This is a genomic window from Chloracidobacterium sp. (assembly GCA_016716305.1).
Classification (GTDB): domain Bacteria; phylum Acidobacteriota; class Blastocatellia; order Pyrinomonadales; family Pyrinomonadaceae; genus OLB17.
In genome coordinates, this window is the sequence record JADJWP010000002.1 from 742,501 (window position 1) to 973,186 (window position 230,686).

Sequence of the window (230,686 nt, forward strand, 5' to 3'; positions counted from 1 at the left end):
TCAGCCATCCTTTAACAAAGGTCATGGTCGCCTACCTCGGCTCTGTATGGTCACAGGCCGTCGGATTCAAAGATCTTGTGATGATCGCGGGAAGTGCGTTGGGCGAATCAGAAGTTGCCGACGCTGATAGGAAGCAGGCGGCCACATTCCTTCTGCAGATGCTCTTTGCTGGATTTATAGAAATTCATCTATTCCGGCCAAACCTCACTAGCGAAGTCTCAGACATGCCGGCAGCAAGCGTTTTTGCCCGTTGGCAGGCCAAGAAAGGCTGCGGCAGCGTAACGACTTTATGGGGTTTGAACGTTGATACCAGCGATGTATTCATGACCGTATTACTGGAGCTTCTCGACGGCACTCGAAATCATGCGATGCTAGTGGATGCGGTCAAGTCCAGCATCGAAGTTCCCGAAGAGCAAAGAGAGGGCTTCTACCGACAATTGCCAACAATGGTCATCGCCAAAGTCGAGGAATTAGCCAGATTCGGATTTTTAGTTTCGTAGGTACTTACTCGAGAGAAATGGAGCGGGCGACGAGGCTCGAACTCGCAACTTTCAGCTTGGGAAGCTGACACTCTACCATTGAGTTACGCCCGCTGACGACCAGGATTATTGCACACTGTCTTCGATCAGGCAATATGGATCGACTTCGCTGATTTCGCCGCAAGCAACAGTTCGCAAAGCTCTCGCACAGCTCCGTTGCCACCGTCAGCCGACGTAACGTATCTTGCCTCGGCCTTTACGGACGGTAATGCATCTCCGACCGCGACCGGCAGCCCGACTATTGACATTAGCCCGAGATCGCCGACATCATCACCGATGTAAGCCACTTGCGAGGGCTCGAGCCCGGCATCGGAGATTATCATCTCAAAATCGAGCACTTTGTCGCGTGAACCTGCATGCAGGTAGCGTATCCCGAGCTCTTCGGCTCGAGCTCGAATAATGCCACCCGAGTCTCGTCCCGAAATGATCCCGGAACTGAATCCAGCCGCGTGCCACAACTGAATGCCCTGTCCGTCTCGAACGTGGAACGCTTTCATCAACTCGCCCTTATCAGTGAAAAACAATCGGCCGTCGGTAAGAACGCCGTCGCAGTCCATCAAAAGCAGTGCAACGCCTCTAGCGATCTCGAAAACATCATTGGGGATATTCATAGCAACATTTCGGCCTATCTGACTTCAAAGATCTCTACGCCGCTGAGCCTCCAATTTCCGCCAATTCGAGTGAGGCGATAAACCGCCGTACCCGATTCCGGTTCGCGGGTTAGAAGTCGGGCCGAGATATTCGCTTCGACCAAAACCGAATTAGCGTCGAGAATATCGACCTGCAACGGCTGGGTTTTCCATTCTGTTGCTTGTCCTGAGATACCGCTGATAAATCGATTGATGTCTCCCGGAACGATCAGCTGATCGAAGTCGGCCTTTCGGTTCGAGATCGCTGCCCTATCGAATTGCATAAAATACGCCTTGATCGCTTCGTCAACGGCGGCTGAGGCTGAGGTCTTGTTTCTGATCGCTCGTGCGGCAAGACTTGCACCGTATTCTGCATCGGCCCGGACGGCAGCTTCGGCAAATCTTATCGAATCCGCGCTACGTCCTGTTCTCGATGCGATATCAGCAAGCCCGACGTTTGCCCATGCGATGTTTCTTGAGGTGGGAAGCTTTTCGTCCAAAACGGCCTTGAACTGAGCCTCTGCTTCAGTGATCTTATTCTGAGCAAGTAATGAACGCGCGAGCAGTAACCGGACGTCGTCAAAACGCGGAAAGTCTCGAAGGACATTCACAGCCGTCTTTTCGGCCGAGGGAAATGCCTGTCGATCGAAATCTCTTTTGACTGCAAGCAGAAGGTCGCTGTCAGTCGTTTCGCGAGGAGCAACGTCGTCAGAGTAATCGACCTGTGGATATAGCTTTTCAGGGTCGATCTCGACTCGCGTTATTTTGCTGCTCGTCCGAAAGACGATCTCGCCGAAACTCCTCGCCTTGATCGAAGCAGGCGCAGACATTTTTTCACCGTTTGCCATGGTCGCAACGACATTTACAGTTACGTCGAACGCGCCCGTATTCCGAAGCGCGACCTTAGCCTCACCACCCACCATCAGTGGCAAGCCTGCCTGCAGGTTTGTTTCAGTGATCTGGTCGAGCATTCCATCGACAAATTCCTTCTGTGATAGAAACGCGGTCCGAATATCCGCAAGCGTCATTCGCCCACCGTTCATTTTCGATCTGATCGATGTGTAAAATTCGGTTCGACCCGTTCGGCGTTCGAGAAGACGCCAAAACATGGCACCTTTATTTGCGACTGCCGCAAAATAGTAATCGTCCAGCGGAGCAACAGTGTTCAGCGGAGCGTCGCGCCGCGAGACCGCGGCATAGGCGTTTCGTTGCCGCATACGCTCGATGTCCGCAATATCCCGGCCATACTTGCTTTCAATGAACTGTGTTGCCAGATATCTTGAAAGCCCTTCTCGAAGAACGCCGCTGCCGTCATCCGAAATCGCGACCGAATCGCCGATCCACGTCTTGACGACCGATTCAGCGATCGTCATAGCGGTCAAAGAGTCGACCTTACCTCGGCGAAACACACCTTCGTCGACCGATATCGTTCCACCGCCTGCGTAACCCGCACCCCGGCGTACCCCGATGATCCGAATTGGAGCAGACGGCGGCGAACCAAGTAGTTCGGCTGTGAACGACCTTGCTTCAACCGCGATCGATGCCAAATCGGCTGCCCGGCTTTGAGCTTCGGCACCAGGTCCTTTTGGAACGAAAACGGTTACACCCGAGCTCTCGATACGATCCCATTGTCCTGCAAAGAAAAACGGCTGTCCGTTCAATTTATTATCGAAGGAGCCGGCTGTTTCGGTTCCGGCGGCGACTATCGTTAGTCCGACCGGTGCTGCAACCTGCACCCGCGTCGGAGCATGATCTGCTCCGCGAGCAAAGTACCAGCTGTTCGGTGTCGGGTACCAAAACGACAGTGGAAGAAACTGTGATGAGATGGGGGTCAATGAACTAAATCCGGTGTTGTCAGGAACGCTCAACTTGTATTCGACGACTGCGGTGATCGTAGCACCGGCGGCGACCGATGGAAGTCGGGTCGCGACGCGCTGCAGACTTGCTGTTCCGATCTTCTCTTCGCTTTTCGCAAACTCGGTGACGGCGTCGTTGATGCGTATCGTGCTGACGGAGGCGTTCGGACTTATCCGAAGAGTCAAGCTCGAAGCTGGACGCGATGTCACATTTCGCAACTGAAGTGTCGCTCTGACCGAAAGATTTCGATCGATCTCTGCGGTCGGCAGTGTCGCATTGATATCATATTTTTCCACATACCACGTCGCGGATATGCGATTGTCGGACTGAGCCGGGACGAGGATCGGACAGCATATGAGCAACAATACAATGTTTAGAAATTTCATTCGATTTAGATCCCAATTTCAAGGGTCGCCCTGATCGTCCGTTTAGGCAAACCATTCGCGATACGAACCTTGATCCAAGTACAATTCCAACCACCATCATCGGTTCCGAACCTGACCACGTAATATCCCTCAGGCAGGCCGGGATGGCAAAAGCTCCCGCTCGGATCGGTTTCGAAGACATGTGTCGGGACGCGGCTTTTGGTCAGATCGTATGACGATAGTTTTCTTTCGGACCTATCTATTCGGTAAACCTCAACGATCAGAGGTACATCGCCCGGCCAATCGACCTTTCCCGTTAATCTGCTTGTCGAGACACGTGGATACTCAACCAGGAGGTTCGCACACCGTACCGATCTATCTGCCGATTCAGCCCGACACTTTTTTGACTGGGACGGAACCGATAGGGTCAGGAACAATGTGACGATTGCAGCGAAAACAAGTGAATTAAGATTTCCCGACGATCTCATTGATTTCAACCAACTTCGAAAGCAGTGCCTCCAATCGCCCTAACGGCAATTGATTCGGGCCGTCGCTCGGTGCTTTTGACGGATCGTTGTGAACCTCCATAAAGACCGCGTCGATCCCACATGCAACCCCCGCACGTGCAAAGTCTTCGATGTATTCGGCTTGCCCGCCAGTTGCTTTGCCAAGGCCGCCCGGCAATTGCAGTGAGTGAGTCACGTCGAACACAACAGGAACGCCGAATGAACGCATGATCGGAAACGAACGGAGATCGACCACCAGATTGTTATAGCCAAAGCTCGCTCCGCGTTCCGTCAAAAGGATCTTGTCGCAGCCCGCAGCCCGGAGTTTGTCAACAATATTCTTTGCGTCCCATGGAGCAAGGAACTGCCCTTTCTTCACGTTAACTGCACGTCCGGACCTGGCAGCTTCGACCAAAAGATCTGTTTGACGACAAAGAAACGCTGGTATCTGAAGGATGTCAGCGACATCGGCCGCCTTTTCGACCTGCCAGTTCTCGTGAACATCTGTTATCACAGGAATGCCGAGTTCCTCTTTGATCTGCTTCAGTATCCCCAGGCCGAATTCCATTCCTTCCCCGCGAAAGCTGTCTATCGAGCTTCGGTTTGCCTTGTCGAACGACGACTTGTAAACGAACCCGACGCCGACACGTTCACAGATCTCTTTGATCGAACGGGCCATCATCGATGCGTGCTCATACGACTCGATAACGCACGGCCCCAGAATGAAGGACAGGGCACCTGAGCCGAAAGAGACTTTCCCGATATCGAATTTGGCTACATCACTCATTGATACAAACACTTAACATCACAGGTTCAGGTTGAGAAACAAGAATATCATCAATGAACGGTCAACGGACATTTCTCGCTTTGATATGCCTGCCGATCCATCACCGCGATCCGAAACTAAAAGCGCTCCAGAAGCTCTCCCAATCGGCACCTTCACAGTATTTTTCGCATCGCTGCATAAATACGAGCCGAACTAACCAAACGCCTTTCTTGTCCAACTTTATATCTATCCGCCCGTTTTCGTCAGACGAAAGGCTCTGAGACATATGTTGAACACCGTCGCGGTTGTCGACAAATACCGTTCGACCAGCTAGTGGCCTGCCATTGAAAAGAATCACCAAAGGCAATGTGTCGCCTATCCGTTTGGAGTACGGGTTTTCGACCGGCACTATCTCGAGTTTATGTCCTACCTTTCGCGCGTACGTGCGGTCACGTCTGTCGCCGACTTGAATAAGCGACTTAATGTATCGTGTGTAACGCTCCTTGCCGGGTTTACCCGTCTCGCCGAGGCGCTCACGTTCCGCGATGACGTATTCCATCCCGTCCTCTCGAAGATATTCTTCAAACTTCTCGGCCGAGAGCGTGATATAGGTGAGATTTCGTTCCATCGAAAGCAGGTAATTACCCTGCCTGTCAGCCGAAAATGAAAAAAGAGGCGCGTCGCCCTCCTTGACCGAACCCGAAAGATCAAAGTTACCGGACGCCGAAAGCAGCTGGAACGACGTCGTTTTGGCTGGCTGGAACGGCCGCGATTCTTCGACCCTTAGCCCTTGACCAAGAAAAAGGCTGACCGGTGAATTCTCGTTTACCCGCAGAAAGAATCGATCGGGCTCGAGCCAATATTCGTGTGCCCTCGCCGACGAAGGTATTATGACGGTGAACGCCATCAATAATGCGGCGGCATACCTATTCTTCACTCGCAACCTCTGCGCGTTCCGGTATCTCAACCTGTTTTTCACTCGTTACATCATGCTCGAGATTTTCGCTCCTAAGGCGATTTTCCCACGCCGCTTTAACGAAAGACGTGAACAGCGGATGTGCGTCCAGAGGTTTCGATCGATACTCCGGGTGAAACTGACAGGCAATAAAATACGGATGGATTTCGCGCGGCAATTCGATCATTTCAACAAACTTGCCATCGGGCGAAATGCCGCTTATCACCAGCCCTTCACGTTCGAGAACTTCCCGGTATTCCGGATTGAACTCGTAACGGTGTCGATGGCGCTCGCTGATGCGTTCGGCACCGTGATAGACCTCGCGGGCAAGCGAATCCAGTTTCAGATCACATTCCCATGCCCCGAGCCGCATCGTACCGCCTAGTTCGTCTACCCCGACGAGGTCTCGAAGTTTGAAAATGATCGGGAATGGTGTTTCTTCGTTGAATTCTGTTGAATCAGCATCCCTAAGCCCACACACATCACGCGCGAACTCGATGCATGCCGTCTGCATTCCAAGGCAAATACCGAAATACGGTGTCCCGGACCTTCGAGCATATTTGATCGCACGCAGCATACCCGAGATGCCGCGTTTACCAAACCCGCCCGGCACAAGGATCGCATCATAGTCCTGAAGGTCACTTTCGTAGTTGTCCTTCATCAGGTTCTCTGATTCGATCCAGGTTACGTTTACGCGCAGGTCATTCGCAACGCCCGCATGCGTCAGCGCCTCGCGAAGCGATTTGTACGAGTCCTCGAGTTCAACGTATTTGCCTACGATCGCGATCTTGACCGAACCGCCCGACGGGTCTTTGATCGTCGATACGAGGTCTCGCCAGCTCTTGAGATCTGCGGACGGAAATCGTTCGGTCAATTGGAGGTCCTTTACTATGAGTTCGTCCAAACCCTGTTCGTGAAATGCGAGCGGAACTTCATAAATGGTCGGAACGTCGAGGGCAGAGATCACGGCGTTCTCCTGCACGTTACAGAAGAGTGCGATCTTTCGGCGCATATCTACCGAGATCGGTCGATCCGAACGGCACAACAGTATATCCGGAGCGATACCGATCTCACGAAGTTCTCGAACGCTGTGCTGAGTAGGCTTGGTCTTTAATTCTCCGGCAGCCGCAATATAAGGCACAAGCGTGACGTGGACGAAGATCGCATTGCCGCGGCCCTCTTCGTTGCCCATTTGACGGATCGCCTCGAGAAACGGCAGCGATTCGATATCGCCGACCGTTCCGCCGATCTCGACGATCAACACATCCGGCTCATGGATCTCAGCGACCGTTCTTACTGCCGCTTTTATTTCATCGGTTATATGCGGTATGACCTGGATCGTCTTTCCGAGATAATCGCCCCGACGCTCTTTTTCAATGACCGAAAGATAGATGCGTCCGCTCGTCCAGTTATTCGCCTGCGAGAGTTTCGCGTGCGTAAATCGTTCATAATGACCGAGGTCGAGGTCAGTCTCAGCGCCGTCGTCAGTCACATAAACCTCTCCGTGCTGAAACGGTGACATCGTGCCCGGATCGACATTGATGTATGGATCGAGCTTCATCATCTGAACGCTCATGCCGCGAGCCTCAAGCAGACATCCAAGCGAACTAGCCGCCAGCCCTTTGCCCAGACTCGAAACCACACCGCCCGTCACGAATATGTACTTTGTCATTAATTACTCCTTAGATCCGGCAACTTGATCATTATTGATTCCAACAACACTCCGTCACGCCTCACCTTCAGATTTCCCGTCCCCTTTCTTCTTTCGGTAGCGGCCGTCCTTCATCTGCATTTCCACTTCTTTTGCCTTTGCTGCTTCGGGATTGAGCAGTTCCTGCAGTGCGTTCATACTGGCCCCGAGCATCGAGGCACTCTCGGCCGCGTTTCGCTCAAATTCCTCGTTCGTTCGTGTCACGGGAATGGAGATGACCCTGAGCCCAATGATGGCCCCTGCGACGACCAGTAAAATCACTGCCAATCCGATCCAGTCATTCATATTGCTAATGCGGATCGCAAGTATTGAGCTTCCGCGTTCGCTCAATTACAGGTGACCACGGGCTTCGGATGCCCGGAGATCGATCAACGATCGCACAAGTTCAAGGTCCTCTGCTGTGTCAACGCCGACCGAGGTACCGACCGCATCAACCACCCGAATCCTCGCACCATTTTCCAAAGCCCGCAATTGTTCGAGCATCTCGAACCGTTCGAGCCCGGTCGGGCGCATTTTTGCGAACTTTAACAAAAACTCCCGCCGATACACGTAAAGTCCGGTGTGTTTTCGAAAATTTGAAAGCAGTTCAGGATCTGCCTCGATCGCCTTGTTCAAATCACCGCCATACCTCAACGTGGCCTCGCGAGGCCACGGTATCGGGGAACGAGAAAAATATACGGCGTAGCCATTGTCGCCCACCGCTACTTTCACGTTGTTTCCGTTCAACAGTTCGGTAACGCTCGAGATCGGTTCGCATGTAGTCGACAGATCCGCCGAATCGTCCGCGAGCAGACCATTGACAGCAGCATCGATCGTTTCCGGTGGTATCACAGGTTCGTCGCCCTGAACGTTCACGACGATGGCACGTTCAGGCAAATTTTCTGCAACCTCAGCTATCCGGTCGCTGCCAGAACTATGCGATCCTGCAGTCATTACTGCTTCGGTACCCGATGCCGTTACGACTTCGAATATCCGTTCGTCGTCGGTAGCAACGATCACACGGCCCACGGTCCCGGCCGACCGTGCCCGCTCTATCGTATGTAAGATCAAGGGTTTACCAGCGATCGGCAAAAGCATCTTTCCGGGCAGGCGCAAAGATGCAAACCTTGCGGGAATGATCGCTATTACATTTTGTTTGGGGTTATCCCCGTGATGCTCCACGGGCTTTTAGACTATATCCAAATCGTCCGAAATTCAAGACTCGAACGCGGAAACTTGGAAGTTGGCGTTTCATTCAGTAAACTTCGACAGTGGAATTGCCCTCTAATGAACCAATGGTCGCCGAAGTTTTCGAATCGTCCTCGGAACCTATTGAACGCATTGACCCTAACGACCCATCATGGAGCGTATGGATCGCCTTCGGGGTTTGGGCCGCCAGCGTTGCGGCGATCATCTTCGTTCCCGGCTTGTTTTTGCTTTCGTACTTAGCGTCTGTCGGCGTGAGCCTCTCCGATAGCGAGCAACTGGCGAAATTTTCGGTTACAGATCCTATGGCGATCATAGTTCAGATCGCCGCCGTAATTCCGGCACACCTTTTCACGCTTGCACTCGTATGGGTAGTTGTGACCGGTTTTAACCGAAAGCCATTTTTCGAATCATTGGGTTGGGATTCCGCCGGACTTAAATGGTGGCATTACCTCGCAATGATGGGAGCATTCGTTGCAATTTCACTCGCGGTCGTTAACGTGGTACCCGTGAAGCCGGACGATATGGAGCGAATAATAAGAAGTTCGCGAACTGCTCTTTACCTTGTAGTTGTGATGGCGGTCGTCACGGCTCCGTTGGTCGAGGAAGTTGTTTACCGCGGGGTGCTTTATTCGGCATTTCAGAAGCGGATCGGCGTTACGGCTGCCGTCGCGCTTGTCACATTTTTATTTACAATAGTGCATGTCCCGCAGTATGCCGAAAATCCTGCAAAGATCGCATTGCTTGCGATGTTGAGCCTTGCCTTGACCTGGCTGCGTGCGTTTACCGGAAGTCTCTTGCCCAGCGTTGTTCTTCATACATTGATCAACGCATCACAATCCGCTCTTTTGTTGGTCGAACCCTATTTGGCCGAGCGTTCGACTATTGAAACGATTTCTTTCTATTACCGTTGAAACTAGAGAAGGCCTCTTCCGAAGAGGCCCTCTGAAAAAATCGCCTTAGGACTGGTCATGGCTTCTGTCCAGTGCTGCGCTGCACAGGCGCACTGACGATCACCGGCGGCGGCTCGAACGTACGGGACGACTCTTTGCCTGCCCCCGTATCGACCGGGTTATCGAAAACACGGCGTCCGCGCGACTCACCCTCCATTTTCATGAACGGCGGAGCTTCTGATGCCATCGACCGCGGAACTCTGCTGCTGACCTTGTTCGGCGTTGATGGCGGCTGCGTCGGCGGCAAATAGATCACCGGCGGGAGATTGTAATGCCAGATGTCCCAGCCGTACCAATATCCATATGGCGATCCCCATCCGCGTCCAAACGGAAGGAAGCAGTGATAGCGCCGAAACGGATCGTAAACCCATAACCCGAAAGAATCGAACATATTCCATCGGTTACCGAGGAAAGATCGCATCAAGGTTGGTCTCAAAATACGCGGGTCGAGCGAAGAGCTGATCTTCGCCATTTCTTTCGCACGCGACTTGCTCCATGCTTCAAGTCCGTCGTCTCCGGAGCTCTTGAACTTCGCGATCGACGCCTGGCCATTAACCAATACGCCTTGACGCCCCTTCTTGATCTCAGCGTCGGCTGAACCATCGACGAGAGCCTTCCCCTTCAGAACCGACAATCTTCCGTTTTTGCCGGCAACGTCAACCCGATAAATTCCCGATTGAACTATTACGAATATGCTATCAGGTGTCTGGACCCTGACGGTGAAATCGTTACTCGCGTGAACTTCAAGCATCGCGGAACCGCTTTCTACGAGCAGTTGAAGATCGTCAAGCGAGGTCGTTTTGAACTCGAAAGCTGATGATCCGCCAAGACGGATGTAAGATCCAGGATTCAGGAGAATTTCGGCCTTCCCGTCGTTTCCAGTCGAAACACGGTCGCCGATCTCGAGTGAGTCGCCTTTTATGAGGCGACCGCTTTGACCCGACTTCCGTACGACACCGACGGCCCCCTCGACGTAATTGACCCCACCGGCTTTGGCCGAAATGACGTATTTGTCGCCTAGAGCCGCCGAGATCGTTTCACTTTGTGCAAATGAGCAAACAGCCATCGATATCAATGCTGCAAACAATGCAAAACTACGTGACACGGTCGACTTCATAATATTTTCTCCTTTGGGAAGAGTCTCAACAATCGTAGGCTTTCTACGCAAAATACGCAACTTTTTGTTGTCAATACGATGTGAAGCGCGGTGAAAAAGTTTGCAGAATATTTTTTTTCCGAACAACCAAACGTACCGTGTCGTAATCATACAGGCGTCCGGAAACTTGATCCGGAGCACATTTGGAATTGATATGGCAACCTTTAGGGATCCGGCACAATGTTTCGCACCGCTCGAAGTTATCGAGAGGCTGCTTGAGATAAGGGCCGACCTGGGTTTCCCCGAAACTCTCTATCTCGTTCGTTCGGAAGAGCTTACTGATTTTCTTGACGCCTACGGGTTCGATATTTACGCGTTTTCTATTCAGAATGAAAAGATCAAATATGGCGATTATCGGACCCCTGTGGTCCCTGGCGGAGACAATCATCACCTTTCGTTAAAGGCACACTAGTCGAGATCGCAGATACCAAGTATCAACTGAAAGAGCCCGGAAGATGCTTCAAACACTTGAACCCTTCCGGGTTCTTTTTTTTTGATCAAAGAGCCTTTACGATAAAAAGCGTCCCGTCATCGTCGAGAAATTTTCGCTCGGTGAAGTCGGCCACACCCTTTCTTATATAATCGATCATCCGTTTTGCAGGCATTTCGATACATTCGAGCACGCTCTTCGCAAAGCGCTCGGTCCCGTATTCCTCGCCATCTTCATTAGCCGCCTCGGTGATACCGTCAGTATAGATGACCATTACCTGGCCTTGTTCGAAACGAATGAAATGCTGATGATATTGAGCGTCGCTGAACATCCCCAGCGGTGTATCGCCGTATTCGACGTACCTGAATTCACCATTCGGCTTTATCAGCATTGGCGGATTATGACCGGCATTCGAGAATACGAACGTCCTGTTTGTGCCGTCGAGGATACCGTAAATCGCGGTGATGAACTGATGGTCTTCTGTAGAGTCCCATAACAAGTTGTTCACCTTCGATAATGCGATGTGCGGTGCGTACCCGATCTGAACTCCGGCCCTAAGCGACGCACGAAGAAACGACATCAAAAGCGCCGCAGGGATCCCTTTCCCAACTGCATCTGCAACAATTATCCCGATCTGATCGTCAAAGATCCTGACCCAATCATAATAATCTCCGGAAACCTCTTCGGTCGGAAAGATATATGCGCTGATATCGAAATTCGAGAATTCAGGGTCCGCATCAGGCAGAAGTTCAAGTTGGACCTGACGCGCGATCTCGAGCTGTGCCTCGATACGCTTCTTTTCGATCGCCTGTTCCTGCAATTTGCTCTTTTCAATGATGATCGCGACCTGCGATGCCAGAAGCTGCAGGATCGAAAGATCGTCTTCGTTGTAGGCATTCAGTCGGTCACTTTCTAGATCGAACGCACCAATTACCTTATCGTTCGAAATTATCGGTGCCACCATTTCCGATCTGGTCTGCACACGAGCCTTAAAATATCGCTTGTCCTCACTAACGTCGGGCGAAATTATAGGGCTCCCTGTTTGCGAGACGTGTCCGATGAACCCCTCACCAAGGCGCAGCCGCGGCTCGATCAGTGCGAATGGGATATCGTAACCTCGTATGACCTTCGACTTGAGAACATAATGGCTCGGATCTTCAACTGATTGCTCTATCAAATAGATTCCCGCCGCGTCATAGGGCAGAAGCGAATCGAGTGTTTCCATCACGAGGTTCAGAACCTCGTCAAGGTCGAGCGATCTGCTGATCTTCTTCGTGATATCGAGCAGCATCCTCAGCTTATCGACCACGGTCAAGCTTGTGTCGTGAGACGCCGTAGGTTTTGTTGGGTTTGGCTGATCCATCGCCTAAATCGAGCGGAAAACGTGTTCTTTGTAACTCTCCCAAAGCCGCGAGACCTTCATCCGATATTCGACCAACGCGCGGCTCACGCGGTAATGGCTGGCTATCTCGGCCGAGGTCAACCCGCGCTCGATCAACTCTTTGAGCCCAAGAAACGGAACCAACGCCGCGGCCCCTGTCGCGTAAGCTTCCTCTTCGATCTCGGCATTGTAATCGCGGGCGATCGAATTACCCTGTGCATCACGATTTTCGACCGCCAGCCGGCTCGGCTTATGACCAAGAAAGACATGGCTGATCTCTTCCATAAGTGTAGCATTATGCCGATTCTTACCATGTGTCGGATTGAGAATGATCAGCCTGCTGCCGTCAGGCAGTTTATGTGACGCGGCACCGCCGGACCATTTATCGCGGGCCTCACCCAATAGGTGTTTTCGGGCTTCTTCGCTTAGTTCGGCGACTTGATCAAAAGTTACGACAAGGAGTTTGGCGTATCTCGCAAGCGAAAACGGATCAAGTGGCTGAGTATCGTCGCGCAAGCCGGCGAACTGTCGGAGTCCCTGTGCCCGAAGCTCATGATGACGGCCTTTTTGGGTTGGAGGAAGCTGATCGGTATCCACGACGGATGGTACTGAGAGCCCGCATTTTCCGCGAAGAATCATCGGAGGTTCGGCGCCGGTGCACCCCCAGCTCGCAGAACGCAGGTTCTTACACTCAGATGACCTTGAATTCAGAATCGACGTCTTCGTCAGAAAGCGCGACGCGATAGTTTTTGGACTGTTTCTGTTTCGTGATAAGCAGGTCGTCTTTCGTCTTCAGCAGGTCGGCACGGTTATATACCGAGATCTCGAAATTATAGCCATGCGTAATGGCATCTTTCGGGCACGCCTCGACACAAAACCCGCAAAAGATGCAACGGCCATAATCGATATTGTAGACTTTGGCATATCGTTCATCTCGACCAATACGTTCGGCATACGGCCTCGGGTCGTCAGCCGCTTCGATATAAATACAATCCGAGGGACATGCGGCAGCACATAAATAACACGCGACACATTTTTCTTTCCCCGCCTCATCGACATGAAGAAGGTGCTGACCTCGGTAACGTGGCTGAACCGTCACCGGCTCGTCCGGGTAATGGACGGTCCACTTCTGCCTAGGGATCTCTGAAAGTGTCCGCCGCATGCCTTTGAGGACTGCAGTGGTTGATTGGATTACATCTGAAATGATCGACATCGTTTCCCCAAATACCAATTGATCACGTTACATTCCCTGCGCCTGCATTATCAACTGAAGGCCGCCAAAAAAGAACAAGAAAATGAAATACGCAACACTGATCAAAAATCCTAATATTCCAGTAATTATTCCGCCCAGTGCAAGACCGGCTCCGCCATAATTTTGCGGATCTTTCGCGGCTTTTCCCCGGGCCATAAATCCAAGAACAATTGCGACAAGGCTTGGCAAAATAGTTCCGCAGCAGAGCGTAAGCCCCAAAATTCCCAAAACGAGAGCAACGACCGCAAGGGTCTTGCTTGGTGCTTCGGCACCCGCAGGAGGCGGTTGAAATGGAGTATTGGGCCCTATTTCCTGTTCCTGCCAGTTTGACTGCGGGGCAGCGGGCGGCGTCCAATCGGCCTGTGCCATAGCCTGAGGTTGTGCGGCAGAGTTTTCGAACGGGTTGTAAGCCTGCTGTGGTGAAGGAGGCTCGGCAAACGGTGGCGGCTCAGCTGCCTTCGGGGTCAACACTTCGTCCGGATCCATCGATCCTGGCTTCATTCCGCCGAATGGAGACGGGATCGGAGGCGTCGTGTGAGCGAACGGGTCGCCGGTAAGATCAGATGCGAACGGAGAGGCAGGAACCTCGGGTTCGGCAGCTCTTGGCGGCTCGGCATCGAAAGGCGAGCGCGGCGGCGGAGCTTCGCCGAATGAAGGCGGTGCCGGCGACGGAGCATTGAATACCGGAGGCTCAGGCGCCACCGGAACCTGGGGCGGCATTTCGATGACCGGCGCATCGACGGCGGCCATTTCGGCCCTGAGTTCCGCTTCCGAAACGAACTGTGTCTTATTCGGATCCGATTCGGCCTGAGATGGTAATTCCAAGACCGGTTCTTCGCCTTGGGTTGGCGGCGGCGAGGCAACAGGCGGGATCGCCGCAGCGAAATCTCCGGGCCTCGCAACCATTGTTTTATACGGATCGACTTCTTCCTCGACCGAGACCAACGGCGTACCGTCGGCCTGGCAGAACCGCATATTATCGTCAAAAGTCTTTTCGCAGGTCGGGCATTTCTTCATAGATGTATGTTCAACTGCGCTTACCTAAGCAAGCCGCTGCCGCCGGAACTCCTGATTGATATGAAAAGGAACAGACACTTGACTCGGGGCCACGAATAACTGCGATCACGTTGATACCGATGATCAGCTTTCAATTACGGTCTGCCGTGTGTCTGTCCCTTTATACAGCTAGCGTTAGACTAATTCAAGTTTACTGAAGAAATAAGCGATCTCGATCGTCGCATTCTCATCCGAATCAGAGCCATGAACGGCATTCTCACCGATCGACGAGGCAAAGTCCCTACGAATTGTCCCCTCGGCCGCATCAGCCGGATTGGTCGCACCCATCAGTTCGCGCCATGCGGGGACGGCATTCTCCTTCTCAAGCGTCAACACAATGCACGGCCCGCTCGACATAAATTCGCAAAGCTCGTCAAAAAACCCCTTGCCTGCGTGCACAGCATAGAAGCCCTCAGCCTGCGTTCGCGTTTGATGGATAAGCTTCATCCCGCGGATCTTGAATCCCGCGCCCAAAATACGCGAAATGATCTGTCCCTGTTTCCCTGCCCGAACGGCGTCAGGCTTTATTATTCCGAATGTTAAATTACTCATATTAATTGTTCACCGAGAGTCGGTTTATACGATTCCTACGATCATGTGTCGGATATCGCTTTGTTAACGCTGACACGAAAAACCCAAATGCGAAAAATACTGAAATAGCGCCGTCGTCAACACAGCCAACTTTCTTTCCTTCGTAGGATATAACCACAGCCTGCGGCTCGCAACTCAGCAACGCTTCTCATGGGTTGTCGGAACCAGAATCGCTCGTGAAACGGCTAGACATCTCTATCCTCAGATTGCGAATTCGAGCGGCTTGTCTTTGGGCTCGATCAGTGATCTGATTTCAATATCAGGTTCTGGTCTTGTGTTGCCGAGATATCGAGTTCCATGAGTTTTCGAGTCACCAAGCGGCGATCGTGTGTCGTCGCCGATCTTTGACATCCCGCAGCCTCGTGCCCTGGATCAGCGTACTTCGAGGGTGAGAATGGCGAAGAACAAAAGAATGTTCGCAGCTCCGGCGGCAATGGATACGAGCCATATCCACGTGCCGGAATTGCGATGCCACCATTTATTGGCAATGAGGCGATATGCGGCGAATGCCGTCAGAAATCCGATCACGAAAACGCCGATCGAGGCATACAACCAAACGTCGGTATCAGATTCCGCAAGAAAATCGACGGCCTTGTCCTTTGACACAATGAACATCGCAAACAAGCCTATTTCTGCGGTAACGGTGATGGCGAGGACTTTTACTGCGGAATGAGTGTCGATTATCGAGTCGGTAATGTTCGAAAAAGCAGATGTGGCTACGGTAGCCGCAACATCCTCTTGAGTGTTACCGCGATCGCTCTTCCAAAAAGACATATTTCGACAAGAACATGGCCGTATACTTCGATCATTGCATCGACGCAAATACTCAAATGACCGGCCTTCGTCAGGCGGCCGCTTTCGAGCCCAAAACGTCCGCGATCGCCTGGCCGATGTCCGCAGGCGACTGAACCACACGAAGTCCCGCATCGGTCAACGCCTTCATTTTTTCGGCGGCGGTGCCCTTGCCGCCGGAGATGATTGCTCCGGCGTGGCCCATGCGGCGTCCTGGAGGTGCGGTCTGTCCTGCGATGAACGCGACGATCGGTTTCGTTACGTTATCTTTCGCGTAAGCGGCGGCTTCTTCTTCGGCGGTTCCGCCGATCTCGCCGATCATCACTATAGCGTCGGTCTCATCGTCATCTTGAAACAATCTCAGTGCATCAGTATGCGTTGTGCCGATGATGGGGTCCCCGCCGATACCGATCGCGGTCGATTGGCCTAGTCCCAGAGCCGTCAATTGTCCTACAGCCTCATACGTCAGTGTACCCGAACGCGAGACAACGCCGATGCGGCCTTCCTTGTGAATATGGCCGGGCATGATGCCGATCTTGCACTTGCCTGGTGAAATGATGCCTGGGCAATTCGGGCCGATCATACGTGTTGACCGTGTCGACAGATACTCGTTTGCCTTGACCATGTCTGCGACCGGGATGCCCTCGGTGATGCAGACGACGAGCGGCAGGCCCGAGTCGGCAGCCTCCATGATGGCGTCGGCGGCGAATGCAGGTGGCACGTAAATGACCGATGCGTTCGCCCCGGTTTCTCTTACGGCATCAGCAACCGTATTGAAAACCGGCACGCCCTCGTGTGCGGTACCGCCTTTACCGGGCGTCACACCTCCGACCACGTTTGTCCCATATTCACGCATTTGCAACATATGGAACGTGCCTTCCTTTCCTGTGATCCCCTGGACGATCAGACGTGTGCTCTTATCGACTAAAACTGCCAATTTGCGATTCTCCTATCCGGCTATCATGAGTAAAAACGAAAATAGAGTATAGCACGAGCGGTGTTTTGCTGAGCAAACCAAGACTCGAAACCGAGCGAGCAGGAAAATGAAAAAGGGCATCATCGAATTTAATCGACGATGCCCATTAGTGTTGTTCACTATCTCCGAAGGATCAATTCCTGACCGGATTCTCCATGTAATAGGTTGCCTTCGGCTTGCCGTTCTCACGTTTGTAAATCGAAACTGACATAACGTTTTCCGGCAGCTTGTCGGTTCCGCACGCTCCTTTTTGCGAAGCCCGATAGATTATCATGGTCAGATCTTTCGAGATCTCCATCGCCTTCATTGGACCGACGGTGAATGATTCGACCTTACACGTCGGATCGAACGACGATTTGATATACGCTTCTGCTCCGGCGACCCGTCCGCTTCTTCCGTTGCCGACTATATTATCGGTGACCATCTCTCTGAACGCCTTTTCGTCGCGGTTTTTCCAAGTTTCCCAAAGCTTTTTCTCGGTGGCCGCGATATCCTCGGGTGCCGCCGTCAGACTTGCAAGCTCTGCGGCTTTGTCGACGGGTGTCGTCGCCGGACCGTAATCACCCTTTGAATCGGCTGCGGGAGTTTCCTGATAGTACATCGCCTTCCAGGTGTCGCCTTCTTTGGCATACAGTACCGAAACATTTAGCGGACTGTGGCCGACCACTTTGTCGCAAGTGATCATACCGGTCGCCTTAAAGGTCAGCATGGCAATGCCATCCGCGAGTTCCGTCACTGCCTCTTCGCTGAAAACCATATCCTTCATCTCGCATTTATGGCTCGTCCAACTCTTCATCGCCGCCGCACGGTCAGAAGCACCGTTGTAACCTACGTTAATGAATTTCGATCCCATGTAGCCCTCGAGACCCTTCTCATTTCTTTCGGCCCAATCTTTCCAGGCTTTATTTTCGATCGCGATCAGCGCTTCTTTCGTAGGTGCTGACATTTTGGCAGCGGTACTCGCATTTCCCGTATTCGCATTGGCCGCGTTCGACGGTGCCATGTTGTTGTTAGCAGGAGTTCCTCCGCAACCGGTTAAGCTTGCCAACGCAAAAGCCGTGACGAATAGACAAAGTCTTCCATTCATAATTTTTTCTCCTTGGTCAGATTCTGACCAAATAACGGCGAACAGGCACTTCCGTGACCGGTTCGGCTCGTGGGACGATAAGCATTCAGAATGGTCGAACTATCACACGTTCTCTTGTTTAACGCAAACGACCCAATACAAATTCCCACTTTAGGTTTCGGCGCGAAATTATAATTGTTTAACGTAGACAAACGTCGTTGATTCTGCTAGTCTTACCTGTAGGGAGTCCAGTCACTCCACAGGTTAACATCCCCATAAGGCCACCCAATTGCAGTTCAGACCCTTTGGAATCGAGGAATAGAAAAATGAACATATCGATACCCGGCTTGCGCACAACGCGCCTGCTTCGTTTTATTGTGCTGTCCTTTACCCTCTCCGTTGCGATGATATCGAACGCCAACGGTCAAACGACGACATTTGCTCAGTTTTTCGAGCAACTCGGCGGACAGGACTTCGTGTTCACCAACAATGTCACAAGCGCTGATTTTAATACCATCAGCGGAGGATCGCGGATCTTCTTTCTATACCAAAATATTGCCGGACTCGACCCATCGCTTCAAGGCATTCAGTCAGCTCGCGTGTACGTATCGACGACCACGACCCAGCCTGCGACACTTAACGCGGGCAACGTCGATCAACCTTTGGATCAGATAATGACGATCCAGATCATTCGCGATACGCCTGCACCGGTTGGGGCGAATTCGCGGACAAATCTGTTGACCGCGGTCATTGCCCCTTCCGGTCAAACGCCCGGGATCGTCGGCACGAGCGGCGGCAACGCAGCTACCTTGTCTGCGACAACGCCCGACCATGTCGTGACGTTTTCCTCGGACTTCCTTCTTTTCGGCCTGACCACTCAAAGGAATCTCGCATTCAGCTTCTCTTCAGTTTCGCCGTCGATCCTGATCGGGGCCGGAAGTTTCCTTCAGAGCTTCTCGGCTGCCGCCAGTGGAACGTTTGCTTCGAGTCCAGCACCGACGCCCTTCATAACGAGTTCTGCGAATGTATCTGTTGGCGGACGGATCGTCAGCGATAACGGAATGGGACTTCGGAACGCCGCTGTTACTTTGGTCGAAGAGGACGGCACCGAACATACGATCTATACCGGAAATCTAGGCTACTTCAGCTTCGACGGGCTTGAGTCCGGACAAACGGTGGTCGTTTCGGTACGGTCAAAGCGTTTTGTTTTCTCGCCGCGGACGATTACCGTCAATGACAACATCAGCGACCTCGAGATCCATCCGGACCTTTAGGTCGAAATCTACTTTCCCAAGGGTCGAAAGGCTGCCTAAAGGGCGGCCTTTTTTTTGTGAACATTCTGATCGGAAAAACCGTTTTATGTTTGTCTTTCGAAATTGCTCTCAATTGGAAGTCAACTTCGTTCGCATTAAGACCAGGCAGGAGATCATATGCGGCAGCTGTACTCATTTTATTATGACGCTTTCGGGATTGCCCTCAAGTCGATCCTCGAGCACAAACTAAGGGCGCTCTTGACGCTTTTAGGGATAATCATTGGTGTTGCCGCTGTTGTTGTCGTCGGCGCATCGATAAGCGGCTTGAAGACCTACGTCGTCGATCAGGTCTCTAAGGTGCTCGGATCGAACCATTTCATGATCACGCGAATGGCGTCGACCGGACATATGTCCGATGAAGAGTACGAGCGCCGCAACCGACGAAACAAGGATGTCACCTGGGAAGAATACGAATATATCCGTGACAATTGCAGGCTTTGTTCGTACGTCGGCGCACAAATGAATGCGGGCGCCGACCTGAAGGAAGGCACTGCTGAGATGCCGTCGACCCGGATAATCGGTTCGACGGATACGATGTATGAGATCGAGGATAAGACACTCGTCGCCGGCAGATTCTTTTCGAATGAAGAGGTTCAACGATCTGCTAAAGTTGCGGTCATTGGACATGACGTTGTCGAGAAGTTCTTTGAGTTCACTTCGCCAGTCGGAAAGACGATAAAGATCCGTGGCGTGACGTTGCAGATCATAGGCGTTGAACAAAAGCGCGGATCGTTCTTCGGCCAATCACAGGACCGACATATATATATCCCGATCACCCTTCACAATCAGATCTTCAATCGCACGGGCGGAATTCAAGTGCACGGCAAAACGATAGAAAAGGAACCTTTTAAGCCCGCGATCGAGGAAGCCGAGTTGCTCTTGCGAAACAAGCGTCAGCTCGTTGGAAGCGAAGAATCCACATTTTCAGTTGTGAACGTTGACGAGTTCAATTCCACGATGGATCAGGTCACCGGCGCAATCGCAGCCGTCGTTATCCCGATAACGCTGATAATACTTGTCGTTGGAGGCATAGTCGTCATGAACATTATGCTCGTATCGGTGACTGAACGGACATTCGAGGTCGGTCTCCGTAAGGCGATCGGTGCTACGCGTCAGCAGATAATGCTTCAGTTTCTGATCGAATCGGCACTGTTGTGCGTCGTTGGCGGTATTTTGGGGCTTGTCCTTGCTATCGGTGCGACACAGCTTGTCGGCTATTTGCTGGCAATGACGATGACGATAACTTTCGGTTACGTCATTCTTGCCGTTGGCGTTTCGAGCATCATTGGTGTGGTTGCGGGGATATACCCGGCGTGGAAAGCCTCAAGGCTGGACCCGATCGTAGCGTTGACACAAAACTGAGAGTGAAACGAGACCGGACCGCGAAAGCGAGGTCAGATGCTCGTGATCAATACTTAAATCCATGAGAGTTTCAGCATCATTACCGATCGAAGTTCTGAAAATGGCGTACGACAGCGTCATCTCGCATAAGTTCCGTTCGTTTTTGACCATACTCGGTATCGTCGTCGGCATTCTGACGGCAGTCGTGGTCGCGTCGATACTGACCGGAATGCGCCAAAGCATCGTCGCGATGTTCGAAGAATATGGTACGAACAATGTCTATTTGTTCCATCTGTCGACCGGATTCGGCCCGAGCAATCGCGACGAAAGGAACCGAAAACCCCTGACAATGGACGACGCAAATGCCATTCTCGCGCAGTCGTCGGCGATCGAAGATATCTCGACCGTTGCAGTCAATATCGGCTCGTGGGGAACCGGTTTCGACGATAATATGATCTATAAGGACAAGAATTATCGGTGGGCACTGACCGATGGCGTGACGCCGAATTATGCTTCGGTCACGAATATGACGATTCGCGAAGGGCGGTGGCTAACCGACATGGACAATTACGAGCGGCGTAATGTTCTTGTCATAGGCGTCAGCGCAGTAGAGGCCCTGTTTGACGGTAAGTCTGACGAGGCGATCGGAAAGGTCATTCGTATGAACGGTTCGACATGGGAGATCGTCGGTGTGATCGAGAAACGTAAATCGGGCTTTTTTGGCGAGAACGAAGAGGATCGCAAGATCTTTATGCCGTTCCGTACGGCTCGCAAGGTTGCGCCGACGCGCGACGCAGTTCTGCATATTGCACAGGCAAAAAATGGACAGCTGAATGACGCAGTTCTTGAGATCGAGGGAATCTTGAGGCAACGGCGCGAGGTGAAATATGGCGATCCGAATAATTTCGATATCAAGACCGCCGATGATTTCATGAAACAGTTTGACGGCATGATAGCCGGCATCGGGATAGCTGCGATCGCGATTTCGAGCCTTGGACTCTTGGTAGGCGGGATCGGCGTAATGAACATCATGTTGGTTTCTGTCACCGAGAGAACCAAGGAGATCGGTATACGCAAAGCTATCGGAGCCACAAGGTCGGCGATCGTCCTGCAGTTTCTGGCAGAAGCGATGGCCCTTACATTTCTTGGAGGCGTGATAGGGGTCGCGCTTTCGCTGGCGATCAGCAATCTGATATTGCTGCTGCTGCCTTCTATTCCGGCACAAGTCGAATGGTGGATGATAATCGCGTCGCTTACTGTTTCGGTGCTGATCGGCTTGGGGTTTGGAGTCCTCCCCGCCCGAAAAGCGGCGAAACTAGATCCGATAGAGTGTCTGCGTTACGAATAGGCGGGTTTTGCGATCGGAATATCAAAATGAAACTCGATCTTAGCTTTGTACTCCTGTTGATCGTCGTCTCGATCGCACATGGTCAAAATGGCCCCGCCATCAAACTTGAACCTTGCGAGGTCCCAGGAACCTCACCGAATGTGAAGGAAAAAGCAAAATGCGGTTCACTTGAGGTCTTTGAAGACCGTGCGAAGAGGTCGGGCCGAAAAATAAAACTGAAGATCGTTGTATTCCCAGCGACGAGCAAAAACAAGGAACCGGATCCGTTATTTTACATTCCTGGCGGCCCTGGTTCTTCCGCGACTGAGGATGCACCGTTCGTGGCACAGGATTTTGCACGCGTACGCGAACGTCGCGACCTCGTTTTTGTCGATCAACGCGGAACCGGCGGATCGAATCCGCTTAACTGTACATTTTACGATCCGGACGATGCACAGAGTTTTCTTGGTCATTGGAACCCGCCTGAGCAGGTACGGGAGTGCCTTCGGCAGCTGCAACCTAAAGCCGATCTTCGTCTGTATGTTACATCGATAGCAATGGACGACCTCGACGACGTACGAGCGGCCCTTGGTTACAAGAAAATAAACATCTCGGGCGGCTCGTATGGAACCCGGGCGACACTGAATTACGTAAAACGACACGGAAAGAACGTCCGGAGTATCATCCTGCAAGGGGTCGCGCCATCGAACCAATTTATGCCACGCGATTTTCCGGAGCACACCCAGCGGGCACTTGAGGGCGTGATCGCCGAGTGTCTTGCGGAAACTGATTGTAGAGCGGTGTTTCCCAACGCCAGATCCGATGCGCAAACGGTGCTCGACAGATTGAAAAAAGGCCCGATCGAGGTTGAGGTCAAGTACAACGAACGGCTGGCCAGGGTACGACTTTCGCGCGACCTGGCGGGAGAAGCAGTTCGCTACATGCTTTATCAGGGTGGATCGGCCAGTCGTGTGCCTCTGGTCCTGAATCTCGCTGCAAACGGCAATTTCGTTCCGCTCGCGGAAGCGGCATTGCTTTACCGACGTGCAATTGTCTCATCCGGATCGAACGGACTGTACCTTTCAGTTACTTGCGCCGAGGATCTGCCTTGGGCAGACAATGTCACCAGGGTGCAAGCTGACGACGCAACGTTTTTGGGCGATTATCGCCTTCGGCAGCAAAAAGAGGCATGTTCGTTTTGGCCGCGAGGTGAGCTTACCGCCGATTACGCAGAACCGACACGCTCAAACGTGCCAGCGCTGATATTCACCGGGCAGTGGGATCCGGTCACGCCTCCGGTCTACGGTGAAACTGCGGCAAAATACCTGCCCAACGGACTCCACATAACTGTACCAAGTGCCGGTCACGGATTTGGCGGGCTTGACGGAATCGGATGCCTTTCAGATCTCTCAACAAGCTTTATCGAAGCCGGCTCGGTCAAGAACCTGGACACGACGTGTGTTTCGTCCATCAAGCGTAAGGGCTTCGTCCTTTCGCTGCCGAAACCGGCCAAATAGATTTCAAGCTGAGCTTACTCGATCAAACGTTGGTGTCGAAACCGGAAAGACCGGTTACCCGCAGGCCGCTCGCTTCATCGGGATGTCCATTCCGCTTACTTTGCCATTACGATTTCCCTCGATCCTGGCAAATAGTTCTTCCGACGAACCCTTCCGATAAATGATGCGTTGTGGAAAGTCATGTTCCGGATTCTCGAAAATCGCTTCTGTTGCGGACCATTTCACCAAACGGAACGCCGTCTCTTCCTTGCTCGACGATGGTTTTGCGATGTAATCGATGCCGGCATCACCTGCGACAACACGCAAGGCCTCCCAAGAGACGGTTTTGCCGCCGACAACGGTGCGGCCCATGCCGATCAAGGTACCTCCGGCGGGTTTCATCCAATGTTCGGCTATCGTCATATTTCGTTGAGGGACACTCAGTTCCCAACAGCCGGCCATCCATTGCAGGTCATCGATCTTCGGTTTGGCGTCTTGTGAAAGCGCAGTCGCCGTAAGCAAAGCCGTGATCACTACCGTCAAAAAGCCTTTCAAAGGCAGATCGATCTTCATTTTCCGAGTCTCCAGTTCGTTGCAGATTTCAATAAGTATCGAATCTAGTCTAATCCGGAATCCTTGCTCGGTATTGTAAAAATCCGACAAGCTCATTCTCCTACAACAAAAAGCTCCGAGATACGGTGAGATGCATCAAGAAATGCCTTTGGGCTGGTGTGTGCAAACGACGCAAAATCGCGGTTCATATGCGGCTGATCGTAGTATCCGCAATCGATCGCTGCAGCCGCCAGGTCGACCGAGGTATCCGATTCCAGCAGTCTGAGCAATCGCTGAAATCTATTGATGCGGCTGAACGTCTTTGGCGACAACCCGACGCGCTCCTTGAACGTCCGTTCGAGCCGACGCTCACTCCAGCCAAGTCGATTGGCAACTTGGGCGATTGGCGGGTCATCCTCGCTGATCACATCGAGAGCATACCCCAACTCCGGACTACGACTAAAGACCCGATCGCCATAACAGTCAAGCAGGTCTTCGAACGCATTAATTTTGACTTGAAAAGACGTTGCCTCCGCCAATCGATCCAGCATTGAATCGATACTGCGGCCAAAGATGTTAATAGCGTTCTCGATGCGATCCGTGAGTTCGCTCATGGGTGAGCCGAGAAATCCGAACGCACCGGCCGGGAGAAACCGGACACCGAATAGATGAACCTTTCCAGTCGGTTGGATACTTATGCCTTTTCGCATCTGGCCTGCAACTAGGACGCGCGGTTGGATCTCGACACCGCCGTCAAAATGTAGGCGTTCGAATCGGTCGGCCAGGTTGAATACGATCTCAGTACATCCGTCCGGTAGAACGGGCTGCGGTACGTGCGCGATATCATCTGATTCGATCGACCAATAGCACTTGACGACAGCAGCGAACCGGGGGGACGGCAATGATTCAGAATACTTCATCGTTCACAATTCGATCGATTGGCCATATTCCGGCACAACGACGCTCCAGCCAAATCGATCGCGAATGTGTCCGGCCATCGCTTCGGCCGCATCCGGCTCGCCATGGGTAGTAAAGACCATTCTCGGCGAGCCGGGCATACCTTCAAGCCATCTGATGACCGCCTTCCAATCGGCATGGGCGGAAAATCCCTCGACCTTCTCAATACGGCACCGCACCGGCACCCAATTCTTCATTATCTTTACCTCTCGTTCGCCATCCAGTATTCGGCGCCCGGTCGTACCCGCGGCCTGATACCCGACGAAGATCACGGTCGCATTCTCATCCGGGAGCATCCGCATCGCGTGATGCAATACTCGCCCGCCCGTCATCATACCCGACGCAGAAACAATGATCCTGCTTCCTTTCAATGTGTTCAAGCGCTTGGATTCATCTCGCGTCGATGTAGTTTGCATCGATGCCGTTCTTAACGGGTGACGCTTCTGCATCAATATCGAAGCGTATTCCTCGTCATGCTCTTCGGTCCACCGGTTATAAACTTGCGTGGCTTGCGCGGCCATCGGTGAATCAACGATCACCGGCAGCACGGGAATTCGTCCGGCATCCTCGAGTTCGCGAATCAGGTACAAGACCTCCTGAGTACGGCCGACGGCAAACGCTGGTATCAATATCGGGCCGTCTCGATCGGCAGCCTCGTTTATGATCCGTGCCATCTGAACATCGGACGAAACATCACCGTGCAGTCGGTTGCCGTAGGTCGATTCGACCATAAGGTAATCGCATTCCGGCGGATGTGCAGGATCTTTCACTATCGGCTGATCATAATGCCCGAGATCGCCTGAAAATAAAAAGCGGATCGGCCCTTCCGTCGATGCCATTTCGATCAATACAAGGCTCGCACCAATTATGTGGCCTGCAACGAGGAAGCTCGCGGTAATGCCTTCGCAGACCTCAACCGGCCGCCCATCATTCGGTACAGCCTTGATGAGCTTGATCGCAGACTTCGCATCGTTCTCGTCGTAGAGCGGCAATGCAGGCGAATGCGAAGTTAGAGCGTGCCGGTTTCGATAATCCGCTTCTTCTTCCTGAAGACGTCCCGAATCGGGAAGTAGTATCTTCAGCAGATCGGAACTGCCGTTCGACGTGAAGACCGGCCCCTCATAGCCGAGCTTCACAACTCGGGGTAAATAGCCGGTGTGGTCGATGTGTGCATGTGTGATGATGATCGCGTCGATTCCCCTTGGGTCGAACGGTGGATCTTGCCAGTTGCGTTCGCGCAGTTCCTTGAGTCCCTGAAACAGACCGCAATCAACAAGCACGCGTCTGCCATTATGCTCGAGGAGGTATTTCGATCCAGTAACCGTTCCGACACCGCCATAGAAACTGATCTTCGTCATATCGTTCGAATTTACCACAAAAGCAAAAAAGTCAGGCTTTGCCTGACCTCGGTAAAATTAACTACCTGTTGAACTTTCCATCAATTCACATACTCTTTCTTGAACCAAAGTACATTGTTCGGATCTTCGGATTTCGATTGTTGCTTTCGTAAACGAGCACTCTGTAATAGCTGCTCAGCCGATTCACCGTCTTTCCAGAATGTCGCCCAACCGAAATTGAGCCAGAGTTTGACCTCTTCGTGATCAGAAAGCTGAAATGAGGTGTCTGCAAATTCAGCTTTGATCCGTTCGATCACTTCTGCAGCTGTTTTTTCGGTAGCGGTGGGAAGCACCACCGCGAACTCATCATTCACCGACCGCGCAAGAAAATCCATCTTTCGCAAGCTGGATCGAATGGTAGCCCCTGCGAATCGTAGCAACCGATCTCCGGTCGAATGTCCGTATTGTTGGTTGGTCTCGTCGAAGCCTTTGATATCAACCGACAACACCGAAAGCGGCCGTTCGTCCCGAAATCGCTGCGATTCCGCCAGTTGATTTTCCAGCACCATATACAGCGCCCGCTCATTCGGCAATTCGGTCAAGGGGTCGGTGAGCGCATTTGAGACGGTGCGTTCGAAGGCGCGCGAGCTCAGGAATAGCGGAGAAATTCGGTCGCCTATCGTTTCGAGCAGCGCCCGTTCTTCGTCATTATTACTTGGCTGATCCGCAAGGTACATCTGAAAAACACCAAACACTGATCCTTCGTGGGTCAGCGGGATCGCGACTGCCGAACGAAAACCGACAAGGTCGGCTGTATCACGAAGCGCGGTTTCGATCTCCAGTTGCGGATCTATCTCGACCTCCCCGGAAAGAAACGCCATTCCGGCGAGACCGGCGTTCTTTTCGCCGGTAAACTTCTCGATAGTCTCGGGACTTTGTCCATAGGCATGCGAGACATGCAAAACGAGTGATTCGGTGTCGGGAACAAACAACGCGGACGCAGCAAACGGATAGATGTCGTTCACGCGGCTGGAAACCAGCCTGAACATATCTGCCGGCCGTAGAGATGATCCGAAAAACTGGCTTGCATCTTCTAAAGCCAGCATCGGGTCGTCACCCTCTTTCGCCTTCGGTACATCAGCAAAATCGTGGTCGTCCGTGGTTTGTAGGCGATCGTTTCCGCGGGCGCGTTGAAATAAGTATGCGCAGATCATCAGGTAGCTCACGATCATCGCGATCAACCCAACGGTTTTTTGGTAGACCGTCAGCCCTGAAACGGCCACGACAAAAGTGATCATTGGAGCGATCAGCCCAAACACGAAAAGGACCTTGTGGACCGGGTCAGGTTGACGGTTTTGTCCGCGGCTTGGGCTGCGACCTTCTTCGAAGTGCATATGCGGCTTTGTGCAGATTGGCCAGAAAGCGGTGAGGAACGGGCAAAAAGATGCCCAAACTGAAGATAACTTTTTGAGCTGTTGTAAGTCAATAATTTTAATTATTCCTCAGTGTTTACGGTAGTTCTGTGGCATTCTCCGATCTCGGGCGAAAACCATCGAAAAAAAACTTTCAAAATCGTTGATTTTTCTGAATTTTTGGGTTGACTAACCAAGTTTGGCTATCTATATTGACGTTTGCTCCAATGTTCACAAGGACGGAGCAAAACTGCCAAGGCAGTTCAATATTTAGTTAGATACAGATCTATTCTTTGAAGAAGACAGGAGTTACTTTAAGTTATGAAAAAAGTTATAGCACTTTCATCCGTTCTCGCATTAGGTGCATTGGGAATGGCTTGCGGTGAAACGCCGACGGCGAACAACACCGCAGCAAACAAAACAAACGCAGCAAACACGGCTGCCAATGCTGCTAACACAGCAGCTAATGCTGCTAACACCGCGGCAAACACGATGCAGACCGCGGCTAACACTGTTGCGAACGCTGCGAACACTGCTGCAAATGCAGCTAACACCGCAGCGAACGCTGCTAAGACCGCAGCAAATACCGCCGCTAACACGGCAGCAAAAGCTGTGAATGCTCCGGCAAACAAATAATCGGTCTCGCACTGATTTCAAAGCACCGCCTATTTGCGGTGCTTTTTTTTTTCGTTTGATTATCGGGTTAGTTGTCGCCTGGCAACTTTCCCAATTTCGGAAACTCCAACACGCCTTTACACCATTGTCGGAGATACGGTTTGACGCGATCGACAATCAGGCATTAAAACTCGTTTTTGTCATTCCAAAGGTCGGAACTTCGCTGGTGCATTTGCCAAGATTTTTGGTGTTTTGGGGTTGACTAAAGCGATTTTGCTTACTATATTGTGCAATGTTCCAAAATTAGTTTGGTTGGGACACGGGCTAAGAAAGATGAGCCCGCGGTAAAAATAGGTTAAATTTAATCTTTGAAGAAGACAGGAGAATCATTTAAATGAAAAAAGTTATCGCACTTTCGTCACTTTTGGCTTTGGGTGCACTTGGTATGGCCTGCGGAGACGCAGGTACGGCAAACAACACAGCAGCAAATGCTAACAAGGCAGCTGCGAACGCAATGAACGCAGCCGCTAACGCAATGAATGCTGCTTCGAATGCGGTCCAAATGGCTGCAAACACCGCGGCTAATGCAGCAAACACGGCTGCTAACGCTGCCAACACTGCGGCAAACACCGCTGCTAACGCAGCTAACAAGGCTGCGAACACTGCTGCCAACACCGCTGCGAACAAGTAAGTTCGTTGCTGTTGAAACAGTCCGAAAGGGAGGCATCCGCTGATGCCTCCCTTTTTTGCATTGCGCTCTTAGATCATTTTAGCCAATTCCTCTGGTCGATTGACCGGACGCTGGCATACAAACCCTTCGCAGACATATGCCGTGGCCTTACCATCGATCAGAGTCCGGTCTTTCAGAAGCGGCACATTTGAGCCGGTGCCGTCCCCGATGGCAACGATCTTGAATGGACGATATTCCGACCATAGTTCGCGTTGAAGATCGTTGTCCGCATCGCCGACGATCGCGACCTCCTTAACTTCTCCGAAATAGAATTCGGCCGTCGCCAGTAATCGTCCGAAGCCTTGTGGGTGTTGCTTTGCCTGAACCGAAGCGAGCCGCAAGACCGTCAACGCGAAACGTACGTACCGCTCGTCGCCCAGGAGCTTGGCAAGTTTGAGCAAAACGTCCGCCGCAACCGAATTTCCAGACGGCGTGGCGTTGTCGTAAAAGTCCTTATTGCGGACGATCAGTTCCTCGTGGTCGTTCGACGTAAAAAAGAACCCGCCGCCGTCTTCGTCCCAAAATTCCGTGATCATCGCATCTGCCAACCGGATCGCTTCATTCAAGTATCGTTCGTCACCCGAAACTTGAAAGAGCTCGATCAATCCGTCAGCCAGATTCGCGTGATCTTCGATGTATCCGTTAAGCTTGGCCCGACCGTCTTTCCAGGTTCTAAGTAGTCTGCCGTCGTCCTTTAGGTTTTCGATCAGAAAGTCGGCATTCCGTTTCGCGATGGTCAGGTATTCATCACTGCCTAAGACCGCCGATGCCTCGGCAAAAGCCGCTAGCATCAAGCCATTCCAGGATGTCAGCACTTTTTCGTCGCGATTCGGTTTAATGCGTTTTTCACGTTCGTTGAAGAGCAACTCTCTACTCGCCGATAGCTCCACAACAGTCGCTTCGTCGTGGTCGCGTACGTTGAGAATATTGCGGCCTTCAAAGTTACCTTCCGATGTCGCGTTATAAAATTCGCAAAACACCTTTGAGGAATCATCACCGAGTACTGCCTGAATCTCTTCCGGCGTCCAAACAAAGAACTTCCCTTCTTCGCCCTCACTGTCGGCGTCTTGCGTCGAATAGAATCCAGCCTCGGGGCCGATCATTTCACGTCGTATGTATTCGAGCGTTTCGACCGCGATCCGCTTAAAGAGATCCTCTTTGGTGATCTGATAAAGATGCAAATAGATCCTGACGAGCTGAGCGTTGTCGTAAAGCATCTTTTCAAAATGGGGAACGAGCCAAACGGCATCAACTGAGTATCGGTGGAACCCGCCGCCAAGCTGATCATAAATCCCGCCACAGGCGATCTTTTCGGCCGTGTGTTTCACCATAGTCAGCGCATTTTCGTTGCCGGTTCTTTCCCAGTAACGAAGCAGGAACTCCATCGACATTGACGCCGGAAATTTCGGTGCGCCTCCCCATCCGCCATCCCTCGGGTCGTAGGTTCTGACAAATCGGCTGAATGCTGTATCTGACAAGCTTGTGTCTATACCGCCGGCGGGCATTTCGGTGACGGTCATTTGCCGCAGCGAACCAAGTATCTCGTAAGCCGATCCCATGAGCTCGTCGCGTCGCTCGCGCCAGGCCTCCGCAATGCTCAACAAGATCTGCCGCCAGCTCACCATTCCATATCGGGGTGATGGCGGAAAATATGTACCTCCGAAGAACGGCAGCTTTTCCGGCGTTATGAATACGTTCATCGGCCATCCGCCACGGCCGGTCGTTATCTGAACGAAATTCATGTATATCTGATCGACGTCGGGACGCTCTTCCATATCGACCTTAATGTTGACGAAATGTTCATTCATTATCGCCGCAACACCTTCGTCTTCGAACGACTCGTGCTCCATGACATGACACCAGTGGCAAGCCGAATAACCGATGCTGACCAAGACAGGCTTGTCTTCGGCCCTGGCTCGTTCGAACGCCTCGTCGCCCCACGGATACCAGTCGACCGGATTGTGCGCGTGCTGGAGGAGATACGGAGATGTTTCGTTGATCAACTTATTCGTGAACTTATCAGATGAACGCATTATCTGATTGTTTCATTTTAGTCCTCGGCCCGCAAAAGCCCGGCCCGCTCTTTCTTGCCGACGAAGGGACAAGAACTCCAGCGTTGTTTAATCGTCATTCACATCCGACCGTCTCGACCCCGAAAGGCGTTGTATTGGCATTTACATCCGCAGCGGCGGGGCCGAGCGACGAAACGTTGGAAACGATCATCGGGGGCTGGCAGCCGCATTTCTTCATCTGGATAAGGCGGACAATGCTCTCGAATGATGAGATAGGCTTTGTGAAATGGCTGACGAGGCGTTGTTTCAGCTAATGGTCGATCCGCGTTTCTCGCCGCTGAGAAATAGAAAAAGGGTCCAGGAGATCTGTAGAAAAGCACATCTCCCATCGTGGGTTTTTGCGCTGATCGCAAGGGTTTTTACGGTCGCCATTTGCTTTTCCTTTTTGTCATACTTGTATATACTTGTTTGACAATGACACCGCGTTGCATTGCAAAACTCCGTCCAGCCTGGCAGCGTGCCGAACTCTTTGGCGGCGACTAATTTCTCCATTTCTCTTGTTATTTATCGGACCGAAGTCCGGTATCACTCGCGGCATATCCCCGCGTTCAAACAGAATCAAGGAGAAGACAATGTTCCCGACAACCGAATTACAGAAACCCGTTATAAAGACCGCGCTTCCGGGCCCAAAGGCTCAGGAGATAATTGATGCCGACTCCCAGTTCGTTACACCAAGCTATCCGCGTCCTGATTACAAACTAGTCGCGGAAAGAGGCTACGGCGTTTGGATCGAGGATCCGGACGGCAACGTGTTTCTCGATTGCAATGCCGGCGTCGCCGTCTGCTCGACAGGCCATTGCCATCCAGAAATCGTCAAGGCGATCAGCAATCAGGCAGCTGAGCTGATCCACCTGTGCGGCACCGATTTTTATTACCGGCACATGCCTGCTTTGGGAAAAAAGCTGGATGAGATCGTCCCGATCGATGGGCCGACCAAATCGCATTTCGCCAACAGCGGCGCCGAAGCCATCGAGACCGCTTTGAAGCTCGCGATGTACCACACCAAGCGGCAAAAGTTCATTTCGTTCTACGGTTCGTTCCATGGCCGCACGCTCGGGGCGCTCTCGCTTACGTCGTCGAAGAAGGCTCAAAGGTTGGGCTTCGCGCGTCAGGCTCTCGACGTTGTACACGTTCCCTACCCGAATTGCTATCAGTGTCCGTTCAATCTTGGTAAATGTAATGACGGAAGCTGTTGCATGGGAACGGTCAGCTGGATCGAGGATCGGCTTTTCAATACGACCACCCCGCCCGAAGAAGTAGCAGGCATCGTACTTGAGGTCGTCCAGGGTGAAGGCGGCTATGTGCCCGCCCCGACCGAGGTGGTCAAAGCCATCCGTCAGATCTGCGACAAACACGGCATCATGCTGATCGTTGACGAGGTCCAATCCGGAATGGGCCGCACCGGAAAGATGTTTGCGCTCGATCATCACGAAGGCGTTAAGGCCGACATCGTCTGCATGGCAAAGGGCATCGGCTCCGGAATGCCGATCGGCGTTTGTACTGCACGCGCCGACGTCATGACCTGGCACAAAGGTGCACACGCTTCGACATTCGGCGGTAACCCGGTCGCGATCGCTTCTGCGTTGAAAACGATCGAACTTCTCGAAGGTGGATTGATCGAGAATTCGGCTGAGGTCGGCAGCTATTTGAAGGCTGGCCTCGAGAAATTAAAAGGGAAATACGATTGCATCGGCGACGTACGCGGAATGGGAATGATGCTCGGCGTTGAGTTTGTTGCGGACAGGATATCGCGAAAACCTGCACCCGAACTTCGTGACCGTATCGAGATGGCCTGCTTCAACAATGGCCTTATAATCCTTGGCTGCGGCACAAGCACGATCAGATGGTCTCCGCCACTTATTTTGACTAAAGAGAACGTTGATGTTGCACTCGGGATCTTTGACAGTGCGATCGAAATGTCTATCGCTTAGTCATCAATCAGAGACGGGGATAGTCCATCAACGACCCATGAATCTTTGACCTAAAGGCAACGGATCGGGTTCAAAATAAATGTCGCGGGCGTGAAAAAAAACCTTGACTTGGTAATCTATTAGATGTATCATTTTTTCAACGTAACGCGTTATGTAGTATGTGAAGCTAGTGTTAGGCTTCGAGCTCGTCAAACGCCTTAAACGAAATCCGGCTCGGAAAGTAGTTTCGGGAACAACGTGGGGCGGGGACACCTTTGAAGGTCATGTCGGCGCAAAGCTCTTGACATAGGACAAGGTACGAAAAAGATAAAAAAGGGCTTCTGTTGTAATGACAGTAGCCCTTTTTTCTTTGGTTCCCGGTACCGGCCACCCCATCAGCGATTTCGATCAACCGGAGAGCTCTCAAAAAAAACCGGGCCGCGAATGACCCGGGGCTTAAGGACGATCAGTTCGATCAGATCAGCTTTTCGCCTTTTTGATCTCGTCGACCAAAACCGGAACGGCTTCGAACAGGTCGCCGACAATGCCGTAATCGGCGATGTCAAAGATCGGTGCTTCCGAGTCTTTGTTGATCGCTACGATCGTCCCGGAGTTTTTCATCCCAACGATATGCTGGATCGCACCGGAAATGCCGAGCGCAATGTAAAGTTTCGGGGCAACGGTCTGCCCAGATGAACCGATCTGGCGGTCGATCGGCAGCCATTCGCTGTCGCAGATCGGACGCGAGGCCGCTAGATCGGCACCCAACGCGTCTGCGAGCTGTTGAGCGATGGCTAGATTCTCCTGCGATTTGATTCCCCGGCCGACCGCAACGATGATCTCACTCTTGGTCAGATCGACCGAAGCTTTCGCTTCCTGAAAGGGCTCTTCGGCGGTCATTCTTACATCGCCGATGTTCACATCGATCGTCTCGACCGATGCACTTCCCTTCGCCGCCGAATCGCCACGGAATGCGCCTGATTGAAAGGTAACAAAATACGGGGATTCGCCTCCGACCGTCAGATCTGCATCAAGCTTTCCAAGAAAGATGCGCCGCGTTAAAACGAGCTTCCCGTTTTCGGCCCTATAGCGGATAACATCACCGACGACCTCGCTCCCAAAACGCGTTGCGACCTTTGGGGCGAAATCGCGCACCTGATAAGTGTGCGACATCACAATATACAGCGGGTTGGTCGCCCTGATCACCTGCTCCCAAGCGTCGGCATAGGCATCCGGCGTATATGTACCGAGTCGGTCGTTCTTTGCGACGATCACCTTTTCGAGATCGTAACCTGCGATCTCTTGCACCAACGGACATTCACCTGTGCACGGAATGACCGCAGATGCCTTCATCCCAAGGTCGTTCCCGATGGCCTGCGCCGCAGCTATCGCTTCAAGTGAGGTCTTGTTCAATATGCAATTCTTATGTTCGATGAAAACGAGTATCATATCGCCCGCACCTCCGATCTGAGCTTTTCGACCAATTCGACCGCTCCTGCCTTCGCGTCTCCGTTACCAAGAATCTGGGTATGCTTGGTCTTCAATGGCATGTAAACCCTCTGTATCGCCTGTCCGCCGGCAAACGTCTCGATCGACGGTGTAACATCCCTGATCTCTTTTTTCTTCGCCGCCATTATCCCCTTGAGCGAAGCGTATCGGATCTGCGATATCCCTGACTGGATGGTGAACAATGCTGGAAGTCTGTAGCTGAACCATTGATACCAACCGCTTTCGAGCTCGCGTTTTATCCGAAGACTCTCGCCAAGGCTGGCGCGGTCGATCTCGATCACGATCGTGCCGTGAGGAATGCCGAGCATTTCGGCAAGGACCACACCGGTCTGGCCGAAGCTTGCATCGTCGGACTGCAGTCCCGCAAATACCAGGTCGGGATTCTCGTCGCCGATCGCTCCGGCTATCGCACCGGCGATCTGGTAGGGCGAAAGTTTATTGGCTTGGTCGACAACGACATGTATCGCGCGATCTGCCCCTCGGGCGAGTGCGTCCTTGATCACGGCTTTCGCCGACTGCGGACCAAGCGTACAGACGATCACCTCGCCATCGCCCTTAGCCTCTTTCAGCCGAAGAGCTTCCTCGAGCGCGTAACCGTCAGACTCGTTCGTCTGTGTTGCCACATCGGTCTCATTGATCCATTTCTCATCAGGCCCGATCCTCAAGACAGCGTCCTTGTTGGCGACCTGTTTCATCAAGACTATGATCTTCATATAACCTCTCGACTGAATGAGCGTTCATTCAGATTCTAGTAGAAAAGCGTTCCGACCTCAAACTGGACGAAACGCTTGAAATTATTCCTCGTATTTCTTAAAGATCAGGCATGCATTAGTTCCGCCGAATCCAAAGCTGTTGGACAATGCAAAGTCAATCTCGGCTTTTCTTGCGACATTTGGAACATAGTCGAGGTCGCATTCCGGATCCGGCGTTTCGTAGTTGATCGTCGGCGGCAGCATCCCTTCTTTTATCGCAAGGACCGAGAATACCGCCTCGATGCCACCAGCTGCTCCGAGCGCATGCCCGGTCATAGATTTTGTCGAGCTTACGGCGAGGCCATTGGTCGCGTGACCTCCAAACACGTTCTTGATCGCAAGCGATTCGAACTTGTCGTTATACGGGGTCGACGTGCCGTGAGCGTTGACGTAGCCGATCTGGTCGGGTGAAATTCCGGCATCTTTGATAGCACGCTGCATCACTCGGATCGCCCCGGAACCAGTTTCATCCGGCATCGTCACGTGAAATGCGTCGCCGCTCATGCCGTAGCCCACTATTTCAGCAATGATCTTCGCACCGCGAGCCTTGGCAAATTCGAGTTCCTCGAGGATCATGATGCCCGATCCTTCGCCGATCACGAAGCCGTCGCGCTCAAGATCGAACGGCCGAGAGGCGCGTTTCGGATCGTCGTTTCGCGTCGAGAGAGCACGCATCGAGGCAAATCCCGCAACTGACATCGGCGTGATCGCGCTTTCGGCTCCGCCGCAGATCATCGCATCCGCATCGCCTCTCTCGATCAGTCGAAAGCTGTCGCCGATCGCATGAGCTCCAGCAGAGCATGCAGTCGCGGTTGCCGAGTTTGGGCCCTTGGCACCATGGCGGATCGAAACGTTTCCGGCTGCGAGATTGACTATCGCTGAGACTATGAAGAAAGGTGAGACTCGGTCAGGGCCCGAGTTGAGAAGCTTCTCGTGTTCGCGCTCGATAGCCCAAAAATCGCCGATACCCGAACTTATGTAGGTACCGACCATTTCGGCGTTCGATTCGTCTATCACGAGCCCGCTATGCTTCATCGCTTCATCCGAAGCGGCAAGAGCGAAATGAGTAAACGCTCCCATTCGCCTTGCTTCCTTCTTATCAAGAAAGCTCAACGGATCGAAGTCCTTTACCTCGCAGGCAAATTTGACTGAAAACTTCTCAGGATCGAACTTTTTGATGTAGTCCGCACCATTTGCGCCGCTCATCAGCGCTTCCCACGTTGTCGGGACGTCGTTGCCGATCGGCGTGATCAACCCGAGTCCTGTAACTACTACGCGACGTTTCATAAGAATGCATTACGAAAAATGGAAAATGGACAATCCGGAGACTTAGGTCTCCCATGTCCATCGTCCTGTATCCGTTGGATTACCCTTTGTGCTGTTCGACGTAAGCGTAAGCGTCCCGAACGCTCTGGATCTTTTCTGCGTCCTCATCCGGGATCTCGATGTCAAACTCTTCTTCAAAACGCATGACGAGTTCGACCAGGTCGAGTGAGTCGGCACCAAGGTCCTCGATGAACCGGGCGTTTTCGGTGACTTCCGCTTCATCAACACCCAATTCGTCAACAATGATCTGTTTGATCTTATCCTGAACTTCTGACATATGTTCTCCTTTTATAGCGTTTCTCTAGTATTTCTTAAACTCTCTGCGTTATCAACATTCAAACAGCGAACGTCCCGGTCGATCTGACGAACTAGGCCCGAAAGGACCTTGCCCGGACCAATCTCCACAAACGTTTCCACGCCCAGGGACCGCAACTTCCGAACCGATTGTAACCATTTCACTGGCGACCAGACCTGTCTCCAGAGATCGTTGTTTACTCCGCCCGGATCTTCATTTAACTCTGCATTGAGGTTCGTTACAATTGGAAATCGAAACTCCCGGTATTCCAAGTTATCAAGATCGACCCCCAACTTCTCTGCCGCAGGCTCCATAAGCGTACAATGGAACGGAGCTGAAACATTGAGTTTAATGGCCCTCTTAGCTCCGCGTTCCTTTAGCAACTCACAAGCTCTGTCAACCGCGTCCGCATCGCCCGCGATAACGATCTGCGAGGGCGAATTGATGTTCGCCGGGCTGCAGACCTGACCGTCTGCCGCCTCGGCACAGGCCGTTTCGACAGTGTCGACATCAGCTCCGAGTATTGCTGCCATCGCCCCGACCCCGACCGGAACTGCCTCTTGCATGTAGGTACCGCGTTTCCTGACCGTCCGAACCGCATCCGCGAAATCTAGGACGCCCGCGGCAACAAGCGCCGAATATTCGCCAAGACTGTGGCCTGCCGCAAAATCAGGATCGTCAAATCCTTCGCCTTTCATCGCACGAAAGGCCGCGACCGAAGTCGTGAGTATTGCCGGCTGCGTGTTTGCCGTCATTGCAAGGTCTTCCTCGCTGCCTGAAAAACACATTTCGGACAGCGGAAAACCCAATGCGTCATCCGCCGCTGCAAACACTTCGCGAGCTGCCGCAAAATTATCAAACAGGTCTTTTCCCATTCCGATGGCCTGCGAGCCCTGGCCTGGAAAAATATATGCGATCCTCATAAATGCAAGCTTGAGCGTGAACTACAGCGAAACAAACTACGTTCGATTCGCCCGCCGCAAGCAAAAAATATAAAAAGAAGACTAGAACCTTATGACGGTACCGCCCCACGTTACGCCGCCGCCGAAAGCGGTCAAGAGCACGAGGCTTCCTTCCTTTATCCTTCCCGATTGGATGCACTCGTCGATCGCGATCGGGATCGAAGCGGAGGACGTATTTCCATGCTCTGCAATATTTGAATAAACCTTTTCCTCGGGAACACCAAGGCGCGATGCAACCGCATCCGTGATCCGCTGGTTTGCCTGATGCGGTATGACAAGGTCGACGTCATCAACCGTGTAACCGGCCTTTTCGAGCATTTCCGCAGAAATATCGGCCATTGATCGAACTGCGACCTTAAAGAGCTCGTTGCCCTTCATTTTGAAAAAATGCATACCATCGTCGATGGTTTTGTGCGAAGTGCCAAGTTTTGTGCCGCCGCCGGGAGCGTAAAGCTGTTCTTCATAGCGGCCGTCCGATCGGATCTTGGTCGCCAGAATGCCTTTCCCCTTCGGCACAGGGCCAACAACTGCCGCCCCGGCGCCATCGCCGAAGATCACACAAGTCGATCGATCGGTATAGTCAACGTACTTTGTCAGAACCTCGGCACCGATCACAAGGGCGTATTTTATCTGACCGGTCCTGATCATCGATTCGACCATCGTCAAACCATAAAGAAACCCCGAACAGGCAGCAAACACATCCATCCCGGCAGCATTGGTCGCACCGATCTGAGCCTGGATCAGTGCCCCCGTTGAGGGCATTATTTGATCCGGCGTTGTCGTCGCACAGACAATAATGTCAATATCGGTGGGCTTCAAGCCGGCTCGATCAAGGGCCTGTTTGGCCGCCGCCGTCCCGAATTGCGACGTGTATTCGTTGTCAGCCGCCTTGTGCCGCTGTTTGATACCGGTTCGCGATGTGATCCACTCATCAGATGTCTCGACGATCTTTTCCAAGTCAGCATTTGTCAAAATGCCTTCCGGATAAGCGTGCCCCATCCCGAGAATGCCCGCGTTGTGCTCTGTCATTGATTAGAATTAGAACTCAAAAGTCCCGAAAACTCAAAATCTAGTCTGATTCCTTCACATCAATGATCTGCCGGCCTTTGTACATTCCGGTTTTGGGGTCGATACGGTGCGGAGCCTTGGATTCACCCGAATCTTTGTCAAGGTAAAACTGCGGGGTTTTCAGCGCGTCATGGGCCCGTCGCTGACGGGTCCGCGATTTTGAGTGTCGTCGTTTTGGATTTGGCATAATTTAACCTCTGACCATTTGTCTTACCGATAAGGATCGAGCCTTCGATAGCTGACGGTCATTTTAGACTTTGGAGAACGGCCCACCGAGGATCCATTTCCACATCATTACATTCACAGTCTGACACATTCAGGTCAACGCCGCATTTCTGGCACAGACCCTTGCAATCAGGCTTACATAAAAACTGCGTCGGCAGATTCAGGATAAGCTGCTCGCGAACCGCGTCGCATAGGTTTAGCTGACCGCCCTCGACCACATCCAGGTCGAGATCTTCGCGGGACAATTCACGCTCTCGTTCGGCAGCAAATTCGTCGGGACGGACATATGCTGCTTCGAAATCGAAATCGAATTCGGCCGATCTCCAAGCCAGGCATCTGACGCATGCAAGCTCAAATGCCCCTTTGACCGACGCCCTCAAGATAAGTCGGCCCGAAGCGTTTTCGATCGTTCCGCTGAATCTGGTGTCCGAAACTGCCTTGGCATTCTCGATGCCCAGATCTACCTCAGACGAACCAAAAGCATACTCGACCCTTCGAATCCCATCGAGACTGTCAAGTTCCAATATCATTGCCGGACAGCTAACTTTCGCAATTCGAGCAACTCGAAAGGCAAACTTTGTATTATAGCCGCTGAATGCGAGGTGTCAACTTTTACGGCCTATTTGACACCGCTGCCGACAGCCTCGTCCAAATTGGAAAATCCGCGCTCCCTCAACAACAGGTCCAATCCGCCGCTGAGCTCCCGGGCAAAGCCAGGGCCCCGATAGACAAATCCTGTGTATACCTGCACCAGCGACGCTCCCGCAGCTATCTTTTCGAAAGCGTCCGACGCCGAGAATATTCCTCCCACCCCGATGATCGGCAATTTCCCCTTCGTTGCCTTATAGATCGCAGAGACCACCTCGTTCGAGCGTTTGAACAACGGTGCTCCGCTGAGTCCGCCCGCTCCGAAACGATCGATACCGGCCGTCCGTAGTCCGGTCCGCGCTACGGTCGTATTCGTTGCGATCATCCCGTCGACTTCGTTGGCAACGCAGGCCTCTACGATCGAATCGATCGCTTCACCACTCAGATCGGGAGCGACCTTTACTAACAGCGGCACGGCACCAAGTAACCGATTACGTTGTTGCAGCGCCGAGATCAACTCATATAGATTCTCTGGGCGCTGCAGATCGCGAAGGTTCGGGGTGTTAGGCGACGATACATTCACAGCTATGTAATCCGCCGCATGATGGACTGCCTCAAAGCACTCGATATAGTTCTCAACCGCCTTATCGATATCAACATCCTTGTTCTTGCCAATATTGATGCCGACAACGCACCGATGCCGCGAGGCTGCAATGCTCTCGGCGATCTCCTTGGATCCGCTATTATTGAACCCAAGACGATTGATCAATGCCCGGTCGGCCGGCAGTCGGAACATCCTCGGCTTGGGGTTTCCGGGCTGAGGCTCAAGCGTAACGGTTCCGACCTCGACAAAACCGAACCCAAGATCGGCCATTTGATCGATCACCGATCCATTTTTGTCAAAACCGGCGGCAAGCCCTATCGGGTTGGCGAATCGGAGCCCGAACCGTTCGGCCTCAAGCATTCGGTCTTTACGCGGTATCGCAGATCGACCGCTTCCGCTAAACAACTTAGCCAGACCAAGACGGAGCGACGCCATCCCGATCTCATGGGCAGTCTCAGCGGGCAAACGAAACAGGATCGGCCGGATCAATTTGTCGTAGATCAAAGACATAACAAAACGGTCTATCTTAAATGAAACATCCGCATAACTTAAACTTCGAAAGACTTACTTTGAACTTTCAGAGCGCCTTTGTTACGATTTGCAACGAATGGCAGACGAATTAAACCTGGTGGAGAAATCGAGGATCATGGACAGCGCTCGAATGAAGCGAGCATTATCGAGGCTTGCGTCCGAGATCGTCGAAGAAAATCAGGGTGCCGAGAACCTCTATATTGTAGGTATTCGTCGCCGCGGTGTTCCACTCGCAGAGCGAATCGTCGACAAGATCGGCGAGCTTGAAGGAAAACCGCCGCTTTTCGGGATTATCGATATAACGCTCTATCGCGATGATCTCTCAACTGTCGGAGCGAACCCGATCGTGAACCGAACAGAACTCGACGCCGATATCGAAGACAAGATCATCGTCCTGGTCGACGATGTGCTGTATACGGGACGAACGATTCGGGCGGCTCTCGACCAACTGATGGATTTCGGAAGGCCGAAAAAGGTTCAGCTTGCGGTACTGATCGACAGAGGACGCGAACATCGTGAACTTCCGATCCAGGCCGATTTCGTCGGTAAGACGGTTCCGACAAAGCAATCCGAGATCATAAAAGTGATGCTGAAGGAATACGATAATCTGGAGGCGGTCGGCATCTTCGAGAAGCCAAGTGATTGATAATAAGAAGCAAGGTTAACCGCCTTGCTTTTTTTGTGAACTGATTTCTTTCGCAGTCCCCTTACGCAAGGTAGATGGAAAAACCCTTTAGACGACGAGACCTCTTGGGAATTCGCGACATTACTGCCGCCGAGATCAACGGCATTCTCGATACCGCGGAGAATTTTCGCGAAGTGAATGCTCGTGAGATAAAAAAGGTTCCGACCCTTCGGGGCAAGACCGTAATTAATCTATTCTTTGAATCGTCGACACGTACGCGAACTTCCTTCGAACTTGCCGCCAAACGGCTTTCCGCCGACGCGGTCAATATCAGTGTGTCGTCTTCCAGCCTCTCGAAGGGCGAGACCTTGGTCGATACAGCGCTCAACCTCGATGCAATGGATCCTGACTGCATCGTGGTCCGTCACGGTTCCGCCGGCGTTCCGCACCAGCTCGCAAAGGTGAGCCGGGCGGCGATCATTAACGCCGGCGACGGCGCCAACGAGCACCCGACACAAGCTCTTCTTGACGCGATGACGATCCGCGAGCACAAGAAAACCATAAAGGGCCTAAAAGTCGCCATTGTCGGCGACATTCTGCACAGTCGCGTCGCTCGGTCGAATATTCACCTGCTGACGAAGCTCGGAGCCACAGTCACTGTTGCGGGGCCTGGAACGCTCGTCCCAAAAGACTTTGCACATCTGGTCGCGAACGGCCTAGAGGTCTGTTCGGGTGTTGAAGAAGCGATCGACGGCGCTGACGTAGTTATGATCCTACGTATTCAAAGAGAGCGGCAAGACTCGGCTTACTTCCCGACGCTTCGCGAATATGCGATACACTTCGGCCTGACAAACGAACGTCTCGACCTTGCGAAAAGGGATGCCATCGTGCTCCATCCGGGCCCGATGAACCGCGGCATAGAGATCGCTTCAGAGGTGGCGGACAGCTCGCGCTCCTTGATATTGGATCAGGTCAAGTACGGCGTCGCCGTCCGAATGGCCGTGCTTTATCTGGCGACAGGCGGAAACATGGCAAGCGGTTAGCTCGTATTGACACAAAAGTGAGGTAAAACAATGATCAAGAACATTCTAAAATCTGCTGCGACGATCGTGATCGTGATTCTTTCAAGCCTCGTGGCGGAAGCTCAGGCACCGGCGGCAAAAGCACCGGTCGTTTTCACTGAAAAGGACCGCGAGTTTGCCCTTAAGTACCTTAATGAGACCAAAGACGATTACATCAAACAACTGACCGGACTATCCGACACTCAACTCAATTTCCGGGCAGCCGAGGGACGCTGGACGATCGCCGAGATCGGCGAGCACATAATCGTGGTCGAACAGGCACTCTTCGGGATGATGACAGCACCGAATGCTGCCCGCACGCTAAAGTGCGAAGACGTCCCGCGTTTCGCTGATACGGCCCTCATCCTTGCAATAACCAATCGGGGACAGAAATTCACAGCACCCGAACAGGTCCGTCCGAACGGACGCTGGAAAACTAAGGAGGATCTGATCGCCAATTTTGAAAAGACGCGTGCAGCCACGATCGATCACGTAAAGAACACCAAGGCGGATCTACGTGCCACATTCGTGCAAAGCCCGATGGGCATGATCGACAGCCTGCAGGGAATGCTCTTCATTAGCGGCCACGCGGACCGTCATTTAGCCCAGCTAAAAGAGGTCAAGGCCGACGCAAAGTATCCGGCGAAATAATATAAGGGAACGCCAGTATGATGCTGGCATGACCTGATGTTGATTGCCGGTAGGATACCGGCGTTCCACTATGAAGCTGCTCATTTCCAACGGCCATCTTATTGACCCGGCCGCACCAGAAAATACCGGCATGAACGTGCTCATCGAGAATGGGCGGGTAGCTGGCTGGCTGCGGCAATCCGAGCCGACGCCTGAAGACTGCGAGGTCCTTGACGCAAGCGGTCTATTGGTCGCTCCGGGTTTTATTGACCTTCATGTTCATCTACGCGAACCTGGCCAAGAGCACAAAGAAACCATTGCCTCAGGCTGTGCGGCGGCCGTCGCCGGCGGTTGGACGAGCATCTGTCCGATGCCCAATACCAATCCGGTTAATGACAACGCCGCCATCACGCGTTACATGATCGAGCAGGCTGAGCACGCTGGGCTTGCGAACGTTTTCCCGATCGGAGCGATAACGAAATCATCCGACGGAACCGAACTTGCGGAAATGGGCGAAATGAAAGCCGCGGGTGCCGTCGCAGTTTCTGACGATGGACGGCCGGTTCCGAACGCCGGAATCATGCGTCGAGCGATGCAATACGCCCGGGATTTCGACCTGCCGGTGATCGATCACTGCGAGGACAAATCGCTATCGCAAGGCGGCGTGATGCACGAAGGCCGAGTATCCCTGTTGCTGGGTTTGAAAGGAATGCCCGCACTGGCGGAGGATGTCGATGTGGTCCGCGACATATTACTTGCAAAAGAAACGGGAGCTCATATCCACATTGCTCATGTGTCGACAAAGGGTGCCGTCGAAGCGATTCGTCGCGCTAAGAACGAGCACATCAATGTGACCTGCGAGGTAACTCCCCACCACTTCACGCTCACCGATCAGGTCGTCGCCGGTCATGTCAGAACCGGAAGCGATCGCGACTGGGCGCCGTCTGCATACGATACGAATACCAAAATGGCACCGCCGCTTCGCAGTGAAGAGCATCTCGAAGCGGTCATAGAAGGCATAAAAGACGGAACGATCGACGCCATTGCGACCGATCATGCACCGCATCATCATGACGAAAAGGCCTTGGAATTCGACCGTGCTCCGATGGGAATAACCGGCCTCGAGACCGCAATTGGTCTCGCGTTTGACCAGCTGGTGCACAGAGGCGTCATTAGTCTCGAACGGCTGGTGGAAATGTGTTCGACCAATCCGGCGCGGATCTTCAAGCTGCAAGGACGCGGGGCGCTCACACCGGGCTCGATCGCGGACGTCACGCTCATCGACCCAGAGGCCGAATGGACCTTCCGGAGTGCTGATTCGCGTTCGAGGTCGCGAAATACGCCGTTTGACGGCTGGGCGTTTACCGGTCGTGCGGTTGCGACCATCGTCAGCGGGAAAATCGTGTTTCGTGCGCCGATGGTTTAGCTTATTTGTTCCGGTATGAAGGCGTATACGACCTGCGAGCTTGTTGGAGCCGCAAGGCTTGGTTGTTGACCTTGATGCGGATAATTCTCGGCTTGCCGTCGCGTAAGGATTCATCAGGGTAGTATCCGATTAGGTACCGACCGTTGATCTCGGCGAGTATGCGCGCGTATATCTCGGGGGCCTGATCTGGCCGCTCGAGGTATTGCGAAAATCCACCGGTCTTTTCGGCAAGCAGCGCGATCGAATCGGCATCCCGCTGCTTCGCTTTTGGCCATTCATCAAGAAATCTCTCGCGATATGTCTTTGTATGGGTAACACTCTGGAGATTTCGGATCTTGGCCAGCATCGCGGCTGTGTAATTCAGGTCGGCCATCGCGAGCTCGCGGACCCTCGATCTCGGCGTCTTCGAGAGATCGTGGCCCGGGATCACTGAATAGACCGTCGTACCCATATCTTCAAGCTTTTTGATCACGTCCTGGTGCGTAAACGGTTCCAGATCATTCTTAACGTCGACGACCATCGGCCGTCGTTGTCCGAGAGCGGTAAACTGATCGCCATCTGTCTGAAATATCACGATCGGCCTGACATCAAGATCCTCGAAGAGTTCTGAGACGGCGGCCATTAGGGCGTCGTATTGTCGGCTCTTTCCGATCTCACCGCTCTTGATGCGATCTTTCAGAGACCATAGCTTCGAAACGACGGCTTGTTTGTCGGAGGTGAAATTGACGAGAAGCTCTACATTGTCTGTAACGACCGCGATCCGATCGTTCGGGTTCAGCATCCGGACAAGTTCCACAGCCGCGTCGACGCTGGTCTCCAAATATGGCAATTGACTATGACTGTGGTCGATCACGAGCACGATGGCGCGAGGGATCGGATCTCCGACATCGCCATTTGCAAAGACCCCGATCGATTTTGGCTGTCCGTCTTCATCGAGATAGAAATCAGTCCGCGAAAGTCCAGAAACCGGCTTACCGGACCGGTCGGTGACTCGAACCTCGGTTACAAAAAGATCGGTCTCGACCCTGATCACGTCATTTTCATTATTGTTTGGCGGCGCGATTTGAAACCGCCTTCCAGGTTCGTTCTTTTGCTTCCTGCTTTTGGAGAGGCTCGATCCAAAATTTAATGTGCGATCCGTTGTGACCTCGTTCATCCCTGACTGCCCGGCAGCGATGATGACGATCAATATCCCGAGGGCGGCCGAAAAGAGGGGCCGGCAAAGGAAACAATTTTGCATCAGCGAAATAGCGGCGAGAGCGGAGGACATGGGTCGGCGCCATTGATCGAACCTTTTGTTCGACGATAGAAACGGTGCTAAAGTCTTGCCGTTCTCGCGATTCGGCAATATTTGCAGTTGCGGCGGCGGCATTGGCGGCATTTTATGCCAATTTTCTTTTGGTGTCTTTCGTTTTTTATCGCTTTTTTTTCCTATTTCGGTGATTGTCCGAAAATGCTTCACAAAAGAGGTCAATATGAGACATTTCTTCACAGCTTTTTGTCTGATCGCCGGGTTAACTTTTGTCGCTGATGCCCAGTTCCGCAGTATTTACACCGATCTTGCGGATACGAAGTGTAAGACCGTCGAATTAAGCGTCGACGAGGGCGGTTCTTACCGAGGTGTCTGCCCCGGCGTCGCTGGCTTTAAGCTCGAGGTCCGCGAAGGCGATCTGCGACAGACCATCGACGTAATTACTCCGGGCCGCCGGAAATTCGAACTCACCTTCTGGGACGTCTCTGGCGGATTTTCCGCGGTCGGGCCGAAAGCCGAGTGGCGAGTTAAGGGCAAAGCCCCTGTCGCCTTGATCGTGCGATTGAACGTTAATGAGAATCCGAACGATTGGCGCAAGGTGACTTCGTATTTGGTCGTTACGAAGATAACTCGGAATGAGATCTGCATTACCGACATCTTCCTTCCCTCTCGGACCCAAAACACCGATGCCCGCAAGGCCGCAGATACGGCCGCCGCACGTCCCTGTAAGTATCCGAAATGATCCAGGCCGGATCGATCCCGAAAAATTGGTCCAACGGCCCGGATCATTGTTTACATCACTTACTCGCCAGATCGGTTCACCACCGATCAGTTCCCGGGAACCATCAGATCATCGTCATCATCATCGCCATGCTTATTGCCATGGAGCGGTCGAAGATAATTTTTATACGCAAAATCGGCAACGTTGTATCCCTGTTTCCTCGATACTTCATCTGCGAATCGAAAATGTATCCCGAGGTACACACGTGCATCGACAACATCTTGTGCCGCATCCGAGAAGCGATCGTATTCGCGAATATCTTGATTTGTCGGACCCGTATTGGTCGTCGAGATCGAGAAACGCTTTCTGTCGGTCTTAAAGAATCTGCGTAATGCTCCCATCGTCGACGCCGTCAGCGAGTTTGCACCGGATCCATAATCGGGATACGGCGGGTTCACGATCAGCGAATTCCAGGCAGGGTCGCCAGTCGTGCGGGGGTTTCCGTCGCTGTCACCGAATTGGATAGCAGTTATCGGCCTCCAAAAAACGTAAAATGCCTTGTCATTCCAGGTTGCGATCGCAGCGTCTCCCTGTGACATGCTCACTAACGCAAAAAGCCGCGAACTGTCAGTAATATTGTCGACGTGTTCCGCGGCCATTTCTCTTACCAGCTGGTTCATCATCACAACGAAATTGCCGGCATAAAAATATGCTGTGTCGGTTTGATCCGGCGTTCGTTCGCTGTTGTTCAACGAGCCGAGTCGTTTTACCTCGTTGTAGTCGCGAGCATATCGCCTACTGTCGAGGGAAGGCGGCGGCTCAGACCTAAACTGAGTAGGGCGGGTCATAACGAAGGGAGTGACCTGTCCGAGCCACGGACCCGGGTTCATTGGTGAATTAGCCGGCGGTGTCGGCCGCCAAACGCCGATGCCCGTCCCGCCAATAAATGTATTCGGTCCCGCCGGAAAACTGCCGTCACACGCCCTCAGAGCAATTATCCCCGCTGCCGCGGTCGCACCGACCGCAAGGCCCGGATCGGTCGGTAGAATTCCATTCGCGATCAGATAATTTTGATAGGTCACCCCGAGCGGACCTGCCTGGCCGGGAAATCGGTTGACCAGAACATCGTAGGCTGCCTTTGCGGTCGCCGCGACCGGTGACCCAGATGCCCCTGGTATGTCGACGTAATAGGTTTCGTAATCCTTCTCGATCGCCTGAACGGCGTCGTATATTGCGGCGTTCATCGTTGCAAGGTCCAAAACGCCGGCCGGTCCGGGCCTTGCGCTTCCGGCCGCGACGATAGAGTTAACAGCAATGGCGTTCCAGTCACTAACGGCGTCGGCTCGCACATTCGTGACAGCCCCGATGAGGAAAATAGTTGCAAGCACGGCAACTTTCGGCCAATTCTTGGTTTTCATTCTGATCATTTCAATTCTCCTGACTGTTCCAAGACCTTTGACACGACGATCTCTGCGGACTGTAAGCCGCGTCGGGTCTGCATCCTATCGACCGGACCTTGGTATATTTGCGATGACAGAGCGATTCAGTAAACCGGCGTTGAGCAGGACTCTTCCGCAGCAGATATTACGCCGGTGTTCTGGTTGCTCAGCAATCTAGACCACCGGCCTGTCCCGAGTCCTTCCTTTTTTATGGTTTTTTTCTTCTATTTAGGTTCAAGCTCGATCGGGGCGACGGGTTGTGAGTGTTGAAAACTCGAAAATACAAGGCTTTTTAGTTCAACGCCTGCTCCGACGGTAATGACCTGTCGGTGTTTGTGTTATATAATCTGGGAGTTCTGACTCAACAACTTTGGAGATAGCGTTTAATGGAATGGCTTGCTGACCCGAGTATTTGGATCGCGTTCGCGACTCTCACCTTGCTGGAACTGGTTCTGGGCATTGACAACGTCATCTTTATCTCGATCCTTGCCGGTAAACTGCCCCCGGAGCAAAGAGCAAAGGCCCGCTACATAGGGCTCGGGCTGGCGTTTGTAATGCGCGTCATCCTGCTTTTCTCACTTTCGTGGGTCATCGGCCTGGTTGAGCCGCTTTTTACCGTTTGGGGGCAATCGATCTCGGGTAAAGATCTCGTTCTGCTGATCGGTGGGCTATTCCTGATTGCGAAATCGACTCACGAGATACACAATTCCCTCGAAGGCGAAGAAGGGACGGCCGTGAAGAAGGGGTATTCGAGCTTTGCCGGCGTGATTGTTCAGATCGTCCTGCTCGACATCGTGTTTTCGCTTGATTCTGTGATCACGGCAGTTGGCATGATCAGCGACCAATATGGGCCGAACGGTATATGGATAATGATCTCGGCGGTCGTCATATCGATCATTGCGATGATGGCCTTCGCGGGCCCGATCGGCGAGTTCGTGCATCGGCATCCGACAGTCAAGATGCTGGCTCTCTCGTTCCTGCTCCTGATCGGTGTAATGCTCGTCGCCGAAGGCTTCCACCAGAAGATCCCGAAGGGCTATATCTACTTCGCTATGGCGTTCTCGGTCGTCGTCGAGTTCCTGAACATGAAGTTGAGAACGAAGTCGAAGGAACCGGTCGAATTGAAAGATCCATTTCACGATGGGGGCGAGAAGGCTCCGGCTTAGTTATGACAAGATCATCTTTGGTTGTTGCATGTTTGTTTGTGCTGTCGCTCGCGGCATCGGCTCAGAGCGACATCAGAAACGTCGATTTTAAGAACTTTACCTACAATGCCGTTTGTATCGGCGAATCCCCCGAAGATGTCACCGTAAAGAACGGCGAATTTTCGTTTGAAAAACAAGAGGACGGTTACGTCGATCGGTTCTACTTCAAGATCCTTGGCATCGAGTATGGAGACGTCACTGGCGACCAACAACCAGAAGCCGTCATACTTAGCGTTTGCAATACAGGCGGAACCGGGAATTTCACCGAAGGCTTCATTTTCTCGATAACGAGTGGAAAGCCGACTCTTATCGCCCGCATTCCCGGAGGTGACCGTGCCTACGGCGGCCTTCGTACGGCGAAGGTCGTTCGCGGTATCTTGATCGTTGAAAGCAATGACGTTGGCGAACTCGGCGGGGCGTGTTGCCCGGAGTTCATAGTCACGACCCGCTTCCGCGTATCGAACGGAAAGTTGATGAGAACGGGCGTTGTTTCGAGACGCGATATTATTCCGACCGAGCGTGTTTCGTTTGCCCGCGGCAAGAGCGGGATAACATTCAAAACGCGGATATCCGCCGGCGAACAGCGCCGATTCATCGTTGGGGCCAAAGCGGGTCAGACGCTTAGCGTTTCCGTAAGCAGCGATGATGCGAAGCTTCGCCTGCTTGACGAGGCAAGGGTGACTGAAGGGATCAATAATTTCCGTGCGCTTCTTTCTTCGACCCGTGATTATCGAATTCAGATCGACAATACGTCATCGCGTGACCTTGAGATCGTAATGAACGTTAAGATCGACTAAGTTATAAGCCCTCGAACCTTCCTGGAAATTACTGAAATGATCCTTTTTACGTTGACTTTGGCGTCATTTGACGGCATTTTTCTCGTATGCGGATCAGAGCCTTTTTTGTCATCGCGGTCTTTTCGTTGAGCCAGATCGCTTTTTCAATTCCCCAAACAAACCCGCTTTATGACATCGTCATAGTAAATGCCCGCATCGTCGACGGAACAGGAAACCCGTGGTATCGCGGATCGGTTGCGATCAAGGACGGCAGGATCGCACGGGTCGGATGGATCGATGTTACAAACGCACGTCAAACGATCGACGCTCGGTGGCAGATCGTTGCACCGGGATTTATCGACGTTCATGCTCATACGGAGAACGTCTACGACTTCCCGAACGCCGAGAATTTTATTCGCATGGGCGTCACAACGCTCATCACAGGCAACTGCGGGGGTTCGGTCACTGACGTTGGTGAGTTTCTCAGCCGAATCAACACAAAACCGCTTGCGATCAATCTATCGACGCTGATAGGACACAACTCCGTAAGGTCGAACGTGATGGGTCTCGATAACCGAGCTCCGACATCCGAAGAGCAGCGACAAATGAATGAGTTGGTGGAAAAGGGAATGCGGGACGGAGCCCTCGGGCTTTCGACCGGCCTGATCTATGTTCCGGGCACATTTTCGAAGACGGATGAGGTTGTTGAACTTGCAAAGGCGGCGTCTCGTTACGGCGGAACCTATGCAAGCCATATCCGCGACGAAGGCCTCGGCGTCGCGGACGCTATAAAGGAAGCGATCAACATCGGCGAACAGGCGAATATGCCGGTCGAGATCTCGCATTTTAAGATCTCGGCCAAGGCTCTGTGGGGCCAAACGCCAATGACGCTCGGGCTTGTACGCGATGCGCGCGCACGTGGTATGACGGTTACGGTCGATCAGTATGCGTACCCTGCATCTTCTACCTCGCTCGACGCCCGGATGCCGAACTGGGCGATCGCAGGCGGGCGCGAAGAAGGAAAAAAACGACTCGCTGACCCGGTTACCCGCCGCAAGATCCTCGATGAGATGAAAGACGGGCTGAAGAAACGGAAATTCAAGGACTATAGCTTTGCTTATGTTGCAAGCTACCGGCCGAACCCGGAATTCAACGGCAAGAACATCGCCGAGATCACACAGATCGCTCGCAGGAGCAAGAAGGTCGACGACCAGATCGAGCAAATATTCGAGATGTACGAAAAAGGCGGCGCTCAAATGGTCTATCAGGTCATGAGCGAGGAAGACGTGAGATCGATAATGGCCGAACCTTTCACGATGATCGCTTCGGATAGCGGCGTCCGCGAATTTGGAGCTGGCGTACCGCATCCGCGGGGTTACGGCAACAATGCCAGAGTGCTGGGACTCTACGTGCGCGAGTTGAAGATCATTTCACTGGAAGATGCGATACGAAAGATGACGTCACTGCCTGCAAACACTTTTGGGCTTCGAGACGTCGGCCAGATACGCGAAGGTTTTGCAGCCGATCTCGTTATCTTCGACGAAAGAACGGTGGGCGATAGGGCGACGTTTGAAAAGCCTCATCAGTACGCGGCCGGTTTCTCGGCCGTGATCGTCAATGGCGGGCTTGTATTCGATGGGACAAAAATGACGGGCACCATGTCAGGCAGGTCGATCCGCGGCAATGGATTCAGGCAATAACGGCTGCAAACTGGGTGACGATCAGGCACAAAAGCTTTGAAGAATGACGTCCACCGGAAGTGAAATCGAAACATGGTCAGACATCAAGCTCCGGCCTCATCCGGCCACGAACTCTGGCGGTATCTGCGTTTCGAAAAATAGCTGTTCTTTTGTGGTCGGGTGGCGAAAAGCGAGCCGGTAAGCGTGCAGGCAGAGTCGCCCGAATTCCCGTCCGCCGCGCTGCTCGTCACCGACTATCGGATGGCCGATTGACGAGCAATGGATTCGGAGCTGATTCGTGCGGCCCGTGACCGGTTCGAGTTCGAGCAGCGTCATATCGTCTAGTCGCCTCTTGACCCAATAGCGTGTCTCCGAGGGTTTTCCGTCCGCTTTCACGTTCCAGTGCTTGAGCTCAGCATACCGCCCGATCGGCGCCTCGATAAGACCGCTATCATTTTCTACGGCGCCTTCGACTAACGCCAGGTAGCGCTTTTCAACGAATTTTTTTCTGAAATATTCGGTCATTCGTTTGTGCGATCGCTGGTTCTTTGCGATCACGATCAGCCCCGATGTCTGCTTGTCCAACCGATGTATAAGTCCGGGCCGAATCGCGTCCGACGGTCGCTCACCGCTAACCGACCCCGAAACCGAATTGAAGTGGAATGCAAGCGCATTTAGCAGCGTACCGCTTTTGTCTCGATTGGTCGGATGTACGAGCATGCCAGGTGCTTTGTTGACGACAGCGATGTCCTGATCTTCATACAGTATATCGATCGGGATTGCCTGCGGCCTCATTGCGGTCTCGCGTGTGAGATCGAGTTCGAGTTCGACAAAATCATTTTCACGTAAACGGTATCCGATGTTCTCATTCCGGCCGTTGACCTCACATTTCTCGTCCTTAACGATATGGCGGAGATACATTTTACTTAGACCGCCAAAGCGGTCGAAGAGAAATTCATCCAAACGCCTCTTATGGCCATCACGCCCGACCTGTATTTCGATCCTGTCCGTCACGGTTCGATGTTACCCTGCCAAGCGTTCGATTGCCAATCATTGACTGAACCGAATGGTCGCGCCGACATACATATACGTCGTCTGATGGTAGCAAGCCGACAAAAATGTAGCATTCCTTTTGGAGATGTGCGTTTTCTGCTATCATTCGGTAATCTGCGGATGCCGAATACTTTTCAAACCATCGAACCGCTCTCGCTGATATCGAACGTAAATTCAACGCTTGCGGCTGCCCACGACGTGCGCGATGGGATCCGCGATTCGCTTGCCTTGGTCAGAAATGAGCTCGGCTTTGAAAATATCTTGCTGTTCCTGGGCGATCCTTTGAACCAGACCCTTCAGCTTTCGATCGCCGACGGTTTAACGCCAGCTTCTTTTCGTAAGATCGAAGCCAAAGCGGACCGCGGCATTTTTGCAGAGACATTCAACAGCGGTTTTGCGAGGCAAATAACACTGCCCGACCCAGACAAACTGGTCGACTCGGCCCACCTATCCGCAAGGTTGTTTGCGGTGCCGCTTAAACTTGGAGATGCTACGCTGGGGGTTCTTTCAGCGACATTGCCCGGTGACATCGAGGAACAAGACCCGCGCGTCGCGGACGTACTTTCGTTGATCGCCTCGATGGTGGCACAGGCACTTCGCATCGAGCACGCAGTCAGGGGCGAGCGTCAGAAACTTCGCGACGAGAATTACCAATTAAAACAGGAACTCAAAGAAAAATACGACTTCTCACACATCGTCGGAAATTCAAATGCAATAAAGCAGGTTTACGAACAGGTTTCGCAAGTGGCCAAATCGAATGCAACCGTACTGCTCAGAGGTGAAAGCGGCACGGGCAAAGAGATGATCGCCAATGCGATTCATTACAATAGCCTTCGCAGCAAACGACCGTTGGTGAAGATCAATTGCGCCGCATTGCCCGACACCCTTATCGAATCGGAGCTTTTCGGACACGAAAAGGGTGCGTTTACCGGAGCCGAGAGGTTTAAGAAAGGCAGGTTCGAGATCGCCGACGGCGGCACGCTATTCCTTGACGAGATCGGCGATCTTCCGATGCAGACACAGGTGAAGCTCCTTCGCGTGCTGCAGGAACGCGAATTCGAGCGCGTCGGCGGCACCGAGACGATCAAGACAAACATCCGCCTGATCACCGCAACAAACAAGAATCTCGAGGACGCTATTGTCAAAGGAGAGTTTCGTGAGGACCTATATTACCGCCTGAACGTATTTTCTATCTTCCTGCCGCCGCTTCGCGAGCGCCGATCGGACATTCTTCTGCTTGCCGAGCATTTCCTCGAAAAGTACGAGATCGAGCACAACAAGCGAATACGTCGCATTTCGACGCCGGCGATCGATATGTTGATGAGCTACCATTTCCCAGGCAACGTCCGCGAACTCGAGAACGCGATCGAACGAGCCGTCCTCGTCTGCGACTCAAATGTGATCCACGGTCACCATTTGCCGCCGACCCTGCAGACCGCTGAAGTGACCGGAACCGTGACCGATCTTTCACTTTCGTCGGCGGTCGAAGCATTCGAACGCGATCTGATACAAGACGCCCTTAAATCGACTAAAGGCAACATAGCCGCGGCGGCACGAACTCTTGGCACCACCGAACGCATTCTCGGATACAAAATAAAGAAATACTCGATCGATACGTTTCGTTTTCGCCGATGATCAACGCGGATTCAATCATAGACGAACTTCCCGATCCGGAATCGGCGCGGCGATTCCTTGCCCGTCTGATCGAAATACATCCAGCCGCTGCTCAAAAACTGGAACGAAAGAACGCGTTGCTCTCAGATGTCTTGACCCTTGTCGCTTTCAGCCCTCTTATCGCGGCAACGCTGCTTCAAAATCCGGAATATCTTTGGTGGCTTGATCGCAAACGAGGCGAGAATGTCGTTAGGAACAAAGACGAACTGCTCGAGTCGCTCGCGCGATTCTCATTGACCAATTCGCAGCTCGATCCCCACGTCCTTCTTGCAAGATTCCGGCGACGGGAGCTGATGCGGATCTTTCTTCGCGACATACGGCGGTTGGCGACGATAGCGGAGATCACCGAAGAGATCTCGAATCTTGCCGATGCCGTGCTCGAGAACGCTCTCAGGATCGCAAGCCAGGATCTTGATAACCGATACGGCTCGCCGCTCGAATCCGACGACAAAGGCCGAATGCGACGGTCGGAACTTTGCATTGTATCTCTCGGCAAACTCGGTTCGCGCGAACTGAATTATTCGTCGGACATCGATCTGCTTTTCATTTACTCAGCCGAAGGTAAGACCTCGGGCAGCGGCACGCGCGATCCACTGACGAACCGGGAGTATTTCATCAAACTTGCCGAAGCGGTCGTCAAACTTGTCGGCGACCGCTCGGGCGAAGGTGCGGCATATCGGGTCGATCTTCGTCTCCGGCCCTACGGGAGGGTCGGGCCGCTTGCGATGTCGTTGGCCGACACTGTGCGTTATTACAAAGGCGAAGCCGCTCCGTGGGAACGACAGGTGTTGATACGTTCGCGTTCGAGCGCCGGGGCGCAAATACTCTTCAAGCGATTCGCATCTGCGGTCGAAAACTCGGTCTTTTCGACCAATGACACCATTGAAAGTGCACTCGCGAATGTCCGACGGTCAAAGCAGTTGATCGACCTCGAAAAAGCGACATCGAAGGGCCTCGACGTCAAGCTTGGACGCGGAGGCATCCGCGAAATAGAATTCGTGGCCCAAGCTCTCCAATTAGCGTATGGCGGGCAGGACAAATGGCTGCGTTCACCGCATACGTTGATCAGCCTTGACAGGCTTGCCGACCGCAAACTCTTGTCCGATCGGGAATACACCGAACTCGCGGAAGCATATGCATTTCTTCGCCGTCTTGAACACGTGCTTCAGATGGAGCACGGCCTGCAAACGCACCTTCTGCCAAACGACCCCGACAAACGGCGGCTAATTGGTGCCCGATTGGATTTTGCCGAACCGACTGGATTCGAAGAAGCGGTGGAGCACCACACCGAAAATGTGAATCGTGTCTTTCGCCGCGTTTTCGGCGATGGCGACAAATCACCAATGGCTGATTCCTCCGAAGATGCGGGCCTGCAAACGGCCGTATCTGAAGTCGGACTCGAAGCAGCCACCGCGTGCCTGCCAGAGATCGATTTCGCAAAGGACGTTTCGCCGAGAGTAGCGGAAATGATCGCGGCCCGGCCGGCGATCGTGAAAAGCGTCTCATTTAACGCCGACCGATCCGGGGACGGCCATTATTCTGACCGACTTAGATCGGCGGTAAGCAGCGAAAGTACCTTCGGCGGACGATTATCGGCTCTCAGGACGATCTGGACGGAGATGATATTCGAGATCGCCGTCCTCGACGCCACGGAGAAACTCGATATCAACGAGTCAAAACGGCTTCAAACCGTGCTCGCCGAAGCCTCGATCGAAACGTGCCTCGAGATCACACGTCATGAGGTCGGGAACCGATTCGGGTACGCTTCGGCCGCCGGTCTTAGCCTTGCTGTAATGGGTTTAGGAAAGCTCGGCGGAGGCGGAGTCGATTACGACTCGGACCTAGATCTTGTAATGGTCTGCGGCGATCAGGCCGCCAGTTCTGAGATGTATTCGCGTGCGGTCGAGATCTTCGTAAACACGCTTTCGGCGATCACCCGCGACGGCAGCCTTTACCGCGTCGATCTCCGGTTGCGGCCGCATGGCAAAGATGGAGCGAGCTTCATTTCGCGAACCGCATTTGCCGACTATATGCGTAACACGGCGGCGATATGGGAAATGCTTGCTTTCGTCAAGCTCCGCGGCGTCGGCGGGGATATCGAGCTCGCACGAAGTGTTGAGTGCGAGATACGCGGCATCGTTCACGAACGCGCCGCCCTGATGGATCACAGAGAGCTTGCGGCCGAGACCGCAAAGGTGCGTTCGGCACTCGAAAAGAAAAAGCGTGGATTCCGGCGGAGAGGCGATATCGATATCAAATACGGGCCCGGCGGCATGCTGGACATATATTTCGCGATCCGCTTTCTCCAGCTTCGCGACGATCACCGCGACGACGACAAAACACGCTCGAGCGGAGCAATGCTTGAGCGATTGTTCCAAGCGGGTTCATTGACCGCTGAAGATAGCGGCGTGCTTCGCGACGGCTATCGATTCCTAAGTGCTCTTGATCACAACCTTCGGCTCGTAGTCGGACGGACTACACGCATGCCGGTCTCAAACACTCGAGCTCTGGGTCATCTAGCCCGCCGAATGCAGTTCGGATCTCCTGAAGCGTTGATAGACGAGCTTAACCTTCACCGTCTTAGTATCCGTCAGTCGTTCGACCGCATTCTTGCTGAAACCAAATGAATGGGTCAGAGGCTGGAGCGGGCCGCAACAAAGATCTTCCGATCCGGTTGTCCACCTAAGCGTGCCCGATCTGAGACTCGCTCCGCCGGAAATCCCGAACAAGCCGAAATTTTTTTATCTCTGAGGTCGTGACGGGCGTTATAATCTTACACAACTTAATGCGACGATCGACCCTCATAATTATATGGCTGGCTTTCTGCGGTGCCGCGGCGTTCTCGCAATCGGGTCGGGTCGCGGGTTATTCCGAAAGCCTTCCGAAAAGATCGAATTCCTTTCCCGCAGTAGAACGCACACCGGCAAAGTCTCAGGATACGGGCGAGGATGAGGTCGTAAGGATCGATACGGATCTTGTCATGATCCCGGTTCGGGTCTCGCAGAAAAACGGAGCTCCGGTTGCAAACGTGAAAAAAGAAGAGTTCCGCATTTTTGAGAACGGCATCGAACAGGAGATAGCCTATTTTTCGGACGACGAGCAGCCTTTCACCGTTGCGTTACTGCTCGACATGAGTTACTCAAGCGTCTTCAAACTCGACGAGATCCACGCAGCCGCGATGGCATTCGTCCGCCAGCTTCGACCCCACGACCGCGTTATGATCGTTTCGTTCGACGAGAAGCCACGGATCCTATGTGAACCAACGAGCGACCGCAAAGTGCTTCGCTATGCGATCGAAGCGGCTCGCATAGGATCGGGCACCGGACTCTACACGACTCTTAAGCTCGTCATCGACGAACGGCTCGCTAACGTGTCGGGCCGAAAGGCGGTCGTTTTATTGAGTGACGGCGTCGACACAAGCAGCATTGATGCCACGGCCGAGGACGTCCTCAAGGTTACTGAGCCATCCGGCGTGATCGTCTATCCGATCCAGTACAACACCTACGACGACGTGCAAAAAAGTCGTCGAAACAATGCTCAGGTGCTGTTTGACGAAGATGATCGCCCATACGTTGTTGACGCTCCGCAGTCGAAAGGCGAGCGCATGGAAGATTATCGAAGAGCCGACGATTTTCTAAGGGAAATGTCGGAACGAACCGGTGGCCGCCGATTCAGAGTCGGGACAGCGTCGAACCTGAATCTCGCTTTCGAGCGGATAGCCAACGAACTTCGCAAAATTTATAGTTTGGGTTATTATCCTAGCAGCGAACGGGTTCCCGATATCGATTATTCGGTGAATGTCCGAGTCTACCGCCCCGATCTTTTGATCCGAGCTCGCGATAGCTACCGCAGCGGTAAGCGCTGACACAATGCACCGGGCTCTGTCCACAACAGGAGTAAAAGTTATGAAAAGCAGGAAATTGACCTATTTCGGCCTATTGACGTTTCTATTCATCGTCGCCCTCGTGCCCGCAGTCTCTGCGCAGGACGAAACGATGACGAACGAAGAGGTCATTTCGCTCAGCAAGGCTGGCCTTGCGCCATCGGTTATTATCGGCAAGATACGATCGTCGAAATCGAATTTCGATCTTTCGACTGATTCGCTTATCAAGCTCAAACAGGCAGGTGTTTCTGACGACATCGTGACGGCAATGCTCGAGGCGAAAAGCGGAAAACCGACAGGCGGAGCTTCCGCAGGCGCATCTGCGTCGGCCGGCGACCCCAACGACCCGATGTCGAAACACGGTTACGGGATCTATTTATATGAGGAGAACGGCGGTCAGCGGAAAATGACACAGCTTCAGCCAAACGTTTCCGCACAGAATCGAACAGGCGGCGGATTTACTGCTGCCGTGACGCCTTTCGGTCTGGGCAAGGTCAAAACGAAAGCGAATCTACCGGGTCGGAATGCGAATCTCCAGATCACTTCAACCTCGCCAGTTTTCTACTTCTATCTCGATGTTGCCAGCGGCGGTCTGAACACATCAAGTGGGATTCCTTCGTCACCCAACGAATTTACGCTCGTTCGTTTTAACCAGCGTAGCGATAATCGCGAGGTCACGATCTCCAAGCAGAATTCATGGGGCGGCAAAGGCGGATTATCGGATGAATATGTGGTTCCTTTGAAAGCCGAAGATCTGGGCAATGGAATATTTCGCGTGACCCCGGCCGTCGACCTCAAAAAGGGCGAATACGGCTTTTATCTTTTGAATTCCGGAAACTCGAATGTAAACGCCGGCATCGGTTCGAAGTTCTTCGACTTTGGCGTGAATATGACCCCCTAGACTCGGGTTTGAACTTGTTGTTCATTCGTCTCTTCGTACCAGCACCGCGTGCAAATGCGGTGCTTTTTTCGTTCTGCTCTCGTGAAAGCCTCGGATGCAGGCAGGCGTTCGGCCAGCAGTTCCTCGTCGGGCGTGAGTTCGCTCCAGCACTTCAGGCTCACGAAGCCGCATTTCGGACAATTGCTGCGTATGCGTAAATCGCTCATTCGGTTTTTTGCGTTTGCCTCTCTTCGGTTTAATATCGTATCTGTCTCTAACCTAATTCTAACAACAGTCCATCGAAATCGTAATGAAAAACAGATCATTGCTGACCGCCTTTCTTTTTTGTTTTTTGGCCACGGTAATTGCGAATTCTCAGACCGAGGAGAAATTTGATTTTTATGCCCGCGGCCCTTACCGCGAAAACGTCCCGCGGCCGCAGGTCAGCTTACGCTACGACGTAGGTGAACATCATACGACCTACGCTCAAATGGAGAAGGTTGTTACCGATATTGCAAAAGCGGCTCCGGACCGCGTGAAGATGTTCGAGATCGGGACAACCAACGAGCATCGGATGCAGTACCTGGTTGCTATCTCGTCACCGGAGAATATCGCCCGTCTCGACGAGATCAGGGCAAATAATGCTCGGCTCACTGACCCTCGCAGGACGTCTGCGGCTGATGCGAATTCCATCGCCCAGAATAACCCTTCGATCGCCTGGATGGCATACACGATCCACGGAAACGAATCGTCGTCTTTCGAGGCGTTCATGCAGGTAATCTATCAGTTGGCTGCTTCGAACGAGCCGGCAACGCTCGACATTCTCAAGAACACCGTCGTCCTTGTCTTGACCGGCGAGAACCCGGACGGGCATGAGCGCTTCGCGACCTGGTACAATTCCGTCGCCGTCGGCAGTCCGGACCGAAATGCGATCGAGCATCGCGAACCCTGGGCGATATGGGGACGGGTGAACCACTACCGTTTCAACCTAAATCGCGACACCCTGACCTTCAGCCAAAAGGAATCGCGTAACATGCAGAAGGCATACATGGAATGGAATCCGCAGCTCGCCGTCGACCATCACGGTCAGCCGACCCAGTATTTCTTTCCGCCGACCGGTTTGCCGACCAATCCGAACCTCCCCCAACCCGTTACAAGCAAATGGGAGGACAGATACGGCCGTGCAAATGCGGCGGCGTTCGACGCGAATAAATGGGATTACTACATCCGCGATGTGTTCGATGCCTTCTATCCCGGCTACTGGGACATGTACCCTTCGCTGAACGGAGCGACAGGAATGACCTATGAGACAGATGGCGGCGGATTCAAAGGGCTTAACTGGACCCGCGATGACGGTACGATCGTCACCTTCCGATCATCGATCGCCAAGCATTATGTCGCGTCAATGACCACGCTCGAAACCAATGCAAAACACAAGATAGAACGGATACGTGACTTCTACGAATTTCGCGCGAAAGGAATGGCCGAACATTCACGGTCAAAAATGAAACGAGTCGTCATTGACCCGACTGGCGATCGGGTAAAGGCGGCTGAGATGGTCGAGGTGCTTCGGCTTTCAAACATCGAAGTTAAGGTTGCCTCGTCGTCCTTCACGTCGCCGACTGCTCATACATATATGGAGAAGGACGCCAAAGCGGTGTCTAAGACCTTTCCTGCAGGCTCGTACATTATCGATCTTGACCAGCCGCAGCGTATTTACATAAAGGCGATCATTGAACAGGACACTCCGCAGGACAAGGCATTCGTCGATGACAACATGGCCCGGTTTCGACGAAACCAAATGCGAGGCAAAGGCCAGCCAAAAGAAGAATACGGATTTTACGATATAACAGCATGGTCGATGCCGCTGTCTTTCGGATTGGACGCTTACTGGACCGAGGAGACGACCAACGTACCCGGAACCATGGTTGATGCGGCCTTCATCGAAAATGCAAAACGAGGCGGCGTAACCGGAAGGGCGACAATATCCTATGTCATACCGTATGAGACCGATTCGACCAGTGCAATGGTGATGCGCCTGCTTCAAAACGGCTTCAAGGTGGCTGTCGCCACTCGGCAATTGAACGCCGGCGGTCGAAACTGGAAACCAGGCACTTTCGTCGTGCGTGTCTCGAGAAATCCGGTGACAATACATGACACGATCGCGAAATACGCAGTCGAAATGGGCGTGAATGTGACTGCGGTCAACTCGGGTTATTCTGAAGAGGGTGACACAAGCGTCGGGGGCGAGGCGGTAATCAGCTTGCGTGAACCCAAGATCGCGATCGCCGCAGATGAAGGTGTTTCCCAGGAATCGTATGGAGCGATATGGTGGACCTTCGACAAACACAAGATCAGATTTACGCCGATGACGATCCCTACGATCCGTGGCGGCGGCCTTAAGAATTACAACGTACTCATCATTCCCGAGGGCTCGGCCGGAAGATATATGAGTTCCTTTGGGGCTGGCGGCGTATCGGCGCTAAAGGAATTTGCATCGGGCGGCGGCACTATCGTCACCATCAGCGGTGGTTCGGTCTTTGCCGCCCTTAAGGATGTCGGCCTTTCATCGACGAAGCTCGTCGGTAGTGACGACGACGAACAAAAGGACAAAGCCGCCGGTGACGATAAAAAGGAAGCGGCTCCGACGCCTTCGCCAAAACCGGGAACAAGAACAGAGGATATGGCCGTGATCGATCAGCCGACAGACCGCACGGACGGGATCGCACCTACATTACCGCCGATCGCCTCGCCGTCAGCAAACGCGAACAAAGTACCTGAGGCCTTGCCGGGCTCTATAATGCGTGCGACCGTCGATCGGACGACCTATCTTACTTACGGCGTCGATCGAATCGAAGTGCCGGTTTTATTGGCAAGCGGTTACTTCTTCCGTTACTCTAAGGAAGGTACAAATGCTTTGGTCTTTGACGCCAATCCGAAAAAGCCTCTCACGATTTCCGGTTTCGTTTGGGAAGGGAACACTGAGCGGCTATTGAAGGGCACGGCCTATGTTATCGGTGAATCGATGGGGTCGGGCCAGGTCGTACTATTCGCCGAAGATCCGTTCTATCGGGGCATGACACGCGCGAACACGCGTCCGTTCTTTAACGCTGTCCTATTCAACGGCGTATTTTGACGGCGGTTGACGCTGGGTATGATTTCGCTTGGACATCTGCTTTCGTGAAGCCGCGGCATTTCGCTTTTTGAGCAACTGAGTTAATTATGTTTACGATCAAGGCAGGCTATAGCGACGACATCGAGATAAAGACAAGCGCCGAGAAAGCCCGTCAGTTCTTTGCTGATGTTAAGAACTTCGCCGAATTGATGCCGGGTGTATCAGACATTCGGATCGACGGCAACGGGGTCGCTCACTGGAAGATCGAGGCCAACGTTCCATTTGTCGGCATGATGCGTCAGAAATTCTCTGTCGCGCTTGCAGAAGACAGCGACGAACGTATCGAGTGGTTTCCGATCGGGGCAGAAACGCAGAATTTTCTGAGGTTTTCTGCCGACTTTTTAGAGAAGGCTAAGAATGTGACGATGGTCCGATTTTCGCAAATGGTCGAACTCCGGCGAAGATCGGCTCGAGAGCTACATATGCTGGCAGGCCTTGCCGGCGAGAGCATCATCAGCGCCGAGATGACCAAAGCTGTGACCGAAATGATAAAGATCTTTATTCAACGAGCAAAGGAGAGATTGGAAAAATGAAACAAATGCAGAGGCTTTATTCACTGTTATTTATATTGACGCTCTCGGCGGCGGCGGCGGCTCAGGTCGTCATTCCGCGTGAAAGCAACCGTCAAGACGTTATGCAGATGGTGGGCGATACCAAGATCTCGGTTTCCTATCATCGGCCGAATGTGAAGGGCCGCAAGATATGGGGTGAGCTTGTGCCGTACGGTGAGGTGTGGAGAACGGGTGCGAACAACGCGACCATCATCGAGTTTTCAAATGACGTCACGGTCAATGGCCAGCCGCTCAAGAAGGGAAAGTACAGCCTTCACACACTTCCGACCGCTGCCAATTGGACCATCATCTTCAATAAGGTCGCTGACCAATGGGGCAGCTTTACTTACGATGCAAAAGAGGACGTATTGCGCGTCGAGGCGACCCCTGTCTCGCTCCCTTTTAAAGAAACGATGACTATCGAATTTGCCAAGGTCATTGGAAACACCGCCGAGATCCATATTCGGTGGGGTGACCTTGCGGTTCCGATTACCGTCGACGTCGGCGATTTCAACGCACGGTTCGTTACTGAGAATCGACGGCGTTTGAACAACGAACGACTGACGCTTGCGGGTTATATTCTCTCGCAGAAGATGACCGGCAGCTATGCCGACGCTCTTTTATGGACCGATGAAGCGCTGAAGGGTTCGGAAACATTCAGCGTGCTTTCGCTGAAAGCTAGGATCCTGGGCGAAATGGGCCGCAAAGCCGAGGCTATTGCGACTGCTGAGCGTGCGATCGTCGTCGGCAAGGCGGCAACTCCGGCGGCAAACACAACGCAGATCGAAAATCTACTGAAAGGCTGGAAGGCCGGAAACTAGACCTGATTTCGATCTTTGTTTTTGATAGGATCTCGCCGATCTTACGCGTGTAGGATTGACGAGGTCTTTTTCTTTGCTATACTCGTTATTGAAATTGATTTTCAGTTTCGCTTTATGAATAATTCCGGAACCGCTCCAAGGTTTGCCCCTATCATCTCAGACGACCGACGGATCGATGTTGCGATCAACGGTGCTGAAACGCAAATAAAGATGTCATCCTGGGTGGACGGGCTTGGCTGGTGCGTTGAAAAGACCATCTCTCTTGACCCTGTCCTCGTCGATGATCTTCATAGGCTGCTCGCCGCCGTGCGCATCAGCAACAACAATGCAAATAAGGCGGAACAGACGGCAGGCTCCGCTACGATACTGGAATTTCCAAGATATCTCTAAGAATCATGCTGGCCGAAAAAAAGAGAAGGCCCTTTCGTCGACCTTCTCTTCTTTTTTTCACAGAAATTCTTAAGCGAACTAGCTGACTTCCCTCAATACGATCCGCTCTGAATCCACCCGTGCTGTCCTTTCAGAGGCCAATTTCTCCAGTTCTTCAATGTGCATCTGTTCGTCGGCGATCTGGCCTTCTAGCCAGAATTTCTGAGGCAGATCCTCATCGCCGCAAGACGACCATGCCGCCATATAGGCCGCAATCGCTTCTCGTTCCAGCTCAAGATCTTGTTTGAGCATTTCTTTGATATCCGTCGACTGCCGGATAGCAGCGGGTTCAACGGCCGGAATGCCTCCGAGGGCGACTATCTTGTCACCAAGAACCTCAGCATGCTTTTGAGCTTCTTCAGCCTGACCGCGGAAGAAACCTCTGAATATCTCGCGCTCAGTTCCGGTCACGAGATAACTGTGCTGAGAATATTGAATGATGCCGGCGAGTTCAAAGCTAAGGGCTTTGTTGAGGTTTTCGATCAATTCTGTTCTGGCCATTTATCCGTTTCTCCCCTGTTACTAACGAAAAGCCTATCAAATCTGGCACTAACGTGTCAACTTAAGCCTTTTGTTTTCAATATGTTAGTATTGAATTTCGTTTTCAATTTCGATGCTCGACCGAACCGATGTTCCCGAAATTACCGCTAAGTGATCGTACCGCCATCGACGGTTATTACCTCGCCGTTCATGTACGAGTTGCGAGGTGAAACGATAAATGCTGCAAACTCTGCGAGTTCGACGGGGCGTCCCAGTCTGCGAAGCGAGACCCAATTCTCATGAGCCTCGAGCAGCCGCTCAGGAAGCGTATTTCCAAGATCGGTATCAAAGATACCCGCGGCAATTGCATTTACAGTGATCCCGAAATTGGCGGCCTCGCGAGACAGGCACTTGGTAAAACCGATCATCGCGGCTTTCGATGTAGCGTAATGGACCGAGGTCGGCAGAGCCCGGATAGCACCGATACTGGTGATGTTCAGGATCGTACCCGCACGCTCGCGGATCATTTGCTTGTAGAACGGCTTGGTAACCGCAAAAAGGCTGTTGACGTTCGTGTCCACGACCCAATCCCAGCTCTTATCGGTGGTTGTCGCAAAATTATCGGGTTTGTTCACTGCCGCGTTATTTACAAGAATATCGACTGCTCCCCACGATTCCCTTATCTCGCGGGCGGTATGTTTCATCCCAAACCGATCTGTCACCGATACTTTGAAACTCAATGCCTTTCTACCGTACGACTCGACATTGGACCGGACCTGGTCGGCCAGATCATCGCTGGAGTGATAGTTAAAAGCAATATCCGCACCTTCGCGCGCAAATACTTCACAAAGGGCAGCACCGATACCACGTGTGCCGCCGGATATGAAGGCACGTTTTCCCTCAAGTAATAGACTCAAACAAGTTTCTCCGTCGAAAATGGTTGGAAAGTCAAAAGAAAAGGTTAATGAAATAGTGGACTGCTGACAAGTATACGACGGCGTTTTTGATCGATAGGTGAGACCGTCGGGCGATATCGCCGATCATCCGGCGGCGGCCTCTGCCGGAGACGGTAGAACGGGTTTTGGCATTAGCGCGGCGATCTCGCGAACGATACGCTCGGTCGCGTCGGGCGTCGCAAGGCCTCGCGTGGCTGCTCTGAGATCGCGGTATCGAACCGAGTCGCCGATAAGCGAGCGGATCGTGGGGACAATGTCAACCGACCGCTCGAGCAAGATTCCGGCACCACCATCGGCCAAAAGCTTCAGCGTGCCCGCTTCCTGGGGCATAGGCGGCGTTGTGCCATCAGCAATTATCGGCAGCCGGCACGCCAATGCCTCGAATGTCGTCAGACCTCCCAATTTTGAGACCATCACGTTCGCTGACTGCATAAGCTTCTCGACCTCGTCCGAATAACCGATCACCTTAACCGGAAATTTTGCCGTCTTGGCAAGCTCTTCGGCCTCGATCCTGAGGGCCTCGTTCTTTCCGGCAAGAAAGATCGCCTGAACATCGAGTTCGCCTCGGATCAGCTCCTTGAAAATGACCGGTATATTTCCGCCGCCGACCCAGCCCGCATTCACGAATACGGTGAACTTGTCGGGGTCAAGTCCAAAGGCCCTCCTTGCGTTCTGAGCATCGATCTCGTCGACCTCGCGGAACTTCGGATTGAGAGGCAGTCCTGAGATCTTGATCTTCGCCGGGTCAACGCCATAGTCAACAAGCTGCTGCATTGCGTCATTGTTCGCCACGAGATAAAGCGAAACATCGTCACACGCCCAGCCTTTCCAGAATCCGTAACAGGGATCGGTCACCACAGTGACAAGCGGTATCTGACTGGTCAGATTTAGTTCGCGAAGTATTCGTCCGAGGATATGCTGAGTGAGCGGATGCACGCTGACGACGACGTGAGGACACCATTTCTCAAATGAATCTTTAATAAAACCGATACAGCGCTTATGAAAGAACTCCCTGGTCTCGGGACGAAAGCGATTAACTGCCCAGTAGAGATATTTCATCCAACCCTGCTTGTTGCGCAGAAGCCAGTTATAAACGCCGACAAGTTTTTCGGTGACGTGATGCGAATCCTCGACGGCGCGCATGATGCGTACCGCTGCCGATTCGCCATGCCAGAATTTCTGAACGCCGTCTGCCAACGCCTGAGCGGCCGACCTGTGGCCGCCGCCCGTGTCGGACGAGATTATCAATATCTTTGGCGTTGGCGGCTGTGTCATCCGGTCCTATATTCAGGCTTTCAAGGCTACTTCGCGTCCGACCGCAAAACCCGCTTCTTTCGACGCCTTCTTCATCTCGCGCTCAAGCTTTTTGATCTTGATCAGATGTCCAGCGTTGAACGGAAGCGACGGATAGAAGCAGTTTGATTCGTGCGTGCAGAAACATCCAGCCCCCGCTTCTTTTCGCCTTGCTTTCATCAGATCGGTGTTCCATGCGTTCTGGAAATTCCAGTCGTAATCTCGAAGATTCAGCACATCGGCCTTGTTTTCACACGAAGAGAGGACGCCATTGTCGTAGATGACGGCACCCGCGCTGCCGGCATAGCACTTCAATTGAGCTTTATTCTCCTCTTTCGTTTTCGTGATCAGATCGTGCATATAAATATCGACTGCCGCCTTGAAGAACCCGGATTTGCCGCCGTAATTGTTTTTCAACGCGGCGTTCTTTGTGTCTTCAAGGATCATGTGCGACAACTCGGCATACCGGTTGTGGTCGAAATTTAGTTCATTCGGATCTGCCGACGGCGGACGAATATAGTTGATGTTCACCTTGTCCGGCTTGAGGTCGTATTTAAGAAAATCGTACCACTCAAATATCGTATCCTCGTTCGAGCGCATGACGCACGTACAAGTTTGGATATCGAGCTGCGGGTACTGTTCAGCCTTCATCTGCTGAAGTGTCCGCGCCGTATGTATCGCTTTGTCCCAGCTCCCTTCTTTGCGCCTGATCTTCTCATGGGCCGCCTGCATACCGTCGATACCAAGAGCTACGGTGACATTGAGATTCGGACACTCGTCCATTATTCGTGTGACATCCGCGAATATGCGTTGGTGTATCTGTCCGTTCGACATCAGGTAGACCGAATCGAGTTTGTTGTTCTCGTAAAACGATCTGACGATCTCGGGCAGGTCCTTACGCGTGAATGGTTCGCCGCCGGCAAGTACCAAAACACCAAGATTGCCGCCGAGCGTTTCCGAGATCCTTGCGATCTCGTCGGCCTTCATCTGAAGCTTTTTCCGTGGCCGGTCGTCAAGTTCTTCGGTAAAAAAACAATGAGTGCAGCGCATATCACAAACGCTGGTAACCAATATATTCAGAAAAACGGGCGAGATCGGCCTACCGACCGCTATGCTCGCATATCTCTTAAAAATCTCGCGTGTTGTAAAATCCATTTTGAATCCTTTTTATTATCGGGCCAATCGCATTTGATGCAGACACACTTGCCCACGTTTCAATTTATCTCATTTCTGGCGAATTGGGAAACCCGTCTTGCCCCGGTTCCGAACCGCAGCCGCCCGAAAAATTCGTTTGCATGAACAACCCGATGTGCTACTATTTCAGCGTTTTAGGCATTTTCTTGGATTGAAAGCTAGAAGAGACGGCGTATTGCTCGTATTAACGCTGCGTCGCGTACCGAAACTTTGAGGATCTGCCGCTCAGGCCCGGTCACGTTCGGCCCATTCGTAATGATCAAGATCAAGTACTTATTTTTTGCTTCGTCGATCGTAACATTCGTTCTTGCGGCGAATGCGTTCGGCCAGGATGCGAGTGATCGCGAAGCCGAAAGGAACCGAAGATTGCACAAGACCTCACAAGCTTCGTTACGAACCGGCAGCAGCAGCGTGAATTTCGGGACTATCTCGGGCCGTGTTGTTACGCCGGATGGCCGCGGTATTCGGGGCGCGTTGATCGTGCTTCTTGGCGACGACGGGCCGCGATTCGCGATCTCCGGCAGCCTTGGTTACTTTTCGATCTCAGGCATCCCGCTCGGTGAGCAATATTCGCTTTCGGTTTCCCATCTGCGATATCTTTTCGCGGTTCCCACCCAAGTAATAAAGATCCACACCGATATAACGGACATTCTTATGGTCGGCGAGAGCAACATCGACTGATCCGGCCGTTCAACTTACAGTTCATCCAGAACCGATCATTTTCCAGATTATCGCCGCGAGGTTACAATCGGAATATGTTTCGACGCGTGTACTTCGACAATTCGGCAACAACTGCGATCGACGAAAGGGTTCTCGAAGCGATGATGCCGTATCTGACCGATAACTACGGGAATGCGTCGAGCATACACTTTTTTGGGCAACAGACTCGTTCAGCAGTAGACAAGGCGCGTCACCAGGTAGCGGCTGCTGTGAACGCGCGTCCGAACGAGATCGTCTTTACGAGCGGCGGAACCGAATCGAACAACCTTGCCATTCGCGGGCTTGTTGAAATGCTGCCGCAGCCCAGTTTGGCCACTTTGCCTGAACGGCATATCGTCACCTCGACGATCGAACATCCCGCAGTAAGAGAAGTCTGTGCGGATCTCGAAAAAAGAGGTGTCGCGGTGACATATTTGCCAGTGTATGAAAACGGGATCGTCCGCGTCGACGACGTCCGCCAGGCGATACGTGAGAATACCGTGCTGATCTCGGTCATGACGGCCAATAATGAGATCGGGACACTGCAACCCGTCGCTGAGATCGGACGATTGGTTCGCGGGCTTCGCGATTCCGGCCGACGGATCTGGTTTCACACCGATGCGGTTCAAGCGGTCGGGAAAGTAAAGGTCGATGTCGAAGAAATGGGCTGCGATCTGCTTTCGCTCTCAGGACACAAGTTTCATGCCCCCAAAGGAATCGGAGCACTCTATATTCGTCGAGGAACTAGGCTTCGTCCTCAGCATGTCGGCGGGCGCCAGGAACGCGGATTACGCGGCGGCACCGAACCGGTCGCTCAGATCGTCGGACTCGGACGCGCGGCTGAGCTCGCTGCCGATGAATTGACGGAGCGTGCCGTCAGAGTAGGGGCGATGCGCGACCGGTTAGAACATTTCGTTCTCGAAAATATCGATGGCTCGGTTCTAAATGGTGACGCGCACGATCGATTGACCAACATTTCGAATATCTCGTTTCGCGAAATAGAGGGCGAAGGACTGTTGATAAACCTTGACATGCACGGTATTGCGGTATCGACCGGCTCGGCATGTTCCTCGGGTTCGCTTGAGCCGTCGCCGGTCATTCGATCGCTCGGCCGCAGCGACGATCTTGCACGAGGAGCGATACGATTCAGCCTCAGTAAGGACAACACTGATGATGACATCGAACTTGTTCTGGCGACGCTTCCCTCTGCTGTCGAAAGTGTCAGAAAACTCTTGCCCGGCTTCAAAAGTTCTGCCGAAACTTAAAGAGCCCCAGCGATCGCTCGCCGGGGCTTCTCAGGTGCGGGGTTAGAAAGTCGTACTTTCGGCCTAGGACCGAACTATCCGGCGATGATTATTCCGCACTCGGTCGGTGTATCATTCGCACCTGCGATGATGATCCCACCGAGGCCGGCAATAATTATCCCGCGAAGACCTGCGATGATGATGCCCCAATCCTTCTTTTCTGACTTTTCAGAGCAAGGGTCTTCTGCTTTCGGACGAGTTGTCGTGCGAGGTGCTTCCGTCGCACCAGCGATTATGATCCCTGCATTTGCGAAGGTCGCTCCAAATCCCATTACCGCCATCAACGTAATCGCTGCGATCGTGTTCTTTAGGTTTTTCATTTTTTCTCTTTCTCCAGTTTCAAATTTGAAGCTTTCCGCTTCTTGCTGCTGTCTACATTACAAGCCGTGTGCCACCGAACATCTACGTCCGTGCCAAACCGTTAAGATGCTTATTTGCAGTAATTTGCGAGCTTCGGTCGGAGAACTGAGCGCAGGAATCGCTCCGAGAAAAAGTGGATACTTGGTTTTCACCTGCTCGTAAGTCCTGGCGTAAGTGCCGTGTTTGATAGGTTTACAGACATGGATACGAACTATACAAATTCCGTGTGTATATTGCGTATACATTCGAGCCTCCATTTTCTGGATCATTCGACTGCGATGTGAAAGGTGAATTCGATTTGCGCTGGTCGTTCGAGCCTGTTTATACGAGATATTTATCTAGCCTAATGATGTGAGTTCGAATTCGGTTCGCAACACGACCGCGATCACAAATAGATCGCGGCGGCAAACATACAGTGTTAAAGAAGTTTTGCTGGATTTTTCATTTGTTAAATGCTAATCTTTGATTTGCGCCTCGGCGCAGCTGCCTTGCGATCCAATCACCGATAGACGTTGACTTTCGACACGCCCTCCGCGGACGATCCCACTTATGAACAGAGAGAAGATCTCGAGCTACGCGAAAGCTGCCGTCATCTTTCTTGGTGCAGCCAGCTTTATGGCCGCAGCTGCCTCTCTGCCTGCCCGGGCCTACAGCCTCGGATATCTTCTGATCATTGCCTTTGGGATCTTTGTTGCACCGAGAACGAGCATCACCTTACCGCGTTCAAAGTTTGCGATCAGTTTCGCAGACGCCGCGATCTTCCTGACATTTCTTCTATATGGCGGCCGGGCAGCGATCGTTCTCGCATCGATCGAGATGCTTGCGAGCTGCCTATACCTGCGTTCTCAGGGATTCAAGTTTGGCAATTTGATGATCCCGGTCAATGTTTCGATCAACTCGGTCTATACGTCGTGTACATTTTTGATCTGGATCGCCTATCCGATGATCACGGGCGTACAGCTTGACCCGTCAAAGACCCGCCATTTGATCTACATTCTTGGGATCCTTGCTCTTTCGCAGTTTCTGATCTCGTCGTTCCTCGCCGCCATCTTTCAATCGCTGAAGGATGGATCGAGCCTGTGGCAGACGTGGGTACGCGACTGTTTCTCGAGTTCGATGACACAGATCGTAGGTGCAAGCCTGGCCGGGCTCATTTACAAACTCATCAATTTCGGCGATCTGATCACCGCGGGGATCGCGTTTGTCGCGATCGTCGCCGCATACATCAATTACCGGCAATCGATCACCGAGATCAATGACGCGATCGCAAATGTCGAAGAAGCCGAAAGGCAAAAGGCCGAGACGGAGCGGGCAAGGCGGCGCGAGGCCGAGAAGTATGCCAACGAACTTTCGCTTTCGCTCGATAAGGAAGCGCGGGCAAACGAAGCACTCAGAAAGAGCGAGAAGGACTTTCAATACGCCGCACTGCATGATTCGCTAACCGGGCTCGCAAACCGAAAACAGCTTGGCGACATACTTCGCCAACTTATCGACCGATACAAAGAAGACCCTTCGGCGAACTTCCAGGTCCTTTTCCTTGATATAAGGAGCTTCAAGAACATCAACGATACGCTCGGCCACACAATAGGCGACAAGGTGCTTTCGATCGCAGCAAAGAGATTTCTCAGGATAGTAAATCCGGAAGACACCGTCGCTCGAATTGGCGGAGATGAATTTGCGATCATTCTTCGTGACCTCTCGACCGCAAGCAAGGCACAAAAGGTCGCGCGAAAGATATACAAGAGCATTACCCAGCCTTTTTCGCTCAGCGGCAATAAGATCTCGATCGATGTGAACATCGGCATCGCGCCGTGTGACGCGGAATACGACACACCAGAGGAGATCCTCAGAGATGCCGATATAGCGATGCATTTTGCAAAAGAGCGCAACGACGGGCCCGCGGTCTTTACCCGAGAGCTTCGCCACCGCTTTTTGGAGCGGGTACGGTTCGAGATGGACCTCCGCCATGCGATCGACCGCGGAGAGCTTTCGATGCACTATCAGCCGATAATTTCGCTCAGCGACGGCCGGCTCATCGGGTTTGAAGCTCTTTTGCGGTGGCATCACAGCGAATTTGGGATGATCCCGCCGAATAAGTTCATACCGATCGCAGAAAACGCAGATCTCATTCAGCCGATCACCGTTTGGATCCTCCACGAGACGACGAAGCAACTTGCGGAATGGCAAAAAATCTCGGCCGAATACGAAGATCTTATGGTGAGCGTGAACATCTCGGGCAAGCACCTTTCGAACGACGACCTTATCGACGACGTCGAAGCCGCTCTAGAGGCTTCAGCAATACGTCCTCAGACCCTGAAGCTTGAAGTTACCGAGAGTACGGCAATGGAGAATGCCGAACACACGATCAATGTGTTGAAGCGCCTGAAACAAATAGGCGTTCAACTGAGCATTGACGATTTTGGAACCGGCTACTCTTCTCTCAGCCACCTCCACAGGCTGCCGTTCGACACCCTCAAGATCGACCGTTCGTTCGTCTACAACGTCGGCGAACATGGCGAGAACTCGGGCATCCTTCAGACTATAATCTCATTGGCCAAGAACCTGAAAATGCGAGTGGTCGCGGAAGGGATCGAGACTGAAACCCAGCTTTCGATACTCCAGAACCTTGGCTGCGACTACGGCCAGGGCTTCCTGCTCGCTAAACCTAAGGGTCGCGACGAGACCGAGCAATTGCTCTACGAACATCCCAATTGGCTTCCGTTCGGAAACAACGAGACCGGGACAGACCGCTCGCGCGATGAGATGAACACCGACGAAAGCCTGCCCGTTTTCTAAAACATCGAACGAAATTTCGTTTTGCGGCGTGCGCGTTCTATAATCATCAGAAATCCATTGATGAGGTGAAACGCGCTTTATGTTTAGACGAACGTTGATCGTACTTGTTCTTGTTTCGTTTTTATCGTCCGCGATTCCGGCCCAAACCGGTTACAGTTACCCAAAAGCAAAAAAAGTCGACCAGGTTGACGATTATCACGGAACAAAGGTGTCAGATCCGTACCGGTGGATGGAAGATACTGGTTCTGCCGATACACAGAAGTGGATCGAGGATCAAGTCAAATTCACCCAAGCCTATCTTGACAAGATCCCCGAGCGGGCAAAGATCCGTGAGCGGCTGACCGAGATCTGGAACTACGAACGGATCTCAGCTCCGTCGAAGGTGGCCGACGGATTTTACATTTACTCTCGCAACGATGGTCTTCAGAATCAAAGCGTGCTTTACCGTGCGAAGTCGAAAGACGATCCCGGTTCGGTCTTCTTCGACCCGAACAAACTCTCTACTGACGGTACTGCTGCTTTGAGCGGATCATCGTTCACTGACGACGGCAAGCTCTGGGCTTACGGCGTCGCAAAGTCGGGGTCGGATCGCACCGAGTGGCGAATAATGAACACCGAAACCGGTGAGTATCTTGCCGATACTCTAAGACCCAATCGACAGGGAGGCGTTTCGTGGTTAAAGGATAATTCCGGCTTTTATTACAGCCGGTTCCCTGACGCTCAAGAAGGTGCCGAACTTCGTGCGGCAAATAAGTTTCAGAAGATCTATTTTCACAAGCTCGGGACACCGCAGTCTGACGATACACTGGTCTATGAAAGGCCCGAGGACGGTGAGCTATTCATGGGTGGCGGCGTTACCGAAGACGGTAAATGGCTCGTTATAAGTGTTGCTAAAGGCACGCAGCGAATGAACGAGATCCACTTCAAAGATCTGTCGCGTCCGGATTCGCCGATCGTTCCGCTTGTTAACGATCGTAACAATAGCTGGTCATTCGTCGGCAACGACGGGCCTGTTTTCTACTTTCGCACCGACAAGGACGCGGAGCGCGGCAAGTTGGTAAGCGTGAACGTGCTGGCTCGGGCCCGTATTTGGAAAGATATCGTTCCGCAGGCGGCCGAAACGCTGAACGGCGTTCAGATGATCAATAACCAATTCGTAACGAACTATCTCAAAGACGCCTACACGAACATCAAGATCTACGATAAAGCCGGCAAGCACGTCCGCGACGTTGAGCTTCCGGGGATCGGGTCGGCAGGTGGATTTGGCGGCAAACAGGATGCGACCGAGACGTTTTACACCTATTCGAGCTACAATGCCCCGCCAACGATCTATCACTACGACATGAGAACCGGCAAAAGCACGCTTTTCCGTCAGGCGAAGGTCAAGTTCGATCCGGACGGCTACGAGGTGAAGCAGGTCTTCTTTACAAGTAAGGACGGCACAAGGGTCCCGATGTTCCTCACGCACAAAAAGGGCCTGAAGCTCGACGGCAGCAATCCGACGATACTTTATGGTTACGGCGGTTTCAATATTTCGCAGACGCCGGGCTTTTCGGTATCACGCGCCGTTTGGATGGAAATGGGCGGCATTTACGCCGTTGCGAACATCCGCGGCGGTGCCGAATATGGCAAAGAGTGGTGGGCGAACGGAGCGAGGCTCAAGAAGCAGAACGTCTTCGACGATTTCATCGCCGCAGCTGAGTTTTTGATCGCAAACAAATACACCAGCACGCCGAAACTTGCGATTCAGGGCGGCTCGAATGGCGGTCTTCTTGTAGGCGCTGTGCTGAACCAACGTCCCGACCTTTTTGGAGCTGCCCTTCCGGCGGTCGGTGTTATGGATATGGTGCGATTTACGGAATTCACTGTCGGAGCGGCCTGGAAATCTGATTACGGCGACCCCAAGGACCCGAAAGAGTTTGCCGCACTCTACGCCTATTCGCCGCTGCATAACATCAAGAAAGGCACCAAATACCCTGCGACAATGGTGACCACTGCAGACACAGATGACCGCGTCTTCCCTGCTCACAGCTTTAAGTACGCCGCGGCACTGCAGGACGCTCAGGCCGGAGACAAACCTATCCTCATTAGGATCGAGACAAAGGCCGGTCACGGAGCCGGTAAACCGACCTCGAAACAGATCGAAGAACAGGCGGATATCTACGGATTCTTGGTCAAGAGCCTTGGGATAAAAATGCAGTAGTTGGGGTATCGGCCCGACCATTGAAAAAAAGCCGCTCGAAATGGGCGGCTTTTGATTTGGTAAGTGGTTCCGACTTCTATCGATTGTCCACGTAAGTACTTAGTGTCTGAATGTTAGGCCTCCGTCGGGTAGGCCGCCGTTGAAAAGTCGGTGCTTGAGCAGTATTTATGTGCATTATATCTTCCATCGCCTACATAATCCTGCCTGACGTGTTCGCCCGAAACGCGGCACGACCGATGGTCGTCGCAAGATCGCGGTACCGGATTACGATCTTTCGTCGAAGCCGATCTCTTTTCGTGTTTGCATATCTTTGAATTGAAATCCGGACTGCAAATTCCTAACGACTTCACTGAATCATTGCTTGGTGATGACGACTCCGGTGTTGTTAAAGTCATAAAATTCCAGGTTGAGTTTCTCGGTGCCTTTGCTCATATCGACATAGTAGCGGTCGCCCGATTGGTCAAATTTTCCTAACTGCCAGCCTTGAGATTTAAGTGCCTCGGTGTAATTTTTCGTGACTGATTTCTTGTCTTCCTTATGAACTGCGCGAAACTCGTTCGACTCACTTTTCCAAACAATGGCGTTGTCCTTCACCGGCAAGTTCATCGCCGACCACGGTGCGGTCATCGGCACTGCTGTCACTTCGGGCTTCCATCCGCAGTTGATCATCAATAAGGCAAGCAGAGCAATTCCAACTTTTGTAATTAGTAACTTTCTCATTTGTTTTCTCCTTGTTAATTCCTATTCCGTCAGTTTTTTTCCGGGAAAAAATCAAAGTCTGTTAATTCGTCTGTCGGGGTTACCGTTCGAGGTGTAAATGTGTATCGCTTGGATGTGACAGACGCAACATACGTTTCGCCGGCCGCAACCTCGTCAAACCGGAAATAGCCGAATGAACTGGTGAGGGCATATCTGACATTGCCGTGAGAATCGGTGATAGAGACGCTCGCATTTCGAAGTCCAAATCCATCCGGCGAGAAAACCCTTCCGGAAACAGCGACATTGGCCGCGGTCGGGGCAAATCCGCATGCCGAATAGATCACATCGTTGTAGTCGTCAGCAAAATACAGACACTTTCCGGGCAGTCCGTCACGCCTAGCCCCGAAATCCAGATCGGTCACACCTCGTGCGTTGAAGTTATCCATTCCATCAGTATAGTTATTGCCGATCCCGCTGATGAAGATGCTCGATACGGACGATGAATTGCCGTCGGCGGCCGTCGCGAGGATCACGCTTGAGCCCGCCGCGCAGTTCCCGCCGGACGAGAAGACATCGCCGGTCAACGGATTGACCGCGCCGTTTGAGACAATGTAACTGGAACCGAGCGTGCGCATGTTCGATCCAGTCAGATAACTAAAATTGAACGTCGTTCCGTCTATGTGTCCCGTCGTGTCGATCTCAAACTCACGGGGCGTTCGCCCTGCTGGTGCGTCGGAATATACGACATAATCGCCGTCCGGCTGGATACCGAATCGGTCACCAAAATTCGATGCCGAATCGTCCGGAAAACTGCCGAGGAATGTTGCACCGGTTCCTGCTGCCACACGGTAAAAGCTATTTGGTGCACCATAGCGCATGACAATGAGATTACCGCTTGCATCTGCCTCTAGCCCGTATCGTTCGGTGTCAAACCCGACATCCGAATTGAAAACCATCGCCGGTCCGCCCGCCGGATTGATACCGTAGACTCTGCGGTCGGTGCCAATTGTGTAGAGCAAACCGTCGGTTGAATTCAGCTCGAGGTTAACAAGCGAACGGTGTGGGATCTGGTAATTCCCGAGCAGGTTCGTATTTCCGTTCGGAAGTATCCTGAAAAGGTCGAAGCTCGATTGAACGGGCTGTGTGCCGCAGTTGTTTGTTAGTCCCGCGGGCGGCTCGATGAAGTTATTGTCGGTAGCAACGAACACCGTGCCGTCGGTGTTAGATGCGGCAATCCCAACAATATGCCTGTTTTTTAGCGAGCCGGGAATACTGACGATACCGAGCGTATAGCCGCCCGATTGTATCTGCGGCTCGCCGTTATCGTCGATGTTCAAAGTCGCCGCACTTGTACCGAGCGTGGCTCCGCCGGTCGGGTTACTGAGCGTGAGATTTAGTGCCTCGATGCCTTCGGTCAACAGGTCGTCCCTGACAAATACGCTAAACGTCCTCTCGGTCACGCCCGGGGCGAATGTCAGTGTGCCGCTCGCCGCGACATAATCGGGTCCTGCGTTCGCGGTTGCATCTGATGTAGCGTAGTTTACAGTGACCGTAGAAGTGATCGTTCCTGAATCTCGCCAAACACGAACGACCGTTGCTCCGCCCGACTCATTGGCCGAAAAGCTGTTTGCAGCGAACGACAGATTGCTGCCGCTTCCCCCGCCGCCCGGTGCACCGCCGGCAACAAAGATCAGATTGCGGTTGTCGTTTAGGATCGGAAGGTTAAACAGCGATGGATTGAAAACGGTTCCCGCCCGCGAAGCGGATACGGTGTAGTATCGATTGGGCAAAGCATCGAGAAAAATGAAATTTCCAGCAGCGTCCGTCAGTTTCGTCTCAGAACTCGAACCGCTCAATGCGATAGTCGCTCCGGATACTGCGGAACCTGAAACATCAACCGTACGTCCGGTGATAGCGTAGTTTCCGAATTTGGCCACAAAGGCATCGTTACTGCCCGCCCATTCGGTTTGAAAAGCATTCGCAGTAGCCGGAAACGCCTGGCTTCCTGTGAATCCGGTCACATATACATTGTTTGCCGGATCGAGAGCGATGCCATAAGCAATATCCCAAAGAGCTCCGCCGAGAAAGGTGGAATAGCTCAAGCCGCTTGCAGCGGGATTCAGTTTCGTGACGATCGCATCTACTTGTCCGTTTGCCGTAGAGTCGTAGGCGTTGGATGTCGTTGGAAAACTAGAATCTGTCGAGCCGGCAATAAAGGCCGCTCCGGTATTGTCTACAGTGATATCATTGACCCTTTCAGTCCCGGCATCGCCCAAATACGTCGAGTACAACAGTGAATTACCGGTAGCGTCGATCTTCGAAACAAAAATATCGAGGTTGCTGCTGCCACCGTAAGTTTGATCGTAAGCGTTGCTTGTAATCGGAAAGTCCAAACTGCCAGTATCCCCCGCTACGTAAATATTTCCGATCTGATCGAGGGAGACGGCGTTGCCGCTTTCGTTGCCTGTACCGCCGAGAAAGGTTGAAAAAACCAGTCCGCTTCCTAGAGAGTTTATTTTCGTTACGTATGCATCGGTCGAGCCGCCGAAGGTCGTGTCAAAAGCTCCTGCGGTTGTTGGAAATGCCCCGTTTCCGCCTCCGTCAGGCCCGCTTTGAGTAAGGCCGGTAACAACAGCGTTCCCTGCATTATCGATGGCGATCCCGTAGCTGAACTCTGAAGCCTGGCCGCCTAACAAGGTCGAAAACGCCAACGCCGTGCCGCTGGGATTCAGCTTCGTCACAAAGCCGTCATATGTACCGCCGTTTGGGATTGTATCGTATGCTCCCGCGGTCGTCGGAAATGGAGTATTTGTATAGCCCGTAATGTACGCATTTCCAGTAAGATCAATTGCGATATCGGAACCGAATTCGTAGTTGGTGTCGCCAACATATGTCGAGTAGAGCAGCTGATTGCCGCTCGCATTCAGTTTAGTAACAATGACATCGAATTGGCCGCTTGACCATGTAGTGTCGTATGCCCCAGCGGTGGTAGGATAATTTGGGCTGCGGGAAAGCCCGGTCAGAAAAACACTTCCGGCCGTGTCGATTGCCAGAGCATTCCCTTCATCGGTGTCGTTTCCGCCGATGTAGGTCGAATAAACGAGACTGCCGCCGTCGGCGGCCATTTTGGACACAAAAATGTCCTTACTGCCATTGTGCGTCGTATCGAAGGCACCGCTCGTCGTTGGGAATATGTCGGACTCGGTCGTCCCGACGACAAATGTATTACCCGCCGCGTCGGCCTTGATGTCGTTGCCGATATCATTACCGCCGCCGCCGAGGAAACTCGAAAACGCAAGATTATTAAGTGCGGGGTCGATCACGAGCGGTTTTGAGCGGTCGTATTCGCCGAGGCGGAAACGGACGCTTGTTCGTCCGGTTAACTCGTAGTTGCTGACGATGGCGTGCTTGGCGCCGTTTATTTGCTGATAGCTGAACGGGCTCGATTGCTTGATCGTTCCGGCGGCGGTATTTATCAGCAGTTCGCCGCTTTCGGCGTCAATATTGATCGACTCGGCTCCGGCATAATCCAGTTCGATCTGCGACGGGTCTCCGTTTGGCCCGACGATAAGATCGTATTGGTTGTTGTTTTCACTGTTGCCGTAAAACTCGAGATCGATATCTCTATAGACATCCTCATAACGAACCCGCGAATATGCCGGCACGTCCGTCAGCCAACGCGACGGATCGTTCCCGCGAAAATAGTTCGCCCGCGTCGCAACCTCTCCGTCGCCCGAGATCTCTGCCGTCGGATCTGCACCAACGAACTGCAATCGAAGAGCGAACGCAAGATGTTGAGATCCTGGAACATCATGCCGCAACGTCGCCATCTCGTCTGGCGACATCCTCTCCCGGCCCCCACTTCTCCAATTTTCCCCAGCGTCTGCAGGCATTGGAACAACATATACAGCCTCGGTCGCCGCAAGAAACATCGTGTGTTTCGCACCACGCGAGATAAACTTAACTCGCTCGTCCACCTGCCCGCGGTTCTGCTCAAAGTAGATCTTAGTTCTCAATTCACGATTCGCGGTCGGACCTGGTGCTGACAGTAAGGCCGGCCGGTTGGTTAGAACAAAGGTTGAGAGAACGCCCACACCAACTAGCAGGGCAATTGAGGTTCGAAACACGACTTTGTGTAAATTGGTCATTGCGATTCTCCTATATGATGGCAGCAGTTGATCATTGATCGCCCTTGCGAGATCTGCGTGCGATCGACATGTCGTCCTCAAGAAAGCCCGTTTCGATCAAATCGGCCGTGATCTCTGCAGACTCCGCTTTGTCGGCGTCGCCGAATCGAAGGTTAAGGATAAACATCATGTCTCCGCCCTATTGGATTACCGATGAGTATCCGGTTTCCGTTGTACCTTTTGGCAAGATCCGCGCACTCCTAACTCGGCACAACAGAAGGCCGTCGCACTCTTTCAAAATCTGATCACAATCGGTCATCGAACCCGATCTCTTGTCGAAGCTGGGTTTCCTTGAACTGAACTCCGGGCTGCATATTCGCGACGACTTTGTGGAATATATGTCCCATTTCGGCAATGATCGAGCCGACCGCATCAGCCGGCGGCGGGAGTTTTTCTACAAGTTTGCCGAGACTCGTCATAGCCGCTCCCCACGCCCTCGCTGCTTGTACCGGATCGGGATCTGGCCCGATGCTTTGAATTTGCCTGATCGCCTTGATCAAAGAACTGGCATCGCGATAAACACTTGCGTATGTATCCAGTTTTGAGATCCCGTCCTTGATCTGACCGATCTTTCCGCGCAGTTCCTCGATTTTGGAGTAGTGATCGGTAAACTCCGTTACGGATTCGACCACCTGAAATGCGGTATCCAGATTGTCGAGCTCTTCTTGCAGGGTCTCCAGAGTCTTCTGTGCGTCGGCGCTGACCGGACCACAGACCGCATGTCCAAACAATTTTGGATTCTGGCAAAGTAAGGGCCATATTGATCTTGTTATCGGGCTCTCATTCGACATTGTTTTTCTCCCTTTGGCTAGCCTGAGACGCTCGGCGGTCTTGTTTTCTCCGGTTTTGGGAGTATTAACTACGGCACTAGGAACCCTTTCATAAGATTTCCGTAGAATGCCTCTGTTTTCCAGGCAGCGGTGTTCCATTTTTCGGAATTGCCGATTATCGTGACCGGAATGAGCACCTTGTGATAGGTGAGATAGCCGGGCTTTTGATATCCGCCATCGACGACCTTGCCGTCTGCACCAACGGTGAATTTCGCCTCACGCACAGGAACACCGTTGTGAAATACCTTGACCGTGTATTCGCCCGGATTTTTGTCGATGAAAAAGCTCTTCGGCATGTTGTCGCGGTGATAGCTTCCGCCGTTATCGACGTTGATCTCTCGGTCGCTTTTGTCGCTCCACTGAAACTCCCAACGCCGCCAGTGATGCAGGTCGGGCGAATTCACGGCAAACTCGCTCGCCCGGTCCTCACGTTCGTTTGGTTTAGTGGTCGCGATCTGCTGTCCCTTGTAGAACAAACGCCCTTCTAGTCCGTGATCGGTCGAGCCCAGCGATTTCTTGAACCACATTCCTACCTGAACAGGAAAATTGAAGCCAAGATCTTGGCCGCTGAAATTGCTGAAATGAAAAGACACATCGCCGATCGGCATCAGCCAATCGTGATCGACGAAATATTCATTCCTCGTCTCGCGACTGAATTGGATCGGAAATTTCCCAACTTTGAACTTGCCTTGAAATACCACTTCGCCCGTGGCGCTGTTCGTGATCTTTATGCCAAAAAGGCCGGTCGCAATACTCGCTTTCGTATCGCGCATTTTGTATGTCACATCTCGGCTGCTCTTTGACATGACCGTTCGGTCAGCCGCGGGACGCCCAAGTTCCAACGGCTCGCTGAACCATAATGTGCCATCCGGATTGAAGTACTCAGCAACAAAAGGGAGTTCCGCTTTCCAGTCATAGAAGACCGTGAAACGAACGGTCGGCACCCAGCTTGACTGTTTTTGGTTTGGGGTCTTCCAGTACGAGGCATGAGTAAACGCCTGAATATAGATGGAATCGTGTACGAGCAGGATTTTCTCGGTCGGCCTGACAAAGTCGTATTGGCTTTTTCGGCTAGGTTCGGAATAAGTAGAGCTCTTTGAAGCAGATGGCGATGTGGAAGGATTGCCGTCCGGCTTACTACTCTCCGTTCCTGTTTGTTCTGGCTTCGGTTTTTCTAACTTTGGTATCTTTGGGATCTTTGCTGGGAACTGGGCGGTTATCGATAGGGCTGCGACCGCAACGATCGACATCAAAGCTAGTGTTTTGGCTGATCTCATTCTTTCTCCTTTACACGGTCTAATCGATTGTCAACGCCGCGACCGTTCTTATTCGGCTAATTCATGCTGTTTACGATCACGATCGGGCCCGCATTAGATTTTCGAAGCCGATCGATCAGTTTTTCGAGTAGGTCGTGATCTATCCAACCTTTGGTTGCAACTATTACCTCCCTGGTTTCGACCCTGGACAATGCGCGGTCACCGAATATAAGTCTGAGTTCATTTGTGACCGAGTTTGGATCGTTAATGTTGCCGACTTCGATCCTATTCAGTGTCAATCGACCAGATTCGTCGATCTCGACGATCAACCTGAGAGGGTCTGCCGATACCGAGCCCGAGTTTGCCCCGAATACTTTCGACCTCTCGACGAATTTCACGCTCGGGGCATTTTCGGCGCCCGAACAGGCCACGATACTTAATATCGCCACTTCAGAGGCTATGATCGTTTTGACGAACCGGTATTTCTCGCGGAATCCGATTAACAATTGGTCGGATGGCATAATGTGTTACCATTCAGGGCAATCCCTGATTCGCACTCAATGTACGTTCGCTGCTCGAATCAAGTCTTGTGAACTTGCTTAGAGTTTGATTAGAAAGCGATTTGAGACTTGTATGTCGCACATAACAAAGGGCTTCGAGTTCGGCGAGTTTTACCTTGATACCGTCGAGCGTATGTTGATGCGCAACGGAAAACCTGTTTCCATCACACCAAAGTCGTATCAACTGCTTGCGTTCCTACTTGAGAATGCAGGCACGACGCTCGAAAAAGACACCATAATGGAGGCTGTCTGGCGCGATAGTTTTGTCGAAGACGGCAATCTTTCTTTTACTATTCGTCTGATCCGGATCGCGCTCGACGATGATGCCCGCGAACCGAGATACATCGAGACAATTTCCCGTCGGGGATATCGCTTTATTGCTGCTGTCACAGTAATTGAAACCGAACCGTTGACCAAAGAACCCGACGATGCATCGGCAGAATTGGCCGAAACCGGTAAATCTGAGCTCAAACCGCGAACGCTTTCGTTCCCGGTCATCGTCTTCCGGTCAGTTTTGCTTTTGATCGTTATTGCCGCTTTGCTCGGGATCTGGTACGCGAACGAAAGATCCGCTCAAGTCGACGCATTTCCGCAAAATGATCGATTTGGGTGGTCTGCCATCTCAACAAATGGAACGACCAGCCATGTATTGCTGTCCCCGGACGGAAAGAATGTGATCTATGTCAACGGCAGCGGCGGCAGGCAGAGCATCTGGTTGAGGCAACTCGGTTCTGAAAACAACGTCGAGATTATTCCGCCGTCAGAGTATCGATACGGTGGACTGGCATTTTCGCCTGACGGGAATTTCATATATTTCACCAGATTTCCATTGTCCGATGGACCGCAGCTCGATATTTACCGAGTGTCGATCTTTGGCGGCATTCCAAAGAAAATAGTGGAGGGAACACAAGGCTGGATAAGCGTTTCACCTAAAGGCGACACGATATCTTTCGTTAGGTGCCTTTACGAGGACTCGAACTATTGCGCGATCTGGGTCGCAGACAGTGAAGGCAATGATCAGCGGATGCTGACATCGCGGCCACGGCCGATCAGGATAAGTGACAACGCTATTTCACCGGACGGCGAAAAGGTGGTTTTCGCAGCCGGGCAATCCAATACAAACTCGAATGATTTTGGCCTCGTTGAGGTAGACATCCGAACTGGAACCGAACGGATCGCAACCGAAGAGAAGTTCTTTAATATCCGCAAGGTCGTCTGGCTTGCCGGCCAGAACGGATATCTGATCTCGGCTTCACGCGTACCCGTAACGAACTTTCGCATATGGCGTATCGACAATTCGACGGGCGACGTCCAGCCGATGACCGACATTAGAGAGAACTTTTCGTCAGTGAGCGTCGATAGATCGGGTAACGCGATCGCAGCCACCCAAACAAAGTACGATTTTCAGATCAGGCTCTTCGACCCTTCCAAAACCGACATCGGTCCGAAGGTACTGGCCGACGCCACCTCGATGGCGATCGCGAACAATGGGACGATCTACTTTTCGTCCGGAATGAGCGGGAACAACGAGATTTGGACGATCCAGCCTGACGGCACTGCATTGAAGCAACTGACCAGCGACAAAGCAGATGATTTTCGGCCGATCGTCAGCCATAACGGCCGCACTGTCTACTTTTCTTCAAATCGTTCGGGCGAATCGCACGTATGGCGAATCAACTCCGACGGAAGCGGCCTGGTCAAGATCACCGACAACGAAAGCGGGTTCCCCGTTTTTGCGTCGGACGACGGCGAATGGGTCTATTTTCACCATGGCCGCACGCGCTCTCTCTGGCGTGCGCACGTCGCCGGCATTAAAGAGGAACCCGTGATCGATGTACGTTCGGGACGCTTCACCATTTCACCTGATGGCAGATTTGCCGCGTTCCCGGTCACCGATGCCGCCGACCGGTCTCTTAATATTGTCGAGCTTGCGACCAAAAAGCCGATTCGCAGATTCGCCCTGACGTCTGACGAAAGCAGGGTTTCCGACCTCGATTGGGATCCCGATGGTAAGAGCCTCATCTACATTCTGACAAATTCGCTGAGCGGTCAGAGCGTGGTGTGGCGTCAACCGGTCGCCGGCGGAGAGCCTGAACAGGTCCGCGATCTCGGGACAGACGAGATCGGCGAATCATCGGGCCTAGTGTACGCACCGAACGGGAGTTTCTTCTGCATCATACAGGGAAGATGGAAGCACGACGCCGTTGTCTCGCTCGGCCTTGATCCGAAGCCCTGAGATCGCCATCAGCTATTTGTGGAACGCACAAAACTCGTTTGGCTCAGAACCTGCGCGAAAACTTCGGGATTCGCGGGCTGGACATCTCGAGGTCGCACGCATCCCGGTGACGGGACAGACGGTTACGCTTACGCTTGCCAGCCCGTTTGACGGCGCGACTCGGGCCTTTGACGGATCGTCAGCCGGCTCGGCCTTATCCTGCCACGTTCCGGTCAATGGCGTAGGTGTCGGTGCGCTGTTCCCTTCCGGGCCGAGCTCAGGTTCGATATCTTCGATTTCCAAGAGCTTGCGGCCTGGGATCGTTCCGCTTATAAATAATTCGAGCCTTCGGAATTCGGCCGGCACATCGGTCACAAATATCTCTATTTTCTCAGGTTCGGTTTCGACCGCCCATGCCGGATCATCTTCGACGGAATTTGCATTCTTTGGTGTCTGGGTCGGTGTAGGCGTAGGCGTGACAGAAGCGGCCTCAAGCCCGTCCAGTTCGCGAATGAGTGTGCCATCGCGAATGTCGATCTCGGCTTTGCGCACACCAGGCGGCATGACCCAATCGCCGTTCCATTCGGGATGTATCTCGAGGGCGGCTTTCATAAAATCGGCCCAGATCGGCATCGCCGAATCAGACCCTTTCATCCCCAGGTCGTCATTATTGTCAAAGCCAACGTAAACGACTGTCACAAGTTCCGGTGTAAAGCCGGCGAACCAACCATCACGCGAGGTGCCGGTCTTCCCGGCGATCGCGGCTTTGCCCGGAGTGTTTCGCATTCCCCAACCTTGCACTTGAGCCGCAGTGCCGCGATTAACGACATCCTTCATGATGTCGTTCATTATGTAGGCAACATCCGGTCGTATTACGCTCTTTTTGTCTACCGGCGGAGCAACGCGGGTCGAACCGTCACCTGATGCGATCTTCGTGATCGGCATCGGCACGACCGCTTCTCCCAGATTTGCGAACATCGTATACGCAGCTGCGACCTGCAGCGGGGTCGCTTCCGCGGTTCCCAAAGCCATCGACGGATAGGCCCGCTCGACCTTGGGCATACCGGCGCGCGCGGCCAGATTCATGATTCGGCCGATGTTCACCTGCATTCCGATGTCTACGGTCACCGTATTCTTGCTTTTGACCAGCGCGTCGCGCAGCGTGATGTCCTGATTTGAAAAATAGTCACCGTAGTTGTTGGGAGCGTATGTATCCTGGTTGAAAGTGAATATCTTCTTTTCGTCCTTTATCACCGTTGCGGCGGTAAAAACCCGCGACGCAGGCTCATATGCGGAATTGATGGCCGCGGCATAAACGAAGGGCTTAAAAACCGATCCGGGCTGCCGCAATGCGCTGGTTGCACGATTGAACTGATTCTGAAGATAGTCGCGCCCGCCGACCATTGCGACGATCTCTCCAGTTTTTGGTCGGATCGATACCAACGCAGCATTGAGATTTCCCGGCTCCTTTTTCCTGAAGAGCTTTTCAAGCTTATCGAGACGCGATGCGACGATCTCATAGGCGATCCGCTGCAGGTCGGGGTCGATCGAGGTATAGACACGCAGATGCTGCAACGCCTCAGGGTCGCTGATGAGTTTCGGAAGTTCATCGATCACGTGCTGAGAAAAGTAGGGCATGCCCTGCAGGTCCTTGCGGCTGGAGATCTGTTTCAATTCGAGTTTTGTCGCCCGCGCTGTCGAAAATTGCTGTTCGCTTATTTCGCCGGCTTCCAACATAGACTGAAGAACCTGATTCCGGCGTTCCTCTACCCGTTCGACATTTTTGTACGGATTATATCTGTTCGGGCTTCGCAGGATACCGGCGATAAATGCAGCCTCAGGTAGCGTCAATTGCGAGACGTCCTTACCAAAATAGGCATCGGCTGCTTCTCCCACGCCATATATCGAAACCCCCGTCTGCTGGCCGAGGTAGATCTGGTTCGCATAAAGTGTAAAGATCTCCTCCTTGGTTAGCCGGGTTTCGAGTATCACCGACATAAAGGCCTCGGTGACCTTGCGTTCGATCGTCTGTTCGTTGCTTAGAAGAAGATTTTTGACAAGTTGCTGGGTTATCGACGATCCACCCTGGTTCGCGATCGGCGAATCGGTGTCTCCTTCATATCGCCGCCAAAGCGCGCGAGCGATACCTCGAAAATTCACGCCGTAATGATCAAAAAAGGCTCGATCCTCGGTGACCGTTATCGCCTTGATAAGATGCGCCGGGAGATCGGCAAATTTAACGGTTCGGCGTCGGCCGTCGCCTTCGGCAGCGATAGTGCTAAGCATTTTCGGCTCGAGGCGGACCGATCTCTGTTCAACGCCCGCACCTAGTTCAACGATCTTCGCAACGGATCTGCCATCTTTTGCGAATGTGACGGACACGCTAGGAAATGCCTTTTCACCGTCGATCACTGCGATCGTTCCCGGTTCGATCAGGACATTGCCATTATCGATCGAATACCGGCTACGCGATGGATCGGCTCGGTTATGCTTTTCGATGTATCCAGCCGATCGCAGATAATCGGTCAATTGCTGCGGCGTCAGCATTTCGCCGTTTCTGAGTAATTTCGGCGCTGAATAGATACCTGCGGTCGGCGTGAAGACGTCTCCGCCGAGCAATCGCTGATCGATCCGGTCGGAAAACAAGAACCAAAAATAGGTCAGGGTCAGGAAGATCCCGAGGGCCAGAAAAGCTGCGATCGATAACGTCCATCGGTTGAAAATGCGGCCCAGGAGGCGACGATACCATGATCGTGGCGGCGCTTTATAGGCAGTCACGCGATTTGCTTTGATCCAGCCGCGAGGCGGTCGCTTTGATCGCGTTGTCCTTTTGTAAAACGGGTCCTGCATTTCAGATGGGCCTGAGAAGAGTTAGTGCGGTTTCGGATTTAGGCGGTTGCCCTGTAAAATTCTAAAGGTTTAACAGTAGCGTGTCTAGCAATTTTACCGAATGAAGATCCTCGTAACCGGCGGCAGCGGCTATCTCGGCACCCATATAAAGCGATATTTCGAGGCCGACGACCTCTCGCGTCGCTCAGATCTTGACGTGTTGAACCTGCAGGACGTACATATCGCTTCGGAATACGATGTGGTCATCCACCTCGCCGCCCATCTGGATAAATCGCCCGAAGCTGCAGAAGAGGTATTTTTGACAAATGTCGAAGGAACGATAAATCTGCTTCGGGTTATGAAGAAAGATTCGGTCTTCATATTTGCCTCGACGAAAGACGTCTACGGCAGGTTTGCGGACAAGTATCGCGAGGTTCCGGAAACGTGCGAGACGCTGTACGCCGGACAAACGGCTCTCGAATGGTCGAAGCTGATCGCCGAGAGGTACGTCGAGTTCTTCGCACATCAAAATAATTTTCGCTCCTGTATATTTCGTCTGTCGACGATATATGCGCCGCCGTCCGAAGGCAATAATCCGGGTTTTCCTGGATCATTCGCCGATAAGATCAACCGTGGAATACCGATCCGTCTTCCCGGCGGCGGTTCGCCTGTCCGGGATCTGCTGCACGTCGATGATCTCGCTGCAGCGTGCCGAGCGTTCACCGAGTCGGTCATCCGCCACGGACTGTACAACCTCGGCGGCGGCCGGGCGAACGCATTGTCGCTCACCGAACTCGTCCGCAAACTCGAAGGACAGTCGGGTTTACAAGCCATTGTGGATCAAGCGAATCCTCTGCCTGTGCCGGCTCCTGTAAATTATGTCTCTGACATCGGTCGTGTTACACAGGAACTGGATTGGAAACCCTCGATCTCTCTCGACGACGGCCTGCGAACGTTATTTGGTCCGTGAAAGTGCAGGTCAGGGACTCGACCAAGGATGTATTGAATGAAGATCCTCGTCCGCGGAACAAATTGGATCGGCGATGCGGTAATGTCGATCGGCGCACTGCGTGAATTGCGGCGGTTGTTCCCGGAGGCACATATCGCCCTGCATACTCGTCCTTGGGCCGAAGGGATATTCCGCGATGCCCGGTTTCTTGATGAACTGATAACGTTCGATGACGGGGATTCGGATTTCCGATCGATGTTCCGTCAGGCAAAGATGTTGCGGAGCCGCGGATTTGACCTTGCAGTCATCCTCCCCAACTCATATCGGTCGGCGGCGATTGTCAAACTAGCAAGGATCCCGCGGCGATTTGGATATTCGCGCGAAGGTCGTCGGTTTCTTATGACCGATCCGATCGGTGTCCCTGAATGGAAAGATTCGCGCCATGAGGTTTTTTACTACCTCGAGATCGTTCGCGAGGTCGAATGGCGGATGCTCGGCACTCAGACGGTCGACGATTCGAAAGCAGCCGTCAAACTCGAAGTCTCCGACGCGCGGGTCGCCGCGGCCCGCGACATCTTAAAGTTCCACGGCATCGATGGTCAGCGGCCTTTGATTGCCATCGGGCCGGGTTCGGCGAATTCGAGAGCGAAACGATGGCCGTCTGCTAACTTCGGCCGATTTATCGATCATGTCGGCCGGGAGCTTGGCTCCGACATCGTCTTGCTTGGGTCCAAAAGTGAAGAGATCGTAGGAGCAGCTGTGTCCGCGGCTGCGCGTACTGCTCCTGTCTCGCTGATCGGAAAGACCGACCTTGCCGACGTGACCGCGATACTCTCGCTGGCGGACGCTTTCGTCGCCAACGACATGGGCCTCGCGCACATTGCGGCCGCCGTAGGTACAAGAACGATCGTTATCTTCGGGCCAACAAATCATGAAACGACGCGGCCATTCTCACCGGAATCAGTTGTCGTCCGGGAACCTGTGGAATGTTCACCGTGTATGCTTCGGGATTGTCCGATCGATCATCGATGTATGACACGGATCGCGCCGGAACGAGTTTTTACCGCTTTGTGCGATCTGCTCGGCCGGGCCGAAGCGGCAGATGTTGATTGAAACTATGAAATCGAGAAAGCAGAAGGCCGTTTTTTTGGATCGCGACGGGACGCTCGTGGAAGAGGTGAATTTCTTGTCGCGCGTCGAGGATCTGCGGATCTTTCCGTTTTCGAAAATTGCGCTGACCCGCCTTAAAGAAGCGGGTTTTTCGCTCATCGTCGTCACAAATCAGTCAGGCATCGGGCGGGGTATCTATACTGAAGAAGCGATGCATGAGATTCACCGGGTCATGCAGGCAGATCTTTCGAGCATCATCGATGAGTTTCATTTCTGTCCACATTTGCCGGATGAGGGATGTTTTTGCCGTAAGCCTTCGACCGGGATGATCGAGTCGGCTTTGGCGGGAAGGGCGATCGATCTTGAAAATTCGTGGATGATAGGCGACAAGCGATTGGATGTCGAGACGGGGAAGAACGCCGGGCTTAAGACAGCATTGGTCAAGACCGGTTACGGGTTGAGTTCGCTCGATGATCCGTCCGTCGAACCCGATATCGTGGCCGACGATCTTCTCGATGCCGTCGAACAGATCCTGGGCTAGCCCGGCCATCGAGCTATTTGATTATGACCGGCAAGCTCACCATGAATGTAGCTCCTTCGTTTTCGCCGTCGCTTGATGCCCGGGCGGTGCCGCCATGGAGCTCCACCAGATTTCGAACGATCGCAAGCCCGAGCCCGAGCCCGCTTTTGTTCGAATCCGTTCCGACGTCCTGACGAAATCGCTCGAATACCATCGGCAAGAAAGCCTGGCTGATCCCGACGCCGGTGTCTTTGACGGTCACGTCCACCTTATCGCCGCCTCGCGAGACGGTTACGTCGACCATGCCATTTTCCGAGGAGAACTTTATCGCGTTTGTCAGAAGGTTCGAGAAGACCTGTCCGAGACGGTTTGCATCCCCGAGAACCTCAACGTCAAGGCAATCGGGCTCGACCGTACAATTTATCGAAATATTCTTTTCAGTCGAATCCGGCCGAACGATCTCGATCGCGTCTCGGACCGCGTCGGCGATCTTTATCGGCCTGAGGTCAAGTTCGAGCTTGCCTGAGATTATCCGAGCAACATCCAGCAGATCCTCGATCAGCCGATTCTGCGTTTCCGAGTTTTTTATTATCGTCCGAACGGCCTTTACCGACTGCTCTTCGCTTAGCGTACCGTTTTTCATAAGCCTAGCCCACCCGAGGATCGAGTTGAGCGGCGTCCGGAGTTCGTGCGACACGGTCGCCATAAATTCGTCTCTGAGCCGATTGGCTATCTCGGCCTCGCGCCTTGCCGCCTGTTCATTCATTAAAAGGCTTTCGCGCTCAGCCGCAACGGCCTGAAGGCTTGCGTTCGCCGTGCTCAGTTCGACCGTCCGTTCGGCAATTCGCGATTCGAGTTCTTTATTCGATTCGATCAACGCTCTCTCGGCCGCTGACCGCCGCTTTCCTTCGCGCCAAACCAGAAAGTTCGCCGCTACGAGGGCAAGTACTCCGGCAACTGTCGCAATTATCAGGATCCGGATCGCCCAATTCAGGTTCTGGCTGAACCGGTTGTTTCGGGCCTGCAGGACGAATGCCTCGGCCGATTTCATACGTTCGATCGACGCCCGCGCCTGATCTGCCGCGGCTTTTGTTTCCTGCATCGACAGTTCGTTGAGGCCGGCGTCGAAACCACCCTGTTTTCTGCGCTCGATCTTTTGAAACGCTACGTCCCAGAAGCGGCCTAATGAGGACTCGAGATTGGCGAGCTCCTCGAGTTGGGCCCGCGACGCTGAGACCAAAGCTCGTATTTCACTCAGGTTCGCAAATACGGCCGTTTTGCTTCGCTCAAATTGTTCGAGATAGGTCGTATTTCCCGTGATGATGAAGCCGCGCATTTCGGCCTCGGCGTCAAGCGTCAGCGTCATCGTATTTTCGAGCTTAAGGGTCACGTCCTGTGCGTGTTTTTCCCAAGCAATTGCTTCTTGCAGCGAAACGGTGCTCTGATAGAAGAGAAGTCCGATGACGGCGAGCATCAGAAACACAAAGGTCAGGATCAACGGGAGTTTTCTCTCGGAGGTCATTTGCATGATCGTTTACGCGGGATCTTCCGTTTACAAGATACGATCTTTTCGATCGAAGCCGATGTCGTTTGAAATGACACTATGATATGGCAGCCACTTAATGATACCTTATCTGAAGTAAAGGGCCGGCCATTGGTCAGCTCCCGACCTTGGGGCAATTGCCATTTCAAAAGTTCAACGCCGGCCATTGCCTGTTCGTTGACAACCGCACTTTAATACAATTGGGTTTTTCGTCGCTTGCCGGTAACCGGCCAAAGCGGTAGTGCCAACAATGCTCAGTCTAGACGAAAACGGTCCGCCCGCCAATTTCCAACAGATCCGAAATATTCAGACCCTGATCATCGGACGCCTGATCGCGATATTCCTCCTTTTGATCACCAGCTGGGCCTGGTACGGCGGAACCGTCAGCGTCGCATTTGCCGATTTTCCGCGCGGCCCTTTTTACGTCTTTATCGTTTCGCTTAGCCTAACGGCGGCATATTTCCTTTTTCTTCATACGGGCAAATGGCTGTCGTTTCAGGTGCGAATGCAGTTCATTGTCGACGCGATTCTGATCACATGGCTTGTCCGTTTGACAGGCGACATATCGTCGCCCTATATCACGCTTTATATTGTTCTGATAAGCGTGTCCAGTTTGTTTCTCAACCCCCGTTCGACACTCGGGATGGCGTTTATCTCGGTCGTCGTATTCACCTTGCTTCCGGTCCTTTCGGCTTTTGGCCTGATCGAATCGAGCGGCCCTGAGCAGAGCATTGCAAAGACCGCACAGATAGTTAGCTTTCACGTGGTCGCATTTCTTGTTGTCGGATTATTGGCAGCGCGGCTCTCCGACCGACGATCGTCTGGCGAACAATTGAAAGAGACTGCCAAGAGCCTTGCAAATCTGCGGGCTTTGCACGAGCGGATAATCGAATCTATCCGATCCGGGCTCATTACGACCGATCTTGAAGGCAACGTTTATACGGTCAATGCCGCTGCGACCGAGATCACGGGCTATCGAGCCGAAGACCTCGTCGGACGTTCGATCTTCCCGGTGTTTGGCGATCTTAACGAATCGATAAAGATCTCTGTTGCGGCCGACGCGATGGGCGAACAGCAGCCCCGGTTCGAGGCCGATCTGGTCACCCCTGAAGGCTTCGCGGTCAGGATCGGGTACGGTATCGCCCAATTGTACTCCGAAGAGAACGAGGCGAGCGGGCTCATCATCACTTTTCAGGATCTTACCGAAATACGCTCGATGGAGGAAAGCGTGCGTCGTAAAGACAGGCTCGCGGCGGTCGGGCGCGTCGGTGCCGGCCTTGCCCACGAGATCAGAAATCCTCTCGGAGCGATGCGTGGTGCGATACAGGTTTTGGAGTCGAATACGCCGCCAGATTCGGTGCAGGCTGATCTGATGGGCATAATCCTTCGCGAATCGGACCGGCTGAACAGCATAATCACAAACTTTTTGAACTACGCTCGCCCCAAGGCCGGCAATTATTCGGAGACGGATGTCTGCGAAGCGATCCGAGACACCATCAAATTGCTCCGCCACAGTCCGGACGTGAGTGAGAAACATCTTCTAAAGATCGAAGTGCCTGAATCGGCTGTGACGATCTCAGCCGATGTCACGCAGCTCAAACAGATATTCTGGAACCTCGCCCGAAATGCGATAAACGCGATGCCGAATGGTGGTTCGCTGACCGTCAAACTTGCTGCAGTACCGAACAATCGCGTGAGAATATTCTTTAAAGATACTGGGGCCGGCATGTCGCCCGAACAGGTCGAGCAGCTTTTCGAACCGTTTTCGAATTCGACAACCGGGGGCACTGGACTCGGCCTTTCGATCGTTTACCAGATAATCCGAGACCACAATGGTACGATCAATGTTCGCAGTGCCGAAGGCGAAGGGACGGTCATTACCGTCGAATTGCCGGTTGACAATGTCCGTCCCGCGGAACGAGTCAGCGATAACGGGATCCACGACTCTGAAGCACCGAGCAGGCTGAAGGACTATTTGAATGTTAAGGAAGATGAATCCGAAGTTTCTTCTTGAACTCGATGGTGGTTTTTTGTGAAAATAGAACGTGCGGTATCTGCCGCCCGGTTTCTTCCTGCTTCCCTTCTTTGCCTTTTGCGCCATTTCAATAATGTCAAACATACTGATCGTTGACGACGAACAAAGTTACAGACAGCTTTTGAGCCTCGTATTCGAAGGTGACGGCCATGTCGTTCGAACCGCGAACAACGGCCGCGAGGCAGTCGAGGTCCTGCGAAACGAACCGGCCGATCTCATCATTTCGGATGTCAAGATGCCTGACATGGACGGCATCGAAATGCTCAGGGTCGTACGAGAAACGATGCCGGATGTTGGCGTTGTCTTCATGACCGCGTTCGCCTCGGTCGAAACGGCCCGCGAGGCCTTTAAGCTCGGGGCCGACGATTTTGTAACGAAACCCTTTGACGTCGAAGAGCTGAAACTGATCGTCAAAAAAACCCTTGAAAAACAGGCCTTGATCGACGAGAACCGGGCGTTCAAGCGGGCTCAGCGTGAACGCGGCAGCATCAAGAACATCGTCGGCAATTCGCAGAAGATGCAAGCCATCTTTCAGATGATCGAGACGGTCGCCGAAGTTCAGTCAACAGTTTTGATCTGCGGCGAAAGCGGCACGGGTAAGGAACTGGTCGCCCGAGCGATACATGACCTAAGCCCGCGGGCGGAACGTCCGTTCGTCTCGATCAATTGCGGTGCATTCACCGAGACCCTTCTCGAATCGGAACTCTTCGGTTACATCAAGGGATCGTTTACCGGCGCCAACAGTAACCGCAAGGGCTTGTTCGAGGCAGCGAACAAAGGAACCATTTTCCTCGACGAGATCGGCGAAATGTCGCCTGCTATGCAGGTAAAACTGCTCAGGGTTTTGCAGGAGAGAAAAGTTCGTCCGGTCGGCGCGCACGAAGAAATATCGATCGACGCACGCGTCATCGCCGCGACAAATCGCGATCTGAAACAAATGTGTGCTGACGGAACGTTTCGAGAGGACCTGTTTTACCGCGTTTCGGTCATCCCGATCAATATTCCGCCGCTCCGCGAACGAAGCGAGGATATTCCAGAGCTTGTCGATCATTTCATCGGCAAATTTTGCGAACAAGCCGGACGAGATCTGTCGATCGCTCCGAAATCGATGCAAATGCTTGAAAAATATGTATGGGGCGGAAATGTCCGCGAACTCGAGCACACTATCGAACGGGCAGTCGCACTCGAACGCGGCGATTGCATCCAGCCGGAACGATTGCCGGACCATATCACAAATTACAACCCTGAGCGGATCAAGGCCGAATTTGACCTGCCCGATGACGGCCTGAATTTAACTGCACACCTCGAAAATTTGGAAAAGACCTATGTTATCGAGGCTCTGCGGAAGACCTCAGGAAATCAGACCCGTGCGGCCGACCTGCTGCAGATGCAGGTTCGATCGCTGCGTCATTTGCTTGATAAACACAACATCCGCAATCTTTCGGCCCAGATGCGAAACGGAGACTAAGCCGTTCAGATCCGATCCTTGGTCTCGGGTCTGTTCGTTCACGTAATTCCGCCCCGAACCGCCTCATAAACTCTCTAGCCCGTCCGCCTAACCGTCTTTTCTGAATAACCACGTCACCATGACACTTTTTGTCATCGGCCCGTTACCAAAAACTGTTAGAAAAAAGGCATTTTATTCGACGTTTTTCCGACTCCCGATCGGCAAGAAAATCTCCTAACTAATGTAATATCAGTATTTACGGTTGTGTATACCTGGTATTCAATGTTGTGGCACGCTTCTTGTATCTAGGTATCTCGCCTGGGAAAGGTAGATAAGGACTTGAATCAAAAACTTTAGGAGATTGTGAATTAGAAATGAAAAATCAGAAAGGTTTCTCGCTTATAGAACTCTTGATCGTTGTGGTCATCATCGGTATCATCGCTGCGATCGCTATCCCGAACCTCCTTGCGGCACGCCGCTCGGCTAACGAAGGTTCAGCAATTTCGGCTCTGCGTACGCTTCATGGTGCACAGATGACGTACGGTGCAACTTCTGGTGCTGGTCAGTATGCCGGTGCTCTTGCTAACGATGCTACCGGTTTGGCAGCACTCAACACCGCCGGCCTCGTTGATGGTCAGCTCGGTGCTGGTCTGAAGAGCGGTTACACGTATGTTGGCGGCCGCGTTGCCGGTACCGCTGCTGCTCCTGCACAGTTCTGGTTCTCGACTGTTCCGCAGACGACGACCGGTGTAACACAGACTGGTACACGCCGTTTCGGTATCGCTACTGACGGTGTTATCGTTTTCGACGCGACAGCCGCTACCCTGGGCAACCAGTTTGCTGATGTCGCAGCTATGGCTCCGGTTGCTCCGGTTACCGTTCTCGGCAACTAATAGCATCCTTGCTTCTTAGACAAAAGAGGAATCGAATTCGTTCGGTTCCTCTTTTTCGTTCCCCTGACCCGGACTTCGGCACGAGCTCCGGCTCGAGCCACGGCTGCGGCAAAGACACGTCGCGTACCGAGCCCGAACAGATCGAAAAACTCGGCAGTTGATGTTAGAATCATTTCGACCTGAATTGACGGGTCATCATCCGAATTCTTCCGGATGGCCAGTTAAGTCCAAACCGAAAAATGTTCGCTCAGATAGCAGCCATATCCGGCAATACGTTCCGCGAGGCGATCCGCGACCGCATCCTATACAACCTCGTTCTCTTCGTTCTGCTGATCACGGCCTGTGCCATACTGCTTGGTGAATTGACAGACGGACAAGAGGCTCGAACGATCGTCAACATCGGATTGACGGCCATGCTTGTATTCGGAACCTTCATTGCGATCTTCGTTGGTGTAGGGCTGGTTTCGAAAGAGATCGAAAAGCGGACGGTCTTCGCGATCTTTGCAAAACCAGTTAAGCGAAGCGTCTTTATCGTCGGAAAATACCTTGGTCTTTGTCTAACTCTATTGGTTAACGTTCTGATAATGGGATTTGGTGTCACGCTCGCTTTGGTATATGTCGGCGGCACATCGCTGGTAGCAAGTATTTGGCCGGCCATCTATCTGATCTTTCTCGAACTCGCCATAATAACTGCCGTCGCCATCGTCTTTTCGTCATTTTCGTCACCTTCGCTATCGGCGCTTTTGACCTTTTTTGTCTTCGTTATCGGGCATCTCAGCTCGTCGCTTCGCGATCTCGGACAAGCGATGGGCTCTGCATTCGCACGTTTCGTGCTGGACGCGATCTTTTTCATGATGCCGAACCTCTCGCTATTCAGTTTTCGAACCGAGGCCGCTAACGGCATAACGCCGAACAACGAAATGATCTTTGGCGGCACAGCATACGCCGTCGTCTATATCCTGATCCTGATCACAATTACCATTGTCATTTTCAGTCGGCGAAACTTTAAATGACATCCGATCGGCAATAAGGCGAGCGGTCTCAGTTAAATGAAGCACAGCAACGCAAATGTTATATTTTCGCTTTTGCTTATTGCGGCAGGATTTGCGGTCGTCGCGTTTCTCAGTTCTTTCGTCGAGCAGCGGCGAGTAAAGGTCCCTGCGGGATACGAGGATACCGACCTTGCTCTCGAAGGCAAGCGGCTAAAGGGTTGGGCACTTGGCACCGAAGGCCTGCTTGCGGATTGGTATTGGATGAGTTCGTTGCAGTACATTGGCGGCAAGATCGTTCGAAGCGAAGCTGAGACGATAAATCTCGAGGATCTTCGCCCGCTTAATCCTCGGTTGTTGTATCCGCTTCTTGATAATGCGACCGACCTCGACCCACGTTTCATGGCCGCTTATTCTTACGGAGCGAGCGTCTTGCCTGCCGTCGACCCGTCGCTTGCGATCAAACTGACAGAGAAGGGCATCGCGAACAACCCTTCGGCGTGGCGACTTTATCAATATCTTGGCTACATTTATTGGAGATTGAAAATGTATGAAAAAGCGGCCGAGACCTATGAGGCCGGTTCGCGAATCGCCGGTTCCGGCACCTTCATGCGGCAAATGGCCGCGGCAATGCAAACCGAAGGCGGCAGCCGAGATACGGCCCGGGCAATCTACTCCCAGATTCTAGCTGAAGCCGAAGATCAATCGTCACGGGATAATGCCCAATTACGATTGCTTGAGCTGGATTCGCTCGAGGAACGCGAGGCCGTGAATAAGCTCCTCGATGACCACAAAAGAAAAAATGGGACGTGCATCGATCGCGTTTCTGAGATCTTTGGAGGGTTGCGTGAGCTTCGATCACCCAAAGTCCGCAACATTAGGATAGACAAGAATAACCAACTGATCGACCCGGCCGGAACGCCTTACCGCCTCGATAACGAACGCTGTACGCTCGAACTCGGGACCGGATCGCCGATACCACGAAGCGTCCCGAATCAGTAATACTCTATGGACCACATTGTCGAGATCGACCATCTGTCAAAGAACTACGAGACCGGATTCTGGACAAAGAAACACGTCCGAGCTCTCGACGACCTTTCGTTGAGTATTGCTCCGGGCCAGATCTTCGGCTTTCTCGGCGGCAATGGCGCCGGTAAGACGACGACGATCAAGATTCTCATGGGTCTCTTGTTCCCGACATCCGGCACCGCCAGGATCCTCGGTCGCGACATATCGGATACCGCGATGCACTCGCATATCGGCTATTGCCCCGAGAACCCATATTTTTACGACTACCTGACAGCCTACGAGCTGATGGATTATTTTGGCCGCCTGCTTGGGCTCGCACCGGCAGCACGAAAGCAGAAGACCGAAGAACTTTTGACCAAGGTCGGAGTGGAAGAAAGGAGTTGGAACAAGCAGCTTAGAAAATTCTCGAAAGGAATGCTGCAGCGGGTCGGGCTTGCGCAGTCGCTTATCAACGAGCCTGAGATCGTATTCATGGATGAGCCGATGAGCGGTCTTGACCCCGTCGGCCGGCGCGAGATACGCGAGCTTATTGCCGGGCTACGCGACCACGGAACGACCGTCTTTATGTCGACGCACATCCTTTCTGACGTCGAGGCGCTTTGCAGCGAAGTTGCGATCCTCCGAAACGGTCGTTTGGCCGCTACCGGACGTCTGAGTGATCTAATGGTAGAAAGCGAGGGTGCCCGAGCATTCGAAATTATTGCCGGCGGAATAGCCACGGACGTGATCGCAGGTGCAGCAGCCGGGTTGCCAGGTTCGCGCGTTTTCTCAAAACCGAATGGAACTTGTATCGAGATTCTAGGCGAGGATCAGATCGGTGCGGCGATAGATGTCGTTCGCAATGCCGGCGGACGGATCATTTCCGTAAATCCGGTAAAACAATCGCTTGAAGAGCTGTTTGTCGAGAAAAGCAGCAATGCTTCCGAAGATCGCCCGGTGAGCTAGAGCAGCGAATGTACTGCGTGACGGGGTCAAACTCCGCCCGATTCGGTTCGGATCGCCGTTACGCGCCAGCGTATGTTTGCCCGGTCGTCATCGCGTTTGAAACCATCGATACTCAGGGTCACGGGTATCGTGCTGTCAGGCTCGAGCCGCGGTTGTTGAGTCGGAACCACGACACGTTTTTCCTTAACGACCGCGTTGAATTGATCGACGACCGAGACGTTCACCTCAAGCCCGTTGATCATTCTTGTGCCCTTGTTCCGGATCTTCCCGACGATGAACATCGATATCGAGCCAAATGGGTTGGGAGACTGAACGGTATCGGGGCTTGTCGAGATGATGATGTCCTTTGTCAGCAGTTCGAATTCCGGAGAACCTTCACGAAACGAACCCTCCAGAACCGCAACCCTCTGATCATCCATTGACGGACGCAAAGAGAAGAACCATACCCCGACGACGAGCAGCAATAGTCCAATAACACCGCCGATGATAAATCCCGTGTAGTTTCGAGGAGGCTTCTGACCATGTTGGAGCAATGTATCCATACAGGTATTTGATGCAATTTAGACAACCGATTCGACAAAAAGTTCCAATAGGTTATCATTTCGGAAACCCATTTCGAAATGCCCGTCGACCACGAAAACACCACTGACGAACAGCTCTACGTCGAGGCAGCCCTGCCGCTGCCGATCCGGAGGACGTTCACCTACCGCGTCCCAAACAGATATGGTGACGAAATATGGCTAGGTAGCCGGCTGCTCGTGCCGTTTGGCAAACGAACGCTTACGGGTTATGCGGTCGCTATACATCGCGGGCTCGATCACGATGCCGGGGTCGCAGCTGATTCGGTCAAGGACATCATTGAGGTCATCGACAATGATCCGCTGATAAATGCCGAGATACTCGATCTTACGCTTTGGACGGCAGATTATTACGCGGCATCCTGGGGCGAAGTTCTGAAAGCTTCGCTGCCCGCAGGCATCAATGCAACGGTCGAACGCGTATACCGGATCACCGCGTCCGGCCGCGAACGGCTTGAAGAAGAACGTGACAGCACACGGTTGAGCCAAAGATTGCTTCAATATCTCAGCGAGAATCCTGAAACGACGATCCGCCGACTTGCTCGCGAGTTCACTGAAAGATCGTTGAAAGGTGCGGTCCGCGAACTCGAACGTGATGGCCTCATTAACGCAGCCGATCAGGCCGTGGCAACAAAGGTAAAGCCAAAGCTCCGAAAGGCCGTACGGTTGCTGGACGGCGGGTCTCCGGCGGACACAAAGCCGCTGAGCGAAATGCAGCAAAAGGTGGTCGATACGCTCAAAGTCGCGGGAGGCGAAATGCTCTTCACCGACCTGTTGGAGAAAGCCGACATTGGGGCATCGCCGATCAGTACACTTGCTCGCCGTGGTCTCTTGGAGATCTCGGTCCAGGAGGTTCGTCGCGATCCGCTTGAGCCGGCGGAGCTTTTAGCCGATCCCCCGCTGAGCTTGAATCCCGGGCAGAGCTTCGTCCTTAACAGGATCGAAAAGTCGCTCAACAGCGGCGAATACCGCGGATTCCTTCTTCACGGCGTAACCGGCAGCGGGAAGACCGAAGTCTATATCAGGGCGATGCGTTCGGCCTTGAACGACGGCCGGTCGTCGTTGATGCTTGTGCCGGAGATCGCCCTTACGCCTGTCTTCTCGCGCCGTCTGCAGGCCGTTTTTGGCAGCGACGTCGCGATATTGCACTCAAATCTCTCACCCGGAGAACGCTTTGACGAATGGAGGCGAATTCGCTCGGGCGACGCTCGGATCGTCATCGGCACTCGCTCGGCCGTGTTTGCGCCGCTCGCAGACATTGGACTCGTGATCGTCGATGAGGAACATGATTCGTCATACCGGCAGAACGAAGCTCCGTTTTACAACGCACGCGATGTTGCCGTCGTCCGTGCCAACAAGGCAGGCGCGGTGATAGTCCTCGGTTCGGCGACACCCGCACTCGAGACCTTCCACAACGCCAAACGTGGCAAATACGAGTATTTGCAGCTTCAAAACCGCATCGGTGACAGGCCGCTCGCGGCCGCCGAGCTTATCGACATGCGGGCAGTATTTCGTAAGGCGGGAAAGGATGTCGTCTTCTCACCTCAGTTGCTCGATGCGATCCGCGATACGTATCGAAAGGGCGAGCAGTCGATCGTGTTGCTCAATCGACGCGGATTCTCGTCGTTCGTCTTGTGTCGCTCATGCGGCGAAAGCCTGCGGTGCAAAAACTGCGACATCACGATGACCTATCATAAGATCGATCGGCGCCTGGTCTGCCATTACTGCAATCACACCGTCGCTACGCCGACGGAATGCCCGTTTTGTCATAGCGAATATCTGTACTTTATCGGCCAGGGGACCGAAAAACTCGAAGAACTTCTGAACCGGATATTTCCTGAAATGCGGATCGCACGAGTTGACCGCGACACGATGCAGCGTAAGGGCGAAATATCGAAGACGCTGTTTGCTTTCGACCGCGGTGAGATCGACATGCTCGTCGGGACTCAGATGCTCGCTAAGGGTCACGATTTCCACAACGTGACTCTCGTCGGGGTCGTGTCGGTCGATACGGGCCTCGGACTTCCCGATTTTCGCTCGGCCGAGAGGACGTTTCAGCTTATCACGCAGGTCGCCGGACGCGCCGGACGCGGCCAGCTTCGCGGAACCGTGCTGATACAGACCTATTATCCGGAACATTACGCCTTGCGATTCGCTGCGGCCCAGGATTATGAAGGTTTCTATAACGAGGAGATAAAATTTCGCGAGAGGTTGAGCTATCCGCCATTTGTCGCGATCGCTTCGATCATGATCAAACACAAAGACCGCGAATATGCGATGAAGAGTGCATCGATCCTTCGCTCCGCCCTCGACGACGCAAACCCCGACCGTCAGATCAGGATCTTGGGCCCGGCACCGGCATCGATCGGAAAGATCAAGAACGAATATCGCATTCAGCTGATATTGAAGTCGGCTAACCGCAGATCGCTCAGGGACACGCTAGACGCTGCGCTCGCCCGAGCCGAGACGAGCGGATGCGACCGAAGGATCGTACAGATCGAGATCGACCCCGTCGATCTGATGTAGCGGGGCCGATATTTCGCGATCGGTCAATTCACCGCCCGCGAACTTAGCTCAGCCTGCCGAAATTTGATCTGAGCATAGATCTCCTGAAGCGAGATCTTGCAATTGATGGAATCGAGTGAGACAACGTCGTCGCGTTCGTTGTAGATGCGATAGATCCACTGTTTTTGATTTTGTCGGGCGTAGTGCTCGATCCGCATCTCGTCCCGTTTTATCAGCAGGCATTCCTTGATGCTGTCGGTCTCCAGAAAGCTCTCTAGCTTCTTCGTCTTGCCTGAGGTGTCGGTGCCGTTCGAGAACACATCAACGACGAGCGTCGGATTTGTCAGGACATCGATGTTCGCGTCGGCAAACGACGGTTCGCCGCTGACGACGACGAGATCAGGGCAGCACGAGAAATTGTTCCGCAGCTTTACACGCATGTTGCTGATGTATATCTCGCACTTGTGTCCATGCATCCGGCTGCCGATCGCGATCGCCGTATTTGAAACGATCAGATTGTGCCAGCGGTCTGCTCCCGGACGGCCGACGGCCGAACCATTCGAATTATCACCGCGATGAGCGATCTGACGATCAGATCCAACGATATCCTCTCGTGAGCCAGCTCGCGCGGACTGTGTGACGGCCTTTTCGTTCATACTGCTTATAACTCCAATTGAATTGAAACTTCGAACAGGTCTGCGGGCAACAGAGGGTGGAAGCTTTGCTCGGGGAAAAATTGTCTGTTAAAAATAGTGTTGCATATCGGTCGACTCTATTTCAAGGACAATCTTTATGAAACTCGCCGAGCTCGCGGCCCAAACCTCCGCAACGATCGAAAATGGTACACCTGAGATCGAGATCAGATCGGCCGCCGGGCTGGATATCGCCGGGCCGGGCGACATTACGTTCCTTGCAAACCCGAAATACACTCCGCAGATCGCCGCGACAAAGGCGTCCGCTATCTTTCTGAACGAAGGCGTCGAAGCCGGTCGCGACGACATCGCCATCCTCCGTGCAAAGGACGCCTATCTTGCCTACACACGTGCTTTGCGTCTGTTTTATCCCGAAAGGCCGGTCAGTCCGGGAGTGCATCCATCAGCGGTGATCGACCCGACCGCTGAGGTTTCGCCCGAAGCTGAGATCGGTGCAAATGCGGTCGTCGGTGCGGGCTGCAAGATCGAAAAAGGCGTGAAGCTTTTCCCGAACGTGACCATTTACGACGGCGTTTCGATCGGCGAAGGCTCGGTGCTGCATTCCGGAGTTTCCGTTCGGGAAAATTGCGAGGTCGGCCGCCGCTGCATCATCCACAACAACACGACCATCGGCTCGGACGGCTTTGGTTACGCCAAGGACGAGGAGAAACGCTGGCTGAAGATACCGCAGGTCGGCCGCGTCGTTCTCGAAGACGACGTCGAGATCGGTGCGAATACGGCCATCGACTGTGCCTCGGTCGGCGAGACGCGCATCAAACGCGGTGCAAAGATCGACAACCTCGTCCAGATCGGCCATTCGTGCACGGTCGATGAGGACGCTCTAATCTGTTCGCAAACTGGACTCGCCGGTTCGAGTGTGATCGGCAAACGTGTGATACTCGCCGGCCAGGTCGGCATCGCCGGACACCTGAAGGTTGGCGACGATGCTGTCATCACGGCTAAATCGGCGACATCACACGACGTCGAACCGGGCAAGGTCATCTCCGGCATCCCCGGCTTCGACAACAAAGACTGGCTCCGCTCCACCGCCGCCTACCGCCGCCTCGGTGAACTCGCCAGGACGATTCGTGAGCTGGAAAAAAAGGTGTCCGGCAGTTGATCGGGAGCGTTCTGGGACAAGAGCTAAAGCCCTACTTTTAATCCGCCGACGGGCGATTTGATTGATTTGATCGGAAACCCTATCAGCCGATGACTACCCATCAAACTCGGTCCTAATTCGAAATGAAATCCAGATCGGTCAAGTCGTCCATAACGTTCACGATCATCGAAGGCTGATCGAATACGAAACGTCCGTTGGAGACCGTTACGATGTACGTTGCGCCCGCTGTAACGTTTTCAAATCGGTAATAGCCCAGGCTTCCCGACTGCGATTCGCGGGTCTCGCCGTTAAGCGCGGTGAGAACGACTTTTATATTTCGAATCCCCTGCCCGCCCGGCGTTAAGACCCGGCCGCTTATTGCCACTTGTGCTGCCGTCGGAGCAAAGTTGGCTGTCCAAAATCCGCTTTGCACGGAAAAAGGCCCGCCATTAGAGCGGCTCCCCGCGAGTGTCTGACCGGCCGCCTCGGTAAGGTCGAACTGTCCACCGGTTGATGCTCGTCCGGAAGCGATCATAGATGACTCGAGCTCATATTGGCCACCGGTTTGTGCGATGGCTGCAAAAGACAAGAACAGGTTCAAGATAAAGGACCGCATCCCTAATTCTCCTTGCAGATGGACGCTTCCCGATCAACAGCGCAAACGAAGTTCCTAAGTAATTCGATCTGCCGTTGCTGTTCCTTCAATTGTCTTTCCTGCGATTCGATCTGCTTTTGCTGCTGCTTTACGGCATTGATCAGCACGACCGTAAGCGCGTTTTCACTGATCCTATCAACCTCACCTTTTTCGTTCCGTGCAACTAGTAGAGGAGCTGTGGCCGCAATGTCATCAACGTTCAGACCTATCTCTTCCGGCCCCTCGCTCTGCCGCTTGAATGCGACCGGGTTCAAGAGTCGTATCAGGTCAATCCCGCCGGTAAATGGCCTCGCACCGGACTTCTCGCCAGCAAAAGAAAATGACGAAGAACAGCGGTTAAGGATCACGCCGCCTGTCAGGCCAAATGAGAAGTTGCTGTAGCAAATTGGCCCGGCGGTAGAAGGTGGGCGGTTAAGGAAGTCCCTCAAAACTAGATTTCCTGCGAAGATACCGTCCGGGCCGCTCGGAATGCTCCAGGTTTCGATCCATCCGGCTCCGGGCGTGAAAGGAACGCTGCCGGTTGGAAAACCGGCAACGAGCTTGCCGCGCGCAATGGTCGCCTGCGCGGGCGTGCCAAGGATAATGGTGTTGCTTTGCTCGACGACCGCGCCATTACCGATGGCTATCGACCCGCTCACCTGCGTCGTGTTGTTCGGGTTGCCGGCGTTCTGACCGATGAAGATATTGTTGCTGCCAAAGGTGTTGAATATTCCGGATCCATGGCCGATGAACGTATTGTGGTTTCCGGTAGTATTCAGCAGGCCGGAACGACTGCCGAAAAAGGTATTGTTAAACCCGGACGAAACGTTTAGACCCGCATCGGGACCGACAAATACATTTTGCGTTCCGGGTGCGCTTAGAAAGCGACTACCGTTGATCCTATATTGAACGGCATCGAATGCGTTTGCCACTCCCGTTCCGCTAATACTGAAATTTGTGCCCGTCTGCACAGTTGTGCCGTTCTGGATATAGTCCGCTGAACCGGGCAGCGGAGTTCGGGCATCCGAAAGCCGCGTATCGTCGTCCTGCACGAATTCGGTCGCAGCCACGCCGCCCAAATTTAGTGCGTTCAATGCGGTTACGGCGTTCGCCGCATTCAGCGTCTGGATCGAATATGGCGAAGAATTCAGTTTCTGGCGGGGCGTGAGAATCGTGAAATTGCCCTGCCCAGCCGGACTGATGGCGATCTCCATGAATCGATCAGCCCCGGAAAATGCAGCCGAACCGAAGTCGAGCGAAACACTGAAGATGCCCGCGACCGCTTGCACGTTCGTAATGTTCAGCGTTCCGCCGACCTGCGCTCCATCTGCCTGCGCGTCGAACAGTTTGAACAGCATGTCGTAGCTGCCGTTCGCCGCCGTGCCGCCGTCGTTCAATTTTCCTTGATAAGTGAACGCGGTCGTCTGTGCAGCTACCTCGGTCAGAAAAACGGCCGTTATAAGGAAAGTCAAAGCCATCCAATTTCGTTTTGCCAATGTCGTTGTCCGTCGAACACTTCTTATTTTGTTTTTCATTTTGCGAAAACTTCTCCGAAATCTATTGGATCGCCGGCACTAGAAGGGCCATAAAGCAGGCGATGATCGCTATCACTACGAGTTCGTCGCCGTCGGATTCGATATATATCGAACATAGAGCCGAGCCGTTGCCAACATTCTGAGCTGTTATCGTTACCCGCTTTCCGAGAAGCTCTGGACTCCGTGAGGCAGTGATGTCTCCCAAGAAGACGTAATTCCCTCCCTGGCGTGTGACCGTGTGGACTGAGAATTGCGAATTGACTTCCTGGTACACGTCATCGCGCATCGTCCCGACTCCAGTGCCGCCGACCTCTGCCCTGATGTCAAAAGCAAAACAGGCAAGGCCGTAGATTCCGGGCAAGCTGCGGTTCCATCCGCAGCCACTCAGGTAGATCGGCTGTCTTCGCCTTAGCTCATTAAATTCGTCCTTTTCGTCCTTTTGGGCTGCCGCGGCGATCGGCAATGACGCTGCGACGATCGCGGCTCCTGCGGACTTTAGAAAGCTTCTCCGGTCTCTGTCATTCTCTTTTTGCATCGTTGTCTCCCTTTTTTTCGTGCTTCTCCGATCTGTGGAAATCTTTTGATACCACCTGGGTCGTGCTATTATTCGCAACGGGCCCGTGTCACAAAGACTAGGGTCAATTTGCCACCGAATTCTTGTATGATCGATGAGATTTTGGTGAGAAATCGGTGAGAGACCGCCATGGAACGCGATTCTGAACAGATCTTCGAATTCGACGAATTTCTAGTCGATCTCTCGGAAAAGACCCTCCTAAAGAACGGCGTTCCAATTCGGCTTACGCCAAAAGCACTCGATACACTTGCGGTACTCATCAGAAACGCCGGCCGATTGCTCGAGAAAGACGAACTTATGCGGGAGATCTGGCAGGATAGGTTCGTCGAGGAAGGCAATCTCGCTTTCAACGTGAAGGTGCTGCGGAAGGCCCTCGGCGACAATGCCGCAAATCCGCGTTTCATTGAGACCGTACAACGGCGTGGTTATCGTTTTATCGCTGATGTTCGCCGGGTCAGGCATGCGAACGGGAAGGGCCTTGCTCAGAAAAGTAAATTGTTCGAGCCGGGACTCCCTGGCGATCTATCTGAAGGATCGATACTCGAGGTGGGAGCCGACAATGCCGATGAGAATCGTTCCGTCCCGAGTTCGCGAGCGATCCTGGCTGATGATGAGAACAGATCCATGGGTTCGACACCCCCGAGCCGAACTGCGCGAAGCCGGCGACTCGCCTACTTGCGATTCGTCGCCGGAACACTACTAGCCGTGGCGATCGGTTTCGGCCTTTATCAAGTCTTTTCAACGGCTGTTTCGCCGTCGGGGGGCCGTCTCACAGCCGTAAAGCGACTAACCGCCAACGGAGATGTCCGACTTGCTGCATTTTCGCCTGACGGGAAGTTCATTGCGTTTACGGCCGGTGAGTCAGGTAAGCAAAGCTTATGGTTAAAGAATATCCCAAGCGGTAGCGAAACGCAGTTGAGCTTGAAAACGGGACACACTTCGTTCAACAGTCTCGCTTTCTCGCCCGATGGGGCTTTTATATTCTATGGCTCCAAGGGGATGTTGTTTCGCCTTCCCGTCCTTGGCGATGCCCCAACTGAGATCCTCTCAGATTTCGGCGGTGAGATATCCTTTTCGCCCGACGGAAAACGGTTTGCCTACATAGCGTATCCGCCCGACAATCGTGAGAACGCTGCGCTTGTCGTCTCAAATATCGATGGAGGCGAGCGAACCTCACTCGCAGTAAGCACGCGTCCTACTTTGTTTCTACGCTCCGCTGCCTGGTCTCCGGACGGCAAGCACATTGTTTGTGCAGCTTTGAATTCGGAAGGCCATCAGGAGATCGCAGCTGTCCGGGTGTCGGACGGACATGTATCGAATGTGCCGACGCCAAAATGGAACACGATATTGCGGATCGCATGGGCCCCGGATGGGAATGGTCTACTTGTGGTCGCAGAGGCGAATAAAAACCTTCTGAATCAGATATGGTCGGTACGCTTCCCTTCCGGTGAATCGAGAAAGTTGACCGACGATTCGCACAACTATCAATCAGTATCGGTCGCAGCGGACGGACGGTCGATCATGGCGGTACGTGCGGAGCAATCCGCCCATTTGTTTGTAATGCCCGCCGGGGATCGTGATCGGATCAAACAGATCACCGGAGGGTTTGAGAAATTCGATGGTGTCTTCTCGCTCGGTTGGCTGGACATTGACAAGATCTTCTATGCAAATGCTCCAAGCGGCCGACCAGAGTTATGGCAGAGCAACGAAGACGGTAGTGATGCGAAAAGGATCTCGACAGATGTAACGGGCGGTGCAATAACCCCGGACAGCCAGCACACAGTCTTCCAGGACATCGATGATTCAGGCCCGGGGCTCTTCAAGCTGAATCGTTCTGACAATCGGCGAACACGTTTAACGTCCGGGTCAGACGACCATCCGGCCATATCTCCGGATGGAGGATCGATCGTCTTCACACGGTATGGTGAAGATGTAGCTCTTTGGACGGTTCCTATCGATGGCGGGGAACCGAAAAGGCTCACGAGTTTTACCGGCTACCCAACGGCTTCGGTCTTTTCGCCTGACGGTCGTATGATCGCTGTCTACCGAGGCGTAAGCTCGAACTTGTCGCCGCCGACCATCGCGATCATTGACGCCAGAGATGGCGAAATTCTTAAGGAGTTTTCGGTGCCCGTGCAATTTTCGCGAAATTGGCTTTCAAAGATAGCGATTCAATGGGCTCTAGATGGAAAAGCTGTCTACTTCCTCTCAATTAACGACAATATATCGAACATCTTTCGGCAACCGGTCGATGGCGGTCCCGCTACGCAAATAACTGATTTTGCCGACGGGTTGATCTTCAACTTTGCGTTCTCTCCCGATGGGTCTAAGCTGCTCCTTTCCCGTGGTTCGTTCAGCCGGGACGTTATTCTTTTGGCAAACGCCGAATAGAACGCACGCTGATAGTCGTTTAAGGTCAGCGGCCCGACCCGGATGCATCGCGAAGGATAACAAGACTGCTCAAAAGGCCTAAACCGCCTGCGTAACCGGGCGGCCAGTTTGTTCAACCGGCGAAACGCTGAGCTTTACGGGCAGTTCAATTCCTTTGGTTTCGGCAGCTCGTTATTTGAATGCGATCTCTTTACTCTGCGTCTCGGTGACTCTGCGGTAACATTGGTTCTTAACCTTCGCATCTCTTCGGTGAAAAATATTATGAGCGAATACATTTCAGAAACGGGATACGACATAACGCGGCTTGACGCGGATACTATTGAGAATTTGGCGAGCGACTTGAACGACGAGGAGCGTCGGGTTTTGCTTGAGCATGGGACGGAGGCCCCGTTTTGCGGGACTTTGCTTGATAACAAGCTTGACGGGACCTACGCGTGCCGCCTTTGCGGGCTGCCGCTGTTCACTTCGAAGCACAAGTTCGACTCCGGCACCGGGTGGCCGTCGTTCCACTCGCCGTTCGACAAGGAGCACCTCGCCTACATCGAAGACAACAGCTACGGAATGCGCCGCACAGAGATCCGCTGCGCACGCTGCGGCGGCCACCAGGGCCACGTCTTCCCCGACGGCCCGCCGCCCACCGGCCAACGCTACTGCCTAAACTCCGCGTCGCTCGAATTCTTCGAAGACGGCCAAGACATCCCGCAGAAAGGAGATTAAAGAATTAGTTTTGAACGGATGAAGAATATTTCTGTTTGCTCAATTCGACTTTGAACAAAGCAGGCCCGAATGTTCGCAGATAAATGAGCGTGTTTCTGGTATCGCGATTGCGATAACCAAAGCGATTAGAGTGATGACTACACCGACGAGGGCGATTTTTGCTTCTGTCGACCACTGGGCGGAGGGCATTTTAGGGATGGTTTGATGGCTTGAGTTAATTTTTGCTTGATTTCCTTGAACATAATCACCCATCACATTAATTGATTGAGCAAACGACGGAGTTGGCTCGCTACTTTTTTCCTTATCTGCCAGAAGTCGTTCTACGACTTCCATCCCATCTGCAGTCAAATACGATTTTCCGAAAGTAAACGTCGCAAGACCACGATCTTTTAGGCGGACGATAGCAATGTCAGACTCGCTATCCGTAAAGTCCAATGCTTTGTATACGCTTTCAGAATCTATGGCCTTGAATACCTCACCGTTTGATTGTTGGTAAAGCTCGATTAGAAACTCATTCTCTATCTCGTTCACCGTTCTTTTCTTTTTCGATTCCAAGTCCATTGGCTTTTTCACTGCTCTTCCCTCTAAGTAAAAACTCGTCAGCGGTGCGAACTCGTCAGCGGTAATATTGGTTAAATCCATTGCCAAAGAGGAGCGAACAGCCGCTGCAATGGACTCATTCGATACGTTAGCAAACGGATTCCGGCACCTTTCGTCGAACTTGTTTAACAACCTTTCCGGAAGCTTGACACGCAATTCCTCAGTGAAGTTTTGATAGTCCTCCTCATCGGGGAACTTACCAAATTTGCGATATATTCTGATAATCGTTTCTATCTTTAGCCTGATAAGCTTTCTCGCATACGCTTTTGTACGAGCGGATTCGATTTGATCGACGGATAACCCTTCACTATAAAAATCGTCCGGAATAAGATTGTTACGTTGCTCCTGGTCTTTATCAAATAGCCTTCGGTCGCAAAGAGTAAGTTCGTGCTGTAGAAGGTCATTTTGCTCTTGAGTCAATCGCATCTTAAATAATCCGACTTTCTGTCCTAACCGATTGTACCTACAAAAAATAAGCGAGCAATGCCGTAGATTAAAGTTTTTTGTCAGCAAAATAGAATTTTAGGGCGGCAACTTGAGATTTTCTGCTAGCAGGAAAATCTTCTAAGAAAGCAATAGAGTGTTTTAGGGCGGCAGAACTGTGTTTTTGGGCGGCAGAAAAATGTTTTAGGGAGGCAGAGAAATGATTTAGGGAAGCAAAAAAATGATTTAGGACGGCAAAAGAAAGATTTTTGCCTTTCAACAATCTGGCAAGGACGTGGTATTTACGCACCTTTCTTCCAAAAATAATTTAATAGATCAGGAGAATTTCCAGATGGCTAACGATTCTATCGGTACACTTTCCGATTCAGCATTATTGAATGTTGCGGCGCGGGTTATTGCGGCGATGACGCCGAACCCGGCCGTGTAAGCGATCTGATTTTTGAGCTGCGGAGCAGTAGCATGTTGATAGCCCGCAAAGCGGGATAGTGACATAAAAGCCGAGGGCTAAGACATCCCGCAGAAGGCGCGAACCTGGCGGTTCATTTCTTGAATAGATCTTTTACCTTTCCGAGGAATCCGTCACCTTCGGTTGGCTCTGGCTTTTCGTTCTTGAGAATGAATAATTGATACTTTGTCCAGACGTCGTCACCCGGTCCGTCCAAAAGTCGTTTGTAACACCAGCTTACGGGAAACACGGCACTCGCACCGATGAAAAGAGGAAATGAATCTTCTCCCATTCCAGGATGGTTGCGCTCCCAACGAGCGGTCGGATCGTTTTTTTCAACAACCCGAACTATGTAGGCTCCGAACTCGATCGCAATGCCATAATATCCGTCGTCGTCCTTTGTTTTCTTGTATTGCTTGTGAAGATCCCCTAATACCTTCTCGACTTTCTTGATGGATTCGACCGAATAATCGAGCTCAATACCGTAAACCTCGCCGGCTATCCGCTCGGCCAATTTGCTCATCTCGATCTTCAAATCATTGATGTCTTTTTCCATGGAGAGAATTTAGCATAAAATCTTAGAGGTTTATCGTTCGCCTGAATGTGTCGAAACCTAGCACTGGCATCCCGAGCTGCGGAGCAGCGGCATGCCGATAGCCCCAAATGGAGCGACGCGGAACGTGGGGTTGAGTCCGCCACACATTCCCAAGCCCGTGAAACGGTCGGCATAGCCGCAGAAACTTTTGCACATCCTCCGGAAAAGCATAGCTTTCCCCAAACAGACCGGCATAGCCCGAAATAGTGGCAGCAAGGGTACTTTTATCGTCCTTTGCGCGAGCTTTATCGCATTCGTTCATAGATTTCCCTACGGCTTTCACCGTGGGCTACGTTCCAAACGTCCGCTACACGGCCTCATATGCTGCGAATCTTTCTTATTGAAACTCGCCGCACTATTGTGCTATCCTTGCAACGCTGTGCGTTCTTTGCAAACAGGGGCCGACCTTACTTTCACAGCACGCGGTCACCGACCCGGCCTCTGAAACGATCCCTGATCAACGATCGGAACCGGAAAATAAGCCGAACGCAAGGCCTGACCTGTTGATCTAATGGAGTTTAATGGTTCGAAGCACAAAACCGTTTCATTTACTGGAGTAGTTTTTCGCTGGTGAGACGGTTTGTGACAATAACCTGAACAGGTTAAACCATTTAACCTGTCTCAATTTTTTGCGAAAATGAGACGAAAGTGAGACGGCGTCGAACCAACGGGAGAATATCGAATGCGGCGAAAGGCCGTAACGGATAGTGGATCACGGATGATGCAAAATGCCAGAGACCGGAATTACTTCCGAACTCTGGCTTTCTGCATCTTGATTCCTGCTTACTGCTACTTTCGATCTTTGAAACTATCGAACAGCTCCGTGTGGCGGCTCGTGAGCGGGATAAGCCGTCCGCCAATGAACATGTGCTTGATGTTCGTACGCGGGTCGAGGATATCGCCATCGGTGACGACAATGTTCGCCATTTTGCCGACCTCGATCGAACCGAGCCGGTTATCGATCCCGAGTATCTGTGCCGGATAGATTGTGACGGCTTTCAACGCTTCGTCCTTTGGCAGGCCGTAGCCGCTTGCAAGTCCGGCGTGGTACGGCAGATCGCGAACCTCGCCGCCCTGATCGCCGGTCGATATCGCAAACCGAATTCCGGCCTTCTGCATCAACGATGGAGCAGCGAACAAGATGTCATACGCGTCGTCCTCGCGAACGGGCAAGCTGTAGATGTGAGTGTAGATCACCGGGACATTCTGCTTCTTGAGCTCGTCCGCCGCTTTCCAGGCTTCCTGGCCTCCGCCGATGATCCCTTTCAGCTTCATATCGGCGATGAACTTCAACGCGCTTCTTATATCGCGCTCGCGTTCGACCGTGAAGATCACCGGCTTCACGCCCCGAACGTACGGAACCATCGCATCGAGCCGAACATTGTTGGCGACGTACGGCAAACTTTTGTCCTTGTCATACGCTTCACGGGCACGCGCATAATTTTCGACGTCGGTAAATATCCGCTTGAGCTCTTCGATCTGCGTGTCCCTTCGCCGAACCGCTTCGTTAAAATCGATCTGCTGGCCGCCGCCCGGGCCAAATCCGCCAAATGTCGCTATTCGAGGATAATTTACGACAAGCCCAAATTCGCCAACGACGGCCATCTCGGACTGCGTTGAACCATTAAGATTGATAACGGCACTTTGGCCGGCGATCAGGCCGCCGCCGGGCAAGGAATGTGCGGTCGTGATGCCGTTCACACGCGTTACATTGATATGCGACGAATGAGGGTTGATGCCCGTTATCGCCTTTGCATTTGCATTCAAGGTTCCGGGTTCGACGAGATCCATCGTCGCGTTAGCTCCCTGCGGTATCTCGGCAAGGCCCATATTCGTCCCCGCATCGATCATTCCCGGATAGACGGAAAGCCCTTTGCCGTCGATCCGCTCGGCACCCGACGGGACCGAGGTGCCGGAGCCGACCGCGGCGATCTTGCCATTCTGAATGACGACCGTTCCATTCTCGATCACCGCCCCCGTGACGGTGACTATCCTCGCATTCACTATCGCGAACGTGCCCGCCCGGCCGGTGCGATTTTGCTGCGAGCCGTCGCTCTGGGTGAACGCCGATGCCGCCAAAACGAGGTTGGTCAAAGCGAAAAATATGATCGTTCTCGGTCTCATTGATGTGATGCTTATGATTTGTCCTGCGGAGTTCATCGATCGTTACCTCCGTCAATGTGCTCGGCGTCGTCAAGGTCGCCGCGAAGCCTCTCGGTCGGAATTCGCGGCGGCCCGCCTCCGCTTCCGGGGGCTTTATTTACGTCAAGTTTCTCAAGTTCCTCGCGTTCTTTAGCAAGTGCCGTCCGGCGCTGTGCATCAACTGCACGGTCAAAGTAGACCTCGCCTTCGACGAGCGTGACCTCCGCGATCGAATACGGGCTGAACGGATGGCCTGACCAAATGACGATATCAGCATCCTTATTCGTATCGATCGAGCCGGTCCGATTGCCGATGCCTAGCTGGATGGCCGGGTTCAGCGTGATCATCTTGAGTGCGTCCTGTTCGGGAACTCCGCCGTATTTCATCACCTTTGCAGCATCCAGATTCAACCTTCGCATGCGTTCGTTAGAATCGGAATTTATCGATACGTTGACGCCATTTTTCCAAAGGATATATGCGTTGTAGGGGATCGCATCATAGGCCTCGAGCTTGTAACTCCAGCTATCCACAAAGATCGAAACGCCTGCACCATGCTTAGCGATCTCGGGCGCAAATTTGTACGCCTCCAACCCGTGCTGCAAGGTCCCGATCTTGAAGCCGAACTCGTCGGCAAGTCTCAGAAGATTGAGATGTTCATCAGAGCGGTAGCCGTGTGCATGTACCTTACGCTTTCCTTCCAGGATCTCAACGATCGGTTCAAGCTCCATATCACGACGTGGCGGAACCTTGGTTTTCTTTGCTCGAAAATCGTCCCACGCCTGTTTGTAATCGCGAGCTCGCAAAAACGCATCGCGAATGGTCTCGAGCACGCCCATGCGGGTTCGCGGGTACCTCGGTGTTTGTCCGGGTTGAAAGGTCTGGCTCGAACGCTTTGGGTTCTCGCCCATTGCGAATTTGATCCCGGAAGGTGCATCGGCAACGACGAATTCCTCGACGGGGCGGCCGTATTTGAACTTGACCGTCGAACTTTGACCGCCTATCGAATTTGCCGAACCGTGGAGCAGCAAAGCCGCTGTCACGCCGCCCGCAAGCGCACGATAGATAGCGATGTCGCTCGGATTGAGAACGTCGCGAATGCGCGTCATCGACGTCACCGAAAGCGTACCCTCATTGACCGCATTCATCATCGTGTGCGAATGAGCATCGATGATGCCCGGCGTTACATACTTGCCGGTCGCGTCGATCACACGAGCACCGCTACCGGCCGTGATATTCTTACCGATCCGAACGATCTTACCGTCACGAACCAGAATGTCGGTATTCGCAAGCGTACCGCGGGTGGCGGTCATGACGGTCGCATTGCGGATCAGCAATTCACCGCCAGCCTGGGCCGATACGACCAATGGCAATGCGAGAATACAAGCGATGCAAGTTATTGAAAATAGACGTCTTATCATCTTTTCCTCGTAAACGGGGCGTTCGGCCCTTAAAATGAACGATTATCGATCAGACTTCGACCGGATCGGATTACGGAACTCTTGTACCTGAGAACGGTACCGCTCCCTGCGGCGAGTCGATGGTGCCGCTGACCTCGTTACCGCTGACCGAGCCCTTCACGGTGATCTCGATCGACGCTCCGCCAAATTCTACGGTACCTTGAAATTCAAAACCGCCGGACGCGATCTTGCCGTTTCGTATTTGCGTCGTCCCAAGTTGGGTCTGCATCGTACCGGTGACGGCCGTACCGGTCTGAATAAGTGTCAGAGTGCCCGAAAGCGGTTGACCCGGAACGTCGATATTGATGTTGAATGTGCCGGCTACCGATGGGGTTGCTGATCCGCTCGGGTTTCCTGTCGAACCAGTTGGGCGTTGCGTCGGTGGCGGAGCTTTTGGCTCAAAGAGCTTTCCGTCAACGAAAACATGCGTTATCGCCTTTTCCCGTCCAAAGATATCTCCCCGCACAACTGTAAGATTTGCGATCTTCCCGGTTTCGACCGAACCCGTCCGGTCGCTGATGCCGAAGATCTCGGCCGGTGTTAGAGTCATCGAGCGAATAGCGGCATCGCGGCCTAGTCCGTTCTCGACCGCTTTCGCGGCGTTTGCCGAAAAATCGTTCAGACTCGTCATTCCGCCCGATTGAAACGCAAATCGGACCCCGGCCGCTGCAAGCTTTGAGGCGGTCTTGGGCACCTCGGCACGAAGTCGGAGCGTCGATAAAGACTCCGGGTCCGCATCCGGCGAGGCCGCGGTCGTTCGCTTCGGAAAGTTGAGCGAAAGCAGGACAGATGCATCAGCAGCCTTCAGCCGATCCACTACTTTCCCGGCCTCGAGTCCACCCGCTACGATCAGCCTCAAATTGAATTCCTTGGCTAAATCGATAGCGCGTATTATCTCGATCTCGCTGTTGGCATTAAAGACCACCGGCATTTGCCGATTCAACACAGGGAAAAGAGCCTCGAGCGAACTATCGGCTTCAGGCCGTCTCATTCCGCGGGGATTTGCCGCATACATCTTCTGTAGTTCCTGGTGCCGCTGTGCATCAAGAAAAAGTTGACGCGTCGCTGAGAACATGCCCATTAGTGAACCGGGATACTGTCCGGGAATGCTCGAATACGAAATATGGAGAGCCGCGGGCGACCTAATGATCATTGCAGATGTCGACTCTCCGGCCAGATTAATTATCACCGACTGTCCGTTAAAGATCCCGTTCCGACCTACCGTGAGAGCCGTCGTAAACCCGGCATTCCTCGCTGCCTCGAACTGCGACTCACCGGCACGGAGTTCCGTCACCGCAAGATCCTCAGGCCGAAGACCAGCGGGATAGTTCGAATTTGACTGTCCCGCTTGTGCGGTCGCTGCCGCAGCAGCCGCAGCCGCACCTCCCGGCCCGCCACCGGTCGTTGGACGTACAGGAGCCTGTATACCCAGGCTCGTCAACGCATCGAAAAATCCCGGATAAACCGTCAATCCGGTACCGTCGAATACTTTGGCGTCTGCCGGTGCCGCGACATTGGCCCCAACGGCTTCGATGATACCGTCGCGAACGACAACGGTTCCCTTTTCGATGGTTGCACCTGAAACAGTAACGACCCGGGCATTGGCGATCGCGCACGATTGTCCAGATGCATTGGTGACCGAATACAACCCGATCGCCGCTATTGCGAGCAAATTGAGCTTGAATTTCATATCAGTTGAAAGGTGTGAAAAATCTGAAACGCTTTAGAATGTCGTTTACGCAGAGGATAATTGAAAAGTTTCAGAATGCAAAGCAAGCAGCGGGCATTCTCGAAATTTTGAGTTTCTATAGCGATGTTACGCGCTCGATCGTCGCTACAAAACACCCCGCCTCGCGGTTTCTCAAATTGATATATCTCACATCAGAGTCTGCAAAAATGCCTTCTATTTGCGAGTTCACATTTACAGCGTCGACGCCGACACGCGATAGCAGGACGGCGTTGTCGCCAAATGCCTCGAGAAGTAAAGGAACATTCAAAAGGTCGCCGGGGAAACCGTTCTCACTATAGGGAACGCAGTCTTCCTTATGAATGAAAACCGGTCCTGGATCGGGTAATTTCGCACGGCCTTCAAATGAGTTGTACGTGAAGAAGATGCGGTAATCGCTGCCTTCATCGAATAGCCTTAAGCAGCTTCGACACGGTCCATAACCATCTGCGACGCTGACGACAGCCGCGAGGCTTTTGTATTGCGGCGACACCAATGTCTCTCTCACAATTCTAGTGATTTTGTCGGGAATCGGACTTACCCTGTAAACGATCTTATCCGTAGGTATCATCGCTGTCCTTGAAGTGTCTTTTCTTTCGTCAACAACTGCTGTTTGCGCTTTACACCCCAGCGATAACCGCTAAGCTCGCCGTTCTTGGAGACCACGCGATGGCATGGAATGACAACGGCGAGACGGTTGCCTGCACACGCTCTTGCGACTGCTCGAACCTTCTTTCTGTCGCCGAGCATTTCGGCGATCTGACTGTACGTGACCGTTTCTCCGTAGGGTATTTTCCTGAGCAAATCCCATACCTGCATCTGAAACGCCGTCGCCTGAATATCAAGCGGAAGCTCGTTCTGCGTTCGTTTTCCAGCAAGAATGTCGACTATGTCGTCTAGAAACTCCTTGAGAACATTTGCGTCTTTCACGATCTCGGCATTCGGAAATTCTTTTTTGAGATTTGATTCTAGTTCCGAGTCATTATCGGCAAATGACACGCTGCATAGCCCTTTGATCGTTCGCGCTACAAGTATGCGGCCAAGTTCACATTCCGTTATCGCAAAATTGATCTTCATCCCCTTTCCGCCTTTTTGATACACCGCCGGCGTCATACCGAGACTTTCGGACGCCTTTTCATAAAGCCTACTACTCGAACCAAACCCGGCGTCGTATGTGGCCGTAGCGATATCGCTTCCGGCTCTCAGATCAAGTTTAAATCTTTCCATTCTCTTTGCCTCCGCATATTTCTTGGGCGAAACGCCGATCACTTCCTTGAAGGTTCGCTGCAGATGGTATGGACTTGAACCAACATCGGTAGCTAATTGTTCGAGTGAAAAATACTCGTCCGATGACAATAGTTCGCAGGCCTTTAAGACCTTTTCGATCTTCGGATCCGCGAACTGATGGTCCTTTGGCTTACACCGAAAGCATGCCCGCAGACCGCTTTTTTCTGCATCTCCACATGTTTTAAAGAACTCGATATTCTCGCGTTTCGGCAGTCTCGCCTTGCAGGATGGACGACAATAAATGCCCGTCGTCCGAACACCGAGGTAAAACGCTCCGTCAAACCGTTTGTCGTTCGTCTTTACTGCTTGCCAATATACCTCTTCATTCATCAACAGCGAGTTTATCGGCGGTTCGAACTAAAATCTATCCGAAAATTGCGGTAGAATTTAAAAATGAGCGCGATCATCCTATTTGACGGCGTCTGCAATTTTTGTAACGCATCTGTGAATTTTGTGATCGCGCGCGACCGGGCTGGATATTTCAAGTTTGCACCACTTCAGTCGGAGATCGGAGAAGATGTGATCGAAAGACACGGAATCGACACGACCGAAACCGATTCAGTTATCCTCGTCGAAGACAACTTTGCCTACACGCATTCGACAGCTGCATTGCGGATCGCGCGACGGCTCGATGGTCTGTGGTCATGGCTTTTTCTATTAATTGTCATTCCACGACCGATCCGAGATGTGTTTTATCGATTGTTTGCTAGGTACCGCTATCGGTTGTTTGGCCGGCAGGATGCTTGTATGATGCCAACTCCCGACATTCGGGATCGTTTTTTGAGTTGAAGGCAAATAGAAATGTTCTTTTGGCGTTAGCGTAGATCGCCAAAATTAGAAACGGAAGAAGGTAGGATTTTTATGAAAGCAATTTGGAACGGTGCGGTCTTGGCCGAGAGTGAACAGACGGTGGTCATCGAAGGCAACCATTATTTTCCAAAGGATTCCATCGTCAAAGAGCATTTTCAACCGAGCGCCACTAACACGGTCTGCGGCTGGAAAGGAACAGCAAGCTATTACGATATTGTTGTAAATGGCTCAACGAACAAAGATGCAGCCTGGTATTACCCGGCAACCAAGCCTGAGGCTAAGGAGATCGAGGGGTATGTTGCATTCTGGAAAGGCATTCAGGTAACTGGTTCATGATCTCAGGACGCCGCCGGCCGTTCACCACGCCGCCCTTGCGTTCCGTGAAACGTGCCAAATGATGTCCTGTGGCAACAAAAATGAGCTTTTCGTTAGATACATTGGAATTCCCTCGGCTTCTTGAGTTGGTCAGCCGAAACGCTCAGACGCCAATGGGCGTTGATCGGTTCGCCGATCTGCGACCTAGAATTGACCGCCGCGAACTCGACCGTGACATTTCCGCGATATCGGAAACGATGCGCTTGAACGAGGAAAAACAGGTGTCGTGGTCCTTCAGCGGCCTCCAAGATCCGAGTGATGCTGTTGCGATTCTTCAGATCAGAAATGCTACGCTTGAGCCGAACCTTTTGCTTGAGATCGCCCGCGTTTGCAGCCAGGCACAGTTTTCCAGATCTTCGATCCAACCGGAGAAGGACTTTGCCCCGACGCTTTGGTCGATCGTTGAGAATATTCCGCCAGCGCTTCTCGGGGTACTGGCGAACATCAACAAGAAGCTCTTGCCCGGCGGCGAGGTCGATGATTCGGCATCGCCCGAGCTTGCCCGAATTCGACGCGATATCAATTCCCAGCGAACTCGCCTGACGAGATCCCTCGAATCGGTGATGCGAAATTCCGGCGATGCGATCCAGGATCAATTGGTGACGATGCGAAACGAGCGTTTCGTGATTCCGGTAAAGGCCGACTTCCGGAACAAGGTCGGCGGCGTTGCTCATGGATTTTCATCAAGCGGTCAAACGGTCTTTGTCGAGCCGCTCGAGGCTATTGAAGCGAACAATGAACTGCAAAATCTGAAAGGAAAAGAAGAACGCGAGATCGCACGGATCTTGTTTGAATTGACTGAATTGTTCCGCGAACACTTGCCTGGCATCGAAGCCTCGGTCGACGCCGTCGGCGAACTCGACTTCATTAAAACGAAGGTCGAATTCGCACGCCGCTTCAATGCGGTTGTACCTGAGTTATCAGACGAGGGCACGATCGAACTGATCGACGCACGACACCCTCTTCTCGAGGAGAATCTTCGCGACTCCGGCCTCGAAATAGTGCCAAGTTCTTTTTCGCTCTCTCCCGAACGTCCCGTGATGGTGATCTCCGGAGCGAATGCCGGGGGAAAAACGGTCGTACTCAAAACTGCTGGCCTGCTATCCCTGATGGCCATCTCCGGCCTTCCGGTTCCCGCCGCATCGGCGAAACTTCCGTTTTACCGTTCGATATTGGCTGACATCGGCGATCATCAATCCCTCTCGGCGAATCTCTCGACGTTTTCGTCGCATATGTCGAATATCGCGTCGATGATCGAGGAGTGCGTAACTCCGTCGCTTGTGCTTTTAGATGAAGCCGGGACCGGCACTGATCCCGAAGAAGGCTCGGCCCTCGGCGTCGCGATCGTCGATCATTTCAGGCAAAAGGGCTCGCAGGTGATCGCCTCAACGCACTATCGCGGATTGAAAATGTATGCTGCGAACGACCCGCACGTAGTGAACGCTTCGGTCGAGTTCGACGAGAAAACGCTGCAGCCAACCTACAGACTGCTGATCGGCCTTGCAGGTGCGTCTTCGGGTATCGAGATCGCCCGCCGCTTCGGAATCAAGCAGGATGTGATCGACGCCGCGCGTCAGAATCTCGACATTTCAGCTCAGGACGCCGAAGCGTATCTTCGCAAACTCCAGACCGAGACCAAGCTCGCCGAGGACCTCCGAATTGCGCTCGAAGAAGAACGCGAAGCGACCGCTATGAAATATGCCGGCCTCGAGGTCGAAGCTGTCAAGAAAGAAAAGGCTCGACAGAAAGAGTTTGAGCAGAAACTTGCCGAAACCGTCGAATCTTTCGAACGCCAATCCAAAGCATTTATCGATTCCATCGAAGACAAAGCCCTCAAGAACAAGCTAGTCAAAGAACGTACCGCCCGGAAGGCCGAAATGAACCGTGCACTCGTGTCTAAAGTCCAGGGTCCAAAGTCCGATTTCGGCACCTTCGGTACACAGGCGGAAACGCGGGCCGAGGGGAGCGTGCCTGCCGGCGACGAAATTCTAACCGTTGGATCAAAAGTGCTCACATCCTTCGGCAACGTCGGCACCGTCGAAAAGCTCGACAAAGAAACCGCCGAAGTCCTCGTCGGCGGAATGCGCCTCCGCGAAAGGATCAAAGATCTTCAAGTAGTCGAGTCCGGTGTCAGTAGCCCGCACGTAAGTAAGGGCTCCTCTGCGGGATTCTCTAAACCGATCGATTCACCAGACGTGGCCGCCGAGCTCAACCTGATCGGCCACACGACCGCCGAGGCCGAATACGAACTCGACCGCTTTATCGATGAAGCCTACCTGGCATCCGTGCCCCGCGTCCGCATCATTCACGGCTTCGGCACAGGCGCTTTAAAGAATTACGTCCACCATTTTCTGAAGAATCACGAACTCGTCGAACGCTTCGCTTTCGCACCTTCCGACCAAGGCGGTAACGGCGCTACAATTGCAGAATTGAAGCTATAGGTATTCGTAAGGATTTCGTTCTTTTGTTCGAGCATAGTCACGTGCATTAGCACGTGGTTACGTAGCAATTTGGGTGGCCCAGCCCGCTTAAGCGGGGTTTACAGAGATTAAGGACGTTGAACCGCCCTTCTAGACAAAATACGACCTTAACCACGATGTAAACCGCGTGGCTGTGCGAGGCAAAACGTATGCACCTGCTCAGATACTGTTTTATCGCGATCCTGCTCCTGCCATCCGGCTTTGCCACCTACGGCCAGATTGTCGGCGACACGGTCATCGTATCGGTCGGAAAACAGTCGATCAGACTGCCCACGCCGTCTGGATACGTAAATGCCTGGGAAAACTATCCCAACTTGAGGTCCGCTTTCGAAATTAACGAAACTGAAAATAATCAAATGTTGGCGATATTTGCACCTTTGAGCTCGATTCCGGCCTTGAATAGCGGCAAGTATCTAGGTTTTCCCCATTACACTAAAGTCTCGGTTTCGAAGAGCCTCGCTACCTTGGACATCTCGGAAACCCAATTCACCCAATTTGTAGACCTATTTGAAAAGAAGATTGGTTCGGAGTTCAAAACTAGCGGACCTGATACGAAAAAAGTCGTTACAGAGATCAAAAGAGATCTTGGGAAGCACTTATGGACCGACGCCTCGTTCGAACTGAAGGACTCAGTCTATCTTGGTCCAATCAGTCGCACAAAGCATACATTCGTATCGGCTGCAATACTTGCTGTTGGCGGAATTGGTAAGAATATTGCCGTTTACAACGTTACCGCCTTGGTGCTTGTACGAAGTCGCATACTCTTCGTCTACTTTTATGCAAATATCCAGTCTGGGACCGATCTCGACATGTTCAACGCCGAGGCAAAGAAAATCGTGGATGCGTTACTAGTGACGAATCCCGCAAGGTAGAGCGTGAGAGACCGCGATTGAATACTGGTATCTTCCTTAAACTGTGCTCTACGACCAATATTTCATAGATGACCTAAAAGACCGAGCCGATCTGGTGCGGCTTATTGAGCCGTATGCGCCGTTGAAGAAGAAAGGTGCGAACTGGATGGGGTGTTGTCCGTTTCATCAGGAAAAGACGCCTTCGTTTTCGGTGAGCCCGTCGAAAGGGTTTTACAAGTGTTTCGGGTGCGGGAAGGGCGGGAATGCGTTTACGTTTTTGATGGAAATGGAAGGACTGAATTTCCCGGAGGCCGTCCAGCGTGTCGCCGAAATGAACGGCGTTCCGCTGCCTGAGCCGATCGACGATGGCCAGTATCAGCAAAACAAGCAGCGGAAAGAGGAACGGAAACAGCTTGCGGAACAGGTCATTGAGCTAAACAAGACCGCGTTGGAGTTCTGGGAAAGCGAACTGCAAGGCAAGAGCAAAAAGGCAAAAGATGCAAAAACATATCTGATCGATCGTGGCATTTCTGACGAGATCCAAAAGCAATTCCGTATAGGATTTTCGCCGGATTCGTGGGATTCGCTTCTTAATCATCTGAAAGAAAAAGGTGTAGACGAAAAGCTGATCGAACAGAGCGGGCTCGTTTCGGTAAATGAAGAGAAAGAAAGGGTTTTCGACCGCTTTCGCGGGCGGATAATGTTCCCGGTTTTGGACGTCAACGGTAATCCGGTCGCCTTCGGTGCCCGTGCCATGGGCGACGACCAGCCGAAATATCTGAACTCACCGGAAACGCCGGCCTACGTAAAGGGCCAGCATCTATACGGCCTCTTCCAGTCAAAAGAAGCCATCCGTCAGAAGAAATTCGCGATCCTCGTCGAAGGCTATCTCGACCTGGTCGCGTTGTACGAATTCGGCATCACAAATGTTGCCGCCAGCCTCGGAACTGCCTTCACGCCGGAGCAGTCCAAGCTTCTCTCACGGTTTACGAAACGGGTCGTTATCAACTACGACGGCGATTCGGCCGGCATCAAAGCCGCAAAACGGGCCATCGAGCAACTTCTACCGCAGGATTTTGAGATAAAGGTACTTGTCCTGCCCGATGGCCAGGATCCCGACGACTTCGTTCGAGCGCACGGAACCGAGGGCTATAACGAAGCCCGCGGCAAGGCTCAGCCATATTTGAACTTCGTCCTAAATGCGTCAATGTCCGGTCGCTCGTTCAGCAACGCGAAGCAAAAGGCCGAAGCGATCGAGGAAGTATTGCCGATCCTCTCGGTGATCAAGAACCCGATACAGAAACGCGAGAGTTTCGACCAGACAATGACGCATTTTCGGATAGATGACGATTCGCTCAGACGAGACTTATGGCACTCGGTAAAAAATGGCCACCAGACAGAACCTGAGGTACTGAAGCGGCAGGTACGGCGGTTTACACAGACCAAGGTAACGGTTGCCGAACAACATCTGCTCGAACTATTGATCAATGACCGCGAACTCCAGGCCGGGATTCTTCCGATGCTTGAGGCGACCGATTACGAACAACTCGCTACGGCACCGCTTTTTCGTGCTTTATATGATCTCTTGGAGAATGGCCTCGAGTTCACGCCGGAGAATATCGTCGGCTATATCGGTGACGACGAGTTCCTTCATGATTTTGTGCCGATACTCCTTATGACCGAACCGAAACGCCAACCCGGCGAGGTCATCGATGAGGTGTTCCATCATGCTGAGAACTGCGTTTTTACTCTGCGCTCGATGGCGATCTCAAACCGCATTTTCGACATTTCTCAACAATTGCTGGCGGCCGAGCAGATCAGGGACTCACAAATGGTCAACGACCTTGTCCGGGAACAGATCGATCTCGCCAGAATGAAGCACGATCTGGTTTCGAAAATCCGCCAAATCTGATATACTTTTCGTTTTAAACGCTCGCGCGGACTCCGAAACATTTGCGCCGCGCTGATCGTTTAAACAGTGGACCGGAAACCGCGATCTTAATAGCCGCTTTCTCCGGATCGTTTATTGAATATGCCCGACTACGACGAAAAAGAAGATCTGATGGACCGGCTTTTGGCCCTCGGAAAACGAAAGAAATTCTTGAGCCTCGATGAGCTTCACCGAGAGATCCCTGACAATATGATGTCCGCGGACGACATCGAAGACGTCCTTGACCGGCTCGAAGGTGCCAATATCTCTGTCGCTGAAACCGACGCGCAGTTGCTTGAAAAGGCGTCATCTATGGCCCTTGACGATGACGAGGAAGAGACCGTCGACGAAGAGGACCTCGACCTCGACCTTTCTGCCGGTGCGTTGGACAAATCGAATGATCCGGTTCGGCTATATCTCCGTGAAATGGGAATCGTGCCTCTTCTCACACGTGAGGGCGAAGTAACGATCGCCAAGCGTATCGAACGTGGACAGATAAAAACGCAGAAGGCGATATCCCGTTCACCGATCGCCGTCGAACGTCTGATCAAGATCGGCGAGGACCTCGGAAAAGGCAAGGCTAGCATTCGCGAGACCGTCACGTTCTCTGAGCAGGCCGAGATTTCGTTGGAAGAAGATAAGGCGGAGGAGTACCTTCGTTGGACACTCGAGGGCATCGAGAATATTCGAAAAAACTACCAGGTCGCTCTTAAGAGCTGGGTCGCATTGCGAAAAGAGCAAGCGGCTTCAAAAGGCAAGAAATCGAAAAAACTGATGCGGCTAAAGCGGCAGACCGCACGCCTCAGGCTCGAGATCGCGCAGGAAATAAAAAACCTTAACCTTACCGAGCATTCGATGCAGGTGTTGATCTCGGCGATCCGCAAGGTCGTTGAAGAGATTCGCAAGAACGAACGCAACAATCGGAAGGCCGAAGAAAGGCTCGAGAAAAAGCCGCCGGCTGCCGAAAAGAAGCAACTCAATGCCAAGATCGCCGAAGGCAAAGCGGCTCTTTCGGAGATCGAAGAGAAGTATTATCTCCCGACGATCGAGATAAAGCGTGCATATCAAACGATCAGTGTCGGCGAATATGAGACGAACCAGGCCAAGCGCGAGTTGGTCGAAGCCAACCTCCGTCTTGTAGTATCGATCGCAAAGAAATATACCAACCGCGGATTGCAGTTCCTTGATCTTATTCAGGAGGGCAACATCGGGTTGATGAAGGCCGTCGATAAATTTGAATGGCGTCGCGGATACAAGTTTTCTACCTACGCCACGTGGTGGATCCGGCAGGCGATCACCCGTGCTATCGCAGATCAGGCCCGCACCATTCGAATTCCGGTTCACATGATCGAGACGATCAACAAGCTGATCCGCACGTCGCGGCTGCTTGTTCAGGAACTTGGCCGTGAACCATCGAGCGAAGAGATCGCAAAGCGGATGGATATTCCGGTCTCGAAGGTGCGGAAGGTTTTGAAGATCGCGCAGGAACCGATCTCACTTGAAACGCCGATCGGCGAAGAGGAAGATTCACATCTCGGTGATTTCATCGAGGACCGCTCGATCCTGAATCCTGCCGAATCAGTGACGTTCTCGAACCTCCGCGAGATAACCGATGAAGTGCTTGCGACCCTCACGCCGCGTGAGGAAAAAGTGATAAAAATGCGCTTTGGCCTAGGCAACACCGGCAGCGAGCATACGCTAGAAGAAGTCGGCCAGCACTTCGCCGTCACCCGCGAACGCATACGGCAGATCGAAGCGAAAGCTCTAAGAAAGTTGCGTCACCCATCGCGTTCTCGCCGTTTGAAAGCGTTTCTCGAAGGTAAGCAGTGAACCCATCCTCGGGTGCTTGAGATTCTGTAAATCCAGATGCGGCCTCGTTTATGAAACCAGGCCGCTCTTATTATTTGCCGATCAGCACTCTCGCCCGAGCGACAGATTGATCAAGGTCAACCACGGTTCCGTCCAACTGCATCTCATAGACCGCATCGAGGATCTGTTTGAAATGCGGCCCTGGCTTGAGCCCGATCTCGATCAAGTGTCTTCCCATCAAAATCGGATCGGGCGCTTTTTTCTCGATCTGCAATTCACGAACCTTTTCGATGAACCATTCCTGTGCTTCCGAACCGAATATCATTTTACTGCGGTCGCCGTCGGGGTAACGCCCGAGGCTGTCGGCTTTTGCTACGCGGTAGAGCAGGTCGGGTTCGACCTTGCGGGCGAGGCGACGAAATGCGCCGTCGCCGACCGGATTCCCTTTCTGCTCAGACTTGTAGAATTCGCCCGGCTTGAGATGATATCGAACGAGCTGGATAACCTGACCGCGCACGTCGAAACCGAGCAGCGTATAAATTCCGAGCCGGTCGAGAAAAGCGATCGTCGGTTCGACACCTGCCTCGTCATGTCCGCGCGACCGGATCCGTCCATCAACAAATTTGGTTGTTGGCGGCTTGCCGAGATCGTGGCACAAAGCCCCCAGCATTACGGCAACCTGCCTCTCGTAAGGCAGATCGTCGATCAGTTTCCGCGCTTCGTCAACCACCATCAATGTATGAACGTCTACGTTGCCTTCCGGGTGCCAATCAGGTTCCTGCGGCACCCCGACAAGTGCGGCAAGCTCCGGAAAAAGCTGTTCTACCACGCCTAGCTCGTAAAACCATCGCAGCCCGATCGATGGCCGCATCGCTCTCAAGGCGAGCTTTTCGAGCTCACCCCAAACCCGTTCCTTTGGCAGGTCAGTCACATCGATACCCTTACAGATCGCAATTGTCTCGGGCGCGATGTCAAATTCGAGCCGCGCCGCAAACTGAGCAGCTCGTAATACTCGCAGGGAATCGTCGGCAAAGGTTAGGTTGGAAACGTGCCGCAGGAGCTTCTTTTCGATGTCCGCTCGCCCGGAAAACGGGTCGACGACCTCGTCCGTCAGCGGATCTTTCAAGATCGCATTTATCGTGAAATCACGACGCGAACACGCCTCCTCGAACGACATGCCCCTGTCGCCCTCGATCACAAAACCCCGATGCCCGTGGCCGGTTTTGCGTTCACGTCTCGGCAGCGAAACGTCGAGATCTCGGCCAACTCTGTAAACCGCAAACGCCTCGCCGACCGCCTGAACATCGCCGAATCGATCAAGCAATGCTCGCAGCTCGTTCGACTCAACACCGTATACTTCCAGGTCCCAATCGGTCGGTTCGAAACCCATCAGTTCATCCCGAACGCATCCACCAACGAGCATCGCGCGGCCGCCTCGACCGCGGATCGTTTCCGATAGTTGGATAACTCTTTCCGGCAGCATTCCTTAGATACTCTTATTGACCGATCTTCTGGTTGACGATTTTCAGTATTTCAGCCTCCCGCTCGATAGCTCCGCGTTCGATCTCCGCACCGCGCTTTAGGAGGTCGTCGGCAAATTCTCGGTCTTTCAGGCCAGCAGCGTTGATCTTGACGTTCAGATAAGCACCGATCACGGCCGAGCGGGCACACAATGCTCCGACGCCGGCATCGGAAACGGAGTTTGGGTTACCGTGTTCCGCCATAGCCCTTATGACCTCAAAGGCATCGAATGACCGCTGCATCGTTCGGAATGGCACCTCGGCAGCGTAACGGGTTGCCGCCTGAATCGCGGTGGACCTCGCGGCCTTTTCATCGTCGCTTCCTTTCGACATTCCAAAGGCGTCCATAACTCGATTGAACGATTCCGTATCCTCATCTACGAGCCGAAGAAGGTCGTCTTTTATCTCCTGGCCCCTCACGGCCCAATCGGAAAACTCATCCCACCGATCGTCCCAACCGGCCTTGTGTGAAGAAAGGTTGGCAACCATGGTCGCAAGCGCCGCTCCGAGTGTCCCGAGATAGGCTGAGATCGAGCCGCCGCCTGGTGCGGGCGATTCCGAAGCCGTCTCGTCGGCAAACTCGCGGCAGGTCATGTCGATAAGTCTGTTCATTTTTGCTTCTTCGTCGATCACATACTCGATGATCTTCTCTTTCGGGTCCCACGGCTTCAAGTCGTCAAGCCCCATCGACCGTATCGCGATCTTCACCTTTTCGGCCTCCGTGACACCTAACGAACGGCTCTGTTTTCGCAAATAATGTTCGCCTGCGTCGATGATCGCCTTTTTCGGTACAAGCCCGACGATCTCGAGCCCGGTGACGCGAATGCCCCGCAACTGCGCTTTCTCCGACACTTCGTCGAACGCGACATGGAGCGGCGTCTGCGAAAGATTCGTGATGTTCATCGACACCTGAGCGACGCCGTATTCGTCGATAAACCAGCCGACAGCTTTCGTCCCCGGAAGCGTTCCCGGGATCATCACCGGCTCACCATTTTCATCTAAGACCGGCGTGCCCGTTATCGGATTCCCTTCACGCATCGGTCTTCCCTTTTCGCGGACATCGAACGCGATCGCATTCGCACGTCGGGTCGAGGTGGTATTGAGATTGAAGTTCACCGCGATCAGAAAATCCCTTGCACCGACCGCGGTCGCACCTGAGCGGGCGACGCTCTCGGTAAACTCCGTCGGACCGAAATCGGGCTTCCAATCCGACGAAGCTAACCGGTCTTTCAGGCCTTCATATTCGCCTTCACGGCAGTTCGCGAGATTGCGCCGGACCGCGGAAGTCGCCGCATTCTCGTAGAGGAAAATCGGGATGCCGAGATCATTGCCGATCCGCTCACCGAGCTTGCGCGCGTACTCGGCCGTTTCTTCCATCGTGATCCCCGAGATCGGAACGAGCGGGCAGACATCTGTCGCACCGAACCGAGGATGGTCGCCTTTGTGGCAACGCATATCGATCAGTTCCTGTGCTTTCTTCACTGCTCGAAACGCCGCCTCGACCACCTCATCGGGCGTGCCAACGAACGTTACGACGGTCCGATTGGTCGTCGCACCCGGATCTACATCTAGAAGCCTTACGTTGTCAACCCGTTCGATCTCGTCGGTGATCTGTTTGATAACTTCCATGTCGCGGCCTTCACTAAAATTCGGCACGCATTCGATGAGTTTTTTCATAAACAATGGTCCTGACTTAGAATGCTAAGATCGTTGACACAATGTGTAAAGCTCTTCAACCGCATCCCGGAAAGAACTTTCTTTGAGATCTTTCGAAGAGTCCCCCGAATATCGCTTGTCAGGTCCCCCAGAAACGGCACAAAGATGTAGGGATGAGATCGTAAATTGATCGTATTTTCTGAACCATTCACGATCCTCATTGAAAACTTGCGGCACGCGGTATATTCTCCTATAGTCTGCGACAATGAAAATGGTTGGGGTACACTGTAAAGGACGATTGGAAAAGATTGATAACGAGCGAGTTTATTTATTCGAGCCCACGCATGCTTGGAATTTTGTTCGCCGTAATCATCAGCGTTTTCGCTTTTGACGTGTTCAGTGCGGGATATGGCGTCCTCGAGACGATTTTCGCCTTGTTGATCCATCTTATCCCTACGATCGCGATCATATTCGCACTCGTGATCGTGTTGCGGCGGGTTCGGTTTGGATCCGTTATTTTCATTTCATTCGCGATACTATTTTTGGCAATGAGCAGAGGTGACGGATGGGTAAGTTGACGCCCGCTTTTCATATTCGGGTTGCTTTTTCTTATCAGTCATTCATACAGAACAAACGTGGAAGCATAATAGTAGCCGGCCAAAATCGCTTCTAGCCGACATGCACCGACATGCTCTCGATCTTTATTGCATATCCTGAACTCGCTCTCATCCCGGCGTTTGCATTGTTTGGTCTGTACGCGTGGCGCCGATCGCGTGCGGCTCTGCTGGTGACAGTGATTTGGTTGCTTTACGCAGTCTATGAATATCTCATGCGAGAACGAGTGCTTTGTTCGGGCGAATGCAACATTCGCATAGATCTTTTCCTGCTCTATCCTGCACTACTTTTCGCGACGATCTCTGCGATAATGCGATCCTTCTTGCGATCGCGGCAGCCCTAATACATAGCAGATTCGAACCTGCGAAGTTCGTCGAACAATTCGACACGTACAGCAAACTACAATCGTTCTTTAAGGTAATCCGTTAGTCGATCCATCGGAACCCGCTCCTGTTCCCAGGTGTCGCGGTCGCGGACGGTAACGGCTCCATCTTCAAGCGATTCGTGGTCGACGGTCACGCAGAACGGCGTGCCGATCTCGTCCTGGCGGGCGTACAGTTTGCCAATGCCGCCGGTATCGTCGTAAACGGCCCGCATCGAAGGCTGCAGATCTTTCTTCAGACGCTTTGCCATTTCAACGATCTCGGGCTTGTTTTTTGCTAGCGGCAGGACGGCGACCTTGATCGGCGCCATCTCGGGTGTCAATTTTAGGATCACGCGGGTCTCGCCCTTCTCATTCGTCCGTTCGGTGTAGGCGTCCATTAACACCGCAAGAAGCGTGCGGTTTACGCCGATCGATGGCTCGATGATGTACGGATAGAACCGCTGGTTAGTCGCGGTGTCGAAATACGAAAGGTCCTCGGTCGAATCGGGATTGATGCGCTTACCCTCTGCATCTTCCGGCTTCTTCGAATGCACGCGAAGGTCGAAATCCGTCCGGTTCGCGATTCCCATCAGCTCATCGAATTGCTTTGCCTCGTCTTCGCGTTCCGGGAAATACCGGTAAAGGATATCGACCGTCCGCTCGGAATAGTGAGCAAGCTCGTCCTTAGTTTGCTCGTAATCCTTCAGGTTCGCATCCGAGATCCCGATCGAATTTATCCACTCGTGAAAACCGTCGATCCACTCCTGATGCGCGCGGCCCGCATCGGCAGGATCGACAAAATACTCGATCTCCATCTGCTCGAACTCGCGCGTCCGGAAGATGAAATTCCCCGGCGTCACCTCATTTCGAAACGCCTTGCCGATCTGTGCGATCCCGAACGGTAGCTTTCGACGCGAAGTATCCAGCACGTTCTTGAAGTTGATAAATATCCCTTGGGCGGTTTCGGGCCTTAAATAAGCCAGTGCCATCGGATCATCATCACTTGATACGGCCCCGATGGTCGTTCTGAACATCAAGTTGAACGGCCGCGGTTCCGTAAGGTTGGTCGAACCACAGTTCGAACACACATTTTTGCCGTCGGTGTCCTGATCGAGCTTGTCCTGACGGAGGCGCGCATTGCAATCACGGCAGTCCACCAACGGATCGGAAAACGTCGCTTCGTGTCCCGAATATTTCCATACGTTTCGGTTCAGGACTATCGAAGAATCTAGACCTTCGATGTCGTCTCGTTCGTAAACTACCCAATTCCACCAGCTTCGCTTTATATTGTTGACCAACTCAACGCCAAGCGGCCCGTAATCCCACGACGAGCCGAGACCGCCGTAGATGTCGGAGGCTGGATACACGAAACCTCTTCGCTTAGAGAGTGATACGATAGTGTCGATATTGGGTGCAGACATAATTGATATCGATCCGACGTTGTAAGACAGAGAGCTTACACCGAAACGCTACTATACAAAAACCGGAGGAAAGCCATATGTCCATGAGTTGGATTCAACGCTTCTTTGTGTTCATTTTTCCAAGGTCCTGGGCCGAGAGCATGGAAGCAGACTCCCGTACGTGGATGTTGAAATGCCCGGGGTGCGGCTTCGAGCGCTCTTTTTGGGACTTGGGCGGCATACGATGGAAAGCGTACGGCAATCAGAGAAATTACATGAAATGCACAGGCTGCGGCAAGCGTTTGTGGCACCAAGCCTATAAGAAAAGCTAAAGGCGAAACCGCAGCTCCGCCTCAAGTGATCGGAATCTGATAGAAGCCTTATTCTTCGGAATGACTTCCGTGATCGCCATTCCCACCGCCGCCCGCAGCAGCTTTTTCTTGGGCGAGTATCGCCTTTCGGGACAGCTTGACCTTGTTGCCTTCCTTGCCGATGCATTTGACCATGATCTGCTGGCCTTCTTTGAGTTCGTCTCGAACGTCCTTGACACGGCGATCGGAGATCTCGGAAATGTGCAGAAGACCGTCGAGACCCGGCAATATCTCAACGAATGCGCCAAAATCGACTATTCGCGAAACAGTCCCAAGATATGTTTCTCCGATCTCGGCTTCAGCCGTCAGAGATTTGATGCGTGCGATGGCAGCCTGTGCCGCATCACCGTCAGCCGTGGCGATCAAAATCGTTCCATCGTCAGAAATATCGATTTTGGCACCCGTCTCCTCTGTGATCGCCCTTATGGTTGACCCGCCTTTTCCTATCACGTCCCGGATCTTGTCGGGGTTTATCATCAGCGTTATGATCCGCGGTGCATACGGTGAGATCTCCTCACGCGGTGAGCTTATCGCCTGATTCATGATCTCAAGGATGTGCATTCGTCCCTTTCGTGCCTGCTCCAAGGCCTCCTGCAGGATCATCGCGTTGATACCGGCGACCTTGATATCCATCTGCAAGGCCGTAATTCCCTCGCTTGAACCGGTCACCTTGAAATCCATATCGCCGTAATGATCTTCTGCACCTGCGATGTCGGACAATATCGCATAACGATTGCCCTCCATCACGAGGCCCATTGCAACACCTGCAACAGGTCGCTTGATCGGGACACCTGCGTCCATCAGGCTGAGAATACCCCCGCAGACCGATGCCATCGATGAAGAACCGTTAGATTCCGTTATGTCCGAGACTATCCGCAGCGTATACGGGAAATCAGCCTCATCCGGAAGTACCGCCTCGATCGCCCTTCGGGCCAAATTACCATGGCCTGTTTCGCGACGCGAGGTTCCGCCGAACCTGCCCGCTTCGCCGACCGAATACGGCGGAAAGTTGTAATGGAGCATAAAGCGGCGTTTGACTTCCCCCTTTTCAATATCGTCCATATACTGCTCGTCCATCTTGGTTCCAAGCGTGGTAGTCACGATCGCCTGGGTCTCGCCCCGTGTGAAAAGCGACGAACCATGCACGCGTGGCAGCCAGCCTATCTCGCAGGTAATCGGGCGGATCTCTGAGAAGCGGCGTCCGTCCGGCCGACGGCGTTTACCGAGCATGTCTTCACGGAAGATCTTCTCTTTCAGATGTGAAAACGCCTTTCCGGCCATGCTTCGTTTTTCGGAATCATCTTCGGGGAAGGTCTCGACGACCTCTTTCTTCAGCGCGTCAACCTCGGAATAACTGGTCAATTTGTCCTTGCCCGTGGTGTCGAGCGCGGCCCGCAGTTTATCGCCGAACTTCGCTTCGATCTCGCTGACAACTGCCTCGTCCAATACATGGCCAACGAATTCACGTTTTTTGATCTCGAGCGCCTTGCCAAGTTCCTTTTGCCAAAGGCAAAGACGTTTGATCTCTTTATGAGCGAGCATTAGTGCCTCGAGCATAACGTTCTCGGCGACCTCATTAGCCTCGGCTTCGACCATTACGATCGCTTCCTCAGTTCCGGCCACGATCAGGTTCAGGTCCGATTCACGGCGTTCGTCAAAGGTCGGATTGACGATATACTTTCCTTCAACGAGACCGATCCGAATACCGGCGATCGGTGTGTCGAAAGGAATGTCTGATAGGTACAGTGCGCAAGAGGCTCCGGTGATAGCGATCACGTCCGGATCGTTTTCGGCGTCTGAGGAGATCACAGTACCGACGATCTGGGTCTCAAAACGGTAGCCGTCCGGAAAAAGCGGCCTGACCGGCCTGTCGATCAACCGACAAGTGAGCACTTCCTTTTCGCTTGGTCGGCCTTCACGGCGAAAATAATTCCCTGGTATACGACCAGCCGAATAGCTCGATTCGCGATACTCGACAGTCAACGGAAAAAAGTCCAAGCCCTCTTTCGCGGTCCGCATGCTGACCGCCGTGACCAACAACATCGTTTCACCATAACGAATCACAACCGAACCATCGGCCTGTTTTGCGACCTTTCCGGTCTCAACGATCAGGTCTTCACCGCCAACCTTGATCGATTCTTTCAAATATTTCTTTGTCATCTTTATTCCTCAAAACAAAAGCGGCCCGTGCTCAAGTCGTGATGCACCGGCCGCCATTGGAATTATCCAAAATTGCGAACGTTTCCTTTTTGTAATCTGGACAAATACGCTGTCACGTTCAGCATCCATTAACAAATTCTTCGTAAAAACGCCTATTTCTAATGACCCGAAGCGGCCGACCTGACGAAAACGGGCAAATAACCACTCAAACCAATTATTGCCCAATAAAACCTGACACAAAACCTAACGGCGCAGACCGAGTTTCTTGATTATCTCATGATATTCGTTGATGTTTGTTCGCTTAAGATAATCGAGAAGTTTCCTTCGCCGTGAGACCATTTTTAGCAGGCCTCGTCGAGAGTGATTGTCTTTCTTGTGTATCTTGAAATGCTCCGTGAGCTCGTTGATCCTTTGTGTCAGTAACGCCACCTGTACCTGCGACGAACCGGTATCCGAAACGTGCGTTTTGTAGTCGCCAACGATCTTTTCTTTAAGTTCTTTTGCTGTTGCCATATTTATCTCGGCCTGAAAATAGCCTCTCCTTGCTCGCAGTAACTCCGAATCTTTCGATCCGGTAACCGCAAAAATTAATGAACAATTGAGATCTCTGTGTGAACCAATCGTTCCGTCCGTAATTATCCGCTATTCGAAATCAGTTATCAACCGTGTATTCAAACTCTTCCATGAACTTTGTAGAGAAATCTCCTTTGCGAAACCTCTCGTCCGCCATGATCTTTTTGTGGAGCGGGATCGTTGTTTTGATCCCTTCAACGACCATCATTTCCAGTGCCCGCTGCATCCGAGCGATCGCTAATTCGCGTGTACGCGCGTGAACTATCAGTTTGGCGATCATCGAATCGTAATACGGCGGGACGCTGTAACCCGGATAAACCGCTGTGTCCACGCGCACACCCGGGCCACCCGGAATATTGAATGCAGTTATTTTTCCCGGACTCGGCGTAAACTTTACCGGATCTTCGGCATTGATGCGGCACTCGATAGAATGCCCGACTATCTGGACATCGCTCTGCGTGTACTGAAGATCTTCGCCAGAGGCGATACGGATCTGATTGCGAACGATGTCCGCAAGCGTTACCATTTCTGTCACCGGATGCTCGACTTGAATCCGCGTGTTCATTTCCATGAAATAGAAACTGCCATCCTCGTCAAGCAGGAATTCGAACGTGCCGGCGTTGGAGTAACCGATCTCCTGACATGCCTTGACGGCGACCGCACCCATCCTCTCACGCTGTTCGGGCGTGATGACCGGCGACGGAGCTTCTTCTAATAACTTCTGATGTCGACGCTGGATCGAACATTCGCGTTCGCCAAGGTGAATACAATTTCCGTGCTCATCGGCGAGAACCTGGATCTCGATGTGGCGCGGACGTTCGATATAACGCTCAATGTAGACTGCACCATTCTTGAATGCGGCAAGCGCTTCAGATTGAGCGGTTTCGAGATTTCCCTTCAATTCCTGTTCGGTCCGGACGATCCGCATCCCGCGTCCGCCACCGCCTGCGGCAGCCTTGATGATCACGGGAAAGCCTATTTCGCGGGCGATCTCAACTGCTTCTTCAGCAGATTCTATCGGCTCCGGGCTGCCGGGCAAGATCGGAACTCCCGCCGCCTGCATTGTTCGGCGTGCTTCGACCTTGTCACCCATCATTGCGATGACTTTCGCCTTCGGACCGATGAACTTTATGTTGCAGTCTTCGCAAATAGTTGCAAAAGTTGCAGATTCGGCAAGGAATCCATAACCTGGATGGATCGCATCGACATTTGTAATTTCGGCCGCACTGATTATTGCCGGAATATTAAGATAGCTCTGGGCCGAAGGATTGCCGCCGACACAGATCGCTTCATCGGCGAAACGAACGTGCAGCGCTTCGCGATCGGCTTCGGAGTGTATGGCGACGGTCTTTATACCCATCTCCTTGCATGTCCAAATTATCCGACAAGCGATCTCGCCGCGATTTGCGATCAGTATTTTGCGGATCTCACGCGTGCTCATAAAAAATCAGCCACAAATCAATCGAACTGCACGAACATACGATCAGGTCAATTCGTGAAATTCCGGGGATCTGTGGCGAAAGCTGCTACTTCTTGACTCCGAACAACGGCTGGCCATATTCGACCGGCTGACCATTCTCAACAAATATCTTGGCGATAACGCCGCTCGTTTCTGCCTGTATCTCGTTCATCAGTTTCATCGCTTCGACGATGCAAACGACGCTGTCCGGACCTACTGAACTACCCTCCGAGACGTACGGTTCCTTATCCGGGCCCGGAGAACGATAAAAGGTCCCAACGATAGGCGAGGTAATGGTGTGAAGATCGCTTTCCGCTTCGACCGCAAGTGCTTCAGTGGATGTGGCCGATGGGGCGGGTGGGGCAGCGTGCGGTTGCGAGATCGGCTGATATTGCTGGACGATCGGTGCCGCTGCCATCTTGCTCAATCTGACGCGGATATTCTCATTCTCGAACTCAAAATCGGTAAAGCCGTGCTCATTGACGAGTTCCGCAAGTTCACGAAGCTCGTCCATATTTAACGAGGCATCCGGAACCTTGCCCTTTGCCACGGAACCACGCGGTTTCCCACTTTCGGATTTCTCTTTTTCCATCGCCTTTGCAGAAGCCGTAATTTCACTCATCGTGCCCTTACTCCTTCCCGCTAGTTACCCCTTTGCAGCCAGTTCGCGCGGGTTATCGACCAATTCAATGACTGCCATTTCGGCATTGTCGCCCGATCGGCGTCCGAGGCGAATGATACGTGTGTAACCGCCATTGCGATCCTTGTACCGCTGTCCCAACTCACCGAACAGCCGCTGAACCGCCTTTACCCCGGCCGTGCGTTCGATCGTCTCCTTTGCCTCGCCTTTCTTGCCGCGAAAGCGGCTCTGCTCCGCTTTGAAAGTACTATTGCCTGCGTGGAAGAAACGCGCGGCCTGACGCCGCAAATGGACTTCCTGGATCTTTGCGTCCTCGCCGTTGAGGTGCTGTGCTTTCTTGGCAAGAGTAATTGCCTTCTCAACGAACGGCCGAAGTTCCTTCGCCTTCGGAACGGTCGTAATGATATGCTCCTTATCCGCAATTATCAAGGATGTAGCTAGATTGCGGAGCAATGATATACGATGCTCGGAAGTTCGTCCCAATTTTCGATGTGCTTTTAAATGTCTCATCTCTTTAGTTCTTTACTCTCACAAATCGGAAGCCCCGGGATGGTTCAGCGTCATATCGGAATCTGATTGTCACGGGACGTGAGACTAATCTAGGTCTCGGCCGCCCGAACCCGGAATCGGGTTGCCGTTCTCGTCGAAATCCATACCAAAATCAAGCCCCATGCCGTGCAGCAGATCTTTTATCTCTGTCAACGACTTCTTGCCGAAGTTCTTAGTGTGCAGCATATCCTTTTCGCTGCGCTTAATAAGGTCTCTGATCGATCGGATATCGGCATTCTTAAGGCAATTGTACGAGCGAACCGACAGCTCAAGTTCATCGACGGGCTTGTCAAGCAAGTCGTTCCTCATCAATGGCGGGCGGGCTATATCCTCATACTTGTATTCTTCTTCTTCCTCTTCGAAATTGATGAAGATCGACATATGGTCTTTGACCAGTTTTGCCGCAAGTCCGATCGAATCTTCAGGTTTAACCGAGCCGTCGGTCCAAACTTCGATAACAAGTTTATCGAACTCGGTGTTAGAGCCTTGACGGGTCTTATCGACACTGTAATTGACTTTCTTTATCGGGGTGTGGACCGAATCGATCGGAATATACCCAACTGAGAGATCCTCATCGTTATTCAATTCCGCAGAAACATATCCGCGTCCGCGCTTAAGACGCATTTCGATATTCAGCGAGCCAGAGCCGCTGATGGTCGCGATATGGATATCTGTATCTAGGATCTCAACGTCACCGTCAGCCTGAATATCAGCGCTTGTCACCTCGCCCGCGCCCTTTTTGCTTATCGTCAGGGTCTTGGGGCCGCCGCCATTCAGAACAAAGGGAATCTGCTTCAAATTCAAGATAACGTCCGTCGCGTCTTCGACCACGCCTTTGATCGAAGAGAATTCGTGCTCGACACCGGTGATCTTGACGGCCGTAACAGCGGCTCCCTCGATCGAAGACAGCAAAGCACGTCTGATCGAGTTGCCGATCGTCGTGCCAAACCCGCGTTCGAAGGGTTGGGCAAAGAACTTTCCATATCGGTCTGTCAGTGTATCGCTTTCGACGTTCAGCCGGCTAGGCATTTGGAAATCCGTCCAATTGTTGCTTTGTGTCATAATCTTTTTAAAAGTTCTGCGAGTCCGCCGTGCTGACCATGACCTTGGGGCGGCGATGCCCTCACATCATGCTCAACACAGCGAACTCAGTAAACTACTTGCTGTAAAGCTCGACGATTAACTGTTCGTTGATGTTCGAATCTATATCCTGACGAGTCGGAAGCGACGCTATAGCGACGCTCAGATCTTTTCCTTCAGGGGCTATCCACGCCGGACGCCCACGCCCAGCCGCAGTTTGCCAAGCACCCTCGACGTGAGCATTCTTGTGACTCTTATCCTTGACCGACACCGTGTCGCCGATCTTGACCTGAAATGAAGGGATGTCCACCTTTCGTCCATTCACTTCGATGTGGCCATGGTTGACCAGTTGTCGAGCTTGCCGTCGCGAGGTCGCGAAACCCGAACGGTAAACGACGTTATCGAGACGTCGCTCAAGCATAAATAGCAGATTCTCACCCGTAACGCCCTTTTGTCGGAGTGCCTTTTCGAAGTAATTTCTGAACTGCTTTTCGAGGACGAAGTAAATGCGTTTGACCTTTTGTTTTTCACGCAGCTGCTGACCATAGCCAGCCAACATCTTTCGACGAGCCGCACCATGCTGCCCGGGAGGATTAGTTCCGCGTTTTTCTATGGCGCACGACGGCTTGAAACATCGGTCGCCTTTCAAGAACAACTTTCCACCTTCGCGGCGGCAAAGCCTGCACACCGCATCTCTATATCTAGCCATCTATTTATTTGCCTCCGAAGTGATCCAAATATATCGCGACCACTTTGTAAATTCGGAAAAGTTTACAGAAAGCCGAGACTTCCCTTCGTCCTTTCGATAATCAATACATTAAATCAAACTCGCCTGCGCTTTGGCGGTCGGCAACCATTGTGCGGGATCGGCGTCGTGTCGCGTATGGACGTTACACGGATACCGGCCTGGTTGATCGCACGGATCGCTGATTCACGGCCGCCACCCGGCCCCTTTACACGAACCTCGGCTTCTCGCATTCCGGCCTCAAGGGCCTTTCTCGCTGCTTCGCCAGCCGCCTGCTGTGCGGCGAAAGGAGTTCCTTTGCGCGAGCCTCGAAAACCTCGTGCCCCTGATGACGACTGAGCGATCAGGTTTCCCTGCGTGTCCGTGATCGAGATCAGCGTGTTGTTGAACGACGCCGATACATGAACGATCCCTATGGGAATATTCTTCCGCTCTTTCTTCTTAAAGGTCTTTTTCTTTGCTGCTGCTTTTGCCATTTTCTTTAAAATCAGCGAACTGCCGGTTTCACGCAGAGTGCCATTTGCCGCCAACCGCTCGCTTTAACTACTTCTTACCTGGTGCCTTCTTTTTAGCGACCGCGGCTTTACGCGGGCCTTTACGTGTTCGGGCATTTGTCGAAGTACGCTGTCCGCGAACCGGAAGGCTGCGGCGGTGACGAAGTCCGCGGTAGCAGCCGATGTCCATCAATCGCTTGATGTCCATCTGCACACGTTTGCGAAGGTCGCCCTCGATATCGCCGTCTGTATCCAGGATCGAACGGATCTTGTTCAATTCCTCTTCGCTCAGGTCCCGGATCCGGGCATCGATGCTAATATCCGCCCTGCCGAGGATCTCGGTCGCGCGCGACTTTCCGACGCCGTAAATATACGTCAATCCGATCTGTGCCCTCTTATTGGGCGGTAAATCAACTCCTGCTACTCGAGCCATATTTTTGCATCTCGGAACGTCCGCCGGCTTATCGGGCTCAGACCAAATCCTCGCTCCGCCAAACGTGTCCCTTAATCTCCTCTATCCCTGCCGCTGCTTATGCTTTGGGTTTTCGCAAATAACGCGCACAACACCCTTACGGTGAATGATCTTGCATTTATCGCAGATCTTTTTTACTGAAGGTCGCACTTTCATATCTTTCGAACCTCTATTTGTAGCGATAGGTTATTCGCCCTTTACTTAGATCGTATGGCGACAATTCGACCAACACTTTGTCTCCCGGGAGAATCCTAATAAAGTTCTTCCTCATTTTTCCCGATACATGGGCAAGAACCTCATGGTTATTTTCGTCGACCGCCAACTTGAACCTGGCATTCGGCAGTGTCTCGAGAACGGTCGCTGTCACCTCTATCGCCTCTTCTTTAGCCATACACACTAAAGCCAACCCGATGACTAGTTGGACAAACCGCTAATGTTAACCTTTTTTTGCCGCCGATTCAAGCGGAGCCACGGCATTTTCTGCCTTTGCCATGTTCAATGCGGCCTTTTGGTTCTTAGTAAGCGTAAGTATTTCGGGCCCAGCCGGCGTGACCGCAAGCGTGTGCTCGCAGTGAGCTGAAGCTTTGCCGTCGCTTGTCACGACGGTCCATCCATCGTCGAGTGTTTTCGTTTCAGCGGTGCCTAGGTTAAGCATGGGCTCTATCGCAAAACAATATCCGACACGGATCTTTTCACGCGTCCCCTTGCGGCCATAATTCGGAATCTGTGGAGCCTCGTGCATTGAACGTCCTATCCCGTGGCCCGTGTAATCGCGGACGATCCCGTAACCATACTTTTCGGCATGCTGCTGAACTGCCCAACCGATGTCTCCGACACGATTGTTCGGATAACACTGTTCGATCGCAAGTTCAAGGCACTCCTCGGTGACCCGTATCAATTGTGCGAGATCGTCACGGATCTTACCGACCGGGACCGTCGTTGCGGTGTCGCCGACAAATCCTTGATACGTTGCCGCCATATCGATCGATAAAATGTCGCCTTCGCGCAGCGGCTTATCGGTTGAAAATCCATGAACGATCTGCTCGTTGACCGAGGCGCAGATGGCAAAGGGGAATGGAACCATTCCACGCGGCTTGTATCCGATGAACGTCGGGATCGCACCGGCATCCCGCATCATCTTCTCGGCCGCATTATTGAGTTCCAACGTTGTTATGCCAGGCTCGATCATGCGGCGCAACGCCTCGCGAACCTCGGCGATCAGTTCGCCTACGGCCCGCATTTTTTCAAGGTCGCTTTGCGATTTTGCGATGATCATACGTTTCCGAGCCACGATCCGAGATGCCGCGTCAAACAATTGACCTATCCTCGAACCTTCAAGCATTTCTTGAGTCCAAACTCACGCACTGCTTTAAAGCAGTTTATCGATCGCCGAGTAGATCTCTTCGACCGATCCGGCACCATCCACCTTCTTCAAAAGTCCCAAGCCTTGATAGTGATCGAGCAGCGGTTTTGTCGAGTCGTCGTAAGTAGCAAGACGCGTTCTTACGCTTTCTTCGTTGTCATCCCCGCGATGGATCAACTGGGCTTCGGGATGTTCGTCACAAACGTTCTCGACCTTCGGCGGCCTCGAGTAAATATTATAGATCTCGCCGCAGACCGGACACGAACGCCGGCCGGTCAGCCGCCTCATCAACTCTTCACGCGGGACGTCGACCTCGATCGCCTGTATCGACATTCCCTGTTCGCTTGCCAATTCTTCAAGCTGCGCGGCCTGAACAGCGGTTCGCGGGTAACCATCGAGAATGTACCCATTTCGGCAGTCGTCGCGCATGGTTCGATCCTTTACCATCCGGTAGGTGACCTCGTCCGGAACAAGCTTTCCCGACGCCATTATTTCCTGAACCTCACGGGCAAGCGGCGTGTCGGCATTCTTAAGCTCGCGGAACATATCGCCGGTCGAAATTTGTGGGACCCCCCTTCGTTCCTGTAGGAGCCGTGCCTGGGTTCCCTTTCCCGCTCCCGGAGCACCAATCAATACGATAATCTTTTGCATTAAACCAACCCACCGCAGAGACGCGGAAACGCAAAGCAACGCAAAAAACCAAGCCCATGGCCTACTATTTTCTGCGACTCTGCGTCTCGACGTTTCGACTCTTTTTAGTTCCTGCGTCCGCGGAGCCGCGAGCCCGCACCGAGGAAACCCTCATAATTTCGCATCACAAGTTGGGCCTCGATCTGTGCGACGGTGTCCATTGCGACGCCAACAAGTATCAGCAACGATGTGCCGCCAAAAAAGAACTGATAACCCAACCCGGTCGGAATCCAGCTCAATCCGGGTGTCGCAGTCAAAAACGCGTCGAGCCGGTCGCCTACGAAAGGCAAGCGGGCAACACGAAATCCGCTCAAAAGCACTTGCGGCGCAAACGCCACGAACGCCAGATAAAGTGCTCCAACGGTCGTTAATCGCGTTAGGATCGTATTCAGATAATCGGCGGTCGGAGCTCCCGGCCTGATCCCGGCTATAAAGCCTCCGTGTTTTCGGAGGTTATCCGCGACGTCATCGACATTAAAAACGATCGTTATATAAAAGAAGGTGAAGACCACGATGAGCGAGATAAACACCAGCTCGTAATACGGATCTCCTCCGTGAAACTGTTGAAAGAAAGCCTGTATTTTCGACCATGTCGAGGTCGGGTCATTCGGGTCAGCCGGAAACGCTGACATTATCGTCTGCGGCATCGCGAGCACCGACGAAGCAAAGATGACCGGGATAACGCCGCCCATGTTTATCTTCAGCGGCAAACTCGTTTCCTGGCCGCGAAATGTCTGGTTGCCCACCCTACGGCTTGCATAACTGATAGCGATCTTTCGACGTGCTGATTCGACATACACGATCAACGCGATGAGAGCCACAATGACCGCCGCGAGGAAGATCACGCCGAGTGTCTGCATAGCCGCACCTGCGCGAACGCGGTCAGCGACCTGCATAACAGCGCTTGGCAAGCCAATAACGATACCGGCGAAGATCAAAAGCGAGATACCATTGCCGACACCACGCTCAGTGATCTGTTCGCCAAGCCACATAACGAAAATAGTTCCAGTGGTCAGCGTGATCACGATCATGATGGTCGCCCACCAGGTCGAATCTATAATGCCGTTACGGCTTAACCAGGTGGCGACGAAGAATGTCTGGACAGAACACAAAACGACGGTCAAATATCGAGTATATTGATTCAGCTTTTGACGACCGACCTCACCTTCTTCCTGGATCTTCTTGACCGCCGGCGAAAGCACCGGCATGAGCTGCATTATGATCGATGCTGTGATGTAAGGCGTGACGCCGAGAGCAAAGACCGAAACTGTCCTGAAATTACCCCCGGAAAACAGATCTAGAACGCCAAGAAGCGTGCCGGAAACCTCGGCCCACATTTGCTCGAGGCGGACCTTGTCGATTCCGGGCGCGGCCACGTGAGCGCCAAGCCGATAGATCGCCAGTAAGCCGAGCGTAAACAAAATGCGTTTACGCAACTCGGGGATACTGAACATGTTTTGAATGGCGCTTAAGAACTTCTCCATACAACTCCTGCAATGCTCGTCGAGCTACGGCATCAAGATAATGCCAAATATAAAATAGCGGTCAAGCTTCGGCAGCCTGGGCCTTGACGATCTCGTTCGCGCTGCCGCCGGCTTTCTCGATTTTTGCCTTTGCGGCTTTCGTAAACCGGTGAGCCGAGATCTTTAACGACTTTGTCACGTCGCCGTTGCCAAGGATGACAAGGTCGTGTTTCGCCTTTTTGATCAAGCCGCGGTCATGCAAGACCTCAGGCGTGACTTCGTCACCGGCCTGAAAGTTCGCATCGATCTTTGCAAGACTGATCTCGATCCATTCTTTCTTAAAGATGTTAGTGAAACCACGCTTCGGCAGTCGGCGTTGGAGCGGCATCTGGCCGCCTTCGAAACCCGGTCGGCTGCTGTAGCCGGACCGCGATTTCTGACCCTTATGGCCGCGCCCAGCGGTCTTGCCCAAACCTGACCCAGGACCTCGTCCAACTCGTTTCTTCTTATGCGTTGAGCCCTTAGCCGGCTTTAGATTATTTAGTGATAATGCCATTTTCTCCCTCGTGGATCGTGAACGGTAAATCGTGAATAGCTTTGGCCGAACTGCCGATTCTATTCACGATCCGATGTTCACCAAATACCTGCTCTATTCGACAATACGCAATAAATGCGGCACTTTTTCGACTATTCCTCGCATTGACGGCGTATCCTGCCGCTCAACGGTTTGGTTTAGTTTCGTGATACCAAGGCTTCTGACGATCGCTTTTTGCTTCTTCGAATAACCGATCGAGCTGCGATAGTATTGGATCTTGATATTTCCGCTGTTCTCTTTTTCGCTTTTCTTTGCCATTGCTTTAATTCAATATCGGCTTTTGCCGTTGAGCTATCCGATAACGGCTGAGACGTGGTGCCGATCGAGCTATATCAGTTCCTCGACCTGTTTGCCGCGCAACCGAGCGACTTCCATCGGGTCTTTCATTCTCGTAAGCCCGTTGAATGTCGCACGGACCACATTGTGAGCGTTATTGGACCCCAGAATCTTGGTTCTCACATTGTGGACGCCGAGAGACTGCAGTACTGCACGAACCGCTCCACCGGCAATAACGCCAGTTCCTTCAGCAGCCGGCTTCAAAAGCACACGTCCCGCACCATACTCTCCGATCAGCTCATGCGGCAATGTGCCGTCTATCAGCGGCACTCGGATGAGACTATTCTTGGCAGCTTCAACAGCCTTCTTGATGGCATTCGGAACTTCTTTCGCCTTACCGGTACCGAACCCGACGTGCCCGGCTTCGTCGCCAACGACGACCAGCGCCGCGAACGACATATTCTTACCGCCTTTCACGACCTTGGTCACACGATTTATCTGGATCAACTGATCCTTCAGGATAAGGCCGTTTGGTGAAATTCTTTGCTTAGTCTTCATTGCTATTCTCTTCCGTCGCTTTGGTCGCCGAAACCTCTTCTTTATTCAACCCGCCCTCGCGCGTTGCGTCGAGCAACGCCTTGACACGGCCGTGATAAACGTAACCGCCCCGATCGAAAACGACCGTGGAAACGCCGGCGGCAATCGCCCGTTCAGCGATCGCTTTACCGACCCTGGAAGCCGCATCTACGTTGCCGCCGGTCGTTCCGGCAAGTGTCTTTTCGGCCGTCGAAGCCGTAGCGATCGTTTTGCCACTGTCGTCATCGATGACCTGCGCGTAAATGTGATTCAAGCTTCGGAAAACCGCAAGACGCGGACGTTCGGCCGAGCCACGGACTTTCTTTCGAATGCGGCTATGCACGCCGCGACGGATCTCTGCTCTGCTTTTCTGAGGCATATATTTAATTGAATGTGAGTAGTTCTACGGCTAGTCACGATTCACAATCTACTATTTACCCGTTTTACCAGGCTTCAATTTATAAACTTTGTCGGCATACCTTACACCCTTGCCTTTATACGCATCGGGCTTGCGAAGACGGTTCAACTCAGCGGCCACCTGACCAAGCTTCTGTTTGTCGATGCCGGTGAGCGTGATCGTCAACTGATATTGGTTGATGCTCGTCTTTGAACCAACACGCTCCGCCTTCGCCTCGATACCATCAGGAAGTACGTACTCGACCGGATGAGAATATCCGAGGGCGAATACGATCTTTTTACCCTGAACATCGGCTTTGTAGCCAACGCCGACGACGTCCATCTCTTTCTTGAAGCCTTCGGTTACACCGACGACGGCATTGTTTGCCAATGCACGTGCGAGGCCGTGAAATGCGGCAAGATCGTCGCCAGCACGCTCAGCGACAAGCGCTCCATCCTCTTGCGTAAACTTTACGCCGTTCGGGACCGGTGTCGTCAGGGTACCTTTCGGCCCCTTTACTTCAAGTACCGAATCGTTGATCGTGACGGTTACTCCCGCCGGGATCGAGATCGGCTTTTTTCCTACTCGTGACATATCTTTAGATCGCCAAGTACTTCGTGATCGCGGTCTGCTTTCATCGCACCGCTGAATTCACCGTACAGTGTTAATAAACATCTGCCAGGATCTCGCCGCCGACGTTTTCGCTGCGAGCCCGTTTCCCACTCATCAAACCCTTAGAGGTCGAAACAATATTTATTCCGTATCCACCAAGCACACGTGGAATCTCGCCGGCACCTACGTAGACGCGGCGGCCCGGACGCGAAACACGAGACAAATGCGTGATCGAAGATGAGCCTTTTGCGTCGTAGCGCAGAAAGATGCGGATAACGTATTTGACGCCTTCGCCCTTAGTGGTGAAATTGTTAATATAGCCCTCTTCTTTTAGGATACGGGCCACTTCCATTTTCAGCTTCGAACCGGGAATATCGACACGCGTGTGATTCGCTGCTATTGCGTTGCGAATCCGGGTCAGCATATCGGCTATTGGATCAGTCATTCTAATTAGCTCCGTTAAATTATTGCGGTGGTTCACCTATAAGGGGTGCCTTCCGCATTCGAAAAATTACCAGCTCGATTTGACGACGCCGGGTATCTGGCCTTCGAGAGCCAGTTCGCGAAGCGAGATGCGCGAAACACCAAACTTTCTCAGGTAACCGCGTGATCGTCCGGACTGCGAACATCGGTTTCGGACGCGGATCGGGCTGCCGTCGCGGGGCATTTTCTGCAATTTGAGTACCGCGGCATCCACTTCTTCCGGAGTCGACTTCGGATCATTGATGATCTTCTTCGCTGCCGCCCGGCGTTCGGCCCAGATGGCGACGCGGCGCTTTCGCTGATTGTTCTTAACTACTTTGCTTATCTTTGCCATTTTGTTTCTTTCGTCTATTGCCTAAAGGGCATTCCCAATGACTTGAGCAGCGAGCGAGCCTGTTCGTCGTTAGCCGCTGACGTAATGATCGAAATGTTCATTCCGCGGGTCTTATCGACTTTGTTAAAATCGATCTCAGGGAATATCAACTGCTCACGGATACCGAGCGTGTAATTCCCGCGGCCGTCAAATGCCTTGCCAGAAATTCCACGAAAATCGCGGACTCGCGGAAGCGCAACGGAGATCAGCCGATCAAGAAACTCATACATTCTGTCGCCGCGGAGTGTGACCATTGTGCCGATACTCATTCCCTGACGGAGTTTGAATGCCGCGATCGACTTCTTTGCCTTTGTGATGACCGGTTTCTGACCGGTGATCGCCTTTAACTCTTCGGTCGCAACATCCAGGATCTTCGCGTTCGCACTCGCTTCTCCAAGGCCCATGTTGACGACGATCTTCTCGATCTTCGGGATCGCCATCGGATTCTTGATATCGAATTCCTTGGCGAGAGCCGCGGCGATCTCGTTCTTATATTTGTCTTTTAATCTTGCCATTGTCTGATCTTCCTGTTTGGGACCCCGGCCGTATGATCGTTCCGTTACCAAACCTCAAACTACTTCTCTTCCGCTGCTTCTTCTTCCTTGTCTTTCTTCGGCTCCTTTTTGCCAAAAACGTTTGGTTCAGGGATCACTTTGCCGCTTTTAGCGACGCGAACCTTCTTGCCGTCGCGCTCCTCATATCTGATCCGTGTCGGCTTGCCGGTCTCAGGGTCGACAACGGCAACATTCGAAACGTTTACCCAAGCCTCTTGCTCAATGATGCCGCCTTCCTGATTCATTTGTGGAACGGGCTTTTTGTGCCGCTTTACGATCATCGCGCCTTCGACCTTGATCTTGCCGTTTCGGGCATCGACCGCGATCACGCGGCCACGGTAAGGCTGACGTTTGCCGGCGCTGTCAAAACGGTTGAATTCTTTACCCGCAATGAAAACGACCTGATCGCCCCGTTTGATCTTGCTCTTAATTGTTCCTGTCTTAGCTGCTTTCATTTCTTTAATGTCCGCTCTACGGGCGGAAGCCTAAACAACCTGACCAAACGGCCGAGGTCGCCGTTTGACCTCCAAACTAAATGACCTCCGGTGCAAGGCTGACGATCTTCATGAAATTCTTTTCACGGAGTTCACGTGCCACTGGTCCAAAAACACGGGTCCCGATCGGTGTGCCATCATCCTTGATCAATACCGCAGCATTTTCGTCAAACCGGATGTAGCTGCCGTCTTTTCGTCGGACCTCTTTTCGGGTCCTCACAATAACAGCGTTGTACACCTTTCCCTTCTTGGCAGTTCCGTCCGGAGCTGCTTCTTTAACGGTGACCTTGATCTTGTCGCCGAGACGGGCGATCTTCGCGGTCGATCCGCCGATCGGCGCGATCATCTCAACACGTTTCGCACCAGAATTGTCTGCGACCGCCAACGAGGTCTGCATCTGAATCATATAATCACCTCATTACTGCGACCTGCGATACTTGCTCGGCGACCAGAAGCCGCAAACCGCAGACCAGCATTCGAAACCTATAACTCTGCTTTCTGAATGATCTCAACGACGCGCCAGCGCTTTCGTGCCGAAAGCGGCCGGGTCTCGACGATCCGTACTTTGTCGCCGATCTTCGCACCCATTTCGTCGTGAGCCATGAATTTCTTACGCTTTCGAACGTACTTTCTGTATATCGGATGCTTGACAAGACGATCGACCCTCACCACAACGGTTTTCGTCATTTTGTCGGACGATACAACGCCGATCTTCTCCGCCCGTTTGCCCTTCTTCGATGCAGAATCTTCGTCCGAAGTCTCGTCCGTCGCTTCCGCCTCGGTCGTTTTCGAAGCCGATTTTTCGGTCGGTTCTGTTCCTGCGGTCTCAGTGGTTTCAGCGGCAGCCTCGATCGGTGCTCCTACTTCGGCCATTGCCTCAACACCTTGCTCCTGATCGACCGCAGCCTCCTCAACATTCTCTAGGATCTCTTCGACTTCTTCTGTTTTCTTTTTTGCCATCTTAATCCCTTAGGCTTGAACCTTCGCCTTTTTTGCCTCTGCGGTCTTTTGTCCGATCAGGGTATATACGCGGGCAAGAGTCTTTTTCTCGCGCCGGATGTCGTTGACCGTTTCGCCGACGCCAAGTGATTTGCGAAACTTCAACCGGAATAACGATTCTTTCAGCGCATCAGCCTGTTCGTTCAATTCTTCCAGGTTCATTTCCCGAAGTTGATCGATCTGTTCTTTTCGCTTCATAACTAAACGATACCTCCCTCGAGGTCGGCCCGCGAGACGAATTTCGTCTTGACGGGGAGTTTCTGAGCGGCGAGACGCATTGCTTCGCGGGCGAGAGCCTCGTCGACGCCCTGGATCTCATAAAGTACGCGGCCGGGCTTCACGACGGCCACCCAATGATCGGGTGCGCCCTTACCGCTTCCCATACGTGTTTCGGCCGGCTTCTTCGTGATCGGCTTATCAGGGAACATCCGGATCCAGATCTTTCCTCCACGTTTGACGTGACGCGTCATTGCGATACGGGCAGCTTCGATCTGACGATCCGTTATCCATCCTGCTTCAAGCGTCTTAAGGCCAAAGTCACCAAAATCGAGATTCTCGCCGCGGGTCGCTTTGCCACGCATACGGCCTTTCATCACCCGACGGTGCTTTACCTTTTTTGGCATCAACATAAAAGTTTAACCTCTAAAACAATTCCAAATTGCAGCCTCCGGGCATACACACACGTCCGGAGAAAAATAGATCATCGGTTGCGGTCGTCGCGTCGTGGTCGGCGGTCACCGCGACCACGCATGCCCGAACGGTCAGCTTTCGGTTCGATCATCGGGTCCGACGTCGTGCCGCGTGCCATCGATGCATTCGCATCAAGAATCTCACCTCTATACATCCAGACCTTTACACCGATGATGCCGAAGGTCGTTAGGGCTTCAGCAAAACCGTAATCAATGTCCGCACGCAACGTATGCAGCGGCAGACGACCCTCCAGCGACCATTCGGTCCTGGCGATCTCGGCACCGTTCAGCCTTCCGGCGATCATGACCTTTACGCCCTGAGCTCCGAAGCGGATCGACTCTTCCATCGTCTTTTTCATGGCACGCCGAAAAGCGATACGCTTTTCGAGCTGCTGAGTGATCTTTTCGGCCTGCAGCTGGGCATTCAGCTCAGGGTGCTTGATCTCGTTGATCGAGATAAGCACCTCTCGGCCCGTCTGACGCGAAAGATCTTCTTTCAACTTTTCGATCTCGGCCCCTTTGCGACCGATGATAATGCCAGGGCGCGATGTGTAAATGATGATCTTCAGTCGAGCGGCCGCCCGTTCGATATCGATGTGCGAAACACCGCCGCCGGCGAACTTTTTCTTAAGATCGCGTTTAAGCTGAAGATCTTCGGCCAGAAACTTGGCGAAATCCTGTTTGGCATACCAATGCGAATGCCAATCTTTGTTGTAGCCGACCCTGAAGCCGTACGGATGTACTTTCTGTCCCATATTATGTTTCCCTACTGCCTTTCGAGTTCCTCGTTCCTATCCAACTGCACCTGGTCGGCCGGCTTGGTTTCGTCGAGAGCCGCCGTTGTCTGGGTTTGGACGTTTTTCGCATCCGCAACTTCGGCGTTTCCTGTGGCGTCAATGTTTGCAGCCACTTCGGACGAAGTGTCTAATGCCTCTTCTGCAATTGGGGTTTCAAGTTCGTCGACCTTTTCAGCCTTGGCCTTCTTTCCCGTCTTTGGTGCTTCCTTTTTCTCCGCCTTTGGCTTCTTCGGAGCTTCAGCGCGTTTCGCTTTTGCCGCCTCTGCCTTCAATTCCTTCTCGGTCTTCGGTTTATCGTCGCTGGTGACCTCGATCGTGATGTGACAGTAATGCCGCTGTTCGCGGTATGCCCTGCCCTGTGGAGCCGGACGCATACGTCGACGATTCTTGGTCGGGCCCATGTCGACGAAGCAGGTCTTCACCCACAAATCGTCCGGGTCGATCGCGATATTCTGTTTTTCGGCAAGGTAAGTCGCATTCGCGATCGCCGAATTCAAGCACTGAGCTATCGGCTGTGCTGCCCGCTTGTCCGTGAATTTCAGGATCGAAAGTGCCTGCGAAACATTGCGACCACGGATCAGGTCAATTACCAACCGAGCCTTTCGCGGACTTCCTTTCAGGTATTTTGTCTTTGCTATCGCTTCCATATTCTTAATGGTTAGCCGTGAGCGGTAAACCTTTGCATGCTGACCGCTAACTGCCTACTTCCTCTTCGCCATCTTCTCCGCTTTCGTACCAGGGTGACCCTTAAAGACGCGGGTCGGCGAAAATTCACCCAACTTGTGTCCGACCATGTTCTCGGTAACAAAAACGGGTATGTGGCGTTTCCCGTTATGAACGCCGAACGTCAAACCGACCATATCCGGAGTGATCGTCGAGCGTCGCGACCATGTCTTAATAGCAGGCGGCTTCTTTCCGCCATCCAGAATGCGCTGCAGCGTTTTCTGAACGCTGAGATCGATAAACGGTCCTTTCTTTAATGAACGTGGCATATTTCCAATTCAGACTTCAGACTGAGGAATGCAGAATGACCTAGTTCTATCATTCAACACGCGTCACTCGTCATTTTCTTCTCCTGTCCTTCACGATCATATTGGTCGTGCGCTTATTACGACGTGTTTTATATCCTCGTGTCGGCTGCCCCCAAGGTGTCACCGGATGTCGACCGCCTGACGTCTTGCCCTCGCCGCCTCCATGCGGGTGATCGACCGGGTTCATTGCAACACCGCGAACCTTTGGACGCTTTCCTTTCCATCGGTTACGGCCTGCCTTGCCGAGGGATAAGTTCTCATGCTCGGTATTGCCGACCTGTCCAACCGTCGCCATACAAACGACCGGAACTCGGCGGACCTCGCCCGAAGGCATCCTCAGCTGTGCGTAATCGCCTTCTTTTGCGACGATCTGTGCAAAGCCGCCCGCTGAGCGAACCATCTGGCCACCTTTGCCGGGTCGGAGTTCGATGTTATGAACTTCGGTGCCGAGCGGAATATTTTTGATCGGTAATGCGTTTCCCGGCAAAATATCAGCCTCTTCACCGCTGAGTATCATCGTGTCGACCTTTAATCCGACCGGTGCGATGATGTATCGCTTTTCACCGTCAAGATAAGAGATCAAAGCGATGTGCGCCGAGCGGTTCGGGTCGTATTCGATCTGGGCAACACGTCCCGGGATACCGGCCTTGTCGCGTTTGAAATCGATGATGCGGTAATGTCGTTTATGACCTCCCCCGCGGCGACGGATGGTAATTCGCCCGTCACTGTTACGGCCGGAAATTCTCTTCTTCGGTTCGAGCAACGATTTCTCGGGTGTTGCTCCCGGCGTCAGCTCGTCGCGCGTCAGATATGTCTGATACCGTCGTGCCGGCGATGTCGGTTTTAATCTCTTGATTCCCATAATTAATTCAATGAATCACGGAAAATGGACAATGGATAATCGATGTTTCTTAATTTTCCATTTTCACTTATCAATTCTCCATTGATTTAGATCGCTTCTGCGTAATCGACCATCGGCTCACCCTTTTTCAGAGTGACGTATGCCTTTTTCCAATTCGGACGACGCCCTTCCTGCCGGCCCCTGCGTTTCATCTTTCCTTCGTAGTTGACAGTTCTGACCGCCGCTACCTTGACGTTAAAGATCTCTTCAATCGCCTGCTTGATGTCCTTCTTCCCGGCCTTACGATCGACACGGAACGTCAATACCTGACCCTGATTTCGTCCACTGTTCTCGTCCGTCGAATCCTCTTTAAGGATGACGCTTTTTTCGGTCACGACAGGCGACTTCAAAATATCCCAAACGGTTACGTTACTCATTGTCAGCCGCCTCCTGTTTCGTTTCGGTCATTTCGTCTTCTGCTGCGTCGACAACCGGCACCGACTTCTTTTCGGCTTTCGGCTTAGCAGATCTTTTCGCTTTCGGTTTTTCTTCGACCACGTCCTCTAGTAATTCCTGGCCGCTCTCACGCGCGGGATCGAGCAACGCGTTGAGCTCTTCGACCGCAGACTTCGAGATCAAAAGCTTTTCGTGGAAAATGATGTCGTAAATGTTCAAACCAAAGCTGTTGGTGACCTTTGTTTTCGGAACGTTACGCGACGAAAGCACCAAATTCTCGTTATCGAGCGAATCAATGATAAGCGTTTTCGGCTGTTTCTTGGCGTCGACAAGACCGAGGGATCCGATCGCACCGAGAAATTCTTTGGTCCGCGGTGAACCGAAACCAAACTCGTCGATGATTATCACATTGCCTTCACGAAGTCTCTCAGAAAGTGCCGAACGCAGAGCTCCGCGACGCATTTTCTTCGGCATCTTGTATGACCAGTCCCGCGGCTGCGGACCGTGGACATTACCGCCGCCCTTCCAGAGGGGCGAGCGAAGCGAGGCAATACGAGCACGGCCCGTTCCTTTCTGCTTCCAGAGTTTACGGCCCGAGCCCGAAACGTTGCCGCGGGTCTTCGTCGCCGAGGTTCCCTGTCGGCCGTTGGCCTGATAGTTCCTTACAGCGGCATGGATCAATGACTCGTTAAGCTCGACACCGAAAACAGCGTCTGAGAGATTCACTTCACCAACCTCTTTATTCTTCAAATTGCGAACCTTCACGGTAGGCATAATCTTTTCCTCAAGTGAATTGCGAGAACCCGACAATGACAAAACTCTTTTGTCCGCCAGATGCCTCTCGCAGTTTCCTAACTTTTCTTTACAACAACCAAACTTCCGTTCGCTCCCGGTACCGCACCACGGATCATAAGCAAATTGTTTTCGGCATCTACCTTTGCAACTGTCAGGCCTTTGACCGTCACACGCTCATCGCCCATGTGTCCAGAAGAACGTGTACCCTTGATCACGCGTGAAGGGTACGCAGATTGCCCGATCGAACCCGGACGGCGAACGTTCATCGAACCATGCGACTCCGGGCCGCGGTTGAAATTATGCCGTTTGATCGTACCCGCAAAGCCCCTTCCTTTCGATTTGCCGACTACCTCGATCTTGTCGCCGTCTGCGAAAACGTCGACCTTAACCTGGTCGCCGACTGCCGCTTCAGGTTCGTCGTTGAGCCTGATCTCTTTGAGCACGCGGGTCGGCGGCACTCCGCCGCCGGTCTTTTCGAAATGCCCGCGCAATGGCTTTGTGACGTTTTTGAGCCTGATCGGCTGGTCCTCAACAAGGCCAAGCTGGACGGCGTTGTAACCGTCGCTGCCGCTAGCGCTTTTTGTCTGCACAACAACACAAGGGCCAGCCTTGATGACGGTGACCGGCGTAACCGTTCCGTCCTCAGCAAACAGCTGCGTCATCCCGACTTTTCTACCAATGATTCCACTTATCATAAAAGTTTCCAAAGCTGCCGCGTTCATTAAGCTTACAGAGCCTGTGGAGATCGCTTTGAACTCTGTACGGCTGCCAACTCAGCCAACTCAACTAATTAGTTCTTGCCAAACGCCTTGATCTCCACATCGACACCGGCCGGAAGATCCAATTTCATCAAAGCATCCACTGTTTCTGCGGTTGGGTCGAGAATATCCATCAAACGCTTATGTGTTCTGATCTCGAACTGTTCACGCGACTTTTTATCGACATGCGGCGATCGAAGAACGGTCCACTTGTTCTTGACTGTCGGAAGCGGTATCGGCCCTGCGATCCTCGCTCCAGTTCGTTTCGCGGTGTCTACGATCTCTTGTGTTGATTGATCCAACACGCGATGATCGTACGCTTTCAGCTTGATGCGAATTTTTTCGTTTAGCATAGTTCTCGGTAACCGGAAGCGCGGAGCCAGGGTCTTTTTGTCAAGCCCCTTGCATCCGGCTTGTAAATTCTTACTCTACGACTTCCGAAACGGTGCCTGCACCGACGGTGCGGCCGCCTTCGCGGATAGCGAAGCGGAGTCCTTTTTCCATCGCGATCGGGGCGATCAGTTCGATCTCCATCTGGATGTTGTCGCCCGGCATCACCATCTCGACCCCTGCCGGAAGGTGTGCTACGCCCGTCACATCCGTTGTCCGGAAGTAGAACTGCGGCCGGTAGCCCGTAAAGAACGGTGTGTGGCGTCCGCCTTCTTCCTTCGTCAGCACATACGCCTCGGCCTTGAACTTCGTGTGCGGGGTTATGCTTCCCGGTTTGGCGATCACCTGGCCGCGTTCGATCTCTTTTCTTTCAACTCCACGCAACAGCAATCCGACGTTATCGCCCGCCATTCCCGAATCAAGCAGCTTCTTGAACATCTCGACGCCCGTCACCACCGAGTTGCGGGTGTCTTTGATACCCACGATCTCGACCGGCTCGTTGACGTTGATCACCCCGCGTTCGATCCTTCCCGTCGCAACCGTTCCGCGGCCCTGGATCGTGAAGATGTCCTCGACAGGCATCAGGAACGGCTTGTCCGTCTCGCGGGCCGGTGTCGGGATGTAGTCGTCCACCGCCTGCATCAACTCGTCCACCTTTGCTTCCCATGCCGGATCCCCTTCCAGTGCCTTCAATGCCGATCCCTGTACCACCGGGATCTCGTCTCCCCGGAAACTCGTATGAGCTCAGCAGTTCGCGGATCTCCATCTCGACCAGCTCAAGAAGTTCTGCGTCATCGACCATATCCACCTTGTTCATGAATACGACCATCGACGGCACGCCTACCTGACGCGCCAGCAGGATGTGCTCTCGCGTCTGCGGCATCGGGCCGTCAGTCGCCGCCACCACAAGGATCGCTCCGTCCATCTGTGCCGCTCCCGTGATCATGTTCTTCACATAGTCAGCGTGCCCAGGGCAATCGACGTGTGCGTAGTGACGGTTCGCCGTCTCATACTCAACGTGCGCCGTCGCGATCGTGATCCCTCGAGCCTTCTCCTCAGGTGCGTTGTCGATCGAATCAAATGCCCGCACCACCATCTTCGGATTGTGCTTCGACATTACCTTCGTGATTGCCGCCGTCAACGTCGTCTTGCCATGATCCACGTGCCCGATCGTCCCGATATTCACGTGCGGCTTGCTGCGATCGAATTTTTCCTTGCTCATATCTTCTCCTGAACTATTTTGATCTTAGATCCAAAATCTCAAACAAATACCTTAGCTGCTGGCCCCTTTGACCTTTGCGATTATTTCCTCAGCCACGTTTCGCGGTGCTTCGGCATAACGCTCGAAATGCATACTCGACGTCGCGCGTCCCTGCGTCGACGAACGAAGATCGGTCGTATAACCGAACATCTCCGAAAGCGGCACAAATGCCGTCACGACCGAGACATTGCCTGGACGCGGTTCCATTTTGTCGATCTGTCCGCGGCGCCGGTTGAGGTCGCCGTTGACTGCACCCATATATTCTTCCGGCGTCACAACCTCGACCTTCATGATCGGCTCGAGCAGGATCGGCTTTGCCTTCTTGACCGCGTCCTGAAATGCGAGACTTCCCGCAATATGGAATGAACGCTCGTCCGAATCGACCTCGTGGTATGAACCAAAGACAAGGCTCGCCTTGATGTCTACCAGTTCATACCCGGCGAGAAATCCGCGACGCATCGCATCCCTGATGCCTTCAGAGACCGGTTTGATGAACTGACGCGGGATGGCTCCGCCCGTGATCTTGTCCTCGAACACGAAGCCTTCGCCGGGAGCCGGCTCGATCTCGAGTTCGACGTGGCCAAACTGACCGCGGCCGCCCGACTGCTTCTTGAATATCTCTTTGCCAGGTGCAGGCATCGTGATCGTTTCACGATATGCAACCTGGGGTTTACCGACATTGGCCTCGACGCTGAACTCGCGTCTCATGCGGTCAACGATGATCTCAAGGTGAAGTTCGCCCATTCCGGCAATGATGGTCTGGCCGGTCTCGTGGTCGGTCGAAACCTGGAACGAAGGGTCTTCCTGAGCAAGCCGGTTCAGAGCAATGCCCATCTTGTCCTGGTCGGCACGCGTCTTCGGCTCTACTGCAACGCGAACGACCGGATCCGGAAATTCCATCGATTCCAAAATGATCGGTTTCGATTCATCCGAAACGGTGTCGCCGGTCGTGACGTTCTTCATTCCGCCGATCGCGACGATCTCGCCGGCGCTTGCGGTCTCGACGTCTTCACGCTTATTTGCGTGCATCAACATCAATCGGCCGACACGTTCTTTAGTGCCCTTGATCGTGTTAGTGACATACGAACCTGATTTGACCGTTCCTGAATAGATCCTGACGAAGGCAAGCTGTCCGAGGTGCTTATCGGCCATTAATTTGAAGACGAGGCCGGCAAAAGGAGCCTTAGCGTCAGCCTCACGGGTCTCGATCGCATCCGAACGAGGAACAGTTCCTTCGACCGCCGGGATATCAAGCGGGCTGGGAAGGTAATCGACAACCGCATCGAGCAGCGTCTGTACGCCCTTATTCTTGAACGCCGACCCGGTAACGACCGGCACTATCTTCAGTTCGATCGTTCCCTTCCGAAGTGCTTTGCGGATCTCGTCCTCCGAGATCTCTTCGCCTTCGAGATATTTGACCATCAGGTCGTCGTCGATCGCCGAAACCGCTTCGACCAGCTTTTCGCGGGCCTCTTTCGCAGCATCCACGAGGTCGGCCGGAATTTCCAGCGTTTCGTACTGTGCTCCCTTGGTCTCGTCCTTCCAGATAAGGGCTTTCATCGAGATCAGATCGACAACGCCTTTGAGGTGTTCTTCGAGGCCGATCGGGATCTGCAGTGCGACCGCATTTGCCCCGAGCCGCTTTAGGATCGAATCGAACGAGCGTTCAAAGGAAGCCCCGGCACGATCCAGTTTATTGATGAAGCAGATACGCGGAACGCCGTACTTGTCGGCCTGACGCCAAACTGTTTCCGACTGCGGTTCGACACCAGCGACGCCGTCGAAAACACAAACGGCACCGTCAAGAACACGCAGCGAACGCTCGACCTCCATCGTGAAATCGACGTGTCCGGGAGTGTCTATGATATTGATGCGGTGTTCTACGTTATTTCGCTTCCAGAAACAGGTCGTCGCAGCCGAGGTAATGGTGATGCCGCGCTCTTGCTCCTGTTCCATCCAGTCCATCGTCGCAGTTCCCTCGTGAACCTCGCCGATCTTATGCGAAACACCGGTATAGAAGAGCACGCGCTCGGTCGTCGTGGTCTTACCCGCGTCGATGTGCGCCATGATCCCGATGTTTCTAAATTTGTCTAAACTTATGTTAGCCATAGCTTTAGTGACGAGTGAACAGTAACAAGAAAACGCAGGTCACTCGTCCCTATTCCCTAGAATCTGTAATGTGCGAACGCCTTGTTCGCCTCTGCCATACGGTGAACGTCGTCTTTCTTTTTCACCGCTCCTCCGCGTCCGCTCGTCGAATCGAGAAGTTCGCCTACCAGGCGGTCGCGCATCGTTTTCTCGCTGCGGTTGCGGGCGTTTCCGACGATCCAGCGTATCGCGAGCGTGTTTCGGCGGTCGCGGCTGACCTCGAGCGGCACCTGATAGGTCGCACCGCCGATACGGCGTGATTTGACCTCGAGCGTCGGAGCGACGGAATCAACGGCCTTCTTAAAGACCTTAAGCGGCTCTTCGCCCGTTTTTTCTGCGATCTTTTCCATAGCGCTGTAAAAGATCTCTTCGGCAACCGATTTCTTGCCTTCCCACATCATTCCGTTGATGAACTTGGTCACCAACTGGCTGTTGTAGATCGGGTCGGGCAGTATCTCTCGTCGTTCTGCTGTTCTACGTCTTGCCATACTTTACCTATTTCGCTCCTTTCGGACGCTTTGCACCGTATTTCGAACGTGACTGGTTGCGGTTAGCGACGCCTGAAGCATCGAGCGTTCCGCGGATGATGTGGTAACGCACACCCGGAAGATCCTTCACACGTCCGCCGCGAATGAGCACGATCGAGTGCTCCTGCAGGTTGTGGCCGATGCCGGGAATATAGGTCGTGACCTCGATCTGGTTTGTCAGGCGGACACGGGCGACCTTTCGTAGTGCCGAGTTCGGCTTTTTCGGAGTCGACGTGTAAACGCGGGTGCAAACACCGCGTTTCTGCGGATTTGACTGCAGAGCCGGGCTCGCCGTCTTGTACTTAACTCTCTGTCGCCCTTTGCGAACTAATTGATTGATAGTTGGCATCTTTTCTTCCTGCGTTTGCCGGGTTGCGTGCCGGCTGTTCTCAAGATATTTCTTGAAGGCTCTTTGCTGATCGCTATCAGCTCTCGCCCCTATTTAAAAGACAAAATCCGTCCTTTACCTGACTCTTGCCGAAAACGCATTCCGGCAGTTAGCTCAAGCAGCTTCAAGCTGATTGATTTAGAAACCTTTTGATCTACTTACGCAGAAAGCCCGAACTTTGCTGTAGCGTGGCAAATAATAGATGTGACTCGATCAAGCCGTGGACGTTGGACGCCCGCTTTACGCTACAATTCCTGCTCTAAGCTTTCAAACCCCTGCACGCCTGCTTGTCGCCAAACAGCACTGCAGCCCAGACCGTCAAAGTCCGAAACTCTAGATATTATGATTTTGGGGAATTGGTGTCAAGCCAAAGTGGGGCGTTTTTGATGATCCTGCCCACAATTCCCTTTTGGACCTAAACATGCCCATCATCCGCGTTTTCCGAATGCGTCCGTTCCACCCCGCATTTCCACAGATAGGAACCATATGACCAAACGTCGACGACATATGACCTGGAACGAGGCAATCATGACCGCGCATGACCGCATATAGCCATTTCTTGCCGTAGTCCACCAGACCCGGAAACTGCGGCCCATCGCGACCAGGCCAACAATTTGCGATGTATATCGAACTACTCATCTTAAGCTGAGATATTGATAAGCCTTAGGGTGATCCCCTCAAAATGTGAAAAGCATGGAAGACCGGTTTAGTCCCGTAGTCTTAATGATTGATGCGGCCAAGCCCTCGATGAAATGAAAAACGATCGCAACATCTGCAACAACCATTTAAAAAGTGACAGAGCCGACCGCATTTTCGCGGCTGGCCCTGTCACGACAGTTCTGATCGACCGATCGATCATAAACCACTAACGCGAACTGACAGTTGTCGGAGCCATCGCAGTAAGGTTGAACTCAGTCCCTGAGGAGAGTTCGAGGTTATCCCTGCCCTGCAGTATGACCGTTCCAGCCCCTGCACCAGCTCCGATACCGGCACCGATCGCAGCACCGCTGCCGCCATCGACTATCGCACCGATGATCGCGCCAAGAACGGCTCCGATGCCCGCACGTGTAACGGTCTTTGTGGTCTGGTTACCGTCACGTATCACGCCTTCGTTATTGACGTTAACGACATTGCCGTTCGGCTCGCGGACCTGATCTACGATGCCCGCAAAACCATAGGTCCTTCCGTCACGTAGCCTGATCGTCTCAAAATTGAGGCCGAGGTTCGCACGGCCCGAAACAACGCCCGATCTTTCACCAACTACGCTTCCTTCGATCACAGCACCCGAGTACTGTGAAGGCGAGGTCACTATCATCGAAAAGCGGTCGCCGTTATTGACAGACTTCGTCGAAAGCGGCGTTTCGAGCCTGGCCGTCATCCGCGTGTTGTTCGGGATCAAGAATCCTTCGGTCCGATAATTATCGGAGACGGTCGGATACGCAGTCGTATTCCATTGCGGGTTGTTGCTGATCCGATCGTAAACACTGGTCACGGTCACGGTCCGCTCCTGGTTTTCCAAATAGATGCGTCGCGTTACCCTCAATTGACCATTGTTGACGGGAGCAAAACTCACATAATAATCGTTGACCCGATCGCCTTCATAGTTGATCGTCAGTTCGCGATCCGTCGCCGTAACGTTGACGCTCACTCTTCGTCCGTTCGGCGATGTTTCAGTACGTGTCCTGCCGTCGACCTCGAGCGACACGGAAGCCGCATTTGCCGACGACATTGTCAACTGCCGTCCGCGTTTCTCGAACGACAGAGTCTCAGGCGAACGCAGACGGCGTTCGAGATTCACACGAGCCCGGTCACGCTGGCTGTTGTTGTAGTCTGCGTTGACTATGGCCTGTTCGACGGTGTTAGCAACATTGTCGCTCTGAGCCGTATTCAACCGCCAACTGCCCGTTAGCCGTGAGTCAAAATCGCCATACTGGTTATTTGGGTTTGTTGAGCCGGGAAATACCGGATTGTTCCAATCCCAGCTGAGGCGATAATAACTCGCCAGCGTATTCAGATCGCTGCGAACGAGGTTCCACCGGTTTGTGATGGTATTGTTCGTTCGGTTTGAGCCAAGAAAGCTGTTGATCGAGACCGACGGCCGCAGCACTTGGCCGATATCCGCGTTAACAGAATTGCGGTCGCTGTAATACTGTCTCAGATTGTTTACTGCAGCTGCGAATGTGGAGACATCCTGCGAGACATCCGATTCCTGTCTTTCCTGATACCGTCGATTAACGCGATCCCAGTTATTGAAACTGGTACGAAAACTGATCGTTCTCTGATTCAGACGGTTGAGAAGTGTTCGAAGTTGGGCATCCGAAACGTAATAACTGCCGGTCTGGCTGCCGGGGTAGTTCTGATTCGAATTCCAATCAGATCGAACCCTGTAGTAACCCGAAAGGGTATTGATGTCAGCACGGATCAGATTCCATTGACTCTCGGCCGTCGCGGACATGCGATTGTTCAACATGAACGTGTTTACCTGAACGGCTCTGTTCAAAACTTCTTGTACGTCGTCCGATGTTGAACGGCGAGATGAAAAATTGTTTTTGAGTTCATCCGTCGCATTTTCGAAATTCGCGATCATTCGATTGATCGAATCCTCGCGATCGTTGTTTCGGTAGTCGATCGATCGCTCGATCTCGTTCCTGAATGCGTCGGTTCTGGTCTCGATCCGATTCAGAAGTGTCTGGACCTGACGATCGGAAACCTGATAGGCACGTGTCTGGGTTTGAGCCATTGTGCCGATAGTGATCACCAAGCTGATCAGTGATAAAAATAATGCTTTACTTAAAATCTTTCTCATTGTTTTGTCCTCCTTGGACAAATTCCTGTTGTCATCGCGCGAATATCTGCGGACAATCAAGTCCGGCATTTGATCCGGTTTACCGATCGCAGGAACAGTAAAGTCTGGTGCAGACCGTTCGGTGTCGTCCCCGCGTTGTCAAACATCGATGCTTAACGCCGCTTATTCGATCCTGTTTTCTTAAACTATGCTCGAACTCCTTTGGCCGTTACCTGATCGTTTAGACGTATTGCCCGAGTCATTCTGCTTCGGTGCGCCAGCTTCCGCCGCATCGCCCGTCTTTCCTAAGACAAGGTCCGAGATCATTTCGCCTTCTTGACTCAACTTTGCGGATGCAAGATCGTAGACATTCGCCACCTTTTCCTTAACAGACTCCAGTGCCTCAGCCGATTTTGCTTTGAATTCAACTGCTTTTTCGAGTGAAAGGTCATAGCCTTTTCTGGTCGCATCGGCAATATCGCCCCGAAATTCACTTCCGGATTTTGGTGCAAAAAGTAGTGCGACAGCAACGCCGATGCCGCCCCCGATCAATAGATAGGACATTGCTCCAAAAAAACCTCGATCAGCAGTGTTTCGGCGTTGCAGTTCAGTATTTCTTTAATTTTTTTCTTCCATTTAATAACTCCCTAGCTCATCATCAGCCCGCATGGTCGCAATATATCGCCCGCGTATCGGTTCTGGCGGCGAAGATCGCATATTTCGGGCTCGTTGAGATCTAAATGAATGATAGTTGAATTTTGATCGGGAATTCGTGCGCAATCGCACATAAGATAACTTAAATAACTGATATAAATGGTTTATGTTCCGCGGAAAATATGTTTTTCGTGAAAAATGTCGGTTAGTATGCCGATCAGGCCGTTGGCTATTTCACATTGATCGGCTGCGTAAACCGACTGACTGATCAAAACCGCCGCCGAACCCGTTCGAAGCAGATTTCGATCGGAGAGTGTTGGGGCGAAGGGAGGAAAGAAAATGCTTTGGACTATATTAATAATTCTACTGGTTTTGTGGGCTTTGGGTTTCGGCTTTGCCGGAGCGCAGGTTGGCAGCCTTGTTCACGTTCTTTTGGTGATCGCAGCTATCGTTTTGGTTCTGCAGCTTGTGAGAGGACGCAGGGTCTAGGCCGCGATCCGGCCTCGTCTTTATCTGAACGTAAGCACTAACACCCACTGACGACGGCTGATCAATACCCGGAGAAACATTTCCGATCGATTTCGGTATCAAAGCCGAAGTGCGTCTATTTCGATAGACGCACTTCGGCTTTCTAAGTTCCATGTTTAGGGCTTAAGCTTTGCGGACGTGTCGCAGAGGTCGGTCGCGATTCAAAGGCCTACTTCAAAATGTAATGACTGCGTGTTGTAACGGTGTAATCAGGTCGGCCGCGCACCTCGACCTTTACACTTCGTCGTCTCTCGCTCGGGACACCGTCCGTCGGGTAGTATCCGATCACATAACGGCTCTCGATAACACCCAAAATATCAGCGTAGATGCGTCCCGCATCTTCCGGTTTCTCCATCACGGCAGTATTGCCGCCCGACAGTTCCGCCACTTTGAACATTGCAGCTTGGCCGGCAGTGCGTACATTTTCTTCTCGGTCTTCAAACATACGCGTCATTTCCGCCGGATAATCGGTTTTCCACCCAAATGCTTCGTTAACCTTCGCCCATGAAATTCTCGCTCGATTCGCTCGTTCTCTTTTCGGCAGTCCGAAAAACCGAATTCCTGGAATAACAGAATAGATCGTGACCCTTGAAACCTCAATAGCTTCTTCTATCTCCCCAAAACCGAACTTCTTAATTGCGCTTTCCCCCGAATATTTCATTCCACTGTTCATTCTTGTCGTGTGTGATACCGGGTAAGGAAGGTTTTTGTCGGGTTTTAGCCAGATCATATGACCTCCGTCGCCCTGAAAAATGATGACACGCTGTTTTCGTTTATCGTCAAACATCTCATTCAGGACTGCAAGCAGCGTTTCAAACTGCCCGCCACGGCCAATATTAAGCGCGTGTTCATATCCCTGGTCATCTTTTCGAGCTCCGCGCCGATACCATGAGGCGTATTCAATGCCTCTTTTCTCCACCTCGTTCAAGGTGGCTTTAAGGAGCGTCTTATCGGCTGTGAAATCCGAATGGAGTATCAAGTCGGCCGTAACGATCGCCATCTCGTCATCGGGCCTGAGTTTATCAACGAGGGTCTTCGCGGCGTCCGTACTCATTTTCAGGAATGGAAACTGCAATAGACTGGTGTCGATTACAAGTACTATAGAACGCGGAATCCGTGAGTTTTCGCTAGCGGCGAACACTTCGATCGACTGTGGAACCTGGTCTTCCAGCAAAAGAAAATCAGAACCCTTGAGCTGGGTCACAACATTCCCCGCACGATCGGAAACCAGCAAATCATGCAAGACAAGCCCGGTTTCTATTTTAATAACTTCATCATCGTCGGTTTTATTGTCGATGCTTTTTAACGGGTCGTTCTTTGCATTCAAATTCGCGGTCTGTTTTCTCTTTTTTTCATATTTCTGAAGGCTTGAGCCGAAATTCTTGATTCTAGCGCTTGTCTGTGAAGATGGCCCCGCAGGCGTGCCGGACGGCGTTTGACCTGAAGTTAAAAAGAAGGATGACGCAACGAAAACCAGAACCGAGAAAGACTTCATATTCAAACTCAGCGGGCAACAGCAAAATCGCTGAATCTATTAAACGAGGCCAATTGATCCATCGACGAAACAAGTTGGAACATCGAAACTGAATGCGATCAAATTAGAATTCATCACCTTTGAGGACTCCTCCCAGATATCCGCTTAAGGAGCACTCTAATAATCAGGCCCAAGTTACTGACAAGCGCTTACCTTACTAGCGAGCATGCATGCTGAGTACTGCGCAAAAATCGCCAATCTCTCCTCCTGATTCGGATAATCAAGATAATTATGCTGAATCGCACAATCATCAGCCATAGCCCGTGCTTGATCGCACTCGTCAACAGTTATCGGCGTGCAAGTGGCCCATGCGGCGGTGAACAAAGCTGTGTCCGCCTGAGCGAGTGCGGTATGTCGTGATATTTGGCAATCTGAAATACAGTTTGGGTTTTGACTGTTTTGGCATTGCTGTTGACAAGTTGTAGGGACACCGTAGTAATAGCTCTGAAAAGCATTACTATAGGCCCAGTTTGCGTTGGTGAAATTGGTGAACGTTTCCTCACAACTCGAGGCTTCAACACAGCGACTGCCAAATGCAGCGTAATAAACAAAACCAACTGAGAGCAACGTGAAACTAAAGATTCCGGCCCGAATCATTGAATTGGATATGTATCGCATTTAGGCCTCCAATGGTGACTCTTTGGGTTTGATGCAGCAACGTTTGTGCAACCCGATCGTTTGGCAACAATGAATCATTGTCGTTCCAGAAATTCGTAGTTTTCCGAACCGCTTCACGATCGTTTTGTATCGTTAAGAGTTTATAGCAGGAGGTTCACCGCATGAATGGTTGTTAGTTGTCTAAAAAGACCTTTTGTTGTCCAAATAGATCATTTATGTAGAACTTTCACCTTTGACTGCTCGATCTCAGCTTGCTTATCACGGAATTCAGATGGCGTAAGACCATATTTGGATTTGAATTCTCTGGTGAATCGACTTTTATCGACATAGCCCACGCTAGCACCGATCTCCTTGATCTGGAGGAAGCACTTTGGGTCTGAAAGCAGCTCGTGGGCCTTTGCCAATCGAAGCTGATTTAAGAACTCGACTGGCGTCTGTCCGACTTGATCCTTGAAGAGCCTTCGAAATTGTGACACAGACATCCGGACCTCTTCGGCCATCTTCACGACGGCCCACTGACGACCCAGACCGTTGGAAAGCTGCGAAACGATGTGGAAGATCCGCCTGTCCATTGAGAGTCCTACCAAACGTCTTAACCGTTTCGGAATTATTACCTAGCGCCCGAAAGGTTGTCAACGAAAGCCTGCATTCCGGCATAAATGATGGCATTGGGATGTTAGCCGAAAAACCGACTGCCAACGCCAACCGAAATAAGATCGATACAGGTCTAACCCGTTCATTAAATGAGAACTCGAGCTGCCATATCAACTAATATTGGGATCGTGAAATATTATGCCTGGCAGTAAAACTTTGACTGGCTTGAGTTTGCGTAAAATTGCGACGAAAGCCTCGGGTCGCAAAATAACCTACCGTCCAATTTTGATCGCTAAGACTGACAAGCATCATGTGATTGGTGCATATTGAGTCTACGAACGCTTTCGAACCAGCGGTTGATCGGTGGGTGAAAGGTAACCTGCGGCTAAACGAAACACGGCGGGTTTGTCGGCATCAGTGATATTTGCTTTAATACTCTTTTGCCTGATCCATCGAATTTAACGCTATGAGTAACCTATTCACAGATTCGCTTAACAAGTTTGCCGAAGCCGATTGGCTCGCCGCTGTCGATTCTCTTTCGAACGAGATCCACGAAGTAGAAAGGACGGCCGTACAGGTTTGGTTCCGATTCTATCCGCTTGATCTTCATCGCTTTCTTCGATCTGCTGACGACGCAGAGGAAGCCAAACGGGGGCTTGCGATGCAGGGGGACTTTGGCCTCGACGACAAGATCGACACATCGCACAGCTTTCTTTACGGCCACCGCTATTGGCCGCAGGTAAAGGCAGCGATCGAGGCAAGGGCCGCTTCGGGCGACGATGTCAAAGAAATTGCGGACGAGATCCGGAGCATCGCGAAGACCGCTGCGGCTGCGGCGAAAACCAAGGAATCGTTGACGCTTGCGATCGCGGCTGCCGGGTTAATGACGATGATCCAGGTCGGCTTCGAAGCTTTCAAAGCGGCTCCCGGCGTCGGTCAAAAACCAGCCGGCATAATGGCCGGTTCGCCGGACTCGATCGCCGCCACCCGCAAGGCGGACGATTCGCAGGGCATTTTTGGTTTTCTTAAGACCATCGACAAGAATTTCTCGGTCGTCTATGACGAATACGCATCGACCGGACGGTTTAGGATAGTGAACGATCAGGAGATAGCTTCGGCCTCTGCACTCGACCGCTCGCAGGACTGGCAGTCGCGTGATGCCCGCTGTTGGGAAGGCCCCGTGCCGGTCGAATGCACGTCGGCATCGTGCGGCACCTGTTGGGTAGGCGTTCTCGGCGGCGCCGAGAAGCTCTCGCAGCCTTCGGCCCGTGAACGCCGGCAGATGAAGGTCTTCGGCTATAATCAGCCTGAGTCCGACTCACCTTACATTCGCCTTGCGTGCCAGTCGCGGACGGCCGGAAATGTGACGATCGTCATCCCGCCCTGGAACGCGGTCTTCGGCAAAAAGGTCCGCGGCAACGTCGACGAGGTCGAACTCGAACCGGCAACGACCTCGGCCAAAAAGCTCCGCGAAACGATCTCGTCGGCCGCATCCGGTGAGTAGGCTTTCGTTTTCCGAAGCACATTGTCAGCAGGCTCGCAATGAACGGCCGGTGACGTTAGATGTATTCCTCATCAACGAAGCACCAGCCCCAGTCCTCGCCGGGCTCCATCGATGTCATCAACTGATGCCCGGCTTCGCGAAAGTGAGCCGTTGCATGTTTGTTCTTTGAAGTGTCGCAGCATCCGACGTGTCCGCAGGTAAGGCACATACGAAGATGCACCCAATCGTCGCCGTCAGCAAGGCATTCCTCGCAGCCGGCGGCGCTGGGAAAAACAGGTCTGATCTGGTCAAGGTGGCCGCAGACGCTTTCGTCGGCTTTTGATTGATAAAGATATTCCTTCTCGGTATCGATCGCTGGTTCCCTGCTTGGGTCGGCGGTTCGGCTTGCGAAGCCGACGGCAACGGCATTACCGCCGTCAGCCTGTATATTCGCCTGGGCGGTGCCGGCGCGAAACTTCGCGGCGTTGCCGGCAAATGCCTGGGTCGAACCTGCAATTATAAGCTCATCGCCGGGCAAGAGCGTTGTTTGCGGAGAAACATCGATCGGTGCGGCGTTTCGGATAAGCTCTTTGACGACGAGGTCGCCGCGATCTCCAAGGCCGAGTTCCCCGAGCGTCATTCCGGCAGCCGGAGAACCGTCGCGGATCGTGACGGTTCGCGAATCGTAACAATCGTCGCCCGGCTTGCACGCAAATTCTGAATTCTCGACCTTCAGCTGCTCGGACGTCATCGCCGCATAACCGTTCTTTCGGGCGAGGTCCTCGAGTCGTTCGATCTTTTCCGCATCGACACGATATTCGCGAAGCACCTCGCCAAACAACTGCACCACCGATTCGAATTCCTCGGATATTACCTCGTCAGCACCGGCCTGCAGCAGTTCCTCGGCATCTATCGAGTAACGGGTTCGGACGACGATCCTCATCGTAGGATTTTGCTGGCGGGCGACCGATGTGATCCGATGGGCGGTCGATGGATTATCATCGGCGATGACCAGCATCTTTGCCCGCTGGATGCCGACGTGCGTCAGAAGAAACAGCTTCGATGCATCGCCGCGAACTACCGGAAGACCTTCGGTCTCAGCTTCGTTTGCGCCGTCAGGGCTAAGGGTCGTGATGACATAGGGTATGCCCGATCCGGCTAAAATCCGGACCAGAGACCGTGCCGCGCGTCCGTAACCGGCGACTATCACATGATCTTCGAGGTCAAGTTCGTGGTCAGCAAGCTGCGTTTCCAAATCGTCGGGCATGCTGCCCGTCTCGCGTCGTTCGACAATGCGGTCAGACAGCCGCGATCCTAATCGCATCAAAAGCGGAGTTGCCACCATCAGTATGACGGTGGTCGCAATAAACGCCTGCGAGCCGGCCGTTCCAGCTGCGGCCGGAAATAGACCGACCTCGCGACCGGCGCGTTCGAGCACGAACGAAAACTCGCCGATCTGCCCAAGAGTCAGTGCTGAAGCGGCTGCGATCGGTGTCGCATAGCCAAGTGTCCTTACGCTGATCCAGGTGGTCGCGATCTTGATGATCAATACCGTCGCAACCGCGGCGACGACGATCGGCAGGTTTTGAACGAGAAATCCGAGGTCGAGCAACATCCCGACCGATACGAAGAACGTGGCCGAAAAGAGTATTTGTAAGGGCAGCGTCTCGGTCAGAGCATGTTGTGAAAAGCGGCTCTCGCTGACCATCAAGCCGGCGAGAAAGGCACCGAGCGAAAGACTGACACCGGCGAGGCTTGTGAGGTAAGCCGTGCCGAAACAGATCGCAATAACGGTAAGAAGAAATAGTTCGGGCGAGCATGTCATCGCGACGGCTTCGAGGATCTTGGGCATTACACGTCGTGTGATCACCAATACGGCGGCGATTATCAACCCGGCCGTCGCAAGTGCAATACCGATGTCACCCAATCCGCCGCCCTCGCTGCCCGCGAGGATAGGCACAAGCAGCACCATGACCACGATCGCAAGATCCTGGAAAATAAGCAGGCCGAGGGATACTTGCCCGGGTTCGGAATTCGTCTCGCCATTGTCGGCAAGAAGCTTGAGAACGATCGCCGTCGAGCTCAGGGCGACCAGCATTCCGGTGAATATGCCTGCCTTCCAATCGACACCGAATGCTGAGAGGACGAACGCGGTCGCAGCTACTGAGAATCCGACCTGCATCATACCACCGCCAAAGATCAATCGCTGTATCTTTGCCAGCTTTTCAAGACTGAATTCGATGCCGATCGTGAAAAGAAGCAGGATAACGCCGATCTCGGCGGTCGCGTCGACAAGCGCCTGGTCCTTGACGATCGCAAGGGCATTCGGGCCGATCAGCACGCCAGCCAGGAGAAATCCTACTATGGGAACGAGCTTTAACCGAAAGCATATGTACGCAATAAGCGCACCGGCGACGATCAAAGCGACCGACTCGGTCAGGAATTGGGGAACGGCACCGGCGGCGAGAAAATATGGCATTGATAGACTATGCATTCATTTTTGAGGCCGCGATCAGATTATTCTTAAACGCCTATGCGACCAAATTTTACCATTTTAAAACGGGGACCGGGTTGAAGGGATGGTGCAATACCCATGAGCACGCGGTCCTAAGCAAACCGACGTGAAAGCCCGTATTCGGAAATCGCGTTCTCACATCCCTCACAAAAACTGGGTCGAGCCCGAACCTGATAACTCCCAACGAGATATCAACAAGATCGGCCCTCCGCAACGCCTCGGTGAGGGCATCTCCTCGATGACGCCGAAGTTTGTGATGCTCGCCGATCATAAGCGATATCTGATCGGACCAATCGGGTTTGTGAATCTGCTCAAGATATTCACGGGCGAGTGCGATCGACGGCCGGAGATAATCGAACGTACCGTCGTTCCATATGCCGAGGTCGTGAAAGCACCCGGCAATGATGACCTTTTCTTCCTCAGCCGGTGAAAGGTCTCCGAAAGCAAGGCCGAAGTTGACCATCCGATAAACGTGGTTCTTGTAGCTGGTAAGGTTCAAAGAAAGAACAGCTTCCCGTTCGCCGAGTACGTCCTCAACAATCGGAAGCCGTTCTCTCAACTTTGCACTCATGCTGTGGCTGCATTCTCTGCCGGGATGCGTTCGTCAAGCCAGGCCAAAATGTCGGCCATCACTTTTTCTTTATCTAGGTCGGCCAGAAGGTCGTGGTAGTGGCCTTCGTAAAGCCTGAGCGTCTTATCCTTCGAGCCCGCGTTGTCGAAGAAATATTGGCTGCCGGCCGACCGCGTCGCTTTATCATCGGTGCCATGGATGATGAATACCGGAACGCGGAAGTTCGGCATATGCTCTTTCAGAGCTTCGGCCGCAAGCAGCATAACCCGAGCGGTTTCGGCTGGCTGTGATTCCTTATGAATTAGCGGATCGTTGTTCATCCGCTCCACATGCTCCGGATCACGCGAAAAATCGGCGTTGTTCAACGAGAACACGTGGAGATGCGGGACTATCTTCGCTATGCCTTCCAAAGCAAGCTGCACCAGATGAGGCAATCCGACATCGAACGCGAAACTGTGACAGACCAACCCGCCAATCGTATCCTGATGCTCGTAAACATATGACGTCGCGATCACGCCGCCTGCGCTATGTCCGAGCAGATAGACCGGCAGTCCAGGATTCTCGGTTCGAGCAATGTTTACTAGCTTACCAACATCTCCAAGGTAATCAGTAAATTCCTCGACATAGAAGCGTTCACCTTCCGATTGGCCGCGTCCGCGAAGGTCAAGCGCATAGCATGCAATGCCCGCGGCCGCCAATTGCTCTGCCGGCCAGGTCATATAGCCGCTATGAGCATTGAAACCGTGGATCAGGACCATAACGGCTCGAGGCGAACTCTCGGGCTTCCACGTTCGGTTAAAGATCTTCAGTCCGCCTACGCCTTCAAATGACGATTCGTTCATGAGTCGTTCTCCTTTTCGATCGTTTATTTATGTACTGACCGGTAAATATATTGCCGCCAGCTGCGCAATGTCAAGACTGTTGTGCTATTTTTCATTAGCCCACAATATCACTAAAGATGAAACGCGGTCGTCCCAGAATGTTCGATCTAGATCAAGCGATCCAAAAGGCAATGATGCTCTTTTGGCGCAAGGGTTTTCACGGAACCACGATCCCCGATCTGACCGCCGAACTTGGTATCAATCGCCCGAGCCTTTATGTTGCATTTGGTGATAAGGAAAACCTTTTTCGTCTTGCGCTCGACCGATACAGGCGTGATCCGGCGTCGTATGTAAATCGAGCTCTTGCAAAGCCCACTGCCCGTGAAGCGTTTGAAGGCTTGCTGTATGGTGTGATCGATCTACTTACAGACAAGAATAATCCCGGCGGATGCCTTTTCGTATGTGGTGCTATGGCGGGTGGCGAAGCTTCCAGGCCCCTTCTTGATGAAATGAAAAAGCGTCGCCGCGACGGCGAAGCTGATATTCGCGAGCGGTTTGAAAGAGCGATCGAAGAAGGCGATCTCCCGAGCTCCGCAAATGCGAAAGCGCTTGCCAAATTTGCTACAACGCAAATGTGGGGACTTTCGGTACAAAGCAGCACAGGAAGCACAAGAAAGGAACTACTGGCCGCTGCCGAACTCGCGATAAAAGCATTCCCCGCGAAATAAGTATGCAGCAATCGAGAAGCTTACGCATCAGCCCCCTGTATTATGTGCTCATCGCTGTCTTTCTTTGGAGCACCGGTGGACTATTTATCAAGCTGACGACGCTCGACGCCTATCAGGTCACGTTTTTTCGTTCGCTTTTTGCGGCGCTGACCGTAATCGCCATAACGCGGAAAGACGGCCTGAAGATCGACGCTTTTGGAGTTTTCACATCGATCATTTATGCCGCTTTGCTTTTCCTATTCGTCTGGGCGACCAAGAAGACGACTGCGGCGAATGCGATCTTCCTTCAATACACCGCACCGATCTACATTCTCGTACTTGCTCCATTTGTAATTGGCGAGAAATTTCACTGGCGCGACCTGATCACGGTCGTCGTTGTGCTTGCCGGGATGAGCCTTTTCTTTGTCGGCCAGCTCCGGCTTGAGGATTACCAAGGCAACATCGCAGCGTTGTTCTCGGGGATATTTCTCGGGCTATACATAATGCTGTTGAGGCACCCAAAGGCGAAAGGATTCAATCCGACGATCGCTGTTATCTACGGCAACCTGCTGCTCGCGGCTCTTAATGCACCGACCGGAATTTCCGTTATCGGATCTATGACCGCGCTTGATTGGATCGCCGTCACGTTTCTGGGCGTGTTTCAGATCGGTGTTTCATACATACTTTTCATTAAAGGCGTTGTCGGCGGAACCCGCCCATTGGACGCGAGTTTGATCGGATTTATCGAACCGCTGCTGAATCCGGTTTGGGTGTTTATTTTTGTTGGCGAGCAGCCGTCGAAATGGGCGATACTTGGCGGCGCGATAATTATTCTGGCTATCGCGGTCCACACGACAAAACAGTATGCCGGCCGCAGGTCGGAACAGATCGATTGACCGCGCTGATCGCGGCGATCCGAAGGGCGGACGAACTACGCATATGGAGTGAGCGAAATTGGTAAAGCCAATTCGCGCTTTCTGGTTACGGCCGCGTTAACTTTTTCGGTTATGTTGTGATAATCTACCGAAATACTCGCAGAAATAAGCGGTTATTGTACGTTTTGGTTTACTAAAGTTAGGCATTTACAAACTTTTCGAGTCCATTTACTAAATGTATGGCTAAATACACTATTCCCGAAAATCTAAAGAATGAAGAATTAAAGCGCTGGGTCACAGACATGGCCGAGCTTTGTGAACCAGACGCTGTTTACCTTTGTGACGGCTCGGAGGAAGAATATGACCGCCTTTGCCAGGAAATGGTTGATGCGGGAACGTTCATCCGGCTGAACCAGGAAAAACGCCCAAACAGCTTTCTGGCTCGGTCTCATCCGTCTGATGTCGCTCGCGTCGAGGACCGAACCTATATCTGTTCGCTGTCAAAAGGCGATGCCGGGCCAACCAACAATTGGATGGCACCCAAAGACATGAAAGCGATACTGACCCCAAAGTTTCGCGGGTCAATGAAAGGACGGACGATGTACGTTATACCGTTCTGTATGGGACCGATCGGTTCGCCAATATCACAGTTCGGTGTTCAACTCACAGATTCGCCTTATGTCGCGGTAAACATGAAGATCATGACGCGAATGGGACAAAGGGCGTTGGACGCACTGGGCAGCGGCGAGTTCGTTCATTGCCTGCACTCCGTTGGCATGCCGCTTGCGGATGGCCAGGCTGACGTGCCCTGGCCGTGTTCTCCGGATCCAAAGGACAAATACATTGTCCATTTCCCCGAGGAGCGGTCGATCATCTCCTACGGTTCGGGTTACGGCGGTAACGCGTTGCTTGGAAAAAAATGCCTCGCGCTCCGGATCGCCTCCACGCTTGGCCGCGAGCAGGGCTGGCTGGCCGAGCATATGCTGATCGTCGGGGTAAAGTCGCCTGACGGCAAGAAGGATTACGTTTGTGCCGCGTTCCCCTCGGCCTGCGGAAAGACAAATTTTGCAATGCTCATCCCACCAAAGCCGTTTCAGGAAGAAGGATGGGAGATCACCACGGTCGGAGATGATATCGCCTGGATCAAGCCAGACGAAAATGGCAAACTCCACGCGATCAATCCGGAAGCCGGCTTTTTCGGGGTTGCACCGGGGACGAATTATTCTTCGAACCCGAATGCGATGGAATCGATCAAGGAGAATACAATCTTCACGAATGTCGCCTTAACTGATGACGGCGACGTCTGGTGGGAAGGCATGGACGGAGATAAACCGGCCCATGCGATCGATTGGCAGGGCAACGATTGGACACCGGCAAGCGATAAACCGGCGGCGCACCCGAATGCGCGTTTTACCGCCCCGATCACACAGTGTCCGGTCGTCGATGAGCTTTTTGACAGTCCAAAGGGCGTGCCTGTTTCGGCATTCATTTTTGGAGGCCGCCGTAATTCAGTCGTTCCGCTGATTCAACAGTCGTTCAACTGGGCGTTCGGCGTTTATATGGCAGCGACCATGGGGTCGGAAATGACCGCAGCGGCGTTTGGAAATATCGGCGAAGTTCGCCGCGATCCGTTTGCGATGCTTCCCTTCGCAGGCTACCACATGGGCGACTACTTTTCCCATTGGCTCGATTTTGGACGCAACATCCCGGAACCGCCCCGGATATTCTCGGTGAACTGGTTCCGCAAAGACGAGAACGGCAAGTTCCTATGGCCGGGTTTCGGTGACAACATGCGCGTCCTTAAATGGGTCGTAGAACGAGCTCGCGGTAAATCGATCGGGGTCGAAACACCGCTTGGCTGGATGCCTCGATATGAGGATATGGACTGGCGTGGGCTCGACTTCAGCCCCGAGCAGTGGGATACGGTGATGAAACTTGACCGCGATATGTGGATCAAGGAGATCTCGACCCACGACGATCTCTTCTTTAAGCTCTATGACCGCCTGCCGAAGGAGATGACCTTCATCCGCGAGTTGCTTGTCTCAAACCTCTGGCGCTCGCCGGAGCTCGGGCTCGCAACGCCGCGTCCGGAGGAAGAACTCCCGAACAAGGCCGTCGCCAAGGGCGAATAGCCGCCGGTTACAAGCAAACCAAAGACGCGAGGTACTGCAACGCCTCGCGTTTTTCTTCCTGCCCTCCGCGTTCGGAGCCAAAAGCACTAGCCACCTTCTAACTAAAAGCAGTGGGATTAGGAGGTGTTAGAAGCTTCTGTTCACTCTGCAGACAACATGGAGCTCAGGCACCGCAACAATGATTGTTTGCCGATGAGTGATTATGGCATTACAATCGAGTGCGGGTTTTTATGGCTCGAAGAAAGAACAATAAGGCGATTGCGTCCAGGACAACGACTACAACACACGGCATGCGGTTTCAGGAGTATCTAACACAAGAGAATGTCAGTATCGCCCTCAGCATCCTTGCACTTATTGTCTCTATCTTATCCCCTGTTGTAGCGTATTTCTTTCTTGTTCCACAGATGCAGGAATTTCGAAATCGTCCTCGGTTGGGCCTCGAGGTTTTGGTGTCTACCGAAGTCGTGCCCGCAATTTCGAACGTGACGGATTCAGTCCCGTACACGTTTACGCACAGGCATTTTGCGATTACAAATCTCGGGTCACTACCAGCGAAGAATGTCCAAGTAGTCTTTCAATATACAACTTTATCAGACGGCGAACTGCCGCCTACCGACATTGCGGCGAAACCGCCAATCGGTCTTGATGCCCGATTAAGGGGAACCAATATCGAAATCACGTTGCAGACACCGATTGCACCGGATGAAACGGTTTTCTTGACGCCGAAATTGATACCGGACGAGGCATGGGTGTTTACCGAATACGGTGAAAGGCAGTCCATACTGCTGACAGGTGATACTGGCAGACAACCAAAACCTTCGCGCAGGCTTATCGTAGAGCCTGTAAAGTGATGGCTGCATGGAAAAAATCTTTGTTTGCGCGTTTCGCGATCGTTAGAAACTGAGTTCGGATTCCCTGGCTTAAACCGAACCGCTTAGCGGATGTTCATATCGATCGCCCGAATTAGGACTTGCGACGCCACGGCCCGAACAGCCAGAGACCGCAAGGGCCGCGAATTGAAAGTTGATCACCTGTACGCAGACGTAAATAAGGGCCCCGCAATTGCGGAGCCCTTATTTGTTGCACCTTAACCGATCGCTTTAGATCGGTTCAGCCCATCGTCTGTGATCTCCTACTTCTCAGGGCCTTTTGCGGTCCGGGTGCCCGACTTTAGGTTCGCCTTTTCGGTTAAATGCGGCCGACCGGCTCTTACATCGGCAACATATATGCCGCCCCAGCTTTCCTCGTCATTTGCCATCGAGGCAGTGATCGCGAGATACCGTCCGCGGAATCCGTCGCGCTCGAGGCCGAGGCCGATGATCGGCATCGGAGCGTTTCCGGGGATATTCGGGTCAAGCATGGCGGCGTCCATACCGGTTTCAGCTACGATCCGCAATGGAAGCGCCTTCAGAGGCTCGCCCAAATATAGACCATCGGTTACGTCGACGTATTCATTGTTCGGCGCCAGTGTTCCGGTTCGGGCCTTGAAAACTACCAATCCGTCCGAAAGAGCAACAAACGATGTTCCACGCCATCTAGGCGGCTCAGCGTCAACATCATCGCCCTGGCCGCTTCCCGGCACCTTGCCGGAATAGCCCCAAAATACAAAGTCGTTGAAATCGGACATCGTATTGGCTACCAGTTCGCCTTTCTTCAGCAGTATGTCGTAAAGGAATATGCCCTGGTACTGTGGTACTTCTTTCTCCTGATACCAGCGATCTGTTACCGGATCGTAAATACTGTTCGGGTCAATACCGTTACAGTAAGCAAGCAATTCGGGGTTGCCGTCAACAGCACAATAAAGCCTTATGGTCTTCATTTGATCGCCCCAAGCTCCCCAGAAAACAAGATATCTGCCGTCGAATGCAAGAGCCTCTCCTAGCCTTGTGATCTCCGGAAGGTCTGTTCCCGGCACCTTTTCGCCGATTCCGATCAACGGAATTAGCTCGGGCATCGATCGGATCGGAGCCATAAAGATCCCGCCATAATGCGGATCTGCCTCAAGATCCAGCCCGAGGAAAACAACATCGTTTCCGGCTACGCTCGGCGGAGATGTCGATTCAAAGGCCATCATTCTGAATTTCGCACTTGGCGGGGCGTTGGGTATTTCGTTATCCGAACTTGCTATCATTTGGATATCTTTATTCCCGCCACCCGGAGTATCGAGCACATCGCGGAAAAATATGCCCGTTTTTCCGACGCCGTCGATCGCAAAGTTTCCTTTGAAAACGATCGTCCCGTTATCTGTGATCGCGGGTGCCCCCGGAAAGATATCAAATGGAACATACTTTGTTCCCGGCACCTGGAAAAATTCGAATCCCGGAGCGGCTCCTAGCTTCGATGCCCCGGTGACCAAGAGGTTCTGGCCAAGATCGACATAAATACCTGACGTACCGGCTCGGGTCTCGGTACCATCGGGCAGCAGATAACGATAAACCGGCTGATGACGTCCGCTGGTCGCTGCATAATTCGCATTCGCCGCAATTCTCGGGAAAGCCGAGAATTCGGCAAACTCTGTGTTCAAATTGTTAGGAAATGGGACCAGGGTGTTTATGTCGACCATCGGCAAAACTGCCCCTTGATGCATATGTTTGAAATAGATCCCGGTCATTCTGCGCCCGCCCGTGCTTCGAGCACGGAACACGGCAAGCCCGTTCGTATTGATCGATGGCTGGCCGTAACTGCTGAATTTTACCGAGTTTCCCGGGATCGTAACGCTATTGTTGACTGCGGTCTGCCACTTGAGATTCAAGACCTGCAAACCGTCTGTTGAGATCGCTGCCTGCGAAGCCGCTTTGTCCAGCGGTTCGACTTTGAACTCTGTCCGTTTTTGGGCATTTATCTCGCTTGCGGCGAGTAGAAGTAGAAAGCCGAGCACGATCGTTGAGGCATATACTGTAAAGTTTCTCTTTTTCATGATGCTCCTCCGATCTAACCCGATCATGACTGCATCAGGCGATGGTATTACCAAGATTTTTAGATCATGGGCTTTTCAAGCCCTGCACTTTCTTAACGCAATTTCCGTGCTGCCGGCTGATCTGCGAAAGGCCCATATTTTCAAGGAATCTGGGAGTTTGGATAGCGTACGCGCCTGAAAACCGGTCTAGTGGCTGTGAAACATTTCACAGCAATGTGGAAATACACACAGACCGGTCGAAACATCCGCGAAACTTCTAACTTCCCCCCAGTTTCAGGTATACTGTTGATCACTGAAAACAGACAAAGAATTTCGAAGAAATTACATCAAATTCACCAACTATGAACGAATACACCACATCATTCGGAAATTCTGTTGCAGAGGCATTGCCTGCTCAGCGGGCGCAGTTCATTCGTAAGACGTACCTCCTTCTCGCGGCTGCGATACTGGCTTTTATCGGCGTTGAGGCATTTCTTTTCGCGTCGGGTGCGGCGGGTTTGATCGCAAACGTGATATTTAGCGGAGGCTCGATCGGCTGGCTCGCGGTTTTGGCACTTTTCATGGGTGTCTCGTTTCTTGCAAATCGGTGGGCAATGTCCGAGACATCAAAGCTCACACAATTTTTGGGCCTTGGTATCTTTATTGTTGCGGAGGCAGTGATCTTTGTCCCGTTGATAATGATCTCGACCTACTACGCCGGTGATGCCTCGGTGCTGATGAAAGCCGGAATCGTGACCTTAGGACTGTTTTTGGGGATAACGGCAACCGTGTTCATTACGAAGAGCGATTTCTCGTTCCTCGGCCCGATCCTCGCGATCGGCGGGTTTATCGCACTCGGATTTATCGTATCCAGCGCGATCTTCGGCTTTTCGCTTGGAAGCGTGTTTGCGTTCGTGATGGTCGCATTCGCGGGAACCGCGATCCTTTACGAGACCTCGAATGTTCTGCACCGGTTCAATACCAGCCAACACGTAGCGGCATCGCTGACGCTTTTTGCGAGTATCGCACTGTTGTTCTGGTATATTCTCACTATTTTCAGTTCGCGTGATTAACGACCTCGGGGGCTTTGCTTTTGCCTCCGACCTTCCGGGTCCGTGAATGCAGGTGGTATGCTTATCGCCGTTTCCCGGACCCGTTCAGATTCGGGAATCGAACTATATGAAAAAAGTACTATTGACCATTGTCTTTTCGATGGCGCTTGCCGGTATTTCGGCAGCTCAAACGCCATCGGCACCCGCGACGCACCTCAAGGTTGGTGATGTCGCTCCCGATTTCGAATTGAACGACACATCCGGAACGAAAGTAAAACTCAGTGACTTTCGCGGCAAGAAGAACGTGGTCCTCGCGTTTTATGTGCTCGCGTTCACCGGCGGCTGAACGGCCGAAATGAAAGCGTATCAGGCTGATATCGCAAAATTTGAAGCAAACGAAACTCAGGTTCTTGGCATTTCGATGGACAGTTTTGCGTCGAACAAAGAGTTTGGCAAACAGGCTGGCGTGACCTTTCCGCTTTTGTCCGATTGGAAACGCGACACTACAAAGGCTTATGGCCTCTATAACGCTGCGTCAGGTTACGGCAATCGCGGCACATTTGTCATCGATAAGGAGGGAAAGATACAGCATATAGAAATCGGCCGCAGTGCGATCGACCCGACTGGTGCGTATCAGGCATGTGACCTTATCCAGCAGCGAAAAGCTGCCAGGCCAGGGGTTAAGAATCCGTGATCGGCTTCGCGCCGTGACCAGTCTAAAGCTCGGCCGCAGCCGGACGTGTAAGTTCGCCTGGCGGAGCGGCCTTATTCGTCAACCGCTATCTCCTCGAGCCCGATATCGCCATTCGCATCTTTCATCAAAACCTCTATCCGTCTTTCGGCCTTCATCAGACGTTCACGACAATCACGAGACAGCTTAATGCCCTTTTCAAATAGCTCGAGGCTTTCTTCGAGCGGCATGTCGCCGTCTTCGAGTTTTTTCACAATTGCCTCGAGTTGGTCCAACGATTCTTCGAAAGTTTTTGCCATAATCTCTTTATTTTCTTAGTAGTTCGAAAACTGACATACCCCTCACGACCAACGCGGCTCCGGACGTATGTTTCGCTTTGTTTACTCAAAGATCTTTTCGGCCTCTCGGATCATGTCCTTAAAGTCGCCAATGCCGAGTTCATTTGCCGCTTGCCTTAGATCGCCCTTCGAAGCTGCTCCGATGATCTGCTGGCCGATGGCCTGAGCCACGCGCGTTGCAAGCTGCGCGTCACGAATACCGACGATCTGCCACCTGGAGCCGACGCGTCTCATCCTGACCTCAAATGAATGTCGCGGCAGTTTCGATCTTATGGTCGCGTCCTCGCCATCTACGACGATATCGAGGTACCGATCGGCTCCGATCACCATCGCTGCAAACGGCACACCCTCGAATCGCGCGGTCTCTTTCCTTATGAGGTTCGGCAGTTCGCTTCGTGCCCTCTCGCGTATCGCAGGCATTAACGGAGCTGCGACCGAGGTGATGCGTGAAACCAATGAGGGCGGGAGACCGCGACCGTAGAGTTCGACCGCCTTTTCGATAATCTGCGGCACAAAATCGTCGACCATTGCGTCGGAATCCACCAATTCGTCTACGATCGGCTGATCGCCGCGACGAGCCGCATCGATCAAAAGCGCGAGCGAATACTGCGGTGTCGCCTTTAGCCGCTGCCAATAGAGATAGCTGCCGACGCCGCATCCCGACGCAACAAAGCCAAGAACGATCGCAATGATCAGGAGTCTTTTTCTCAAATAACTCACCCTACTCACCCGACTTCGTGAACCTCGGTAACTGTCGCTCCTAGTTCACCGATGGCGAGCCGTATCCGGACCTCATCACCGGACGCAACCCGGGCAGCGTCCCGAATTATCGACCCATCTTTTGCTTGTGTGATCGAATAACCGCGCTCCAACACTTTCAGCGGCGACATCGAATCGAGCCGTGCCATAGCATTCTCGAGCATTTGATGCCTGCGTCGGGTAAGCTCGCTGCCTGCCGTTATCGTCCTCTGATCGATCACCCCGAGCCGACGCTTGTTCTCACCAACTTTACTGGCGAGGCCGACGGGCGAGAGCCGAATAGCAACCTCACGGAGTTTTTCGAGCGATTTGTGCAGCTGCGATCCTACCGAATCTTCAGCGATCGAGATGAGCTCATCAATGCGATAACGCCTTTCACGCAAGCTCGATGGGAATTCGGCGAATACGGGGGCCATCGCCAGCGCCTGCACCTCTGTTCGCGCGACGAGCATCCGCATATTCATCGAGCGGACAAGTTCGGCTGACGATCGCCGCAATTGTTCGACCACCTCAGCTTCAGCCCTGGCGACGATCTCAGCGGCCGCCGATGGTGTCGGGGCACGAAGGTCCGCGACAAAATCTGCGATCGTGAAATCGACCTCGTGGCCGACAGCCGAGATAACGGGAATACGTGAACCGCGGATCGCGCGAGCAACCTGTTCCTCGTTAAATGCCCACAGGTCTTCCGCAGAACCGCCGCCGCGCCCGACGATAAGCACGTCTATACTGGTCGAATCGTCGGCCTGTTCGTTGAACTGATTGGCGAGGCTGATAGCTTCGGCGATCTGCTCGCCCGCCCGTTCACCCTGAACCAGCGTCGGCACGATCACAACGCCTATTGATCGCGCGCGTCGCTCAAGCACAGTCAGGATATCCTGAAGGGCAGCTCCGGTCGGCGAAGTCACCACCCCGATCCGACGCGGAAAGGCAGGTAACGGACGCTTCAGCTCGTTGTCAAACAAGCCTTCGGCGGCAAGTTTGGCCTTGATCTGCTCGAACGCAACTGAGAGAGCACCTTCGCCGACCGGTTCAAGCGATTCGACAATGATCTGGTATTCGCCGCGTGCTTCATAGGTCGTGACACGTCCGCGCACGCGAACAAGCAGGCCGTTTGAAGGCTTGAAGCGTACGCGAAAATTCTGCCCCTTAAAACAGACCGCCTTTAGGATCGAGTCACCGTCGGTCAACGAAAAATACCAGTGGCCCGAAGTAGCAGAGTGAAAATTAGTGATCTCGCCCTCGACCCAAACATTGGAGAATTGGCGCTCAAGGGCGCCTTTGATGTCGGAATTCAGTTCCGATACGGTCAAGGGCTCTCGCGGATCTTCAGCGAACAAAGCTGCAAACAAGGGATCGTCCATTCGGACAAGATTGTAACACGCCAGTACTGCGGATCGATCGCGGTCAGCTCAGTTGTTCAGTGACCAGTGGTGTATTGCGGCGGGATAGTGTCATCTGAGTTTTCGGACTTAGAGACAAAGGCAGCACTCGACGATAAAACCCTAGTCGGTTTCACTACGATCTTCGCGCCAGGCAACGATCGCGGCCTGAGAATACAGGTTCTCGGCAAGCTCATTCCGGCGCCGTTCGTCGATCCAATCGTTCACGACGTTCTCGCGGTCGCGTTTGAGTTCCCGCTCGTTTAGACGCGGAACCGTCCTTATCGGAACCACGCCAAGTGCGTCGGACTTTGGTCTTTTGAAAATCCTTATTTGTCTCGGCCGTTTGGATGTCACCATGATAGGTTTGTTGGAACAAAAAATGAAGGACGGTTTTTACTAGTTGAAAACCGTCCTTCCATCGCAGCTTTCGCTGCCAGTTACCGACAGCTGTTCTCTTTCGATCGCGGCCGCCCCTTGTTATCAAAAGTTGAGATCCCTAACTAGCCCCCCGAAATTCGAATGTCCCCGTATGAAGGATATTTAGAGAACACCCGTTGGCCCACTTTGATCTCTTACTTGAAAGGAAGTTTATCGTAGCTAGGAGCGGGCTTCCGTGCGCTTTCACACACACAAAGGTCTATGTGAAAAAAAATTCATTCCGCGACCTCTCGATGAGCGAACAGTCTAAGTAAGCCGTTGATCGCAAGATACAGAAGGCCACAGACAATAAGCGCGAAGACGATCGTCGGTACGAGCGTAAAGCTACCTTCGACCTCTGATCTGGCCTCATCCTTTATATCTTCGAAATTCAATGTCATCTGCGCTTGGTCTTGAGCCATTTTGTTGTCCCCCAACCATTCAACCGGTCCTCGATTCAAACGGCCAACCGTTGTCTTAGCCGTTTGATGCACGCCGATATCTTCGGGTCTTTGCGGCCCGTTTCAGATCGAATAACGACCGATTGTGCGATTTCGCACTTGAAATTGTGATATACTCTGCGAACACGGACATCAGATCTGTTAGATAAGGACGCAACGCAAGTTGACTTATGAATACATCGGCTCACCAGGACAGCGCCCGGATGAATCATTTGCTCGCCGCTCTGCCTAAAGACGAATTCACCAGGTTAGAACCGCTGCTGGAACCCGTTTCGCTTGAACTTGGACAGGTGATCTACGAATCCGGCGAAAAGCTAGACCACAAATATTTTCCGACAACCGCAATAATCTCGCTGCTTTACATAATGGAAAACGGGTCGACCGCCGAGATCGGAATGTCAGGTAACGACGGACTTGTCGGGATCGCCTTGTATATGGGCGGCAGTACGACACCGAGCCGGGCGGTGGTCCAAAGCGCAGGCAATTCTTTCAGGCTTCGGTCAAAGGATCTCAACGACGAATTTAGCCTTGGCGGGACGTTTCAAAAGGTCTTGCTCCGTTATACCCAATCGCTAATGACCCAGATCTCGCAGACCGCGGTTTGCAACCGACTGCATTCGGTGCAGAAACAGCTGTGCCGATGGCTGCTGATCAATCACGACCTTCTTCAGACAAACAAATTGATAATGACCCACGACCTCATCGCCAATATGCTCGGCGTCCGCCGCGAAGGGGTTTCGATCGCAGCTGGGCAACTGCAGGAGTTGGGACTAATAAGTTACGTGCGAGGCACAATAACCATACTCGACCGTGACGGCCTGCTTGCCAACGCTTGCGAATGCTACCAGGTGGTGAAGGATGAATACGACCGCCTGTTAGGAACCTACATCTCAAGAAACCGCTAACGGAACAATTCTTTCACCGCCGCGAAAATCGCAGCAAAATTCCATCCGTGTGAATTCACACCGACCGAAACGGGGCGTGGCGTTATCCTGTTCCTTCGATTGGATCAACAAACGAGCGAATTCGGACAGCGAAATGCCTGGAATCGGCAGATCCTCGAACGACAGTGATTGTTCAGGTGATCGTACTTCTTACCATACAAGGGAAATGCAGACGGTATGAGCCATGTTTAGGCCGGTAGCCAACATCGATTTGAATGGTTTGTTAGCGAAAAGGACTCTGGCACGGTAATTGACATGTGAATAGCGGAAATTGATTACTGCTGCAATATCAATCCTTTACAAATCTTGATGCAAAACGGAATTCATACGGAATGCCGATGCGGCTTAAGAACAAGGGGCAGGGATAGGAGTACAAAGTGAAATTATTTAATCTTAAAACAGTTGCGGCTATGACCGCTTTTGGTTTGGTCGGCCTAATTGGAACGACCGAAACGGCAAACGCTCAGGGCGGTCGTAGAAACGATGACAGACAAGAACGAAGGGATGACCAGCAGCGGAGAAAGAACGAACGTGCTGAAGCAAAGGCCGAACAGCAGCGTATCGCTCTGGAACGTCAGCGTCAGGCTTATTGGAACAATCAGAACTCACGCATTCGTGCCGAACAGCAGCGTCGGGCTCAGTGGAACAACCGTAACCGTTCAAACGGCGGCGTGATCTTTACAAACACCAACGGCGACCGAAATGGCCGCTATCGCATTTACCGCAATGGTTCGTATTACAACACGAATTACCGCGGCGCCGAATTGCTTCAACAGGCTGTTAACCAGGGCTACCAGCAGGGTTTTCAGGCCGGACGCAACGACCGAAACAATCGCAGAAATGTGAGCTGGACCAATTCGAATGTCTATCGCACGGGCAACTACGGTTACCAGAATGCGGTAAGCCAAAGCCAGTATCGCTACTATTTCCAACAGGGGTTCCAGCGTGGATACCAGGACGGATCAAACAGCCGATATCAGGATGGCTATAATGGCCAGTATGAATACGGCTACTATGACAACGGTCAGGTAAACATTCTTGGTACGATTCTTGGCGCGATCCTCGATATCAGAAGTTACTAAGGCCTCACAACTCCCTCACCAACAGCCTCGGATCCACGTCCGGGGCTTTTTTGTTGGGAGTTGTCCGGTTTTCCCGCGGACCGCCAAGCGGATCAGATACGAACCAACAATTGTCCGGCGCCCGTAAGACCGAAACAGGTCATGACGTTGACCGAATGTCTTAGCTTTACGAAGTCTCAAGATAGGAGCTCAATTACCGGCAGGAACGACCGGGCCTAATTGAACAAAGGCATTCGGCCTTTTAACTTTGATACGCAGTCGCGGCGAAGCCGAACGGCTTCCGCTTATGTCCGAAAGCTCCGAACGATAGGTGATATCGTAGGCAGTTCGAAGCTGAACAACGATGTCCTGATACGCAGTATTGATCTGCGAAAGCTGTGAGATCGGATAATAGACGCCGCCCGAGACCTTTGCGAGCCGTTCGCCTTCGCCGTTCGCTTTCGAGGTCAGCGTCAAATGGCGATTTCGAAGTGGATCGATGTCTCGAAAGCCATTCGCAGCCGATGCGGCGATAAGCGACGACGGCACATAAAGCGGATAGATCAAGGCACCGCTTTCCTCGATAGCACCGATCAGCGAATCGAATGCGAGGAAAGAACGGTTGTCGTCGCCATCGGTCAAAACAACTATTGCCGTTCGATCGCCCTTCAATGGCCGCAGGCTCTCAGAGATCGCATAGCCGAGCGCGTCATAATACGCCGTTGCGCCGCCCGCATCGAACGTATCGAGGCTCTCAGACAGCAGCCGTTTATCGGTCGTGAACCCGGCAAGCACTTTAACGTCCTCGCCGAACAGCACGATCGAAATACGGTCTTTTTCGTCAACGGTGTTTACAAATTCGCGAGCCGCTTTTCGGATGAACGTCACGTAGTTCTCAATACTCCCCGAAACATCGAGCAGCAATACGAGGTTCACCGGAGCCTGCACCGGTCTTACAGAGATGATCTCGCGCGGCCGATTGTCCTCAAGCACTTCAAAATCCGATGTCCGAAGCCCGGCAAGCGCGCGGTTTTGCTGGTCGGTAATGGTTACGGTCGCCCGCATCGTCACACCGGCAGATCGGGAGGACGGCCCGGGAGAGAATGCAAGCTCCGGTTCGCGCTTCAACGGTGGCAGCGTTCGTGCATAATCGCCAAAGAACTTTGGAGCAGCTCGTCTGATGGCATCCATCATCACCGTGTCACCGCTGCGAATTATAGCTTTTGCAGCTTCGGTCAGCGGACGTTCTCGCAGATCGCCAGTGACCTCGTTCGGCGGAACATTGATGAGTACGATGCCGCGCGCAGTTGTGAAGTTGAGAATGACTTCACGCGAGATCTCGTCGTCTTGTTTCGGGGTCTCGCCGGTGTCGACTTGAGTCTCTGTTGCCGTTGTCTCATTTCCAATGTGATTGCCTTTTATCTCAAATCGGCCCGCAGCCCGTTCCTTAACTTTCTCGAGCTCAAAATCCGAAACAAAACGTGGGCGTGACGCGGTCCATAGCATTGAATAGCGTATGTTCTCGACCGGAACATCGACGGCGATCGTTCCGGTTTCAGTTCGCGCCGTGATGCTCTCAAAATTACCGACGACCATGACCTCTCCCTCGCCGGTGGTCAGACCCAGTCGTGATCGTTCTGAAACGTTCAGCCTCAGGTCTATTCGCTTTCGTGAACTTGCAGGTTTGACCTCGACACGCAATCGGCCAGGTGTCGATACGATAGTCACCTCATTCTCCGCCAAAGTGGCGGTCGATACCGCAGTCAGGCTGCCCTTCGCTGCGTCACCTGCGATTGCGGTTACATCGATCCGACCGAAAAGATTGACCACCTCGATCGTTTGTCCTTTCCCGATCGAGATCTCGCGATCTAATGTCTGTCCGCAAACAGCAAAAGCAGCCGCTGCGAAAGAGACGGTCAGTACGAGAAAAGAAATAGGATGTGCGGGTTTTGTCACGGCTTGCTTGCGCCCGAAACACGGCCCGACTGGATCAGCCGCTGCCGTACACGTTCCTGCCATTTTTTTCGGGGCCGGTCGGTCTCTTCAAACTTCGCGAGCAGATCTTGAAGCGATTCGCCGCCTGCTTGCCTGGTTTTCAAATAAAGCAAAGCAACGATGATAGCGGTGATCGAGGTCACGACGATCTGGAGCGGGAGCAGAAGGATCTGAAGCAATGACTCGAGTATCGCCTTTCGAAGTTTCCCTTTCATGTCCTTTTCATCACCCGTCACTCTGATCGTGCGATTGTTGATGGTGAAATCGACAGATCGCGGTGTTTCAACGGGCCTTGCAGGCGAAACTGTCTCAGCTGGCGGATCGGCGGCGCCCTGTTCAACGATCTCGATCTTTTCGGCCTGGGTTTCCAATGCCCTTGCCGTAATGTTCACGACGAACGAGATCGTTCCGGCCGAAACAGCGGGTATGAGAAACATTATCGCCACTGCAGCTACCGAAGTTGCGAGCGAACGCTTGACGAGATCTTTTGACCGCTTCAGCGCCTGGCGGCCGCGAAGGTTCTCCATCATCACCACCGGACCGACCAATGTCCAAAGAACCGTGGTAACAAAGAAACCGATGCCGCACGTCACAGCCCCAATCACAAGCGTAAGCACCGTACTGAGTATGCCGGTTCCCGCGAACGTCCGCCATTTCTTGCGAGCCTCACTCAAAGCCGGACGCAGTTTGATCGGCCTTAATGGGACCGCCATCGATTGGGTGACGATCCAGGTTATGGTACCGATGATCAAGTAGGCACAAAATCCGGTCAAAAAGTACATCACTGAGCCCGTAATGCCCATCGTGATGTTCGCTGTCGTCGTTCCTATCGACTCGTTCACCTTTAGAAAACTGAGAGTAATAAGGACCGCTGTGAAAAGGATCATCGGCACGTGAAATACAAGCGAGAGCAGCAGGAACTTACTTATGTGCTCGGTGTAGATCATTCCGGCGCGTCTCAGCAGCCCGAATATACCCTCGGAACGAGAACGCAGGATCGTCGCAAACGCCTCGGCTGACTGCGGCCGCTCGTCTGGATCTTTCGCAAGAGCAGAAACGATCACGCGCTTTAGCTTCTTACGGACCTTCTTTACCTTAAGCGGAGGTGGGGGAAGTTCCTTGTGAGCCTCCATTACCTTCGTGAAATCGCCTGTGAACGGCGTTTTGCCGGATAACATCTGATATGCGATCACACCAAGGCTGTAGACGTCAGAGCGAGCATCCAGGTGTTCGCCGCGACACTGCTCAGGCGACATGTAAAGCGGCGTCCCGAGAACGGCACCGACACGGGTAAGAGCCTTGGTCGCGATCGATCGGTCGCCTGTGATCGTCTTCACGCGTTCACGGCTCGCTTCGGGATCCGCAACTCTTTCGTCCGTTATCAATCGTGTCCCGATCGTTTCCGGATCTGGCTTGCCGGCAGCTTCGCCGTCGACCGACGATGGGTCAACGATCGTTTCTGATTCGGATGATACAAATGATCCGGCAACCGTGCCGGTTTGCATTATTCGGGTGGGCGAAATACTGTCGTGGATCTCTGTAAGATGCCCGGCATCGGCGACTGTTAGATTCGAACCGCCGATAAATGTTGGGGCGGCAGTAATATGAATATCATTTTGACCGTCTCCGCCAATTGATTGCGTTTCAAGCTTTGCAATACCAAAATCGAGGACCTTAACTGTATAACCGCCGCGCTGATTTGGTTCGAGCCAAATGTTGTCGGGTTTCAGGTCACGGTGAATTATCCCCTGCTCATGAGCCTCCTGCACGGCCGAGCAGACTTGTTCTAGAATATCGAGCGTCCATGCGACCGGAAGGTTATTTTCTTCGTCAAGTATCTCGCCAAGAGTGCAGCCATCGAGATACTCCATCACCAAATACGCGACCTGACCCTGCTCGGTCTCCGCGAATCCAAAGTCCGTCACGTCAACCACGTTAGGATGACGCAGTCTTCCGGCGGCTCGGGCCTCGCGTCGAAACCGTTCCACGAATTCGGGCCTTTCCATGAACTGTGGGGCGATGATCTTTACAGCGACCGGACGTTCGGTACCTAGATGAGTCGCAAGATAAACGGTACCCATACCGCCGCGGCCTAATTCGCGCTCGATACGATATTTGTCATCCAAAGTCTGTCCGTACACTTTTGAAGCCTGCATTTCGAGGAATCCGCCCGACCCGATGTAGTACGCGATACGCTGCCGCCTTGTTCTGCGAGGATCGCAAACCGCAGCACGAGACATCCGAGTAATCGATATTATAGATTATTAACACGAAGCAACAAATTAATGCGGACCATGATCATTCTGAGGTAGATCACTAGCGATCAAAACCGAACTCGACCTCCTGACCTGATCGCGGCCTCTGAAGTAATGAAGCTGGGTTCTTTGCAACCAAGGTTCCGAAAACCCTTGCGAAATTCGCAAAATTCGTTTAATTTTTCCGGGTAACCTAACAATTTGAGTCTGAAAGCGTATCATACGTGCAACAGTATTTCATTTTGTTGCATTTATGTGGTAATCTTTTCAAAGACAAAATCTCAAAGTACACGGAGAACCCACCAAAATGAGCCTTGATAAAGGAAAAGCGATCGAATCAGCATTGCTGCAGATCGAAAAGAAGTTCGGAAAAGGATCGATAATGCGTCTCGGCGAAAAGCCGCATGAGGAGATCGGAGCGATCTCGACCAACTGTTTGAGCCTGGATGCGGCTATCGGCGTCGGCGGCCTGCCAAGAGGCCGAATAGTTGAGATCTATGGCCCTGAAAGCTCGGGCAAAACGACCCTCGCCCTACAGGTCGTTGCTTCGGCCCAGCGGGCCGGCGGCATTGCGGCCTACATCGATGCCGAGCACGCTATGGATCCGGAATACGCGGGCAAACTTGGGGTCAATATCGATGATCTTCTTATTTCTCAACCCGACTCGGGTGAGCAGGCGCTTGAGATCGCCGAAACTCTGGTACGTTCGAACAGCGTTGATGTGATCGTCATCGATTCTGTCGCTGCCCTTGTACCGAGAGCCGAACTCGACGGCGAAATGGGAGACTCGCTTCCCGGCTTGCAGGCAAGGCTGATGTCGCAGGCATTACGGAAGATAACCGCGATCGTTGCAAATTCGCGAACCACATTCATTTTCATTAATCAACTTCGCGAGAAGATCGGCGTCTTCTTTGGATCTCCGGAAACAACTACGGGCGGTAAGGCTCTGAAGTTCTATGCAAGTGTCCGTCTCGATATTCGCCGGATCGGCGCGATCAAAGACGGCGACAAAATGGTCGGGAACAGGACCCGCGTAAAGGTAGTCAAGAACAAGGTCGCCCCGCCGTTTCGGGAGTGTGAGTTCGACATTATGTATGGCGAGGGAATCTCGCGTGAAGGCGACCTGATCGATCTCGCTTCGAACAACAATGTCGTAGAAAAGAGCGGGGCATGGTTCTCATACAAAGGCGAACGCCTCGGACAAGGGCGCGAAAACGTCAAAAACCTCCTTAAGGAGAACGCTGAACTCCGAGAAAGGATCGAACAAGATGTGAAGATCGCTCTCGGCTTTGTAAAGGTCGAGGCGGCACCCGCATGATCTAGAAAACAAAAAGGCGGCCCGATCCAGAGCCGCCTTTAATGATTTTCCGCTACAGACTTTTTATGGCCTGTTGACCGGCCCAGGCATCTTGCGCTCATTCGGACGAGTGTTGGCTGGCGGCGGCGGTACGTTCGCATTTGGCCTTACTTGATTCATCTGACGTCGCAGCGTTTCAGCGTCCGGGATCCCGGGCGTCGGTGTGGCTCCGGGCTTCAAAGGTTTATTGATATTCGCCGGGTCGGGAATGCCGGGGGTCGGGGTTGCTCCTTTTGGAACGGCGTTGATGGCATTCGCGGGCGGAATTCCGGGGGTCGAATTTCCCGATGGCTGTATCGGTTGGGGCGAAAGCCCGGGCGGAAGATTTCCCGGATCGAGGTTTGACGGCCGATTAGAATCGCCCGAACGGTTCGAATTAGTATCGGCCGCAGACCCACACGCCATTACAATAAAAGTAAGGCAAAGCAAGAAAAGAAAGGAAAGGGATCTCAACATAGCTTTTTCTATCGGACAGATCTTGGGATATCGAAATGAAAAGTCCGTCGTTTTACATACTTTGATGAAATTGTCGCCGGTCCGGCCGTTCGCAAGGCCGCTGCGCTTCCTCTATTCTTGTTGTATCGATTCCGATTTGTCAAAATTCGAGTGTCGTCAGACGTTCCCGCCATCGCTGCAGTTCACTTGCGGGTGTCATCGGTCTGTTCGATATACCAGATCCCGGCCTTCGATTCTTACCCACTGATTTGACAACGATATTTACCATACATAAACTTATGAATTCGCCCAATATCGGGCGTGAAGGCAAATCGGCCAGGTAGCTCAGTTGGTAGAGCAGCGGACTGAAAATCCGCGTGTCGGCGGTTCGATCCCGTCCCTGGCCACCACAAAACACGCAGATCATGGGTTGCCGTACGGCGGCCTTTTCTTTTGCGACCGATCGTGTCGCACGCTGTGTCCAACTTCGTGAATCGATCGCGTTCTAATCCGCGGCTCCATCCTCAATTCCTTCAAATAGTTTTATTGCCTTCCCCAGATTCGGCTTGAGAAAAACGGCACATGGTTTGCATTAGCCACGATGAAGGTTTCCGGGTTATGAACAAATGCAGCGAAGACCAAAACGGCAGCTCGATGGTCCAATGTGGGACCTTTTTGGAGGCAGCATGACAGGCTTAAGACAACAATTTGATGCGGATCGGTTCGAAGACCACGATGGATTTTCGGAACATCGGAGCGAGGAAAAACCATTCGAAATTGGATGCGAACGGTGCAACCGTTCGCTCTACGTCAGCGCAAGCCTTGGCGAAGATATCGCAAGTAACTTGAAGAATGGGTTTGAATCGGGCGTCATTTGCAACGCTTGCAGGAGTCTCGATGATGAACTCGCATTTCCGCAATGAGGCCGGCTCGGAGTCTCTCTGATTCAGCGCGCAATTATCGATCGTCCCCAACATCGCTGAACTTGGCCGACACGATCCTTCCGTCCGGTTCGTCCTGTTTAACGAACTAGTCGCGGTGCCACGTCACTCGTGCGACCTTGTTCTCATGCGAGAAATCGAAGGTAAGATCCCCTGCGTACGCGGCCGTCAATGCCTTTCCGATGCGCTGAACCAGGTGCTCGTCGGTTGTCTCGATCGAAATCTCCGAGTTATTTTCGCCAAATGAGATGATCGTCGAAAGCGGATTGTTCTTGTGTGCTTCGGTTGACTCATTCCGAATAAGATTTCGGATCTCCTCTCCGTGCTCCTGAAGGAAAACGCCGCTCACCTTCAAGTATCCGCCGGCTACCCCAGCGGCTTTTTGTTTGCATGCTGGGCAGGTTGTCACATTGGAAGGGTGCCATGATTCCGGGCCGAGTATCTCACGGACGCTCTCCTTCGCGACCCATCGACCGTGATCAAAGATCGAGCCGCACTTGTCACAGATCGCAGGTGATCTCATCTTGGCCTCACCACGATGCTCTCCGGAATCGTGGTCGACGCGTTTCGTAAAGGTCGCATTCGTATATCGTTTCGCGCTTTTCATCTTAAGATCTCCGTTTCTTCCATTGATCGGCAATTGTTACCGATCAACATTTGGTGCAATCCGCGTTCCGTAGCTCAAAGCTCGCTCGCCTTTATATCGTTCTGCGGCTTCTTCCAGAGACATACGTAAAATTACGCATTCCGCGAAAATCCTCGCATCGGTTTTTGCGGAGCGGCGCGGCACTGCAAGGTGTGGCAGCCTCGGAAATAACATATAATCAAAGTTCAAGAACTTTATGGAACCGCTTGCGAGCAGGATCAGACCGGTTGATCTGACCGAGTTTATCGGCCAGGAACATTTGGTCGGCGGCGGCAAGCCGCTACGGCTGGCGATCGAAAATCGGCACGTCTTCTCGTTCGTTCTATGGGGCACACCCGGCACCGGAAAGACCACCCTGGCCCGCATTTACGCTAAGGCGATAAACGCGGAATTTTTCGAACTGTCTGCGGTCTCTGCCGGCAAAGAGGATATCCGACGGATCGTTGCGTCTCGCCCGATCGGTGACCGGCCGAGGATCTTATTTCTGGACGAGATCCACCGCTTCAACAAGGCACAGCAGGATTTTCTTCTCCCGTTTGTTGAGAGCGGTGAGCTGGTGCTGATAGGAGCCACCACCGAGAATCCGAGTTTTGAAGTGATCCCGGCCCTGCTTTCGCGCTTGAGGGTGTTCGTCCTGAAAGAATTCGACGACGAACAGATGGCCTCAATAATCGATCGCACCGGTTTCAAGCTCGATGCTGAATCTAAGGACTGGCTTATCCGCATGGCAAATGGCGATGCGCGTCAGGCGATCACGATGATCGAAAATACGGCTCGTTTGTACGACGATATAACGGTATCGACGCTCCACGAAACGCTCCAGTCAACGTTTCTTCGTTATGATAAAAAAGGCGAAGAGCATTACAACGTAATCAGTGCGTTCATCAAATCGATGAGGGCGAGCCGGCCGAATGCGGCCCTCTACTACCTGGCGAGAATGCTCGAAGCCGGCGAAGACCCAAAATTCATCGCCCGCCGCATGGTCATTTTTGCGTCGGAAGACATCGGCCTCGCCCAGCCGACCGCGCTCGTGGTCGCAAACGCTGTGTTTCAGGCGGTCACGACCATCGGGATGCCAGAATGTGTGCATAATCTTGCGCACGGCGTAACCTATCTGGCAAATGCGGCGAAAGACAGAAGTTCGACAAATGCGTTCGGCAAAGCGGTCGAGGATGTTCGGACCTTTGGCAATCTTCCGGTTCCGATGGCGATCAGAAACGCTCCGACAAAATTAATGAAAGAACTTGGTTACGGAACGAAGAAGGACACCGAACCGGATGACCTAATGCCTGAGAAGCTCGCCGGGCGAACGTACATTGAATGAAGACCGATCGGCCAATAGATGGATTGCAATGCCAAGCAGCTGATCTTCCAAAAACACCCATTTATGGAGATACACTAAAAATGATCCGATTCACTTTAGCATTCTTGTTCTTTTCGGCCTCAGCACTCGCTACCTTCGCCCAAACCGAAAAAGACATAGTTTCAACCCGCGAAATGGGCAGAATTAACTGGATGGAGTTTCGCGACGTCATTCCGTCCAAGATCAACACGGTGATATTGCCGACCGGCACACTTGAACCTCACGGTGTGATAAACAATGGAGCTGACAACACGGCCCCGACCGCGATAGCAGCGTCGATCGCCCGTCGGACCAACTCGATGATCGCGCCGACCTTACCTTACGGGATCACCGGTTCGATGGAGGCTTATCCCGGCGCGTTTCAAATCAGCGAATCTGCCTATCGGCCCTTCGTGAAACAGATCCTTGAGGGTCTGGTGAAGAATGGGTTCAAGAACATCATCATTATGAATGGGCATGGTGGAGGCCAAACGGCAGTTCTCCAATCGGTCGCCGCGGAAGTAGCTATTGAACGAAAGGTCAGAACTCTCGTTATAAATTGGTGGTCATTCGCCTCCGACGAGACGAAAGAGGTCTTCGGGGAAGACGGCGGTCATGCAGGATGGAACGAAACCGCACTCATTCAGGCGATCGACCCGACGCTGGTCCATCCCGAAAAATACAAAATCGAGATGACGACGACATACCCGGCCTCGGGAACGTGGTCGGCGGTGCCCTTCCCTTCTTCGATCGGTCTTTACCAAAAGGGACAGGGCTATCCACAATTTGACCAAAAAAAGGCCGATACCTATTACCAGAGGGTAACCGACAAGGTCGCAAATCTGATCATTGACGTTGTCAAGAAGTGGGACATGGCGGGGCTTTGATAAAATTTCAAATTCCTGAAATTTCGGGAGCCTTGGATTTTTCGTCGTGATCCAAATTGTTTGAAACCTTTTGTATGATACACTCGTCTTTATTCCTGACCAGAATGCGATTTTGGTCATTATCCCGAATATGAAGGATTCTGCTGAACCAAAAACAACGCGTGACGCAATTCTCGATGCTACGGATCGATTACTCGCACGCAACGGCTACAAAAAGATGACGATAGACGACCTTGCTCGCGAGGTCGGGATCGGCAAGGGTAGTGTTTACCTGCATTTCAAGAGCAAGGAAGAGATCGCTTTGTCGCATATCGACCGCATTATCGAGCGACTAAAGCGCGACCTGCTCTCGATCGCTGAATCACGTGGAAGCTGCGATGACCGACTTAAGCGAATGTTGGTCGAGCGCGTCGTAGTTCGTTTCGATAGTGTCCAGCACTATACGCAAAGCCTGAATCAACTGCTTTCCCAACTTCGCCCGAGTCTCCTTGAACGCCGCAAGAAATACTTCGATGAAGAAGCGCGGCTTTTTGCAAGGGTTTTGGCTGAAGGCAAGGCTTCGGGCGAATTTGAACTAAAGGACCCGATGGAAACCGCAGCAACGCTCATGGACGCAACTAATGCCCTGCTTCCCTACAGTTTGAGCGTGAAGGAACTGGGTGAACGAAGCGAGATCGTGAAAAAAGCAAAAAATGTGGCAAATCTGGTTTTGGGCGGACTCCGGAAACGCTAGACCCAAGGAGACTAAAACTCAATGCAATACAAAAACCGCACATTTTTATCGTTTGCGTTAACAATAGGCATTCTTTTAACAGCCGCGACCGTCACGCCGGCCCAGCATTCCCAGGATGGATCTGTCGATTCGGCTACAAGGACAGCCGTGATCGACAATTTGATCAAGGAGTTGAATGACGGCTATGTCTTTCCGGATGTCGCAAGATCGATCGAGAGCCATCTTCGTAAGCGGCAGTCAGAGGGTGCCTATGATCCTGTGACATCTTCGCAGCTTTTCGCCCAAAGGCTAACCGAGGACGTTCAATCGATAAGCAAAGATAAACACCTTCGCGTCAGGTTTTATGCTCAGCCGCTCCCATTGCGGACAGAACAGGGTGAGCCGACCGAGGCCGAGCGTGAGCAAGGGCGAGCATACGCTCGTCGCATCAACTTCGGATTTGAAAAGATCGAGCGATTGAACGGCAACATCGGCTATATCGACCTTAGAGGCTTTAGCGATCACGTTGCCGGTGCGGAAACCGTTGCCGCGGCGATGACGTTTCTCGCAAACACAGATGCTCTGATTTTCGATCTGCGTCAAAACGGCGGCGGCAGCCCATTCATGGTAGCTCTGATCAGCTCATATCTTTTCGGCGATAAACCTGTTCATCTAAATAGCCTCTATTGGCGCAAGGGTGATCGCACCGATGATTTTTGGACCAAACCGGAAGCAGCCGCTCGTAAGTTTCCGAATAAGGACGTCTATATCCTGACGAGCAACCGAACATTTTCGGCGGCAGAAGAATTCACCTATAACCTCAAGAATCTGAAGCGTGCAACGGTCATCGGAGAGACAACGGGCGGCGGAGCGCATCCCGGCGGGCTCGAGAGGCTAAGCGATCATTTCGGTGCGTTCATCCCGACCGGACGGGCGATCAGCCCGATCACCAAAACTAACTGGGAAGGAACTGGTGTCGAACCAGATATCAAGGCCCCGAAAGAGCAGGCGCTAAAGATCGCCTATATGACAGCACTGAAAAAGTCCCTGGATCTGATGAAGGACGAGATGTTGAAGGGGCCCGTAAGGGGGATGATCGATCAATTGCAGAAAGAACTTGATGAGATGCGATCAAACAGGCAGTGATCGACTGAAAAATGAAAAGGCCGATTGGATCATTCCAACGGCCTTTTATATTTATTGATATTCGCGGATCATCGCTTCCAATAATTTCTGATCTTTAGGTCCAACATCGGGAACGCACAATATTCCACGGTTCGCCCTGATTCGCGCAACTTCTTGACCATAGGGATCGCAGCATCAGCATTTCTTGTGTGCACTATGACAGTTGCGGCCGCATGCAGATCGGGGCGTTCGTTGAGCCACTCCGCGATCGCAAAACCGGTCGAGGCAAAATCGTTATGATCGTTCGATTCGTAATGATGGGGCAAAAGGTCGTGATCGAGAAAAATAGCGTCAAATGCTCCGTTTTCCAGCTTTTCGCGAGCCTCCTCGACCGTTTCAGCGATCTCAAGTTCGTCGCCTGCAAACCTTTTTTCAAACCACTTGTGTCTCCGCCGATCGTCATCGAGAAGAAAAACGCTTATCGGCGCCCGCTCGGTCTTGGTTTCTGCTAATCCAAATCTAACAAGAAAGTCTCGAATAAAACCCATAAAATTAACCGGTTAACAACCCTGATTATACCATACGAGCATCGGGCGTGTTGATTCGTGAGGGCTGGCGGGTTGATGCTATAATTTCCCCACGCAGTACCGCTCTAGCGTTCGTGTCCGGTTCAGTGAGCTGCGAGTTCGACGATATGTCCAAGGTGAACCCGAAGAAACACAATTTTGCCGTAGTGTCCCACTCAGAACCTGTACTTCTCGATCCGGGACAGGGTCTTAGCGGTTCAGAAGACCCATCTGTGTGCCAACGATGTAATGGGTCCGGGATGGAGGTCGTGCCGGGCAAAGGAGCTCGGATCTGCGACTGTCAGAAGCGACAGAACGAAACTAATCCGTTCGAAAAAGTTCGTGTGCCGCGCCGCTATCTTTCGTGCCACTTCAACAGCTTCAAGCCCGAGCATCCATCACAGGCGGAAGCGGCGAGATTTGCCATGCAGTTCACGCAGGAATACCCTGCGGTCGACCGTGGATTATTGATAATGGGAAACGTCGGGGTAGGCAAGACCCATTTGGCCGTTTCGATCTTGAAAGGCCTTACCGAACGCGGGTTTTCGTGTCTCTTTTACGAGTTCGGCGCTCTTCTAAAGGAGATCCAGGATTCATACAACTCGAACACGCATACCTCTGAGCTTGGTGTCCTCGCTCCGGTGCTGAACGCCGAGATACTTGTTTTGGACGAACTTGGTGCGTCGAAACCGACTGATTGGGTCAAAGATACGATGGCCCATATCATTAACACGCGGTACAACGACAACAAATTTACGATTTTCACAACGAACTACTTAGACACCCGGCCTACCGATCGGGAAGAGACGCTCGAAGATCGGATTGGCGTAAGGCTGCGGTCGAGACTTTACGAAATGTGTCGGACCGTCGAGGTAAGCGGGAACGATTTTCGTCGGAAGATTCACTCGGGCCGCAGATCGACAGCCGTTTGATCTCTCAGCTTTTGGGCATTTGGCTTCGAAATGAACTTGATCACTCGATAGCCGAGAAGGACCGTCAGGACCAATGCAAAAAGAGCTGGATAGAAAATGTCAGATTTGACGATCATCCAGAAGTGGATCACCCCGAGCGTGGCGATCAGATAACTCAATTTATGCAGCTTTGCCCAGTTTTTCCCGCCCAATCGCTTGATCATCCCGTTCGTTGATGTTACCGCCAAGGGCACCATCAGAAGAAATGCGAGCATCCCGACGGCGATGAACGGCCGTTGCCATACGTCGCCCACGATCGCGATCAGATCGATGCTCTTGTCAAATACGCTGTACGTCACAAGATGAAGCACCCCGTAAAAGAAAGCATACAGGCCTAACATTCGACGATACTTAACTGCCCCGTTCCAATCGAATATTTTTCGGACAGGCGTCACAGACAGTGTTATCAGAAGGAAAACAAGCGTGAGCACACCGGTCGTTCGCAGAAAATATTCGATAGGGTTTGCACCCAACTGGCCGCGAAACCCGTCATAGCCCAGTAATGCCAATGGGATCAATGCATTTACAGATAAGATTATTTTGTTGAATTTTGCGTCGTGCACTTTAGAAGAACTTTCGGAGGTCCATTCCGCTATACATCGACGCGACCTCGTCGGTATAACCATTGAACATAAGGGTCTTACGCATTGAGAGTTCCCCTATTCGCCTTTCGGTCGCCTGCGACCAACGTGGATGATCGACCTCCGGATTCACATTCGAATAGAATCCGTATTCGCTGGGTCCGGCTATGTTCCAGGTCGTCGGCGGCTCTTCTTCGGTCAGCGTTATCTTTACGACCGATTTGATGCTTTTGAAACCATATTTCCAAGGGACTACCAAGCGTATCGGTGCTCCGTTCTGATTTGGCATTTGCTTGCCATATAGTCCGGTGGCCAGGATCGTCAAGGGATGCAGTGCTTCATCAAGACGCAACCCCTCAACATAGGGAAAGTCGATTCCGGCTGAAAACGATGACTGCATCACCTCGGGGTCATAATGTGTTTGAAACGCCACATATTTCGCCGAGCTGAGCGGTTCTGCCTTCTTCAATAGGTCTCCAAGCGAGAATCCGACCCACGGAATCACCATCGACCACGCCTCAACACATCGAAAGCGGTAAACCCTCTCTTCCTGCTGAAATCGCATTAGTTCATCGATGTCATAGGTTCTGGGATTCTGGACAAGCCCGTCAACTTCGACGGTCCATGGCCGCGTGACAAAACCCGCTGCAGCGCGAGCGACCGCTGTTTTGCTGGTCGAAAACTCGTAGAAGTTGTTGTAATTTGTGATCTCTTCGAATGTGTTCGGCTTATCCGATCTGCCGTTCGATCCGGACGCTGCAATATTCTCGATCGGGGCGGTAAGAACCTCGGCGGACGGGCTTGGATTGAAAATCCGATAGCCAACACCAGTTGCCGCCGCAGTACCGGCGAGAAGCCCGGCCCGCATAAAATTTCGACGATTTAGGTAGGTTGACTCCGGAGTGATCTCGCTCGATGGTATCTTCGGTGCTTTCGCATTGTTCCCCATAAAGTTGCTTTCGTCAAACAGATACAACTGGTTTCCTTATGATCGCTTTACCTCGTACTTTTATTCCAACAACAAAGCAGCAATATTAGCCTGGTCAGCACAATACGTGTTCCAGAAAAGCGCTTACGAAAGCTTGAGACCGATAAACATCGGCATTTACGATAATTCGGGAGATACGACCTGATCACTTCGGCCGGATGCTCCGGATCAACCTGATTTTCGATCGAAAGACGTGGAATTTGCCCGCTAACGGTCCTGATGATAAAAATTGTTGATAGTTTGCCAACATTTTTCTTCCATTCTGAACGAATTGCGCTATAATCTTTTTGGCAGTTCGCCTACCCTCGCGTCTTCACACATTCAATTATGCCCGCCACGAACCAACTTTTACAGGAAGGACGATATCGGATCAACCACCAGTTCGCATCTAGCGGACAGGGTACGGTTTATGATGCTTATGACACCGTTCGGAACACGAATGTGTTGGTCAAAGAGATCGTCGTTCGCCTCAACCGCGTATTGACCTCCTCCCAGCAGGAACAGCTAAGAACGACATTTGCGAATCAGGCAAAGCTGCTCACTGAGATCAAGCACGATTCATTGCTCCACGTGCACGATTTCTTTTCAGAGATAGGACGTCAGTATCTGGTCATGGAAGCTCTCGATGGACAGGAACTTTCTGACCTTCTCTCGCAGCCAAACAACCGTTTCGAACTAAGCGAGGTCCTTGCATGGGCGGACCAGCTGCTCGACGGACTTCATTATCTCCACAAATTCAATCCGCCGATAATCCATAAGAACATACGGCCCAATCATATAAAGTTAACGGCCGAAGGACGGATCAAGCTGCTTGCGTTCGGCCTTGCTGACGGATCCGACACAAAGATCAGCACGAACATCACTGCTGATACCCAAAAGGACGAGATCAGCTACTCGCCGCTTGAACAGATCTGGGAGGATCTCGATCCTGCATCGCAGAAAGTCATCACGAACAGTTACGACGAGCGTTCGGCAAGGAGTCTGCATGAGCCGCTGGATTCGCGAAGTGATATCTATTCATTCGGTGCGACCGTCTATCATCTATTGACCGGCCGCAAACCCGTCGACGCTTTAGAACGATCGATCGAGATGCTCGAGGGCAACCACGACCCATTGACATCCCCGCACGAACTTCGGGCAGCGATACCACCTGAGGTTTCGGACGTCATCATGAAGTCGATGGAAGTGAAGCGCGAGGATCGGTTCGATTCCGCAGCGATCCTGCGTCAGATACTACGAACGGCAATGATCCGGGCAAAAGAACGCGAGACGCTTGAAGACGCGAAAGAAGAACGCGAAGCACTCGAAGCGATAAAGGCGGCCGGAGAGACGCGGAATCTCACCGGCCGGAACCCGCTTGAGCAAAAGAAAAAGGAAGCTGAGGCTGAAGAAGCAAGGCGTGCGGCGATCCTCGAGCAAAGGCTTCGTGAGGCCGAAGAACAGCGATTGCTGGCCGAACAGCGTGCTGCCGAGGCTGAAAAACTGCTTCGTGAGAAAGAGGCACGAGCTGCTGAGGCCGCCGCGTCTGCTGCAGCGGCATCAACTAACGATTTCGAACTCGATATTCTCGAGCTTCCGCAGCCATTAGCGGCAGCTGCAGCCCCCGACGAATCGGTCCATTCGCATCTCGAGATTCCAATTCCCCTAGAAAAGCCTGCCACCAAACCGGTCATACCTGCCATTCCCGATAAGGTCGCATTTGAGGCTACCCGAAGCGATGTGGAATCAACGTCCTTTAGTGATTCCCAGATCGAGAGCTATTCCGATGGCCCGATGGAAGAAGTGCTTATCGAGACCGCCGCTGAACCGGAGTCTGAGTCGTCGGCTATTGCGGCAGACCCTCATGCTCCTGAGGTTGAGAGTGTTAGTTTTGAAACAGAGACATTCGATGTTGTCGAAGAAGAAGTCCTTACGGAATCTGGCCAGGCTCCAAGTTTCGAAGCGGTGCAGGTTGCTGCCACCGCGGCGACTCCTGAGCCTGCTGACGACGAATCTTACCTTTTCGAGGAGCCGGAACCGACCGTTGAGACGCATGACGAAGAGGTTGCCGCCGCTGCGTTCGATCCACACCTGCAAATGCAGCCTGAAACGGCGGTTGGCAACTCGGTATATGCGCATGACCATTCTGAAGCCGAATATTTTTCCTATGACGAGCCTGCGGGAAGATATTCAGGTAGTTTCTCTCTCCCGATGCCGGTGATCGCCGGAGTCGCTGCAGCCGTGCTTGTAATGGTCGGTCTCGGCGGCTATTTGATGCTGTCTGGTTCGGCAGAACCTGAGAATGATGTCCCCGCGGAAATCATCAAGCAGCTCGAAGCCTCGCAGCCACAGCAAGTGACGACACCGATCGAACAACCGGCCGCTGAACCTGTAACTTCTACGCCGACTATCACTGACGACATCACGACCCAACAACAGCTGGTCGAGGAAGCGGCACCAACGAGAAAGGCCGCACAACCGACACCGCCACGATCGAAAAAGCCCGTCCAAGATCCTGCAGCCAAACCCGCGACACCTAAGAAAGCCGTCACGGTCGATGATCTCATCCGTGACAATTAAGTAATTCGGAATCCGTCAAAACGGCTTTGACGCCCCATGAATCCGCTATCCGGTGAAATGCCATGACACTTAGAAAAACCCCCTCCAAAACACCTCTCCATCGGCCGACCTCATTACTTGGCGTCGTTCTTTTCGTACTTCTCTCGACCTCGTTGTTCGCGCAAGCGCCGCAACTCAGCCTGGCCGACCTGTTGATCGGGCTTCGTTCACAGAAGGTGACCCTTCCCGAACGCAACCGCATCCTAACTGAGGCTATAAGAGAACGAGGAGTCACGTTCGTTTACACGGTCGAGATCGCGAAAGAACTCGCAGCAACGGGTGCATCGCCCGAGCTGTTGAATGCGATCCGTGAAAAGAGCCTTCCGGTCAAGCCCGTGCCCACCCCTGAACCGACGCCGTCTCCGACCCCGACCCCGCCCGATTTTGGGTTTTATCAGCAGCGCGGCGACGCGAATGCGACCAAGGGTGATTACACAGCCGCACTTAGCGATTACAACCGGGCCGCCGAAATGCGATCGGATGTTCCGGCGATCTTCATCGCCAGGGCACGAACGCATTTCAACCTGAAATCCTACGACCGTGCTGTTGCTGATTATGATCGAGCTCTGGAACTGAGTCCGAATGACTCGGCGGCATACGTCAATCGCGGTATGACATTTGAAAGGATCGGCGATCCGACCAAGGCGGTCGCCGACTACCGTAAGGCTCTGGAACTCGACACTAAGAATGACGAAGCACGAGCCGGCATCAAACGTATCGAAGATGCCATTGCAGCGGCAGAAGCAGAAAAACGGCGGAAGGAAGCCGCCGCCGCGCCGGTCGTCGAACCGGCCCCTGAGTTCGTGAATCTCGGGACGCTCAACGCTTCAAACGCGACACGAATGGTAACACCGGTCTATTCGCAGATCGCCCAAAGATCGATGATCGAAGGCAAGGTGACTGTCGAGTTGGAGCTGAATGAAAAAGGCGAGGTCACCTCGGCCAAGGCAACGACCGGTCATCAAATGCTTCGAAGTGCAGCTGAAACCGCCGCTCAGAAATCAAGGTTTCGCCCGGCATTGTTCAACAACCAGCCGATCAAAGCGAAGGGCATCATCGTCTACAATTTCAGTTTGAAGGCAGGCGAACAACAGTAGGACCGTATGAGTTCGTGGTCATTGAAGGCATCCGCTTCCGGGTGCCTTTTCTTATTAGTATGTTCCGGCGGTGATCGTCGATGCGACCCCGCTCGCTTCCTGCGCGATCTTTACTCCGACACTCGCACCGATACGCGTTGCTCCGGCTTCGAACATTGCCCTTGCGTCATCAATTCCCTTCACGCCGCCTGACGCCTTGACGCCTAGTGCAGAACCGACCGTACGCCGCATCAATGCCACATCGTCGACCGTGGCTCCGCCTTTCGAGAATCCGGTGGACGTTTTCACAAAATCGGCGCCGGCGTTTTTTGAAGCAATACAGGCCCGAACCTTTTCTTCGTCGGTCAAAAGCGCTGTCTCAATGATCACCTTACACAGAACTCCGTTTTCATGAGCCGCCTCGGCTACGGCTCGGATATCGTCCTCAACGGCGCAATCGTCTCCCGATTTCAAAGCACCGATGTTGATCACCATATCGACCTCACGGGCGCCGTTGAATATTGCCCGGCGGGCTTCATATGCTTTGACGTCGGGCAGCGTTGCACCTAGTGGAAATCCGATCACGGTGCACACCGGTACCGACGATGACCTTAAAAGCTCGGCCGCGAATTTCACCCAAACAGGATTCACGCATACCGATGCAAATCCGAACTGAGCTGCTTCGGCGCACAGTTTACGAATATCTGACTCTGCGGCTTCGGGTTTCAGAAGCGTATGATCGATAAGGCTTGCCCAATCGTGTGCAGTTGCCGTTTCGCCGAGGATTATCCCGATCCGCTCGGCTCCGGCGTCGACGATGCGCTCGACATCCGCTCGGCAGAATGTCGGGCAATACTCGTCACCTCCGAGCCTAGCCAGCACGAGGTCTGTAATTTGATCTACCAACTGATCGTATTTTCCGTTCTGCACGTCTTAAGCTCCGAATTTGTACCGTTACCTTCGATATTGTCGATCAATATCCGTGATCTTCGCGACACGGCGCTTGTGTCGTTCCTCTGAGATCTCTGTCGAGAGGAACCTGGTCAAGATCGCCTTTGCATCTTCGAACGACGTCTGTCCGCTCCCGAGAGTAATTACGTTTGCGCCGTTATGCTCGCGCGAGTTCGAAGCCAGTGCTTCCGAATAGCAGGCGGCGGCACGCACACCGGGCACCTTGTTGGCCGCGATCGCACTACCGATTCCGGCACCATCGATAATGATGCCCACGTCCACGTGACCTGATCCGACGGCCGATGCGACGGCATGTGCGATATCCGGATAGTCAACCGCATCCTCGGAATCGGTCCCGAAATCGCGAACTCGAACTCCGAGGTCGCTTAAAAAGGAGCTCAGCTTTTCTTTAAGCTGAAATCCGCCGTGATCTGCTCCGATCGCTGCTGAGCTGACCTTGAGTTTAGATTCTCGACCTTCCTTTTTGATCAGAATGATCTGTTTGTCATTTACAATATCGTTTGCGAGTGCAGTGAACCGGGCTCCTTCTGAGATCCGCAAGCGCGCTCCGGTTTCGAGTCCGCGAAGGTCGTCTTCCGTTATCAGCGACTTCGACGATTCGTCGCGATCATATTCTCGCTCACGACTTGCGGCCATTGAACGGACCAACACGTGCGTCGGGTAGACCTGATCGGCATTTTCCGAGTGCGTTCTTTCATCTTGCGGAACCGATTCCAACACCTGACGTACCAGGGCCTTTACCCGATCTCGCATTTCTGGATCAATTGTGGCCATAAGTAGAAATGGGTTGCGGCGCTCACCGGGCTTGCCACAAAGTCGATAGTTGAATAGTATTGCTAAAATCCTCTCTATTCAAACACGCAAATATATGTCTGTTGAAACAACGGCAGTAACGTTCTCGGAGTTTACAAATCCGAATCTGGAGGTTTTGTACTCGGCCGATGTCATCGAAAACAGGATCCGCGAACTCGGCGAACAAATAACGGCCGATTACCGTAACCGAGATCTCGTCCTGGTCGGCGTGCTCAAAGGCTCATGCGTATTTCTTGCGGACCTTATGAGGGCGATCGACCTGCCGCTTTCGATAGACTTCATGTCGGTCTCGAGCTACAAGGACGGAACGACCTCGACCGGCGATGTCGAGATCACAAAAGACCTTGGCAACCCGATCCGCGGAAAGGACGTTCTTGTTGTCGAAGACATAGTCGACACGGGATTGACGCTGACCCGCCTTCTGGAGATCTTAGGGTCGCGAGGCGCAAACTCGATCCGTTTGATAACGTTTCTCGATAAGCCCGAGCCGAGAATAAAGACCGATCTTAAGATCGATTACACCGGCTTCGTCGTCGAAAACCGCTTTGTCGTCGGCTATGGGCTTGATGCGGCCGGACGTTATCGCAACTTACCATTTATCGGTGTCGTTAAGGATCCGTCGATAGCTTAGATCGCTAGATCGTCGTTGCATTCTCACGCAGATGCCTGCTTGCCAAAAGGCCTCGGATCAGGAAGTAGAGGCCAACAAGGTGAAAGCCGAATCCGAAAAAATCCCGCAGGCCGATGACCAGCATCGAGTCGATAACGTAAAGAAAGATCCCAAGAACAAACGCCACATCACTGCCGCGCGCGGCAAAAACTCCGAATGCCGCAAACCCTAATGCGATCAGGACGTTGATCGCGAGAGCCGAGGCAAGCATAGGCGGCACAACACCTTCGGCGGTCAAACCACCAGAAGTTCCGTCCAACCAGCGAGTTATGCCAAAGGCAACCATCGAATTGGGCGTATTGAAAAAAAACACGATCAGCGAGTTGATGATCGACGCCACTGCGAGCCAGTAAAACCAATGAGCGCCGCCGGATTTTGCTTCTCCCGGCGAATATTGGATGGTCTGCCGTTCAATGTTTTCCATTGTTTAAGCCTCCGTTTTCATTTGGTTGTTGCGCCCCGATAATACCACAAAACCAATTCGATGCAGCGGCATTTCTCTAACCGGCCGGTCAGGATTGACGAATCGGCAAAGTTTAGCTAAAATCTAAGTTTTTCGGTTGGCCCTTGCGAGGAGTCGACTGGTTGATGGAGAAAATCACAAAATGAGTTACGCAATAATCAGAACCGGCGGAAAACAGTTCCCGGTCGAAGAAGGACAAGTACTCCGCGTTCCCTCGATCTCCGGCGATCAGGGAAGCAAGGTCGAACTTGAAGCGTTGGTCCTTGGCGAAGGGGCGAAGGCCAAGATCGGCTCAGGAAAGGTTTCTGCAACTGTCGTCGGCCACGGTCGCGGTGAAAAGGTCATTGTTTTCAAGAAAAAACGGCGAAAGCAATACAAACGAAAGCAAGGCCACCGTCAGGGATTTACTGAGATCAAGATAGAAAAGATCTAATTGAGGGGTTTGATTCTTGGAGAACGCTCAAGGTCTTTTGAATTAAGACCCGCGTTTTAAGGATGCACAATTGAGATATGGCACATAAGAAAGGCGTTGGTTCATCTCGAAACGGCCGCGACTCAAACGCACAGCGGCTTGGATTGAAGAAATTTGGCGGCGAGCACGTACTCGGCGGAAATATCCTGGCGCGTCAACGCGGCACAAAGTGGAAGCCGGGCAACAATGTCGGCCGTGGAAAGGACGATACCCTTTTCTCGTTGATCGAAGGCTTTGTGAAGTTCGAGGACAAAGGGCGTCGGGGCAAGTTCATTAGCGTCTACGCCGAAGGTGCGGCTGAGTTGGCCGCTAAAGCCGTTTAGTGATCAGCCAAATCGATCAAAGGGCACACGTGATAGCACGTGTGCTTTTTTTTTGCACATAGGTTCTATTGTTTGACTTCCTTATTTTCAACTACGGCCAACGACGCGGCGTGGCCCGCACCGACGCTTTCGTCAGGCGACTGGATGCGTATGAGGATATCTCGGGTTTAGTCATTCAATTGCCATTTGGTATCCATTCTTGAATTCGCTTTGCAACCGTTCGAACTAATGCCGATTCGATCGAGGTATCTGCGGAGTCAGTAATGGACTTCGCCGGTCGAAAAAGGCAACCCCACGCATTTTCAGGACGATCAAATTCGAAAATCGTTCTCCATCATCATCGGCAGCGTTCACGCTTTAGGCTTTAGGCTTTAGGCTTTAGGCTTTAGGCTTTAGGCTTTAGGCTTTAGGCTTTAGGCTTTAGGCTTTAGGCTTTAGGCTTTAGGCTTTAGGCTTTAGGCTTTAGGACTTTCAGTTTCCGGGAAAAAAGTCTGTTGAGTCAATCAAAATATCGCAAAACTTTGGCAAATACAGTCGCTTTTTGCAGCTTCAACATTTTTTTTCGCTGTTTTTTTTTCTGTTTTCCACAGGCTAATGGAACGTCGCTTGCTCAGATCGAATATCGGCGATCTCGACCAGTCGCTAGAATTAGGTGTTCCCGGAACGATCGGCGATACTTTTCCACATTTTTTTCCACAAGTTAACCGCAAACTTTTCCACAACTGGTCTTACTTTGACCTGGGAATAGTTAAAGCACTTTCTAGTTGACATCAAAAAAATCGGGTGTAAGATAGCGTCATAGTCGAAATTGCTTACGGGCATTTTGACCGACACCGGGAGGTGGAACGGATACGGTGACGTATCGTTCGCGGACAGTAGGAGCGGAAAGCCGCTGTCACGAACGCCTGGAGTCGAAGCCGAAAGGCTTGCTAGGTCGGTCGAAAGATCGATCGAGTCGCTCGGATAAAAACGAGTGACGCTCCTCGGACCTGATCAGCCGAATGAGTGCAAGGCCGCTCGCATCGAAAGATGTCGAGCCTCGTTGCCGGGAACGTAACCGGCGGTGGAGGAAAAGCCACCACAAAAAAAACCTAACGGCATCTGGCACTTCGAGTGCGACGGAATGTGTAAACAGGAAGGATGCTGACCGGAGATAAAGCTCCCCGCAGAGCGTCTTCGGGATACAAAATCGGCAGCTTGACCGTGTACATGGGAAAGCGGCCAGCCTTTCAAGGCACTTCGGTGCCAGGATAGGAACACGAAAGCGTCGTTTCAAGAGATTGGAACGACGCTTTTGTTTGTCTATTCGTGTCTAAGTGCGTCGATCGGGTCCAGTCGGGCGGCCTTCCATGCCGGAAGTAATCCGAAGACCAACCCGATGCTGACCGATACGCCAAAACCAACGAATGGCGCCCACAATGGAATGTAGGTCGGCAAGATGACCTGGATCAGCAGCGAAAGCCCGACGCCAAGTAGAATTCCGAGCACTCCGCCAAATGCCGTTAACGTTACAGCCTCAATAAGGAACTGCGTGATGATGTCTGCTTTACGAGCTCCGATCGCTTTTCGGACACCGATCTCTTTTGTCCGTTCGGTGACTGACACGAGCATCACATTCATTACGCCGATCCCGCCGATCAACAGACCAACACTCGAGATCGCGACCATCAGAATAAATATCCCGCTCGTTATTGCTCCGAACTGTTTTACGATCTCGTCCGAGGTTTGGACCCCGAAATTGTCCGGTTTACCGGATGGGACTTGTCTCTGCCGCCTTAAGATCAAACGTATTTCCTCCAGAGCCTCGTTCAGTCGACCGGGCTTGGCGGTTGCCATAATGAAGCAGTCTTCGTTTGCCGGATAAAGCTGTTTGATCGTCTTGAATGGCAGATAAACAGCCTTATTCTCATTGTTCGGATCCTCCGAACCGACGAGAAATATCTCGCGCTCCTGCAGCACCCCGATCACGCGGTAATTGCGGCCTTCGATCTGGATCTGCTGGTCCAGGGCGTTCGAAAAAGGAAACAAGGTGTTGGCGATGTCGATACCTATCACGGCAACTTCGGCTCGCCTTTGCTCTTCCTCGGACGTGAAATAGCGCCCTTCCCTGAGATGTGAGACGCCCATGCGGAAATAGTCGGCTGCGGCTCCCTGCACGGTCGCGTTGGTCATCTCGATCTCTTTGTTTCGAATGTTGACCCTTTCGGTAAAAGGCCCTGCGGTAAAGTCAACCGGCGACATGAACGGACTGACGAATTCGCAGCTGCTGCATTCGGACCGGATCGCATCGGCGTCCTCCTCGCGTAGCGGTTTTCGTGTTCGCTCCTCCATTGACGGGTTGAAGTTGAAGCCAGGTTCGAACTTGAATGCGTATACAGAATTCGTCCCAAATGCCTCGATCTCTTTGGAAACTCGCGAGTCGATCCCGGAGACAAATGCCGCTATTACGATCACTGTCGTGGTACCTATGACAACTCCTAAAATTGTCAAAAATGAACGGAGCTTATGCTGACGCAGAGTGTCGAAGGCCATCCGCACGTTCTCGTAAAAGTTTGAGTGACGAAGTCTCATCTAATCTGCCCTCAAGGCTTCGATCGGATCGAGTCCGGCCGCTTTCCATGCCGGAAAGACCCCAGAGATCAATCCAACGCTGCTTGAAACGAAGAGCGCGACCATCACCCAGGCCACCGGCAGTTCTGTCGGAACCGAGAACGTGACAGCAACAAGCTTGGCGATCAAATAAGCGATCGCGACCCCTATTGCCCCGCCACAGAGAGCCAGAGTTGTCGATTCAGCAAGAAACTGCTTTAAGATGTCGCCGCGTCTTGCTCCGATACTTTTTCGGATACCGATCTCCTTTGTTCGCTCGGTCACGCTGACAAGCATGATATTCATGATCACGATGCCGCCAACGATCAGCGAGATCGACGTCACGCCTATGGCGACGACCTGAATGGTACCGAAGATCTTGTCGCGAAGCTCGTTTATGGCGCTCGGCGTCACGATTCCGAAATTGTCCTTTTCCGACGGTTCGAGCTTCCGGCGTACGCGCATCAATGTCCGTGCCTCTTCGATAGCTTCTGGGTAGGTTTCAGGACTTGTTGACGTCACCGAGATCGAGATCGAACGGCGTATGCCATAGATCGACAGAAACGTCGAAAGCGGCATAGAAACGTACATGTCGCGGCTTTGCCCAAATGCCGAACCGAGCGCCGCACCGACCCCAACGACCGTGAAGGTACGGCCGTCGATCTTGATCGTTTTGCCGAGTGGATTGTCACGAGGAAACAGCTTCTCAGCGATCTCGGATCCGAGAAAACAAACAAATCTTCTCGATTCTTCTTCAGCGTCGATGAGGTATCTGCCGGCATCGACCCCGGTCTTCTCGATCTCTGCAATGTTTGGAGTCGTTCCGTTTATCTGGACATTTTTGAGCGTCTTGTCGCCAAACTTTAGATCGGCTATCGATGAAGACTTACCACCGGCATCCTTGACAGAGCCACCGAGGTTTTTCAGTGCCATTAGATCTTCGACGCTAACGTCTTTATTGCGCCTCCGAGCGGCATTGAGAGCTTCGACGCTTGAATAATCGTCGATCGAGAAACGCTGAACGCTGAACGCATTGGTACCGATATTGGCGATCTTGTCGTCGACGTACTTGTTAAATCCCTCAATGAGAGAAACGACGACGATCACCGTTGCAACGCCAAAAATGAGACCAAGAAGCGTCAGAAATGAACGCAGTTTGTGCGCCAGGATCGAGGCGAATGCGAGCTTGAGGGCTTCAAGGAAAGACATACACTGGTCGGACCGACACTTACCGTTAACAAGTTAACATCTACGATAGAATGAGTGTAATTGTTTCTGAGATGTGATCGAACTTTTGCTAAGCATCTCCTCAAAACCTACAATCAAGAACAATGTTCCTTGATCGGGTTAAGATAAAAGTAATGGCCGGCGACGGCGGTAATGGCGTCACGGCATTCAGGCGCGAGAAATTTGTACCTCGCGGAGGTCCCTCCGGAGGCGACGGCGGCGTCGGAGGCAGCGTTTGGGTCGAATCTACCGAGGGTCTGAATACGCTGCTCCATCTTCGCTACAATCCGGAACATAAAGCTGAACGTGGTCGACACGGTGAGGGCTCGAACCGCTCCGGTAAGGACGGATCCGACGCTATCGTCAAAGTTCCGGTAGGAACGCAGGTCTTTGATGTCGAAACGAGCGAACTTCTCTTTGACTTTACCGAGCCGGGACAGCGATTCCTCGCTGCCAAAGGCGGGAAAGGCGGCTGGGGCAATGCACACTTCGCGACGCCGACGCGTCGCGCTCCGAAATTCCATTATACCGGCCGGCCCGGCGAAGAAAAAGAGCTTCAGCTAGAGCTTAAATTGATCGCAGATGTCGGACTTGTCGGATTTCCGAATGCGGGAAAGTCAACACTTATCAGCGTGATCTCTGCAGCCAAACCAAAGATCGCCGATTATCCTTTCACGACCCTCGAACCAAATCTGGGTGTTGTCGATGTTGGTGACTACAAGACCTTTGTGGTCGCCGATATTCCGGGCTTGATCGAAGGCGCCTCCACAGGTGCCGGGCTAGGCGACCGTTTCTTGCGTCATGTTGAACGGACCAAATTGATCCTCCATTTGGTTGACGTTTCCTCGCTCTCTGGCCGAGATCCTGTAAAGGATTACCAAACGATAAATACGGAATTGGCCGCCTATGATCCTGAGTTGGCCGCCAGGCCACAGATCGTCGTTGCAACTAAGATCGATGCACTCGACGAACCGGAGCGGTTAGAAAGTTTGAAGATCAGGGCCGAACAAGATGGCAAGCAATTCTTAGCGATATCATCCGTGGCAAACACAGGGATCAAAGAGCTGGTTTTCGAAGTTGTCAAAGCATTGGATGTTATAGGGAATACGACAGGGGCAGACCTTGTTGATGAGTAATAGTAGATCAGTGTCTGATGCCCGACGAATTTTCGACGAGTACGACGGTTTTTGAGATGAAGCGCATTGCATACTTTGGCGGGACGTTTGACCCGGTACATAACGGTCATTTGACGATAGCACGTGAGATCGTAAAGTTATTCGAACTCGATAAATTTTACTTTCTACCCGCCTATCACGCTCCGCATAAGCCCGAACGCCCGCCCACATCAGCATTCCACAGATTCGCCATGTTGTGCCTTGCAACCCGATCCGAAGCGAATATCGCGGTCTCCACGATCGAAGTAGAATCAGGTCAGAGGCGTTATACGATCGATACATTGCCGCAACTGAGAAATACCCATCCGCTAGACAAGATCTACTTCGTAATGGGTGCCGACTCGTGGGCAGAGATCACGACGTGGCGCGAGTGGGAAACGCTGCTTCTTAATTTCGATCATATTGTCGTGACGCGCCCCGGGTACGAGATTCGGCTCGACCACGTCACTGACGCCGTACGCGAACGGGTCGTCGATCTGCGAGAGGTTGACCGGATCAGGTCAAAAACGGACATTCCCGGCTTTCGGATATACCTGACCGATGCGGCATTTTTCGACACCTCAGCCACGGCTCTCCGTGATGACCTGAATGACGGCCATCTGGAACGCGACAACGAACTGCCGACCGAGGTTGCAAAATATATTGAAAAATACGAACTTTATAGATAATGGAAGAAACCCAGGAAAAATCTCTGAAACGTGAATCGGTCAAGGTAGAGATCGCGAAAAAGGTCGTTACGTTCGACGAACTTGACGCCGACGTGCAACTCGCCGTCGAATGTGCGTTGGAAAAGAAGGCGATCGAGGTCGTCGTGCTTGACCTTCGCGAAATCGCCAGCTTTACAGAGTTTTTTGTAATAGCGAGCGGTGCTAATCAACGACAAGTGCAGGCGATCGCTGACGAGGTTCGCGAACAACTCAAAAAGCAGCTTGGGTCGCGTCTCGTTCGTATTGAGGGTTACAACTCAGGCGAATGGGTGCTGCTCGACTTCGGCGACTTTATTTTTCACATTTTTGACAAAGATGCTCGCGAATTCTATGACCTCGAGCGACTGTGGCGCGATGCCGGCGTCGTTGTGGTCCCAAAAGACCTTGGTGTGCCAAACAACTGACTCTATTGATGAAGTTCTCTTTTATTTGGGTCGGAAAAACAAGAAATGAGAATTTGCGGGCGCTGCAAAATGATTATTTGCAGCGTCTTTCGCATTTCGTAAAGACCTCGGTTACCGAACTCAAAGACGGCGGTTCAGAACGTCCGGCCGAAATTGAAGGCAAACGAATTCTGCAAACTCTGAATCAAAAGAGCTTAGTTGTTTTGTTGGATGTCGGAGGCCGAACTGTCACATCGCACGAATTAGCCGTTGAAGTTAAACGCTGGCAGGATCAGGGCCTGAAGGAGGTCGCTTTCGTCATAGGTGGATTCGACGGCGTATCCCCGAAGGTTGCCGAACGTGCCGATATTAGGTTATCCTTATCGATTCTGACGTTTACGCACGAGATGGCACGCGTGATCATATTAGAACAGCTTTATCGGGCATATTCGATCCTAAACGGTTTACCTTATCAGAAATGAGCAAATTGAATCTCAAAGAAATCAAGAAAAGACTCCTTGCCGAAAAGGAGTTGTTGATCGAAAAATTGAAAGGCAATGACCTTTCGATAGATGATTCCGAAACTCCGGATCCCGTCGATCTAGCCGTAAGAAATTATTCAAAGAACGTGATGTTGGCCGTCTCGGAAAATGAAAGCCGCCAGCTGACACTCATCGATGAAGCTCTTCGGAGGATCGACGACAAAGAGTTCGGCGACTGCCAGAACTGTGAGCAGGCTATCAATCCGAAACGGCTCGAAGCGATTCCGTGGGCCCGTTACTGCCTGAACTGTCAGGAGCTTGTCGAGCAAGGCTTGCTTGACGAAGAATAGTCGACCGCATAATTGGATCGCGTTTAGGAACGTTCGAATCGAACGACAAATGCAAGAACGGTTTTGGCATCCGACCAACAGAAGCTTCTAGCGAACCGCGGACATTGATGTTCGAATCAATTCCAAACACCATTCTCTCGCTCGTTTATCCCCAACAATGTACCCTTTGCAGCCGTCTTGTCGACTCGATGGATGATGGAGACGTATGCTCCTGGTGTTGGGAGCAAACCAGGTTCTTCACCGGATTAGAAACACTATGCGCCCGATGCGGCGCATTCCTGAGCGATGCTGAACCCTTGTTCGAGACATATTGCCACAGATGTGATGATGCATTTTTCGACCACGCCCGGTCGCTTGGGCCTTATCGCGGGGCCATAGCCGCATCCGTGATCAGCCTAAAGCACAAGCCGACGATCGCGGGTCGCCTAAAAAAGGCCCTCGTTTCAGTCTATTTCGATAATTATCCGGACACCGTATCGCTGATCATTCCCGTTCCGTTATCGGCAAAACGACGCAAAGAACGCGGCTTTAATCAGGCAGCGGTAATTGCACGTATCATCGCTGATAAGGCAGGAATATCATTTGATGAAAATAGCCTGATGCGTACGGTCCATACTCCAATGCACCGTGCAGGAATGGACCGTAAGGCTCGGGAATCCACGGTAAAGGGCGTATTCAGCGTCAAGCGTCGAAACCTGATCGATGGACAAAGGATACTCTTGGTCGACGATGTCTTCACTTCGGGAGCGACCGTTTCCGCTTGCTCAAAGGTCCTGAAAAAGAACGGCGCGGCGACGGTCAATGTGCTGACCATCGGACGCGCCGTAATTACACAGTAATGGTTCGTCTAAGGCTTGTCGTAGCTAGGAACAGGTAAATCTCCGTCAAGCCCGAACTGCGCTGCCAGCAACGCGCCGTTCGAACTTTGGCGAACGTACCAAACACCTGTCGACGGCCTGAACACCGCTAGGTCATCGCGAAAGTCGCCGTCGTAATCGCCGACCGCCGGTATGTCACCGTTCAGACCCCACGTAATATACTGAATACCGCCGGTGCTGCTCTGCTTGATGTACCAAACACCGTTGGACGGCCTGAATACGGCAATATCGTTCTTTAGATCACCGTCAAAATCGCCCTGCGTGGGGATGTCGGAACTCAAACCAAACCGTTCCGCGAAGAAACTGCCATTGGTACTATTCAACCGATACCAGACGCCGTCCGACGGTCGCCATACCGCTATATCGAATCTGCCGTCGCCATCGTAATCGCCCGGCGTCGGAATATCACCATCGAGGCCGAACAGCACGAACGAAACAGAAACGTCGCGACTTCTCAACGAGTACCAAACGCCTGTGGACGGCCGATATACGGTGAAATCCGATCTCCCGTCTCCATCATAATCGCCCGCAGCCGGAATATCGCCGTTACTGCCAAATTGAACCGCACCAAATGTACTGTCCGAGCTTCGCAGAAAATACCATGTTCCGGTACTCGGCCTGAAAACTCCAATATCGGCTTCAAAGTCACCGTCATAATCCTTTGCTGTCGGAATGTCGCCCGGCAGACCGAATTGGATAATGTCAACGGCGCCGTTTCGGCTGCTCTGGGTGTACCAAACGCCGGTAGACGGCCTGAATACTCCGATGTCAGTTCTAAGATCACCGTCGAAGTCTGCGGACGTCTTGCTGCCAATGACCTTATCGACGACGCCGACGCCGCTCGCCGATCCTACAACATACAATTCTCCGTCTTCATCTTCGCCGAATGACGTGACCAATCGGTTTGTATCGAGCAATGGGTTCTGCTGATTGTTGAACCACGAAAGCAATTCGCCAGTACAATAGTCCGCGTACAGATAAGCACCACGCGGCATCGCGTTCTGGACGCCGCGATACACATATCCACCCGTGATAGCACATCGGGGTGACCCGGCGTTGGCATATTGAAAAACAGGCATCGTAAAGTTGCCGGGAATGCACAACGGATTATCGAGGCCGGTGCACTGCGTTCCTTCGTAAACGCGCCAGCCTTGATTACTGCCGAGTGTTACTATAGCGGCTTCTTCCCATTGTCCCTGACCAACATCACCCATCCATAATTGCCCGGTTTGACGATCAAACGACCATCGCCACGGATTTCGTACGCCGATGGCATAGATCTCATCTGCTCCCGCCACTCCGACATAAGGATTCGTCGGCGGATTCGTATAGGCGGGGCTTGGGTTCTCGTCAGTTACGTTCGGAGTGATCCGGAGATACTTCCCTAGCAGTTCATTGATGTTCTGTGACCGCGCGCCCGGATCGTTGGCCGAACCGCCGTCACCCATACCAATATACAAATGTCCGTCGGGTCCGAATTCGATCATTCCGCCATTATGATTAGAAAATGGCTGCGGTATCGTGAGAAGCGGAACCTCACTATTTGGGTCACCTACGGTATTGCCGTTGGTCGCCTTGAATCTCGAAATCACCGTTGCCCCGTCAGTCTGACGAGTGTAGTTAACAAAAAAGTAACTATTCGTTGCGAATTGAGGGTGAAATGCGAGCCCTAGCAAACCACGCTCACCGCCCGAAAGGACCCGCGTAGTTATATTCATAAAATTCGACGTTGTCGATGATCCCGGCGCCGCGACCTTGATAATACCGCCTTGCTCAACGACGAAAAGCCGTCGCGTTCCATCTTTGGCATGGGTAACCAAAATTGGTGATGAAAGACCGGTCATAAAGTTTTGCTGCAAACGAAACGGCGGTGTTGATTGCGCGTTGATCATTCCGGCAAAGACGAACGCAGCAGCAGCAGCAAGGCATACACAATGTCGAAAACGTCTCATAATTGTCCTCTTGTTTTGCTTTCTTTAATCGTAAGAAACTAGATCGATGCAATGGCGGGAATTACCAATGTGTAACCCTGGTCTATAATGACGAAACGATCGAATTGAACAAAATGGGTTGGTTCGAAAACGTCCAAAAATGATGGGCGACGGTCGTTCACCAAACAAGCCGAACATCGGTTCAGCTTCGGTCACAATGCAAAGTCTCAACGTTTAAAGTCTACCTTTTTCGTGTTTCAAATTGCAACACTAAACTCAGAGGCGATAGTGCACCCGCTTCCGGCGAAGCTCGGCATCTTCATTCTCGATATTCTGCAGACGAAGAGTGACGTCCGCCGTCATTTTCAGGTCGGATCGTTCGCCCCTTGCCAAGTGAGCGTACCCGGCAGCAGATATCATCGCGGCGTTGTCCGTTGACAGATGCTTTGAAGGAAAGTAGACCGGTACCGCGATCGCATCGGCCATTTTCTCGGATTCAGCCCGCAAGAGTGAGTTGCACGCGACGCCGCCGGCCACAATCAGCGTACGCGGCCTGTAAGTATCGGCGAGTTTCTTGAGCGTACTTACGAGAGCCTCGACCACAGCGGCCTGAAAACTGGCCGCGAGGTCGGCGATCATTTGATCTTTGAGCCCGACACCTTCGTTCGAGATCTCGTTCTCACGGATATAACGGGAAACGGCGGTCTTCAGTCCGCTGAAACTCAGATCCGGCCTGCCATCGGATATTTTTGCTTTCGTGAATTTCACAGAGCGAGGATCGCCCTTACGAGCGACGGCCTCGATCGCCGGTCCGCCGGGATAACCTAGCCCAAGCATTTTCGCAACCTTATCGAACGCTTCACCCGCAGCATCGTCTCGGGTTCTTGAGACGACCTTGTATTCGCCGGCGCGAGGCACAAAGAAAATATTTGTATGGCCGCCGGAAACAATTAGAGCGAGAGCCGGATACTCGATCGGAGGATTTTCGAATACGACCGAGTAAACATGCCCCTCAATGTGATTTACCGCGATAAGGGGTTTCTCCAAACCGAAAGCAAGGGCTTTAGCGTAACAAACACCCACCAATAACGACCCGACAAGGCCCGGCCCTTGAGTCACTGCGATCGCATCGACCTCATCGAGCGTTGTCGCCGCTTGGCCAAGCGCCTGGTCAATTACGGTATCGATCTTCGCAAGATGTTCTCGCGAAGCGATTTCAGGCACGACACCGCCATAAGGCTGGTGAAGTTCGATCTGCGAAGCGATCACCGACGACAGGATCGCATTTCCGTTGCGAACCACGGCGGCCGCGGTCTCGTCACACGAGCTTTCGATTCCGAGAACCAACATTTGGTATCGCCGCCTTTACTTCGTCCATTCCGCAAGCCATTTTTTCATTTGAGCGATCTCTAGATCCTGAGCCTTGATTATACTTTCGGCAAGACGCTTCAACTCGGGCCGAGGAGCTTTGTCGTCATTGCGTTGGATCAACGCTCGAGACATCAGCAGAGCACCTTCGTGATGCGGGATCATTTGACGAACGAACTCTACGTCGAAATCGTTTCCTGCAAGGGCTTCAAGTTTGCTCATGTCCATCCCATTCATACCTTCGCGCATCCCAGGAAAGTCCATATTTATCGCAGGACCGTCATTTTTGAACCATTCGTCACGCCAGCGTTTCATCTGTGTGATCTCGCGTTCCTGGTCGGCTATGACAGCAGCACAAAAAGTCTTCATTTCCGCTCGCCCGGCGCGGCCGATACCAAGTTTCGCCATGTCAACGGCGCCCTGATGGTGTGCGATCATCGAATCGATGAACTGCAGATCGATCGGAGCCTCTGCTGCTCCAAGAGAACTGGCCATTTTGGAGTGGTCCATCGACCCATGACCCATATTTGAATGATCCATTTTCGAATGATCGACACCCGACTGCGAATCATTCATTTGGACATTCTCTGAACCAGATTTGGAACCGCCCGTCCCGGCACACCCAAACATCAATAACGAAAAAAGAACTAATATGTAAACTCTCATACTTTAAGACTATTCTAGTGCGGTTGTTTCGACAAACTCTGCTGCGATCGCAGATCGGCTGAAGAAATAAAAGATTGCCACGCCGAACGTTCTTTGTTATATTCTTCAAACTTCAGAACGGAGGAAGACACTTATGCTGATGAAGATCCTTGCAGGCATTGTCGGAATCGTTGTCGCGAACATTACGTTCATGTTGGTTCAATTTGCGAGCGGGAAGATATTCGGGATGCCTGAAGGCCTGGACACGACGGATATGGCTGCGATGACCAACTACGTCGCAACTCTGCCGGTTACCGCTCTGTTGCTTGTGCTTTTCGGCTATGCACTCGGGTGTTTTCTGGGCGGATTTGTCATGTACAAGATCGCTAAATGGGATTCGTCGGTTCTCCCGATCGTTCTTGGGACACTCGGCACTATCGGCTGGATCTTGAACATATCCATGATCCCGCAGCCGATCTGGATGGTGGTCGCAGGATTTTTCTGCTTCATCCCGTTCGCTCTGATCGGATACAGGCTGGCAAAGCGTTGATGATATTGCCCTGCCGCTGAACGCCTTATGGATCGACGGTCCCGACGATTCGGACCACGATCATGGTCATGTCGTCGTGCTGTTTGGCACCGTCTGCGAATGAATCGGCTGATTCTATGATCGCTCGAATCGTTGCTTCAGCGGAGATATTGCCAAGTTCGACCAATCTTGAAAGCATCGCTTCTTCGCCCCATTCTTCTTCGTTGGGGTTCATTGCTTCCGAAATGCCATCCGTAAAGCCGATGACCCGATCAGCTTCGTTAAGCTCGACCGTGCCCATTTCGTAATTTACAAGCATCGGCGGCAGCATCCCGATCACGGGTCCGCCTCTTTCAAGCGTTTCGACCTTACCGCTCTCACGAAGCAGGAATGGCGGATTATGGCCCGCGTTGACATAAGCCAGTACCCGCGTAATAGGGTCATATTGCGCGTAAAAGAATGTGGCATACCGATTCGAAGTCGATGCCTCGTAAACCAGTCGATTGACATTTGTCATGAGCATCGCAAGGTCGTCGCCCGCATGTAACGCCTGGCCGCGAAGTGATGCCTGAAGGCTTGCCATCATGAGTGAAGCCCCGATCCCTTTCCCCGATACATCACCGATCGCAATGCCGAACCGGTCATCTGGCAGTTCTATGAAATCATAATAATCGCCGCCGACGCCTAACGCCGGCCGGCACGCCCCGAAGTAATCAAGGCCCTTGATTCTCGGCAGTTCTTGCGGAAAAAGGCGTTCCTGGACCTCGCGAGCGATCTCTATCTCGGCATTCAGCCGTTCCTTTTGTGCGGCTTCTCTGGCAAAGGCTTCGGTGAGCCGCGAATTCTCTAGAGCCAAACCAGTTTGCGTTGCGACCGACCTGAGCAATCTGAGATCGCTTGCCGTATAGGGCTCTTCAGATCTTTTTGGACTAAGGCTGATGATTCCGGTCAACTCATTCTTGACCGATAACGGCATGAGTATTTGAGTGTTCAATTCTCGAAACTGTTCGCGCTCGTCGATCGACACCGTCGGCGTCGATGTGATCTCGCTCATGTCGTCATAGAGAGCAATGTGCCGATTCGCCCGCAACTTTCGGAGCGCAAGCGAGCCTTGTCCGAGCGATACAGCTGGGGGTGTGTCAAAGCCCAGCGTAAACGCAGGAAAAAAGCTTTCACTATTTCTAAGAAGTATCGCCACCTGCGGTACGTGAAGCGACTCACTGATTCTGGCTCCGACCGTCTCGAGCAGCGGCTGCGTCTCGACGATTGTCCGTACGTCTTCGCTTAGTCCCGAAAGGATCTGTTCTGCGTCATAGGCGTCGCGAAAGAAACGGCGATCAATAGTTATCCGCAGTGGCTTTGCGACAAGATCTATGAGCGGCACAAGAGCCACACCGCCGACGATGAAAGCAAGCTGTGTGGAAAAGTTCGTCCCATATCGGTTTATTGACCAATACACTCCCATGCCAATGCCGAACAACAGAAGCATCTGGAGCACGCGAACACCGCCTTTTGCCAGGCCATACTGCAATCCCTGTCGAATCACGACGCTCACGTCCATTGCCCGCTGAACGACGATAACGTATGCCATCGTGAGCGGAAACAGAAGGACAAGCAGCAACGACGTCAGACCGATCCAAAACGGCACGATCTCGAAGAACGTGCCCTGTTTGCCGGAAAGAAGGCGATAAAGAACAAGCAAAAACGACGGTGTTATGGCTAACGATGTGCCATATAGCATCACACGCAGTCGGCGTTTGGCATCAGGGTTTTTGGTCGTGCCCATCTTGTAGCCCAGAGCCGCGAAGAAGAGCCCGATCGCCAACATGTTGATGTAGGACCCAAATACGCCATATGCGTTCGCAAGTGGACGAATATATTGGAACAGGTCGATACCAGTATTCGTTCGCATCAAACCGAGCAGCGTCAAGAACACCTGGAAACCCAGTGGCACTATGAGCAGCCATTTGATCCATGGAAACCTCTCATCGAGCTTCCATCGTTCTGGAAAATAGATACCAAACAGAAGCATTGCCAAGGCCCAACTCGAAAAGAACACTTTCTGGTAAGCACCTACAAGCGTAGCGCCATCCCAATACATCTCGACACCGAGTGAGCTCAAACCTAGAAGGACAAAAAGAAGCAGCCATGCCAGCGGATCTGAAGGACGGACGAACAGCACCCAAAACCCGAGGAGAATACACAGTGTCGGCAAAGCGTAAACGAAAATGAAATTCCCGACGAATCCAGCATAATACGTTAGATCACGCTCAACAGCCGTCGGGACGATCGACGTTCGGAAACGCTCCTGCACGCCATTGTTTCCCGCTCGGACCAGATCAAGCTCAACCGGAATACCGCCCCGCATTCGCCTAAGTTCTTCTTCAAACGCAGCATCGCGGCCATCAAGTTCCCGACCGTTGATCGCCACGATCCGGTCACCCTGACGAATTCCGGCTTGTTCAGCTGCGGACGTTATCGCGTACGCCGTTCCGCCCGTATAGCCGAAAGGCAAATGCGCGTCACGAGAAAACCGAGCCTGTACATTGAAAATGTTCGAGTAATGGGAGACGAGCGCAAATGCCGAGAACGCAAAGAGCAATACTATCGGTATGTAAAGAAGCTTCTTTTTACTCATTCTCGCGATCTCGTTTATCCGATCATTTTGGGTCGACCGGGCCGTAGAATTTCCATGTCGGCAAATGGCCCGCCGACAACGGTTGTTTTGTCAGGATCGCGCGAACCATCTCCACGGGTATTGAGCCTTCCCGCAGAACTGCATCGTGAAATGCACGATCGGTCATTTTTCTTGTACCTACGAGATCGCGATGAAGTTGATAAAACTGCAAGCCGCCCATCATATATGCCATTTGGTAAAGCGGCCCGTAGTCCCCCGAAAACGAACGTCTGACCTCGGCAAGTGCATTCTCACGTTCGTGCCCGACCTTGTCTACAAGCAGATCGACGCACTGCTCGGGCGTCCAGTTACCAAGATGGAAATTGAGTGAAAAAATGATTCGGGCCGCCCGGTGTGATCGCCAAAACAAAGCACCGATCTTATCTTCCGGAGTTTTCACAAAACCTCGATCCCAGAGAATGAACTCCCAATATAATGCCCAGCCTTCACCCCAAAACGGCGTGCGAAAACTCGACCGATAGGGACGGTATCTGCGGTTCATGAACTGCTGCAGATGATGACCGGGGATCAGTTCATGATGCGTGACCGCGCGCGCGAAGTGGGGGTTATTCCCACGAAGCGACATCATTTTCTGCTCGTGCGCCATCCCATCGGTCGGATACGCGACAAGTATCGTCTCGCCGCCAAGAAAAAAAGGAGCGATGAGTTGTCGTTCCGGCGACATCATTTCCATTCGCCAAGTTTCTTCCGCCTCGACCGGAACCGTAACGAGGTCGTTCTTCTTCACATATTCGATCGCTTCGAGCGCAAAATCGCGTATCAGGGCCGGCTGCTTTCCGGGCTCGACATACTTTTGCTTTACCGCCTCGATGGCCTTCGTGTAGTCATCGCCCAGACCCATTTCGCGGGACGCCTTTTTGAGTTCGGCTACGCACCATTCGAATTCCCGGTTTGCGATCTCGACCAACTGCTCGGGCGTATACGGGATCATCTCGAACTTCAACTCGTTCATGAGAGCTTCCCTGCCGATCGGATCTCCAATTATGGTCGTCTTATCATCGGGTGAGATCCCGACGAGTTTACTAACGACAAACGTCGAATATTTCTGGAGCGCGTCTTCGACGGCTTCATAGGGCCGTTTATTCCACCAGGTAAAGGCGGGATCGTACGCGTTATGAAAGTTGTACCAATTGCGCAGCGTCGAACGAAGCGATGCGATCATCCTGACCGCCCGGTTGGCAACTGTGCGTTTCGGTTTCTCAGCCGATCCGGTTTCAAACTGCTTTTGCGTTTCTCTGATCTGTCTAGCCAGGAGATCCAGCTTAGCGGCTGTCTTTTCAGCGTCGATGGTTTCGAGCCGCCGACGCTGATCTTCAAGGTCAGCGATCACCTTCGCAAACGGAATGATCGGTTCCAACTCGTCTATTTGAGCAGCAGTCCGGTTCAGTTCCTGAAGTTCCCGACGAAGGTGGTTTTGAAAGAGAATGTAGTCGACCTGTTCGTGATGTTCGAGCCTTGCAAAGTTCATTCTCGCGAGCTCTGCGAGGCGATCGGAGTACAACTTACTGAACCGCTCTTTTCGGGCCAGGGATGTCTCAGCAGAGTACCAACGGCCGTAGGCACCACGGTCCTGCTCGTATTTTTCGATCGCATGCCGGAGTCTCGACGGTTGTTCGATCGTCGGTTCTTGAGCATTCGCGGATAGAGAAAGAACGAAGGATGTGATAATCGCAATGCAGATCTTCTTCATAACACGATAATAAAGAGCACGAAATTGAAAAAGCCGACAGCTATAAGCTAATAGCTGTCAGCCAAATCGCAAAATGCTCAGCGGTCAACTCAATGCTACTTGATCGAGAAAACTCTCGCCATCCTTTAGCGTCACACCGAAATTATCAGCGATCGTCTGCCCAATATCAGCGAGCGAACCCCTGATACCGAGATCGACCCCGGGCTTTGCGGACCTTCCGTAAACCAGAAGCGGGACGAACTCTCGCGTATGGTCGCTCCCCCGAAATGTTGGATCGTTACCGTGGTCCGCCGTCAGAATAAGCAGGTCTTCATCGTCCATTGCCGCAAAGATCTCTGGCAAACGGACGTCGAAATGTTCGAGGGCTTTAGCGTAACCCTCGGTGTCACGGCGATGCCCGTAGAGCATATCGAAGTCCACAAGGTTGCTGAAGATCAAACCGCGGCTTTCGGAATTCAGGGCATTAATGGTCTGATCGACCGTTTGATCGTTGTTCTTTGCGGTCAGGTCCTGTGTGACGCCAATCGAATCGTAGATCGAAGCGATCTTGCCAATGCAGACGACATCGAGGCCTTTTTCCTTCAGCAATGGGAGCAAATTGTCGGACGGCGGCGGGATGGCATAATCGTGACGATTTTCGGTGCGTTTGAAGTCATTGGCGGATCCTCCGACGAATGGCCGTGCGATCACGCGGCCGACCTTGTCCTCTCCGTCCAGTATCCGCCGGGCGATCTCGCACATCTCATACAGCCGGTCGATCGGAACAACCTCTTCGTGTGCCGCGATCTGAAACACCGAATCCGCCGAAGTGTAGACTATCGGTTTGCCGGTTCGAACGTGCTCCTCACCTAGTTCTTTGATTATCTCCGTCCCGCTTGCCGGAACATTCCCGAGAATTCCGGGCACACCGGTTTCGGCAACGAAACGATCGATCAAACGCGACGGAAATCCGGCGGGAAACGTCGGAAATGCCTTATCAAGCACGATACCGGCCATCTCCCAATGACCTGTCGTGGTGTCCTTGCCATTCGATCGAAGAGTGCATTTGCCGTACGAACCCGTTGGCTCAGCAACAACCGCAACACCGTCCAACGGACGAATGTTCCCGAGGCCCAACGCCTGAAAGTTTGGCACATCTACTTTACGGCTTCTGAAGATGTTGCCAAGCGTATCGGCACCGGCATCGCCCCAGTCGGGTGCATCAGGCATAGCTCCGATACCCGCAGAATCCAACACAACAAGGCATATCCGTTTGAATTTGTTTGACATATAACTAACTTTCAGGCGGCGCGATCTCAATCTAAATTAGCTGTGTAACCCTGCTTTGCACGAACAACGGCCCCTGAAGGAACGCCGCGAACTTCGACCCTGATCGACCTGAACTTCCCATCGCGCTTTTCGTTCGAGGAATAGTATCCGATGCTGTATTTCGTGCCGATCTCATCGGCAACCTGCCTGAATGCGCTTCGAGCTTCCGAAAGATCGCCTACCGGAAACACTCGTCCCCCGGAAAGTTTCGAAAGCGAGATCATTTCATTGTCCGCGATCTCGTAGAGCCGTTTGCTGATCGCAAGACGCTCGAAGTCACCTAATTGACAAAAATCGCTTGTTCGTTCAAGACCAGATCTTTGGCCGATCCCGGAATAATAGCGTCGCATCTGTGCCTGCGAAAATCTGACAGCACTCTCGCAATCCCCTAGTAGATTTTCCTCAAAAAAGGGCCGCGTGTCGACCTTGATGAAAAAGCTTGTGACACCTGCATTGACCAAACCGTCGCCTGCAGTCTGAAAACCGGACTCACTTGTCGAGTCGACCCCATCGGTCAAGGCGACCAAAGCGCGCCTTCCTCTAAACTCCTCACGCGGAGCTTCAGAAAATACCCGAGTGCTGATCAAGGTTATCGCGTCGTAGAACGGTGTACCGTTGCTTGTCCCGACGCGCTCAAGGGCAGAACGGAGCCTCATTCTATCGTCGGTCAGGCCGACGAGCACCTCACTTTTTGCCACGCCGCGATTCGCAACGACTTCAGTGTGAAACGAAATGATGGCCACTCGGTCACCCGACCTCAACGAATCGACAAAATACTGCGCCGCGCGTCGAATCAGTTCCAGATCGGCGCGTGTCGAACCGGAAGTATCGAGGAGCAAGGCGATCTCGAACGGCGATGTTGTTGCTGCAAATTCTGCGATCTCCTGCGGTTTGCTGTCTTCGAATACAACAAAATTCGATCTCTTGAGGCCTGTCACTGGACGCCCTTGCCGATCCGTCACAGTTACCGGGACGTCGATGAGTTCGGTGTCGACGCGAATAACCTCTGACTCCTCGCTGATGGGCGGCGGAGTGGGCTTTGCCGTCTGACCAAAATTCGAGACCGGATTGATGAATAGCGCGAGTGTTGAGATCAAAAACAGCCGTCTCATTGCCAAACTCCTCATCGATAATGTGTTTTCTTCGTCCAAGTTTACCAAATCACCCCGATCAAGCGTTACATTTATTTGAATTGCGGCACGTGCTAAATTGATTTATTTCGCGAGAGCGGGCAAAGTATTGAAGTTACGCTTAATTAATGAAACCACTTTCGCCGACGATGCGGAGCGAATTGCTCTCGTGCAAATGCGCCTAACGAGTCCCGCAACCGGCCTTGCAGGAGTTAAAAATGAAACACCACACGCGTTATTTTGTGTTCTGCTCAATGTTGATATTGACTTTGTTTGGATCGATCTCGGTCGCCGCCCAACCGCCGATATTTGTCGACAACTTTAGCTACTCCACAGGAGCACTTTTGTCGGAGAACGGATGGACGGCGCACAGCGGGACCGGAACGAACCCCATCGCCGTCGTGACTCCCGGCCTCACATATCCAGGCTACCCAGGGTCTGGTGTCGGAAACGCTGCGGGCGTTGGGACAACCGGTGAGGACGTGCATCGTGTCTTTTCGGTTCAATCATCCGGGGCGGTCTATGCAGCGTTTCTTGTAAATGTGACGGCAGCATCGACAGACCCGCTTGGAGGCTACTTCTTTCATCTGAGTCCGGACCCGATCGGAACGAACTTCAGGGTTAGAGTGTTCGCAAAACGCGATGAAGCGAACGGCGTAGCTTTTGGACTTTCGAAAGCACTCACCACGGCAGGTAATATCGCATTCACTCCGTTCACGTACTCTTTGAACACTACTTACCTTATTGTCGCGAAGTACACTTTTGTTGACGGAGCGGCCAACGATACTGTCACGCTTTATATCAATCCGACACTACCCGGAGGTGAACCGGGCGCGCCGACGCTGACAGCGACAGATGTGGCCCAGAGCGACATAGCAATCGGATCAGTGGCACTGCGGCAAGGAACGGCATCGTCGCATCCGACGACCGTGGTTGACGGCCTGCGTATCGGCACGTCGTGGGCTAGCGTGACGACCGCTTCTGCAGCTCCGACGCAGAATGTTCTCGATTTTAACGGCGACGGAAGGACCGATTTTGCGGTCGTACGCAACATTGGGAGCGGCGGCAGCGGTGCGACCAATCAAATTCGCTGGTTTACGAGCCTGAACGGCTCGGGAACGACAACTGCGACCGATTGGGGCGTTGCAACAGATACTTTCGTACCGGTCGATTACGATGGCGACAACATCACCGATATTGCTGTTTGGCGAGCGTTCGGCACGGGCCAGCCGTCCGGAAACGCATTCTTCTATATTCTTCAAAGCAACGGAAACACGCTGCGGGTCGAAGACTTTGGTCAAACGGACGATAATCCAAAGGTCGTCGCTGATTATGACGGTGACGGGAAAGCTGATGTCGCAGTTTATCGTCCCGGGCCGACAAGTCTTACACAAAGTACCTGGTATTATCGCGGCTCCTTAAACAACCCCTCTGGCAGCATCACCTTCGTTCCGTGGGGTGTTAACGGCGATTTCGTTGCGCCGGGCGACTATGATGGTGACGGACGGGCCGACTTCGCGATCCAAAGGAATAACGGTGGCGGCCAAGGTATTTTCTGGTTGAATCAGACGACAGATGGCGTTACCTTTCATGTATTCGGCACGCCGTCAGACGTCATCGTGCCGGGTGACTACGACGGTGACGGGAAGACCGATATTGCAGTAATTAGGGGTGCCGCGGGTCAGATCGTGTGGTACGTCCGACCGAGTTCTACGGGCGTCATAACTGCAACGGCTTATGCGATCTTTGGAGTTTCGGCAACAGACTTTCCGAGCCAAGGAGATTACGACGGCGATGGAAAAACAGACGTCGCTATATGGCGGCCGAGCGCTACGCCAGGTTCGAGTGCATTCTGGGTCTCAGGTTCAACTAGCGGAGTATTCAGCGTGCCGTTCGGCGCAAATGGTGATTATCCGGTCGCGAATTATAATGCGCATTGAACCGGTTCGTTTGATCAGGAAAATGGAGGCCGTTCGTGCCTCCATTTTTTTGCTAAACCGACGCGAGCGCTCGTTCAAGTCGTGAATTCACCTCTTTTGCCATGTTAGCGAGCTCTGAACGCCCGGTGAGACCTAACATCTTTTCAGCGTCGATCAGACCGATGACGATCTTGCCGTTTCTTTCGTAAACGACGGCGTTGCAGGGCAAGAGAAGGCCGAGGTCCATCTCGATCCCAAGCGATTGGAATGCAAATCCCGGGTTGCAGGCTCCAAGCATGACGTACTCACCGAAATCCTTATCAAGTTTTTCCTTGAATTTGGCCTTCATATCTATCTCGGTCAACACGCCGAACCCTTCGTCTTTCAATGCCGATTTGATCCGCTCAACGGCATCACCGAACGATAATTCCACAGTTCTGCGAAATCCGTAGTCGCCTTTTTCAATTTCATTCTTAATGTCTTTCATCATTTTCTTCCACCTTCTTACGTCGAGACCCGACGTCGCATGCCCCGCGCATTCAGGTATCGAATCCGAGCTTAGGCAATATCACAAGCTGCAATAATAGCCATGCCGAAATGAAACCAATTATTATCAATAAGCCTTCCATTTATCACCCTTAACCGAACATGGTCTCGCGGACGATCATATAGATCCCCATCACGAGCACGAACCACCCGAACGCCTTTTTGAGCTTGTATCCGTCGACAAATTTGGTCATCCATGAGCCCAGGAATATACCGGCTACAGATGATGCTGTGAATAGAAGCAAAAATGGCCATTCGATAGCAGTGCCGACCTGAATATCTCCGGTGAATCCGAGCAATGACTTCATTGCGATTATGAACAGTGACGTGCCGACCGCTTTCTTCATGTCCAGGCCAGCCAATAGTACGAGTGCCGGAATGATAAGGAAACCACCGCCGGCGCCGACAAGTCCGGTCAGCGTCCCGACCCCTACGCCCTCGAGTATCACGAGTCCGAAATGATGGGTATGCTCCTCAGTCCCGATCGTTTCGAGCTCGCGTGATGTGCCGTTGCTGCGTATCATCGAGATCGAGGTCGCAACCATAAGAACGGCAAACAAAAGCAGCAGTGCCGTCCCTTTTGAGATCAGCCATCCGCCGAAGCCAAACTCGGTTGGGATCGCAGGCATTATCCACGCCCGCGTTGCATATACCGCGAAGATCGACGGTAATCCGAATATAAAAGCCGTCTTGAAATCGACCAGCT

At 52.6% G+C, this 230,686-nt stretch carries 219 protein-coding genes, 2 tRNA genes and 2 pseudogenes (2 of these 223 running past the window's edge); 83 read left to right on the forward strand and 140 right to left on the reverse strand.

Annotated features, from left to right (window positions below):
• On the forward strand, positions 1-500 hold the 3' end of the coding sequence (locus tag IPM28_05220) for a methyltransferase regulatory domain-containing protein (GenBank protein ID MBK9172389.1). Its footprint begins 1,045 nt before the window's first position; only the last 500 of its 1,545 coding nucleotides appear in the window; its start codon lies beyond the left edge, outside the window; its stop codon occupies positions 498-500.
• 18 nt (positions 501-518) lie between these two features.
• Here the strand turns inward: IPM28_05220 and IPM28_05225 are convergent.
• The 9 genes from IPM28_05225 to kdsB all read right to left on the reverse strand — a co-directional run bounded on the left by IPM28_05225 (position 519) and on the right by kdsB (position 8,489).
• A tRNA-Gly gene (locus IPM28_05225) sits at positions 519-593 on the reverse strand.
• A 32-nt stretch (positions 594-625) separates the two neighbouring features.
• The gene (locus tag IPM28_05230; GenBank protein ID MBK9172390.1) at positions 626-1,150 is read right to left on the reverse strand and encodes an HAD hydrolase family protein; all 525 of its coding nucleotides are present in this window, start codon (positions 1,148-1,150) and stop codon (positions 626-628) included.
• A gap of 14 nt (positions 1,151-1,164) precedes the next feature.
• A complete protein-coding gene (locus IPM28_05235; GenBank protein ID MBK9172391.1) occupies positions 1,165-3,411 on the reverse strand; it encodes a tetratricopeptide repeat protein in 2,247 nt (748 codons plus the stop codon).
• 5 nt (positions 3,412-3,416) lie between these two features.
• Complete coding sequence (locus IPM28_05240; protein MBK9172392.1) at positions 3,417-3,878, reverse strand: hypothetical protein; 462 nt, start codon at positions 3,876-3,878, stop codon at positions 3,417-3,419.
• Entirely contained in the window at positions 3,856-4,683 is an 828-nt protein-coding gene (gene kdsA, locus IPM28_05245) for a 3-deoxy-8-phosphooctulonate synthase (protein ID MBK9172393.1), read from the reverse strand. Before kdsA ends, IPM28_05240 begins: the two co-directional genes overlap by 23 nt.
• Positions 4,684-4,783: 100 nt before the next feature.
• Positions 4,784-5,599 (reverse strand): DUF4198 domain-containing protein, encoded by an 816-nt coding sequence (locus IPM28_05250; protein MBK9172394.1) that lies wholly within the window; start codon positions 5,597-5,599, stop codon positions 4,784-4,786.
• Complete coding sequence (locus IPM28_05255; protein ID MBK9172395.1) at positions 5,589-7,289, reverse strand: CTP synthase; 1,701 nt, start codon at positions 7,287-7,289, stop codon at positions 5,589-5,591. Before IPM28_05255 ends, IPM28_05250 begins: the two co-directional genes overlap by 11 nt.
• A 54-nt stretch (positions 7,290-7,343) precedes the next feature.
• Positions 7,344-7,613 carry a hypothetical protein gene (locus IPM28_05260; GenBank protein MBK9172396.1) on the reverse strand — a complete coding sequence of 90 codons (270 nt, stop codon included), beginning with the start codon at positions 7,611-7,613 and terminating at the stop codon, positions 7,344-7,346.
• Positions 7,614-7,658: 45 nt separating this feature from the next.
• On the reverse strand, positions 7,659-8,489 hold the full coding sequence (kdsB, locus tag IPM28_05265; GenBank protein ID MBK9172397.1) for a 3-deoxy-manno-octulosonate cytidylyltransferase: 831 nt from the start codon (positions 8,487-8,489) through the stop codon (positions 7,659-7,661).
• Positions 8,490-8,602: 113 nt separating this feature from the next.
• Here kdsB and IPM28_05270 point away from each other — a divergent pair, with 113 nt between their 5' ends.
• The gene (locus IPM28_05270) at positions 8,603-9,427 is read left to right on the forward strand and encodes a CPBP family intramembrane metalloprotease (protein MBK9172398.1); all 825 of its coding nucleotides are present in this window, start codon (positions 8,603-8,605) and stop codon (positions 9,425-9,427) included.
• A 55-nt stretch (positions 9,428-9,482) separates the two neighbouring features.
• Here IPM28_05270 and IPM28_05275 read toward each other — a convergent pair whose 3' ends face one another.
• Positions 9,483-10,583 carry a FecR domain-containing protein gene (locus IPM28_05275; protein MBK9172399.1) on the reverse strand — a complete coding sequence of 367 codons (1,101 nt, stop codon included), beginning with the start codon at positions 10,581-10,583 and terminating at the stop codon, positions 9,483-9,485.
• A 193-nt stretch (positions 10,584-10,776) separates the two neighbouring features.
• On the opposite strand from IPM28_05275, the gene IPM28_05280 reads away from it, so the two are divergent.
• Positions 10,777-11,034 carry a hypothetical protein gene (locus tag IPM28_05280; GenBank protein ID MBK9172400.1) on the forward strand — a complete coding sequence of 86 codons (258 nt, stop codon included), beginning with the start codon at positions 10,777-10,779 and terminating at the stop codon, positions 11,032-11,034.
• 85 nt (positions 11,035-11,119) lie between these two features.
• On the opposite strand, the gene IPM28_05285 is transcribed toward IPM28_05280, so the two are convergent.
• From IPM28_05285 to IPM28_05320, 8 genes are all read right to left on the reverse strand, one after another.
• A complete protein-coding gene (locus IPM28_05285) occupies positions 11,120-12,415 on the reverse strand; it encodes a SpoIIE family protein phosphatase (GenBank protein MBK9172401.1) in 1,296 nt (431 codons plus the stop codon).
• Between the two features lie 3 nt (positions 12,416-12,418).
• Positions 12,419-13,072, reverse strand: a complete 654-nt coding sequence (locus IPM28_05290) for an ImmA/IrrE family metallo-endopeptidase (protein MBK9172402.1) — start codon at positions 13,070-13,072, stop codon at positions 12,419-12,421.
• A gap of 52 nt (positions 13,073-13,124) precedes the next feature.
• Positions 13,125-13,646, reverse strand: a complete 522-nt coding sequence (locus IPM28_05295; protein MBK9172403.1) for an NADH-quinone oxidoreductase subunit I — start codon at positions 13,644-13,646, stop codon at positions 13,125-13,127.
• Positions 13,647-13,673: 27 nt separating this feature from the next.
• Entirely contained in the window at positions 13,674-14,702 is a 1,029-nt protein-coding gene (locus IPM28_05300) for a DUF4190 domain-containing protein (protein ID MBK9172404.1), read from the reverse strand.
• Between the two features lie 174 nt (positions 14,703-14,876).
• On the reverse strand, positions 14,877-15,293 hold the full coding sequence (gene ndk, locus IPM28_05305; GenBank protein MBK9172405.1) for a nucleoside-diphosphate kinase: 417 nt from the start codon (positions 15,291-15,293) through the stop codon (positions 14,877-14,879).
• Between the two features lie 411 nt (positions 15,294-15,704).
• On the reverse strand, positions 15,705-16,106 hold the full coding sequence (locus tag IPM28_05310; GenBank protein ID MBK9172406.1) for a hypothetical protein: 402 nt from the start codon (positions 16,104-16,106) through the stop codon (positions 15,705-15,707).
• Positions 16,107-16,176: 70 nt separating this feature from the next.
• Entirely contained in the window at positions 16,177-17,061 is an 885-nt protein-coding gene (gene sucD, locus IPM28_05315) for a succinate--CoA ligase subunit alpha (GenBank protein ID MBK9172407.1), read from the reverse strand.
• A 172-nt stretch (positions 17,062-17,233) separates the two neighbouring features.
• A complete protein-coding gene (locus IPM28_05320; protein MBK9172408.1) occupies positions 17,234-18,187 on the reverse strand; it encodes a nuclear transport factor 2 family protein in 954 nt (317 codons plus the stop codon).
• A gap of 305 nt (positions 18,188-18,492) precedes the next feature.
• Here IPM28_05320 and IPM28_05325 point away from each other — a divergent pair, with 305 nt between their 5' ends.
• The 4 genes from IPM28_05325 to IPM28_05340 all read left to right on the forward strand — a co-directional run bounded on the left by IPM28_05325 (position 18,493) and on the right by IPM28_05340 (position 23,664).
• Entirely contained in the window at positions 18,493-19,440 is a 948-nt protein-coding gene (locus tag IPM28_05325; GenBank protein ID MBK9172409.1) for a carboxypeptidase regulatory-like domain-containing protein, read from the forward strand.
• Between the two features lie 156 nt (positions 19,441-19,596).
• Entirely contained in the window at positions 19,597-20,841 is a 1,245-nt protein-coding gene (locus tag IPM28_05330; protein ID MBK9172410.1) for an ABC transporter permease, read from the forward strand.
• Positions 20,842-20,902: 61 nt separating this feature from the next.
• Positions 20,903-22,168, forward strand: a complete 1,266-nt coding sequence (locus IPM28_05335; protein ID MBK9172411.1) for an ABC transporter permease — start codon at positions 20,903-20,905, stop codon at positions 22,166-22,168.
• 26 nt (positions 22,169-22,194) lie between these two features.
• Positions 22,195-23,664: an alpha/beta hydrolase gene (locus tag IPM28_05340; GenBank protein ID MBK9172412.1), complete on the forward strand. Its 1,470-nt coding sequence runs from the start codon at positions 22,195-22,197 to the stop codon at positions 23,662-23,664.
• A gap of 54 nt (positions 23,665-23,718) precedes the next feature.
• On the opposite strand, the gene IPM28_05345 is transcribed toward IPM28_05340, so the two are convergent.
• The 4 genes from IPM28_05345 to IPM28_05360 all read right to left on the reverse strand — a co-directional run bounded on the left by IPM28_05345 (position 23,719) and on the right by IPM28_05360 (position 27,883).
• Positions 23,719-24,216 carry a hypothetical protein gene (locus IPM28_05345; GenBank protein ID MBK9172413.1) on the reverse strand — a complete coding sequence of 166 codons (498 nt, stop codon included), beginning with the start codon at positions 24,214-24,216 and terminating at the stop codon, positions 23,719-23,721.
• Between the two features lie 92 nt (positions 24,217-24,308).
• Entirely contained in the window at positions 24,309-25,115 is an 807-nt protein-coding gene (locus IPM28_05350; protein ID MBK9172414.1) for an AraC family transcriptional regulator, read from the reverse strand.
• A 3-nt stretch (positions 25,116-25,118) separates the two neighbouring features.
• Entirely contained in the window at positions 25,119-26,510 is a 1,392-nt protein-coding gene (locus tag IPM28_05355; protein ID MBK9172415.1) for an MBL fold metallo-hydrolase, read from the reverse strand.
• 80 nt (positions 26,511-26,590) lie between these two features.
• On the reverse strand, positions 26,591-27,883 hold the full coding sequence (locus tag IPM28_05360) for a GGDEF domain-containing protein (GenBank protein ID MBK9172416.1): 1,293 nt from the start codon (positions 27,881-27,883) through the stop codon (positions 26,591-26,593).
• 339 nt (positions 27,884-28,222) lie between these two features.
• Here IPM28_05360 and IPM28_05365 point away from each other — a divergent pair, with 339 nt between their 5' ends.
• Both IPM28_05365 and IPM28_05370 read left to right on the forward strand, forming a co-directional pair.
• Positions 28,223-28,537 carry a hypothetical protein gene (locus tag IPM28_05365; GenBank protein MBK9172417.1) on the forward strand — a complete coding sequence of 105 codons (315 nt, stop codon included), beginning with the start codon at positions 28,223-28,225 and terminating at the stop codon, positions 28,535-28,537.
• A 373-nt stretch (positions 28,538-28,910) separates the two neighbouring features.
• Complete coding sequence (locus IPM28_05370) at positions 28,911-29,207, forward strand: hypothetical protein (GenBank protein ID MBK9172418.1); 297 nt, start codon at positions 28,911-28,913, stop codon at positions 29,205-29,207.
• Positions 29,208-29,275: 68 nt separating this feature from the next.
• Here IPM28_05370 and IPM28_05375 read toward each other — a convergent pair whose 3' ends face one another.
• Positions 29,276-31,279, reverse strand: a complete 2,004-nt coding sequence (locus IPM28_05375; GenBank protein ID MBK9172419.1) for a thioredoxin domain-containing protein — start codon at positions 31,277-31,279, stop codon at positions 29,276-29,278.
• Here IPM28_05375 and IPM28_05380 point away from each other — a divergent pair.
• Positions 31,270-31,572: a hypothetical protein gene (locus IPM28_05380; GenBank protein MBK9172420.1), complete on the forward strand. Its 303-nt coding sequence runs from the start codon at positions 31,270-31,272 to the stop codon at positions 31,570-31,572. The genes IPM28_05375 and IPM28_05380 overlap by 10 nt on opposite strands.
• Here IPM28_05380 and IPM28_05385 read toward each other — a convergent pair.
• Positions 31,565-31,810, reverse strand: coding sequence for a hypothetical protein (locus IPM28_05385; GenBank protein ID MBK9172421.1), 246 nt, complete (start codon positions 31,808-31,810; stop codon positions 31,565-31,567). The two genes, IPM28_05380 and IPM28_05385, sit on opposite strands and share 8 nt — an antisense overlap.
• Positions 31,811-31,890: 80 nt before the next feature.
• Between IPM28_05385 and IPM28_05390 the strand changes: the two genes are divergently transcribed.
• Positions 31,891-33,249 carry an acetyl ornithine aminotransferase family protein gene (locus IPM28_05390; GenBank protein MBK9172422.1) on the forward strand — a complete coding sequence of 453 codons (1,359 nt, stop codon included), beginning with the start codon at positions 31,891-31,893 and terminating at the stop codon, positions 33,247-33,249.
• 459 nt (positions 33,250-33,708) lie between these two features.
• On the opposite strand, the gene IPM28_05395 is transcribed toward IPM28_05390, so the two are convergent.
• The 9 genes from IPM28_05395 to IPM28_05435 all read right to left on the reverse strand — a co-directional run bounded on the left by IPM28_05395 (position 33,709) and on the right by IPM28_05435 (position 41,058).
• On the reverse strand, positions 33,709-34,677 hold the full coding sequence (locus IPM28_05395) for an electron transfer flavoprotein subunit alpha/FixB family protein (GenBank protein MBK9172423.1): 969 nt from the start codon (positions 34,675-34,677) through the stop codon (positions 33,709-33,711).
• Entirely contained in the window at positions 34,674-35,450 is a 777-nt protein-coding gene (locus IPM28_05400; GenBank protein MBK9172424.1) for an electron transfer flavoprotein subunit beta/FixA family protein, read from the reverse strand. The genes IPM28_05395 and IPM28_05400 overlap by 4 nt, the downstream gene beginning before the upstream one ends.
• A gap of 81 nt (positions 35,451-35,531) precedes the next feature.
• Positions 35,532-36,776, reverse strand: coding sequence for a beta-ketoacyl-ACP synthase II (gene fabF, locus IPM28_05405; protein ID MBK9172425.1), 1,245 nt, complete (start codon positions 36,774-36,776; stop codon positions 35,532-35,534).
• Between the two features lie 79 nt (positions 36,777-36,855).
• Positions 36,856-37,092 (reverse strand): acyl carrier protein, encoded by a 237-nt coding sequence (locus tag IPM28_05410; GenBank protein ID MBK9172426.1) that lies wholly within the window; start codon positions 37,090-37,092, stop codon positions 36,856-36,858.
• A gap of 11 nt (positions 37,093-37,103) precedes the next feature.
• Positions 37,104-38,033, reverse strand: a complete 930-nt coding sequence (gene fabD, locus IPM28_05415; GenBank protein ID MBK9172427.1) for an ACP S-malonyltransferase — start codon at positions 38,031-38,033, stop codon at positions 37,104-37,106.
• A gap of 81 nt (positions 38,034-38,114) precedes the next feature.
• Complete coding sequence (locus IPM28_05420; GenBank protein MBK9172428.1) at positions 38,115-39,101, reverse strand: ketoacyl-ACP synthase III; 987 nt, start codon at positions 39,099-39,101, stop codon at positions 38,115-38,117.
• A gap of 40 nt (positions 39,102-39,141) precedes the next feature.
• A complete protein-coding gene (gene rpmF, locus IPM28_05425) occupies positions 39,142-39,327 on the reverse strand; it encodes a 50S ribosomal protein L32 (protein MBK9172429.1) in 186 nt (61 codons plus the stop codon).
• Between the two features lie 58 nt (positions 39,328-39,385).
• Positions 39,386-39,895, reverse strand: coding sequence for a DUF177 domain-containing protein (locus IPM28_05430; GenBank protein ID MBK9172430.1), 510 nt, complete (start codon positions 39,893-39,895; stop codon positions 39,386-39,388).
• Between the two features lie 89 nt (positions 39,896-39,984).
• Positions 39,985-41,058 (reverse strand): quinone-dependent dihydroorotate dehydrogenase, encoded by a 1,074-nt coding sequence (locus IPM28_05435; GenBank protein ID MBK9172431.1) that lies wholly within the window; start codon positions 41,056-41,058, stop codon positions 39,985-39,987.
• A 124-nt stretch (positions 41,059-41,182) separates the two neighbouring features.
• Between IPM28_05435 and pyrR the strand changes: the two genes are divergently transcribed.
• The 4 genes from pyrR to IPM28_05455 all read left to right on the forward strand — a co-directional run bounded on the left by pyrR (position 41,183) and on the right by IPM28_05455 (position 44,830).
• A complete protein-coding gene (pyrR, locus tag IPM28_05440) occupies positions 41,183-41,734 on the forward strand; it encodes a bifunctional pyr operon transcriptional regulator/uracil phosphoribosyltransferase PyrR (GenBank protein ID MBK9172432.1) in 552 nt (183 codons plus the stop codon).
• Positions 41,735-41,808: 74 nt separating this feature from the next.
• Positions 41,809-42,756 carry an aspartate carbamoyltransferase catalytic subunit gene (locus IPM28_05445; GenBank protein MBK9172433.1) on the forward strand — a complete coding sequence of 316 codons (948 nt, stop codon included), beginning with the start codon at positions 41,809-41,811 and terminating at the stop codon, positions 42,754-42,756.
• 30 nt (positions 42,757-42,786) lie between these two features.
• The gene (locus IPM28_05450) at positions 42,787-43,425 is read left to right on the forward strand and encodes a DinB family protein (GenBank protein MBK9172434.1); all 639 of its coding nucleotides are present in this window, start codon (positions 42,787-42,789) and stop codon (positions 43,423-43,425) included.
• A 70-nt stretch (positions 43,426-43,495) separates the two neighbouring features.
• Positions 43,496-44,830, forward strand: coding sequence for a dihydroorotase (locus tag IPM28_05455; GenBank protein MBK9172435.1), 1,335 nt, complete (start codon positions 43,496-43,498; stop codon positions 44,828-44,830).
• 1 nt (position 44,831) lies between these two features.
• Here the strand turns inward: IPM28_05455 and IPM28_05460 are convergent, their stop codons facing one another.
• A complete protein-coding gene (locus tag IPM28_05460) occupies positions 44,832-46,070 on the reverse strand; it encodes a VWA domain-containing protein (protein MBK9172436.1) in 1,239 nt (412 codons plus the stop codon).
• A 235-nt stretch (positions 46,071-46,305) separates the two neighbouring features.
• Between IPM28_05460 and IPM28_05465 the strand changes: the two genes are divergently transcribed.
• Complete coding sequence (locus tag IPM28_05465) at positions 46,306-46,824, forward strand: hypothetical protein (protein ID MBK9172437.1); 519 nt, start codon at positions 46,306-46,308, stop codon at positions 46,822-46,824.
• Positions 46,825-46,910: 86 nt separating this feature from the next.
• On the opposite strand, the gene IPM28_05470 is transcribed toward IPM28_05465, so the two are convergent.
• A complete protein-coding gene (locus IPM28_05470) occupies positions 46,911-48,230 on the reverse strand; it encodes a vanadium-dependent haloperoxidase (protein ID MBK9172438.1) in 1,320 nt (439 codons plus the stop codon).
• Between the two features lie 398 nt (positions 48,231-48,628).
• Between IPM28_05470 and IPM28_05475 the strand changes: the two genes are divergently transcribed.
• The 3 genes from IPM28_05475 (at position 48,629) to IPM28_05485 (ending at position 51,923) form a co-directional block, all read left to right on the forward strand.
• Positions 48,629-49,408 carry a TerC family protein gene (locus IPM28_05475; GenBank protein MBK9172439.1) on the forward strand — a complete coding sequence of 260 codons (780 nt, stop codon included), beginning with the start codon at positions 48,629-48,631 and terminating at the stop codon, positions 49,406-49,408.
• 2 nt (positions 49,409-49,410) lie between these two features.
• Positions 49,411-50,244: a hypothetical protein gene (locus IPM28_05480; protein MBK9172440.1), complete on the forward strand. Its 834-nt coding sequence runs from the start codon at positions 49,411-49,413 to the stop codon at positions 50,242-50,244.
• An 86-nt stretch (positions 50,245-50,330) separates the two neighbouring features.
• Positions 50,331-51,923, forward strand: coding sequence for a D-aminoacylase (locus IPM28_05485; GenBank protein ID MBK9172441.1), 1,593 nt, complete (start codon positions 50,331-50,333; stop codon positions 51,921-51,923).
• Positions 51,924-52,019: 96 nt separating this feature from the next.
• Here the strand turns inward: IPM28_05485 and IPM28_05490 are convergent, their stop codons facing one another.
• Complete coding sequence (locus IPM28_05490) at positions 52,020-52,916, reverse strand: RluA family pseudouridine synthase (protein MBK9172442.1); 897 nt, start codon at positions 52,914-52,916, stop codon at positions 52,020-52,022.
• A 159-nt stretch (positions 52,917-53,075) separates the two neighbouring features.
• On the opposite strand from IPM28_05490, the gene IPM28_05495 reads away from it, so the two are divergent.
• The 4 genes from IPM28_05495 (at position 53,076) to IPM28_05510 (ending at position 59,413) form a co-directional block, all read left to right on the forward strand.
• Positions 53,076-54,590, forward strand: a complete 1,515-nt coding sequence (locus IPM28_05495) for a sigma 54-interacting transcriptional regulator (GenBank protein ID MBK9172443.1) — start codon at positions 53,076-53,078, stop codon at positions 54,588-54,590.
• The gene (locus tag IPM28_05500; protein ID MBK9172444.1) at positions 54,587-57,256 is read left to right on the forward strand and encodes a hypothetical protein; all 2,670 of its coding nucleotides are present in this window, start codon (positions 54,587-54,589) and stop codon (positions 57,254-57,256) included. Before IPM28_05495 ends, IPM28_05500 begins: the two co-directional genes overlap by 4 nt.
• A gap of 158 nt (positions 57,257-57,414) precedes the next feature.
• A complete protein-coding gene (locus IPM28_05505) occupies positions 57,415-58,494 on the forward strand; it encodes a VWA domain-containing protein (protein MBK9172445.1) in 1,080 nt (359 codons plus the stop codon).
• 40 nt (positions 58,495-58,534) lie between these two features.
• Positions 58,535-59,413 carry a hypothetical protein gene (locus IPM28_05510; GenBank protein MBK9172446.1) on the forward strand — a complete coding sequence of 293 codons (879 nt, stop codon included), beginning with the start codon at positions 58,535-58,537 and terminating at the stop codon, positions 59,411-59,413.
• Here IPM28_05510 and IPM28_05515 read toward each other — a convergent pair.
• Positions 59,410-59,619, reverse strand: coding sequence for a hypothetical protein (locus IPM28_05515; protein ID MBK9172447.1), 210 nt, complete (start codon positions 59,617-59,619; stop codon positions 59,410-59,412). The genes IPM28_05510 and IPM28_05515 overlap by 4 nt on opposite strands.
• A gap of 83 nt (positions 59,620-59,702) precedes the next feature.
• On the opposite strand from IPM28_05515, the gene IPM28_05520 reads away from it, so the two are divergent.
• The 4 genes from IPM28_05520 to IPM28_05535 all read left to right on the forward strand — a co-directional run bounded on the left by IPM28_05520 (position 59,703) and on the right by IPM28_05535 (position 64,329).
• On the forward strand, positions 59,703-62,528 hold the full coding sequence (locus tag IPM28_05520) for a hypothetical protein (GenBank protein MBK9172448.1): 2,826 nt from the start codon (positions 59,703-59,705) through the stop codon (positions 62,526-62,528).
• Positions 62,529-62,614: 86 nt separating this feature from the next.
• A complete protein-coding gene (locus IPM28_05525; protein MBK9172449.1) occupies positions 62,615-63,100 on the forward strand; it encodes a hypothetical protein in 486 nt (161 codons plus the stop codon).
• Positions 63,097-63,939: a DUF2911 domain-containing protein gene (locus tag IPM28_05530; protein MBK9172450.1), complete on the forward strand. Its 843-nt coding sequence runs from the start codon at positions 63,097-63,099 to the stop codon at positions 63,937-63,939. Before IPM28_05525 ends, IPM28_05530 begins: the two co-directional genes overlap by 4 nt.
• Positions 63,940-64,053: 114 nt before the next feature.
• Positions 64,054-64,329, forward strand: a complete 276-nt coding sequence (locus IPM28_05535) for a hypothetical protein (GenBank protein ID MBK9172451.1) — start codon at positions 64,054-64,056, stop codon at positions 64,327-64,329.
• A gap of 78 nt (positions 64,330-64,407) precedes the next feature.
• On the opposite strand, the gene IPM28_05540 is transcribed toward IPM28_05535, so the two are convergent.
• From IPM28_05540 to IPM28_05555, 4 genes are all read right to left on the reverse strand, one after another.
• Positions 64,408-64,869 carry a ferritin-like domain-containing protein gene (locus tag IPM28_05540; GenBank protein MBK9172452.1) on the reverse strand — a complete coding sequence of 154 codons (462 nt, stop codon included), beginning with the start codon at positions 64,867-64,869 and terminating at the stop codon, positions 64,408-64,410.
• 146 nt (positions 64,870-65,015) lie between these two features.
• Complete coding sequence (locus IPM28_05545) at positions 65,016-65,765, reverse strand: SDR family oxidoreductase (GenBank protein ID MBK9172453.1); 750 nt, start codon at positions 65,763-65,765, stop codon at positions 65,016-65,018.
• A 123-nt stretch (positions 65,766-65,888) separates the two neighbouring features.
• Positions 65,889-67,079, reverse strand: a complete 1,191-nt coding sequence (locus IPM28_05550) for a hypothetical protein (protein MBK9172454.1) — start codon at positions 67,077-67,079, stop codon at positions 65,889-65,891.
• Between the two features lie 12 nt (positions 67,080-67,091).
• Positions 67,092-68,252 (reverse strand): radical SAM protein, encoded by a 1,161-nt coding sequence (locus IPM28_05555; GenBank protein MBK9172455.1) that lies wholly within the window; start codon positions 68,250-68,252, stop codon positions 67,092-67,094.
• Positions 68,253-68,546: 294 nt separating this feature from the next.
• Here IPM28_05555 and IPM28_05560 point away from each other — a divergent pair, with 294 nt between their 5' ends.
• Both IPM28_05560 and IPM28_05565 read left to right on the forward strand, forming a co-directional pair.
• Positions 68,547-68,972 (forward strand): carboxypeptidase regulatory-like domain-containing protein, encoded by a 426-nt coding sequence (locus tag IPM28_05560; GenBank protein MBK9172456.1) that lies wholly within the window; start codon positions 68,547-68,549, stop codon positions 68,970-68,972.
• 74 nt (positions 68,973-69,046) lie between these two features.
• On the forward strand, positions 69,047-70,255 hold the full coding sequence (locus IPM28_05565; protein ID MBK9172457.1) for a cysteine desulfurase: 1,209 nt from the start codon (positions 69,047-69,049) through the stop codon (positions 70,253-70,255).
• Between the two features lie 74 nt (positions 70,256-70,329).
• On the opposite strand, the gene IPM28_05570 is transcribed toward IPM28_05565, so the two are convergent.
• Positions 70,330-70,614, reverse strand: coding sequence for a hypothetical protein (locus IPM28_05570; protein ID MBK9172458.1), 285 nt, complete (start codon positions 70,612-70,614; stop codon positions 70,330-70,332).
• Between the two features lie 589 nt (positions 70,615-71,203).
• Between IPM28_05570 and IPM28_05575 the strand changes: the two genes are divergently transcribed.
• Together IPM28_05575 and IPM28_05580 are read left to right on the forward strand one after the other, a co-directional pair.
• Positions 71,204-73,450, forward strand: a complete 2,247-nt coding sequence (locus tag IPM28_05575; protein MBK9172459.1) for an EAL domain-containing protein — start codon at positions 71,204-71,206, stop codon at positions 73,448-73,450.
• A gap of 79 nt (positions 73,451-73,529) precedes the next feature.
• Positions 73,530-75,653 carry a S9 family peptidase gene (locus tag IPM28_05580; protein ID MBK9172460.1) on the forward strand — a complete coding sequence of 708 codons (2,124 nt, stop codon included), beginning with the start codon at positions 73,530-73,532 and terminating at the stop codon, positions 75,651-75,653.
• 354 nt (positions 75,654-76,007) lie between these two features.
• Here IPM28_05580 and IPM28_05585 read toward each other — a convergent pair whose 3' ends face one another.
• The 5 genes from IPM28_05585 to IPM28_05605 form a co-directional block, all read right to left on the reverse strand.
• Positions 76,008-76,373, reverse strand: a complete 366-nt coding sequence (locus IPM28_05585) for a hypothetical protein (GenBank protein MBK9172461.1) — start codon at positions 76,371-76,373, stop codon at positions 76,008-76,010.
• Positions 76,374-76,402: 29 nt separating this feature from the next.
• Entirely contained in the window at positions 76,403-80,500 is a 4,098-nt protein-coding gene (locus IPM28_05590) for an SBBP repeat-containing protein (protein ID MBK9172462.1), read from the reverse strand.
• 284 nt (positions 80,501-80,784) lie between these two features.
• Positions 80,785-81,330, reverse strand: a complete 546-nt coding sequence (locus IPM28_05595; GenBank protein ID MBK9172463.1) for a hypothetical protein — start codon at positions 81,328-81,330, stop codon at positions 80,785-80,787.
• A 68-nt stretch (positions 81,331-81,398) separates the two neighbouring features.
• A complete protein-coding gene (locus IPM28_05600) occupies positions 81,399-82,646 on the reverse strand; it encodes a hypothetical protein (GenBank protein MBK9172464.1) in 1,248 nt (415 codons plus the stop codon).
• 56 nt (positions 82,647-82,702) lie between these two features.
• Positions 82,703-83,146 carry a hypothetical protein gene (locus IPM28_05605; GenBank protein ID MBK9172465.1) on the reverse strand — a complete coding sequence of 148 codons (444 nt, stop codon included), beginning with the start codon at positions 83,144-83,146 and terminating at the stop codon, positions 82,703-82,705.
• 112 nt (positions 83,147-83,258) lie between these two features.
• Between IPM28_05605 and IPM28_05610 the strand changes: the two genes are divergently transcribed.
• Positions 83,259-85,421 (forward strand): PD40 domain-containing protein, encoded by a 2,163-nt coding sequence (locus tag IPM28_05610; protein MBK9172466.1) that lies wholly within the window; start codon positions 83,259-83,261, stop codon positions 85,419-85,421.
• Between the two features lie 12 nt (positions 85,422-85,433).
• On the opposite strand, the gene IPM28_05615 is transcribed toward IPM28_05610, so the two are convergent.
• Positions 85,434-88,250: a PBP1A family penicillin-binding protein gene (locus IPM28_05615; protein MBK9172467.1), complete on the reverse strand. Its 2,817-nt coding sequence runs from the start codon at positions 88,248-88,250 to the stop codon at positions 85,434-85,436.
• A 100-nt stretch (positions 88,251-88,350) separates the two neighbouring features.
• Here IPM28_05615 and IPM28_05620 point away from each other — a divergent pair, with 100 nt between their 5' ends.
• From IPM28_05620 to IPM28_05630, 3 genes are read left to right on the forward strand one after another with little or no spacing between them, the layout of a single operon-like run.
• Positions 88,351-89,199: an NAD(P)-dependent oxidoreductase gene (locus IPM28_05620; GenBank protein MBK9172468.1), complete on the forward strand. Its 849-nt coding sequence runs from the start codon at positions 88,351-88,353 to the stop codon at positions 89,197-89,199.
• 36 nt (positions 89,200-89,235) lie between these two features.
• Positions 89,236-90,291, forward strand: a complete 1,056-nt coding sequence (waaF, locus tag IPM28_05625) for a lipopolysaccharide heptosyltransferase II (GenBank protein ID MBK9172469.1) — start codon at positions 89,236-89,238, stop codon at positions 90,289-90,291.
• 4 nt (positions 90,292-90,295) lie between these two features.
• Positions 90,296-90,829 carry an HAD family hydrolase gene (locus tag IPM28_05630; protein MBK9172470.1) on the forward strand — a complete coding sequence of 178 codons (534 nt, stop codon included), beginning with the start codon at positions 90,296-90,298 and terminating at the stop codon, positions 90,827-90,829.
• Positions 90,830-90,842: 13 nt separating this feature from the next.
• Here the strand turns inward: IPM28_05630 and IPM28_05635 are convergent, their stop codons facing one another.
• The gene (locus tag IPM28_05635) at positions 90,843-92,330 is read right to left on the reverse strand and encodes a CHASE3 domain-containing protein (protein MBK9172471.1); all 1,488 of its coding nucleotides are present in this window, start codon (positions 92,328-92,330) and stop codon (positions 90,843-90,845) included.
• A gap of 271 nt (positions 92,331-92,601) precedes the next feature.
• Here IPM28_05635 and IPM28_05640 point away from each other — a divergent pair, with 271 nt between their 5' ends.
• The 6 genes and pseudogenes from IPM28_05640 to IPM28_05665 all read left to right on the forward strand — a co-directional run bounded on the left by IPM28_05640 (position 92,602) and on the right by IPM28_05665 (position 99,689).
• The gene (locus IPM28_05640; protein ID MBK9172472.1) at positions 92,602-94,365 is read left to right on the forward strand and encodes a PAS domain S-box protein; all 1,764 of its coding nucleotides are present in this window, start codon (positions 92,602-92,604) and stop codon (positions 94,363-94,365) included.
• A gap of 94 nt (positions 94,366-94,459) precedes the next feature.
• Positions 94,460-95,854, forward strand: coding sequence for a sigma-54-dependent Fis family transcriptional regulator (locus tag IPM28_05645; protein MBK9172473.1), 1,395 nt, complete (start codon positions 94,460-94,462; stop codon positions 95,852-95,854).
• A gap of 353 nt (positions 95,855-96,207) precedes the next feature.
• Positions 96,208-96,291 (forward strand): annotated as a pseudogene (locus tag IPM28_05650) (prepilin-type N-terminal cleavage/methylation domain-containing protein).
• 674 nt (positions 96,292-96,965) lie between these two features.
• Entirely contained in the window at positions 96,966-97,739 is a 774-nt protein-coding gene (locus IPM28_05655; protein MBK9172474.1) for an ABC transporter permease subunit, read from the forward strand.
• A 36-nt stretch (positions 97,740-97,775) separates the two neighbouring features.
• Complete coding sequence (locus tag IPM28_05660) at positions 97,776-98,717, forward strand: hypothetical protein (GenBank protein ID MBK9172475.1); 942 nt, start codon at positions 97,776-97,778, stop codon at positions 98,715-98,717.
• 6 nt (positions 98,718-98,723) lie between these two features.
• Positions 98,724-99,689, forward strand: coding sequence for an ABC transporter ATP-binding protein (locus IPM28_05665; protein MBK9172476.1), 966 nt, complete (start codon positions 98,724-98,726; stop codon positions 99,687-99,689).
• 26 nt (positions 99,690-99,715) lie between these two features.
• On the opposite strand, the gene IPM28_05670 is transcribed toward IPM28_05665, so the two are convergent.
• On the reverse strand, positions 99,716-100,231 hold the full coding sequence (locus IPM28_05670; protein MBK9172477.1) for a hypothetical protein: 516 nt from the start codon (positions 100,229-100,231) through the stop codon (positions 99,716-99,718).
• A gap of 78 nt (positions 100,232-100,309) precedes the next feature.
• Between IPM28_05670 and priA the strand changes: the two genes are divergently transcribed.
• A complete protein-coding gene (gene priA / locus IPM28_05675) occupies positions 100,310-102,793 on the forward strand; it encodes a primosomal protein N' (GenBank protein MBK9172478.1) in 2,484 nt (827 codons plus the stop codon).
• Positions 102,794-102,816: 23 nt separating this feature from the next.
• Here the strand turns inward: priA and IPM28_05680 are convergent, their stop codons facing one another.
• Positions 102,817-103,428 carry a Uma2 family endonuclease gene (locus IPM28_05680; GenBank protein MBK9172479.1) on the reverse strand — a complete coding sequence of 204 codons (612 nt, stop codon included), beginning with the start codon at positions 103,426-103,428 and terminating at the stop codon, positions 102,817-102,819.
• Positions 103,429-103,564: 136 nt separating this feature from the next.
• On the opposite strand from IPM28_05680, the gene lpxD reads away from it, so the two are divergent.
• Positions 103,565-104,584, forward strand: a complete 1,020-nt coding sequence (lpxD, locus tag IPM28_05685) for a UDP-3-O-(3-hydroxymyristoyl)glucosamine N-acyltransferase (protein ID MBK9172480.1) — start codon at positions 103,565-103,567, stop codon at positions 104,582-104,584.
• A 112-nt stretch (positions 104,585-104,696) separates the two neighbouring features.
• Here the strand turns inward: lpxD and IPM28_05690 are convergent, their stop codons facing one another.
• The 3 genes from IPM28_05690 to IPM28_05700 are packed head-to-tail and all read right to left on the reverse strand — an operon-like array spanning position 104,697 to position 107,267.
• Positions 104,697-105,179 (reverse strand): carboxypeptidase regulatory-like domain-containing protein, encoded by a 483-nt coding sequence (locus tag IPM28_05690; protein MBK9172481.1) that lies wholly within the window; start codon positions 105,177-105,179, stop codon positions 104,697-104,699.
• Between the two features lie 2 nt (positions 105,180-105,181).
• A complete protein-coding gene (locus IPM28_05695) occupies positions 105,182-106,732 on the reverse strand; it encodes a hypothetical protein (protein ID MBK9172482.1) in 1,551 nt (516 codons plus the stop codon).
• 22 nt (positions 106,733-106,754) lie between these two features.
• Positions 106,755-107,267 carry a hypothetical protein gene (locus IPM28_05700; GenBank protein ID MBK9172483.1) on the reverse strand — a complete coding sequence of 171 codons (513 nt, stop codon included), beginning with the start codon at positions 107,265-107,267 and terminating at the stop codon, positions 106,755-106,757.
• A gap of 168 nt (positions 107,268-107,435) precedes the next feature.
• Here IPM28_05700 and IPM28_05705 point away from each other — a divergent pair, with 168 nt between their 5' ends.
• Together IPM28_05705 and msrB are read left to right on the forward strand one after the other, a co-directional pair.
• Complete coding sequence (locus IPM28_05705) at positions 107,436-109,697, forward strand: PD40 domain-containing protein (protein MBK9172484.1); 2,262 nt, start codon at positions 107,436-107,438, stop codon at positions 109,695-109,697.
• Positions 109,698-109,958: 261 nt separating this feature from the next.
• A complete protein-coding gene (msrB, locus tag IPM28_05710; GenBank protein MBK9172485.1) occupies positions 109,959-110,414 on the forward strand; it encodes a peptide-methionine (R)-S-oxide reductase MsrB in 456 nt (151 codons plus the stop codon).
• A 39-nt stretch (positions 110,415-110,453) separates the two neighbouring features.
• Here msrB and IPM28_05715 read toward each other — a convergent pair whose 3' ends face one another.
• The 9 genes from IPM28_05715 to ada form a co-directional block, all read right to left on the reverse strand.
• Positions 110,454-111,440 carry a hypothetical protein gene (locus IPM28_05715; protein MBK9172486.1) on the reverse strand — a complete coding sequence of 329 codons (987 nt, stop codon included), beginning with the start codon at positions 111,438-111,440 and terminating at the stop codon, positions 110,454-110,456.
• Positions 111,441-111,507: 67 nt separating this feature from the next.
• Positions 111,508-111,747: a hypothetical protein gene (locus tag IPM28_05720; GenBank protein MBK9172487.1), complete on the reverse strand. Its 240-nt coding sequence runs from the start codon at positions 111,745-111,747 to the stop codon at positions 111,508-111,510.
• 250 nt (positions 111,748-111,997) lie between these two features.
• Positions 111,998-112,459 (reverse strand): hypothetical protein, encoded by a 462-nt coding sequence (locus IPM28_05725; protein ID MBK9172488.1) that lies wholly within the window; start codon positions 112,457-112,459, stop codon positions 111,998-112,000.
• A 22-nt stretch (positions 112,460-112,481) separates the two neighbouring features.
• A complete protein-coding gene (locus tag IPM28_05730) occupies positions 112,482-112,760 on the reverse strand; it encodes a hypothetical protein (GenBank protein MBK9172489.1) in 279 nt (92 codons plus the stop codon).
• 527 nt (positions 112,761-113,287) lie between these two features.
• On the reverse strand, positions 113,288-114,622 hold the full coding sequence (locus IPM28_05735) for an amidohydrolase family protein (protein ID MBK9172490.1): 1,335 nt from the start codon (positions 114,620-114,622) through the stop codon (positions 113,288-113,290).
• A gap of 32 nt (positions 114,623-114,654) precedes the next feature.
• Positions 114,655-116,058 carry an amidohydrolase family protein gene (locus tag IPM28_05740; GenBank protein ID MBK9172491.1) on the reverse strand — a complete coding sequence of 468 codons (1,404 nt, stop codon included), beginning with the start codon at positions 116,056-116,058 and terminating at the stop codon, positions 114,655-114,657.
• Positions 116,059-116,128: 70 nt separating this feature from the next.
• Positions 116,129-117,787: an amidohydrolase family protein gene (locus IPM28_05745; GenBank protein ID MBK9172492.1), complete on the reverse strand. Its 1,659-nt coding sequence runs from the start codon at positions 117,785-117,787 to the stop codon at positions 116,129-116,131.
• A gap of 115 nt (positions 117,788-117,902) precedes the next feature.
• Positions 117,903-118,331 (reverse strand): DUF1203 domain-containing protein, encoded by a 429-nt coding sequence (locus IPM28_05750; protein MBK9172493.1) that lies wholly within the window; start codon positions 118,329-118,331, stop codon positions 117,903-117,905.
• A gap of 59 nt (positions 118,332-118,390) precedes the next feature.
• Positions 118,391-119,440 carry a bifunctional DNA-binding transcriptional regulator/O6-methylguanine-DNA methyltransferase Ada gene (gene ada, locus IPM28_05755; protein ID MBK9172494.1) on the reverse strand — a complete coding sequence of 350 codons (1,050 nt, stop codon included), beginning with the start codon at positions 119,438-119,440 and terminating at the stop codon, positions 118,391-118,393.
• 63 nt (positions 119,441-119,503) lie between these two features.
• Here ada and IPM28_05760 point away from each other — a divergent pair, with 63 nt between their 5' ends.
• The 6 genes from IPM28_05760 (at position 119,504) to rpoD (ending at position 127,386) form a co-directional block, all read left to right on the forward strand.
• Positions 119,504-119,899, forward strand: a complete 396-nt coding sequence (locus IPM28_05760) for a thiol-disulfide oxidoreductase DCC family protein (protein ID MBK9172495.1) — start codon at positions 119,504-119,506, stop codon at positions 119,897-119,899.
• Positions 119,900-119,971: 72 nt separating this feature from the next.
• Positions 119,972-120,256 (forward strand): DUF427 domain-containing protein, encoded by a 285-nt coding sequence (locus IPM28_05765; protein MBK9172496.1) that lies wholly within the window; start codon positions 119,972-119,974, stop codon positions 120,254-120,256.
• An 80-nt stretch (positions 120,257-120,336) separates the two neighbouring features.
• Positions 120,337-122,736: an endonuclease MutS2 gene (locus IPM28_05770; GenBank protein MBK9172497.1), complete on the forward strand. Its 2,400-nt coding sequence runs from the start codon at positions 120,337-120,339 to the stop codon at positions 122,734-122,736.
• A gap of 188 nt (positions 122,737-122,924) precedes the next feature.
• Complete coding sequence (locus IPM28_05775) at positions 122,925-123,647, forward strand: hypothetical protein (protein MBK9172498.1); 723 nt, start codon at positions 122,925-122,927, stop codon at positions 123,645-123,647.
• 43 nt (positions 123,648-123,690) lie between these two features.
• Positions 123,691-125,538, forward strand: a complete 1,848-nt coding sequence (locus tag IPM28_05780; protein ID MBK9172499.1) for a DNA primase — start codon at positions 123,691-123,693, stop codon at positions 125,536-125,538.
• Between the two features lie 120 nt (positions 125,539-125,658).
• Positions 125,659-127,386, forward strand: a complete 1,728-nt coding sequence (rpoD, locus tag IPM28_05785) for an RNA polymerase sigma factor RpoD (protein ID MBK9172500.1) — start codon at positions 125,659-125,661, stop codon at positions 127,384-127,386.
• Between the two features lie 70 nt (positions 127,387-127,456).
• Here rpoD and IPM28_05790 read toward each other — a convergent pair whose 3' ends face one another.
• From IPM28_05790 to IPM28_06010, 45 genes and pseudogenes are all read right to left on the reverse strand, one after another.
• Entirely contained in the window at positions 127,457-128,848 is a 1,392-nt protein-coding gene (locus IPM28_05790; protein MBK9172501.1) for an HD domain-containing protein, read from the reverse strand.
• A 13-nt stretch (positions 128,849-128,861) separates the two neighbouring features.
• Positions 128,862-130,562 carry a glutamate formimidoyltransferase gene (gene ftcD, locus IPM28_05795; GenBank protein MBK9172502.1) on the reverse strand — a complete coding sequence of 567 codons (1,701 nt, stop codon included), beginning with the start codon at positions 130,560-130,562 and terminating at the stop codon, positions 128,862-128,864.
• Between the two features lie 307 nt (positions 130,563-130,869).
• A complete protein-coding gene (locus IPM28_05800; protein MBK9172503.1) occupies positions 130,870-131,064 on the reverse strand; it encodes a hypothetical protein in 195 nt (64 codons plus the stop codon).
• A 491-nt stretch (positions 131,065-131,555) separates the two neighbouring features.
• Positions 131,556-132,941, reverse strand: coding sequence for a glycine--tRNA ligase (locus IPM28_05805; GenBank protein MBK9172504.1), 1,386 nt, complete (start codon positions 132,939-132,941; stop codon positions 131,556-131,558).
• Positions 132,942-133,300: 359 nt separating this feature from the next.
• Positions 133,301-135,451: a polyribonucleotide nucleotidyltransferase gene (gene pnp, locus IPM28_05810; GenBank protein MBK9172505.1), complete on the reverse strand. Its 2,151-nt coding sequence runs from the start codon at positions 135,449-135,451 to the stop codon at positions 133,301-133,303.
• A 243-nt stretch (positions 135,452-135,694) separates the two neighbouring features.
• Positions 135,695-135,964 (reverse strand): 30S ribosomal protein S15, encoded by a 270-nt coding sequence (rpsO, locus tag IPM28_05815; protein MBK9172506.1) that lies wholly within the window; start codon positions 135,962-135,964, stop codon positions 135,695-135,697.
• A gap of 139 nt (positions 135,965-136,103) precedes the next feature.
• Complete coding sequence (gene accC, locus IPM28_05820) at positions 136,104-137,465, reverse strand: acetyl-CoA carboxylase biotin carboxylase subunit (protein ID MBK9172507.1); 1,362 nt, start codon at positions 137,463-137,465, stop codon at positions 136,104-136,106.
• An 85-nt stretch (positions 137,466-137,550) separates the two neighbouring features.
• Entirely contained in the window at positions 137,551-137,997 is a 447-nt protein-coding gene (accB, locus tag IPM28_05825) for an acetyl-CoA carboxylase biotin carboxyl carrier protein (GenBank protein MBK9172508.1), read from the reverse strand.
• Between the two features lie 132 nt (positions 137,998-138,129).
• On the reverse strand, positions 138,130-138,633 hold the full coding sequence (gene rplQ / locus IPM28_05830) for a 50S ribosomal protein L17 (GenBank protein ID MBK9172509.1): 504 nt from the start codon (positions 138,631-138,633) through the stop codon (positions 138,130-138,132).
• 84 nt (positions 138,634-138,717) lie between these two features.
• The gene (locus IPM28_05835; protein MBK9172510.1) at positions 138,718-139,734 is read right to left on the reverse strand and encodes a DNA-directed RNA polymerase subunit alpha; all 1,017 of its coding nucleotides are present in this window, start codon (positions 139,732-139,734) and stop codon (positions 138,718-138,720) included.
• Positions 139,735-139,828: 94 nt separating this feature from the next.
• Positions 139,829-140,461, reverse strand: a complete 633-nt coding sequence (rpsD, locus tag IPM28_05840) for a 30S ribosomal protein S4 (GenBank protein MBK9172511.1) — start codon at positions 140,459-140,461, stop codon at positions 139,829-139,831.
• Positions 140,462-140,574: 113 nt separating this feature from the next.
• Positions 140,575-140,973, reverse strand: a complete 399-nt coding sequence (rpsK, locus tag IPM28_05845; GenBank protein ID MBK9172512.1) for a 30S ribosomal protein S11 — start codon at positions 140,971-140,973, stop codon at positions 140,575-140,577.
• Between the two features lie 67 nt (positions 140,974-141,040).
• Positions 141,041-141,424 carry a 30S ribosomal protein S13 gene (gene rpsM, locus IPM28_05850; GenBank protein MBK9172513.1) on the reverse strand — a complete coding sequence of 128 codons (384 nt, stop codon included), beginning with the start codon at positions 141,422-141,424 and terminating at the stop codon, positions 141,041-141,043.
• Positions 141,425-141,505: 81 nt separating this feature from the next.
• The gene (gene rpmJ, locus IPM28_05855; GenBank protein ID MBK9172514.1) at positions 141,506-141,619 is read right to left on the reverse strand and encodes a 50S ribosomal protein L36; all 114 of its coding nucleotides are present in this window, start codon (positions 141,617-141,619) and stop codon (positions 141,506-141,508) included.
• 13 nt (positions 141,620-141,632) lie between these two features.
• A complete protein-coding gene (gene infA, locus IPM28_05860; GenBank protein MBK9172515.1) occupies positions 141,633-141,854 on the reverse strand; it encodes a translation initiation factor IF-1 in 222 nt (73 codons plus the stop codon).
• A gap of 45 nt (positions 141,855-141,899) precedes the next feature.
• Complete coding sequence (map, locus tag IPM28_05865; GenBank protein MBK9172516.1) at positions 141,900-142,739, reverse strand: type I methionyl aminopeptidase; 840 nt, start codon at positions 142,737-142,739, stop codon at positions 141,900-141,902.
• A 93-nt stretch (positions 142,740-142,832) separates the two neighbouring features.
• The gene (locus tag IPM28_05870) at positions 142,833-143,477 is read right to left on the reverse strand and encodes an adenylate kinase (GenBank protein MBK9172517.1); all 645 of its coding nucleotides are present in this window, start codon (positions 143,475-143,477) and stop codon (positions 142,833-142,835) included.
• 104 nt (positions 143,478-143,581) lie between these two features.
• On the reverse strand, positions 143,582-145,000 hold the full coding sequence (secY, locus tag IPM28_05875; protein ID MBK9172518.1) for a preprotein translocase subunit SecY: 1,419 nt from the start codon (positions 144,998-145,000) through the stop codon (positions 143,582-143,584).
• A 61-nt stretch (positions 145,001-145,061) separates the two neighbouring features.
• Positions 145,062-145,535 (reverse strand): 50S ribosomal protein L15, encoded by a 474-nt coding sequence (rplO, locus tag IPM28_05880; protein MBK9172519.1) that lies wholly within the window; start codon positions 145,533-145,535, stop codon positions 145,062-145,064.
• 93 nt (positions 145,536-145,628) lie between these two features.
• Positions 145,629-145,832 carry a 50S ribosomal protein L30 gene (rpmD, locus tag IPM28_05885; GenBank protein ID MBK9172520.1) on the reverse strand — a complete coding sequence of 68 codons (204 nt, stop codon included), beginning with the start codon at positions 145,830-145,832 and terminating at the stop codon, positions 145,629-145,631.
• A 69-nt stretch (positions 145,833-145,901) separates the two neighbouring features.
• Positions 145,902-146,408: a 30S ribosomal protein S5 gene (gene rpsE, locus IPM28_05890; protein MBK9172521.1), complete on the reverse strand. Its 507-nt coding sequence runs from the start codon at positions 146,406-146,408 to the stop codon at positions 145,902-145,904.
• Positions 146,398-146,805 carry a 50S ribosomal protein L18 gene (gene rplR / locus IPM28_05895; GenBank protein MBK9172522.1) on the reverse strand — a complete coding sequence of 136 codons (408 nt, stop codon included), beginning with the start codon at positions 146,803-146,805 and terminating at the stop codon, positions 146,398-146,400. Before rplR ends, rpsE begins: the two co-directional genes overlap by 11 nt.
• Positions 146,806-146,856: 51 nt before the next feature.
• A complete protein-coding gene (gene rplF / locus IPM28_05900; protein MBK9172523.1) occupies positions 146,857-147,417 on the reverse strand; it encodes a 50S ribosomal protein L6 in 561 nt (186 codons plus the stop codon).
• A gap of 70 nt (positions 147,418-147,487) precedes the next feature.
• Complete coding sequence (rpsH, locus tag IPM28_05905; protein MBK9172524.1) at positions 147,488-147,886, reverse strand: 30S ribosomal protein S8; 399 nt, start codon at positions 147,884-147,886, stop codon at positions 147,488-147,490.
• Between the two features lie 60 nt (positions 147,887-147,946).
• Complete coding sequence (gene rpsN / locus IPM28_05910) at positions 147,947-148,252, reverse strand: 30S ribosomal protein S14 (GenBank protein MBK9172525.1); 306 nt, start codon at positions 148,250-148,252, stop codon at positions 147,947-147,949.
• Between the two features lie 14 nt (positions 148,253-148,266).
• The gene (rplE, locus tag IPM28_05915; GenBank protein MBK9172526.1) at positions 148,267-148,806 is read right to left on the reverse strand and encodes a 50S ribosomal protein L5; all 540 of its coding nucleotides are present in this window, start codon (positions 148,804-148,806) and stop codon (positions 148,267-148,269) included.
• A 59-nt stretch (positions 148,807-148,865) separates the two neighbouring features.
• Positions 148,866-149,300 (reverse strand): 50S ribosomal protein L24, encoded by a 435-nt coding sequence (gene rplX, locus IPM28_05920; protein MBK9172527.1) that lies wholly within the window; start codon positions 149,298-149,300, stop codon positions 148,866-148,868.
• Between the two features lie 76 nt (positions 149,301-149,376).
• Positions 149,377-149,745, reverse strand: coding sequence for a 50S ribosomal protein L14 (rplN, locus tag IPM28_05925; GenBank protein ID MBK9172528.1), 369 nt, complete (start codon positions 149,743-149,745; stop codon positions 149,377-149,379).
• A gap of 77 nt (positions 149,746-149,822) precedes the next feature.
• A complete protein-coding gene (rpsQ, locus tag IPM28_05930) occupies positions 149,823-150,212 on the reverse strand; it encodes a 30S ribosomal protein S17 (GenBank protein MBK9172529.1) in 390 nt (129 codons plus the stop codon).
• A 96-nt stretch (positions 150,213-150,308) separates the two neighbouring features.
• Entirely contained in the window at positions 150,309-150,536 is a 228-nt protein-coding gene (rpmC, locus tag IPM28_05935) for a 50S ribosomal protein L29 (protein ID MBK9172530.1), read from the reverse strand.
• Positions 150,537-150,538: 2 nt separating this feature from the next.
• A complete protein-coding gene (gene rplP / locus IPM28_05940; protein MBK9172531.1) occupies positions 150,539-150,967 on the reverse strand; it encodes a 50S ribosomal protein L16 in 429 nt (142 codons plus the stop codon).
• A 71-nt stretch (positions 150,968-151,038) separates the two neighbouring features.
• A complete protein-coding gene (gene rpsC, locus IPM28_05945; GenBank protein ID MBK9172532.1) occupies positions 151,039-151,782 on the reverse strand; it encodes a 30S ribosomal protein S3 in 744 nt (247 codons plus the stop codon).
• Between the two features lie 11 nt (positions 151,783-151,793).
• Positions 151,794-152,471 carry a 50S ribosomal protein L22 gene (gene rplV, locus IPM28_05950; GenBank protein ID MBK9172533.1) on the reverse strand — a complete coding sequence of 226 codons (678 nt, stop codon included), beginning with the start codon at positions 152,469-152,471 and terminating at the stop codon, positions 151,794-151,796.
• A gap of 54 nt (positions 152,472-152,525) precedes the next feature.
• On the reverse strand, positions 152,526-152,816 hold the full coding sequence (gene rpsS, locus IPM28_05955) for a 30S ribosomal protein S19 (GenBank protein MBK9172534.1): 291 nt from the start codon (positions 152,814-152,816) through the stop codon (positions 152,526-152,528).
• A 70-nt stretch (positions 152,817-152,886) separates the two neighbouring features.
• A complete protein-coding gene (gene rplB / locus IPM28_05960) occupies positions 152,887-153,717 on the reverse strand; it encodes a 50S ribosomal protein L2 (protein MBK9172535.1) in 831 nt (276 codons plus the stop codon).
• Positions 153,718-153,803: 86 nt separating this feature from the next.
• Positions 153,804-154,133, reverse strand: coding sequence for a 50S ribosomal protein L23 (gene rplW / locus IPM28_05965; GenBank protein ID MBK9172536.1), 330 nt, complete (start codon positions 154,131-154,133; stop codon positions 153,804-153,806).
• Positions 154,126-154,926: a 50S ribosomal protein L4 gene (gene rplD, locus IPM28_05970; GenBank protein MBK9172537.1), complete on the reverse strand. Its 801-nt coding sequence runs from the start codon at positions 154,924-154,926 to the stop codon at positions 154,126-154,128. Before rplD ends, rplW begins: the two co-directional genes overlap by 8 nt.
• A gap of 77 nt (positions 154,927-155,003) precedes the next feature.
• A complete protein-coding gene (rplC, locus tag IPM28_05975; protein ID MBK9172538.1) occupies positions 155,004-155,642 on the reverse strand; it encodes a 50S ribosomal protein L3 in 639 nt (212 codons plus the stop codon).
• Positions 155,643-155,737: 95 nt separating this feature from the next.
• Positions 155,738-156,058 carry a 30S ribosomal protein S10 gene (gene rpsJ / locus IPM28_05980; protein MBK9172539.1) on the reverse strand — a complete coding sequence of 107 codons (321 nt, stop codon included), beginning with the start codon at positions 156,056-156,058 and terminating at the stop codon, positions 155,738-155,740.
• Positions 156,059-156,128: 70 nt separating this feature from the next.
• Positions 156,129-157,317 (reverse strand): annotated as a pseudogene (gene tuf / locus IPM28_05985) (elongation factor Tu).
• Positions 157,318-157,368: 51 nt separating this feature from the next.
• A complete protein-coding gene (gene fusA, locus IPM28_05990; protein MBK9172540.1) occupies positions 157,369-159,465 on the reverse strand; it encodes an elongation factor G in 2,097 nt (698 codons plus the stop codon).
• A 56-nt stretch (positions 159,466-159,521) separates the two neighbouring features.
• On the reverse strand, positions 159,522-159,992 hold the full coding sequence (gene rpsG / locus IPM28_05995; protein ID MBK9172541.1) for a 30S ribosomal protein S7: 471 nt from the start codon (positions 159,990-159,992) through the stop codon (positions 159,522-159,524).
• A 7-nt stretch (positions 159,993-159,999) separates the two neighbouring features.
• Positions 160,000-160,380 (reverse strand): 30S ribosomal protein S12, encoded by a 381-nt coding sequence (locus IPM28_06000; GenBank protein ID MBK9172542.1) that lies wholly within the window; start codon positions 160,378-160,380, stop codon positions 160,000-160,002.
• Between the two features lie 904 nt (positions 160,381-161,284).
• The gene (locus IPM28_06005; GenBank protein ID MBK9172543.1) at positions 161,285-163,225 is read right to left on the reverse strand and encodes a glycine zipper family protein; all 1,941 of its coding nucleotides are present in this window, start codon (positions 163,223-163,225) and stop codon (positions 161,285-161,287) included.
• Between the two features lie 180 nt (positions 163,226-163,405).
• Positions 163,406-163,768 (reverse strand): YtxH domain-containing protein, encoded by a 363-nt coding sequence (locus IPM28_06010; GenBank protein MBK9172544.1) that lies wholly within the window; start codon positions 163,766-163,768, stop codon positions 163,406-163,408.
• On the opposite strand from IPM28_06010, the gene IPM28_06015 reads away from it, so the two are divergent.
• Together IPM28_06015 and IPM28_06020 are read left to right on the forward strand one after the other, a co-directional pair.
• Positions 163,768-163,944: a hypothetical protein gene (locus tag IPM28_06015; protein MBK9172545.1), complete on the forward strand. Its 177-nt coding sequence runs from the start codon at positions 163,768-163,770 to the stop codon at positions 163,942-163,944. The genes IPM28_06010 and IPM28_06015 overlap by 1 nt on opposite strands.
• A gap of 253 nt (positions 163,945-164,197) precedes the next feature.
• Positions 164,198-164,347 carry a lmo0937 family membrane protein gene (locus IPM28_06020; GenBank protein ID MBK9172546.1) on the forward strand — a complete coding sequence of 50 codons (150 nt, stop codon included), beginning with the start codon at positions 164,198-164,200 and terminating at the stop codon, positions 164,345-164,347.
• 208 nt (positions 164,348-164,555) lie between these two features.
• Here the strand turns inward: IPM28_06020 and IPM28_06025 are convergent, their stop codons facing one another.
• Together IPM28_06025 and IPM28_06030 are read right to left on the reverse strand one after the other, a co-directional pair.
• Positions 164,556-165,881 (reverse strand): VWA domain-containing protein, encoded by a 1,326-nt coding sequence (locus IPM28_06025; GenBank protein ID MBK9172547.1) that lies wholly within the window; start codon positions 165,879-165,881, stop codon positions 164,556-164,558.
• Positions 165,882-166,747: 866 nt separating this feature from the next.
• On the reverse strand, positions 166,748-167,110 hold the full coding sequence (locus IPM28_06030) for a helix-turn-helix transcriptional regulator (GenBank protein ID MBK9172548.1): 363 nt from the start codon (positions 167,108-167,110) through the stop codon (positions 166,748-166,750).
• 488 nt (positions 167,111-167,598) lie between these two features.
• Between IPM28_06030 and IPM28_06035 the strand changes: the two genes are divergently transcribed.
• Positions 167,599-168,636 carry a (2Fe-2S)-binding protein gene (locus tag IPM28_06035; GenBank protein MBK9172549.1) on the forward strand — a complete coding sequence of 346 codons (1,038 nt, stop codon included), beginning with the start codon at positions 167,599-167,601 and terminating at the stop codon, positions 168,634-168,636.
• A gap of 55 nt (positions 168,637-168,691) precedes the next feature.
• Here the strand turns inward: IPM28_06035 and IPM28_06040 are convergent, their stop codons facing one another.
• Genes IPM28_06040 through IPM28_06050 form a run of 3 tightly spaced genes read right to left on the reverse strand, consistent with a single transcriptional unit; the run spans position 168,692 to position 172,543 of the window.
• Positions 168,692-171,109, reverse strand: coding sequence for a cation:proton antiporter (locus IPM28_06040; protein ID MBK9172550.1), 2,418 nt, complete (start codon positions 171,107-171,109; stop codon positions 168,692-168,694).
• Between the two features lie 52 nt (positions 171,110-171,161).
• Positions 171,162-171,701, reverse strand: a complete 540-nt coding sequence (locus IPM28_06045; protein ID MBK9172551.1) for an HD domain-containing protein — start codon at positions 171,699-171,701, stop codon at positions 171,162-171,164.
• Positions 171,698-172,543, reverse strand: coding sequence for an alpha/beta hydrolase (locus IPM28_06050; GenBank protein MBK9172552.1), 846 nt, complete (start codon positions 172,541-172,543; stop codon positions 171,698-171,700). The genes IPM28_06045 and IPM28_06050 overlap by 4 nt, the downstream gene beginning before the upstream one ends.
• 116 nt (positions 172,544-172,659) lie before the next feature.
• Here IPM28_06050 and IPM28_06055 point away from each other — a divergent pair, with 116 nt between their 5' ends.
• The 4 genes from IPM28_06055 (at position 172,660) to IPM28_06070 (ending at position 177,087) form a co-directional block, all read left to right on the forward strand.
• Positions 172,660-173,250: a TetR/AcrR family transcriptional regulator gene (locus tag IPM28_06055; protein ID MBK9172553.1), complete on the forward strand. Its 591-nt coding sequence runs from the start codon at positions 172,660-172,662 to the stop codon at positions 173,248-173,250.
• Positions 173,251-173,252: 2 nt separating this feature from the next.
• Positions 173,253-174,125: an EamA family transporter gene (locus IPM28_06060; protein MBK9172554.1), complete on the forward strand. Its 873-nt coding sequence runs from the start codon at positions 173,253-173,255 to the stop codon at positions 174,123-174,125.
• Positions 174,126-174,343: 218 nt separating this feature from the next.
• On the forward strand, positions 174,344-176,236 hold the full coding sequence (locus IPM28_06065) for a phosphoenolpyruvate carboxykinase (GTP) (protein ID MBK9172555.1): 1,893 nt from the start codon (positions 174,344-174,346) through the stop codon (positions 176,234-176,236).
• Between the two features lie 230 nt (positions 176,237-176,466).
• On the forward strand, positions 176,467-177,087 hold the full coding sequence (locus tag IPM28_06070) for a hypothetical protein (protein MBK9172556.1): 621 nt from the start codon (positions 176,467-176,469) through the stop codon (positions 177,085-177,087).
• Between the two features lie 281 nt (positions 177,088-177,368).
• Here the strand turns inward: IPM28_06070 and IPM28_06075 are convergent, their stop codons facing one another.
• Positions 177,369-179,153 (reverse strand): hypothetical protein, encoded by a 1,785-nt coding sequence (locus tag IPM28_06075; protein ID MBK9172557.1) that lies wholly within the window; start codon positions 179,151-179,153, stop codon positions 177,369-177,371.
• Positions 179,154-179,494: 341 nt separating this feature from the next.
• Here IPM28_06075 and IPM28_06080 point away from each other — a divergent pair, with 341 nt between their 5' ends.
• The 3 genes from IPM28_06080 to IPM28_06090 all read left to right on the forward strand — a co-directional run bounded on the left by IPM28_06080 (position 179,495) and on the right by IPM28_06090 (position 180,878).
• Positions 179,495-180,205, forward strand: a complete 711-nt coding sequence (locus IPM28_06080) for a Bax inhibitor-1 family protein (protein MBK9172558.1) — start codon at positions 179,495-179,497, stop codon at positions 180,203-180,205.
• Between the two features lie 106 nt (positions 180,206-180,311).
• A complete protein-coding gene (locus IPM28_06085; protein ID MBK9172559.1) occupies positions 180,312-180,530 on the forward strand; it encodes a redoxin domain-containing protein in 219 nt (72 codons plus the stop codon).
• A gap of 9 nt (positions 180,531-180,539) precedes the next feature.
• On the forward strand, positions 180,540-180,878 hold the full coding sequence (locus tag IPM28_06090; protein ID MBK9172560.1) for a peroxiredoxin family protein: 339 nt from the start codon (positions 180,540-180,542) through the stop codon (positions 180,876-180,878).
• A 71-nt stretch (positions 180,879-180,949) separates the two neighbouring features.
• On the opposite strand, the gene xseB is transcribed toward IPM28_06090, so the two are convergent.
• From xseB to IPM28_06115, 5 genes are all read right to left on the reverse strand, one after another.
• On the reverse strand, positions 180,950-181,174 hold the full coding sequence (gene xseB / locus IPM28_06095; protein MBK9172561.1) for an exodeoxyribonuclease VII small subunit: 225 nt from the start codon (positions 181,172-181,174) through the stop codon (positions 180,950-180,952).
• A gap of 81 nt (positions 181,175-181,255) precedes the next feature.
• A complete protein-coding gene (locus IPM28_06100; protein ID MBK9172562.1) occupies positions 181,256-181,924 on the reverse strand; it encodes a hypothetical protein in 669 nt (222 codons plus the stop codon).
• 14 nt (positions 181,925-181,938) lie between these two features.
• A complete protein-coding gene (locus IPM28_06105) occupies positions 181,939-183,333 on the reverse strand; it encodes an exodeoxyribonuclease VII large subunit (protein MBK9172563.1) in 1,395 nt (464 codons plus the stop codon).
• Positions 183,334-183,474: 141 nt separating this feature from the next.
• On the reverse strand, positions 183,475-183,711 hold the full coding sequence (locus tag IPM28_06110; GenBank protein ID MBK9172564.1) for a hypothetical protein: 237 nt from the start codon (positions 183,709-183,711) through the stop codon (positions 183,475-183,477).
• A 296-nt stretch (positions 183,712-184,007) separates the two neighbouring features.
• Positions 184,008-184,193: a hypothetical protein gene (locus IPM28_06115; protein MBK9172565.1), complete on the reverse strand. Its 186-nt coding sequence runs from the start codon at positions 184,191-184,193 to the stop codon at positions 184,008-184,010.
• A gap of 209 nt (positions 184,194-184,402) precedes the next feature.
• On the opposite strand from IPM28_06115, the gene IPM28_06120 reads away from it, so the two are divergent.
• Positions 184,403-185,137 carry a Crp/Fnr family transcriptional regulator gene (locus tag IPM28_06120; GenBank protein ID MBK9172566.1) on the forward strand — a complete coding sequence of 245 codons (735 nt, stop codon included), beginning with the start codon at positions 184,403-184,405 and terminating at the stop codon, positions 185,135-185,137.
• Positions 185,138-185,553: 416 nt separating this feature from the next.
• Complete coding sequence (locus tag IPM28_06125) at positions 185,554-186,258, forward strand: hypothetical protein (GenBank protein MBK9172567.1); 705 nt, start codon at positions 185,554-185,556, stop codon at positions 186,256-186,258.
• Positions 186,259-186,447: 189 nt separating this feature from the next.
• Here IPM28_06125 and IPM28_06130 read toward each other — a convergent pair whose 3' ends face one another.
• Together IPM28_06130 and IPM28_06135 are read right to left on the reverse strand one after the other, a co-directional pair.
• Entirely contained in the window at positions 186,448-188,256 is a 1,809-nt protein-coding gene (locus IPM28_06130; protein MBK9172568.1) for a VWA domain-containing protein, read from the reverse strand.
• On the reverse strand, positions 188,190-190,472 hold the full coding sequence (locus tag IPM28_06135) for a serine/threonine protein kinase (GenBank protein MBK9172569.1): 2,283 nt from the start codon (positions 190,470-190,472) through the stop codon (positions 188,190-188,192). Before IPM28_06135 ends, IPM28_06130 begins: the two co-directional genes overlap by 67 nt.
• Positions 190,473-190,794: 322 nt before the next feature.
• Here IPM28_06135 and recA point away from each other — a divergent pair, with 322 nt between their 5' ends.
• Positions 190,795-191,805 carry a recombinase RecA gene (gene recA / locus IPM28_06140; GenBank protein ID MBK9172570.1) on the forward strand — a complete coding sequence of 337 codons (1,011 nt, stop codon included), beginning with the start codon at positions 190,795-190,797 and terminating at the stop codon, positions 191,803-191,805.
• A gap of 63 nt (positions 191,806-191,868) precedes the next feature.
• On the opposite strand, the gene IPM28_06145 is transcribed toward recA, so the two are convergent.
• Complete coding sequence (locus tag IPM28_06145) at positions 191,869-192,249, reverse strand: hypothetical protein (GenBank protein MBK9172571.1); 381 nt, start codon at positions 192,247-192,249, stop codon at positions 191,869-191,871.
• Between the two features lie 364 nt (positions 192,250-192,613).
• Here IPM28_06145 and IPM28_06150 point away from each other — a divergent pair.
• A tRNA-Phe gene (locus tag IPM28_06150) sits at positions 192,614-192,689 on the forward strand.
• 619 nt (positions 192,690-193,308) lie between these two features.
• Here IPM28_06150 and IPM28_06155 read toward each other — a convergent pair.
• Complete coding sequence (locus tag IPM28_06155; GenBank protein ID MBK9172572.1) at positions 193,309-193,827, reverse strand: ATPase; 519 nt, start codon at positions 193,825-193,827, stop codon at positions 193,309-193,311.
• A gap of 235 nt (positions 193,828-194,062) precedes the next feature.
• On the opposite strand from IPM28_06155, the gene IPM28_06160 reads away from it, so the two are divergent.
• The 4 genes from IPM28_06160 to IPM28_06175 all read left to right on the forward strand — a co-directional run bounded on the left by IPM28_06160 (position 194,063) and on the right by IPM28_06175 (position 197,953).
• On the forward strand, positions 194,063-195,190 hold the full coding sequence (locus IPM28_06160) for a replication-associated recombination protein A (protein MBK9172573.1): 1,128 nt from the start codon (positions 194,063-194,065) through the stop codon (positions 195,188-195,190).
• Positions 195,191-195,270: 80 nt separating this feature from the next.
• Positions 195,271-196,095, forward strand: a complete 825-nt coding sequence (locus tag IPM28_06165) for a creatininase family protein (protein ID MBK9172574.1) — start codon at positions 195,271-195,273, stop codon at positions 196,093-196,095.
• Positions 196,096-196,225: 130 nt separating this feature from the next.
• Positions 196,226-196,828, forward strand: coding sequence for a TetR/AcrR family transcriptional regulator (locus IPM28_06170; GenBank protein ID MBK9172575.1), 603 nt, complete (start codon positions 196,226-196,228; stop codon positions 196,826-196,828).
• 21 nt (positions 196,829-196,849) lie between these two features.
• Positions 196,850-197,953, forward strand: a complete 1,104-nt coding sequence (locus IPM28_06175) for a S41 family peptidase (GenBank protein ID MBK9172576.1) — start codon at positions 196,850-196,852, stop codon at positions 197,951-197,953.
• 68 nt (positions 197,954-198,021) lie between these two features.
• On the opposite strand, the gene IPM28_06180 is transcribed toward IPM28_06175, so the two are convergent.
• A complete protein-coding gene (locus tag IPM28_06180) occupies positions 198,022-198,480 on the reverse strand; it encodes a hypothetical protein (GenBank protein MBK9172577.1) in 459 nt (152 codons plus the stop codon).
• 278 nt (positions 198,481-198,758) lie between these two features.
• Here IPM28_06180 and IPM28_06185 point away from each other — a divergent pair, with 278 nt between their 5' ends.
• Entirely contained in the window at positions 198,759-199,430 is a 672-nt protein-coding gene (locus tag IPM28_06185; GenBank protein MBK9172578.1) for an ATP-binding protein, read from the forward strand.
• Here the strand turns inward: IPM28_06185 and IPM28_06190 are convergent.
• Together IPM28_06190 and msrP are read right to left on the reverse strand one after the other, a co-directional pair.
• Entirely contained in the window at positions 199,400-200,032 is a 633-nt protein-coding gene (locus IPM28_06190) for a sulfoxide reductase heme-binding subunit YedZ (protein MBK9172579.1), read from the reverse strand. The genes IPM28_06185 and IPM28_06190 overlap by 31 nt on opposite strands.
• 1 nt (position 200,033) lies before the next feature.
• Positions 200,034-200,999 carry a protein-methionine-sulfoxide reductase catalytic subunit MsrP gene (msrP, locus tag IPM28_06195; GenBank protein ID MBK9172580.1) on the reverse strand — a complete coding sequence of 322 codons (966 nt, stop codon included), beginning with the start codon at positions 200,997-200,999 and terminating at the stop codon, positions 200,034-200,036.
• A 366-nt stretch (positions 201,000-201,365) separates the two neighbouring features.
• On the opposite strand from msrP, the gene IPM28_06200 reads away from it, so the two are divergent.
• Positions 201,366-203,597, forward strand: a complete 2,232-nt coding sequence (locus IPM28_06200) for a serine/threonine protein kinase (protein ID MBK9172581.1) — start codon at positions 201,366-201,368, stop codon at positions 203,595-203,597.
• Positions 203,598-203,659: 62 nt separating this feature from the next.
• Positions 203,660-204,733: a TonB family protein gene (locus IPM28_06205; protein ID MBK9172582.1), complete on the forward strand. Its 1,074-nt coding sequence runs from the start codon at positions 203,660-203,662 to the stop codon at positions 204,731-204,733.
• A gap of 54 nt (positions 204,734-204,787) precedes the next feature.
• On the opposite strand, the gene deoC is transcribed toward IPM28_06205, so the two are convergent.
• Together deoC and IPM28_06215 are read right to left on the reverse strand one after the other, a co-directional pair.
• A complete protein-coding gene (gene deoC, locus IPM28_06210) occupies positions 204,788-205,498 on the reverse strand; it encodes a deoxyribose-phosphate aldolase (protein ID MBK9172583.1) in 711 nt (236 codons plus the stop codon).
• 168 nt (positions 205,499-205,666) lie between these two features.
• A complete protein-coding gene (locus IPM28_06215; protein ID MBK9172584.1) occupies positions 205,667-206,320 on the reverse strand; it encodes an RpiB/LacA/LacB family sugar-phosphate isomerase in 654 nt (217 codons plus the stop codon).
• Between the two features lie 232 nt (positions 206,321-206,552).
• On the opposite strand from IPM28_06215, the gene hpt reads away from it, so the two are divergent.
• Complete coding sequence (hpt, locus tag IPM28_06220) at positions 206,553-207,128, forward strand: hypoxanthine phosphoribosyltransferase (GenBank protein ID MBK9172585.1); 576 nt, start codon at positions 206,553-206,555, stop codon at positions 207,126-207,128.
• Positions 207,129-207,132: 4 nt separating this feature from the next.
• On the opposite strand, the gene IPM28_06225 is transcribed toward hpt, so the two are convergent.
• A complete protein-coding gene (locus IPM28_06225; protein MBK9172586.1) occupies positions 207,133-207,591 on the reverse strand; it encodes a hypothetical protein in 459 nt (152 codons plus the stop codon).
• 181 nt (positions 207,592-207,772) lie between these two features.
• On the opposite strand from IPM28_06225, the gene rplU reads away from it, so the two are divergent.
• Together rplU and rpmA are read left to right on the forward strand one after the other, a co-directional pair.
• A complete protein-coding gene (rplU, locus tag IPM28_06230) occupies positions 207,773-208,063 on the forward strand; it encodes a 50S ribosomal protein L21 (GenBank protein MBK9172587.1) in 291 nt (96 codons plus the stop codon).
• A gap of 77 nt (positions 208,064-208,140) precedes the next feature.
• A complete protein-coding gene (gene rpmA / locus IPM28_06235) occupies positions 208,141-208,425 on the forward strand; it encodes a 50S ribosomal protein L27 (GenBank protein MBK9172588.1) in 285 nt (94 codons plus the stop codon).
• Between the two features lie 1,302 nt (positions 208,426-209,727).
• Here rpmA and IPM28_06240 read toward each other — a convergent pair.
• Together IPM28_06240 and IPM28_06245 are read right to left on the reverse strand one after the other, a co-directional pair.
• Positions 209,728-210,957 carry an ABC transporter permease gene (locus IPM28_06240; GenBank protein MBK9172589.1) on the reverse strand — a complete coding sequence of 410 codons (1,230 nt, stop codon included), beginning with the start codon at positions 210,955-210,957 and terminating at the stop codon, positions 209,728-209,730.
• 39 nt (positions 210,958-210,996) lie between these two features.
• Entirely contained in the window at positions 210,997-212,223 is a 1,227-nt protein-coding gene (locus IPM28_06245; protein MBK9172590.1) for an ABC transporter permease, read from the reverse strand.
• A 122-nt stretch (positions 212,224-212,345) separates the two neighbouring features.
• Between IPM28_06245 and obgE the strand changes: the two genes are divergently transcribed.
• From obgE to IPM28_06275, 6 genes are all read left to right on the forward strand, one after another.
• Positions 212,346-213,377: a GTPase ObgE gene (gene obgE, locus IPM28_06250; protein ID MBK9172591.1), complete on the forward strand. Its 1,032-nt coding sequence runs from the start codon at positions 212,346-212,348 to the stop codon at positions 213,375-213,377.
• A gap of 17 nt (positions 213,378-213,394) precedes the next feature.
• A complete protein-coding gene (gene nadD / locus IPM28_06255; protein ID MBK9172592.1) occupies positions 213,395-214,084 on the forward strand; it encodes a nicotinate (nicotinamide) nucleotide adenylyltransferase in 690 nt (229 codons plus the stop codon).
• On the forward strand, positions 214,084-214,527 hold the full coding sequence (gene rsfS, locus IPM28_06260) for a ribosome silencing factor (GenBank protein MBK9172593.1): 444 nt from the start codon (positions 214,084-214,086) through the stop codon (positions 214,525-214,527). The genes nadD and rsfS overlap by 1 nt, the downstream gene beginning before the upstream one ends.
• 8 nt (positions 214,528-214,535) lie before the next feature.
• Positions 214,536-214,988: a 23S rRNA (pseudouridine(1915)-N(3))-methyltransferase RlmH gene (locus tag IPM28_06265; protein MBK9172594.1), complete on the forward strand. Its 453-nt coding sequence runs from the start codon at positions 214,536-214,538 to the stop codon at positions 214,986-214,988.
• Complete coding sequence (locus IPM28_06270) at positions 214,985-215,338, forward strand: TraR/DksA family transcriptional regulator (GenBank protein MBK9172595.1); 354 nt, start codon at positions 214,985-214,987, stop codon at positions 215,336-215,338. The genes IPM28_06265 and IPM28_06270 overlap by 4 nt, the downstream gene beginning before the upstream one ends.
• Before the next feature lie 107 nt (positions 215,339-215,445).
• Complete coding sequence (locus IPM28_06275) at positions 215,446-216,177, forward strand: ComF family protein (GenBank protein MBK9172596.1); 732 nt, start codon at positions 215,446-215,448, stop codon at positions 216,175-216,177.
• A gap of 8 nt (positions 216,178-216,185) precedes the next feature.
• On the opposite strand, the gene IPM28_06280 is transcribed toward IPM28_06275, so the two are convergent.
• From IPM28_06280 to IPM28_06290, 3 genes are all read right to left on the reverse strand, one after another.
• The gene (locus tag IPM28_06280; protein ID MBK9172597.1) at positions 216,186-218,168 is read right to left on the reverse strand and encodes a PQQ-dependent sugar dehydrogenase; all 1,983 of its coding nucleotides are present in this window, start codon (positions 218,166-218,168) and stop codon (positions 216,186-216,188) included.
• Between the two features lie 255 nt (positions 218,169-218,423).
• Positions 218,424-219,497, reverse strand: a complete 1,074-nt coding sequence (gene tsaD / locus IPM28_06285; protein ID MBK9172598.1) for a tRNA (adenosine(37)-N6)-threonylcarbamoyltransferase complex transferase subunit TsaD — start codon at positions 219,495-219,497, stop codon at positions 218,424-218,426.
• A 15-nt stretch (positions 219,498-219,512) separates the two neighbouring features.
• Positions 219,513-220,181 (reverse strand): DUF305 domain-containing protein, encoded by a 669-nt coding sequence (locus tag IPM28_06290; GenBank protein MBK9172599.1) that lies wholly within the window; start codon positions 220,179-220,181, stop codon positions 219,513-219,515.
• Between the two features lie 133 nt (positions 220,182-220,314).
• On the opposite strand from IPM28_06290, the gene IPM28_06295 reads away from it, so the two are divergent.
• Entirely contained in the window at positions 220,315-220,710 is a 396-nt protein-coding gene (locus tag IPM28_06295; GenBank protein MBK9172600.1) for a hypothetical protein, read from the forward strand.
• 25 nt (positions 220,711-220,735) lie between these two features.
• Here IPM28_06295 and IPM28_06300 read toward each other — a convergent pair whose 3' ends face one another.
• The 4 genes from IPM28_06300 to IPM28_06315 all read right to left on the reverse strand — a co-directional run bounded on the left by IPM28_06300 (position 220,736) and on the right by IPM28_06315 (position 227,497).
• The gene (locus IPM28_06300; GenBank protein ID MBK9172601.1) at positions 220,736-223,327 is read right to left on the reverse strand and encodes a SpoIIE family protein phosphatase; all 2,592 of its coding nucleotides are present in this window, start codon (positions 223,325-223,327) and stop codon (positions 220,736-220,738) included.
• A 22-nt stretch (positions 223,328-223,349) separates the two neighbouring features.
• On the reverse strand, positions 223,350-225,077 hold the full coding sequence (locus IPM28_06305) for a DUF885 family protein (GenBank protein ID MBK9172602.1): 1,728 nt from the start codon (positions 225,075-225,077) through the stop codon (positions 223,350-223,352).
• Positions 225,078-225,161: 84 nt separating this feature from the next.
• Positions 225,162-226,346 carry a phosphopentomutase gene (locus tag IPM28_06310; protein ID MBK9172603.1) on the reverse strand — a complete coding sequence of 395 codons (1,185 nt, stop codon included), beginning with the start codon at positions 226,344-226,346 and terminating at the stop codon, positions 225,162-225,164.
• A 26-nt stretch (positions 226,347-226,372) separates the two neighbouring features.
• Positions 226,373-227,497, reverse strand: a complete 1,125-nt coding sequence (locus tag IPM28_06315) for a VWA domain-containing protein (protein MBK9172604.1) — start codon at positions 227,495-227,497, stop codon at positions 226,373-226,375.
• Between the two features lie 236 nt (positions 227,498-227,733).
• Here IPM28_06315 and IPM28_06320 point away from each other — a divergent pair, with 236 nt between their 5' ends.
• Positions 227,734-229,455, forward strand: a complete 1,722-nt coding sequence (locus IPM28_06320; protein ID MBK9172605.1) for a VCBS repeat-containing protein — start codon at positions 227,734-227,736, stop codon at positions 229,453-229,455.
• A gap of 52 nt (positions 229,456-229,507) precedes the next feature.
• On the opposite strand, the gene IPM28_06325 is transcribed toward IPM28_06320, so the two are convergent.
• Together IPM28_06325 and IPM28_06330 are read right to left on the reverse strand one after the other, a co-directional pair.
• The gene (locus IPM28_06325; protein ID MBK9172606.1) at positions 229,508-229,921 is read right to left on the reverse strand and encodes a DUF302 domain-containing protein; all 414 of its coding nucleotides are present in this window, start codon (positions 229,919-229,921) and stop codon (positions 229,508-229,510) included.
• A gap of 151 nt (positions 229,922-230,072) precedes the next feature.
• On the reverse strand, positions 230,073-230,686 hold the 3' portion of the coding sequence (locus IPM28_06330) for a sulfite exporter TauE/SafE family protein (GenBank protein MBK9172607.1). 193 nt of this gene lie beyond the right edge of the window; 614 of the gene's 807 nt are visible here — the last part of the coding sequence; its start codon lies off the right edge, out of view; it ends in the stop codon at positions 230,073-230,075.

Excerpts from the sequence above, each read along its gene's own strand:
- fabF (MBK9172425.1), bottom strand. The coding sequence starts at position 36,776 with ATGAAACGTCGCGTAGTAGTTACAGGACTCGGGTTGATCACGCCGATC.
- IPM28_05355 (MBK9172415.1), bottom strand. The coding sequence starts at position 26,510 with ATGACGAAGATCAGTTTCTATGGCGGTGTCGGAACGGTTACTGGATCG.
- IPM28_05705 (MBK9172484.1), top strand. The coding sequence starts at position 107,436 with ATGGAACGCGATTCTGAACAGATCTTCGAATTCGACGAATTTCTAGTC.
- IPM28_06045 (MBK9172551.1), bottom strand. The coding sequence starts at position 171,701 with ATGAGTGCAAAGTTGAGAGAACGGCTTCCGATTGTTGAGGACGTACTC.
- rplF (MBK9172523.1), bottom strand. The coding sequence starts at position 147,417 with ATGTCACGAGTAGGAAAAAAGCCGATCTCGATCCCGGCGGGAGTAACC.
- IPM28_05530 (MBK9172450.1), top strand. The coding sequence starts at position 63,097 with ATGAAACAAATGCAGAGGCTTTATTCACTGTTATTTATATTGACGCTC.
- IPM28_05370 (MBK9172418.1), top strand. The coding sequence starts at position 28,911 with ATGAAAAAAGTTATCGCACTTTCGTCACTTTTGGCTTTGGGTGCACTT.
- IPM28_06185 (MBK9172578.1), top strand. The coding sequence starts at position 198,759 with ATGGAGGTCGTGCCGGGCAAAGGAGCTCGGATCTGCGACTGTCAGAAG.
- IPM28_05410 (MBK9172426.1), bottom strand. The coding sequence starts at position 37,092 with ATGTCAGAAGTTCAGGATAAGATCAAACAGATCATTGTTGACGAATTG.
- msrB (MBK9172485.1), top strand. The coding sequence starts at position 109,959 with ATGAGCGAATACATTTCAGAAACGGGATACGACATAACGCGGCTTGAC.
- IPM28_05240 (MBK9172392.1), bottom strand. The coding sequence starts at position 3,878 with ATGAGATCGTCGGGAAATCTTAATTCACTTGTTTTCGCTGCAATCGTC.
- IPM28_05505 (MBK9172445.1), top strand. The coding sequence starts at position 57,415 with ATGCGACGATCGACCCTCATAATTATATGGCTGGCTTTCTGCGGTGCC.
- IPM28_05595 (MBK9172463.1), bottom strand. The coding sequence starts at position 81,330 with ATGTCGAATGAGAGCCCGATAACAAGATCAATATGGCCCTTACTTTGC.
- IPM28_06075 (MBK9172557.1), bottom strand. The coding sequence starts at position 179,153 with ATGAAAAAGAGAAACTTTACAGTATATGCCTCAACGATCGTGCTCGGC.
- IPM28_05695 (MBK9172482.1), bottom strand. The coding sequence starts at position 106,732 with ATGAAAAACAAAATAAGAAGTGTTCGACGGACAACGACATTGGCAAAA.
- rplB (MBK9172535.1), bottom strand. The coding sequence starts at position 153,717 with ATGGGAATCAAGAGATTAAAACCGACATCGCCGGCACGACGGTATCAG.
- IPM28_06085 (MBK9172559.1), top strand. The coding sequence starts at position 180,312 with ATGAAAAAAGTACTATTGACCATTGTCTTTTCGATGGCGCTTGCCGGT.
- IPM28_06025 (MBK9172547.1), bottom strand. The coding sequence starts at position 165,881 with ATGAAGTCTTTCTCGGTTCTGGTTTTCGTTGCGTCATCCTTCTTTTTA.
- IPM28_05230 (MBK9172390.1), bottom strand. The coding sequence starts at position 1,150 with ATGAATATCCCCAATGATGTTTTCGAGATCGCTAGAGGCGTTGCACTG.
- IPM28_05360 (MBK9172416.1), bottom strand. The coding sequence starts at position 27,883 with ATGCACTTCGAAGAAGGTCGCAGCCCAAGCCGCGGACAAAACCGTCAA.
- IPM28_05535 (MBK9172451.1), top strand. The coding sequence starts at position 64,054 with ATGAATAATTCCGGAACCGCTCCAAGGTTTGCCCCTATCATCTCAGAC.
- IPM28_05470 (MBK9172438.1), bottom strand. The coding sequence starts at position 48,230 with ATGATCAGAATGAAAACCAAGAATTGGCCGAAAGTTGCCGTGCTTGCA.
- IPM28_05805 (MBK9172504.1), bottom strand. The coding sequence starts at position 132,941 with ATGTCTGCACCCAATATCGACACTATCGTATCACTCTCTAAGCGAAGA.
- IPM28_05260 (MBK9172396.1), bottom strand. The coding sequence starts at position 7,613 with ATGAATGACTGGATCGGATTGGCAGTGATTTTACTGGTCGTCGCAGGG.
- IPM28_05340 (MBK9172412.1), top strand. The coding sequence starts at position 22,195 with ATGAAACTCGATCTTAGCTTTGTACTCCTGTTGATCGTCGTCTCGATC.
- IPM28_06060 (MBK9172554.1), top strand. The coding sequence starts at position 173,253 with ATGCAGCAATCGAGAAGCTTACGCATCAGCCCCCTGTATTATGTGCTC.
- msrP (MBK9172580.1), bottom strand. The coding sequence starts at position 200,999 with ATGGGGAACAATGCGAAAGCACCGAAGATACCATCGAGCGAGATCACT.
- IPM28_05745 (MBK9172492.1), bottom strand. The coding sequence starts at position 117,787 with ATGAAATTCAAGCTCAATTTGCTCGCAATAGCGGCGATCGGGTTGTAT.
- IPM28_06170 (MBK9172575.1), top strand. The coding sequence starts at position 196,226 with ATGAAGGATTCTGCTGAACCAAAAACAACGCGTGACGCAATTCTCGAT.
- IPM28_06295 (MBK9172600.1), top strand. The coding sequence starts at position 220,315 with ATGCTGATGAAGATCCTTGCAGGCATTGTCGGAATCGTTGTCGCGAAC.
- tsaD (MBK9172598.1), bottom strand. The coding sequence starts at position 219,497 with ATGTTGGTTCTCGGAATCGAAAGCTCGTGTGACGAGACCGCGGCCGCC.
- IPM28_06145 (MBK9172571.1), bottom strand. The coding sequence starts at position 192,249 with ATGGCGTGTGGGTCTGCGGCCGATACTAATTCGAACCGTTCGGGCGAT.
- waaF (MBK9172469.1), top strand. The coding sequence starts at position 89,236 with ATGAAGATCCTCGTCCGCGGAACAAATTGGATCGGCGATGCGGTAATG.
- rpsN (MBK9172525.1), bottom strand. The coding sequence starts at position 148,252 with ATGGCAAAGATAAGCAAAGTAGTTAAGAACAATCAGCGAAAGCGCCGC.
- rpoD (MBK9172500.1), top strand. The coding sequence starts at position 125,659 with ATGCCCGACTACGACGAAAAAGAAGATCTGATGGACCGGCTTTTGGCC.
- rplD (MBK9172537.1), bottom strand. The coding sequence starts at position 154,926 with ATGCCTACCGTGAAGGTTCGCAATTTGAAGAATAAAGAGGTTGGTGAA.
- IPM28_05320 (MBK9172408.1), bottom strand. The coding sequence starts at position 18,187 with ATGAATGGAAGACTTTGTCTATTCGTCACGGCTTTTGCGTTGGCAAGC.
- IPM28_05280 (MBK9172400.1), top strand. The coding sequence starts at position 10,777 with ATGGCAACCTTTAGGGATCCGGCACAATGTTTCGCACCGCTCGAAGTT.
- secY (MBK9172518.1), bottom strand. The coding sequence starts at position 145,000 with ATGGAGAAGTTCTTAAGCGCCATTCAAAACATGTTCAGTATCCCCGAG.
- IPM28_05350 (MBK9172414.1), bottom strand. The coding sequence starts at position 25,115 with ATGAAGTATTCTGAATCATTGCCGTCCCCCCGGTTCGCTGCTGTCGTC.
- IPM28_05515 (MBK9172447.1), bottom strand. The coding sequence starts at position 59,619 with ATGAGCGATTTACGCATACGCAGCAATTGTCCGAAATGCGGCTTCGTG.
- IPM28_06080 (MBK9172558.1), top strand. The coding sequence starts at position 179,495 with ATGAACGAATACACCACATCATTCGGAAATTCTGTTGCAGAGGCATTG.
- rpsK (MBK9172512.1), bottom strand. The coding sequence starts at position 140,973 with ATGGCAAAAGCAGCAGCAAAGAAAAAGACCTTTAAGAAGAAAGAGCGG.
- IPM28_05790 (MBK9172501.1), bottom strand. The coding sequence starts at position 128,848 with ATGCTGCCGGAAAGAGTTATCCAACTATCGGAAACGATCCGCGGTCGA.
- accC (MBK9172507.1), bottom strand. The coding sequence starts at position 137,465 with ATGAGCACGCGTGAGATCCGCAAAATACTGATCGCAAATCGCGGCGAG.
- IPM28_05680 (MBK9172479.1), bottom strand. The coding sequence starts at position 103,428 with ATGAACGAAAAGGCCGTCACACAGTCCGCGCGAGCTGGCTCACGAGAG.
- fusA (MBK9172540.1), bottom strand. The coding sequence starts at position 159,465 with ATGGCTAACATAAGTTTAGACAAATTTAGAAACATCGGGATCATGGCG.
- rplU (MBK9172587.1), top strand. The coding sequence starts at position 207,773 with ATGAGTTACGCAATAATCAGAACCGGCGGAAAACAGTTCCCGGTCGAA.
- IPM28_05375 (MBK9172419.1), bottom strand. The coding sequence starts at position 31,279 with ATGCGTTCATCTGATAAGTTCACGAATAAGTTGATCAACGAAACATCT.
- IPM28_05365 (MBK9172417.1), top strand. The coding sequence starts at position 28,223 with ATGAAAAAAGTTATAGCACTTTCATCCGTTCTCGCATTAGGTGCATTG.
- rsfS (MBK9172593.1), top strand. The coding sequence starts at position 214,084 with ATGGAAGAAACCCAGGAAAAATCTCTGAAACGTGAATCGGTCAAGGTA.
- IPM28_05655 (MBK9172474.1), top strand. The coding sequence starts at position 96,966 with ATGTTCGCTCAGATAGCAGCCATATCCGGCAATACGTTCCGCGAGGCG.
- IPM28_06225 (MBK9172586.1), bottom strand. The coding sequence starts at position 207,591 with ATGGAAAACATTGAACGGCAGACCATCCAATATTCGCCGGGAGAAGCA.
- IPM28_06090 (MBK9172560.1), top strand. The coding sequence starts at position 180,540 with ATGAAAGCGTATCAGGCTGATATCGCAAAATTTGAAGCAAACGAAACT.
- nadD (MBK9172592.1), top strand. The coding sequence starts at position 213,395 with ATGCCCGACGAATTTTCGACGAGTACGACGGTTTTTGAGATGAAGCGC.
- IPM28_06040 (MBK9172550.1), bottom strand. The coding sequence starts at position 171,109 with ATGCATAGTCTATCAATGCCATATTTTCTCGCCGCCGGTGCCGTTCCC.
- rpsC (MBK9172532.1), bottom strand. The coding sequence starts at position 151,782 with ATGGGACAGAAAGTACATCCGTACGGCTTCAGGGTCGGCTACAACAAA.
- IPM28_05525 (MBK9172449.1), top strand. The coding sequence starts at position 62,615 with ATGTTTACGATCAAGGCAGGCTATAGCGACGACATCGAGATAAAGACA.
- IPM28_05450 (MBK9172434.1), top strand. The coding sequence starts at position 42,787 with ATGATCAAGAACATTCTAAAATCTGCTGCGACGATCGTGATCGTGATT.
- IPM28_05290 (MBK9172402.1), bottom strand. The coding sequence starts at position 13,072 with ATGATTCTTCGCGGAAAATGCGGGCTCTCAGTACCATCCGTCGTGGAT.
- IPM28_05565 (MBK9172457.1), top strand. The coding sequence starts at position 69,047 with ATGTTTCGACGCGTGTACTTCGACAATTCGGCAACAACTGCGATCGAC.
- IPM28_06205 (MBK9172582.1), top strand. The coding sequence starts at position 203,660 with ATGACACTTAGAAAAACCCCCTCCAAAACACCTCTCCATCGGCCGACC.
- rpsO (MBK9172506.1), bottom strand. The coding sequence starts at position 135,964 with ATGGCAACAGCAAAAGAACTTAAAGAAAAGATCGTTGGCGACTACAAA.
- IPM28_05390 (MBK9172422.1), top strand. The coding sequence starts at position 31,891 with ATGTTCCCGACAACCGAATTACAGAAACCCGTTATAAAGACCGCGCTT.
- IPM28_06175 (MBK9172576.1), top strand. The coding sequence starts at position 196,850 with ATGCAATACAAAAACCGCACATTTTTATCGTTTGCGTTAACAATAGGC.
- IPM28_06155 (MBK9172572.1), bottom strand. The coding sequence starts at position 193,827 with ATGAAAAGCGCGAAACGATATACGAATGCGACCTTTACGAAACGCGTC.
- rplE (MBK9172526.1), bottom strand. The coding sequence starts at position 148,806 with ATGGCAAGATTAAAAGACAAATATAAGAACGAGATCGCCGCGGCTCTC.
- IPM28_05735 (MBK9172490.1), bottom strand. The coding sequence starts at position 114,622 with ATGAGACCGAGAACGATCATATTTTTCGCTTTGACCAACCTCGTTTTG.
- IPM28_06105 (MBK9172563.1), bottom strand. The coding sequence starts at position 183,333 with ATGGACGATCCCTTGTTTGCAGCTTTGTTCGCTGAAGATCCGCGAGAG.
- IPM28_05645 (MBK9172473.1), top strand. The coding sequence starts at position 94,460 with ATGTCAAACATACTGATCGTTGACGACGAACAAAGTTACAGACAGCTT.
- IPM28_06305 (MBK9172602.1), bottom strand. The coding sequence starts at position 225,077 with ATGAAGAAGATCTGCATTGCGATTATCACATCCTTCGTTCTTTCTCTA.
- IPM28_05760 (MBK9172495.1), top strand. The coding sequence starts at position 119,504 with ATGAGCGCGATCATCCTATTTGACGGCGTCTGCAATTTTTGTAACGCA.
- IPM28_05765 (MBK9172496.1), top strand. The coding sequence starts at position 119,972 with ATGAAAGCAATTTGGAACGGTGCGGTCTTGGCCGAGAGTGAACAGACG.
- IPM28_05670 (MBK9172477.1), bottom strand. The coding sequence starts at position 100,231 with ATGGATACATTGCTCCAACATGGTCAGAAGCCTCCTCGAAACTACACG.
- IPM28_06115 (MBK9172565.1), bottom strand. The coding sequence starts at position 184,193 with ATGGCTCAAGACCAAGCGCAGATGACATTGAATTTCGAAGATATAAAG.
- ada (MBK9172494.1), bottom strand. The coding sequence starts at position 119,440 with ATGAATGAAGAGGTATATTGGCAAGCAGTAAAGACGAACGACAAACGG.
- recA (MBK9172570.1), top strand. The coding sequence starts at position 190,795 with ATGAGCCTTGATAAAGGAAAAGCGATCGAATCAGCATTGCTGCAGATC.
- IPM28_05600 (MBK9172464.1), bottom strand. The coding sequence starts at position 82,646 with ATGAGATCAGCCAAAACACTAGCTTTGATGTCGATCGTTGCGGTCGCA.
- IPM28_06200 (MBK9172581.1), top strand. The coding sequence starts at position 201,366 with ATGCCCGCCACGAACCAACTTTTACAGGAAGGACGATATCGGATCAAC.
- IPM28_05585 (MBK9172461.1), bottom strand. The coding sequence starts at position 76,373 with ATGAGAAAGTTACTAATTACAAAAGTTGGAATTGCTCTGCTTGCCTTA.
- IPM28_05775 (MBK9172498.1), top strand. The coding sequence starts at position 122,925 with ATGCACCTGCTCAGATACTGTTTTATCGCGATCCTGCTCCTGCCATCC.
- IPM28_05420 (MBK9172428.1), bottom strand. The coding sequence starts at position 39,101 with ATGACAGAGCACAACGCGGGCATTCTCGGGATGGGGCACGCTTATCCG.
- IPM28_05540 (MBK9172452.1), bottom strand. The coding sequence starts at position 64,869 with ATGGCCAGAACAGAATTGATCGAAAACCTCAACAAAGCCCTTAGCTTT.
- IPM28_05465 (MBK9172437.1), top strand. The coding sequence starts at position 46,306 with ATGAGACATTTCTTCACAGCTTTTTGTCTGATCGCCGGGTTAACTTTT.
- IPM28_05455 (MBK9172435.1), top strand. The coding sequence starts at position 43,496 with ATGAAGCTGCTCATTTCCAACGGCCATCTTATTGACCCGGCCGCACCA.
- IPM28_05570 (MBK9172458.1), bottom strand. The coding sequence starts at position 70,614 with ATGAAAAACCTAAAGAACACGATCGCAGCGATTACGTTGATGGCGGTA.
- ndk (MBK9172405.1), bottom strand. The coding sequence starts at position 15,293 with ATGAGTAATTTAACATTCGGAATAATAAAGCCTGACGCCGTTCGGGCA.
- IPM28_05560 (MBK9172456.1), top strand. The coding sequence starts at position 68,547 with ATGATCAAGATCAAGTACTTATTTTTTGCTTCGTCGATCGTAACATTC.
- rplW (MBK9172536.1), bottom strand. The coding sequence starts at position 154,133 with ATGAGTAACGTAACCGTTTGGGATATTTTGAAGTCGCCTGTCGTGACC.
- IPM28_05325 (MBK9172409.1), top strand. The coding sequence starts at position 18,493 with ATGAACATATCGATACCCGGCTTGCGCACAACGCGCCTGCTTCGTTTT.
- IPM28_06070 (MBK9172556.1), top strand. The coding sequence starts at position 176,467 with ATGGCTCGAAGAAAGAACAATAAGGCGATTGCGTCCAGGACAACGACT.
- IPM28_06110 (MBK9172564.1), bottom strand. The coding sequence starts at position 183,711 with ATGGTGACATCCAAACGGCCGAGACAAATAAGGATTTTCAAAAGACCA.
- rpmJ (MBK9172514.1), bottom strand. The coding sequence starts at position 141,619 with ATGAAAGTGCGACCTTCAGTAAAAAAGATCTGCGATAAATGCAAGATC.
- IPM28_05380 (MBK9172420.1), top strand. The coding sequence starts at position 31,270 with ATGAACGCATTATCTGATTGTTTCATTTTAGTCCTCGGCCCGCAAAAG.
- IPM28_05575 (MBK9172459.1), top strand. The coding sequence starts at position 71,204 with ATGAACAGAGAGAAGATCTCGAGCTACGCGAAAGCTGCCGTCATCTTT.
- IPM28_06310 (MBK9172603.1), bottom strand. The coding sequence starts at position 226,346 with ATGTCAAACAAATTCAAACGGATATGCCTTGTTGTGTTGGATTCTGCG.
- kdsA (MBK9172393.1), bottom strand. The coding sequence starts at position 4,683 with ATGAGTGATGTAGCCAAATTCGATATCGGGAAAGTCTCTTTCGGCTCA.
- IPM28_05495 (MBK9172443.1), top strand. The coding sequence starts at position 53,076 with ATGCCGAATACTTTTCAAACCATCGAACCGCTCTCGCTGATATCGAAC.
- rpsJ (MBK9172539.1), bottom strand. The coding sequence starts at position 156,058 with ATGCTAAACGAAAAAATTCGCATCAAGCTGAAAGCGTACGATCATCGC.
- infA (MBK9172515.1), bottom strand. The coding sequence starts at position 141,854 with ATGGCTAAAGAAGAGGCGATAGAGGTGACAGCGACCGTTCTCGAGACA.
- IPM28_06035 (MBK9172549.1), top strand. The coding sequence starts at position 167,599 with ATGAGTAACCTATTCACAGATTCGCTTAACAAGTTTGCCGAAGCCGAT.
- IPM28_05235 (MBK9172391.1), bottom strand. The coding sequence starts at position 3,411 with ATGAAATTTCTAAACATTGTATTGTTGCTCATATGCTGTCCGATCCTC.
- IPM28_05275 (MBK9172399.1), bottom strand. The coding sequence starts at position 10,583 with ATGAAGTCGACCGTGTCACGTAGTTTTGCATTGTTTGCAGCATTGATA.
- IPM28_05715 (MBK9172486.1), bottom strand. The coding sequence starts at position 111,440 with ATGCGATTGACTCAAGAGCAAAATGACCTTCTACAGCACGAACTTACT.
- IPM28_06320 (MBK9172605.1), top strand. The coding sequence starts at position 227,734 with ATGAAACACCACACGCGTTATTTTGTGTTCTGCTCAATGTTGATATTG.
- IPM28_05485 (MBK9172441.1), top strand. The coding sequence starts at position 50,331 with ATGCGGATCAGAGCCTTTTTTGTCATCGCGGTCTTTTCGTTGAGCCAG.
- rplR (MBK9172522.1), bottom strand. The coding sequence starts at position 146,805 with ATGCCTCAGAAAAGCAGAGCAGAGATCCGTCGCGGCGTGCATAGCCGC.
- IPM28_05555 (MBK9172455.1), bottom strand. The coding sequence starts at position 68,252 with ATGGATTTTACAACACGCGAGATTTTTAAGAGATATGCGAGCATAGCG.
- IPM28_06165 (MBK9172574.1), top strand. The coding sequence starts at position 195,271 with ATGATCCGATTCACTTTAGCATTCTTGTTCTTTTCGGCCTCAGCACTC.
- IPM28_05590 (MBK9172462.1), bottom strand. The coding sequence starts at position 80,500 with ATGACCAATTTACACAAAGTCGTGTTTCGAACCTCAATTGCCCTGCTA.
- IPM28_06160 (MBK9172573.1), top strand. The coding sequence starts at position 194,063 with ATGGAACCGCTTGCGAGCAGGATCAGACCGGTTGATCTGACCGAGTTT.
- IPM28_05665 (MBK9172476.1), top strand. The coding sequence starts at position 98,724 with ATGGACCACATTGTCGAGATCGACCATCTGTCAAAGAACTACGAGACC.
- IPM28_05330 (MBK9172410.1), top strand. The coding sequence starts at position 19,597 with ATGCGGCAGCTGTACTCATTTTATTATGACGCTTTCGGGATTGCCCTC.
- IPM28_05255 (MBK9172395.1), bottom strand. The coding sequence starts at position 7,289 with ATGACAAAGTACATATTCGTGACGGGCGGTGTGGTTTCGAGTCTGGGC.
- IPM28_05660 (MBK9172475.1), top strand. The coding sequence starts at position 97,776 with ATGAAGCACAGCAACGCAAATGTTATATTTTCGCTTTTGCTTATTGCG.
- IPM28_05770 (MBK9172497.1), top strand. The coding sequence starts at position 120,337 with ATGAGCTTTTCGTTAGATACATTGGAATTCCCTCGGCTTCTTGAGTTG.
- pnp (MBK9172505.1), bottom strand. The coding sequence starts at position 135,451 with ATGACAAAGAAATATTTGAAAGAATCGATCAAGGTTGGCGGTGAAGAC.
- IPM28_06315 (MBK9172604.1), bottom strand. The coding sequence starts at position 227,497 with ATGAGACGGCTGTTTTTGATCTCAACACTCGCGCTATTCATCAATCCG.
- IPM28_05335 (MBK9172411.1), top strand. The coding sequence starts at position 20,903 with ATGAGAGTTTCAGCATCATTACCGATCGAAGTTCTGAAAATGGCGTAC.
- IPM28_06000 (MBK9172542.1), bottom strand. The coding sequence starts at position 160,380 with ATGCCAACTATCAATCAATTAGTTCGCAAAGGGCGACAGAGAGTTAAG.
- IPM28_05690 (MBK9172481.1), bottom strand. The coding sequence starts at position 105,179 with ATGCGGTCCTTTATCTTGAACCTGTTCTTGTCTTTTGCAGCCATCGCA.
- accB (MBK9172508.1), bottom strand. The coding sequence starts at position 137,997 with ATGGACGAGCTTCGTGAACTTGCGGAACTCGTCAATGAGCACGGCTTT.
- IPM28_06265 (MBK9172594.1), top strand. The coding sequence starts at position 214,536 with ATGAAGTTCTCTTTTATTTGGGTCGGAAAAACAAGAAATGAGAATTTG.
- IPM28_06065 (MBK9172555.1), top strand. The coding sequence starts at position 174,344 with ATGGCTAAATACACTATTCCCGAAAATCTAAAGAATGAAGAATTAAAG.
- IPM28_06325 (MBK9172606.1), bottom strand. The coding sequence starts at position 229,921 with ATGAAAGACATTAAGAATGAAATTGAAAAAGGCGACTACGGATTTCGC.
- IPM28_05395 (MBK9172423.1), bottom strand. The coding sequence starts at position 34,677 with ATGATACTCGTTTTCATCGAACATAAGAATTGCATATTGAACAAGACC.
- IPM28_06180 (MBK9172577.1), bottom strand. The coding sequence starts at position 198,480 with ATGGGTTTTATTCGAGACTTTCTTGTTAGATTTGGATTAGCAGAAACC.
- IPM28_05835 (MBK9172510.1), bottom strand. The coding sequence starts at position 139,734 with ATGACACAAAGCAACAATTGGACGGATTTCCAAATGCCTAGCCGGCTG.
- IPM28_05445 (MBK9172433.1), top strand. The coding sequence starts at position 41,809 with ATGGAAAAACCCTTTAGACGACGAGACCTCTTGGGAATTCGCGACATT.
- priA (MBK9172478.1), top strand. The coding sequence starts at position 100,310 with ATGCCCGTCGACCACGAAAACACCACTGACGAACAGCTCTACGTCGAG.
- rpmF (MBK9172429.1), bottom strand. The coding sequence starts at position 39,327 with ATGCCAAATCCAAAACGACGACACTCAAAATCGCGGACCCGTCAGCGA.
- ftcD (MBK9172502.1), bottom strand. The coding sequence starts at position 130,562 with ATGAAAAAACTCATCGAATGCGTGCCGAATTTTAGTGAAGGCCGCGAC.
- IPM28_05310 (MBK9172406.1), bottom strand. The coding sequence starts at position 16,106 with ATGTCTTTTTGGAAGAGCGATCGCGGTAACACTCAAGAGGATGTTGCG.
- fabD (MBK9172427.1), bottom strand. The coding sequence starts at position 38,033 with ATGAGGATCGCATATATTTTTCCAGGCCAGGGCTCGCAGGCCATCGGA.
- IPM28_05550 (MBK9172454.1), bottom strand. The coding sequence starts at position 67,079 with ATGACACAGCCGCCAACGCCAAAGATATTGATAATCTCGTCCGACACG.
- IPM28_05615 (MBK9172467.1), bottom strand. The coding sequence starts at position 88,250 with ATGCAGGACCCGTTTTACAAAAGGACAACGCGATCAAAGCGACCGCCT.
- IPM28_05620 (MBK9172468.1), top strand. The coding sequence starts at position 88,351 with ATGAAGATCCTCGTAACCGGCGGCAGCGGCTATCTCGGCACCCATATA.
- IPM28_05460 (MBK9172436.1), bottom strand. The coding sequence starts at position 46,070 with ATGCAAAATTGTTTCCTTTGCCGGCCCCTCTTTTCGGCCGCCCTCGGG.
- rpsG (MBK9172541.1), bottom strand. The coding sequence starts at position 159,992 with ATGGCAAGACGTAGAACAGCAGAACGACGAGAGATACTGCCCGACCCG.
- IPM28_06130 (MBK9172568.1), bottom strand. The coding sequence starts at position 188,256 with ATGGCAGGAACGTGTACGGCAGCGGCTGATCCAGTCGGGCCGTGTTTC.
- IPM28_05800 (MBK9172503.1), bottom strand. The coding sequence starts at position 131,064 with ATGAAAATAACGGATCCAAACCGAACCCGCCGCAACACGATCACGAGT.
- IPM28_05870 (MBK9172517.1), bottom strand. The coding sequence starts at position 143,477 with ATGCAAAAGATTATCGTATTGATTGGTGCTCCGGGAGCGGGAAAGGGA.
- rpsQ (MBK9172529.1), bottom strand. The coding sequence starts at position 150,212 with ATGGCCGAAGTAGGAGCACCGATCGAGGCTGCCGCTGAAACCACTGAG.
- IPM28_05580 (MBK9172460.1), top strand. The coding sequence starts at position 73,530 with ATGTTTAGACGAACGTTGATCGTACTTGTTCTTGTTTCGTTTTTATCG.
- IPM28_05480 (MBK9172440.1), top strand. The coding sequence starts at position 49,411 with ATGACAAGATCATCTTTGGTTGTTGCATGTTTGTTTGTGCTGTCGCTC.
- IPM28_06300 (MBK9172601.1), bottom strand. The coding sequence starts at position 223,327 with ATGAGTAAAAAGAAGCTTCTTTACATACCGATAGTATTGCTCTTTGCG.
- lpxD (MBK9172480.1), top strand. The coding sequence starts at position 103,565 with ATGAAACTCGCCGAGCTCGCGGCCCAAACCTCCGCAACGATCGAAAAT.
- rpsD (MBK9172511.1), bottom strand. The coding sequence starts at position 140,461 with ATGGCTAGATATAGAGATGCGGTGTGCAGGCTTTGCCGCCGCGAAGGT.
- IPM28_06240 (MBK9172589.1), bottom strand. The coding sequence starts at position 210,957 with ATGGCCTTCGACACTCTGCGTCAGCATAAGCTCCGTTCATTTTTGACA.
- rplX (MBK9172527.1), bottom strand. The coding sequence starts at position 149,300 with ATGAAAGCAGCTAAGACAGGAACAATTAAGAGCAAGATCAAACGGGGC.
- hpt (MBK9172585.1), top strand. The coding sequence starts at position 206,553 with ATGTCTGTTGAAACAACGGCAGTAACGTTCTCGGAGTTTACAAATCCG.
- IPM28_05285 (MBK9172401.1), bottom strand. The coding sequence starts at position 12,415 with ATGGATCAGCCAAACCCAACAAAACCTACGGCGTCTCACGACACAAGC.
- IPM28_05630 (MBK9172470.1), top strand. The coding sequence starts at position 90,296 with ATGAAATCGAGAAAGCAGAAGGCCGTTTTTTTGGATCGCGACGGGACG.
- IPM28_06270 (MBK9172595.1), top strand. The coding sequence starts at position 214,985 with ATGAGCAAATTGAATCTCAAAGAAATCAAGAAAAGACTCCTTGCCGAA.
- rpsS (MBK9172534.1), bottom strand. The coding sequence starts at position 152,816 with ATGCCACGTTCATTAAAGAAAGGACCGTTTATCGATCTCAGCGTTCAG.
- IPM28_05640 (MBK9172472.1), top strand. The coding sequence starts at position 92,602 with ATGCTCAGTCTAGACGAAAACGGTCCGCCCGCCAATTTCCAACAGATC.
- IPM28_05700 (MBK9172483.1), bottom strand. The coding sequence starts at position 107,267 with ATGCAAAAAGAGAATGACAGAGACCGGAGAAGCTTTCTAAAGTCCGCA.
- IPM28_05500 (MBK9172444.1), top strand. The coding sequence starts at position 54,587 with ATGATCAACGCGGATTCAATCATAGACGAACTTCCCGATCCGGAATCG.
- rpsM (MBK9172513.1), bottom strand. The coding sequence starts at position 141,424 with ATGGCTCGAGTAGCAGGAGTTGATTTACCGCCCAATAAGAGGGCACAG.
- rplN (MBK9172528.1), bottom strand. The coding sequence starts at position 149,745 with ATGATTCAGATGCAGACCTCGTTGGCGGTCGCAGACAATTCTGGTGCG.
- IPM28_05725 (MBK9172488.1), bottom strand. The coding sequence starts at position 112,459 with ATGGAAAAAGACATCAATGATTTGAAGATCGAGATGAGCAAATTGGCC.
- IPM28_05635 (MBK9172471.1), bottom strand. The coding sequence starts at position 92,330 with ATGACCTCCGAGAGAAAACTCCCGTTGATCCTGACCTTTGTGTTTCTG.
- IPM28_06050 (MBK9172552.1), bottom strand. The coding sequence starts at position 172,543 with ATGAACGAATCGTCATTTGAAGGCGTAGGCGGACTGAAGATCTTTAAC.
- IPM28_05475 (MBK9172439.1), top strand. The coding sequence starts at position 48,629 with ATGGAATGGCTTGCTGACCCGAGTATTTGGATCGCGTTCGCGACTCTC.
- IPM28_06055 (MBK9172553.1), top strand. The coding sequence starts at position 172,660 with ATGAAACGCGGTCGTCCCAGAATGTTCGATCTAGATCAAGCGATCCAA.
- IPM28_05430 (MBK9172430.1), bottom strand. The coding sequence starts at position 39,895 with ATGATATTGGAACTTGACAGTCTCGATGGGATTCGAAGGGTCGAGTAT.
- IPM28_05520 (MBK9172448.1), top strand. The coding sequence starts at position 59,703 with ATGAAAAACAGATCATTGCTGACCGCCTTTCTTTTTTGTTTTTTGGCC.
- IPM28_06120 (MBK9172566.1), top strand. The coding sequence starts at position 184,403 with ATGAATACATCGGCTCACCAGGACAGCGCCCGGATGAATCATTTGCTC.
- rplQ (MBK9172509.1), bottom strand. The coding sequence starts at position 138,633 with ATGAGACATTTAAAAGCACATCGAAAATTGGGACGAACTTCCGAGCAT.
- IPM28_06280 (MBK9172597.1), bottom strand. The coding sequence starts at position 218,168 with ATGAGACGTTTTCGACATTGTGTATGCCTTGCTGCTGCTGCTGCGTTC.
- IPM28_06135 (MBK9172569.1), bottom strand. The coding sequence starts at position 190,472 with ATGTCTCGTGCTGCGGTTTGCGATCCTCGCAGAACAAGGCGGCAGCGT.
- IPM28_06245 (MBK9172590.1), bottom strand. The coding sequence starts at position 212,223 with ATGTCTTTCCTTGAAGCCCTCAAGCTCGCATTCGCCTCGATCCTGGCG.
- IPM28_05740 (MBK9172491.1), bottom strand. The coding sequence starts at position 116,058 with ATGATAAGACGTCTATTTTCAATAACTTGCATCGCTTGTATTCTCGCA.
- map (MBK9172516.1), bottom strand. The coding sequence starts at position 142,739 with ATGATCATCGCAAAATCGCAAAGCGACCTTGAAAAAATGCGGGCCGTA.
- IPM28_06020 (MBK9172546.1), top strand. The coding sequence starts at position 164,198 with ATGCTTTGGACTATATTAATAATTCTACTGGTTTTGTGGGCTTTGGGT.
- IPM28_05610 (MBK9172466.1), top strand. The coding sequence starts at position 83,259 with ATGTCGCACATAACAAAGGGCTTCGAGTTCGGCGAGTTTTACCTTGAT.
- rpmD (MBK9172520.1), bottom strand. The coding sequence starts at position 145,832 with ATGGCAAAGAAAAGCGAAAAAGAGAACAGCGGAAATATCAAGATCCAA.
- rplC (MBK9172538.1), bottom strand. The coding sequence starts at position 155,642 with ATGATAAGTGGAATCATTGGTAGAAAAGTCGGGATGACGCAGCTGTTT.
- rplP (MBK9172531.1), bottom strand. The coding sequence starts at position 150,967 with ATGTTGATGCCAAAAAAGGTAAAGCACCGTCGGGTGATGAAAGGCCGT.
- rpmC (MBK9172530.1), bottom strand. The coding sequence starts at position 150,536 with ATGAAGCGAAAAGAACAGATCGATCAACTTCGGGAAATGAACCTGGAA.
- IPM28_06290 (MBK9172599.1), bottom strand. The coding sequence starts at position 220,181 with ATGAGAGTTTACATATTAGTTCTTTTTTCGTTATTGATGTTTGGGTGT.
- IPM28_05730 (MBK9172489.1), bottom strand. The coding sequence starts at position 112,760 with ATGAACGAATGCGATAAAGCTCGCGCAAAGGACGATAAAAGTACCCTT.
- xseB (MBK9172561.1), bottom strand. The coding sequence starts at position 181,174 with ATGGCAAAAACTTTCGAAGAATCGTTGGACCAACTCGAGGCAATTGTG.
- obgE (MBK9172591.1), top strand. The coding sequence starts at position 212,346 with ATGTTCCTTGATCGGGTTAAGATAAAAGTAATGGCCGGCGACGGCGGT.
- IPM28_06275 (MBK9172596.1), top strand. The coding sequence starts at position 215,446 with ATGTTCGAATCAATTCCAAACACCATTCTCTCGCTCGTTTATCCCCAA.
- IPM28_05345 (MBK9172413.1), bottom strand. The coding sequence starts at position 24,216 with ATGAAGATCGATCTGCCTTTGAAAGGCTTTTTGACGGTAGTGATCACG.
- IPM28_05300 (MBK9172404.1), bottom strand. The coding sequence starts at position 14,702 with ATGAAGAAATGCCCGACCTGCGAAAAGACTTTTGACGATAATATGCGG.
- IPM28_05605 (MBK9172465.1), bottom strand. The coding sequence starts at position 83,146 with ATGCCATCCGACCAATTGTTAATCGGATTCCGCGAGAAATACCGGTTC.
- IPM28_06030 (MBK9172548.1), bottom strand. The coding sequence starts at position 167,110 with ATGGACAGGCGGATCTTCCACATCGTTTCGCAGCTTTCCAACGGTCTG.
- IPM28_06005 (MBK9172543.1), bottom strand. The coding sequence starts at position 163,225 with ATGAGAAAGATTTTAAGTAAAGCATTATTTTTATCACTGATCAGCTTG.
- IPM28_05295 (MBK9172403.1), bottom strand. The coding sequence starts at position 13,646 with ATGTCGATCATTTCAGATGTAATCCAATCAACCACTGCAGTCCTCAAA.
- IPM28_05385 (MBK9172421.1), bottom strand. The coding sequence starts at position 31,810 with ATGGAGAAATTAGTCGCCGCCAAAGAGTTCGGCACGCTGCCAGGCTGG.
- rpmA (MBK9172588.1), top strand. The coding sequence starts at position 208,141 with ATGGCACATAAGAAAGGCGTTGGTTCATCTCGAAACGGCCGCGACTCA.
- IPM28_06010 (MBK9172544.1), bottom strand. The coding sequence starts at position 163,768 with ATGTCCTATCTATTGATCGGGGGCGGCATCGGCGTTGCTGTCGCACTA.
- rplO (MBK9172519.1), bottom strand. The coding sequence starts at position 145,535 with ATGGCATTATCACTAAATAATCTAAAGCCGGCTAAGGGCTCAACGCAT.
- IPM28_06215 (MBK9172584.1), bottom strand. The coding sequence starts at position 206,320 with ATGGCCGCAAGTCGTGAGCGAGAATATGATCGCGACGAATCGTCGAAG.
- rplV (MBK9172533.1), bottom strand. The coding sequence starts at position 152,471 with ATGGAAGCGATAGCAAAGACAAAATACCTGAAAGGAAGTCCGCGAAAG.
- rpsE (MBK9172521.1), bottom strand. The coding sequence starts at position 146,408 with ATGAAGACTAAGCAAAGAATTTCACCAAACGGCCTTATCCTGAAGGAT.
- IPM28_05400 (MBK9172424.1), bottom strand. The coding sequence starts at position 35,450 with ATGAAGATCATAGTCTTGATGAAACAGGTCGCCAACAAGGACGCTGTC.
- IPM28_05510 (MBK9172446.1), top strand. The coding sequence starts at position 58,535 with ATGAAAAGCAGGAAATTGACCTATTTCGGCCTATTGACGTTTCTATTC.
- IPM28_05270 (MBK9172398.1), top strand. The coding sequence starts at position 8,603 with ATGGTCGCCGAAGTTTTCGAATCGTCCTCGGAACCTATTGAACGCATT.